Origin of the sequence: Nonomuraea sp. NPDC049714, assembly GCF_044465295.1 — a bacterium.
GTDB lineage: Bacteria > Actinomycetota > Actinomycetes > Streptosporangiales > Streptosporangiaceae > Nonomuraea.
In genome coordinates, this window is sequence record NZ_JBITLM010000007.1 from 1 (window position 1) to 225701 (window position 225701).

Below are 225701 nucleotides of genomic sequence, written 5' to 3' on the forward strand. Positions count from 1 at the left end.
TTTCAGGTAGGGCTTCGACACTTTGGCTGTCGGGGCCCTTCCTGCTTTTTGGAGGGGGTTTCACGCCTGCGGGTGCGGAACCCCCTTTTTTGCGTGTAAGTCGGCACGAGTGGGTCGTGTCTCGACGGCGGTCGGCGTCGACGGTGATGCTGGACGTACCGCGATCAGCGTGCATGGCGTTTGCCGAGGGGGTCAGCCCTCATGTCGTCGCACTTCTCCCGTAGCTCGAACGGGTTGCCGGCCAGATGGAGCTCGGCGTCATGTCGCCCCGATGGCGTTGACGCCCTTCCGTTGAAGGGCAATCTGCTCGTCTTCCACCGGCACAAGCAGATGGTGAGCAGGCGGATCGAGCCGTGCTAGCAAGAAGCCCCCCGGAGACTGCGTCTCCGGGGGGCTTCGGCTGGCGAGCCTTTGCTCTGAGGAACCTTCGCGCTCTGAGGAGCCTCGTCGGCGACGACTACTTGGGCAGGACCAGCAACGCGTCCCCCACCGCGCGTTCCCGGCCGTCGGCGGGATGGTTGATGACCTTCTTGCCGACCACCATCGCCGTGGACCCGCCGCCGTCGAGGTTGATCGCCTGAGTGGCGCCGAGCCAGCGCATGAACTGGGCCGCCTCGACGAAGTTGGCGCCCACTGTGACCCCGGGCCGGCGGCCGTCGATGGTGGCCAGAATGAGGCTGCCGTTGCGGGTGGTGCCCACCAGGGTTCGGGGGTGGCGGCGGAGGATCATGTTCATGGAGTCGTGACCGTCACGCTTCGCGGTGATCTTGACCTGTCCGTTGCGGACCAGGCCGACGCCGCCGGCGACCACGTTCAGGTCGGGGGTGAGCTTGAGGTTCCTCTTGGTGCGCAGGTCTGTCAGCTTGGTGTCGACCTTGACGGTCCAGCCCTCCCAGGCGTGCTCGTTCAGCCAGTCGGAGGCGATGCCCGCGCCGTGCAGGACCCGCATGCCCTTGGGGACCGCGGCGCCGGAGGCGCGCAGGGTCACGACCTTGCCGTTGGCGTCGATGACCACGTCGGAGCCGTCGTTCGCGGGGGTCTTGGCGCCGTACTCTTCGGTGTAGAGGACGAGTTCGTCGGTCGCCGCCATGCGGTTGACGCCGTTCACGGGGAGCCGGGCGCCGTCCTCGGAGATCGCGGTGACGGTGGACTTGAGCTCGGTGATGCGGGCCGTGCGTCCGCTCATGACCACGGCGGAGCGGCCGGGGACGGCCTCGCTGAGCAGTCTGCCGGCCACCACCGAGGCGCCGACGGGCTCGCCGCGCAGCTCCTTGGCGGTGTGGATGTTGAAGAAGCCGCCGTTGACGGCGGCGATGGCGCCGCGCGCCTTGGCCATCGAGGAGACGGTCTCGCGCTTGGCGACGCTGGTGCCGAGGGAGGCGGCATAGCTGCCGCGGAACATCCTGGAGTCGATCATGACGACCTTGACGTCCCAGGGGCCGGTGGTCTCCAGGCCGTCGTCGCCGAGGTAGTCGGTCTTCACCTTCAGGCCGGCCTTCTTGAGCTTCTTGGCCATCGTGTCGGCCTTGGCCTTGTCCTTGAGCGTCCACAGGCCGACCCGCACCATGTAGACCTCCTCGGCGGGCGCGTCGGCGACCTGGGGACGCACCACCTTCTGCAGGCTGGCGATCTCCCCGGTGGCCTCCACTTCGGCGAGCTTGGCCTGGGCGGTCTCCAACTTGCCGTAGTCACGCCCGCTCGGCATGAGCACGGTCACCGTGTAGCCGTCGGTGGAGGTGCCCGCTTTCACGTCGTACAGATCGATGCCCTTGGCCACGGCCGTCATGGTCTTGGTCGGCGCGGATCGTACGCCGAGCGGGAATTTGGTCGACGGGAACTTCACCGCCACCTGCTCCTCGGCGGCGGCGCCTGGCACGGCGGATGCCGTGAGCGTCGCGGCCATGGCCAGGCCGACGACAAGGGTGCGTCGAGACATGAAAACTCCAGAGGGCGGCAGAAAACAGACCGGCCCTATCCTGACGAGATCAAGGTCGCGAACGCAGCGAAACACGCCAATCGGTTGGAGTGGTTACGAGATCGACACCCGGTTGAGGTGATGCCTTTGACGATTCACCGACAAAGGGCGTCGTCCACCTACAATGGGATGCATGAAGCGCATGTGCATGTGGTGGTGGCCGCGAGACGGCCGCTGACTTTCACCTGCACGGGCCGTCCTCGGGACGGCCCCCGCGCGTGGGTTTCCTCAGGACGGCATGACCTGAGGAGGAGCTCGACATGGACCACATCGTTCTCACCGGAGACCGCCCGACCGGGCCGCTCCATCTCGGCCACTACTTCGGCTCGCTGGCCAACCGTGTCGCGTTGCAGGACACGTACCCGATGTATGTTCTGATCGCCGACTACCAAGTGATCACCGACAGGGATCGGCCGGGGGAGATCCAGCGGAACGTCACCGATCTGCTTCTGGACTATCTGGCTGTCGGGCTCGACCCGGCGAAGGTGGCGATCTTCCGGCACAGCGCGATCCCGGAGCTCAACCAGCTGATGCTGCCGTTCCTGAGTTTGGTGTCGGTGGCGGAGCTGAGCCGCAATCCGACCGTGAAGGACGAGATCGCGCACAGCAGTCAGCAGACGGTCAACGGGCTGATGTTCACCTATCCGGTGCACCAGGCGGCCGACATCCTGTTCTGCAAGGGCACGCTGGTGCCGGTGGGCCGGGACCAGTTGCCGCATGTGGAGATGACCCGGCTGGTGGCGCGGCGGTTCAACGAGCGCTACGCCGCGGTCTTCCCGGTGCCGGAGGCCATGATGGGTGACGGCCCGCTGGTCAAGGGGCTGGACGGCGGCAAGATGAGCAAGAGCCGGGGCAACGCGATCCCGCTGTCGGCCACCGAGGACGAGACCGCTGCTCTCATCCGCAAGGCGCGCACCGACTCCGAGCGCCTGATCACCTTCGACGAGCGGGACCGCCCGGAAGTGGCCAATCTGCTCACACTGGCGGCGCTGTGTCTCGGCCGCCCGCAGCGGGAGCTCGCCGACGAGATCGGGTACGGCGGCGCGGCGGCGCTGAAAAGGCTGGTCACGGACGCGGTCAACGACTTCCTGCGTCCGATCAGGCGGCGCCGGCGCGAGCACACGGCGGAGGAGGCGCACGTGGCGCTGGCCGAGGGGAACAGGCGGGCGCGCGAGCGGGCGATCACGACGCTCGACGAGGTCAGGGATGCGATGAAGTTCTAGCGGCTGCTGTCCCTGCGGAAGGACTCCAGGGCCAGCAGCGCCACGTGCAGCGACAGGCAGGACTCGACGTCGTCCAGGTCGGTGTCGAGGATGCGTTCGAGGCGGCGCAGGCGGTCGTAGAAGGCGGGCCTCGACAGGTGCGCCTTCTGGGCCGCCACCGCCTTGTTGCGGCCGGCGTCCAGGTAGATGCGCAGGATCCGGGTCAGGTCGCCGCCGCGCTGCGCGTCGTGCGCCAGCAGCGCGCCCAGCTCGCGTTCGGCGAACGTCTGCAGCCTGGCGTCGTCGCGCAGCAGGTGCAGCAGTCCGCGCAGGCGCAGGTCGGGCAGGCGATAGTAGGGCCTGCCGTCCGGCTGGCGGACGGCCACGTCGGCCACCTGCTCCGCCTCCAGGAAGCTGCGCCGTACGTCCCTGATGGACTCGACCATGGAGCCGGCGGCCAGCACGAAGGAGGCGCCGGGCTTCCACAGCGCGCGCAGCCGCTCGGCGAGCGCGGTCAGCGCCGGCTCTGGGCTGGTGCGGGGCGGCAGGGGCAGCAGGACGCCCACCCGGTCCTGGTCGAGCGCGCCCACCAGGGCCGGCAGCCGGGCGTCGCGGCAGGCGGCGGCGGTCGCCTCGGCCAGTTCGCCGAGCTCGGCCTGCCCGTCGAGTGCCTGGTCGAGCGCGTCGGTGGGGCGGATGACGACGCTGACCAGCTTGCGGCTGGTGAGCGGCACGCCCACCGCCCGGGCGCGCGCGGCGGCCTCGTCGGGGTCGGCGTAGGCGTGGGTGAGGATGCCGGTGATGATCGTGCCGTGCGCCTGGCGCTCCAGGGACTCCTGGTGCCGCTCCAGCAGGCGGCCGAGGGCGAGCGTGGTGGCGGCGCGTTCGGCCAGCACCAGGTCGCGGGGCGAGGGCTTGGCCTCGCACAGCAGGATCAGCCTGCCCCAGTCCTGGCCGCGGGCGCCGACGGTGGTGACCAGCCAGCCGGACGCGGCGTCGTAGGCGGTGCGCTCGGCCGGGGCCACCGCCCGCGACCTGCTCTCCCAGCCGGCCAGCAGCGTGCCGGTGTCGCGGCCGGCCGACTCGCAGGCCAGCACCTGGTGGGCGAGGTTCTCCAGCAGCACCGGGCGGCCGGACAGCCGGGAGACCTGGGCCAGCACCTCCGCCGGTGACGCGCCCTCGACCGACAGCTCGGTGAACACCTCGTGCAGCTGCTCCGAGGCGCGCAGCTCCTCAAGCTGGATGTCGATGATGCGGGCGTGCACGGCCTCGGTGATCTGCACGAACGGGGTCTCGCGGGTCAGCACGATCAGCGGCAGCCCGTGCTCCTCGGCGCATTTGACCACCTCGGCGGGCAGCTCGCCCACGAACCTGCGGCCCAGCTCGACGATCAGCCCGGAGGCGCCGACGGAGGAGAGCTCGACGATGTAGTCGGTGAGCTTGCCCGGGTCGTCGGGCAGGGCGACGCCCGTGGTGAGCACCAGCTCGCCGCCGCGCAGCAGCTGCGCGATGTCGGCGATCTCGCCGACGTGCACCCACCGCACCTTGGTGTCGAGCCGGTCCGCGCCCGCGACGACGCGCGGGTTACCCCGGCGAACGCTTTCCAGGACGAGAATGTCGGCGATGGTGGGCAGCACATGGGCGAGCCTATCCGATCATTTTGTAAGAACGGAGCGAGGCCGACTGACAGAGTGCAAGCTGATCACTTCAAGATGTCGTCCTCCCGGTATTCGCGCCCGGCCGGCTGGTCGCGGAGCTGCCCGCGCCGGATCTTGCCGGAGATCGTCTTCGGCAGCTCGCCGAACTCCAGCCTGCGCAGCCGCTTGAACGGCGCGAGCTCGCGCCGGGAGTGCTCGAAGATCGACCGCGCCGTCGCCTCGCCAGCCTCGAACCCGGGCGCGAGCGTCACATACGCCTTCGGTACGGCGAGTCGTACCGGATCAGAGGCGGGCACCACGGCCGCCTCCGCCACGGCCTCGTGCTCCAGCAGCACGCTCTCCAGCTCGAACGGTGAGATGCGATAGTCGGAGGCCTTGAAGACGTCGTCGGTCCGGCCCACGTAGGTGATGTAGCCGTCGGCGTCCCGGGTGGCGACATCACCCGTGTGATAGTGCCCGTCTCTCATCGCTTCACCCGATCCAGCGATATATCCGGACATGAGGCCTAGGGGGCGGCGGTCGAGCGGGAGGCAGATCTCGCCGTCGTCGCCGGGCTCGCCGGTCTCCACGTTCAGCAGCACCACCTCGTAGCCCGGCAGCGGCTTCCCCATCGAGCCGGGCCTGACCGGCTCGCCAGGCACGTTGCCGATCTGGGCGGTGGTCTCGGTCTGGCCGTAACCGTCCCTGATCGTGATGCCCCATGCCTTGGCCACCTGGTCGATGATCTCGGGGTTGAGCGGCTCGCCGGCGGCCACGGCGGTGCGCAGCGGCAGCTGCCATGTCGCCAGGTCCTCCTGGATGAGCATCCGCCACACGGTCGGCGGCGCGCAGAAGGTCGTCACCCGCTCGTCGCGCAGCACGCGCAGCAGCTCGGTCGCCGAGAAGCGCTGGTAGTCGTGGATGAGCACGGTGGCGCCGGCGTTCCAGGGGGCGAAGACGTTGCTCCAGGCGTGCTTGGCCCAGCCGGGGGAGGACACGTTGAGATGCACGTCGCCGGGCCGCAGGCCGATCCAGAACATGGTGGACAGGTGGCCCGCCGGATAGGAGGCGTGGGTGTGCTCCACCAGCTTGGGCTCCGAGGTCGTGCCCGAGGTGAAGTAGAGCAGCAGCGTGTCGCCCGCCCGGGTGGGGCCGTCGGGGACGAAGCGCTCGGCCGCGTGCGTGCTGTCGTGGTAGGACAGCCAGCCGTAGGCGTCGCCGATCGCGATGCGGGTGTACGGCCCGCCGCCGAACCTGCTCGCGTCCGCGGCGTTCGCGATCACGTGGGAGACGCCGCCGCGCTCGATCCGCTCGGTGATGTCCTTGGCCGTCAGCAGCGTCGTGGCCGGGATGATCACCGCGCCGAGCTTCATGGCGGCCAGCAGCGACTCCCACAGCTCGGCCTGGTTGCCCAGCATGAGCAGGACCCGGTCACCGCGCCTGACGCCCTGCTCGTGCAGCCAGTTGGCCACCCGGTTGGAGCGGACGGACAGCTCGGCGAAGGTGTAGGAGACCTTCCCGGTGATCTTGAGGGCGATCGCGTCGGGCGTCTCGGTGGCCAGCACCCCGTCGAACCAGTCGAGCGCCCAGTTGAACTCCGCCAGCTCGGGCCAGCGGAAGTCGCGGCGGGCGGTGTCGTAGTCGGCGTGGAGCAGGAAGTCACGGGCCGCGCGGAAATCGCTCATGCTCCGGATCCTGCTACGTCACCAGCCGGGCCTCAAGGCCATCAAGCACCGCGCCGAGCCCGAAACTGAAGGCCATCTCCCGCACCTGGTCCGGGTCGAGATCCCAGGAGCCCTGGACGCTCTCGGCCAGGTCGGGAATGCCGGCGGTGGCCTTGGTGACGGCCTCGCGCATGCTGTCGGGGTCGTAGCCGCCGTCGGCCTTCGACTTGTTCCAGGCGAGCTCCGGGATGGTCATGCCGAAGACGTAGGCGGTGAGTGTCGTGTTGGCGTAGTCGATCTCCAGGCCGGCGAATCCGGCGAGCTTGAAGGTCCTGCGCAGGACCGCGGCGAAGGCCAGGGCGTTGGGGCCGAGTGATGGCATGCGCCCGATGAGCTCGCCCGACCAGGGGTGGCGCAGGATCAGCCGGCGCATGCCGTGGGCGGCGGCCGCGACGGTCTGCCGCCAGGTCGTCGCGGTGGGCTCGGGCACCGTGATCTCGCTCCAGAAGTCGTCGTAGGCCAGCTCCAGCAACTCCTCCTTGTTGGCGACGTACCAGTAGAGGCTGGTGGCGCCGGTGCCGAGCCGCGCGCCGAGTTTGCGCATGCTGAGCCCTTCGAGGCCCTCGGCGTCGAGCAGCTCGATGGCCGCCCTGACGATCTCGTCGCGGGTTCGGCCGGGGCTCTTGGCAGGGCGCGGCTCGCGCGTCCAGACGGAGGTGAACTGCTTGCCGGTCACCTCCCCAGGATAAAGGCACTCGCACACCGTACGAGCTTTGTCGTACAGTGTGCGAGTGGAATCGAACACTGTACGAGATCCCCGTCGCTGGTGGATCCTCGGCGTCCTGTGCCTCGCACTGCTCGTCCTTTCCGTGGACGGCACCGTGCTCAATCTGGCGATCCCCTCGCTGATCAGCGACCTGGGGGCGTCCTTCTCCGAGATCCAGTGGATTTTGGACGCCTACGTGCTGGCCTTCGCCGGGTTGTTGCTCACCGCGGGCAGCCTGTCGGACCGCTACGGCCGCAGGCTCTTTCTCATCATCGGCCTGGTGCTGTTCGGCGGCGCGTCGGTGCTGGCCGTGTTCGTCACCGAGCCGTGGCAGCTCATCGGCGCCCGCGCGCTGATGGGCGTCGGCGGGGCGATCATGATGCCGTCGACGCTGTCCATCCTGATGACCGTCTTCGACGAGGAGGAGCGGCGCAAGGCCATGGCCGTGTGGGGAGGGGTGGCGATGATCAGCGTGATCCTCGGGCCCACGCTGGGCGGCTTCCTGTTGGAGAACTACTGGTGGGGCTCGGTCTTCCTGCTGAACATCCCCATCGTTGTGATCGCGATCGTGGCCGCCGTGGTGCTGATGCCGGAGACGCACAGCGCCGGGCGCAAGCTCGACCCGGTGGGCGTGGTGCTGTCCATCGTCGGGCTGACCGCCGCCGTCTATGTGATCATCGAGCGTGAGTTCGACCCGATGATCATCGCGGTGGCGGTGGTGACGCTCACCGCCTTCGTGATCTGGGAGCGCCGCCAGGAGCATCCGATGCTGCCGCTCCAGCTCTTCAGGAACCGTAACTTCAGCGGGGCCTCGTTCGCCATCCTGCTGATGTCGTTCGGGGCCGGGGCCGTGATGCTCATGCTGACCCAGTATCTGCAGTTCGTGCTCGGGTACGGCGAGATGCGCGCCGGGCTGGCCCTGCTGCCGTACGCGGTGGCGGCGGCCGTCTTCAACGGCGTCGGCGCCGGGCTGGGACAGAAGGTCAGCAACCGGACGCTGATCGCCGCGGGCCTGCTCGTCATGGCCGGCGGCTTCGCCGTCATGGCGACGACCACCGGCTACCTGCCGCTGCTCGTCGGCCTCGTGGTCATGGGCGTGGGCGGCGGCCTCGCCGGGCCCTCGGCCTACGCCTCGCTGATGAACGCGATCCCGCTGGAGTACGCGGGGGTCGGCTCGGCCATGAACGACACCGTGCAGCAGGTCGGGCTCGCCATGAGCATCGCCATCCTGGGCAGCGTGCTGGCCGGGGTCTTCGCCGCCTCCATGCCCGAAGGCGCCCCCGAGGCGGCCAGGGAGTCGATCGGCGTGGCGATCGAGGTGCCGGCCCTGGTGGAGCAGGCCAAGGCGGCCTTCACCGACGCGGTGCACCTCGGGTCATGGGTGGGGGCCGGATTCTGCGTGGCCGCGGCACTGCTCGCGTTCATCGTCATCCGGCCCGCCGCTCCTGCCGCCGCCCCTGAGCCCGTGAGCGTCTGACCCGGGCTAGCGAACACGGGCTAGCGAACACGGGGCTCGCGCATGCTCTCCAGGCTGTCGAGCTTGTGCGTACGCTCGTCGTGGCCGATCTGCCGGAGCAGGTCGGCCACCGAGCGGTAGCGGCCGTACTCCGCGGCGTAGGTTCCGGGGTCGGGGACGAAGTCCAGGTCCGGGTTCTCCGCCACGAAGGTCATGTACTCATGCTCGGCGTGGTCCTCGAACTCGGCGTTCAGCCGGTAGCTCCAGTCCGGCCTGACCAGGAACAGCACCCAGGACACGTGGTAGTAGAAGAACGCGATGATCCAGGGCGCCGCCTTGTGCAGGAGCCAGCCCTGCTTGTCGCCGGCGCGCTGGACCAGATCCTGCATGATCAGCAGGTGCCACTGCTCGTTGTCCTGGTCGGCGCGGGCCTCCACGATCCGCTCGAAGACCCTGCGGGCCAGCGCCGAGCGGCCGGCGTGCCGGTGCACGGCCCAGTAGCCCATCCGCTCCCACGCCTGGTAGGGCACCCGGGCGATGATCTCCAGCATGGCGAACTTGGTGTACGAGCCCTGCTTGCCGTACAGGATGTCGACGGGCTTGAACATCATCTTGGCCAGCAGGCTGTAGTCCATCCGCGGGGTGTCCATCGTGTCCTGCTGGGCGCGGCGGAGCTGCTCGCGGTCGAGCTTGGGCGGCCCGGACGGCGCCTCGGTGCGCCGGTGAGCGGTGAAGTCGGTGGTGATCGTCATGGCCGGTCTCCTCAGGTCGTTCGGTCGATGACCTGATAGTGCTCGACCGGGGCCATGCCGGTCGTCGGCCGCTGGAGGGCTTCTCGGGTGCCTCCCGCGGCGTAGGCCCGTCTGCCGGCGTACGTCCCCAGGGGGACGGGCGTTCCCCTAGGGGACGTGGCGGATCCCCGCTCGGGCTACCCGTGCGGGGACCGCGTGTTCACCGCGCCCTGCCTATGGGCGCTGCGGGCGGTTGGTCATGTGCTCGGCCGTGCCGACGTGGCTCTTCTGCTTGCGCATGCCCGCGAGGCCGAGCAGACCCAGCAGGCCGAGCAGGCCCCACAGGCCGGCGTTGCCGCCGCCTTCGTCGCGCTGCTGCGGCTGAGGTGATGGGTTGACCTGGCTCTGGGCGACCGGTGCGGTCGCCGTGTCCGCCGTGGCGGCGGCGGCCGGGGCGAGCGTCAGGAAGAAGGCCAGCCCCAGGCCCGTGAGCATCTTGCGCATTGGGTTCCCCCGATCTGGCGGCCTCACGACCGCGGAGACCGCCTGTTGCGTCTCCTGGACGGTTCCCCAGAAGGCTTCCCCTAACGGGGCGATCTCCCACATATCTCCTGCTAGACCTACCCATACCATCGCGAACTTGGCTCAAACCTCTTCCTCTGGCCCCTGGAGTCTCCTGCTTATGACAGGACATATCGTCATCAGGTGTGGTTAGTGGAAGCGTGAGCAACAGTGTGTAAGACAATTTCCGCCTGCGCCGACATCTTGAGGTTGGGGTCGTGGCCGGATAACCGGGATACTCAAGACATGTCCGAGCTTCTCGCGCGCCACAGGGCAGTGATCCCCAACTGGGTGAGCCTCAACTACAACGAGCCCATCGAGATCGTCAGCGGCAAGGGCAACCATGTCGTCGACGCCGACGGCAAGAGCTACCTCGACTTCTTCGCCGGCATCCTGACCAACATGATCGGCTACGACGTCCCCGAGGTGCGCGAGGCGGTCGAACGACAGCTCGCCACCGGCGTCGTGCACACCAGCACCGTCTATCTCCTGCGCGGGCAGGTCGAGCTCGCCGAGAAGATCGCCAGGCTCTCGGGCATCCCCGACGCCAAGGTCTTCTTCACCAACTCCGGCACCGAGGCCAACGAGACCGCGCTGCTGCTGGCCACCTACGCCCGCAAGAGCGACCAGGTGCTCGCCATGCGGCAGAGCTACCACGGGCGCAGCTTCGGCACCGTGGGCGTCACCTCCCACCGGTCCTGGAAGAACAACTCCCTCTCCCCGCTGAACGCGCACTTCCTGCACGGCACCGACCGCCACCTGACCCAGTTCAAGGGGCTGTCCGACGCCGACTACATCGCGGCCTGCGTCGACGACCTGCGCCACGTGCTCGCCACCGCCGTCGCCGCCGACGTGGCCGCGCTGATCGCCGAGCCGATCCAGGGTGTGGGCGGGTTCACGATGGCTCCCGACGGGCTGTTCGCCGCCTACAAGGAGGTGCTGGACGAGCAGGGCATCCTGTTCATCTCCGACGAGGTGCAGACCGGCTGGGGCCGCACCGGCAGCGCGTTCTTCGGCATTCAGAACCACGGCGTGACGCCCGACATGATGACCTTCGCCAAGGGGCTGGGCAACGGCTTCGCCGTCGGGGGCATCGTGGCCCGCGGTGATCTGCTGGACAGCCTGCCCGCCGTCGGCCTGTCCACCTTCGGCGGCAACCCGATCTCCATGGCCGCCGCCAACGCGACCCTCGACTACGTGCTCGACCACGACCTGCAGGCCAACGCCGCCAGGACCGGGAAGATCATCCTGGACGGCCTGCGCGAGGCCGCCACGCGGCTGCCGATCGTCCGCGACGTGCGCGGCAAGGGCCTGATGTTCGCCGTCGAGCTCGAAAGCCCCGCGCAGACCGCGCGGTTCATGGAGGAGACGAAGAAGGCGGGCCTGCTCGCGGGCAAGGGCGGCCTGTACGGCACGGCCATCCGCATGGCGCCGCCGCTCACGCTGTCGGTCGCCGAGGCCACCCAGGGCCTGGAGATCATCGTCAGCGCACTTGAGACCATCAACGCAGAGGCAGCTCAGTGAAGTCAGTCAACCACTGGATCAACGGAGCACTCGTCGACGGCGACCCCCGTACGAGCGAGCTCTTCAACCCGGCCACCGGTGAGGTCAGCGGCAGCGTCGCGATGGCGTCGGTCGCGGACGTGGACGCGGCGGTCGCCGCGGCGGCGGCGGCGTTCCCCGGTTGGCGGGCCACCTCGCTGGTCAAGCGGGCACAGGTGCTCTTCGCGTTCCGCGAGCTCATGTACGCGCACCGCGACGAGATGGCCGCGCTGATCTCCGCCGAGCACGGCAAGGTGCACTCCGACGCGCTCGGCGAGGTCAGCCGCGGCATCGAGGTCGTGGAGTTCGCGTGCGGCATCCCGCACCTGCTCAAGGGCGGCTTCTCCGAAGGCGTCTCGACCCGCGTCGACTCCTACTCGATCCGCCAGCCGCTCGGCGTCGTGGCCGGCATCACGCCGTTCAACTTCCCGGCCATGGTGCCGATGTGGATGTACCCGGTCGCGATCGCGTGCGGCAACACGTTCATCCTCAAGCCCTCGGAGAAGGATCCGTCCGCGTCGCTGCTCATGGCGCGGCTCTGGCAGGAGGCCGGGCTGCCCGACGGCGTCTTCAACGTGGTTCAGGGCGACAAGGTCGCGGTCGACCGGCTGCTGGAGCACCCCGACGTGCGCGGCGTCTCCTTCGTCGGCTCCACCCCCATCGCCCGCTATGTCTACGAGACCGGGAGCGCGCACGGCAAGCGGGTGCAGGCGCTCGGCGGCGCCAAGAACCACATGCTCGTGCTCCCCGACGCCGACCTCGACCTGGTCGCCGACTCGGCCGTGTCGGCGGGCTTCGGCTCGGCCGGCGAGCGCTGCATGGCGATCTCGGTGGTGCTGGCCGTGGAGCCGGTGGCCGACGAGCTGGTACGCAAGATCGCCGAGCGGGTCGGGCAGCTGACCATCGGCCCCGGCGACGACCCCGAGTCGCAGATGGGCCCGCTCGTCACCGAGGCGCACCGCGACAAGGTCGCCTCCTACCTCGACCTGGCCGTCGAGGAGGGCGCCAAGGTGGTGGTCGACGGCCGTGAGACGGCCGTGCGCGGCGGTGGCGCGGCGGCTCGCACGCCCGGCTTCTGGCTCGGCCCCACGCTGCTCGACCAGGTGCCCGCGGGCTCCCGGGTGCACCTGGAGGAGATCTTCGGCCCGGTCCTGTCGGTCGTGCGCGTCGAATCGTACGAAGAGGGCCTGGAGCTCATCAACGGCAGCGAGTTCGGCAACGGCACGGCGATCTTCACCAACGACGGCGGCGCCGCCCGGCGCTTCCAGAACGAGGTCGAGGTCGGCATGATCGGCATCAACGTGCCGATCCCGGTGCCGATGGCGTTCTACAGCTTCGGCGGCTGGAAGTCCTCGCTCTTCGGCGACACGCACATGCACGGCACCGAGGGCGTCCACTTCTACACCCAGGGGAAGGTCGTCACCTCCCGCTGGCTCGACCCCTCCCACGGCGGCGTGAACCTCGGGTTCCCCACCAGCAAGTGACCGGCGCGGCGCGGGGGAGGATCAATCCTCCGCGCCGTCGCCGGTAGGCTCGGGACGTGTATCGCCCTCGCATCCCCGCCGTGGCGCTCGCCGCCGCGGCCCTGATCGCCACGACGGGCGCGGCGGGGCCGTCACCCAAGCCGTCCCCCAGCGTCTCACCCAGCGCCAGCCCCACGCAGAGCGACGGCACACTGCAGATCCTCACCTACCGCGGCTACGCCGAGTACGGCGGCACCAGCCCGCAGGCCAACTGGGCGGGTCCCTTCGAGAAGGAGACCGGCTGCCGGGTCGCCCGCCTCGACACCGTGCGGACGCCCGAGGAGATGGCCGCCAGGCTTCGCGAGCGGTCCTATGACGTCATCTCGGCCGGGCCCGCGCTGGCGGCCGCCATGATCGAGGCCAAGCAGGTGCAGCCCATCGACACGGCCAAGATCGAGGACTACGACGACCTGGCCAAGCCGCTGCGCGAGCTGATGACCGACGCCAAGACCGACGCCGTGCACGGGGTGCCGTTCCTGTGGGGCTTCCACGAGTTCCTGTACGACTCCCGCAGGGTCAGGGGCGGCGACCTGGGTGAGGTGCTCCGCTCGGACCGGGTCATGCTCAAGGACAGCCCGCTGACCCTCGCCGACGCCGCGCTGGCCGACGACGCGGTGGAGCGGCCCTTCGAGCTGACCGCCTCCCAGCTCGGCGAGGCGACCGAGCGGCTGACCGGGTATGACGACCGCGCCTACTGGACCAACGACCTCGACCTGGTCAAGGGCTTCGCCACCGGATCGGTCGACTACGCCCAGGCCACCCCCTACCACCGCCTGCTGCTCCAGAAGGCGAAGATCCCGGTCAAGGCCGTCAAGGCCCGTAAGACCACCGGGTGGGTCGACTCGTGGATGCTCGCCGCGAACGTCACCGACACCGACTGCGCCTACCGCTGGCTCAACCGGATGACCGAGGCCGGCTCCCAGCGCGACGCCGCCGCCTGGCTCGGGCTGGCCCCCGCCAACGCCCAGGCGTGCAAGGGCCGGGCCAGAGACGTGTGCAAGGCGTACGGCGCGACGACCAAGTCATACCGGTTGGACCACATCGCCTTCGCCGTGCGTCCTCCTGGGGATTGCCTGCCACCAGATGGGGAATGCACTGATTACAACGCCTGGACCGAAAGGTGGCGCGAACTTATGAAATGAGTGGGGATTGGTCATCCCCACCTGAAGTGCCGCGGGCGCACCCGTCCCCCGCTGGGTGCGACCTGCTGAGACGCCTCGGGCCTTCCCCCCGCCCCGAGGCGTCTCGCTCTTGTACGACTCGTCTTCTCGCCGGCTCAGCGTGAAGGGAAGGCGACCACGGTGGCCAGCGGCTCCGGGAGCAGCGCCTCGGCGCAGTCGGCGCAGGCCAGCGCCGCCATGTCGTCGGGAAAGCGGCCCACGCGGACCCGAGGTCGTGGCCACCTCTTCTGGCAGACGACGCAGGCGTCGCCTTCGCGCTGCGCGGCGCTCATGCCCTCAGGGTCGAACGTCAACATGTCCCGTGCGGTTCTGATCGGACCCCAGTTCATCACGCTCCCCGCAGCGATCGTCCGTCCTCATACCGGATCCGTTATAACCCTGACCGCATCCGTGATCGTCCAGGTGCGCGTCAAGTCAGAGTGAATTCTCTCCACGGACAGGACGTGTTACATCAACAAATCGGGCATCCAGCCACAAGCCGGATGCCCGATTTGACAGATTTTCTACAGACTGGCGATGGCCTTCTCCAGGATGCCCAGGCCCTCCTCCAGCAGAGGCTCACCGATCACCAGTGGCGGCAGGAAGCGCAGCACGTTGCCGTACGTACCAGCCGTGAGCACCAGGAGTCCCTCCGCGTGGCAGCGCTTGACGATCTCCTGGACGGCCGCCGGGTTCGGCTCCTTCGAGCCGGGCACCACCAGCTCGATGGCGATCATCGCGCCGCGCCCCCGCACGTCGCCGATCACGTCGAAGCGCTCCCGCAGCGCGTGCAGTCTGGGCAGCATGATCTCGCCGATCCGCCGCGCCTTGGCGACCAGGTCCTGCTCGGCGAGGGTCTCCAGCACGCCCAGCGCCGCCTCGCAGGCCAGCGGATTGCCGCCGTACGTGCCGCCGAGCCCGCCCACGTGCACCCGGTCCATCAGCTCCGCGCGACCCGTCACCGCCGCCAGCGGCAGCCCGCCCGCGATGCCCTTGGCCGTGCAGATGAGGTCGGGCACCACGCCCTCGTCCTCGCACGCGAACAGGTCACCGGTGCGGGCGAAGCCCGTCTGCACCTCGTCGGCCACGAACACGATCCCGTGGGCGCGGCAGAACTCGGCGATCCTCGGCAGGAACCCCTTGGCCGGCTCGATGAAGCCGCCCTCGCCGGAGATCGGCTCGATCACCACGGCGGCGACGTTCTCCGCGCCGATCTGCTTGGTGATCATGTCGATGGCCTGGGCCGACGCCTCCTCGGCGCAGTTCTCGGGGCCGGTCGGCCAGCGGAACGGGTAGGCCAGCGGCACGCGGTAGACCTCGGGCGCGTACGGGCCGAAGCCCTGCTTGTACGGCATGTTCTTGGCCGTGAGCGTCATCGTGAGCAGGGTGCGGCCGTGGTAGCCGTGCTCGAACACGACGACCGCCTGCCGGCCGGTCGCGTGCCTGGCGATCTTGACCGCGTTCTCCACGGCCTCGGCGCCGCTGTTGAGGAGCAGCGTCCGCTTCTCGTGGTCGCCGGGGGTGAGCTCGTTGAGCTTCTCGCACACCTCGACGTACGACTCGAACGGCGTGACCATGAAACAGGTGTGGGTGAACTCGGCGACCTGCCGCTGGACCCGCTCCACCACCTTGGGCGCGGCGTTGCCCACGTTCGTCACGGCGATGCCGGAGCCGAAGTCGATCAGTGAGTTCCCGTCGACGTCCTGCACCACGCCGCCGCCGGCGCGGGTCACGAAGACGGGCAGCGTGACGCCGATGCCGGGTGGGACGGCCGCCTGCTTGCGGGCCAGCAGCTCCTGCGACTTCGGGCCGGGGATCGTGGTGACGAGGCGGCGCTCCTGAGGAATGCTCATGGGCTTGACGGTACGGTGGCCGCTTCCCAGCTCCGATATGTCGATATGTCAGACTATGAGGGGTTATCTCTGCCGGAATGGACAAAAATCGATGGCGCCTTCCTTGCGGACCGTGGTGCGGCGGATGCGGCTCGTGCCGGTCACCGGCGGGCTGGACTCGGTCGTCCGGTGGGTGGCGGTCAGCGAGCTGGAGGATCCGGCCCCCTTCCTGGAGGGGGATGAGCTGCTGCTCACCACTGGGATGCGGCTGGGGGACGATTTCCCGGGATATGTCGCCCGGCTGGTGGCTCGGGGGGTGGCCGGGCTGGGCTTCGGTGTCGGACTCTTCCACGAGGAGATCCCGGCCGGGCTCGTGACCGCCGCCGCCGAGGCGGGGCTGCCGTTGCTGGAGGTGCCGCGCGAGACGCCGTTCATCGCGATCGGCAAGCTGGTCAGCGAGCTGCTCGCCGCCGAGCAGTACGACGAGATCACCCGCGCCTTCGCCGCCCAGGGCCGGCTCACCCGCGCCGCTCTGCGCCCCGATGGCATGCACGCGGTCATCGACCGGCTGGCCAAGGAGACCGGCGGCTGGGCGATCCTGCTGGACGAGTCCGGCCAGGTACGACACGCCACCCCTGGTGCCGAGGCCGCCGTGGTCACGGCCGAGATCACCCGCTTCCTCACCGCAGGCCGAACGGCCGGCCCCCCGCCGGGGGCGGGCAGTGCGGGGACGTTCGGAGCGGCGGGTGAAGCGGGCGCAGCAGGTACGGCGGGTGCAGGGGATAAAGCGGGTGAAGCGGGTGCGACGGACTCACCAGGTATGGCGGGCTCGGCGGGTGCGGTGGGCACTGCGGGCGCTGCGGGAATGCCAGATGTGCCGGGGGCGGCGGCGGTAAGGGCGGGTGCGACCTCGGGGACAGGAGGGCCGGGGGTGGGTGTGACCTCGGTGATGGAAGGGGCGGTCGGGGCCTCAGGAGTGCGGGCGGTGGCGGGAGCGCAGGCCTCGGCGGGGGCGCGGGGGAGTGGGCGGCGGTTTCCGGCGAGCTTGGCTTTGACCGGGCCCGGTGAGCACATCGTGGTGCAGCCCCTCGGGGGTGGGGTGCGGCCGCGTGGGTTCTTCGCCGTCGGGGTGGCGCGGGCCTTCTCGCCCGTGGCGCACACGGTGGTCAACGCCGCTGGATCACTGCTCACCCTGGCCTTGGAACAGGGCGGGGCCCAGCTGGAGGCCGAACGGCGCCTTCGTGACGCCGTACTGCGTCTGCTTCTGTCCGGCGCGCCGGGTGCGGAGGAGGAGGCGCGGGCGGTGCTCGGGCCGGTCGGCGGGAGGCTGCCCGAGGAGCCGTTCGTGGTGCTGGCCGTCGGCGATGAGGCGTTGGAGCAGGTGGAGGCGGTGGCTTTCGCCGCACGCCTCGGGCCGGAGGCGGGAGCCGCCCTGCCCGGCGAAGATCGGTCAGACGAGCGGACCGGCGAAGGACCCGCCTCGGCGGGAGAGCGGCGCGCCGGAGGCGACCTCGCCACGGGAGCCGAGCGGGCCGGAGACGGCCTCGCCGACGGAGCCGAGCGGGCCGGGGATGGCCCTGTTACGGGGGCTGGGCGGCGAGCCGGGGCGGTCGTGCTGGTGGGGGAGCAGGCGGGGAGGCAGGTGGCGGGGCTGGTCGGCGGGGGCGTCGGGGTCAGTTCGCCGTGCGGGTACCGGGGTTTGCGGGCGGGGGTCGATCAGGCGTGTCAGGCGTACGGCGATGGTCGGGGTGGGGTGGTGCTGTTCGGGGAGTTGGCGGGGCAGGGGTTGATGGCGCTGCTGGAACCTGCTGCGGCGCGGGCGTTCTCGGCGGCGCGGCTGGCTCCGCTCGTGGCGTACGGGCCGCGGGCCGATCTGATCGCGTCGTTGCGGGCGTACCTGGACAGCAATGGGCACTGGGACGCCGCCGCGCAGCGGCTCGGCGTGCACCGGCACACCCTGCGGTACCGGATGAAGCGGGTGACCGAGCTGCTGGGGTGCGATCTCGACGATCCGGGCGTGCGTGCCGAGCTGTGGTTCGCGCTGGAGGCAGCGCGGCGCTGACGTACGGCGTCGGCGGGCAATACGGCGGCGTTGACGTACGGCGTCGGGGGCAGTACGGCTGCTGATGTACGGCGCTGGCGAGTGGTGCTGGAGGCAGTACGGCGCCGGCGCGTGGCGCTGAAGGCAGCGCCACGCGGGCGTCAGTTCTTCTCGACCAGGTAGCAGCAGATGGTCGCCGTCGTTACGGCCTCGTAGGTGCGGCCGTCGCGCAGGTGTCCCGCCCGCTCCAGGCTGATGGCGCCCTGGGCCGCCGCCCACAGCGCGTCCGCGATCTTGCGGGGCTGGGTGGGGATGAGGTGCCCGGCGGAGATGCAGTCGGCGATCACCCGGTCGAAGATGTTGAGTGCCGCGCGAGCGAGGGTCCTGGCCCGCTCGCTGGGTTCGAAGCCGGGGATCGCCCGCTCGAACATCAGGCTGTAGTAGCCGGGCTCCGCCAGGCAGGCCTGGCGGTAGGCGGGACAGAGCGCCCGGAGGTGTTCGAGGGAGTCCCTGCGCTGCGGAGCCGCTTCGAGAAAGCGACGAAAGCGCTCAAATCCCTCCAGATAGAGAGCCTCCGCGAGGCCCTCCCGGTTGCCGAACATCGTGTAGATGACGGTCGTGGTGCATCCGGCCTCGGTGGCGATCCGGCGCATGGTCAGACTGTCGGGACCATCGCTGATCAGCAGGTTCACGGCGACGTCCAGCAATCTGGAACGTAGCTCGTCATGGCCGGCCCGTTCGCCCAACAGGTAGGCGCCTTGAAGCCCAAGCGGCGCCGAGGAGGTCATGGGCCCACGCCTTTCTGTTCGTGGGCCCCGCCGCGCTGAGGGACCCGCATCCGTGACTTAGCCATGGCGGAGAACCTTCAAACCGCTCCGCATGGTAAACATCCCGAATTAGGCCTACTTCTGTTACATGGTGGGTATACAAACGGGCTTGTACTTAACGGAGGGGCCAGAGAGCACTCTTGTGCACCCTGGTGTAAGTCCCCCTCCTTCGGCTTGGCATAACGTCATGGGTATGGACGTGCGTACCTTCTGGCTCGCCGGGCGCCCCGCCACCGGCGACGCCGAGCTGACCGTGACCAATCCCCACGACGGTCGAGCGGTCGGCCGGCATTCCGTGCCGACCGACGCGCACGTGGAGGAGGCCGTCGCCGCTGCTCACGCGGTGAGCGCGCAGGCGGCGGCGCTTCCCGTGCACGTGCGGGCGGAGGCGCTGGCCCACGTCTCGCGCAGGCTGGCCGAGCGGGCCGACGAGATCGCCCACCTGATCACCGCCGAGAACGGCAAGCCGATCGTCTGGGCGCGCGGCGAGGTGAGCCGGGCCGTCGCCACCTTCCGCTTCGCCGCCGAGGAGACCCGCCGCTGGTCGGGTGACGTGCAGCGGCTCGACACCGAGCCCGCCGCCACCGGCCGGCTGGCCTACGTCTCCCGCGTGCCCTACGGGCCGGTGCTGGCGATCACCCCGTTCAACTTCCCGCTCAACCTGGTCGCGCACAAGGTCGCCCCGGCCATCGCGGTCGGCGCGCCCATCATCGTCAAGCCGGCCCCGGCCACTCCGCTGTCGGCGCTGGTGCTCGGTGAGATCCTGGCCGAGACCGAGCTGCCCGCCGGGATGTTCTCGGTGCTGCCGATCCCCAACGAGCGAGCCGGCGCGCTGGTGGACGACCCGCGGCTGCCCGTGGTCTCCTTCACCGGCTCCGCGCCGGTGGGCTACGCCATCGCCGACCAGGTGCCGCGCAAGCACGTGACGCTGGAGCTGGGCGGCAACGCGGCGGCCGTGGTGCTGGCCGACGCCGACCTGGACTGGGCCGCCCAGCGCATCGCGCTGTACTCCAACTACCAGGCGGGCCAGAGCTGCATCGCCGTACAGCGGGTGATCGTCGAGCGGCCGGTTCACGACGCGTTCGTGGAGCGCCTGCTGGCGGCTGTCGGCGGGCTCGTCACGGGCGACCCGGCCGACGAGAAGACGCAGGTCGGCCCGCTGGTCTCGGAGGCCGCCGCGGAGCGGGTGGAGGAGTGGGTGCGCGAGGCCGTCGACGCGGGCGCGAAGGTGCTCGCGGGCGGCACCCGGGAGGGCGCCACGTTCGCGCCCACGGTCCTCGCCGACGTCCCGGCCGACGCCAAGGTCCGTAGCGAGGAGGTCTTCGGGCCGGTCATGGTGCTGCAGAGCGCCGCCTCGATCGACGAGGCCTACGCGATGGTCAACGACTCGAGGTACGGCCTGCAGGCCGGCGTGTTCACGCGATCGCTGGACGCGGCCTTCCGGGCCAACCGGGAGTTGGAGGTCGGCGGCGTGATCATCGGTGACGTGCCCTCCTATCGAGCCGATCAGATGCCCTACGGCGGGGTCAAGGACTCCGGCATCGGGCGCGAAGGGCTGCGGTCGGCGATGGATGATCTAACTTACGAGAAGGTGATGGTTCTGACGGGAATTTCCCTCTGAGCAAAAAGGTCGCCCTGTGCGACGATGAACGTCTATGGGAGAGAAGTACCGATACGTCGATGCTGTGCGCTCCCTAGGGGGCACGGACCCGGTGCTCGACGCCCTTCAGGGCGCCGGGAGTGACTCGTTCCTGCCCGTCGGCGGAGTGCTGGAGGCCAGGAACGAGCTGGTCAAAGTGGGGATCGACCTGCTCGCCGGCTGGCGCGACTGGCGGCCGGGCAGCACCTGGCGCTCCCGTACGGACCGGATCGAGGCCGCGCACGCCGTCCTCGTCGTGACGGCCTACTTCGAGGCCCTCGGCACCCTGGACCTGCCCTTCGCACAGAGCGGGCTGGAAGTCCCTCAAGGGGGCGTCGGGCACCTCTGGGACCTGGCCGCGCCGCTCTGCCCGGCGCCGCACCGGCCGTTCGCCCAGGCCGTGGCCGCCATCCGCGGCTACTACCTCGCGCTGGGCGGGCAGCTGCTGGCCTTCGTCAAGGAGCTGGACCTCTGGGCGCGGCTGGCCGAGCACGCCCGGCAGTGGACGGCCGCCGCCTACGGCGAGGAGCTGGTCGAGCGGGCCGTGCTCCGCTACACCGACCGCTACCGCTCCCTCGCCCACGACGTGCCGGAGCTCGCCTTCTGGGCGGGGATCGCCGACCACCAACCGAGCCTGGCCGGGATGGCCGAGCTCGAACGGCTCATCTCCCTGGTGGCGTCCGGCGAGGCACTGCCCGGACGGCTGGCCACGCTCGACCGGCTGCACCAGGCGGCGCTGGTCCGGCCGATCGCCGAGACCGGCGACCTGCCGATCGGCATGCGCCTGCCGACGCTCGCCCAGGCGTACGTGACCCCGCGCTTCAGGGCGGCGGAGATCGCCCCCGGTGACGACCCGAGCGTGGAGGAGTGGTGGGAGGGGCACGAGCTCCGCTCCGACCTGCCCGTCTTCCTGTCGGGATTCCTCACGGCCTCGGCGGCCGGCGAGGTGCCGCTCATCGTGCTCGGCCAGCCGGGGTCGGGCAAGTCGGTGCTCAGCAAGGTGCTCGCCGCGCGCCTGCGCGACGCCCCCTTCCTGCCGATACGGGTCCCGCTGCGCGAGGTGTCGGCCACCGCCGGCATCCAGGAGCAGATCGAGCAGGCCGTCTACCACCTGAGCGGCGAGCGGCAGGAGTGGCCCGCCATCTCCAGGTCGGCGAACGGGGCGCTGCCGGTCGTCATCCTCGACGGGTTCGACGAGTTACTGCAGGCGACGGGGGTGCGCCAGTCGGACTATCTGATGAAGGTGGCCCGCTTCCAGCACCGCGAGGCCGACGCCGGCCGGGCGGTCGCGGTCATCGTCACCTCACGTACCGCCGTCGCCAACAGGGCGGGGCTGCCCGAGGGCACGGTGGTCGCCCGGCTGGAGCCGTTCGGCACCACCGCCATGCGGACGTGGCTGGAGGTGTGGAACGCGGTCAACGCCGACTACTTCTCGGCCACCGGGCTGGAGCCCTTCACCCTCGACGTGGCGCTGACCCAGCGGCACCTGGCCAGGCAGCCGCTGCTGCTGCTCATGCTCGCCTTCTACGACGCCGACGGCAACGCGCTGCACCGTGAGACCCGCACACTGGGACAGGCGGAACTGTACGAGCGGCTGATGACCAGGTTCGCCGAGCGCGCGCTGGAGAAGAGACACCCGCCCGACCAGGTGGGGCGGCTGGTGGAGCGCGAGCTGCTACGGCTGTCGTTCGTCGCGGCGTCGATGTTCAACCGGGGGCGGCAGTGGGCCACCACCGAGGAGGTCGACGCCGACCTGGACGTGCTGCTGCCCGAGCAGCGCCGGACACCCGGGCTCGCCACACCGCTCAGCGCCGGGCACGAGGCGCTGGCCCGGTCCTTCTTCGTGCACCGGGCCCAGGCGGTCCGCGACGACGAGGTGCTGCACACCTACGAGTTCCTGCACGCCACCTTCGGGGAGTTCCTCATCGCCCGGCTGCTCGCCTCGCTGATGGGCGAACTGGTGGCGCAGGAGTCCAGCCTGGCGCTCACCGGGGTTCACGACGGGCTGCTGCGCACGCTGCTGTCCTGGGCCACGATCTCCTCGCGGCTGCCCGTGGTGGCGTTCCTGCGGGAACTGGTGCACGACGGCGAGCGGTGGCGGGCCGTGGTGCTGCGGCTGTTCAGGGAGCTGGACGCGCGGGAGGACTCCTCGATCGCCGCCTACCGGCCGTGGATCGCCGGCCCGCACCGCAGGTACGCCTACTACTCGGCCAATCTCATGGTGCTCGCCCTGGCGTGCGCCCCCGAGCTGCGGGCCAGCGAGTTCATGCCCGGGCACGAGGACGTGGTGACCGAGTGGCGCAGCTACTCCCTGCTCTGGCGCTCGCAGTGCGCGCTGGCCGAGTGGCAGAGCCTGGTGGATCTGGTGGCGGTGCGCCCGGTGTGGTCCCAGGACGACATACGCGAGCTGCACCTGAAGCTGTCGCTGGACGAGCTGTGGGAGCCGGGGCCGTTCAGCTGGTCGTGGGCGGGCGTGGACAAGCTGCTCTCGATCGCCCAGCTCCGCCGGCAGGTCATGTTCTCCACACTGGCGGACGAGGGCGCGCTGCTGGCTCTCTACATGGACGATCTGCGCACCCACCAGCAGGCGCACCGCCGCACCTGACCGGCCGGTGCACCGCCGCACCTGACCGCTGGCCGCTCAGGCTCGTTCGGCCGTCAGGAAGAGCTTCTTGGCGGTGTCGCCGAGGAAGGGGCCGTACATCGTGCGCTGGTCGTTGCTGTACTTGAAGCTGCTCAGCGACGTGATCGTGCCCTTGCCGGTGGCGGCGTCGAAGGCCGACATCCACGGGCCGCCGCTCGATCCGGCCGTCATGACGCAGCCGAGGCCCTGGTCGCGGGTGTCGCCATAGGGGTCGTCGCGCAGCCGGCCCGCGCAGTAGACCAGGTGCTCGCCGTCGTAGGGCGGGTCGGCCGGATAGCCGAAGCCGTAGGCGTGGCCGCCGCGCGCGCTGTTGAAGGCGATCCGCTGGGTGCCCACCACGTCGGCGACGTGCCTGCCGCCGGAGGGGTTCAGCGCCACCATGCCCACGTCGTAGCTGTCGTCGGCCGAGCGTGACCAGGGCCCGGCGACGAACATCCGGCGTGCCGTCCACTGCCCGTACGGCTTGCGGCCGCTGATGCCGTAGCCGGGGACGAACGTCCAGTTCTCCGCCCATTCGCCCTTGCCGTCCTTGACGCAGTGGCCGGCGGTGACGACCAGGTCGCGGTTCGCGCTGTTCACGGTGCTGGCCGAGCAGACGAAGTCAGCCCCGGCCATGGTCAGGAAGACACGGCCGGTGGTCTTGGTCACCGCGCCGCCGATCGGCCAGCGGGAGCCCGCCGTGGTGGTCAGTGGCCTGGCCGACTGGTGACGCGGCTGCCCGGCTCGGTCAGGCTGTCCGGCCCGCCCAGGCTGTCCGACCTGTCCGGGTTGGCCGGCCTGCCCGGCCTGCTCAGGCTGTCCGGTCTGTCCCGTCTGTTCGGTGCCGTCGTCGCGGTGGTCTCCGGATCGTGAGGTGCCCGCGAGCGGGACGCTGGACAGGGTGCCGTTGGACAGGTCGGGGGCGGTGCCGAGGCCGGCCTTGCCGGTCAGGCCGCTCAGCAGGCCGTCGCCCTTGGTCACGATGTCCAGCAGACTGATCGGCAGGGCGTCGGCCATCCGCTGAGGTGTCCAGTAGTCGAGCACCCGCTGCTGGTCGGCGCTGCCACGGGCGGCCACGTGCTCGATGACGTCGCCGCCCGTCGGCCTTCTGGCCGTCGTCCCGGGAGCTGCCGCCTCGGGGGTGGCTGCCTGGGCGGCCGTCTGGGCGGTCGTCCGGCGGGCGCTCTCGTGCGCGTGGCCGAGGTGCTGCTCGGAGGTCGCACCGATGAGAGCGGGGCCCAGCAGACCCGCGACGAGCGGCACGGCCGCGATCAAGGGGGTGCTCACGGTCATGACCCCCGAGTGTGCACTACGACATGTGTCTATGTGACTACTTTCAGTAAAAAGCTCAGAGTGCGTCGGCGCTCTGCGCGGCTTGATAGACCGCTTGGGCCTCTGTCCCGAAATATGGGCCGAACATCCAATTCGGAGCAAAGTTGTATTTGAAGCTGTTAACGGAGTTCTGTGTCCCGAGTCCCGTCGACTCGTCGAAATTCAGCATCCATGGACCACCGCTCGAACCGCCGGTCATGTTACAGGTCAGCCCGAGACTCCTGGACAGCAGGAAGTCGTCGAAGGCGCGGCCGCTGCAGTAGATCAGCTTGGACCCGTCGTACGGCGCGGCCGCCGGGTAGCCGAAGCCGTACATCTGCCGGCGCCTGGCCTGGTTGAAGGCCACGCCCTGGCCGCCCACCACGTCGGTCAGCGCCTTGCCCTCCAAGGGGGCCACCACGGCGGCGGCGACGTCGAAGTTGACGTCCTCGCCGGAGTTCCACTGCGGGGTGGTCAGCAGCCGGGTGGCCACCCAAGTGCCGTGCGGACGGGCGCCCGAGTCGTAGCCGGGCACGAAGACCCAGTTGGTGTGGAAGGCGCCGCCGAGCTTCACGCAGTGGCCGGCGGTGAGCACCACACTCTTGTTCTGGCTGGTCACGGCCGAGCCCGAGCAGGAGGCGTTGCGGCCCTGGGTGGTGAAGAACACCCGTCCGGTGGTCTTGACGACCGCGCCCGCGCCGGTCCACGGGGAGCCGCCGCTGTTGGGCGCGCGCTTCAGCCGTACGCCCGCCGCGGCGGTCGGCGGCGTGCTCCACGCGGCGCCGGTGCTCGGTCGGGCGGCTCTGGACTGGGCGGTGCTCGGCTGGGCGGAGCTCGCGGTCAGCCGGACTCCCTTCTTGGCCGTGGGCACGTCGAGGGGCCGTGCCGTCGCCATCTTCCGCGGGGTCCAGAACTTCAGCACGGCGTCGCGCTCGCCGGCGGAGTCGGCGGCGGCTCGCTGGGCCGGTTCCGGAGCCTGGCGTTCGGGTGTCTGGCGTTCGGGTGTCTGGTGTTCGGGCTTCTGGTGGGCGAGGGCGGGAGAGGTCGGGAACAGGGCGCCCCCGGCGGTGAGGGTGAGGATGGAGAGCAGAGCGACTTCGCGGCGCATTACATACCTTCCCGGGACCGAATCGGAGCTTGGAAGGTAGCGGCGCCAATATCCCGATTTCTCGCAATCGATGCTTTCGGATATAGCGATATTTGGGCATTTATTAACTGGAATACCTGGGGTCCCAGACGTTGTCCAAGCGGCCACCCGGTGCCCGGCCGCCCGTGGCAGCGGCGACAATGGACGGGTGCGTCAACAGATCCCCCGCTCCGTCGTCGTGCTCGGCTCCACCGGCTCGATCGGCACGCAGGCCCTCGATGTCATCGCCGCCGAGCCCGCCAGGTTCAAGGTCGCCGGGCTCGCGGCCGGAGGCGGCAAGATCGAGCTGCTCGCCGGGCAGGCGGCGGCCACCGGCGCCGAGGTGGTCGCGGTGGCCGATCCCGCCGCCGTGCCCGCCCTGAAGGAGGCGCTCGCCGCGCACGGCGCGAACCCTGTCGTGCTCGCCGGTCCCGAAGGGGTCGCGGAGGTGGCCGCCTGGCCGTGCGACACCGTGCTCAACGGCATCACCGGCGCGCTCGGGCTGACCTCCACGCTGGTCGCGCTGGAGGAGGGCCGCACCCTCGCACTGGCCAACAAGGAGTCCTTGATCATCGGTGGCCCGCTGGTCAAGCGGCTGGCCAAGCCGGGCCAGATCCTGCCGGTCGACTCCGAGCACTCGGCGCTGCAGCAGTGCCTGTGGGCCTCCGGGCCGCAGGGCTACGACCCCGACGCCGTCAGGCGGCTGGTCGTCACCGCCAGCGGCGGGCCGTTCAGGGGCAGGACGCGCGCGGAGCTGGCCGACGTCACCCCCGAGATGGCGCTGGCCCACCCCACCTGGTCGATGGGCCCGATGATCACCATCAACTCCGCCACCCTGGTCAACAAGGGGCTGGAGGTGATCGAGGCGCACCTGCTGTTCGACCTCGGCTTCGACCGGATCGAGGTCGTGGTGCATCCGCAGTCGATCATCCACTCGATGGTGGAGTACGTCGACGGCTCGACCATCGCCCAGGCCAGTCCGCCCGACATGCGGCTGCCCATCGCGCTCGCGCTCGGCCACCCCGAGCGCGTCGCGGGGGCCGCCAGGGCGATCGACTGGACCACCGCCCACACCTGGACCTTCGAGCCGCTCGACGACACCGCCTTCCCCGCCGTCGCGCTGGCCAGGCACGTCGGCAGCGCGGGCGGCACCGCCCCCGCGGTCTACAACGCGGCCAACGAGGCGTGCCTGGAGGCGTTCATCCGGGGCGGGCTGCCGTTCCTGGCGATCGTCGACACGGTGGCCAAGGTCGTCGAGGAGCACCAGGTCACCGCCGCCGGATCGGTCGACGAGGTGCTCGCCGCGGACGCCTGGGCCCGCGCCCGTGCGTCCGAACTCACAGCGGGGCAGTCCCGCTAGCTCCATAGACTGATAGCGTCGTCGAACTCAAGGGTTGAAATGTCTTCTGTAGCACTCGGCATCCCGACGGTCCGCACCAAGCCGCTCGCCGAACGCCGCCACTCCCGCCGGATCATGGTCGGTAACGTGCCCGTGGGAGGCGACGCGCCGGTCTCCGTGCAGTCGATGACCACCACGGTCACCGCCGACATCAACGCCACCCTTCAGCAGATCGCCGAGCTGACCGCCTCCGGTTGCCAGATCGTGCGCGTCGCCGTGCCGTCCCAGGACGACGCCGAGGCGCTGCCGATCATCGCCAGGAAGTCGCAGATCCCGGTGATCGCCGACATCCACTTCCAGCCGAAGTACGTTTTCGCCGCCATCGAGGCGGGCTGCGCGGCCGTGCGCGTCAACCCCGGAAACATCAAGAAATTCGACGACAAGGTGGGCGAGATCGCCAAGGCGGCGGCCGACCACGGGGTGCCGATCAGGATCGGCGTCAACGCGGGCTCCCTCGACCCGAGGCTGCTGCAGAAGTACGGCAAGGCCACCCCTGAGGCGCTGGTGGAGTCCGCGCTGTGGGAGTGCTCGCTGTTCGAGGAGCACGGCTTCCGCGACATCAAGATCTCGGTCAAGCACAACGATCCGGTCGTCATGATCAACGCCTACCGGCTGCTGGCCGCCAGGTGCGACTACCCCCTCCACCTCGGCGTCACCGAGGCCGGTCCCACCTTCCAGGGCACGATCAAGTCCGCGGTGGCGTTCGGCGCCCTGCTGGCCGAGGGCATCGGTGACACCATCCGGGTCTCGCTGTCGGCGCCTCCCGTCGAGGAGGTCAAGGTCGGCGCGGCCATCCTGGAGTCGCTCGGCCTGCGCGAGCGCGGCCTGGAGATCGTCTCCTGCCCGTCGTGCGGCCGTGCCCAGGTGGACGTCTACACCCTGGCCGAGCAGGTGCAGGCCGGCCTCGAAGGGCTGAAGGTGCCGCTGCGGGTCGCGGTCATGGGCTGCGTCGTCAACGGCCCCGGTGAGGCCCGCGAGGCCGACCTGGGCGTGGCCTCGGGCAACGGCAAGGGGCAGATCTTCGTCAAGGGCGAGGTCATCAAGACCGTGCCGGAGTCGCAGATCGTGGAGACCCTGATCGAAGAGGCGCTGCGCCTGGCGGAGGAGATGGGCGTCGACGTCGACCTGGACGACGACGAGGCCCCGGGCGCGCAGGTCACCGTCGGCTGACCGGCGGGTCTCTCCAACGGCGGCGAGCCCGCGGACTTCCTACGGCGGCGAGCCCGGGGTGCCCCGACGGCGGCGAGCCCGCGAACTTCCAACGGTGGCGAGCCCGGGGTGCCCCGACGGCGGCGAGCCGTGGACGTCGTCGGTCGTCGTATCGGGAAGGACGACGCCTTGCTCGCCACCAGCCCCGAGGCGCCCGAGGCGCCCGAGTGCCGCTGTCCTACTCGTCCCCGACCCCCGACAGGGGGCCGGGGGCGGTCGTCCGGTGCGCGGCCCCGGCCATGGGGTGATCTCGGAACGGCAAGATTTTCTTCATACGCACCGTCATCGCGCCGCTACTTACGGCAGTATCTCCTCGCCTAAGGAATTGGGGGAGGAGCCGGGTGAAAAAGGTTGTCGGGCTGGTTGCCGGGGCCGCAGTGCTGGTCGTCGGGGTGGTGCCGATCGCGGTGGCGGAGGTGGCGCGGGGTCCCGCCGTGCAGCCGAGCCTCGCCGAGAGCGTGCGGTGGGGCCCCTGCGAGCAAGAGGGAGGCGGCGAGCCCGCGGCCGTGGCGACGGAGTGCGCCACCGTACGGGTGCCGCTCGACCATCGCGAGCCGATGGGACATTCGATCAAGATCGCGATCAACCGGATCAAGGGAACGGCGTCGCGGGACGGCAACCACCTCGGCACGCTGCTGGTCAATCCGGGAGGTCCCGGTGCGTCCGGGCGCACGCTGGCCCGCTACGTCGCCGCGATGCTGCCGGCGGAGCTGAGGAAGCGCTACGACGTGGTCGGGTTCGACCCGCGCGGCGTCGGGGCGAGCCAGCCGACGCTGCGGTGCGTGGACCCGGAGGTCTACTACCGGGCGCCGCGTCCTGACGCCGTCCCGCGCAGCCTCAGCGAGGAGAACGTCCTGCTCAGCCGGGCGGCCCACTACGCCAGCCGATGCGGGAACCTCTGGTCGTGGCTGCTGCCGCACATGACCACCGAGAACGTCGCCAGGGACCTGGACGTCATCCGCGCCGCGCTCGGCGAGGAGCAGATCAGCTACCTCGGCTACTCCTACGGCACCTACATCGGATCGGTGTACGCCACGCTCTTCCCCGACCGGGTCAAGCGCCTCGCCCTGGACAGCGCCGTGAACTCCGAGGAGGTCTGGTACGAGGCCAACCTGAAGCAGGACAGGGCGTTCGAGAACAGGCACCGCGACTTCCTCTCCTGGACGGCCGGACACCACAACGTCTACGGGCTCGGCAGCACGACCAGGCAGGCCAGGTTCGCCTACAACGCGATGCGCGCCCGGCTGCACGACCGGCCGGCGGGCGGGGTGGTGGGCGCCAGCGAGCTCGACGACGTCTTCACCGTGGGCGGCTACAGCGACCGGGTCTGGCCCGAGCTCGCCGCCGCCTGGTCCGCCTACGTCGGCAAGGGCGACCCGAAGCCGCTGATCGCCGCCTACGACAAGCACGGCAAGAATGACGCGGAGGACGAGAACGGCTACGCCGTCTACCTCGCCACCCAGTGCCGCGACGCCGCCTGGCCGCGTGACTGGGCGAAGTGGCGGGCCGACATGACCAGGATGCACCGCTGGGCGCCGTTCCTGACCTGGCCGAACGCCTGGTTCAACGCGCCGTGCGCGTTCTGGCCGGTGAAGGGCGGCACGCCGGTGGAGGTGCGGGGATCCCGGCGGCTTCCGCCGATCCTGATGCTCCAGTCGCGCGGTGACGCCGCGACTCCGTACCTGGGGGCGGTGAATCTGCGCAGGCACTTCCCGACCGCGCGCATGGTCGTGGAGTCCGGCGGCAACCACGGGGTGGCGCTCGGCGGCAACCGGTGCGTGGACCGCCACCTGTTCGCCTATCTCACCGACGGCACGGTGCCGCCGCACGGAACGCGCTGCCAGGCGGTGCCGAAGCCCCGGCCGGCGACGCACATGGTGTCAGGAAGGGCGCCAGGTCACGAAAGGCTCACCGAGGTGCTTGCGAGATGAGCTAATCGATTGCCGTTCGCGTAGTCTGACCATGTGATGCTGCGTACATCGGCGTCGCGTGTCCTCGACGACAGCGACCGGGACGAGGTGCTCGCTCTGCTCGACACCGACCCGGTCGCGAACGTCTTCGTCTCCTCCCGGGTGCAGAGCGTCGGGCTCAATCCGGCCCGGCTCGGCGGCCAGATGTGGGGTTTCGGGCCGCGCGGCGCTCTCACCGCGCTCTGCTACGCCGGAGCGAACCTCGTGCCGGTCAACGCCGGCCCCGAGGCGGTGTACGCGTTCGCCGACCGCGCTCGACGGCAGGGTCGTCGATGCTCGTCCATCGTGGGGCCCGTCGAGGCGGTCGGGCAGCTGTGGGAGCGGCTGGAGCCGCACTGGGGGCAGGCCCGCGCGATCCGCTGGGCGCAGCCGGTCATGGCCACCTCGCGTCCGGCGCCCGTGCTCGCCGACCCGCTGGTGCGGCGGGTGAAGCCGGACGAGTTCGACGTCCTGCTCCCGGCCTGTGTGGCCATGTTCACCGAGGAGGTCGGCGTCTCGCCCAACCTCGGCGACGGTGGCACCCTCTACCGCACGCGGGTGGCCGAGCTCATCCGCATCGGCAGGTCGTACGCGCGCATCGAGGACGGGCGCGTGGTGTTCAAGGCGGAGATCGGCGCGGTCACCCCGCAGGCCTGCCAGGTCCAGGGCGTGTGGGTGCACCCCGAGCTGCGCGGGCGGGGCTACGCGGTGTCGGGCATGGCGGCGGTGGTGGAGGCCGCGCTCGCCTGCTTCGCCCCCGTGGTCACCCTTTACGTCAACGACTACAACAGCTCGGCGCGGGCGGTCTACCGCAAGGTGGGCTTCACCGAGGTCGACACGTTCATGTCCGTGCTCTTCTGAGACCTCTCACAGCCGGACGAGCTTGCCGAACAGGCGGGCCAGCTCCGCCTCGGGGTCGGTGGTGAGCCCGACGTGGACCGGGCCGGCCTGGACGATCGTGCTGCGTGGCGCGGTCAGCCAGCGGAATCTGCCGCCCAGCGACTCCCCGGCCAGCGGACCGGACTCCTCGCCGCAGGCCAGCTCGTAGGCGCCGAGTGCCTGCCGTACGCACTCGACGTCGGCGGTGGGATCGAGGGCGTGCAGCCGCCGCGCGTCGAGCTCCACCTGGGCGCAGAGGTAGCCGCGCGGCTGGCAGTAGAGGAGCACGCCCGCGTTGATCAGCTCCCCGCGCTCGACCCTGGGCACCACGCGGATGGCGGCGTACTCGTAGACGTCCCTGCTCATGCGCGGCCTCCCCGCCAGAACGCGCCGACCGACCCTGGGCCGGGCCGCTGCGTTTTCGGCTCTGTGCGGGTGAGCCAGGCGCGCGGTCCGCGCGCCCGTTCCAGGAGATGCTCGACGTACGCCGTCCGTACGGCCTGCGCGGAGTCGAAGCCGGGCTCGTCGTCGAGCCATTCGTCGGGCACCAGGGCCGTCACGGTCTCCAGCAACTCGGGAGTGATCAGCGCGAGCAGCTCGTCCCCGGCGGCCTCCAGGTCGGCGGCGAACGGCGCGAGCACGTGGTCGCTCGCGTCGAACGCCCGCAGCGGGTCGGCCGTGCGCCAGTTGTGGTGGAACCAGAGCGCGGCCCCGTGGTCGATCAGCCAGATGTCGCGATGCCAGAGCAGCAGGTTGGGGTTGCGCCAGCTGCGGTCGATGTTGTGGATCAGGCCGTCGAACCAGATGAGCCGGGCGGCGAACGCCGGGTCGGGCGCCCAGGCGAGCGGCTCGAAGCCGAGCGCGCCGGGCAGGAAGTCGACGGCCAGGTTGTGGCCGGTGCTGGCCTTGAGCAGGTCCTGCACCTCTTCGTCCGGCTCGCGGATGCCGAGCTGAGGGTCGAGGTCGATGACCTTGAGCTCGGGGGTCCTGAAGTCGAGCCGCCGGGCCAGCTCGCCGCAGATGATCTCCGCGACGAGGACGCGCCGCCCCTGGCCGGCCTCGCGGAACTTCACCACGTAGGTGCCGAGATCATCGGCTTCGACCACTCCGGGCAGTGACCCGCCCTCGCGTAGCGGCGTCACGTAACGCGTGGCCGCGATCTCTTCCAGCACGCCACGAGGCTACCGCCTACATCTTGGCGATGACCTCCTCGGCGAAGCGCTCCATGGTGGCGATCTTGAGGGCGAGGGTGCCCTCGCCGTGCTCCGCCTTCTCCTCGGGGGTGGCCAGCCACCAGGGGGCCGCCAGGGTGCCGGTGACGCCCTTGGCGGCGAAGTGGCGGTAGGTGCCGGCGTCGGGCATGACCGCCAGGGCCGCGATGATCTCGAACGGGCCGGTTCTGCCGTGCTCGTCCAGGTGCCCTCTGAGCGAGGTCAGGACGGTGTCGAGCTGCTCCTCGGTGTAGACGCGGTTGCCGATCCAGCCGTCTCCGGTCCGGGCCGCCCGCCTCAGCGCGGCCTCGCTGTCCCCGCCGACCAGCACGGGAACGCGTACCCGAGGTGTGGGTGAGATGGACAGGGCGGGCAGGCCGTCGAGCGTGACGGTCTGCCCGGCCCAGAGCTCGCGCAGCACCGGGAGCATCGCGTCCAGCCTGCGCCCGCGCGTGTGGAAGTCCTGCCCGGTGGCGACGAACTCCTCCTTGCACCACCCGACCCCCACGCCGAACGACACCCGGTCGTCCGACAGCACGGCCGCCGTGGACACCTGCTTGGCCACGGTCACGAGGTCGCGGGCCGGGGCTATGTAGACGTTCGGCGCGAAACGCAGCGTGCTCGTCACCGCCGCCATCGCGCCGATCGTCACCCACACGTCCGGCCAGTGCGTCTCGGCGGTCCAGCGCGGCCTGCCGGTCTTGGAGTAGGGGTACGGCGAGTCGAAGTCGGCGTAGAACAGGTGGTCGGAGAGGGTGAGCGTGTCGAAGCCGCAGCGCTCGGCGGCGCGGGCGAGCTCGGTGAACTGGTCGGTCGGCGCGAAGGAGGCGCCCAGCCAGAATTTCACTGGAACTCCGGGATGACCTTGGTGGCGAACAGTTCGAGGTTGCGTTTGACCGTGTCGAGCGGGAGCACGCCCTGCTGGCCCTGCATGTAGAGGCCGAACCACTCCAGGTCGGGCATCCGGTCGAGCATGCGCTGGATGCCGCGTTTGACGTCGTCCGGCGTGCCGAACAGCGCCATCTCCACCTCCCGCATCCGCTTGGCGTCGCCCTTCTCCGGGGAGATGGGCCGGTGCTTCTCGTCCTCCTTCTTGCGCAGCACCTCCAGGTAGCCGAACGGGCCGAAGAAGGCGGCGAAGTCCTTGGGGATGTTGCGGCCGTAGGTGTTGATCGCCTCTTCGGTGGTCTCCGCGATGCCGACGATCTTGAGGATGCCGGTGTGCTCCCCGAGCTTGTAGTCGCGGCCCTGCTTGGCCGACTCCTCCTGGTAGAGCTTGGCCTTGGCGGCGTGGTCGTCGGGGTCGGGGGTGAACAGCCAGGGCAGGATGTTCTCCTGCGCGGCCCTGATGACCGACCGGTCGGAGATGGTGAAGGGCTGCCACAGCTCGGGATGCGGGTTCTGGTACGGCCTCGGGCAGACGGAGATCGCCTGCACCTTGCCGTCGTCGGAGATCTCGTCGGGTGCGCCGAACGTCCTGGTCCACTCGACGGCCGGCCAGCCTTCGATGCCGTCGTAGGGGTAGGGCACCTCGTAGTCCAGCACGTCGGACTTGTAGCGGAGGGTCTCCTGGGTCCACGCCATCTTCATGATCTTCAGGACTTCGCCGAACACGTCGAAGTTGCGCGTGTCGGACGCCGAGCCGTCGGACCGGGCCGCCGCGGCCTGCCAGCGCTGGCCCAGGACGTTCATCCACCGGTTCTGGTAGCCGCGGGCCACGCCGAGCCGCAACCGCCCCTTGCAGAACTGGTCCAGCAGGGCCACGTCCTCCGCCGCCCTGATGGGGTCCCAGGCGGGCAGCACCATGCCGAGCGGCGCGAGCAGGATCCGCTCGGTCCTGGCGGCCAGATCGGTGAGGAACATCAACGGGTTGACCGAGAACTCCATGCCTTCAGAATGAAAATGGTGCTCGGTCATCATGAGGGCGTCGAACCCGATCCGGTCCGCGTGCACGGCGATCTCCCGCACCTCGTGCAGCAGCTTCTGGTACGACTCCGTGTCCCGCCCGATGGGCCGCCTGGCCTTGGCGTTCTCCTCGGCCGCGTAGCCGGAGCCGGGGATCTGCGGATTCAGGAAGATGGAAAACTTCACCGGGAGACCTCTTTCCGCGGGGCATGTCTCTTCGGCAAGCTACTCTAGAAATCTTTCCCGAGCAATCGCTTGGTTGAATGGGAGGATCTCATGCGGCTGGGTCTCACGATGTTCGCCACCGATCGGTCGATGCCCGTCCACGAGCTGGCCAGGGCCGCGGAAGAGCGCGGCTTCTCCTCTCTCTTCCTGCCCGAACACACCCACATCCCCGTCTCCCGCCGCACGCCCCCGGCGAACGGTGACGCCGAGCTGGCCGAGGAGTACAAACGCACCTACGATCCGCTGGTCGCCCTGTCCTTCGCCGCGGCCGTGACCGAGAAGCTGCGGCTCGGCACCGGCATCCTGCTCGCCGCCCAGCGGGAGCCGATCGTCACCGCCAAGGCCATCGCCACCCTGGACCACCTGTCCGGCGGCCGGGTCGTGGTCGGCGTCGGCTTCGGCTGGAACGTGGAGGAGATCGCCAACCACGGCGTGCCGTACCACTCCCGCCGTGAGGTGGCGCGGCGGCACGTGCTGGCGATGCGGGCGCTGTGGCGGGACGACGTGGCCGCCTTCGACGGCTTCGAGCCGTCCTGGTCGTGGCCCAAGCCGATCTCCGGCCCGCCCGTGTACGTCGGTGGCGCGGCGGGGCCCAAGCTGTTCGCGCACGTCGCCGAGTACGCCGAGGGCTGGATGCCGATCGGCGGCAAGGGGATCAAGCTGGCGCTGCCCGCCCTGCGCGAGGCCTGCGAGAAGGCCGGGCGGCCGATGGCCCGGGTCATCCCGTTCGGCACGCTGCCGACGCCCGAGAAGCTCGGCTACCTTGCTGAGCTGGGCATCGAGGAGACCGTGCTCGCCCTGGCCAGTGCCCCGGCGGACGTGGTACTCCGGCAGCTCGATACTTACGCCCGATTCATGTGATAGCTGCATAATGTAGGTCTATGTCCGACCTCCGTGCCGCTGACCCGCGCAGCCTGGGCACGTACCGGCTTTCGGCACGACTCGGCCAGGGCGGCCAAGGCGTCGTCTACCTGGGTCACACCGGCGACGGCACCCAGGTCGCGATCAAGCTCCTGCACGCCGGTCTGTCCAGTGACCAGGCGGTCCGCCGCAGGTTCCGGGCCGAGGTCGAGGCCGTACGCAGGGTCGCGCCGTTCTGCACCGCCCAGCTCCTCGACGCCGATCTCGAAGGCGACCAGCCCTACCTGGTCAGCGAGTATGTGGACGGCATCTCGCTGACCGAGCACATCATCGCCAAGGGCCCGCGCACCGGCGGCTCCCTGCACCGCCTGGCCATCGGCACCGCCACCGCGCTCGGCGCCATCCACCGCGCCGCGGTCGTGCACCGCGATTTCAAACCCGGCAACGTGCTGCTCAGCCTGGACGGCCCGCGAGTGATCGACTTCGGCATCTCCCGGCCGATGGGCAGCACCGTCACCACCGGCCTGTTCCCCATCGGCACCCCCGCCTACGTGGCGCCCGAGCGGATCAAGGGCGAGCCCGCCGGACCACCCGCCGACCTGTACGCCTGGGCGCTGACCGTCGCCTACACCGCCAACGGCCGGCACGCCTTCACCGCCGGGACCCACCAGGAGGTCCTCGCCAGGATCCTGTACGGCAAGCCGGACCTGGGCACGCTGACCGGGCGGCTGCGTGAGCTCGTCGACGCCTGCCTGGCACCCGAGCCGGGTGACCGGCCGGACGCCGAAGAGGTGCTCCGCCGGCTGCTGAACCACGACCTGACCGGCCGCGACGTCCTCTCCACCGGCGCCATCGCCGCCATCGACACCATCGACCCTCTTGCCATCGGCACCGCCACCCCCGGACCTTCCGCCATCGGCATCACCGCCCCTGAACTCCCTGTTCCGGGCAGTGCCGGCCCCGACCCTCTCGCCACCGTCGACTGGCGGGTGCTCGACTCCGGCAGCACCCGCAGCACCGGCGCCCGGAGCGCGCTGGCGGCGCTCGTGGACACGGCCGCGTCTGCGCCGGTCCTGCCCTCGCCGCCCGTCGCTTCCGTTACGCGCCCGCAGCCCAGCGTGCGGCCCGAGTCCGGCCCGTTGCTCGAGTTCGGCCAGTTGCCCGAGTTCAGCTCCATGCCCGAGTCCGGCCCGTCGCCCGAGCGGCCTGGCGTGTGGTCGTCGGTACGAAGCAGGTACCGGCGGCTCGCCGTCACGGCCGCCGCGCTCACCCTGGGGGTCGCCGGCGTGGTGCTCTGGTCCCAGCGCGCGGACGGGCAGGGCGCCACCGACGGCCTCTGGACCGGGTCGGCCGAGCATCCGAGCGCCGAGCGCGTGTTCCCGGTCGAGATCCGGCTGGCGGACGGGCGCGAGTCCAGCATGCGCTGGGGCGCCGACCTGCACTGCTCCGGGCTGCTCAGCCCGGCCGGGGAAGCGCTGGTGTTCGAGCTCGGCGAGGTCCGGGGCGAGGAGTGCCATCCGGGAACGCTCCGCATGCTGCCGACCGCCCAGGCGAACCAGATGGCCATATCGGTCATTCGCGAAGGTGAGCAGGAAGTCACCTACTCGGGCAGGGTCTCGCGCACCTCCTGACCTGGAGTGTCACGGTCAGGCGGCGATGGCCCGGCCGCCGTTGACTCTCCGGCACCAGTTGCCTTCAGTGGAGGGGTAATGGGGTGGCGGCGAGGGGAGGCGACCCCGTGCCAGTGGCGCAGCCGCTCCGGACGGGGGACCCGCGGCGAATCGGCGGATATGAGCTGGGCGGGCGCCTGGGCGAGGGCGGACAGGGTGTGGTGTACCTCGGCACTCGGGAGGAGGACACCTATGCGGTCAAGCTGCTGCATGGGCCGGTGGGCGACGAGCAGGCCGCGTTCCTGCGCGAGGTGGAGCTGGCCAAGCACGTAGCCCGGTTCTGCACGGCCCAGGTGGTCGACGCCGGGTTCGACGAGGACCGGGCGTACATCGTGAGCGAGTACGTCGACGGGCCGTCGCTGGCCCGTGAGGTCATGCTCGCCGGTCCACGTCGTGGCGGCGCTCTCGAACGGCTCGCGGTCGGCACCGCGACCGCGATCACCGCCATCCACCGGGCGGGCATCGTGCACCGCGACTTCAAGCCGCAGAACGTGCTCCTCGGCCCCGACGGTCCCCGCGTGATCGACTTCGGGCTTGCCAAGGCGCTCGACGCGGCGGCGACGGTGAGCGGCAGGGGGGTCGGCACGCCCGCCTACATGGCGCCCGAGCAGATCACCGCGTCGGCGGTCACGGGGGCGGTGGACGTGTTCTCGTGGGGCGCCACCCTGTGCTTCGCGGCCAACGGCAGCGCGCCCTTCGGGCAGGATTCGGTGGCGCCGGTGCTGCACCGCATCCTCACGGCGCAGCCCGAGCTGGGCCGTCTGGAGGGGCAGCTCCGGGAGCTGGTCGAGGCGTGCCTGGACAAGGACGCGCGTAACCGGCCCACCAGCAGGGATCTGCTGCTCGCGCTGCTGGGGGAGTCGGGCGGGGTGCCGGCCGAGGTGCTGCGCTCCCCGCCGGCCCACATCCTCCGGGTCACACCCCCGAGCCGGGAGGCGGTTCCTGACGCCACCCCAGGCGCGGCCGAGGCCGGCCCGCACCCCCTTCCGCAGGGTGCGGGGAGGAGGGGAGGTGACGCCGGGCTTGGCCGTCCGTACTCGGACGTGGCGGGGCGTGAGGCTGGGCTTGGCCGTCCGTACTCGGGTGAGACGGGGCGTGGGGGTGCGGCCGGGGCCGTTCCGCTGGCCGAGCCCGAGGCGACGGGCGCGCATCTCGCGTACCGGTTGGCCGACGCGCCGTACTCCGGTCCTCCGAAGCGGTGGCGTACCCGGCAGGCGCTGGGCCGGGCGGGAGCGGCCGTGGCCGGCGCGCTGCTGGTGAGCGCCGCCGTGGTGGTCACCCTGCTGGCGCCGAACCTGGACCAGGTCGTTCCGCCCGCGCGAGGAGGCGCGCAGCCCTCCGCCGCCGACGACCGGCCGGTGGCGACCGTCTCCCCGGTGGACGAATCCACCCCGATGAAGAGCGGCAGACCACGCAAACCTCCGCCTGACGACCCGCCGCCCACCGTCAGGCCCGTGCAGGTCCCCGTGCAGGTCACGGTGCCCTCGCTGGCGGGCCTGAGCCGGACCGCCGCCGTCAGGGCGATCCGGCGAGCCGGTCTGGTCGCGGGTGAGGTGACCTCGGTCGACTCCGCCGAGAAGATCGGCCGCGTGCTGGGCAGTGACCCCGGGCCCGGCACCGCCGTGTCCAAGGGCGCCACGGTCGCCCTCCAGGTGTCGGCGGGCCTCAAGGTCCCCGCCCTGGCCGGGATGCGGCGTACCTCCGCCGAAGCCGCACTGACCGGCGCCGGCCTGAAGGTCGGCGCGATCACCACCACCTGCGCCGCCGACGCGGACGGCCGGGTCCTGTCCAGCACGCCCAAGGCGGGCGCGCGGGTCTCGGGCGGCGCGCCGGTGGCGCTCGAAGTCGCCCGGCACGGCGTCACCGTGCCGTCGGTGGTCGGCCAGTCCCGCGCCAACGCCCGTGCCTCTCTTCGCACGGCCGGCTTCGCCGTGACCATGCGCCGCCAGGTCGTGGAGGACCAGTCGCAGATCAACCTGGCCATCGCCCAGTCCGTGAAGCCAGGCATCTGCACCAAGCCGGGCAGAACCATCGTGGTCACCGTGGGCGCCCCCTCCGATTCGGCCGAGGACCCCACCGACCCATCCCCGACCACGACCTTCAGCCCCGAGCCGCCACCGGAAACCCCATGAGCGGAACCGGAACACGAAGTCCGGTTGGCGGTAAGGTGGGCGGCATGACCGCTCGGGCTTCTCTGATGGCAGGCGCCCCCGCCGAGCCGCAGGCGCTGCGGGCCGACGCGCTGCACAATCGCAACCGCATCCTGGAGGTCGCGCGGGAGACGTTCGCCAGGCGCGGGATCGACGTGACCATGCGGGAGATCGCCCGGCGGGCCGGGGTGGGGGTGGCGACCCTCTATCGCCGCTTCCCCACCAAGGAGTCGCTGGTCACCGCGGCCTTCGCCGATCAGATCGAGGCGTGCGCGTCGGTGGTGGACGATGCCCTGGCCGATCCCGACCCGTGGCGCGGGTTCTGCACGGTCGTCGAGAAGATCTGCGCCATGCAGGCCGTGGACAGAGGGTTCACGGCGGCGTTCGTCTCGGCGTTTCCTGACAACCTTGACTTCGAGGGCGTGCGCGCCGGCGCCGAGCAGAGATTCGCCGAGTTGACGCGGCGCGCCAAGGCCAGCGGGCAGCTGCGCGCCGACTTCGCGGACGAGGACCTGACGCTGATGATCATGGCCAACGGCGGCATCGTCGCGGACACGGCCGAGGCGGCGCTGGCCACGTCCCGCAGGCTCGCGGCCCTGCTGCTGCAGGCATTCCGCGCCCATCCGGCCGACCCGCCCGCGCCGCTGCCGCCGGCGGCTCCGATCGGGCTGCACCACCTGATGAGCGCCGCCAGGGCGAGCTCCGCCTCGTGACGTCCGGGCCGCTCAGCGGCCGCTGCCCGCGACCAGGCCGGAGTACGACCCGAGCACCTTGATCTGGGCCGGCTCGGCCCCCTTGGGCGGGATGTGGGCCACCACCTGCACCAGATCCGTGGCCTTCATGTACGTCGAGTACTTGCCCCGCAGCAGCCCGCTGTCCTTCTGGAAGACGTAGTACTTCTCCGGCCCTTGCCGTACGTCGTAGCGCCGGGTCCGCTGGAGGGTGGTGAAGGCCAGGGCGCCGCCGTCGGAGGTGCGCACGGCGTACGACGGGTAGCGGGTGGTGCGGGTGACCTCGCTGACGCGCGCGAACTTGGTCATCTCCCGGCGCTTCGCCGCCGCGTTGGTGGTGAGCCTGTCGGCGGCGAACCTGGTCTTCGCCGCCTTGGCGCCGCCCTTGCCCGCCAGATGGGCGGCGTAGTTCGCGGCGAAGTCGGCGGGTGACATCACCAGGCCGGTGTCGTCCTGACCGACCTCGGTGGCCGCGCCCGAGGCGTCCTTCGCGATGGCCGGCAGCTCCTCGGGGGAGGTGCCGTCGAAGGTGTCGGGGGAGTAGACCTGCCGCCAGGCGTCCCCTTCGCGGGTGAACAGGAGGTACGTGGCCTCCTTCGCGATGTCCTTCTTACGCTGCCAGTGCGCCAGGGTCAGGAGCCAGGGTCGCTCGCCGCCGGTCGACGGGTAGAACGTCGGCCTGGTGTAGCCGAAGGGCTGGTACTCGGTCGTCTTGTGCAGGATGCGGCTGGAGGAGTAGGCGGCCTTGTCGATGGCCAGGCTGGAGCCGCCTTCGTACTCCGCCAGCAGTTTGTCGCTTCTGGCCTTGTTGGCGACGTTGTTCCGGTCGATGTAGTCCTTGATGATCGCGGTGGCCTCCTGCTCGGAGAGGCCGGGCGCAGGGGTGGCCGTCGCGCTCGGGGCGGGCGTGCTCGGCGCCGGCTCCGCCCCGCTGCTCAGGCCCGGCAGGGCGGAGCACCCCGCGACCAGGCATCCTGCGATCACGCTGCCGACGAGCCCGCTGTATCGCCGCACCTCGGACTCCTTTCCGCATCAATAGGACTAAAGCGCCCAAACGTAGCAGTAAAGGTGTCAAGACCGTCGAGACTCGGGCGGTCGCGCTAGAGGTCCTCGATGGCCAGGGCCGTGCGCAGCAGTGACTCGCGTACCCGCTCCTCGGGCAGGTCCATGGTCTGTGCGGTGCCCCACTGCAGCGCGCCCAGCACGGACCAGCCACGCAGGCGGGTCTCGTCGTCCGGGTCGGGGCCGGTGAGCTTGGCGAGCAGCTCGTCGCGGAAGGCCCTGATCGCCTCGCCCGGCGAACCCGGCGGGGCGTCGTCGGCGCTGCCGATGTCCTCCATGAGCAGGCGGTTCACCGCGCGGTGCCGCACCATGAAGGTGACCAGGGCCTCCACCGTCGCCCGCCGGTCACCGGCGAAGTCGGTGCCGAGCAGCGTCAGCATGTCCTCGGCGGCCGGCGCGAGCAGCTCGGCGGCCAGCCGGTCCTTCGGGTGGAAGTGGTAGGCGACGGCCGTCTTGGTCAGCCCCACCTCTGCGGCGATGTCGGCCAGCGAGGTGAGGGCGTAGCCGCGCTCGGCGAACAGGGCTCGTGCGGCCGTCAGGATCCGGGTGCGGGTGTCGTCGGCTGTGGTCATCGTCTCATTTCCATGGGTGATACAGCCTCCCCGATATATCTGGCTTTATCGTAGTGCCTGAACGACCGTACAGGACGGGCGTGATAAAGGGGGCAACGGGCGATGTCGCGCTTTCTGGGACGGTTGGGCGGTTGGTGTGCCCGCCACGGCCGGCTCGTCCTGGCCTTATGGGTGATCGCCGCGGCGGCCCTGATGGGCGGCAGTATCGTACTGGGCAGCCCGGTCAGCAACGACGCCAGCATCCCCGGCACCGACGCGCAGCGCGCCCACGACCTGATGCGCGACGGCTTCGGCCCCGGATACGACCAGGGCGGCACCGTACAACTGGTGATCTACTCCCCGCACGGCCCGCTCACCGACGACGGGCCCAAGCGGGCCGTGGAGCGGACCGTCGCGGACCTGCGCGCCCTGCCGCACGTCGTGCAGGTCGACTCGCCCTACCGCAGGGGCGGAGTCGCCTCCAACCTGCGGATCGGCCTGATCGCCGTACGGATGGCAGGGCACGACGGCACCAAGCTCGCCGAGAACACCCAGGCCCTGTCGGCCGCCGCCGAGCCGGCCAGGCGGGCGGGGCTGGAAGTCGTCCCCGCGGACAGCTCCACCCCGGCCGACAAGGAGATCAAGACCGGACCGAGCGAGATCATCGGCGTGGTGTGCGCCCTGCTGGTGCTGATCTTCGCGTTCGGCACGCTCACCGCCGCGCTGGTGCCGATCTTCACCGCGCTCGTCAGCGTCGCCTCGGGGCTGGGCATGATCGGCCTGCTCGGCCACGTCGTCGACGTGCCCAAGCAGGCGGGCATCATGGCCACGATGATCGGCCTCGGCGTCGGCATCGACTACGCGCTGTTCCTGCTGTCCAGGCACCGCAGGCTGCTCGCCTCCGGGCTGCCGGTCCAGGAGGCGGTGCGCAGGGCGGTGGCGAGCTCCGGCGGGGCGGTGGTGTTCGCCGGCGGCACCGTGATCATCGCGTTGAGCGCGCTCATGCTGGGCGGCTTCCCGCTGCTGCGCACGCTCGGCTGGATCACCGGCATCTCGGTCGTCTCCGCCGTGCTCACCTCGGTCACGCTGGTGCCCGCGCTGCTCGGCCTGCTGGGGCACCGGGTCAACGCGCTCAAGGTGCCCTTCCTCGGCCGCCGGCCCGAATCGTCCGGCTGGGGCGGGCTGGGCGCCTGGGTGGCCCGGCGGCCGTGGACGGTGCTGCTGGGCAGCGTGCTCGTGCTGGCCACGCTCGCCGCACCCGCCCTCGCCCTCCAGCTCGGCTCGCTCGACGAGGGGTACGGCGCGAAGGGGGAGCCATCCCGGCGGGCGTACGAGCTGATGGCCACCGGGTTCGGCCCCGGCAGCAACGGGCCGCTGACCGTCGTGGCGAAGGTGACCGGCTCCGAGGCCGTCGCCGACCGGCTGAGCGGCGAGATCGAGGCCGTGGACGGGGTCGCCCATGTCTCGGAGCCCAAGTGGAACGAGTCCGGCGACGCCGTGCTGCTCCAGGCCGTGCCCGAGTACGCGCCCAGCGATCCCCGGGCCGCCGAGGTCGTCAGGGAGATCCGGCGGCTGGCCGTCGACGGCGCGGAGGTGCACGTCGGCGGCGAGGTGGCCGGGCTCACCGACGCGGCCGACCGGATGGCCGAGCGCACCCCGCTCGTCATCGGCGTGGTGGTGCTGCTCAGCGCGCTGCTGCTGCTGTTCGCCTTCCGGGCGCCGATCGTCGCGATCAAGGCCGCGCTGATGAACCTCGTCTCCCTCGGGGCCGCCTTCGGGGCGCTCGCGCTGGTGTTCTCCATCGGGCTGGGCAGTGGCCTGGTGGGCATGGACGCGCCGGTGGACGGGTCGTACCTGCAGACGATCTTCTTCTCGGTGCCCATCGAGAGCTATGTGCCGCTGATGCTGTTCGCGGTGCTGTTCGGGCTGTCGATGGACTACGAGGTCTTCCTGCTCACGGCGGTACGGCAGGCGTACCTCAAGCATGGGGACAACGCGCGCTCGGTCGCCGAAGGGCTGGGATCGACCGGCAGGGTGATCACCTCGGCGGCGCTCATCATGGTGGCGGTCTTCACCGCGTTCATCGCCTACCCCGATCCGATGGTGAAGACCTTCGGGGTGGGGCTGGCGGCGGCCATCGCGGTGGACGCCACCATCATCCGGGGCTTCCTGGTGCCGGCGACCATGGTGCTGCTGGGGCGGTGGAACTGGTGGTGCCCGCGCTGGCTGGACCGGCTGCTGCCGAACCTGTCGGTGGAAGGGCACGAGGACGAGGACTCCCCGGCCCCGGCCCGCCCACCGCTGATCGTCATGTCCGGGCGGAGATGACCACCCGGCGGTTCTTCGCCCGGCCCGCCGGGTCGTCGGCGCCGCCGGGCTTGGTGTTCGGCGCCACCGGCTTGGTCTCGCCGTAGCCCGTGGCCTTGAGCAGGGACCGGTCCAGGCCGCCCTCGGTGGCCAGCCAGTCGGCGACGGCCTGGGCCCGGCGTTCGGACAGGGGCTGGTTGTGGGCGTCGTCGCCCCGCGCGTCGGTATGGCCGTCCACCCGGACGGTCGCCCCGTCGGCGGCCTTCTCGGTGATCTGCGCGGCGATCCGCTTGAGCGAGGCCGCGGCGGCGGGCTTGACGGCGGCGCTGTCGAAGTCGAAGAGCACGTCCGCTTCGAGCGCGTAGGCGATCGAGCCGTCCCCCTCGAACACCTCGCTCTTGCCGACCTCGTACGACTTCAGCTCGGCCGAGGGGATCTCCACGCTGGGGACCTCGACGGCGGGCACCTCCACGGCGGGCACCTCGACGGCCGGCACGCACTCATTCTGCGCGTTGCACGCCGACGGCCGGATGATGAACGGCCGGATGATGAACGGGCGGATCACGAACGGCCGGATGATGAAGGGCCGGATCACGAACGGCACCAGCTGGCCGGCCTTCGGCTTGACCTGGCACACCTCGGGGGTCGACCGGCCCTCGACATGCTTGGCCTCGGCCTTGCGACCATCGGTGCGGACGGGCTCCAGCTTGACGCCGCCCGCGTCCACGCCGGGGATCTCGACCGGCGGGATCTCCACGGCGGGGATCATCGCCGGCGGGATGGAGGCGGCGCCCAGGCAGCCGCCGGGGGCGGGCTTGATCTCGGTGCACTGGGCGGGGACCCGCTGCGCCGGGATGTCCACCCCGGGGATGGTGACCGGCGGGATGACCTCGCCGCCGATCTTCGCCTCGGGGATCACCACGGGGTCTGAGTGCACGGCGGGGATCTCCACCGCTGGGATGAGCTCGCCGTTCGGGCAATCGGTGGGCTCGGGACCGGTGGGCGTCACGCCGGGAGACGGGCCGCCGGGCTGGGCGGGCGGGGTGGCCGCTGTCCGGCCGGTGGGCACCTGCCGTTCCTCGCCCCCGCCTCCGACCTGGGGACTCGACGTCAACCCGCACGAGGCGAGGATGAGGGTCAGCACCATTGTGCCGACGGTGACCGCGATGCGCATGTGCGAACCTCCTCAGGATCAGGGGCAGGAGGCCGATGGTAGAAGAGCGACCTTCAGGATGCGCATAGTCAGCCGCCCCGGATACATCTCACTCATTGCCGCCCCTTAAAGTGAGGAATGTAACGGTACGTGAACTGGGGGAATTCGGTGTTGCACGAAAAGCTGTCAGCGATCTATGACAACGTCCTTCGGCGCAATCCCGGGGAGATCGAGTTCCACCAGGCCGTGCGCGAGGTCCTTGAGAGCGTCGGTCCGGTCCTCGGCAAGCATCCGGAATACGCTGAATCGAAGATCATCGAGCGCATCTGTGAGCCCGAGCGGCAGATCATCTTCCGGGTGCCGTGGGAGGACGACCGCGGCGAGGTGCACATCAACCGCGGCTTCCGGGTCGAGTTCAACAGCGCGCTGGGACCGTACAAAGGCGGCCTGCGCTTCCACCCGTCGGTCTACCTGGGGATCGTCAAGTTCCTCGGGTTCGAGCAGATCTTCAAGAACAGCCTCACCGGCCTGCCCATCGGCGGCGGCAAGGGCGGCTCGGACTTCGACCCCAAGGGGCGCTCCGAGCGGGAGATCATGCGCTTCTGCCAGAGCTTCATGACCGAGCTCTACCGCCACATCGGTGAGTACACCGACGTCCCCGCCGGTGACATCGGCGTCGGCGGGCGCGAGGTCGGTTTCATGTTCGGCCAGTACAAGCGCATCACCAACCGCTTCGAGTCCGGCGTCATCACCGGCAAGGGGCTGTCCTACGGCGGCGCCCAGGTGCGCACCGAGGCCACCGGCTACGGCTGCGCCTTCTTCGTGGAGGAGATGCTCAAGGCGCGCGGCACCTCCTTCGACGGCAAGACAGTCGTGGTGTCCGGCTCCGGCAACGTCGCCGTCTACGCCATCGAGAAGGTCGAGCAGCTCGGCGGCAGGGTGGTGGCCTGCTCCGACTCCTCCGGCTACGTCGTCGACGACAAGGGCATCGACCTGGAGCTGCTCAAGCAGATCAAGCAGGTCGAGCGCGGCCGCCTGGAGACCTACGCCGCCCGCCGCGGCGAGCACGTCACGTTCGTGCCGGGACGCAGCGTGTGGGAGGTGCCCTGCGAGGTGGCGATGCCGTCCGCCACGCAGAACGAGATCACCGGCCGCGACGCCGCCAAGCTGGTCGAGGGCGGTTGCGTGGCCGTCGGTGAGGGGGCGAACATGCCCACCACCCCCGAAGGCATCAAGATCTTCCTGGAGGCGGGCGTCGCCTTCGGCCCCGGCAAGGCCGCCAACGCCGGCGGCGTGGCCACCAGCGCGCTGGAGATGCAGCAGAACGCCAGCCGCGACTCCTGGACCTTCGAGGCCACCGAGCTCCGCCTGCGGGAGATCATGCGCGACATCCACGGCCGCTGCGTGGAGACCGCCGACGAGTACGGCATGCCGGGCAACTACGTGGCGGGCTCCAACATCGACGGCTTCCGCCGGGTCGCCGACGCGATGCTGTCCCTTGGTCTGATTTAGGGGCCTGATCTAACCGGACCCCTGGACGGCACGCCCCGACCGGCGCCAGCCGGTGAGGCCGCCGTCCAGGGGCCGCGCCCGGTAGCCGTGGGCGCGCAGCATCTCCACCGCCCGGGGCGAGACCACGCAGTACGGGCCGCCGCAGTAGGCGATGATCTCCGTGTCGCCGGGCAGCTCGCCCAGCCGGTCCCGCAGCTCCTTCAACGGCACCGACACCGCGCCCGGCACGTGCCCCTCGGCGTAGGCCTCGGCCGAGCGCACGTCCACCACCACCGTGTCCGGCTCGGCGAGCCGCGCGGCCAGCTCGGCGGCCGACACCGCCTCGAACGAGCCGAGCCGCTCCTCGACGGCGTCACGCAGGTCGGCGAGCCGTTCGTGGGCAAAGCCCTGGAAGTGGCCGAGAAAGCGCGACACCCGCTCGTCGGCCAGCCGGTAGTGGACCCGGGTGCCCTCCTTGCGGCTGGTCACCAGGTGCGCGGCGCGGAGCTGCTGGAGCTGGGCCGAGGTGTTCTTCAGCGCCACGCCCGCCTCCTCCGACAGCTCCTCGACCGTACGCTCACGCTGGTCGAGCACGTCGAGCAGGCGCAGCCGGACCGGGTTGGACAGCGCCTTGCCGATGCGGGCGAGCTGCTGGTAGATCGGCTCTTCCGGGAAGTCGGGCATCAGACCATGAACTGGTCGTGGCGTCGGAACAGCTCGGTCCACTCCTCGTCGCTGAGCTGCCGGCCGGTGGTGTTGATGTCGGCGAGCTCCTCGAAATAGCCCTCGCGGGGCGCTCCCGGCGTGAACAGGATGAGCATCGTCGCCGGCTCCCCGGACTCGTTGCGGAAGGCGTGGATGCCGCCCTCGGGCACGAACAGGAAGTCACCCGGCGTTCCGTCCACCCAGGTGGCGCCGTCGTAGAGCCGGACGCTGCCGGACAGGACGTAGAAGGACTCGGTCATGCCCCGATGGAAGTGCGGGCTCGCCCCGCCGGGCTTAGGCCCCATCTCCCACCGGTAGAGCCCGAAGGCGCCGTTGGTGGAGGCTCCGGTGCTCAGGTAGTGCACCTCGGTGCCGCCGGGGCCCATCACGAGGTCCGGCGCCTGCACGGCCGGCCGGAGCACACCACTGCTCTCGCCGCTCTCACCCAGGTAACGGGCCGGGGGATAGGACATGCCGCCTCCTCTGATCTTCTAATGTTCTTTAGATTAGCGGCTTGCGGGCGACCCGTAAAGAGTGGGGAGATCCACGAGCAGGACCCCCGCGTCGGACCGGGCGGCCGCCGTCAACTCCTCGTCGAAGCCCGCGCCGCCGTAACAGGCGAGCACGGTCTCGCTCGTGTCGTAGCCCTTGACCTCCAGGAGGTCACGCGCCTGGCGGAGCCTGTCCAGGTGCCGCAGCCCCATCACCTTCCCCCACTTCGCCTCGCCCAGAGAGCGCACCTTTCTCGGCTCACCGGCGAAGGCGGGCGAGAGTACCGCGACATCCACCTGGATCTTGCGCTCCTTCTTGCCGCGGCTGCCGGGATCCGTCACGGTGCCCGCGGCGACCTCGCCGACGGGGCCGAACAGGTCGTCGCCGTAACGTGAGGCGAACTCTCGGCAGAGTGTCTCGAAGTGCGGGCCCATGATCGCGGAGGAGAAGCGACCGCGAGCCCGCTCCCAGACCTGGGAGGCGTGCCCGGTCGTGAGGGCGGCCCACTCGGGACGCATGATCGCCTGGTAGAAGGCGATGATCGGCTCCGCGATCCGGTAGCAGGTGGCGTTGGACTGGAACGCGTCCCGCTCCTTGACCACCAGCCCGCAGTCTTCCAGCACGCGTAGCGGATGAGTGATGTCAGAGGATTTATAACCGATGTGCCCCGCGATGCGCCCCCAGGTGTGGTTGCCCTCCGCGATGGCGGCAAGCACCGAGTGGTAGAGGGCCGGGTCGCGAATGTCCGCCTCCTCGGCGAGGAGATACCGGCCCTCGCGGAAGAGGGGGCGCCGCCGGTCGAGCACGGAGCGGACCACCCAGGCGTCGAAGTCCTCCACCGACCGGGGCGTGTCCGAGGCCACGAACTCATGCCGGTAGGCAGGGGTGCCGCCGACGATCGCGTGCACCATGGCCGCGAGCCTCGGATCTCCGAGCTCCCAGAACTCGGCGGCCTCGCGGAACGGCAGTGGCTGGACGACGAGCTCCAACCGTGCCCGGCCGCGCAGCGGAGCCTGGCCGGACAGCACCTTGCCCATGACGGACAGGGCCGAGCCGCAGATCAGCAGCCTGGCCTGACTCGCGCCGCGATGCGTTCGGCCGCGCAGGTCGATCTCCTGTTTGAGGATGGAGGGCAGGGCGGGATTGGCTTTCATGAGATACGGGAACTCGTCGATGATCAGCGGCATGGGCCGCTCGCCGGGCAGCGAGAACATGAAGGTCAGCGCGTCCCGCCAGTCCGCGAAGGGCAGGCCCACAGGGGAGCCGGTGCGCTGCCCCAACGTCATGCCGAAGAGCCGGAGCAGTTCGATGTCGGTGCCCTCGGTGGCCTCGAAGTAGAAGCCGCCGAGCTCCTCGGCCAGCGCGCGGAGCAGGAAGGTCTTTCCCTGCCGCCGCCGCCCGCTCACCACCCCGAAGGCCACCTCCGGCTGAGTCCCGGTGGCGAACTCCGTAAGCGCCTGCCACTCCCAGTCGCGATCGAAGATGTAGGCGGGCTTGCTGGCTACCATGAGCGACTCCGCATGCACTGAAGTACGTTTCAGTGAACTGTACTTCAGTGAATCGGGCTCAGAAGACGATGACGGTGCGGGCGACGGTGCCTTGGCGAGTGTGGGTGACCGCTTCGTTGATCTGGGTCAGCGGCAGGCGTTCGGTGATGAGGCCGTCGAGGTCGAGGCGGCCGTGTCGGTACTGCTCGGCGAGCATCGGCAGGTCCCGGTGGGGGGCCGCGTCGCCGCCCTGGGTGCCCATGAGGCGGCGGGAGGCGAACAGCAGGCCGGGGTCGAGTTCGATCGGGTGGCCGGCCGGAGGGCTGCCGACCATGACCGTGGCGCCTCCCGGCTGCGTGGCGGCGAAGGCCTGGGCGAGCACGCCGGGCACTCCGGTGGCGTCGAAGGCGTAGTCGACGCCGCCTTTGACCAGGTCGCCCACCTGGGAGGGGAGGTCGGCGGGGGTGAGGGTGTGGGTGGCGCCGAAGCGTTCGGCGAGTTTGAGCTTCGGCTCCGCCACGTCGGCGGCGATGATCGTGGTGGCGCCCGCGAGGACGGCGCCCTGGACGACGTTCAGGCCGACGCCGCCGCAGCCGACGACCAGGACGGTGGAGCCGGGGGAGACCCGGGCGACGTTGAGCACGGCCCCGACGCCGGTGACGACGCCGCACGCCAGCAGGCACATGGCGTCGAACGGGGCGTCGGGGGCGATCCGCACGCACATGGCCTCGCCGACGACGGCGTACTCGGCGAACGAGCCGATGCCGATGAAGCGGCGGGCCTGCTCGCCGTCCAGGGTGACGCGGGGCGGGCCGCCCATGACGGCGGTCATCCGGTCCCGGCCGGAGCACAGGTGGAAGCGGCCCGCGCCGCAGCTCCGGCACTTCCCGCAGGGGCCGTTCATGGCGATGATGACGTGGTCGCCGGGACTGACGGCGGTGACGCCGGGGCCGGTGCTCTCCACGACGCCGGCGCTCTCGTGGCCCAGGATGAACGGCAGGCGGGAGACGACCGGGCTCTTGCCGTCGATGGCCTTGAGGTCGGAGCCGCACACGCCGGACGCCTTGATCTGGACCCTGACCTCGCCGGGGCCCGGATCGGCGATCTCGACGTCGCGGACCTCCAGCGGAGCGTGGAAACCGGTCAGCACGGCCGCGCGCATCAGCATGCGCCCACGCTAGCCCGGCCACCGATCTCTAACAAGCGGTTGCTCGGTAGGCGAGGCGTTGACACCCCTTCCCGGCAAACTTACGCTGACGCAAAACCAAGCGAGCGCTAGGCCAAAATCTAGGAGCCCGCCCGTATGCGGGGAGGCGAAGGTGCGGCGACAGCACGCGGTACGGCGGAGCGTGGCGGCGCTGGCGGCGGCCGGGATGCTGGCCGGCTGCGCGGCCGAGCGGAGCGGCGGCGGGACCGCCAGGCCGGGCGGGGACGCGCCCGGCGTGACCGCCACCACGATCAAGATCGGCGGCGTGCTCACCAAGACCAGCGCCAGCGGCTACTCCACCAAGGACGCCGAGCTCGGCGCCAGGGCCAGGTTCGAGCGGGCCAACGCCGAAGGCGGCGTCCACGGGCGCACGATCGACTTCCTCGGCGCCGAGGACGACGGCCAGGACGCGGCCAAGGGCGACGCCGCCGCGAAGAAGCTCGTACAGAAAGACCAGGTCTTCGCCCTGGTGCCGGTGCACGCGCCGAACTTCGGCGGGGCCGCCTTCCTGGAGCGGGAGGGCGTGCCGTGGTTCGGCTGGGCGACCGGGCCGCAGTGGTGCGGCACGAAGACCGGGTTCGGCTACAACGGCTGCCTGGCCCCCAAGCCGGGCGCGGGCTCCCAGACGTGGTGGGGCAGGCAGATGGCCGACCTGCTCGGCGGCGCTGAAGGCAAGAGCGTGTACGTGCAGACCTCCGACTCCAGCGGCAGCAAGTACGGCGGCACCACGATCTCGCAGTCGTTCACCGCGGCCGGGTTCGAGCTGGCCGGGGTGAACTCCGGCCTGCCCGGCGCCGCGCCGCCGCCCGACTGGCTCCCGTACGTGAACAAGATCATGACGTCGGATGACGGCGGTCCGCCCGACGTCGTGGTGTCGGTGATCGCCGGCACCAAGTTCAACGTCGGGCTGTACTCGGCGCTGAAGCGGGCCGGCTACAAGGGCGTGCTCACCGACGCCACCAGCTACGACGCCGCCATCCTCAAGGACCCGGCGAGCGCGCAGGCGCTGGAGGGCGTGATCGCCGCGCCCATGTTCGAGCCGTTCGAGTCCGACGCCCCGGAGATCGCCCGGCTCAGGGCGGACGTCGAGAAGGTGGCGCCGGGCGCCACGCTGACCCAGCACCTGGCCATCGGCTACTGGGCCGCCGACATCTTCCTCGACCTGTTGGACAGGACCGGCAAGGACCTGACCAGGGAGAAGTTCCTGGCCACCGCGAACGGCTCCTACGCCTACGACAATCCGGGCTTCGGCCGGATCCGCTACCCGAAGGACCACACCGAGCCGAACGGCTGCGGCGCTCTGGTCAAGTTGGAGGGCGGCGCGTTCCAGGTGGCCAGAAGCATGAAGTGCTTCGACAACGTGCCGCTGAAATGATCGTCGGCTACGTCCTCAGCGGGCTCGTCACCGGCGCGATCTTCGCGATCATGGGCGCCGGCCTGACCCTGTCGTACGCGGCGACCGGGGTGTTCAACTTCGCCCACGGCGCCATCGGGTTCCTGACGGCGCTGGTGTTCTACCAGCTCAACGTGGCGCTGGGGCTGCCCGCCTGGCTGGCCGCGCTGATCGCCGTCGCGCTGTTCGCGCCCGCACTGGGTTACCTGCTGCACCGGGCCATGTTCGCCGGGCTCGCCCAGGCGGGCGAGACCGCGCAGATCGTCGGCACCATCGGGCTCACGATCGCGCTGCCCGCGCTCGGCCTGCTCGTGGTGGACCTGCTCGGGCTGCCGGCCGCGGACGCCACCGCGCTGCCGCGCGGCATCGGCCCGCACCCCGCCGTGGGCCTCGAACCGCTCGGCGTACGCCTGGACACCGACCAGCTCATCACCTTCGCCTTCTCGGTGGTCACCGCCGCCGGGCTGTGGGCGTTCATGCGGCACACGCCGTACGGCCTGCGCATGCGGGCCTCGGTCGACCGGAGGCGGCTGGCCACGCTGCGCGGCGTCGACGTGGCCGCCACCTCGGCCCTGGCCTGGACGCTCGGCTCGGGCCTGGCCGGGCTCGCCGGGGTGCTGGCCGTCTCGGTGGTCGGGCTCGACGCCACCGCGTACACGGTGCTGCTGTTCGCCTCGGCGACGGCGGCGGTGTTCGGGCGGCTGCGGTCGATCCCGTGGACGTTCGCCGCCGGGCTCGCGCTGGGCGTGGTGCAGAACCTGGTCGCCGGATACACCGACTTCCTCGAAGAGATCACCGGGTTGCGGGCGGCGGTGCCGGTCATCCTGCTGTTCGCCGGGCTGGTGCTGCTCAACAGGTCACGGGAGCGGGTCGCGGGAAGCACCGCCGAGGACGCGCCGCCGCCCGACCATCTCGCCGGGGTGCCGCTGTGGCGGCGCAGGTTGCCGTGGGTGGTGGCGCTGGTCGCTCTGCTGGGCTTCACCTTCACCGGGCCCGAGTACTACGTGGGCATCGCCGCTCAGGGGCTGGTGCTGGCGTTGATCTTCTGCTCGTTCGTGGTGGTGACCGGGATCGGCGGGATGGTGAACCTGGCGCAGGCGTCCTTCGCCGCGATGGCGGCGCTGACCTGCGGGTGGGCGTTCGCTTCCGGGCTGCCGTTCCTGGCGGCGATCCTGCTGGGGGTGCTGGCGGCCGGCGGGGTCGGGCTGCTGGTGGCCCTGCCCGCGCTCCGGCTGGGCGGGCGGGTGCTCACGCTGGCCACGCTCGCGCTGGCGCTCCTGGCCGACCAGGTGCTGTTCCAGGTGGACGCGTTCAGCAACGGCACGATCGGGTGGCCGCTGCCCGCGCTCGGCTTCGGGTTCGCCGACACGTCCGATCCGCGGGTGCGGGTGGTGGTGCTGCTCGTCCTCATCGGTGTTGTCGGGCTTCTCGTGAAAAACCTTGAAAAATCGGCGTCTGGGCGGGCGATTCTGGCGGTCCGGTCCGCGCCGGCGGCCGCCGTCACCTCGGGGCTGTCCGCCCCGCGCGCCAAGATCCTCCTCTTCGTGCTCGCCTCCGCGATCGCGGGCCTCGGCGGGGTGCTGTACGCGATCTCCAAGGGCTCGATCACGGCCACCGATCTGCCGGCCTTCTCCGGGTTCGTCTGGCTGGCCGTCGTGGTGTTGCAGGGCGTGCGGCGGATCGGCGGCGCGGTGCTCGGCGGGCTGATCGCCGTCGTCTTCCCCGAGCTGCTGGCCACCTGGGACGTGTCGGCGCACGTAGGGGCCATCCTGTTCGGGGCGGGCGGCATGATCCTCGCCAAGCACCCGGACGGCGTCCTGGCCCAGCTCGCCGAAGCCCGCCGCCGCCACCGCCGCCGCACCCGCCGCTCGGCGCCGGTGGGCCAGGTCGGGCAGGCGGGGCAGTTAGGGCAGGTGGGGCCGGAGGCTTCGACGGACCAGGAGCGGCCGGTGGGTCCGGAACATCGGGTGCCCGTGGAGCGGCTCGTCGGCCCGTCGCGGCCGGAGGTGTCCGGCGGCGTGGCTCAGGAGGTGTTCCGGCTGGAGAACGTCGTGGCCGGGTACGCCGACTGCACGGTGCTGCGCGGCGTGGATCTGGTCGTACGGCCGGGGGAGGCGGTCGCGTTGCTCGGTGCGAACGGCGCGGGGAAGTCCACCGCCTGTGCCGTCGCGGCCGGGGATCTGCCCGCCACCAGCGGGCGGGTGCTGCTCGACGGCGCCGACATCACGGACTGGCCCGCGTACCGCAGGGCACGGGCGGGCGTGCTGCTGGCCCCCGAGGGCCGGGGCGTGTTCCCCGGCCTGACCGTGGAGGAGAACCTGCGGACCTGGCTGCCCGACCCCGCCCAGGTGTACGAGCGCCTGCCACGGCTCGCCGAGCGCCGGGCCGTACCGGCGGGGGCGTTGTCCGGTGGCGAGCAGCAACTGCTCACCCTCGCCCCGGCGCTGGTCCGGCCGCCACGGGTGCTGATCGCCGACGAGCCGTCGCTCGGCCTGGCGCCGCTGGTCGTCCAGCAGATCTTCGAGCTCTTCGCCGAGCTGCGGGAGCGCGGGGTGGCGCTGCTCCTGGTGGAGGAGAAGGCCACGGAGGCGCTGCGGATCGCCGATCGGGTGGCCTTCATGCGACTCGGCCGCGTCACCTGGACGGGCCCGCGCGGCGAGGTGGACGGCGACCGCCTGACCGCCGCTTACCTGGGGGCGACGTGATGCTGGACGTACAGGGTGTCTCGGTGGCTTTCGGCGGGGTGAGCGCGCTGTCGGAGGTGTCGTTCGAGGTGCCCGAGGGGCAGGTCTGCGGGGTCATCGGGCCGAACGGGGCGGGCAAGACGACGCTGTTCGACGTGGTGACGGGATTGCGCAGGCCGGATGCGGGGCGGGTGCGGGTCGGCGGCGCGGACATGACCGGGCTCTCGGCGGTGCGGAGAGCGCGCCTGGGGGTGCGGCGGACGTTCCAGCGGCCGCAGGTGTTCGGGCGGCTGAGCGTGGCGGACAACGTGCTGGCGGCGCTCGAATGGCGCGGCGGAGGTGGCGGGCTCCTCGCCGACCTGGCCGGATGGCCCGCCAGGCGGCGACTCGAACGTGAGCGCAGGCTGCGGGTGGCGCAGGTGCTGGAGCTGTGCGGGCTGACCGAGGTGCGCGACGCCTACGCCGCCGCCTTGCCGGTGGGGCGGCGCAGGCTCGTGGAGCTCGCCCGTGCCCTGGCCGACCGGCCGCGCCTGCTGCTGCTCGACGAGCCCACCTCGGGGCTGGACGCCGACCAGACCGCCCGGCTGGCCGAGGTGGTCGCCGCCCTGGACACCACCGTGTTGCTGGTCGAGCACGACATGGGCTTCGTCATGGGCGCCTGTGACCGGCTCGTGGTCCTCGACCTGGGCAGGGTGATCGCGTCGGGCCCGCCGGACCAGGTCCGTGACGACCCTGCCGTACGGGCCGCCTACCTGGGATGAGGGTCAGCCGCGCAGGCCCTCGGACAGGTGGGCGTGGACGCGGGCCACGGTGGCGTCGGCCTGGGCGCCCGAGCGGATCGCCAGATACCCGGTGTTGATGGGCGGCACCTCCGGCTCGGCCAGCGCCACCAGGCGGCCCGCGGCGAGGTCGCGGTCGCACAGGTAGGACGGCAGCACCGAGACGCCCAGGCCGGCCAGCACCGCGTTCAGCACGCCGCGCAGATCGGGGATGACCACCTGGGCGGTGGCGGTGGGGCGTCTGCCGAACATCGTGCGCCAGTAGCGCCGGATGATCGGCAGGTCCTCGGCGTAGGCGATCAGGGGGAGGTGGGCCAGGTCGGCCCGTTCGACGTGCGGAAGGCGTACGAGCAGGTCAGGAGCGGCGACCAGGACGAACTCCTCGTCGTACAGCGGCTCGGCGCGCACGCCGCGCAGGCGCGGGCGGATGGTGGAGATGACCAGGTCGAGGCGTCCGGCGGCGAGGTCGGCGAGCAGGTCGTCGGACAGGCCGAACCTGAAGCGCAGCCGCACGCCGTCGCGGACCAGCGGCGTGAGCAGCGGCACGACCCGCTCGCAGATGTACTCGGCCGGACCGCCGAGGTGCACGGCCCGCTCGGCCGGCAGCTCTTCGCCCACCACCGCGCCGAGGGCGTCCAGCGCCGGGGCGACGCGGCGGGCCAGCTCGTCGGCGGCCGGGGTGGGGGCGACGCCGCGCGGCAGCCGGTCGAACAGCGGCCGGCCCAAGGCCGCCTCCAGCGACTTGACCTGGGCGGTCACGGCGGGCTGGGAGAGGCCCAGCGTCTGGGCGGCGGCCGTGATGGAGCCGGTCCGGTGCACCGAGAGGAACGTCCTGAGTAGATCCAGCGAGAGGGACACATCAGTATTCTGATGGCTCGGGGCGGTCGCCGCTATTGGTGGGTGATGCCTGGACGGGGGCATGCTGGGGGCATGGACAAGCGCATACTGATCGTTCTGACCAGCCACGACGACCTGGGAGGGGTGCGGAAGACCGGCTACTACGTGTCGGAGGCGGCGCATCCGTGGGAGGTGTTCCGGCGCGCGGGGTTCGAGGTGGAGGTGGCCAGTGTCCGGGGCGGGCGGGCGCCGCAGGACGGGTTCGATCCGCAGGACCCGGCGCAGGTGGACTTCCTCGCCGCCGTCGGGGAGCGGGACACGCCCCGGCTTGAGGGGCTCGACGCCTCGCGGTACGACGCCGTCTTCTACGCGGGTGGGCATGGCACGATGTGGGACTTTCCTCGCGATCCCGACGTCGCTCGGGTAGGGCGGGAGGTGTACGAACGCGGCGGTGTGGTCGCGGCCGTCTGCCACGGGCCCGCCGCGCTGGTGAACCTGACGCTCTCCGACGGTACGTACCTGGTCGCCGGCAAGCGGGTGGCCGGCTTCACCAACGACGAGGAGAAGGCCGCAGGGGTGGCGGACGTGGTCCCGTTCCTGCTGGCGGACGCCCTGGTGGGCAGGGGGGCGCGGCACGAGCCGGGGCCGGACTGGCAGGCTCAGGTGGTGGTGGACGGACGCCTGGCCACCGGCCAGAACCCGGCCAGCGCCGCTCCCCTGGCCGAGGAGGTCGTGAAGCTGATCCGCTAGCTTGTCGACCAAGCGTTTGCTAGGTTTGGCCCATGAGATTCGGGGTGCCGCTCGGGCTCATCCATCCGGCCGCGTGGAAGGACGTGGCGGTGGCCGCCGACGAGCTCGGGTACGAGTCCGTGTGGCTGCCCGAGCATCTGGTGTTCGCCGCCGACCTGTCGCTCGCCGCCTACCCCGGCTCGTCGGAACCCGCCATCAGGCCGTCCACGCCGCTGTACGACGCGCCCGCGTACCTGTGCTTCCTGGCCGGGGTCACCACCCGCGTCCGGCTGGGTACGGCGGTGCAGTTGCTGGCGTTGCGGCACCCGTTCGTGTCGGCCCGCGCCTTCGCCACCCTCGACGCGGTCTCCTCCGGGCGGGCGATCTGCGGCGTGGGAGCCGGGTGGTATCGCGGCGAATGGGACGCGGCAGGGGTGCCCTTCCACTCACGGGGGGCGCGGCTCGACGAGGCCATCGAGGTGGTCAGGCGGCTGTGGAGCGAGCCTCTGGTCGGGCATTCTGGGGCCTTCTACGCCTTTCCCGAGGTGGCGTTCGAGCCCAAGCCCGTCCAGCACCGCCTGCCCATCATGGCCGGCGGCGAGTCGGCCGCCGCGCTGCGCCGGGCGGTTCGGCTGTGCGACGGGTGGATCAGCATGCCGCACACCCTGGAGACGATCACTCCCCAGCTGCGGCGGCTGGAGACGCTCGGCGGGGCGGCGTCCGTCACGGCCCACGCCTACGAGCTGTCCTCGCCGGACGAGGTGGGGTCGTGGGCTGCCCTGGGGGTGGACCGGCTCATCGTCCGCCCCTGGACCCGCACCCGGGACGCGGTCACCGCCCTGACTGCCTTCGCCGCCGACCACGACCTCACCCCTGAACCGTGAGCATGGCCTGCGGGGGTCCGGCCCGCTGTTTCGTGCGGCCACGCCTGATCGCCGGGCTGTCAGGCGCGGTGGCGGCCTCGGCGGGAGCCTGGGCGGCGGGTGCCGTGGGTGGGGGATTGGGGGCGCGGGTGCTGGGGGGCCGCGCCGGGTGCGTCGTCGGACGGCGAGGGCCAGGTCTCCGACAGGGGCGCGCCTGCCATGGCCATGGTCGGGTCAGTGAGGTGGACGGGCCTGGAGGTGGCCGGGTCAGTGGGGTGGGTGGGTCTTGAGGGCGTGGGGGAGGTGGAGCGGTGGCGGCGGCCGCGGAGCGGGGTGTCCTGGGTGAACGGCTCGGTGAACTGACGGTCGACGGCCGACGGGCGGTGGCGGCGGCCGCGCGGGGAGGCGTCCGTGGCGAAGCCTGTCAGGTCCTCCGCCGGGTGCTCACGGCCGCGTCGTCGGCCGGAGTAGGCGCCGGAGGGGTGCTCGCGGCGGGAGGCGGATCCGGTCGCGCCGGCGCGCGAGGACGCCGCGTTGGGGGTGAAGGCGTCGAACTCGCTCGCCGCGCCCGGCGTGCGGGAGAACGCCTCGAACCCGCTCACCCGGGCGTGGGGCGACGGCTCGCCGCCGCTCGCCGCGTGCCGGGTGTGGGGCGACGGCTCGCCGCTGCTCGTCGCGTACAGGGTGCGCGGCTCGCCTCCGGTCGGTGCGGGCCTGGTGCGGGAGAAGGGCTCGAACTCGCTCGCCCCGTGGAGGGTGTGCGGGAACGGCTCGAAGCCGCTGGTGGTGTGGCCGGTGCGGGACTCGGGCCGGGCGGGTGCTCGGGGGGCGAGGGGGAAGGGCTCGAAGCGGCGGGCGGCGGTGGCGGGCTCGGCGGTGTTCGTCGTCCGCCGCACGTAGGGCCTGATGGGGCCGGTGGCATCCAGCCTGCGGGGGAAGAGTTCGAGAGGGCCGGTGGTCTCCGGCGTGAGAGGGGAGCCGCTCAGCGACCCTGAGCGGGAGAACGCGCTGAACTCGCTCGTCGCCTCGGGAATGACGATCGTCTCGAACGCGGGTACGAAGGTCTCCTGGAGCGACCTGAGCGCGCCGACCGGCTCGGCGGCGTCCGGAAGGGGCCTGTCCAGGAGGGGGCCGTCCAGGAGGGGCCGGTGCGGGCCGGTGAGCTCGACGGCGTTCCGGCGCGGCGGGCGCTCGGCGGTGGCGCGTCCGGCGGCCTTGCGGCGACGGCGGTGGGCCGGGGCCGGCGCGGGGGCCGCGGCGAGCGCCGGGCGCAGCCGCAGGCGTTTGGTCTTGGTGATCGCCAGCATCGCCAGGGTGGCCACCAGGGCGGAGGTGAGGATGGCGGGGGATCCGAGTACGGCGGCGGGCGGCGGCGAGGAGGCGGCGACGTCCGTGATCACGGGGATGGGGCCGGTGGTCACCGCGCTGGTGTCGGCGGCGGAGTGCTTGGCGTGCTTGCCGCTCTTGGGCACCGCCGGCGACGAGGCCGTGCCGGATACGGGGGCGGGGTCCGCACCCTTGGCAGCGCTCTTGGGCGAGGGCTTGGGGGCGGGCGCCTCGGCGTGCCCGGTCTTCTTCTTGGCGGTGCTCTTCGGCGCCGAAAGCGGCACCTTCGCCTGCTCGTCCGTCTCCAGGAACGGGATCTCCGAGCGGAGCTGCTCGGGCAGCTGGAGCGTGCCAGGCTTGTGACTGCCGGGGTGGTCGGCCGCGTAGTGCCCCTCGCGCATGGACTTCTTGGCGTCCAGCCGTTCCTTGATCTTCCACGGGTAGCCGTAGCCGACGACCTTGCTGGTGTCGCGCTCCTTGCGCTTGGCGACGCCCCCGTCGATGTTGCCTTCGATGGTGAAGATCCGGCCGCCTTCGACCCGGGTCACGATGCCCACGTGGTCGATCCGGCCGATGCTGTTGGAGCCGCTCCAGTCGTAGAAGACGAAGGCGCCGGGCTCGGGCTCGGTGCCCCAGGCGTCCTGCTTCTTGAACCACTTGGCGTGCGCGACGGTCCAGGCGAACTGGCCCATCCACTCCTCGTAGCCGAGCTTGTGCGCGGCCCAGGAGAGGAACATGTCACACCAGGGAGCGTGGGTGTAGTCGGCGTCGAACTCCACGTTCTTGCCGTACCAGCTGCCGAACTTGGTGTACGCGCTTGCCTTCTCCGCGTAGCCGAGCTCGTTCTCCAGCAGCTCGATGAACTTCTTCATCTCAGGGGTCATGGAAGTGTGGGGGCAACCCTTCTGAGCGAGTCCGGTTTCGTCCGCGCAGCGTGGGGTACCGGGGTGACCCGGGACGCTTGTGACAAAGCCGGAGACTTGTTGTCATCCGTGATGCGAGAGGCTACCGGCACGTAAAGGCAGGTCAAGCACGCGTCAAGGGAAGGCCATGCCCGTTCCATGCAGGAAGCCGCAGGTCAGTAGTATTACGGAAATATCACGACAAAGGTGATTCAACGCAAAAAAGATCTACCAAAACCGTTGAACTACCTCACTCCGCTGTCGTTCCGTCGCTGTACGTACCGGAAGAGGTCGCATGTAGAACCTTGTTCTAAGATGCCAGGCATGACGATCGAGGCGACCATCAGCGAATCCCGGGTCGAGGCGCTGTGCGCCCTGGCCGCGCAGACCAGGGAGCTCATGGACGCCGTGGCCATGACCGGCGTCGGAGAGCAGGAGCTGGCCGCCGTCACCGACGAGCTGCGCGCGTTGACCGAGCGGCTCGACGCGGCCGGCCGTACGTCTCCGCATCCTTTCGAGATCCGCGCCGACGGCACCGTCCGGACCCTGGGCAACGCCGTCATCGGCGCGGGCAACCCGTTCGCGTTCCCGCTCGTGGTCGAGCACGTCGCGGAGGGAAGGGTGCGGGCGGAGGTGGCGTTCCGGCCGTTGCACGAGGGTCCGCCCGGCGGGGTGCACGGGGGGATCACCGCCATGGTGCTCGACCACATGCTGGGCCAGGCCGCCGCCGTGGCCGGGTACGCGGGCGTGACGGCGACGCTGACCATGTCCTACCGCGCGCCGGTGCCCTACGGCACGCCGGTGGTGGCGACGGCCGAGCACACCCGGGCCGAGGGCCGTAAGAGCTGGTCGGACGGCCGCATCTCGCTGCCTGACGGGACCCTGCTGGTGGAGGCGACCGGCCTGTTCGTCACGCCGGCCGCCTGGCTGCGGGGCGACGGGCCGCGTGGCCTCCCGGACGGCGGCGCCCGCACAGGTCAGTAGCCCGCGCCGGTGAGCAGTCCGCCGTCCACCGTGAACTCGCTGCCCGTGCAGTAACTCGACCGGTCCGAGGCCAGGAACGCCACCACGTGCGAGACCTCGACCGGCTTGGCGAACCGTTTGATGACCATCGACTTCACGAAGGTCTCCGCGTCCACCTCGGCCGCCAGCTCAGGGTCCAGCACCATCGGGGTGTTGATCGCCCCCGGGTGCACCGAGTTGACGCGGATCCTGAACCTGGCCAGCTCCCGGGCCGCCGACTTGGTGACGCCACGGATGCCGAACTTGGAGGCCGAGTAGGCGGACAGGCCCTCGGCGCCGATGAAGCCCTCGATGGAGGAGATGTTCACGATCGAGCCCCGGCCGGCCGCCTTCATGGGCTCGATCACCGACTTGATCCCCAGCCAGGTGCCCCTGAGGTTGACACTGATGACACGGTCGAAGTCATCCAGCGACATATCGCTGATACGCCGAAATTTCAGGATCCCGGCGTTGTTGACGAGGACGTCCAGCGCGCCGTACAGACTGACGGTCGTCGCCACCACGTGCTCCCACTCCCGTGGGCTGGTGACGTCGTGGCGTACGTACGTCGCCCCGGTCTCCTCCGCCAGCGCCTTGCCCTCCTCGTCGAGCACGTCACCGAAGACCACGCGCGCCCCCTCCTGCAGGAACAGCCGCACGTGCGCCTCGCCCATGCCCCGCGCCCCGCCGGTGACCAGCGCCACCTTCCCGTCAAGCAGTCCCACAACGCCCTCCCGCCGCCACGGCGACCGCCGCCGCCTCCATCGATCGGTACACGGGGATCCCCGCGGCCGTCATGATCGCCCCGATCTCGTCCTCGACCCCGGCGGGGGCGCACTCGCCGTTCCTGGTCACCAGCGTGATCCGGGTGGTGAGCTCGCGCTGCGCCCCGGCGAGCGCCCGCGCGTACGCCAGCAGCGGCTCCGCCGCCGTCCCGTAGGTGAAGAAGCTCTGCACGTTCACGTGCGCCACCACGTCGCGGTACGGCCGGCCGCGCACGGCGACGCCGATCACCTCCCGCACCAGCTCGGCCCGCCCGCGCGGCCCCACGGGGATCTCCAGCGGATTGCCCCCGGCATGGATTCCGAGGCGCGGCAGCTCGCTCAGCAGCGCGTCCGGCAGCGGATCCAGCCGCACCCCGGCCCGCGCGAACGCGTCGGCCGCCAGCACACCCGCCCCGCCGCTCGGCCCGATCACCAGCGTCCCGTCCCCCGCCGCCGCCCGAGAGCCGTCCGCCTGGAGGTGCGCCCGCGCGCCGTCCGCTTGGACGTGCGCCCGCGAGCCGTGCGCCTGGAAGTACGCCAGCGCGCCGATCAGCTCGTCCTGGCTGTTGACCAGCGTGACCCCGGCCTGCTCGGCGACCGCCTCCCAGATCCGCGACCGGCTCACCAGCCCGCCCGTGTGCGAGGCCGCGGCCCGCTGCCCCTGCTCGGTCCGGCCGCCGACCAGCAGCGCCACCGGCATCCCCGCGCCGGCCAGCGCCTCGTACAGGGCCCGGCCGTCGCGCGGATCCTCCAGATACAGCCCCACCGCGCGCGTCTCCCGGTCCCGCGACAGCCACCGGAGCAGCTCGGCCGGGGTGACGTCGACGGCGTTCCCGACGGTCGCCACGCGGCTGAAAGCCAGCCCGCGCCGCTCCCCGACCTTGATCACCTCCCCCGCCAGGCCGCCGCTCTGCGAGATCAGCGCGACCGTCCCCGCCGCCCCCAGCCCGCCGCCGACGAACGTCTGACGGCCGCGCGGGCAGTAGACGCCCATGCAGTTCGGCCCGAGCAGCCGCGTCCCCGCCGCCCGCGCGGCGGCGAGCAGCTCCCGCTCCAGCTCCGGCCGCCCCGCCTCGCCGAACCCGCCGCTCATCACCTGCACGAACGCCACGCCGCCGGCCTGCCGCACCACCTCCGCACACTTCTCAGCCGGTACGGCCACGAGCGCGTAGTCCACGCCGGCCTCGGCCAGCGATCGCACGGCGGGCACCCCGGCGACCTCACGCGCCCGCGGATGGACGGCCACCAGGGGGACGCCGGTCGCCTTGTAGAACTCCAGGAACATGTTGCCGAAGTTCGGCCTGGTCGTGGAGGCCCCGACCACGGCCACCGCCGCCGGCTCGAAAAGCGCCCCGAACCCGCCGTCGACCGGCGCGGACTCGGAGGTCCACGGCGGGACGTGTACGGCACCCGAGCGGTGGACCGGGGGTGCGGGCGAAGCGTTGCGGGCCGGGAGATAGCGGGCGTCCACGGCTGTGACGCCGGACGGCGTGGCGATGACCGGGTTCAGCTCGAACTCGCCGAGGTCCAGGCGCTCCCACAGCCCGCCGGGCCCGCCGATCGTCATGAGGAGCGCGACCACCGCCTCCAGGTCCACCGGCCGCTCGCCCCGGTGACCGTGCAGCAGCGCGGCGCCGCGCAGGGACGCCAGCATGTGCCGCACGTCCTTCTCCGACACCGGACACAGGCGCAACGCGGTGTCCCGCAGCACCTCCGCCAGCACCCCGCCCAGCCCCACGAGCAGCACCGGCCCGAACCCGGGATCGCGCACCAGCCCCACGATCAGCTCCACGCCCGCGCCCGCCTGCTCCTCCACCAGGAACCCGTCGGCGGCGATCCCCTGCTCGTCCAGCCGCGCGGCCATCGCGGCGGCGGCCCCGGCCACCTGCCCTCTGCCGAGCCCGAGCACCACCGCGCCCGCATCCGACTTGTGCGTCAGCCCCGGCCCGAACGCCTTGAGCACCAGCGGCTCCGCCAGGTCCGTCGCATCCTGGAAAGCGAAGTCAGCACCGACCTCGGCCACCACGATCCCGCGCGGAACTCGTACCCCTGCCCCCCGGAGCAGTGCCTTGACCTCGTGCTCCCTCATGGAACCTCCTTGCCGGCCGGAAGCCGCGGGGCCGGGTCAGCCGAGCAGGTGGCCGTGCTGGTCGCGGATCTCCCGGCGGAGCAGCTTGCCGGGGCCGCCGGAGGCGTCCTCGAAGTGCGGGAGCGCGTCGGCGATCACGATGTGGTCGGGCCGCTGGTGCGCAGGGAGGGTGTCGGCCAGGGACAGGGCCAGCTTGGCGGCGTCCAGGGTGTGCCCGGTGCGCGCCACGACCGCCAGCAGGATGCGCTGCTCCGCCGCCTCCTGGCCCTCGGCGTGCGCGGGCACGCCCACCGCTCCGGCCTCGGCGACGCCGTCGAGGGCGGTGGCCGCGTCCTCGATCTCCGCCGGCTGCGTCCAGGCGCCGCCCTTGAGGATGGCGTCCTCGCGCCGTCCGAGCACCCGCAGCACCCCGTCCGGGGACAGGGTGCCGAGGTCACCGCCGACGTACCAGTCGCCGCGCAGCACCTCCGCGGTCTTGTCCGGCAGCCCGTCGTAGCCGGCCATCCGGTGCGGACCGGCGAGGTTGATCTCGCCCGCCTCGCCGATGACCCGCTCGCCCGCCGGGTCCGTCACCCGGACCGCGTTGCCGGTGCGGGCCCGGCCGGACGAGCCGAGCGGGGTGGAGCCGTCGTCCACCCGGCCCATGCAGGTGTACGGGGCCTCGGTCTGTCCGTAGTAGGCGTAGACGGCGGCCTCGGGCAGGCGGTGCTTGATCTGTCCCAGCATGGTCGGCGTGAGCGGCTCGCCGCCCAGCATGATGACCCGGAGGGACGACAGGTCCACGCCCTCGTGGCCGGGCGAGCCGAGCAGGGCCGCGTAGAACGACGGGATCTGCGAGACATGTGTGACCCGTTCCCTCGGCACCACCTTGAGGAAGTTGGCCGGACCCCAGTCCTGCTCCAGCACCAGCCGCATCCCGGCGTACAGGGCGGGCCCCACGATGGCGGGGAAGCCGATGCCCCAGATGATGGCGCCGGTGCCGAACACCGACTCGGCCGAGCGCGGCACGTCGAGCCAGATCTGGGCCGTCGCCAGGCACGAGGCGTGCGTGTGGACGACCGCCTTGGGCAGGCCGGTGGTGCCGGAGGTGTAGTACAGGGCGAGCGGGTCGTCGTGGCCGCCTCCCAGGGGCGGCGGCTCCGCCGAGGCCGTCGCCGACAGGGCGTCCAGGTCGACCGCGTCCGCGTCGGGGCCGCCCACCTTGATCCAGGTGGTCACGCCCGGCAGCGACGGCCTGATCTCGGCCACCACCCGCTCCACCGTGGAGTCGTACACGAAGGCCGTGCACCGGGAGTGCTCGACGACGGCGCGCAGCGTGTCCGCCGGCCAGTACGGGTTCAGCGCGGCGGTGATCGCGCCGATCTTGGCCTGGGCCAGGTAGACCTCGGCCACGTGCAGGGTCTCGTTCAGCAGGGCCGCGACCCGTCGGCCGGGGACGACGCCCGCGGTGAGCAGCGCGTGGGAGCGCCGGTTCACGATCCGGTCGAGCTCGCCGTAGGTGAAGCTCCGCTCGCCGCAGTAGGTGAGCGCCACCTGGCCGGGCGCGCGCATCGCGCCGGCGGTCAGGATCGCGTGCCCGTAGTTGCCGTACGGTGATCGCGCCATGGGGGGCCTCCAGGTCAGAGGGGCGAATAGAGCACGAAGACGTTTCCTGAGGGGTCACGCAGCACGGCGCGCGTCTCGTGCGGCCCGCTCTCGGGCGCGCGCACCACCTCGCCGCCACGCGCCTCCAGCTCCTGTACGGCCAGCGGCACGTCGTCCACCTTGTACGAGGGTGCGGCCGAGGCGGTGACGTGCTCGGCGGGCCCGGCCAGCGCCACCGTCACCCCGCCCGCGTCCAGCGCGGCGAACCGGTCACCGTCGCGGAACTTCACCGGCAGCCCGTAGAACGCGATGGCCTGGTCCAGGTCGGTGACGGGGATGAGCACGTTGCCGAGCCTCACAGGGGCCTCCAGTGCGGTTGGTCGTCCACGAACGTCACCCGCACCGGCATCCCGATCCGGACCTGCTGGGGCGGGCACCCTACGACGTGCCCGAACACGCGGGCCCCCTCGGGCAGGTCCACCCACGCGGGCACGTACGGCTCGCGGCCCCGGTAGGCGGGCACGAAGGAGCGGTGCACGACGGTGAACGTGTGCACCACGCCCCGGCCGGACACCGGCTCGAAGACCAGCTCGTCGCCGTCGCACCAGGGGCAGCGCGGCTCCGGCAGGTGCACCCGGCGGGCGCAGGAGGTGCAGCGCTGGACGAGCAGCTCGCCGCGCGCGCAGGCGGCCCGGTAGGCCGAGATGTCACCGCTCATCGCTTGCCAAGCTAGCGCACGCTTGGTTACCCGACAAGCTCCGGGGAAGTGACTTCCCCGGCCGGGTCCGGGGCGTCGGGAATCGGGTCCGGACAAGGGCTGCGCGGCGGGGGCGCTTCGGCGGCCGGGCGGTGGGCGGGGGCCTGGGACGCCGGTGGGGTGCCGGTGGGGCTCTGGCCGGGCGTGGGGTGGCCGGACGTGGGGTGGCCGGTGGCGCTCGGTGTGGCGCAGGCCGGGCCGGTCACGGTCACCTCGCTGATCTGCGGGCCGTTGGCCGCCGCCGGTTCGGTCATCGCCACGATGGCCAGGTGCGCCCGCTCGCCGCACGCCACCGCGCCCAGGTCGCGCCGCACCGCGCTGGTGTAGTTCGTCCGGCCGGTGAGCGTGCGTGTCTCGCTCGCCACCTCACGGGCCGGGCCGTCGCCGTCACGTCGCATGTACGAGATGCGCAGGCGTACCTGTCCTGGGCCGTCGGCGGTGACGCGCACCGAGCCCTCGGAGCCGCTCCAGGACAGGATGCCCGCCGCCTGAACGGCCGGACGCGGCGTCGCCCCGGCACTGCGCCGCCCGGTCGGCGTCGCGGAGGCGCTCGTCGCCGGGGGCGTGCTGGGGGAGTCGGGGGTGGGAGCGGCTCCCGTGGGATCGGGCGGCATGGAGGTGGTCGAGGCGTCGGCGGGGGTGCCGGGCTCGTCCTCTCCCGAGGTTCTCGCCGGGGTGTCGGGCCTGGAGTCCGCCGAGGTTTGCGCCGGGTCGTCGGGCTCGGGGTCGTCGGGCTCGGGGTCGGTGGGCTCCGTCGTGCTCTCCGGCGGCGGCAGCAGCACCGTGCCCGGACTCGGCGGCAGCCGGCCGCCCGACATCATCAGCGTGGCGGCCAGCGCGGCGACCGTGGCCCACGCCACCCACAGGTACGGCGGCCAGATGGGCACCCACCGCGGCACGCGGCGCAGGCGGGTGGCGCCGCGCGCCACCGAGCCCGCCCGGCCCGCCACCGAGCCCGCCCGGCCCGCCACCGAGCCCGCCCGGCCCGTCCGGCCCGCCACTGGCTCCGTCCGGCCCGCCGAGTCCGGCCTGGCCAGGGGGAAGTGCAGGGCGAGCAGCGTGGCCGGCTCGGCGAGGTTCCGCCGTCCCCGCTTCTCCCAGTCGGGCCCGTACCCCGCTTCGGCGTCCCGCTCCAGCTCGGCGGCGAACTGCCGGGCCGAGGCGTACCTGGCGGTCGGGTCCTTGGCCAGCCCGCGCCTGAGCAGCCCGCGCAGCGGGTCGGGGACGATCTCCACCGGCACCGGCTCCACCAGGTGCCGGTCACGCAGGCCGGGGACGTCGTCGGCCTGGTAGGGCGGCCGCCCCCGGACGGCCTCGAACAGCAGGCAGGCGGCCGCGTACAGGTCGGCGGGCGGCCCGGCGGCGCCGAGCGTCCACAGCTCGGGCGACATGTACGCCGGGCTGCCCGCGGGCACGCCCGGCTCCTCCACGTGCACCACGATCCCGAAGTCCGACAGCTTGCAGGCGCCGTCCGCCTGGACGAACACGTTCTCCGGCCGGACGTCGCGGTGCGCCACGCCCTTCTCGTGGGCGGCGGCCAGGCCGTTCAGGACTGTCTTGAGCAGCGCGAGCCCCGCCTCGGGGGTGACCGGGCCGTGCTCGGCCAGGAGCGCGCGCAGCGACACCCCGTCGACCAGCTCCATCACCACGGCCGCACGTGAGGACGTCTCGACGTACTCGTGCAGCTTGACCGCCGCCGGGTCGTCGAGCTCTACCAAGGCGGCGGCGTCCGCGCGGTAGCGGCGCATGAACTCGACGTCCCTGCGCAGGGTGGCGTTGAGGTACTTGACGGCCACGTAGGCGCCGGTCGCCTGGTAGGTGGAGAGGAACACGCGGCCGGTGCGGCCCTCCCCGAGCTGGCGTACGTCGCGGTAACCAGGGACCAATCCGAACCCCCCGTTGATGGCGCCTCTTGCGTCGACCAGGGACCAGTTGCCGGCGCCTCATGCATTCGACGGTCTCACCCGGGGTTCCGGTTGTCACGACTGCGGATATTTCGTACGAAGTAATCGGGATATAGCCGGACGGTGGTCCTCGCGCGTACGCTCATGACCAAGCAAGCGCTCGGCTAAGGGGAACCTCGGGTGGGGAAGACCGCTGTGCTGGTCATGGAGATGCAGAGGGGCGTTGTCGGCGATCTGACGAAATTTCCGGACCTGGTGGAGGCGTGCCGGCGTCACGACGTGATCGCCAACACCGCGACCCTGCTCCAGGCGGCCAGGGCGGCCGGGATGCCGGTGATCCACTGCACCGCCGCCTTCCGCCCCGACCGGGCCGGCTCCCACACGGGCAACTGCCCGTTCATCGTCGCCCTGCTCAAGGACCCCGCCCACCTGCTCGACGGCACTCCACCGGTGGCGGTGCTGCCGGAGCTGCGCGGCGAGGGTGACCTGGAGAGCAGGCGTCACCACGGGTTCTCCCCGTTCACCGGAACCGCGCTCGACACCACCCTGCGCTCCCTCGGCGTCTCGGCCGTGGTCGCGGCGGGGGTCTCGCTCAACCTCGGCATCCCCGGCCTGGCCCTGGAGGCGGTCAACCTGGGTTACCGGGTCACGGTGGTCACCGACGCGGTCGCGGGCATTCCGGAGGACTACGCGCAGGCCGTACTGAAGCACACGATCAGCCTCCTGGCCACCCGCACCACCACCGCGACCCTCGTCGAGGAGTGGAAAGCGGGAGCCACCCGATGATGGGGCCAGGTGAAATGGGGCTGGGCGGGACGGAGCCGGGTGGTACGGGGTCGGGTGGGATGAGACTGGGTGGGATGGGGCTGGGTGGGCGGGTGGCCGTGGTGACCGGGGGAGCGGGTGGTATCGGCTCGGCCATCGCCGCCGACCTGGCGTCGCTCGGCGCGCGGGTGATCGTCGCCGACGTGGACCTGCCGGGCGCGGAGAAGGTGGCGGCCGGGCTCGCGGGCGCGTCGGCGCTGGCCGTGGACCTCGTCTCGCCGCCCTCCATCGAGGGTTTCGCCGCCGCTGCCGGCCAGGTGGACATCCTCGTGCACAACGCGGGCGTCTCCATCGTGGAGCCGTTCACGACCAGCGACCCGGCCGGCTGGGACCTGATGTGGCAGGTGAACCTGCGCGGCCCGATGCTGCTCACCCAGCTCCTGCTCCCCGGCATGCTGGCGGCGGGGTGGGGGCGGCTGGTGTTCGTCTCCTCCGACGGCGCGAGGGCGGGCTCCGGTGGCGAGGCGGCCTACGCGGCGACCAAGTCGGGTCTGTTCGGCCTGGCCAAGACACTTGCCCGGGAGGTCGCGCGGGCGAACGTCACCTCCAACGTGGTCTGCCCCGGTCCCACCGACACGCCGATGCTGCGCCAGGTGAGCGCCGACCGGCCCGGCCTGGTCGAGAAGATCACCCGAGGCGTCCCGCTGCGCCGCCTCGGCACCCCCGCCGACGTGGCCGGGCTCGTCGCCTACCTGTGCACCGATCGCGCCGCCTACCTCACCGGCCAGACTCTGTCGGTGAGCGGCGGCGTGACCATGCACTGACGGCAGGCACCGACTACAGCGACTCGTACACGGCCTGGATCAGGTGGTAGGCGCGCATGCTGCCGGAGACGGCGTCGGCCATCCGGTTCATCACGTAGCCGGCCGCCAGCCCGTGCTCGACGTCGCCCAGGCCGAGGGATCCGCCCGCGCCGCTGTGGCCGAACGCGCTCGGGGACGGCGACAGGAACGTCATCGCCGGGCGCATGTAGCCCAACCCGAACGAGCTGTCCACGTACAGGACCCTGTCGGGGCCGGTCGCGCGCGGGCGGATGGCCTCGCGCAGCGTCTCGGGGCGCAGGAGCTCGCCGGCGACCAGCGCGCGGTAGAAGCCGGCGAGGCCGACGGCCGTGGTGACGACACCGGCGGCCGGCCAGCCCGCGCGCAGGATGACCGGGTTGTTGGCGCCGCCGTCGAGCAGCCGCATGCTGGGGTTGCCGAGGGCGCGGTTCATGAGGCTCTGCGGGTCGCGCCCGGCGGCGGCCATCCGGGTGAACACGTCACCGGCGGCTTCACCAGCAGCGTCACCAGCGGTGTCCCCGGTGGAGTCTCCAGCGGTGTCCCCGGTGGCGGCCTGGGCGGCTTTCTCGGCGGCCTGTTCCGGCACCGCGGTGACCGTGCCGGAGCGGCGGTCGGGGCCCTTGATCCGGGCGGCGCGTTCGATCACGTCGTCCGGCGCCCCCACCCACAGATCCAGCCCCAGCGGCCCGGCGATCTCCGCCGCCACCAGGTCGCCGACGGACTTGCCGGTCACCCGGCGCACCACCTCGCCGACGAGGAACCCGTACGTCAGCGCGTGATAGCCGTGCGCGGACCCCGGCTCCCAGATCGGAGCCTGGCCCGCGATCCTGGCCGCGACGGCCGGCTGGTCCTCGAACTCCTCCACCGGCACCGGCTCCTCGATCACCGGCAGCCCGGCCTGGTGGGTGAGCAGGTGCTCGACGGTGATCGACGCCTTGCCCTCGGCGGCGAACTCCGGCCAGACGTCCGCCACCGGCGCCGAGACGTCCACCAGTCCCCGCTCGGCGAGCTGCAGCAGGACCGTCGCGGTGATCGCCTTGGTGCAGGAGTAGGCGAACGCCGGGGTGTCGTGCTGCCAGCGGCGCTCGGTGCGCCCGTCGGCGACCCCGTCCCACAGGTCCACGACGAGCTCGCCGTTCAGGTGGACCGCGAACGCGGCGCCCAGTTCGAGCCCTTCGGCGAACTGCCGTGCGAAGACCTCGCGCACGCGGGAGAAACGGGGATCGCAGTACATGGAACCTCCGGAAACTCACTGGGCTGCCGAGCCTAACAATTCCGGCCATATGCGCACAGAAGGCCACGTCTGGTCTGTGAAGTGTGGCCCTCCAGGGCGTGATATGCGGGCTTACGCTGGGTGTGGCCTCGCTCGGGAAGCTCGCTCGGGAAGGAGGTGTGATGACTCCAGGCTGCGGCAACTGCGACTGCGATGACGTGCTGTTCACCGCCAAGCCACCACGGATCGGGACCGTACAGGTGCAGGACTAGGCGGCAACGCGCTCCTGGTCGCCGCGACAGGCGATCAGGGGCCTTTGTCGGGTTCAGGGCTGGTCGCCGGGTCCATGGGGTGCGAGAGTCGGATTGTGATCAGCGGCGAGCCGAACAACTGGGGCCGGTTCGGCCCGGAGGACCAGCGCGGGACGCTGAACCTGCTCACCCCGCCGGTGGTGCTGGCCGCGCTGGCGAGCGCGACCGAGGGACGGGTGCTCAGCCTCGCCATGCCGATCAGGGGCTCGACCTCGTCACCGGCCCCCACGACCGTGCCGCACCTGCGCGGTCGCCCGCTGCCGCAGCACTTCATGTCCGTGGACGGCGGCGACTACGCGGCCGGGACCAAGCCGGTGGGCGCCGGCCTGCGGGTGGCCGACGACGCGCTGATCGTCACCCACCACGGCACGACCACGCACATGGACGCGCTGTGCCACATGTGGTCGGGCGACGAGCTCTACAACGCCCACCCGGCCGCCCGCGTACGCTCCTACGGCGCGGGCCGGTGCGGCATCGAGCGGGTGGGCGGGGTGGTGGCCCGGGGCGTGCTCTTCGACGTTCCCCGCCACCTGGGGCTGGAGCACCTGCCCGGCGACTTCCGCATCACGGCTGAGCTCCTCCAGGAGGTGGGCCCCGAGCCGGCGCCGGGGGACGTGGCGATCGTGCGCACCGGCTGGCCGGGAGTCTGGGAGCGCTCGCCGGAGGAGTACTGGTCGGGGCAGCCGGGGCTGTCGCCGGACGCGGGCCGCTGGCTGGCCGCGCGCGACGTCGCCGTGGTGGCCTCCGACAACGCCGCGATCGGCGGCCTCGACGCCCGTCAACTCGCCACCGAGCCGCTCGCGGACGACCTGCACCTCATCCTGCTGCACCGGCACGGCATCCACCTGATCGAGATGCTCTGGCTGGACGAGCTGAGCGCCTCGGGCCGTACGGACTTCGTCTTCGTGGTGGCGCCGCTCCGGATCGAAGGCGGCACAGGCAGTCCGGTGAATCCGCTGGTCATATTGTGACCCCCCTGCCGATTGTCACATTTTGCGTTGGTAGCATCACATACTGTGACTACTTCGAGACGCGTAGAAATCGGCTGGCCCGGCCTGGGCATGGCCGTCACCGCTGAGCTGGACGAGCGCAATGCCGCTCTCGCGCAGAGCCTGTGGGACGCACTGCCGTACCGCAGCCTGCAGGGCCACGCCCTCGTGGCGGGCCACCACCTCTACCACGTCGCTCCGATCCACGACCTGCTGCACCGGCCGTCCACCTACGCGGTGGACCGCCGCACGGTGCCCGACGGCACGATCTTCGCCTCGCGCCTGCAGCACCTCGGCATCAAGTACGGCGAGCTGACCGAGCCCATGCCCGCCACCCCGATCGGCCAGATCGTCGAGGCGGACCTCGACGTGCTGGGAGAGGCCGGTCGTGCGGTCTGGGAAGCCGTCTACCGGACCAAGAAGCCCGTCATCGCCGAGGTCCGGCGCTCGGGCGAGGACAGCGGCCACCGCCTGCCCCGGCTGAGCGTGGCCGACCCGGAGGTCGACGCCCTGATCGCCGACGTGCACGCCGAGACGGAGCGGATCTGGCTCGCGCCGCCCGAGGAGCTGGTCGACCTGCACGAAGGTCGCATCCCGTCCTGCGCGGGCAGCTACGAGACCGTCCTGACGACCCTGCTGTTCGTCAACGGCGAGACCCGCCCGCTCGGCTACGCCTGCTACGGCGGCCTGGTCAGGGCGGCCTACGAGGACATGCCGATGGAGTCGCTGCGCCAGATGGCCCGCATCCTGGCCAAGACGCCCGCGGAGTTCCTCGGCTACTGCGGCCTGCAGACGCTGTGGGCCTTCACCGGCAGGCTGTTCGACTGCCTCGACCGGATCGACGACCGGGACGACTTCATCGCGGTCATGGCGCACATGGCGCTCTACCTCAACTGCCTCGGTGGCTGGAACCTGCATCTGTTCCCCTGGCAGGTGGGTGACCACCTGCGGCGCGTGCGAGCGTTCGCGTGACCGGTCAGGGCCGGGTCGTGGTCGTCGGTGGCGGGGTGATCGGCCTGTCGATCGCCTGCCACCTGGCCGAGGCCGGCGTCGACACCGTGCTGCTCGAACGCGGCACGCTCGGTTCCGGAGCGTCGCGGGCGACCGCCGACGTGGTGCGCGCCTATTTCGCGGGCAACCCGGTGAGCTCGGCCCTGGCCGTACGCAGCCTGCGGGCCTACCACGACTTCCCCGGGCTGCCGCTGCGCCAGGTCGGCTACCTCGTGCTGTTCACCGAGCAGGACCAGGTGACGGCGTTCGAGGCCGATCTGCCCGCCCAGCGCGCCGCCGGGGTGGAGGTCGAGCTCATCGACGCGGACGAGGCCAGGCGGCTCAACCCGCTCATCGGGGGCGACCTGCCACTGCTGGCCGCCGCCTGGTCGGCCCAGGCGTACATCTCCGACACCGCCGCGATCGTCAGCGGCTACGCGGAGGCGGCCAGGCGGGCGGGGGCGCGGCTGCGCACCGGCTGCCCGGTCACCGCCATCGACGCGGACAGGGGCCGGGTGGAGACCGGGTCCGGCGCGATCACGGCCGATGCCGTGGTCTGCGCCGCCGGCGCCTGGTCGGCCCCGCTGGCCCGGTCGGCGGGCGTGGACCTGCCGCTCCCCGAGCCGATCATCCAGGAACTGCTCCTCACCGACCCACTGCCACCCATGCCCGACATACCGGTCACCCTGCACGCCGCCAGCGGCCTGCTGATGCGGCTGCGCGGAGACCGGATGCTGATCGGCATGGGCTACCCGGGTCCCGACAGGGACGCCTGGCGCGCCGGTGTGGCCGCTCAGCTGGCGGCCACGTACCCGAGTCTGGCACAAGCGGGGCTGCACACGGCGTTCACCGGCGCGCGCGACGCCAGCCCCGATCGCACCGCCTTCATCGGCCACCGCCAGGGGCCGCCCGCGTTCCTGTACGCGGCCGGGTTCTCCGGGCACGGCCTGTGCAACGCGCCCGCGGCCGGTGAGCTGGTCCGCGACCTCTACCTCGGCCAGGACCCGTGGCTCGACATCGCCACACTGGCCGCGACGCCGGAAAGGGTGGGATGACCATGGACTGCCGGCACGCCGAATTCACTCTCGACCCCGCCACTCCCGACGTGCACGCCGACAACAGGCGGCTGCGCGAGCTCGGGCCACTGGTCCCGGTGGAGGTCGACGGGGTACGCGCCTGGGCGGCCACCCGCTACGCCACGCTGGCGGCCGTGCTCGCGCACCCGGACCTGTCCAGGGATGTGAGCCACTGGGACCCGGAAGGACGGGCCGCCGTCTCCATGGCCACCGCCGTCGGCAAGATCACCTCGGACACGTCCATGCTGAACTCCGAAGGCGAGGCGCACCGGCGGCTGCGCACCCCGCTGATCAGGGCGTTCACCGCCCGCCGGGTGCAGGAGCTGCGCCCGAGGGTCGTCAAGATGGCCGCGGACGTGGTCAACGCGCTCGCGGAGCTGCCGCCGGGGCCCGTCGACCTCCGGCAGCACTTCGCCTACCCGCTGCCGCGCGACGTCATCTCCGAGCTCATGGGCATCCCGGAGAGCATGCGGGAGCAGCTGCACGAGCTCACCGACGTGGCCGCCAGGGTCGGCGACGGCCCCGACGACGTCAGCGGCCACCGGGCCGCCCTGTACGAGCTGCTCGACGAGGTCATCGAGGTCCGCCGCGGCACCCCGGACGAGGACCTGATCAGCGACCTGATCGCGGTCCGCGAGCAGGACGGCGAGCGGCTCAGCAGATCCGAGCTGCTCGACACGATCGAGCTGCTGTTCATCGCCGGGCACGTGACGACCGTCAACCTGCTCACCAACGCCGCCCGCGCCATGCTGAAGCGGCCCGACCAGCTCGCCCTCGTCCTGCGCGGCGAACGGCCGTGGAGCGCGGTGGTCGAGGAGACGCTCCGCTGGGACTCGCCCGTGGCGCACTTCCCGATGCGCTACGCGGTGCGGGACCTGGAGATCGACGGGGTCCGGCTGCGCAAGGGCGAGGCGGTCGTGGCCTGCTTCGCCTCGGCCGGCCGCGACCCGGACCAGTACGGCGAACGGGCCGACCGCTTCGATGTGGCCGCCCCGCAGCCGGGACACCTGTCGTTCGGCCACGGCACCCACTTCTGCCTGGGCGCGCCACTGGCCAGGCTGGAAGGCGAGGTGGCCCTGGCCGCGCTGTTCGACGCCTATCCCGGGATGACGCTGGCCGGGCCGGACAGCGGCACCCGCCCGCTCGGCACGGTAGTGGGCAACAGCACCAGGAGCCTGCCCGTACTGCTCGGTGAGAGGTCCGGATGAGCTTCGGCCAGGCGATCATCGACGGCCTGCGCGCCGCGGGCCCGCGCGAGGTACTCGTGCGCGGCTCGCGGCGGCTGACCGGACAGGACGTGCTGGCGATGGTGTCCGGCGCCGCACGCTCGCTGGAAGCCCACGGCGTGCGGCCCGGCGACGCCATCGCCTTCCTGAACGGCAGGGGGCCCGAGTCCGTCATCGGCCGGCTCGTGGCGTTCGCGCTCGACTGCCCCGCCGTCCAGGTGCTGCCCGGACTCCCCGTGGAGGTCGCGGCCGAGACCATGCGCGCGCTCGGCGCCACGGCCCTGCTGTACGAGCCCGACCGCCAGGAGGAGGCCGAGCGGCTGCTCGCCGCCTGTCCGGTGCCCGTCCACCGCTCCTTCGACGATCTGCTCGCCGCCACGGGCGACCGGCCGGTGGCCCTGCCGGCGACCCGGCCCGAGGACCTGTCGTCGGTGACCTTCACCAACGGCACCACCGGCGACCGCAAGGCCGTCGCCTACAGTCACCGCGCCGAGGTGGCCCACCTCGACGCGGCCCGCGCCATGTTCGGCACCTGGCCGTGGCGGCTGCTGGTGTGGCCCGGCCACCACCTGCCCGGCCTGATGGCCCAGTGGACGCTCGCCGCCGCCGGCACCGCGCTGCTCGTGGACGAAGGGGAGATCGGGCGCGAGTGGGAGGTGATCGCCCGGGAGCGGGCCACGCACGTGCTCGCCGGCCCGCCGTTCCCCTTCTACACCCTCACCCGCCGCATCCCGGACGAACCGGGCAGCGTGCCTCTCATGCTGTACGGAGGCGCGGCGGCGGTCCCGGCGCGCACCTGGGAGGCGGCCCGGCGGCTCGGCCCGGCGCTCATGCAGACCTACGGGCTGACCGAGGCCGGCTTCGTCACCGCCCTCCCGCCCGCCGACCACGCCAACCCCGGCCTGCTCACCTCCGTCGGCCGCGCCGTGCCCGGCGTGGAGCTACAGGTCCGCGACGCGGCCTCGGTGCCGGTCCCGGCCGGTGAGGTCGGCGAGGTGTGGGTGCGCTCGCCGCAGGTCATGACCGGATACGTGAACGATCCCCGGCGCACCGCCGAGGCCCTGCGGGGCGGCTGGGTCCGCACCGGCGACCTGGGCCGGCTCGACGGCGGCTACCTGTTCCTCGTCGACCGGGTGGAGAGCGGGCTGCCGCCCGGCGTCCACGCCTACCCGATCGAACACGCCCTGACCGGTCACCCGTCCGTCGCCGACGCGGCCGTCATCGCCCTGCACGGCCCGGACGGCCACCCGGTGACCGGCGCGGTGGTCCAGGTGGACACCCGGCCTCCGGCGACCCCGGATGCGCAGGACCGGGACGCGTCGTCGCCCGCACAGGGGGAGGAGCCGCGATCTCCGCGCGTGGGGTCGGAGACTCCTGCCGTGGACGCGCGGGAGCTGTGCGACCTGGTCCGCCGCTCGCTCGGCCCGTCCTGCGAGCCCGGACACCTGTGGGTGGTCGAAGAGCTGCCGCGCACCTCCGCCGGCAAGCCGGACAAGGCGGCGTTGCTGGCGCACTTCCAGCCGCTCGTGGCGCAGCACGCGCCCGGCGCCTCTGCCGCCGGGCCTGCCTGACCTGCGACGGCGGTGCTCCGGGCCTGCGGCGCCGGTGCTCCCGACCTGCGGCGGCGGTGCTCCCGACCTGCGAGGCGCCGCTCCTGGCCTGCGACGGCGGTGCTCCTGGCCGGATCAGGTGCCGGGGTAGTCGCCGCCGCCGTGGGCGGCGTCCAGGGTGTCGTAGTCGGGGGTGAAGCCGTGTTTGGGGATGGAGTCCACGAAGGCGATGTGGGTGGGTTTCTTGTACGACGCGAGCTGGGACCTGACGTGGGCCACGATGTCCTCGGGGGTGGCCTCGGCGCCGGGGGCGAGGGCTATCACGGCCTTGACCGCCTGGCGCCAGGTGGGGTCGGGGACGCCGATGACGGCGGCGTCGGCGACCGCGGGGTGGGTCTTGAGCGCGCGTTCGACCTCTGCCGGGTAGATGTTCTCGGCGCCGGACTTGATCATGCGGAGGCGGGGGCCGATGAAGGTGATGGTGCCGTCGGGCTCGCGGCGGCCCAGGTCGCCGGTGTGGTGCCAGCCGTGCGCCGACTTAACGGCATTTAGCTCGGGCCGGGCGAAATATCCGGAAAAGAGGGTCTTGCCGCGGGCGCAGATCTCGCCCACCTCGCCCGGCGGCACCTCCACCCCGTCCGGCCCCAGGATGCGAACCTGGACCAGCGGCGAGGGCCGGCCCGCGAACCCCGCCGCGCCGGGAGCCAGCCCCAGGAAGGTCAGCATCCCGCCCACCTCCGTCTGGCCGTACCCGCCCATCTTGGAGCGGCACCACGGAGAGTCGTCCACGGTGATCATCTCGTCCCACTCCCTGGAATGGGAGACGAACCTCAGCGACGACAGGTCGTACTTGCCCGCCGCGTTCGCCGCCACCACCGCGTCGATCATCTGGCCGAACAGGAACGCCTGCGTCACCCGCTCGGCGTCGATCAACCGGCACACCTCCTCGGCCTCGAACGCCGGGGTGAACACATTCGTGCCGCCGATCTGGAAGGTCGCCAGGCAGAACATCATCGTGCCCACGTGGAACAGGGGCCCGTTGTTGAGGAAAGTGAAGCCGGGCTCCATCTGCCGGACGACCATCAGCGACATGCTGTGCGCCAGGAGCGCCGCGCTGCTGAGCAGGGCGGCGTTCGGCCGTCCCCCGAAGGCCGCCGTATAGAGGGCCAGCGTCGGCTCCCCGTCCTCCACCTGCGGAAAGTCCCGCAAGGTCCCACCGGCGACCAGCGCCTCATACTCCTCCCCGGCCTGGACCCAAACCGCCGCACGCGTTGTTCCGGCCTTCGCCGTGTGGAGGTTGGTGGTGGATTCGGAGGGTTGCCAGATGACGGCGGCGGGGGTGAGGTCGTCGAGGATGAAGCGGAGTTCGTCCTCGGACTGGCGCCAGTTGGCCGGGCAGAAGACGGCGCCCAGGCGGGAGCAGGCGAGGAGGAGTTCGAGGACGGCGTGGGAGTTCTGGCCGAGCCACAGGACGCGGTCGCCGGCGGCGACGCCGCGGGTGGACAGGGCGTCCGCGAGGCGGGTGACGCGGGCGTCGAGGTCGGGGTAGGTGAGCCGTACGTCGCCGTCCACGGCGGCCGTCACCTGGGGGCGGCTGCGGGCGTGCTCGGCGAGGACGTCCGAGAGGGACAGGCTGTGCGGCATCTCTCCTCCAAGGGGCTCAGGCGAACGCGGGCATGACCTCGGCGGCGAAGAACCGCATGACCTTCTTCATCTCCTCCACCGGCATCGGCCTGGTGCTGCCGAAGTCGCACAGCAGGTTGGCGAACCCGGCGTCGCGCAGCAGGGTGATCTGGTCGATGACCCGCGCCGGATCCCCGATGACCTCCAGCTGCTCCCAGCGGAAGTCCGCGGAGACGGTGCCGCCCTTGAGGTAGCGGTCCTGGTAGTACTCGAAGCCCTGCGCGGCCCGGCCGGTGGCGGGGTCGATGGGGGCGCTGCGCTCGTTGAAGATGCGCGAGCGGTCGAAGGCCGCCTCGAACCTGGCCTGGTCCCGCCGGGCCTCCTCCACGCTCGGCGCCACGTACACGCTGCGCGCGACGACGAGCTCCGCGCCCGGCGGGTGCCCGGCCCGCGCCGCCGTCTCCTGCCAGGTCCGCGCCGCCTGGACGACCTTGCGGAAGGGCGCCGCCGGGTCGGCGAGGATGGGCAGCCCGCGTTCGGCGTACAGGGTGACGGTCTCGGGGGAGACCGCCGCCACGTGGACGGGCGGGTGGGGGTCCTGCACGGGCCGGGGCGCGAGCGACACCTCCGCACCGGTCCGGTAGAACTTCCCTTCGTGCTGGTACGTCTCCCGCGTCCAGAGCCCGAGGATGACCTCCAGGGCCTCGTTGCACCGGTCCCGTGCCTCGGCCAGGTCGATCCCGAACCCCTCGAACTCGAAGCTCTGGTATCCCCGCCCGATCCCCAGGTCGAGCCGCCCGCCGGAGAGCACGTCGACCAGGGCGGCCTCCTCGGCGACGTGGATCGGGTCGTGCAGGGGGAGGACCACGATGCCGGTGCCGAGGCGCAGCCGGGAGGTGCGGGCGGCGGCGTGGGCGAGCATGGTGAACAGGTTGGGCACCACGCCGTAGTCACGGAAGTGGTGCTCGGCCAGCCGTACCCCGTCGAAGCCCAGCTCCTCCGCGAGCTCGATGAGCTCCAGGTGGTAGTCGTAGACGTCCTTGAAGCTCTGCCCGTCGAACCGGTGGAACAGGTGGAAGGTGGAGAACTTCATGCGGCGGCCTCTCAGCGGGGAACCAAGCGCTCGCTTGGGACATTACCACGCGCTTCGCGGCCTTTCCTAGGAGCGCCCGGCCGGCTGCGCGGCCGGGCACGCCCTACGCCGGGACGCCCGCCTTCTTGGCGGCCTGCTCGATGGCCACGAGCTCCTCGGCGGTGAAGTCGAGGTGGTCGACGGCGGCCACGTTGGTCTCCAACTGCTCGGGGCTGGAGGCGCCGACGAGCACCGAGGTGACGCGGGGGTCGCGCAGCGCCCAGGCCAGGGCGAGCTGGGCCACCGACTGGCCGCGCGCGGCGGCGATCCGGGAGAGCTCACCGACGAAGGCCAGCACCTCCGGCGTGACCCGGTCGGCGGTGAGGAAACGCCCTTCGGCGGCGCGCGAGTCGGCGGGGATGCCGTTCACGTAGCGGTCGGTCAGCAGGCCCTGCGCGAGCGGCGAGTAGACGACGCAGCCCATGCCCTCCTGTTCGAGCACGTCCAGCAGGGAGTCCTCGATGCGCCGGTTGAGCATCGAGTAGGGGGGCTGGTGCACGAGCAGAGGAGTGCCCAGCTCGCGCAGCAGCGAGGCGGCCTCGGCGGTGCGTTCGGGGGAGAAGTTCGACACGCCGACGTACAGGGCGCGGCCGGTGCGGACCATGTGGTCGAGCGTGGCCACCTGCTCCTGCAGCGGCGTGTCCTCGTCGTCGCGGTGCAGGTAGAAGATGTCGACGTAGTCGAGCTGAAGCCGGGCCAGCGAACGGTCGAGGGTGGCCAGCAGGTGCTTGCGGGAGTTGCCCTTGCCGTAAGGGCCGTCCCACATGGGGTTGCTGCCCTTGGTGGTGATCACCGCCTCGTCGCGCAGCGACTTGGGGAAGATCCGCCCGAACGCGGCCTCGGCCGCGCCGATCGGCGGGCCGTAGCGGTCGGCGATGTCGAAGTGCGTGATGCCCAGGTCGAGGGCCTTGTGCATGATCGCACGCTGGGTTTCGAGCGGCTTGCCCTCGCCGAAGTTGTGCCACAGACCGAGTGAGACCGCCGGGAGCAGCAGACCACTACGGCCACACCTGCGGTACGGCTGGCGTTCGTATTTCAAGAAGTGCCCCTTCAACGACGCGTTGTACTGGGTGACATACTGCCCCGTCGCCCAGGGCGGCCCGACGCCAGGGCTAGACGAGCGCCGAGATCAGCCCGATGGTCAGCGCCGTGCGGTCGGGGATGTGCTCGACCAGCACGTGCTCGTGCCGCGCGTGCGCGCCGTCGCCCACCGCGCCCATCCCGTCGAGCACCGGCCGGCCCAGCGCCGAGACGAAGTTGCCGTCGCTGGCGCCGCCCACCGCCGTCTCCTCCAGCGTCCAGCCGAGCCCGGCCGCGGTGGCCTGCGCCTCCTTGAACAGCCGCTGGGACAGCGGGTTGGGCGTCATGGGCGGCCGGTTCCAGTCGCCGTTGACGGTGACCGTCACGCGCGGGTCGGCGGCCCGCAGGCTCGCGAACATCTCGTCGATGCGGCCCATCTCGGCGAAGTCCGTGACCCGCACGTCGACGCCGCAGGTGGCGATGCCCGCCGCCACGTTACGCCCGGTGCCGCCGCTGATCAGGCCCACGTTGACGGTGGTGCCGAGCTCCGGCGCACCCGCGGCGGCGATCCGGGTGACGAGCTCGGCCAGCGCGTGGATCGCGCTGGCGCCCGCCGTCGGGTCGAGCCCGGCGTGCGCCTCGACGCCGGTGACGGTCACGTCGAAGATGCCCACGCCCTTGCGCGCGGTCTTCAACGCGCCGTGCGCCGACGCCTCGAACACCAGGCAGGCCAGGGCGTCCGCGCAGGCGGCCTCGATGTGCGGCCGGGAGACCAGGCTGCCGATCTCCTCGTCGCCGTTGAACAGGAATCGCACCCCGGGATGCGGCAGCCCGAGCTCGCGCAGCCCGCGCAGCGCCCAGACGGCCTGCACCAGACCGGACTTCATGTCGAACGCGCCGGGGCCGGACACCTTGCCGTCCGCCACCGTGAACGGCCACCCGGCGAGCGTGCCGATGGGCCAGACCGTGTCGTAGTGGCACATCATGAGCACCGTGCCGGGCGCGGTCCCGTGGTAGGTGAGCTCGAGTACGTCACCGTACTGGCCGCCGTCGTGCAGGACCTCGTCGTCCGGCGTGCCGAGCCGCTCCGCCGCCAGCGCGCGCACCCCGCGCAGTCCCTGGACGAGCGCGGCCTTGTCATAGCTGTGGGTCTCCAGCTCCACCAGGGCCTTGAGGTCGTCCAGCATGGCGGGCAGTGCCTGCCGGGTCCAGTCGGTGATTGACACGAGGATCCTTCCGGGGGGCCGAGCGATGTGCTGAACTCCCAGGATACGAACCCTCGGCGGCCCGGGCCGACCGCGTAAGGTCCTCAAGGTGAAAGTCACAGCGAAAGTCACCATGCCCGGCCTGACGGTGGCCGACCATGTGTTCACCGTGCCGCTCGACCACGCCGACCCCGGCGGCCGCACCATCGAGGTGTTCGCCCGCGAGGTGCGCGACCCCGCCGTGCGCGGGGACCTGCCGTGGGCGCTCTACCTGGAGGGCGGCCCCGGTCACCCGTCGCCCCGGCTGACCGGTCCCGGGCGCTGGCGACACCTGCTGAAGACGCACCGGGTGCTCCTGCTCGACCAGCGGGGCACCGGCCGCAGCACCCCGATCACCGCCGCCACGGCGACGGGGAGCGACGCCGAGCTGGCCGCCTACCTGCGCCACTTCCGCGCCGACGCCATCGTGGCCGACTGCGAGCTCATCAGGAAGGCGCTCGGCGTCCGGACGTGGGAGACCTGGGGTCAGAGTTACGGCGGCTTCGTCACCCTCACCTACCTCTCCCAGGCGCCGGAGGGCCTCAGGGCCTGCCACATCACCGGCGGCCTGCCCGGCCTCGACGCCACGGCCGACGACGTCTACACCCGCACCTACGACCGGGTCCGCGCCAAGGTCCGGCGCCACTACCGCCGCTATCCGGGCGACGAGGCCACGGCCACGCGGATCGCCGAGCACCTGGCGGCGGAGGAGGTGCCGCTGCCCGACGGCGACCGCCTCACCGTCGAACGGTTCCGGATGCTGGGCCAGAAGCTGGGCACCGGCGACGGATCCGAGCGCCTGCACTGGCAGCTGGAGGAGGCGTGGCACGGAGACCACCTCACCGACGCCTTCCGCTACGCGGTCATGGCCGAGACCGGCTTCGTCGACACCCCCGTCTACGCCGTCCTGCACGAGCCGACCTACGCCCAGGGCACGGCCACCCACTGGGCCGCGCAGCGGGTGCGCCCGGCCGACTTCGACACGCCAAGCATGCTCACCGGCGAGATGATCTACCCGTGGATGTTCGACGACATCCGCGCGCTGCGCCCCTTCAAGGGCGCCGCCGAGCTGCTCGCCGCCGCCGCCGACTGGCCGCCGCTCTACGACCCGGACCGGCTCGCCGCCAACGAGGTGCCGGTCGCCGCCGTCGTCTATCACGACGACATGTACGTGGACGCCGCCCTCTCGCTGGAGACCGCCGGCCGGGTGGGGAACCTGCGTGCCTGGGTGACGAACGAGTGGGAGCACGACGGCGTCAGGGTCGCCGCCGACCGGATCGTGCCCCGGCTCATGCGGATGGTGACGGACCCACCGTAGACTCACGCAGCGGAAGCCGTACCTCGAACCAGGTGTCGCCCGGCACCGAGCGGACCTTCAGCTCGCCGCCGTGCCGCCCCGCCACGATCCGGTAGGAGATGTCCAGCCCGAGCCCGGTCCCCTGGCCGACGGTCTTCGTGGTGAAGAACGGCTCGAAGATCCGGTCCCTGATCTCCTCGGGCACGCCGGGGCCGGTGTCGCCGATCTCGATGATCGCCTCGTCCTCGTCGTGCGCGGTCCGGATGGTCAGTGTGCCCTCCTCGCCCATGGCGTCGAGCGCGTTGTGCATCAGGTTGGTCCAGACCTGGTTGAGCTCGCCGCCGTAGGCGGGGATCGGCGGCAGCGTCCGGTCGTAGTCGGTCACCACGCTGATGCCCGGCGGGATCTTGCCGCGGAAGATGGCGATCGTGCTGTCGAGCAGCTCGTGTACGTCGAGCACCTGGAACGGCGCCCGGTCCATCTGGGAGTACTGCTTGGCCGAGCGGATCAGCGAGGTGATCCGCTCGGTCGCCTCGGTGACCTCGCCCAGCATCTGCGAGATCTCGACCGCCTCCGACAGCCAGCGCAGCGCGGCGGGCGCGTGCTCCTCGCCCACCTTCGTCCGCACCTTGGCCAGGTGCTCCCTGCCGAACCCGGCGTTGACCAGCGCGGGGGCGAGATCCCAGGCGTCCTGTACGCCGAGCTCGTCCAGCGCCTCACCGAGCTCGTCCTCGGCGTCGGAGATCTCCATCGGGCTGCGGGGGGCCAGGGTGCCGACCGCCTCCATGCACGCCTCCTGCATCTCCACCAGGGTGCGCAGCCGCTGCGGCGGGATGCCGTCCTCGGCGAGCTGGGCGAGCTCCACGCGCGAGGACCTGATCAGCGCCTGCAGCTCGCTCACCGCGCGCACGGCCGCCGCGGCGGGGTTGTTGAGCTCGTGGGTGAGCCCCGCGGTGATCGTGCCGAGCGCGGTCAGCCGCTGCCGCCGGTCGATGATCTCGCGCTGCATCCGCCCGCCGGACTGCAGGCCGTCGAGCAGGTGCATGGCCATCGGGAACCACTCGGTCACGATGTAGGCGAACTTCCTGGCCGGCAGGATGAACACCCGTGACGGCGCGGTCGCGCGCAGCGTGTGCTGGTAGGTCTGGGGGGCCCGGTCGCCGAGGTAGGCGGAGGTGGCGCCGCCGTACACCCCCGGCTGGGAGGCGCGCGGCATGGCGACCGTGCCGGCGGTGACGGTCTCGGAGACCATCTGCACCTCGCCCTCCACCAGCACCGCGAAGCACTCGGCCGGCTCGCCCTGGCGGACGATCTCCGCGTCCTGCTCGAAGGACTTGATCTCACCGCTGCCCGCCAGCTTGGTGAGCTGCTCGTCGGTCAGGCGCTCGAACAGGAACAGCTTGCGTAGCTCGTCGATGTCCACTTTCGTCATTGTTTCTCCAGGTAGCGGTGCACGAGCGCGACGGCCATCGCGCCCTCTCCGACGGCGGAGGCCACTCTCTTGATCGACTCTGCCCGCACGTCCCCGGCGGCCAGCACTCCCGGCACGTTGGTCTCCAGGAAGTACGGCTGGCGCCTGAGCGTCCAGTTACGCGGTCGCTGATCACCCTGGACGAGGTCCGGGCCGGTCAGCAGGAAGCCCTTGTCGTCCCGCTCGACGGTGTCGCCGAGCCAGGAGGTGTAGGGCTTGGCGCCGATGAACACGAACAGCCACTGGGCCTCGACCGTCCGCTCCTCGCCCTTGGTCGAGATCGACAACCGCTGCAGGTGCCCGTCGCCCTGCCCGCCGGTGACCTGGGATTCCAGATGCACCTCGATGTTGTCGACCGCCTGGATCTGCTCGATGAGGTAGTGAGACATGGATTTCTCCAAACCGTCACCCCTCACCAACAAGTGCACCCGGCTGGCGAATCCCGCCAGGTAGACGGCCGCCTGCCCGGCCGAGTTGGCGGCGCCCACGATGTAGACCTCGCTGTCCTTGCAGGAGGGCGCCTCGGTCAGGGCCGCGCCGTAGAACACGCCCCTGCCGACGAAGTCGTCCAAGCCGGGGGCGTCCAGGCGGCGGTAGGTCACGCCGGTGGCCAGGATGACCGCGTGGGCGGCGATCTCCCGGCCGTCCTCGAACCCGATGACCCGCGCCTGGCCGCGCGGCTCCAGGTGGGTGACGCTGCGCGCGGTCAGCAGCTCGGCGCCGAACTTCAGCGCCTGCCTGCGCGCCCGGTCGGCGAGCTGCTGGCCGGAGACGCCGTCGGGGAAGCCCAGGTAGTTCTCGATCCTGGAGCTCTGGCCCGCCTGACCGCCGGAGGCGTGCGCCTCGACCAGCACGGTGTTGAGCCCTTCGGAGGCGCCGTAGACCGCGGCGCCCAGCCCGGCGGGGCCGCCGCCGACCACGATCAGGTCGTAGAAGTCCGTGGCGGGGGTGGTCGACAGGCCCACGGTCGAGGCCAGCGTGGACTGGTCGGGAGCCTGCAGCATCTCCCCCTCGGCGGTGACCACCAGCGGCAGGCGGCAGTCCTGGCCGGCCGCCGCCACGAGCTGGGCGCCGTCCGGGTCCTCGGTCAGCATCCACTGGTAGGGGACGTGGTTGCGGGCCAGGAAGTCACGCACCTTGTAGGACGGCGCGGACCAGCGGTCGCCCACCACCCGCAGCTCCGCCACCTGCACCCGGTCGGTGCGCTGCCAGGCGTCGAGCTGGCCGTCGATCACCGGGTAGAACTTCTCCTCCGGCGGATCCCACGGCTTGAGCAGATAGTGGTCCAGGTCGACCACGTTGATGGCCTGGATCGCGGCGTCGGTGTCGGCGTAGGCCGTCAGCAGCACCCGGCGGGCGAATGGGTACATGTCCATGGCCGCCTCGAGGAACTGCACGCCGTTCATCTGCGGCATCCGGTAGTCGGCGAGGATGGCGGCCACCTCGTCACCGCGCAGCCGCATCTCCTTGACCGCCTCGATGCCCTGCGGCGCCGTCTCCGCGCGGACGATCCTGTACTGCTGGCCGTACCTGCGCCGGAGGTCGCGGGCGACCGCCCTCGACACGCCCGGATCGTCGTCGACCGTCACGATGACCGGCTTGTCCATGCCCCCGCCTTCCAATCGTTCCTTACTGCAAGGATGTCATGAGCGTCCGAATTGTAGGCATTCATTCCCACGGTCCCGGGTCACGCGATGACCCGGCTCTCACCACCGTCCACCAGCACCGAAACCCCGTTCATGTACGACGCGCGCTCGCTCGCCAGGAACGCCACCACGTCGCCCACCTCCTCGGGCCGCCCGATCCGGCCGAGCGGCACGGCGGAGGCCCGCTCGGCCATCGCCTCCTCGCCCCCCACCAGGTCACGCAGCCGCTCGGTGTCGATCGAGCCCGGCATCACGTTGTTGACCAGCACCCCGTCACCGCCGACCTCACGCGCAAGGGTACGCACCAGCCCGGCCACCGCCGAACGGGTGGAGTTGGACAGGGCCAGCCCGTCCAGCGCCTCGCGGGCGGACCGGCTGGTGATCGTGACGATGCGGCCCCACCCCCGCTCGCGCATCTCCGGCAGCACCGCCCGCGCCAGCCGCACGGTGCCGAGCAGGTTGCGCTGGATCGCCAGCTCCCAGTCGGCCATGCTCGCGTCCACGAACCGGCCGGCGGGCGGTCCACCGGCGTTGGCCACCAGGATGTCGACCGGGCCGACCACGTCGCGCGTCTCCCGTACGACCCGCTCGGCGGCCTCCGGGTCCTCCACGTCGGCGAGCACCGCGTGCACCACGCCGCCGAATTCCTGTAGCTCCACCACCGCGTCCGCGAGCCGCTCGGGGTTGCGGGCGCTCACGCAGACATGGCAGCCCTCCCGCGCGAGGCTCTTGGCGGCGGCCAGCCCGATGCCCGCGCTGCCACCCGTGACGAGTGCGACCTTGCCTTTGATGCCGAGATCCATGGGGGCGACTATAGATCCCCGCGGGCGCGTCAGGAGGAGGGGCGCACCCGCAGAAGCTTGTCCGGATTGAGCAGGGTGTAGAGCCCCCGGATACGGCCTTCGTCCACGTCGATCGCGACCAGCTGGCGGTTCTCGCCGAGGTGCGTCCAGAGCACCGGATGCCCGTTGGCCTCGCCGAGCGTGGTGCCACCGTAGGGATAGCGGGACATCAGCCCGGCCAGGAACGCCAGCACCTTGCGCCGGCCGCGGATCGGGCGCAGCGCCGCCTTGACCCGGCCGCCGCCGTCGCTCCAGGACACGACATCCTCGTGCAGGAGCTCGGTGAGCGCCTCCAGGTCGCCGCCGCCCGCCGCCTCGATGAACCTCGTCAGCAGCCGCGCGTGCTCGCCGGCCGACGGCCGGAACCTGTCGCGGCCCTCGCTCAGCCGCACCGAGGCCCGGTGGTGCAGCTGCCTCGCGTTGACCACCGTGGTGCCGACGATCTCCGCGATCTGGTCGTACGGCAGCTCGAACGCCTCCCGCAGCACGAACGCCGCCCGCTCGGGCGGCGAGAGGCGCTCCATCAGGTGCAGCGTCGCCAGCGACACCGTGTCGCGCAGCTCGGCGGTGTCCAGCGGGCCCGCCTCCGCCGTCGTCACCGGCTCGGGCAGCCAGGGACCGGTGTACGCCTCCCGCTTGACCCTGGCCGAGCGGAGCTGGTCCAACGCCAGCCGCGACACCACGGTCACCAGGAAGGCCCGGGGCTCCTCGATGTCGCTCCGGTCCGTGCCCGACCAGCGCAGCCAGGCCTCCTGCACCACGTCCTCGGCGTCCCACATGCTGCCGAGCAGCCGGTAGGCCAGTCCGGTCAGCGTCGCCCGGTGGGCCTCGAAATCCTCGACCTGACTCACTCTTGGCAGCGTAGTCATCCCGGCCGGAGCCCAGCGGGTGGGTGGAAATACGGCGGCAGGCGTGATGAGCTGGGCGGGTGGCACGCAACTTAGTCCTGTCAGGAGGCCCGTTCCACGACTTCGACGCCACGTCGGCGGCGCTCACCGAGGTGCTGGCCGAGGTGGGGGTCGAGTCCGAGATCACCGAGGACATCGCCGGCGCGCTGAGCGAGCCGTCGGAGGTCCAGCTCATCACCGTCAACGCGCTGCGCTGGCAGATGAACGCCGACCGCTTCGCCGACCTGCGCGACCGATGGAGCTTCCGGCTCCCGGCCCAGGCCCGCACGACCCTGCTGGACCACCTCGACCGTGGCGGCGGCCTGCTGTGCATGCACTCGGCGGCGATCTGCTTCGACGACTGGCAGGGCTGGTCGCGGGTGCTCGGCGGCTGCTGGGACTGGTCCACCTCGCACCACCCGCCGCTCGGCTGGACCGGCGTGCGGACGCACGGCGGCCACCCGGTGGTGGAGGGGCTGCGCGACTTCGACCTCGTGGACGAGGTCTACAGCGACCTGGACGTGCTGCCCGACGTGCGCCCGCTCGCCTCCTCGCGCGGCCAGCCGCTGATCTGGGCCCGTCCCGTACGGCGCGGCCGGGTGTTCTACGACGCGCTCGGCCACGACACCCGCTCCTACGGCAACGAGATCCACCGCACCCTGCTGCAACGGGCCGCGTTGTGGCTGCTGAAGCGCCCCGTGACGGTCACGGACTGAGAAATGTCACAGGCGCCTGAGATCCTCGGGGCGTGGAACTCGTAGAACGCGTCGACGAACAGGACGATGTGCTCGGCGTGGTCGAGCGCGCGGAGGCGACCGGCAGAGGCTGGCTGCACCGGATCGCCACCACGATCTGCCGTGACGAGCAGGGCCGGATCCTCGTGCACCGGCGCCCCGGCCACCTCGCCCGCTTCCCCGGCTACTACGACGTGACGGTGGGCGGCGCCGTCGGGGTCGGGGAGGCCTACGCGCAGGCGGCGGCCAGGGAGCTGGCCGAGGAGCTCGGCGTGCGGGTGCCGGTGCGGCCGGTGCTCAAGTTCCTCTGCCGGGGCGTGGCCGGCCCCTACTGGCTGGGGGTGCACGAGGCCGTCGTCCCGCGCGAGCCGCGCCCGGATCCGGAGGCGATGTCGTGGCACGGCTGGATGAGCGAGGACGAGCTGCGGCTGGCGGTGTGGCGCTGGCCGTTCATCCCGGACGGCCAGGACGCCTTCGGCCGCTACCTCGCCGCCTGCGCCGCGCCACGCTGAGCGGCGAACCCCGCGATGGCGGCGGCCAGCTCCTCGGGCGCGTCCTCGGCCAGGTGGTGGCCGCTGTCGACGGCCAGGCCGCGCACGTCGTCCGCCCATGACCGCCACACGGCCACGGGGTCGCCGTAGAGCTCCTCCATGTCGTCCCTCGTCGCCCAGACGACCAGCGTGGGGCAGCCGATGGTGCGTCCAGCGGCCCGGTCGGCGTCGTCGGCGGCGCGGTCCACGCCCAGGCCGGCCCGATAGTCCTCGCACATCGCGTGCACGGTCTCCGGATCGTGCACGGCCCGGTGAAAGTCCTGGTAGGCCTCCTCGCCCGTCCGCTCGGGGTCCGACCGGTACCACGCGCCGGGGTCGGCGTTGATCACCCGCTCGGCGGGCTGGGCGGTCTGCCCCAGGAAGAACCAGTGCCACCAGCGGGCCGCGAACCCCGCGTCACAGCGGCTCAGCGCCTCGCCGATGGGCACCACGTCCATCACCACCAGATGGGTGACGGCGTCGGGGTGGTCCGCGGCCAGCCGCTGGGCGACGTACCCGCCCCGATCGTGTCCGGCGACGGCGAACCGGTCGTGGCCGAGCGCGCGCATGAGGGCGAGCATGTCCCTGGCCATCGCCCGCTTGGAGTAGGGCTCGTGGTCGGGGGTCGACGGCGGCTTCGACGAACGGCCGTATCCCCTTAAGTCTGGACAGATCACCGTAAAGTCAGATGCGAGCAGCGGCGTGACCCGATGCCAGGTGGCGTGCGTCCGGGGATGGCCGTGCAGCAGCAGCACCGGCGGGCCGTCACCTCCGTGCCTGACGAACAACTCCGCCTCGCCGACGTCGACGCGGCTCTCCGTGAAAGCTTCGAACATCCGGCCGCGCTACCCCACGCAGGGCGCGACATGCGGGTCAGCGGGCGAAGCGGCGGGCCGACTCCGACTCCTGGGCCAGGCGGCGCAGCGCGTCGAAGGCCCGGCCGTACAGGACCGTGCCCAGCACCAGGGCCTCCACGGCGGCCTCGCGCGGGCCGTCGTAGGGGATCGTGTCCAGCTCGACCTCGGTGACCAGCCGATCGGCCGCCTCGGCGTACGGCGTCAGGTCGGCGGCCAGGCCGAGCTGGCGCATCCTGATCACCGTCTGCGCCAGCTCGTTCCTGGCCGGGGCCTCGGGCGTGACCTCCCAGCCCAGGCGGTCGAGCAGGGCGTCCACCTGGGCGCGGGCGGTGTCCCATTCGGGGGTCGGCTCGGGCTCGACCGTGGGGCTCAGGGCGTACTGCGCGGTGCCGAGCAGCTGGTGGACCGGCAGAGACTCGTCCTGCACCGCGTCGACCACCTTCTTGATCGCGGCGACCGGGAGCCTGCCCACCTCCAGGAGCGCCCTGATCAGGCGGAGCCTGCGCAGGTGGGACTCGTCGTAGTCGGCACGGGTGGCCGCCATCTGCTCGCCCTGGTGGAGCAGGCCCTCACGGAGGTAGTACTTGATCGTGGGGATGGCCACCCCGGACCTGGTGCTCAGCTCGGACATGCGCATCTGGTGGATATTACCGCTATCCAGATCGGGCCAGGTGCCGGGCCGCGCTGATCAGGTCGTGCACGTCCGCCTGACGGTTCCACAGCAGGACGACCTCGATCGGCGGCACCTCCTCGGCGATCGGCACGAACGTCAGCCGCTCCGGCACCGGAGTGCCGTCGCGCACGCAGAGGGCGTAGCCGGCTCCCTCGCTCACCATGGCGATGGCCAGATCGTGGGTGGCGGCGGCGGGGCCGAGCCGGGGATGCAGGCGCTGCCGTACGAACGCCTCCAGGAACCGGCGGGCGCCGGCCACCGCCTCCGACTCGGGCATGATCAGCGGTTCGCCCGCCAGCGCGGCGAGCGACAGCCGCTTCTGCGAGGCGAGCCGGTGGTCGCGCCGGAGCAGCGCGCGCACGGGGGAGCGGTGCACGAGCATCCGGGCCACGCCGCGCGGCAGGGAGCCGGGTGCGTACCCGAGCCCCGCCTGGATCGCGCCGTCCATGATGGAGATGATCTGCTCGGCCGTGCCCATCGGAGCCACCCGGGGGCCGGCGTGGTGGATCTGCGACAGCAGCCGGGCCACCACGTCGCTCAGCCCGTCGGCCACCCCGAGCCGGGTCGTCCGCTCCTCGCTGCGGGCGGCGAGCATCGCCCGCTCGAAGGCGTCCACCGCGACGGTGGCCTGCGCGAGGAACACCTCGCCCGCCTCGGTGAGCCGCACGCCACTGGAGGAACGGGTGAAGATCTCCACCCCGACCTCCTTCTCCAGCGCCTTCAGCTGCTCCGACAGGGTGGGTTGGGCGATCCGCAGGATGGTCGCGGCACGACGCAGGCTGCCCGCGCGGGCGATCGTGATCGCGTAGCGGATATGGCGTAAATCCATCGCTCACCTCGGGGTGAAGGTGATGGGCTCTTGATGATCGCACTTCATCTGACATATGTGGATAGCCGGAGTGAAGAGCGTCAGTTGACCAAGGGTGAGGATATTCACCCTTTACGAGGTTTGTCGCGGTCTGTTCCCGAGCAAGCGCTTGGCTTGATGGCCCATGCGGCGATAGCGTGTCCGGCGGGAGGTGGCCATGCAGCCCTTCGCCGGGCGGGCGGCCGTCGCCGGGATCGGCATGACGGCGCTGACCCGTGCCTCCGGCCGCACCGAGCTGGAGCTGGCCGTCGAGGCGTGCCGGGCGGCCTGCGCCGACGCCGGGATCGAGGCCCGTGAGGTGGACTCGGTGCTCAGCTATCACCTGAACGACTCCGTGCCCGTGACCCAGGTCGCCCGTGCGCTGGGCATGGAGCGGCTGGGCTGGCACAACGACGTCGCGGGCGGCGGCACCCAGGCCGCCTCGATCCTGGGGGACGCGGCCATGCTGATCCACGCCGGTCTAGCTCGAAATATCCTCATTTATCGCGCTTTGAACGGTCGTTCCGGGAAGCGGATGAATGCCGTGTCCACCGGGCCTCAGGAGCGGTTCACGTACGGGATGGCCGGCCCGATCCCGATGTTCGCCATGGCCGCGACCCGCTACCTGCACGAGACCGGGCTCGACGAGCGGCACCTGCACGCCGTCGTCGCCCAGTCCAGGGAGAACGCCGCCGCCAACCCGCGCGCCCTCAGGCGCGAGCCGCTGCCGTACGAGGACTACCTGGCCAGGCCGTACGTCTGCACGCCGCTGCGCACGGTGGACTGCTGCCAGGAGACCGACGGCGCCTGCGCGCTGCTGATCAGCGGCGTACTGGACGGGCCGCGCGTCCAGGCGGTCGTACGCGGGGGCGGGCCGGGCAGCTCCGCCATGGACCGCGCACCGGACGTCACGGCGATCTTCTCCGCGTACGTGGCCCCGGCCCTGTGGCGGGCCTCGGGGATGCGGGCGTCGGATGTGGACGTGGCGATGCTGTACGACGCGTACTCGTGGCTGGTGCCCCGGCAGCTGGAGGACTTCGGGGTCGTGGGGCGGCCCGAGCTCGGGCCGTACCTGATGGAACGGCGGCACGCCTGGGTGAACCCGCACGGGGGGCTGCTGTCGGAGGGGTACGTGCACGGCCTGAACAACGTGGCGCAGGCCGTGCGGGAGCTGAGGGGCGGGCGTGCGGTGGCGCTGGTGACGGGGTTCGGCGGGAGCTACGGGAGTGCGGCGCTGCTGGCGAGCTGACGTACGTGCTAGTCCGCCACCGACCGGCGCGGGTGGGACGGCGGAAGCGGGCGTCGGGTTCAGCTTGCGGAAGGTCAGGAACAGCGCGGCTCCGACGACGACGGAGAGCACCCCCAGCGCGCCGATGCCGACCTGCAGCGCCCGCAGCCGGCCGAGCCGGTCGACGAGCTGCCCGGCGTACGGCGCGGTCAGCCCGATGACGAGCACGGGGACTGTCAGCACGATCGGCGCCAGGACCTCGACGCCCGGCACGGATGCGAAATGCTGAGCGATGAGCGGGAGCACGGGTGCGATCAGGACCGCCCCGAGCACGGGCAGGGAACTGGCCGCCAGCAGCAGGTGGAGTTGTGGCAGCCCGGCGGTTCGGGAGGCGTCGGTGTTCATGGGACCGGACGGCGTTGGGCGTGGAGTGGGACGGATTCAGGGACGCGTGCGAGGGCGGGCCCGGGCCTTCGGGATCAGGTGCGGTTCGCGTCCGGCGACGACCGTGTTGCGGAGGGTGCCGAGCCCCTCGACCGTCATCGTGACCACGTCTCCGGGCCGCAGCGGGGGCAGGTCGGTGCGGCCCCGGCCCCACAGCTCGGCGAGGCAGCCGCCGTTGCCGCAGGTGCCGGAGCCGAGGACGTCGCCGGGACGGACCTCGGTTCCGCGGCTGGCGTAGGCGACGAGGTCCTCGAACGGCCAGCTCATGTTGGAGAGCAGGTCACGGCCGATCTCGACGCCGTTGACCGCGACCGTCATGCCGAGCGCGAGGAAGCCGTCGGTGTCGCGGTAGGGCTCGAGTTCGTCGGCCGTGACCAGAACGGGCCCGAGCGTGGTGGCGAAGTCCTTTCCCTTGCAGGGCCCGAGGCGGACGGCCATCTCGCGGAACTGGAGGTCGCGTGCCGACCAGTCGTTGAAGATCGTGTAGCCGGCGATGTGCGCGGACGCGTCGCCGGGGGCGATGTCGGCGCCACCCCGGCCGATGACGGCCGCGACCTCGCACTCGAAATCCAGCCGGGAGCAGCCGGGCGGCACCGCCACATCGTCGTGCGCGCCGACGAGCGCGTACGGGTTGGTGAAGTAGAACGTCGGTGCCGCGTACCACTCCGCTCCCACACCGGCCCCGGATGCCATCCCCTCGACGTGCTCCTCGAACGCGACGAAGTCGCGCACCGTGGGTGCCTCGACCGGTGGCAACAGCCGCAGCCCGGCCAGCGGGACGGCGTCGCCGTCGGCCACGGCGCGGGCTCCGGCGTCGCGGAGTCCATCGGTACGGAGCAGGTCGAGCACCGTGGTCCCGGCGGGGAGGCGCAGCAGCGTGTCGTCCTGCACCACTCCGCACCGCACCTGCCCTCCGGCTTCTGAGACCGTGGCGAAACGCATCGTCCGGCCCTCAGACGGGCGGGGCCATGAACAGGCCCTTGTCCGGGTCGTTGAACGACTTCCTCGCGACGAACTCGTCCATCCGGTTGGCGGTGCCCCACTGGTCGGCCACATCGGGATCGGAGAGATCGTGCAGGCCGGGGTGCCAGGCGTCCTCGTCCAGGCGCTCCAGTTCGGTCGTGTACTCGATCGTGTTGCCCTGCGGGTCGAGGAAGTACGAGAAGGTGTTGTTGCCGGCCTTGTGCCGGCCCGGCCCCCAGATCTTCTCGACGCCGGCCCGCAGGAGACGGCCGGTACCCCGCATGTACTCGTCGATCCCGCGCAGCTCGAAGCTCGCGTGGTGCAGGGACGGGTGCGGGCAGCGGGCGATCGCGAAGCTGTGGTGCCACGGGTTGCACCGCAGGAACCACATCATGTGACCATTGCGCGGGTGGGTGAGGATGTCCGAGAGCGCGAAGCTGAGGTGGCGCTCGTAGAACGCGACGGTGGCCTCGGGATCGGCGGAGTTGACCACCACGTGCGACAGGCGCACCGGGATCGACTCGCCCTCCTCGATCTTGCGGTGGGTCCGCTGGGCGACATCGGCGGAGATCTCGACGGTACGGCCCTCGTTGTCGAAGAACCGGAACCCGTAGCCGCCGCCGGGCGTCGCCAGCGCTCCCGGCTCCGACACGAGCCTCACGCCGTCCCCCGCCAGCCGGCCGGCGAGTGTGTCGACGTCGGCCGGGGTCGCGGCACCGAATGCGATGAGGTCGATGCGCTTGTCGACGGACTGACGAAGGCGCATGACGTACTGCTCGGGCGAGCCCTCGGCGGCGAGGAAGGACAGCCCGGAGTCCGTGGCGACTTCTGTGAGTCCCCACTGGCCGGTGTAGAACGCTCGCTGGGCGGCCAGGTCGGGCACGGCGAGGTCGACGTGCCGTACGTGCGTGATCAGGCGTGGAGGCGCCGTGTCGGACATCAGGATTCCTTTCCGGGGACGAGCCCCAGCTTCTGTGCGGTGCCGCCGGCGATCGCGGCCCGGTCGCGCGCGTCCAGTCCGGCGGCGTCGAGGCGGGCGAGCGGATCGGGCACGCCCATGTCGAAGGGGTGGTCGGAGCCGAGCACGACCCGGTCGGCGCCGACGGCGGCGACCAGAGCGCGCAGCGCCTGCGGGGTGTGGACGAGCGAGTCGAACCAGATCCGGCGCAGGTACGCCGAGGGTGTCTCGGCGCATTGCCGGGCCTCGCTGCGCACCTGCCAGGCGTGGTCGGAGCGGCCGAGGTAGGTGGGCAGGTAGCCGCCGCCGTGTGCCGCGACCACCCGCAGGTCCGGGTGGCGGTCCAGGACCCCCGAGAAGATCAGATGCGAGAGGGCGACGGCGTTCTCCACCGGTTGCCCGACCGTGTTGGCCAGGTAGAACCGGTCGAGCCGCTCATCGAGCGAGCACCCGAAGGGGTGCAGGAACACCACGGCGGCCGTCTCGGCGGCCCGCGCCCAGAACGGGTCGAGCCGCGCGTCCGACAACTCGACGCCGGGAGCGAAGGAGGAGATCTCGACGCCCTTGAGCCCGAGACCGAGGGCGTCGTCGAGAGCGGCGACGCACAGATCGGGATGTTGCAGGGGGACCAGTCCGAATCCCACCAGCCGGTCGGGAGCCTGGGCGACGACGGCCGCCACGCCGCGGTTCGCCGCCCGGCACACAGCGGTCGCGAGCTCGGGGCGGGCCCAGTAGTGGTAGTGCGACGGGGACGGGGAGACGACCTGCACGTCCACGCCCGCCGCGGCCATGTCGGACAGGCGCCGCGCCACGGTTGTCAGTGCGGGCAGGGCTGCCCGGACCATCCGCCCCGACACCGCCATCGACTCCGCGCCGTGGCGCCGCGCCTCCAGCGCGCGGAGCTCGGCGAGCTCCGGCTCGTCGGCGACCAGCGCCTCCACCTCGGCGACGAGGCAGTGGGCGTGCACGTCGATCACGAGGTCCCCGTCCGGCTTGGGCTCCACCGGCGTGTTCACGGCTGCTCCACGAGCAGGGAGTGGACCCGGCCCATCAGTCCTGGCAGGTCGCCCCGCTCGCCGGCCAGCAGCCATCGGCACATCTGCACCGAACCCTCGACCACCGTGCGGGCACGGTCGAGTCGGCGTGCGGTGAACGCCGACCACAGGTCCTCGTCCAGGGTGTCGCGGGTGGTGAGCAGCTCGGCCAGGACCAGCGCGTCCTCCAGCGCCTGAGCAGCACCCTGCGCCAGCGTCGGTGGGCAGCAGTGGGCGGCGTCACCGATCAACACCGTGCGGCCGCGGTGCCACGGCCCGTCCAGGAGGTGCCACTCGAACCAGGTGTAGTTCACCCGGGACGGGTCGGTCAGGTTCTCGCGGATGTCGTCCCACGCGCCGTGGTAGTGCTCGGCGAGCCCGCGCATGGTGGCCAGCCGCTCATCGGCGGAGAGCGCGCCGCGGTCCCGCGCGTCCTCGACGAGGTAGGCGTAGAGCGTGTCCTCACCGGTCGGGCAGTACCCGGCGATGTAGGCCGCGCCGCCGTAGCAGAGGTCGGTGCGGGTCACCGACGGCGGCCGCCGCGCGAAAGCGCGCCAGATCCCCATGCCCACCGGCTCGGTCCTCAACTGGACGCCGAGCGTGTCACGGGTCCACGACCGCACCCCGTCGGCACCCACGACGAGGTCGTAGCGAGCGTGCGTGCCGTCGGAGCACCCGAGGTCGACCCCGTGGTCGTCCTGCTCGAGCGAGACGGGCCGGACACCGGTCCGCACCCTCGCGCCCAGGCCGACGGCGCGCTCGACGAGCAGGCGGGCCAGGTCGGGGCGGTGGATCCCCACCGTGGCGGGAAGGTCCGGACCGCCTGTCCGGGCGTCGGGCATCTCGGCCAGCAGCGCGCCGTCCGGCGTGCGCAGGGCGGCCGAGTCGAAGGCGTACCCCGCCCGCTCGACCCCTTCCCACACCCCGAGGCGACGCAGCACGCGCAGTGCGTTGCCTTGCAGCGTGACACCCGACCCGAGGGCGCCGACCTCCGCCGTGGTCTCGATGACGTCCACCGGCACGCCGGCTTCGGCGAGGAGGATGGCGACGCCCAGACCGGCGATTCCGGCGCCGATGATCCCGACGGACTCGACCGCGGTCACGGCGCGACCACCCGCGTGCGCTGAACACCCAGCCCGGTGATCGTGCCGGTCATGACGTCGCCCGCGCGCAGCAGGCGGCCGTGGGCGATGCCGTTGCCCGCCGGGCTGCCGGTGAGCAGCAGGTCGCCGGGCCGCAGTGGGGTCGTTCGCGACGCGGCCGCGACGATCGCGGCGACGTCGCAGATCATGTCCTTGGTGGACTCGTCCTGCATCACTTCTCCGTTGAGTTCGAGCCGGATCCGCGGGTGCTCGGGTACGAACTCCGCGGGCACCAGGTAGGGGCCGAGCGGGGTGAAGCCAGGAGCGTTCTTCGCGCGGAACCAGTCGGAGCCGATCGCCGGCATGTCGCGGCGGAACACCAGGTCACGCGTGGTCAGGTCGTTGGCGATCGTGTAGCAGGCGACGTGTTCGAGGGCGCGCTCGCGATCCACGCGGAACGCCTCCCGGCCGATTACCACGGCCAGTTCGAGCTCCCAGTCGTGCTGCTGCGAGTAGGCGGGGAGCACGACGTCGTCATAGGGGCCGGTGATGGCCGAGGGCAGTCCGATGAACAGGTACGGCTCGCTGTCGGCGGTGCGGCGCTCCATCGCCGCCGTGGCCTCGGCTCGCACCTCGGACTCGGGCCGGTCGCCGGGGGCGTGCTTGACCGCGAGCTCGATGACGTGCGTGCGGTAGTTCGCACCCGCCTGAAGGACCTGACCTGGCACGAACGGACGCCGGAGGTGTTCTTGCTCCAGCGGGCGGGTGGCCTGGCCGGTCAGCGTGTGCAGCGTCCGCAGCACCGAGTTCCAGTCCTGCAGGAGCGCGTGCACGGTCGGCCCGAGGTCGGAGAGGTCCCGCCAGGTGGGATCCCCGTCAAGATCAACGACCAGCGCGGGACGCTCCGCGGTGCCGTCGGCGACCGTGGCGAGGGCGAAAGGGGCAACCACAGTGGTCCTTCCATCCATGTGCTGTGATGGCCACCACTGTCTGCCCGACCAACCGCATCGGGGAAGCTGAAATAGCTGATGCCCCACATCAGGCAGACGAATGTCGTTTCAGCAGGCGGTGCTTCCACCGCCAAACCCTCAGGTCCGCCGGTCGAGGTGCCGGGTCGTCTCGGTGAGGACCGACCGCAGCCAGGCGTGCTCCGGGCTGCGGGTGTGCAGCGGATGCCACCAGAGCGTCTCCACCACCGGCACCACGTCCCAGGGACAGGCGAGCACCCGGAGCCGGCTGCCGGAAGCCAGCGCTTCGGCCAGGTGACGCTGAACGAGCCCGAGCCGGCGGCTTCCGACGATGTAGAACGGCAGGACGAGGAAGCTCTCGACGACCACCTGGACCCTGGGCTCGATGCCCAGTTGCTCCAGCTGTCGCACGGCGGACAGGAAACGGGTCGGTCCGTGGTAGGTGAGCACCCACGGCATCTCGGCGACGTCCGCCATGGTCAGGGCATCACCGACGGCCTCGTTGTCCTGATCGGCCACGCACACCCATTCGTCGGTGAACAGGTCGATCGAGGGGAGGTTGAACACGAATCCGCGCGGCAGGATCATGCCGTCCACCCCACGGAGCCAGTCGGCCGGGTTGTCCGTCAGGGGGTTCGAATGACTCTCGAACCGCATCTTGACGCCCGGAGCCCGGTCCGCGAGCACCTGCGTGACCCGCGGGCCGATCACGGCCATGGCGTAATCCGAGGCCTGCACGGTGAAGGTGCGCCTGGAGGTCGCCGGATCGAACACGGCCTCGCTGGCGAACACGCGCTCGACCTCGTTCAGCGCGTGCGCGGTGCGCAGCCGCAGGGTCTGGGCGAGCGGGCTCAACTCTGAGGTGTTGCCCGAGCGGATGAGCAGCGGATCGTCGAAGTGCCGCCGCAACCGGGCGAGCGCGGCCGAGAGGGCGGGCTGGGACAGGCCCAGACGAGCGGCCGCACGCGTCACCGACCGCTCCTCCAGCAGGACGTCCAGCGACACCAGGAGGTTCAGGTCCAGGTTCGACAGCTTCACGGCGGCCTCCACATCGCTCTCTTTCAGCGTATTCAGCCCAACCGATGACGGAGGTGCAGGTCATCAGTCGCACTGATGGCAGGTATACGCGAAATCAGCTTCCCGAGCGGAGTACGCAGGCAGGAGGGTAGACGCATGAGTGACGATGCTGTCGGCGACCCGCGGATCGAGGACCTCGGAGGCGGCCTCTACGCCTACGTGCAGCCCGACGGCGGTTGGATGATCAACAATACCGGGATGCTCGTCGGGCGGTCAGGGACGGTCGCCGTCGACACCTGCTCCACGGAGCGGCGCACCCGCGCGTTCGACGCCGCCCTGCGTGCCGTGTCGCCGGGACCGGTGCACACCCTCATCAACACGCACAGCCATCCCGACCACACGGCCGGCAACGCCTGGCTGCCCGGGGCCACGATCGTCGCGCACGAGGACACCCGGTCGGAGATGCTGGCCATGGCCGCCGCGCCGCCGCTCACCGGCATCTTCGAGCCGATCGACGAGGGCTCGCTGCCGCCGGCGCCACCGTTCCTGACCTACCGCGAGGGCGTGACGCTCTGGGTCGACGACCTGCGCTGCGAGGTCCGCCACGTGGGCACTCCGGCGCACACCACGAACGACTCGGTCATCTGGGTGCCGGAGCGCTCCGTCCTGTTCGCGGGCGACCTGCTGTTCGCGGGCGGAACACCGTTCCTCCTCTCCGGTTCGGTCGCGGGCTCGATCGCGGTCCTCAAGGACGTGATCGCCCCGCTGGGTGCCACGACGATCGTGCCCGGCCACGGTCCGGTGTGCGGACCCGAGGCCATCGACGACGCGCTGGGATACCTGTACTTCGTCCAGGAGGTCGCGAGGCAGGGCGTCGCGGCGGGGCTCTCGCCGCTCGACGCCGCCCGTCAGTGCGACCTCGGCCAGTACGCCGGATGGCTCGACAGCGAGCGCATCGTCGGCAACCTCCACCGCGCGTACGCCGAGGAGAACGGCGCCGCGCCGGGCGCACGCATCGACATCCCGGGCGCGTTCCGCGACATGGTCACCTACAACGGCGGCCGCCCGCTGACCTGCCGGGCCTGATGAGTCGAACGTGCGAGGTGCGGCCTGTCGATCACTCCGCGGGTCGAGCCCGTCGTGGACAGGCAGTCATGTCACCACCCGGAACCGCAGGTGCGTGACCGTGTCGGAGGCGATCACCTGTGTACGCGTCAACTCGATGTGGCCAACGTCTTCCAACAGCCGGCTTCCGGCGCCCAGCACGACCGGCACCAGGTTGATCAACAACTCATCCAGCAGTCTGGCCTGGAGGAACTGCCGTCCTGTCTGGGCGCCCATTACGATCACGTTCTTGTCGCCGGCCACGTCCCGGGCGGCCTTCAGCGCGGCCTCCGGGCCGTCGGTCACGAAGGTGAACGTCGCGCTCTTCATGACGAGTTCGTCGCGAGCCTGGTGGGTGAGCACGAAGGTCGGCACCGGATAAGGAGTGTCCTGCCAGTGCGGCAGGCCGACGTCGAACGTACGCCTGCCGACCACGACCGCGCCGGCCGAGGCGGACATCGCGGCGGTGACGTCCTTGTCGCGCGGGTCGGGCTGGTCGGTGAACATCCACTCGTGCAGTCGCATGCCGCCCTTACCCATGGGATGCTCCGCACCGATGTCCGGACCGGCGACGAAACCATCCAACGACATGCTCTTGTACAGCACCACCGTGCCCATGGAGCCCTCCTGATCGCTGTCCTCAGAAGGTGGACCACCCGGCCCCCCAAAACTCATCGGCGCGGTACGGCTTCTCCGATACGTCCCCCGGCGGGTTTCGCGAACGTGCGGGCCTGGCAGGAGGACTCAGCCGTATTGATGCTGTCACCTGCCTGGAGGTTTTCCGGGCGTTGTCGTCACGGCGGGAGTAGCCTAGTTCTCGACTTAAGGCTATCCTTGAATTTGAGAGGTTCTCTTGGCTTGGACGGTGAAGGTCACGGACGAGTATGCCGCCTGGTTCGGCATCCTGATCAAGGAGGATCTTGATTCGGCGACTCAGGTCGCGCAGGCCGTCGCCGCACTCCGAGAGGAAGGACCGACGCTGGGTAGGCCAGGGAAGCTCCCTGCATCACCTGAAGGAACTGCGGCCGGGCTCGCATGGCCGGTCGGAGATCAGAATCATCTTCGCCTTCGACCCCACCCGTGCGGCGCTGTTGTTGCTGGGCGGCGACAAGGCGGGGAACTGGGAGCGGTGGTACAAGGAGAACATTCCCCTGGCCATCCGGCTCTACATCGACTACACCAGCGACGATGAGGAGTGAACATGCCGAAGCGGGCACCAAGGGACTGGGGCGATCTGGAGCGGCAGTTGCACGCGGCCGGCGTTTCTCCCTCCGTGATCGAGGCAGGCGCCAGGAAACTGCTCGCCGAGGCGAGAGGCCATCAGCTGGCTGAGGCCCGCAAGCAGCTCGGTTTCGGCCAGAAGGACGTCGCGGGGGCCATGGAGGTGAGTGTCGCCCGGGTCTCGCAGATCGAGCACGGCGAGGTCACCTCCATCGAGGTCATCGCCCGCTACGTCGAGGCGCTCGGAGCGCGTCTTGATCTGGTTGTCGATTTCGGTGACCGGACCTTGCGCCTGCCCGTGAGCGAGAAGTCTCTGGACAGCGCCGCCTGACAACACGACGATCTCATCGTTCTCTGAACCGGTCGGGTGCGACCTGGGTCGGCTCGGTGTCAGGAAGGCGCGCGTCCTTTCCGAGGCTCGCCGGTCGGCCGGCGATCGAGTATCCGCTCCGGATCCCGCAGGACTGCACCGCTGAGTGGACCATCCATCTCGGTCGCGAGGCCGGACCTGGTGAGGTCTACCACTCCCGCGGCTCGGCCACCGGGGCGGGTGAGATGCTGAGCGGCTTCCGGGTGGACGAGCAACCGGTGCCCAACAATCCGATCTACGGCTGCCCCAAGAACGGCTGACCTGAGATCAGGCGTTCACGTCGATGATGTCGCCCCGACGGCGAGCAGCCGGCTGGGTCGCAGGCCGAACATGCGGTGGAAGGCGTCGCTGAAGTGCGACGGGCTGGCGAACCCGGCCCCGGCCGCCGCGGCGGTGAGATCCTGCCGGTCGGCGATGAGCGCGGCCGCGCGGAGCATCCGGGTCCACAGCCGGTAGCGGCGCAGGCTGGTGCCGGTGTGGGCGCGGAACAGGTGCAGGAACCGGGACGTGGACAACCCCAGGTCGGCGGCCAGCCGATCCGCGGGAATCGCATCGGACCGGTCCCGGCGCAGGCGCTCGGCGGCCCGCCGAACCCGAGGGTCGACCGGCGGAGGCGGCCATGCGGCACGTCCGGCCGGTGCGGCGCGTTCGGGCCAGGACTATGCCGCGAATGGGCCTTGGCCGAGGCCGGGGGCGTCGCGGATGAGCTGCCGTTCGGCGCAGGTTCGTGGAAGCGCGGGCCCACGCACGGCGAAGCTCCCCGGCATGATGGGCCTGTTCCTGGGCGGGCCACTGTACGAGGTCGCCGTCGCCGGGCCGGACCTGGAGGTGCTGCTCCGTCACCGCGCTGTGCTGCTGACCCTGGTCGGGGCGGCGTTGATCGCCTTGGCGTTCCTGTCCAGGCTCCGCGCGGCAGCGATGAGCGTCGCGGCGGCACTGCTCGGCATGGCGTCGGGACGGCTGATCGGACGCCTCTTCGACAAGCAGTCGGGGTTCTACCCGATCTGGCTGTACTTCTGGGTCGAGCTGCTCGGCGGGGCCTCCTCCTCGCCACCCTCCGGTGGTGGTCAGGAAAGTGGCCGGCCACCGCACCGTCGATGAAGCCCGCACCCGCGCTCGGGATCATGAGATCGTCGATCTACACCGGTCAGCATGGCGGTGGGTGTAGGTCAACCGCTATCCCGATGCCTGGAAAGGCGATAGCTGAGCACTTCGAGTGCAGTGCCCGGTGTGAAGGCCATGGATCAAGAGCGCGGGCCTTCTTCGCGGAACGCCCTGATGTTGCGCCTGGCCCAATCGGTGAAATGGTGCGGGGGCCGGCCCAGGACCGTCGCCGCGTCCGGGTTGACCTGCTGTTCCTCGGGGGTCGGCGCACCGTTGAAGCCGAGCGTGCCCTCGATCAACGGCTCGGGCATGGCGGCGGCCAGCTGTTCGCGGGCCTGTTCGCGGGTCAGCTCGACGAAGGTGATCGGCTCGCCGAGCACCTCGCCGATGATGTGCGCGCGTTGCCGTGGCGAGATCGGCTCCGGGCCGGTGAGCACGTACGTCCTGCCGTCGTGTCCCGGTCGGCGGAGCGTCGTGGCCGCGACCTCGGCGATGTCCTGCGGGTCCACGACGGGAAGGGCGACGTCGGCGAAGGGCGCGGCGATCGTGTGCTCGGCCCGCGCCGAGGAGGCCCAGGCCAGGGCGTTGGAGGCGAACGCTCCCGGACGTAGGTGGGTCCATTCGAGGCCGGACCGCTCGATCACGTCCTCGATGCGGCGCAGCGGCGCGTACGACTCCGCATCCGGGCGCGTGCCCACCGCCTGCGAGGACAGCAGCACGATCCGCGATGCTCCGGCCGATACGACGACGTCGACGATGCGCTGCGGGTCGAGGCGCACATCGTTGCCCGGGAGCATGAGGAACATCGCGTCGGCGCCGGCCAGCGCGGGATGCAGCGATTCCGGGTCGGTGAGGTCGGCCGGCCGGTGCCTGACGCCGTCCGGCAAGACCGCCGCAGCGACTGCGCGTGACACCGCGGTCACCTCTTCACCGGCTTCGGTCAGCACGCGCGCCAGCGCGAGGCCGACATTGCCTGTCGCTCCAGTCACCACGATCATGATCGACTCTCGTTCGACGGGTACGCGGTGGTGCGCACCGCGGTGAGTTCGTGCTCAGCGACGGGTATGACGAGGATCTTGCAGTGCCGTTCCGGATCGCCGAGGTCGGCGAATGCCGACTCCACGTCCTCAAGGCCGACCTCGCCGGTGATCATCGGCTCGACGTCGATCTCTCCGTCCGCGATGCGGCGCAGCGATTCCGCGAACTCGTCGGGGGTGTAGGCCTGCACGAACTGGAACGAGATCTCTTTGGCGATCCCGTAGTACGGCGTGATCGCGTCCGGTTCCATGCTGGCACCGACGACGACCACGCGGGCGGCGAACGGTGCTCGCCGGAGCACGTCGTCGAGCATGCCCGGCACGCCGACCGCCTCGAACACGACCGGGGTCGGGTGAGCGCCGGTCCGTTCCCACGCGTCGAAGACGCCCTCCGTCCTGGGGTCGACGACCTCGTCGGCGCCCATCATCCGGCCCAGCCCGCGCCGCGCCGGGGAGAGGTCCGAGGCGATGATCGGGCCGGCGCCGTGCGCCTTGAGCGCCGCGATCACGGCGATGCCGGCCGGGCCGCAACCGATCACGATGGCCCCGGTTCCCGGCTCGATCGACGACATGGTGACGGCGTGCAGACCGACGGCCATCGGCTCGGCGAGCGTCGCGAGCCGCGGGTCGAGCCCGTCGGGGACCGGTAGCAGCAGTGCCGCGTCGAGAAGCATGAAGTCGGCGTATCCTCCCGGCGAGGTGTTGGAGTAGAGCCGGGGCCTCATCCCACCCGCGGTGATCATGGCCGGCATGGACGTGACGACGGTGCCGGGCTCGGGGGCCTCGGTTCCCGGTCCCGCCGCGACGACCTCGCCCACGTACTCGTGCCCCATGAACACGTCGGCGTCGAGGTCGAGGCCGTCGGTCAGCGTCGGCGCCCCCGTCATCTTCTCGGCCAGTTCGGCCAGCTGGGCGCCGTGTTCGGCGAAATGCAGGTCGCCGCCGCAGACGCCGCAGGCCAGGACGCGGATGAGTACCTGTCCCTCACCGGGGACGGGGGTGGGGACGTCGTCCCGGTAGACCATCGAACCCTTCCGGAGTACGGAAGCGCGCATCGGATCTCCTCTTTACGTGTTGGCTGGTAGTCGACGGTTTTCGTGGTGGCTAGTAGCCGACGGTGAGCCAGGAACGGTGCGCCGTAGGAGTCTCGAGCTCGTCGGCGAACGCGATGGCGTAGTCCTCGACGCCGATCGCCGAGTGGCCGTCCGAATCGGACACCAGCGCGGTACGGCTCGTCCGGTACTTCCCCCGCCGGGCTCCGGGAACGTGCGGGCCGAACTCGGCGGCGGGCACCAGCACGAACCAGTCGATCTCGCCGGGAGACGCCTCCAGCATGTCGAGCGCCCGCTGGTGGGCGGTGACACGCGGCCGCAGCGCGTCGGGGAACGCGGCGGTGTCACCGAGCCGGGGTCCTCCCTCCGTCAGCGGCAGGACGGCCGAGCCGCCCACGACGCCCAGCCGGGCGCGGCGATCGACGGCGGGAAGCAGTGCCTCGACACCGGCGGCGATCCCGCCCTCCGCGCTCAGCGCCGGCAGGGCCACGGCGACGACATCGGCGTCGGCGGTCACGTGCGCCACGAAGGCGGGATCGTACACGGTGCCCGTGACGGAGGATGCGCCCGCAGGCCATGTGCCCCCTCCGGTTCGGGAGACGGCCACGACCTCGTGGCCGCGGGTGGCGAATTCCCGGATGAGGGCTGAGCCGGCGAAACCGGTGCCCAGGACGACGATCTTCATGATGTTCCCCCTGATGGTCAGCCGGGTGGTCTCACGTCACCGCGGCGATACCCACTCTCGGCGGAGAGCCCTGAGTTGCCAAACGCGACGTTAGCCGCTTACTTTTCATTAGTGACTACACCGTGTGGCGAACAGATCAGTGATCAGGCCTGCAGGGAGTTCCGCCGCGTGACCGAGTTCGCCGGCCGCAAGTGGAACGCGGCGATCCTTATGAGCCTGCGCCTCGGCCACGGACGCTTCTCGGAGCTACGCGCGCACGTCGAGGGCATCTCCGACCGGCTCCTCTCGTCGCGACTCCAGGAGCTGACCCGCGAAGGGCTCGTGCACAAGGACGTGACCCCCACCTATCCCGTGCAGGTGCGCTACTCCCTGACCGACGCCGGCCACGAGCTCATCCAGGTCCTGCACCCCCTGGTCGGCTGGGCGCACCGCTGGCCCCGCCCCTCCGATCCGCGCCCGCCGCACGCAGATGGGCACGCGTCCTCTCCAAGCCTTGCCGGCCGACCCGGCGACTAGAGCAGCCGCTCCGGACCGTCCGCCGGCGCCGAACCGGTCGAGCCCGCCTCACCCACCGGAAGCGGGGATGTCACCGCACTGCCGCGATGGCCTGGGCCGCCACAACGTCGATCATGGCTTGGGCGGTGGCGTTAACGATCGGCTTGCCGTCGCGCACCAGACGTCCGGGCACGTTGGCACCGCTGACGTTGATCGTGATCACCACGTTGCCCTTGCGCAGGACGGCCTTGCCCTCACCACGCTTGGCCTCGCCGACTTCGTAGACGTAATACACGTAGTAGCCCTCGTCGAAGTGCTCGCCCGCCTTGGCGGAGCCCACCTGCTTGACCGTTCCCTTCACCGAGGGCGTCCCGCCGAAAATGCTGGGCTGCCGGTAGTCGCTCCTCCTCTTGGTCGCGAAGCTCCTCTTCGCGTCATCCACGGAAGTGGGGAGTTTCTCGAACCCGGCGTCATAGGTGATGCTCAGATCCCTGAACCTGAACGGCGGGGCGTTGCCGGGGTCGTTGCTCCACTTGCAGGTCGGGTCGAGCCGGTCCTTCTTCCCCTGCAGCATCCCGATTCTCGACCGGGTCGACGCGGTCAGCACACGGCAGGGGTTGGCGGGCACCGTGCGCTTGGCGCTCTCAGAGGGTGGTTCGGACGGGGGCGCGGCCTCCTGCCTCTGCTGGGAAGGACTGGCCGCAGGGCTCGCGGCGGAGGGCTGGGGCGCCGGCATGAGCCCACACGCGGTGGCTGTTCCCGCCAGGAGCGTCACACCCAGGAGGCCGCGCAACCGCTTCACTGTCCGTCCTCCACGAGAAGACCGCCTGCCGGCCGTCCCCGCGACGGCCATGACCAGTACGGCGATTCGTGAGTTTCGCACCTCCGTCGGCACCGGAGAAGACCGGTTCGCGCCAAACTCCGCCTTATTCACGCCACTCTTCGGTCCTGGGCGCTGGAGTCCCTCATCGGCGGACTGCGTGGAAGAGCGCCGTGCCGTCAGCGCGGCGGGGGTTGCGCGACCACGAACGTGCCGCGACCTCTCACGGTTCGGAGTGCGCCCTGCTCATTGAGGGTACGGATCGCCGCTCGCACAGTGTTGCGGCTGACACCGAACTCCTCGCACATCTCGGCTTCTGATGGGACGGCACGGTTTGGTTCGTAGGTGTCGTCTTTGATCCGCGGCGATGCGCAGATACAGGCGGCGGCCGCCGTCACCAGTCGGCCGGCCCGCGACGGCGAGCAGGCGGGCAGGTTGCGCAGGCCGGTTTCCTTGGTGGCGCGGATGCGGTCTTCGGCGCGGGCGTGGGCGGCGGTGGCGTAGTTCCAGGTCGGCGAGCTGGCCGCCGGGGGTGCCGGTGACGAAGCAGGCGAAGCGTGTCCGTCGAGGTCGGTGAAGCGCGAAATCGAACCTGTTAAGAATTATTTCCTAATGCCCTTGACGAGAGTGTTTAATGAGCATAATTATCACCGCATGGAGCTACTTGGCCGGATCAGGACCGAGCGGCATGAGATGCCCGATGCCCTGCGCAAGGTCGCCGACGCGATCCTCGCCAGCCCAGGCGAGGCCGCCAGGCTGACGATCGTCGATCTCGCCGAGCGGAGTCGCACCTCGACGGCCACGATCACCAGGTTCTGCCGAGCACTCGGCTTCGCGGGCTACGCCGAGCTCCGGGTAGCCGTGGCCACCGAGACCGGACGAGTGGCCCAGCAGACCTGGCAGACCGACATAGGCCAGGAGATCCTGCCTGACGACAGCCTGGAGAAGGTCCTGGGCGTGGTGTCGGGTAACGACATCCGCCTGATCCAGGAGACCGGTGACCAGCTCGACCTGGCCGTCGTGGCCAAGGTCGCGCAGGCTGTGGCGGGTGCGAGCCGGGTGTTGCTGTTCGGGGTGTCGAGCAGTGCGGCGGTGGCCAGTGAGATGGAGTACCGCCTGCAGCGGATGCGCGTCCCCACCTGGAGCAGGTCCGACGCCCACAGCGCGCTCACCGACGCGGCGCTGCTGGGTCAGGGCGATGTGGCCATCGGGATCTCGCACAGCGGCAGGACGCGGGAGGTGATCGAGGTGCTGGCCGAGGCCGGCAGCCACGGCGCGATCACGGTGGCGGTGACGTCGCATCCGCGGTCGCCGCTGGCGGAGGTGGCCGAGCTGGTGCTGACCACGTCCAGCCGGGAGACGACGTTCAGGGCCGACGGGTTCGCCGCGATCCACTCGCAGCTGCTCGTGCTGGACGTGGTGTACGTGTCGGTCGCCCAGCGTACGTACGAGCGGACCAGGCAGGCGTTCGACGTCACGGTCAGGGCCGTGGCAGGACACCGCTTGTCAGAAGGAGATATATGACGATAAATCCGGACGCATTCGCCGAGCACATCGCGCACCTCGTCCAGACGATCCCGAAAGATCCGGCCATCCTCCAGGCTGCCGACCTCTTCACCCAGGCGCTGACCAAGGGCGGCGTCATCCAGGCGTTCGGCTCCGGCCACTCCGAGGCCGTCGCCATGGAGATCGCCGGCCGCGCCGGCGGCCTCGTCCCCACGAACCGGCTCGCGCTCAGGGACATCGTCCTGTACGGCGGCGCCCCCCGAGAAGAGCTGGACCGCTACGACCTCGAACGCGACCCGGCCGTGGCCCACGCCATCCTGGCCAACGCCCCCGTCCACGATGACGACCTCTTCGTCATCATCTCCAACTCCGGCGTGAACGGCGTGGTGGTCGAGCTGGCCACGCTGGTCAAGGAACGCGGCCACGCCCTGGTCGCCATCACCTCGCACGCGCACAGCGACGCCGTCCCCTCCCGCCACCCCTCCGGCCGCAAGCTCACCGACCTGGCCGACGTCGTCCTCGACAACCGGGCCCCGTACGGCGACGCCGTGCTGCCCCTGCCCGACGGAGGCGCCACCGGAGCCGTCTCCACCATCACCTCAGCCCTGCTCGCCCAGCTGGTCGTGGCACAGACCGTGAGCAACCTCCTCCAAGCCGGACAGGTGCCCCCGGTCTACCTCTCGGCCAACGTGCCGGAGGGCGACGCGCACAACCTCAAGCTGGAAGCCCTGTACGCGGGCCGTATCCGCCGCGGGGCCTGACCCCTCGCTCCACATCAAGACAGCCGCAGCAAGGCCGCACCAAAGCCGCACGACAGCTCTGTTTGGCATGCCGGACATTCGGGGGCCACTGAAACAAGGAGAACCCCACCCATGTCGCGAAATTTCCGAAAAGTTCTGCTGTCCTTAGCCACCCCCCTGGCCCTGACCGCAGCCCTGGCCAGCGCCAACCCCGCCAACGCCAACCAAGCCAACGCCGACCAGGCAGTACGCCTCCAGTACCGAACCAGCGCCCCCGGCGCCAGCACCGCCCAAGCCGAGCCCTGGCTCCAGCTCTTCAACGACGGCACCACCACCATCCCCCTCAACCAGGTCAAGATCCGCTACTACCTGACGGGCACCGAGTCCTACCGCTTCGCCTGCTCCTGGGCAGTGATCTCCTGCTCAACGGTGACGGGCCACTTCGTTCCCCAATCAGCCGGCGCGCAATACCTGGAGATCGGCTTCACCGCAGGCCAACTGGCCCCCGGCGCCACCACCCGCGACCTGCAACTGCGCTTCTACCGAGCCGACTGGCAGAGCTTCACCCAGAGCGACGACCCTTCCTACGGCGCCCAGACCTCCTACACGGACTGGGACAAGATCGCCGTCTACGTGAACGGCGAGCTGGCCTGGGGTGACCCCTCCGGCAGTGGCCCGGACCCCGACCCCGACCCGACAGATCCGCCCGGCCCCGGCGGCGTCCTGTTCGACGATTTCACGTACACGAACTCGACAGACCCACGCCTGGCCCAGCGCGGCTGGACCGTGCGCGGCAGCTCGGGCGGCCCCGGCGTACCAGGCGCCACCTGGTCCCCGTCCGCGATCACTTTCCCCAGCGGCCTGCTCACCTTGGACTCCTCGACGAACGGCACCCCCTCGGGCACCGTCCATACCGAGCTCTCCACCGCCAACCGCAAGTTCTTCGAGGGTACGTACGGCGCCCGCGTGCGTTTCGCCGACGCCCCGACCGGCGGCCCGGACGGCGAGCACGTCGTGCAGACGTTCTTCACCATCACCCCGCTCCGCTTCAACCTGGACCCCGACTACGGCGAGCTCGACTTCGAGTACCTGCCCAACGGCGGCTGGGGCGAGCCGTCCAACATCCTCTACACCACCAGCTGGGAGACCTACCAGGGCGAGCCGTGGCAGGCGGTGAACACGCACACCGAGGAGCGCGCCAGCTTCGCCGGCTGGCACGACCTGGTCATGCAGGTCGCGAACGGCCGGATCAAGTACTACGTCGACGGCCGCCTGTTCGCCGACCACGGCGGCATCTACTACCCCGAGACGCCCCAGTGGATCATGTTCAACCAGTGGTTCATCGATCTTCAGGCCGCGACCGGCACCCGTACCTATCGCCAGCAGGTCGACTGGGTCTACCACGCCAAGAACGAGGTCGTCTCGCCCGCCGGGGTGCTGAGCCGGATCAACGACCTCCGAGCTGAGGGCACCGCCTTCCGCGACACCGTCCCCAACCCGTAGCGAGAAGGCAAGGCAACATGAAGCACCGACTCACCGCCGCGGTGGCAGCACTGGCCCTGGCCGCGGCGGCGTGCGGCTCAGGCGCGAGCACAAGCGCCCCGGCGAGCACCGGCCCGGCCAAGCTGACCGTCTGGATCATGGACGGCAGCGTCACGCAGGACCTGCTGAAGACGTTCGAGACCCGGTACGAGGCCGCCCATCCCAACGTGGACCTCGACCTCCAGATCCAGGCCTGGGACGGCATCGGCGAGCGGGTGACCGCCGCGCTGGCCAGCACCGACGCCCCCGACGTGATCGAGGTGGGCAACACGCAGGTCGCGCAGTACGCGGCCAGCGGCGGCGTCACCGACCTCACCGCCAAGATCGCCGACCTCAAGGGCGAGGACTGGCTGCCCGGCCTGGCCCAGCCGGGCAACATCGACGGCAAGCAGTACGGCATCCCCTGGTACGCCGCCAACCGGGTCGTCGTCTACAACAAGGACCTGTTCACCAAGGCCGGGATCGACGCCCCACCGAAGACAAGGGACGAATGGCTGAAGATCACGGCCAAGCTGAACAAGGGCGGTGACCAGGGCATCTATCTGCCCGGGCAGACCTGGTACGCGTTCGCCGGGTTCGTCTGGGACGAGGGCGGTGACCTCGCCGTACAAGAAGGCGGCAAGTGGCGAGGCGCTCTCGACACCCCGCAGGCGCTGGCCGGGATGGACTTCTACCAACGCCTCCAAGCCCTGGGCAAGGGCCCCAAGGAGGCGGACGAGGCCAACCCGCCCCAGCACGAGGTGTTCGCCCAGGGCAAGACGGCGCAGATCATCGCCGTGCCCGGCATCGCCGCCCGAGTCCTGGAGGTCGAGCCGAAGCTCAAGGACAAGATGGGCTTCTTCCCGATCCCCGGCAAGACCGCGGACCGGCCCGGCGCCGTCTTCACCGGCGGCTCCGACCTGATCGTCCCGGTCGCCGCCAAGCACCAGGACGAGGCGTACGAGGTGATCAAGGAGCTGGCCGGCGAGCAGTTCCAGACCGAGCTCGCGAAAACGATGAGCTTCGTGCCCAACCGCACGTCGCTGGCCTCCGTGCTGTCCGGGGACGAGGGCACCACCGCCATGGCGGTCGGCGCCGCCGTCGGCCGGGCCACTCCGAACACCCCCAACTGGGCGGCCGTCGAGGCCACCTCGGTCATCAAGCAGTACATGACCGCGGTGCTCACCGGCGCCGACCCCGCCACCGAGGCGAAGAAGGTCTCCGAGTCCATCACCACGACACTCAACAGCGGGTCCTGAGTTGCGGACCCGCTCCTTCTGGCCCTACCTGCTCATCGCCCCCACGGTGGCGGGTGGGGCCTTCCTCCTCCTTTATCCGCTGCTCAAGGCGGCCGTGATCTCGCTCCAGCACTTCCGCATGGGCGAGCTCATCAGAGGCGGCGCCGAGTTCATCGGCCTCGGCAACTACCACGAGTTGCTGTCCGGAGCCGAGTTCTGGCAGGTGCTGCTGCGCACGGTCGTCTGGACCGCGATCAACGTGGTGCTCATCGTGGTGCTGGCCACCGGCATCGCGCTGATGCTCGTTCGGCTGCGGCGCGGCATGCGGCTGGCCCTGATGAGCGCGCTCGCCCTGGCCTGGGCCACGCCGGTGATCGCGGCCACCACGATCTTCCAGTGGCTGTTCCAGTCGGAGCTGGGCGTGGTCAACTGGCTGCTGACCACGCTCGGCCTCGGCTCGTTCGACGGCTACGCCTGGTTCGCCGACGGCAACGCGACCTTCGCCGTCCTGGTCCTCCTGGTCGTCTGGCAGTCCGTGCCGTTCGCCGCCCTCACCCTCTACGCGGGCCTGACCACGATCCCGGCCGAGCTGTACGAGTCCGCCCGGATCGACGGCGGCACCGGGTGGCAGGTCTTCTGGAAGATCACCGTACCGATCCTCCGGCAGCTCTTCGCGCTGATCACCGCGCTGGAGGTGATCTGGGTGGCCAAGTGCTTCCCGCAGATCTGGGTGCTCAGCCAGGGCGGCCCCGGCGACGCCACCACCACCCTGCCGATCTACGCGTTCAAGGTCGCCCGGGTGCTGCACCGCTACGACCTGGGCTCGGCGGTCGCCCTGCTCACCGTCGGCATCCTCGCCGTGGCCCTGATCAGCAACCTGCGACGGATGGTCCGCTCATGAGAAGGCTCACGCTCAACGCCGCGGCGCTGGCCGTACTGCTGGTGACGATCTTCCCGGTCTATTGGATGTTCCTGACGGCGTTCAAGCCGACCCGGGACATCCAGTCGGAGACCCCGACGTTCTGGCCTGCCGCCCCCACGCTGGAGCATTTCGCGACCGCCGTGACCGCGCCCGGCTTCTGGACCTTCTGGCGCAACAGCCTGCTGGTGACCGTGGTCGCCGTGCTGCTCGCGCTGGTGGTGGCGCTGCTGGCGGCGTTCGCGGTGGCCCGGATGCGGTGGCGCGGGAAGGGCGCGTTCGTGGTCATGGTGTTCGCCGCGCAGATGGCGCCGTGGGAGGCGCTGCTGGTGCCGGTGTTCATCATCGCCAGGGACACCGACCTGCTCGACTCGCTGGCCATGCTGACCGGGGTCTACTTCATGATCACCCTGCCGTTCACGATCGTCGCGCTGCGCGGGTTCCTCGCCGCGATCCCGCCGGAGCTGGAGGAGGCGGCCCAGGTCGACGGGTGCAGCCGGCTGGTGGCGTTCCGCAGGGTGGTCTTCCCGCTGCTCGCGCCCGGGTTGATGGCGACCTCGCTGTTCGGGTTCATCACCGCCTGGAACGAGTTCGCCTTCGTCAACGTGCTGATCATCAAGGACCACGACAAACGGACGCTGCCCGTCTGGCTGTCGTCCTTCCGCGACGTCTTCGGCACCGACTGGGGCGCGACCATGGCCGCGGCCAGCCTGTTCGCGCTTCCGGCGCTGCTGCTCTTCCTCTTCCTGCAGCGGCGGGTGGGCGCGGGCATGACGGCGGGTGCGATCAAGGGGTGAAGCGGGTGTGCGCGGCCTCCCGGTCGCCCTCCGGCAGCAGGTCGCGGGCGGCCAGCCAGGCCGCCGCCCCCGCCGTGTCCCGCGCCGTCGCCACCTCCTGGTCGGCCAGCGACTCCTGTACGCCCTGCCGTACCGGACCGTCGTTCGTCAGCACGCTCCCCGCGAGCACCACGGGACCGGAGACATGCACCCGCCTGACCGTGGCGACCAGGTGATCGGCCGCCTCGCGGGCGATCGCGAGCGCCGTCGGGTCGCCCGCCGAGGCGGCCCGGCTCACCAGGGGCGACAGCGTGGCCAGCCGCATGTGATCCGCCTGCGCGAGCCGTACGAGACGATCGGCGGTGTCGCGCGGCGCGGAGCGGCGCTCCGCGCCGAGGAAGTGCGCCAGCACCAGCTCGGTGAGCAGGCCGGAGAAGGAGCCGCGGTCGAGGGACGCGGCGACGGCCTTGGCGGCGGCGCGGCCGATCCAGAAGCCGGAGCCCTCGTCGCCGAGCAGCCAGCCGAGGCCGTCGGCGATGGCCACCATCTCGTAGCCGGCGATCCGGGCCGCCACCGCGCCCGTGCCCGACAGCAGCAGCGAGCCGTCCGGCTCGGGCGTGCCCGCCACGTAGGCGATCGTCACGTCGCCCGTGAGCCGGGGACCGGCCGGGATGCCCAGGTCGGCCCAGACCTTGCCCAACGCGGGCGCCATCGACTGGACGTGCCCGGCGACCCCGGCCAGGGACGCCACCACGCGGGAGCCGTCCTGGCCGGTCAGCGCCTCGCGCAGGGTGTCGCCGATGGCGGCCACCGCCTTGGCCAGGCCGTGCGCGCTGGGGTTGCCGGCGTTTCCGGTCGCGTAGCCGACGCGGGTGCCGTCGAGGGTGTGCACCGCGACGCGGGTGGAGGTGGCTCCGGCGTCGACTCCGACCACGAGCGAATTCGTCACGATCAGATTGTGGGTCTTGACTTGACCGCATTGCAAGAATAATTTTCGCCAGAAGACGCGATATCCGGAAGGAATGTTCGTGACTTCAGGAGCACTTGGCCGCATCGAGACGGAGCTGTCCGGTCTGCCTGAGGCGTTGCGCCGGGTCGGCGAGGTCATCCTCGCCGATCCTGCTGATGCGGCCAGGATGACCATCATCACGCTGGCCGAGCGCGCGGGCAGCTCGCCCGCGACCGTGACCCGGTTCTGCCGCGCCTTCGGCTTCTCCGGCTACGCCGAGCTGCGGGTGGCGCTGGCCACCGAGACCGGCAGGGCGGCCCAGGCGGGCTGGGGCGCGGGGGTGGGGCACGAGATCGGCCCGGACGACCCGATCGACGCGGCCATCGAGGTGATGGCCGCCGCCGACACCCGGCTCATCCAGGACACCGCCGCCCAGCTCGATCCGGGCGTGGTGGCCAAGGTCGCCGACGACATCATCGCCGCCCGCAGGGTGCTCCTGGTCGGCGTCTCCACCAGCGGCAACGTCGCGACCATGCTGGAGGGCCGGCTGCGGCGGATCGGCATCCCGTGCTGGAGCGCGGGCGACGCGCACGTCGCCCTGTCGGAGGCGGCCCTGATGAACGCCGAGGACATCGCGATCGGCATCAGCCACCGGGGCCGCACCCGCGAGGTCATGGAGGCGCTGGCCGAGGCGGGCAGCCACGGCGCCAGGACGGTCGCCGTCACCTCCTTCGCCCGTTCGCCGCTGGCCGAGCTCGCCGACCTGGTGCTGACGACGGCCAGCAGGGAGACCACGTTCCGGCTCGGCGGGCTGGCCGCGGTCCACTCGCAGCTGTTCGTGCTCGACGCCGTCTACGTGGCGGTCGCCCAGCGCACCTACGAGCGCACCAACCAGGCGTTCGAGCTCACGATCAGCGCGGTGGAGAGCCACCGCGTGGAGAGAGGCTAGATGACGTACGCATCCATGGCCCTGGAGCTGGCCCGTCAGGTCGCCGAGACGCAGGAGGAGCCGGTGCGGCGGGCGGCCGAGGCCGTCGTGGCGTCGCTGCGGGCGGGCGGCGTGGTCAACGCGTTCGGGTCGGGACACTCCGAGGCCATCGCCATGGAGATCGCGGGCCGGGCGGGCGGGCTGGTGCCGAGCAACCGGCTCACGCCCAAAGACCTGGTCCTGTACGGCGGTGAGCCGGCCAGTGTGCTCACCCCCGAGCTGGAGCGCGATCCGGCGGTCGCGCACCGCATCTACGAGCTGGCGCCGGTCGCGCCGCAGGACGTGTTCGTGCTGGTCTCCAGCTCGGGCGTGAACGGCACGGTGGTCGAGCTGGCCGCACTGGTGAAGGAGCGCGGTCACCAGCTGATCGCGATCACCTCGGTGAAGCACAGCATCCAGATGACCTCCCGGCACCCGTCGGGCGGCAAGCTGCTCGACCTGGCCGACATCGTGCTGGACAACGGCGCGCCCTACGGCGACGCCCTCATGGAGCTGCCCGGAGGCGGCAGCTACGGCGCGGTCTCCACGATCACTTCGGCGCTGCTGGCCCAGATGGTCGTCACCGAGGCCGTGGACATGCTGGTGGAGCTGGGGGAGACACCGCCGGTCTACCTGTCGGTAAACGTTACCGGCGGCGACGAGCACAACAAGGCCTTGGAGAGCCGCTACGCAGGACGCATCAGACGTGGAGCTTGACCAGTCAGGAGTAGTTCACATGCCCAACACCCCCCACAGCATCACCCGGCGCGCACTCCTGCGCGCCGCCGCCATCGCCCCCGTGGCGGGCGCGCTCGCCGCCTGCGCCACCCCGCAGACGCAGGCCCCCGCCTCGTCGGCCGCCCCGGTCGCGACCAGCGCCGCGAACCCCTTCGGCGTGGACGCCAAGAAGCCGCTGGAGGTGTGGATCTTCGACGGCGGCTTCGGCAACGCCTACGCCACGGACATCCACCAGCCGCTGTTCAAGACCAAGTATCCCGACGTGGCGATCAAGCACAACTCCACCAAGGAGATCACCAAGGTCCTGCAGCCGAGGTTCGCCGGCGGCAACCCGCCGGACGTCATCGACAACTCCGGCGCCAACGCCATGGACATGGGCGCGCTGGCCCAGGACGGCCAGCTCCAGGACCTGACCCCGATGCTGGACGCGCCGAGCTGGGACGACCCCGCCGTCAAGGTGAAGGACATCCTCGACCCGGCGGTGATCGAGTTCGGCACCTACGACGGCAAGTTCAGCGTGCTGGGCTACGTCAACTACATCCACGGCATCTGGTACTCCCAGAAGGTCTTCCGGGACAACGGCTGGACGGCGCCGACGACCTGGGACGAGTTCCTCAAGCTGTGCGAGACGATCAAGAAGTCCGGCAAGATGGCGCCGTTCACCTACGCCGGCAAGCACCCGCAGTACCTGTACGAGCCGCTGCTGACCATGGCCGCGAAGATCGGCGGCAACGAGGTCCTGGTCAACATCGACAACCTTGAGGACGGCGCCTGGTCCAGCGAGCCGATGAAGACGGCCGCCACCGCGTGGGCCGAGGTCGGGGCCAAGTATCTGATGGAGGGCACCGCCGGCCTGGACCACGTCCAGACCCAGACGGCGCAGAACAAGTACCAGGTGGCCATGCTGCCGTCCGGGTCGTGGCTGGAGAACGAGCAGAAGACCACCACGCCCGACGACTTCGAGTACGCCATGTTCCCCATCCCCGACTTCACCGACTCCGACAAGATGCCCCACGGCACCCTGCACACCCAGCCGGGCGAGTCGTTCATCGTCCCGGCCAAGGGCGCCAACCCGCAGGGCGGCATGGAGTACCTGCGGGCCATGCTGTCGAAGAAGGCGGCCGGCGACTTCAGCGAGCTGGTGCGTACGGTGTCGGTGGTCAAGGGCGCGGGCGACGGGCGTGAGCTGTCGCCCGGCGCGAAGAGCGCCACCGCGGCGCTCGCCGCCGCCGGCGCCAACACCGTCTACTACCGCTGGCGCACCTGGTACGCCCAGCTCCACGACGAGGCGGTCGCCGCCACCGGCCAGCTGATGACCGGCGGAGTCACCCCCGAGGAGTACGTGAACCGCCTGCAGAAGAAGGCGGATGAGATCAAGAACGACTCCTCGATCAAGAAGTACAAGCGCTGATGTTCAACACCTATCGCCGGGGCCTGTTCATCACCGCGTTCCTGGCGGCCCCGGTGACGCTCTACCTGGTCTACGTCATCTCGCCGTACGCCCAGGCGTTCTACATCGCGATGACCGACTGGCGAGGCGTGACCGCCACGCCGAACTTCGTCGGGCTGGACAACTTCGTCAGGCTCTTCTCCGACGGGATCTTCTGGAAGGCGGTCACGCACAACGCGGCGCTCCTCGTGCTGTTGCCGCTGGTGACGATCGTCATCGCCCTGTTCTTCGCGTTCCTCCTCAATGTGGGGCGCGAAGGGCGGGGCGTGGGCGGGGTCGCCGGGTCGAAGTTCTACCGGGTGCTGTTCTTCTTCCCCCAGGTGCTGGCCGTCACCGTGGTCGCGGTGCTGTTCCAGCAGGTGTTCAGGCCCGACGGCAGCGGCATGCTGAACGGGCCGCTGATGGCGCTGGGGGGCGGCCCGGTCGGCTTCCTGTCCGATCCGGACCTGGCGTTCTGGTCGGTGCTCGGCGTCATGGTGTGGCAGGCGGTCGGCTTCTACGTGGTGCTGTTCTCCGCCGGGCTGGCCTCCATCCCGAGTGACATGTTCGAGGCGGCGCAGATCGACGGGGCCGGGCGGGTCAGCCTGTTCTTCCGGATCACGCTGCCGCTGCTCTGGGACACGGTGCAGGTGGCCTGGGTCTACCTCGGCATCCTGGCGCTGGACGTGTTCGCGATCGTGTGGGTGATGACCGACCAGCACGGCGGCCCGGACTTCTCCACCACGGTCATGGCCACCGAGATCTACCGCAACGCCTTCCAGTACTTCCGCTTCGGCTACGCCTCGGCGCTGGGCGTCGTGATGTTCTTCTTCACCATCGGCTTCGCCATCCTGTCGCTGCGCCTGTCGCGTCGCGAAAGAATCGAGTACTAGAGATGACCTCGTGGACGGTCGCGAACTCCCGCAAGCTGGCCCGCCAGGAGAGCAGGCGGCGGCTGGGGCCGATGGCGATGCTGTCGCACCTGGCGCTGCTGCTGTGGACCGTGCTGACGGTGGTGCCGATCCTGTGGACGTTCCTGGCCTCGGTCAAGAGCGAGGACGAGATCTTCGGCAACGCCTGGTCGATGCCCGCCACCCTGCAGTGGGACAACTTCGCGCGGGCCTGGGAGCAGGCGCACATCGGCCAGTACATGATCAACAGTGTCGTGGTGGTGACCTTCAGCACGTTCGGCACCATGCTGTGCGGCGCGATGGCCGCCTACGTGCTGGCCCGCTACGCCTTCCGCGGCAACCGGGCCGTCTACCTCCTGTTCGTCTCCGGCCTGGCCTTCCCCGTGTACCTGGCGCTGACGCCGCTGTTCTTCGTGGTGCAGAACATGGGCAACGTGCCGCTGGTCGGGCCGTTCATCGGGCTCAACACGCATGCGGGCCTGGTGCTCGTCTACATCGCCTACTCGATGCCGTTCACGGTGTTCTTCCTGGCGGCGTTCTTCCGCACGCTGCCCACGGCGGTGGGGGAGGCGGCCATGGTGGACGGCGCGTCGCACACCCGCGTCTTCTTCCAGATCATGCTGCCGATGGCCAGGCCGGGCCTGGTGAGCATCACCATCTTCAACATCCTGGGCCAGTGGAACCAGTACCAGCTTCCGCTGGTGCTGCTGCAGGAGCGGGACAAGTGGGTGCTCACCCAGGGCATCGCGGACATCTCCACGGCCGCGGGCTACGACTCCGACTGGGCCGCCCTGTTCGCGGCGCTGACGCTGGCCATCCTGCCGATGCTGGTCGTCTACACGATCTTCCAGCGGCAGATCCAGGCCGGCCTGACCATGGGGGCGCTGAAGTAGAGCGGTCTCATGACGGCCGGGTGACCAGCAGCGGGTCGTCCAGGATGGCGGACACGGCGAAGCAGGTGGCGCCGTACAGCGCGGCGTCGCGCGCATGACCGGCGGCGCGCACCTCGAACGGCGGCGAGACCCGCAGCGTGTCGTGCGCGATCACCGGCCCGAGCCACTTCACCAGCCTGCCGAAGTGGCCGCCGAGGACGACCACCTGCGGGTTCAGCAGCATCCTGGCGTTCATGACGACGGAGTGGATCCGCTCGGCGGCCTCCTGCAGCGCCCGCAGGGTGGCGGCGTCTCTCCGCTCGGCGCGGTCGGCGAGCTCCTCCACGCCCCGCTCGTGCTCGCCGATGCCAGAACGATCCAGCAGGGCCCGCAGCGACACGTACCGTTCGAGGCAGCCGCGCCGGCCGCACGGGCAGGGGAGCCCGCCGGGCTCGACCTCCAGGTGACCGAGCTCGCCCGCCGCCCCGTGAGCGCCGTAGACCAGGCGGCCGTCCACCACGACGCCGCCGCCGGCGCCGATCCCGCCCGCCAGATAGATCAGATCGCGCACCCCGGTCAGGCGCAGCAGTTGATACTCGGCCCAGGTCTCCAGGTTGCCGTCGTTGACCAGGGCGACCGGCCCGATCCCGGGGGAGAGCTGCTCGCGCAGGGCGGGAAGCAGCGGCGCGAGCCGCCACCCGAACGGCACGCTGGTCACGATGCCGCGATCCGTCCAGCCCGGCACGGCGACCACGACCGACACGGTCCGCCCGTGCCACTCGCCCACCGCCCGGATGATCCGCTCGGCCAGCGCCTTGGCCATCTCGTCCGCCGTCGGCGCCCGCAGCCCGTGGGGCGCCCGCTCGTGGTAGCGCTCGCGCTCGGCCAGATCGGTGACCCGCACGGAGATGAACGCCGGATCCAGCCGGACCCCGACGGCCGCCACCGAGGTGTGCCCGAGCGTCAGCAGCCGCCGCGGGCGCCCGGCCGAGCCGGTGCCGCGCAGCCCCACCTCCTCGGCCAGCCCGTAGCCGATCAGCTCGCCGACCAGGCTGGTGACCGCCCCTGCGCCCAGCCCGGTGTCCGCGGACACCTCGATCCTGGAGCTCTGACCGTGATCGCGCAGGTGGTGCAGGACGAGGGAGAGATTGTGGCGCCGCAGGCTGAGCACGTCCGCTGCCCCGGAGTCCTTCACAGCGGAATTGTACGTTTCCTTGACCGAGGAAAACGGTGTGGCGGCGCACCGGTGTTCTCTGGTTTCCTGCGCATCATGACGTCGATATGGGTGGGCCGGCGAGTGCGGCTGCGGGCGATCGAGCCGGAGGAGAGGGAGGCGTTCCTCGCCTTCGACGAGGACACCGACGCGGCCAGGAACGGCTGGCGGATCCACCCGCCGCGCTCGGCGGAGCGGGCCAGGCAGTGGGCCGCCGAGCTGGCCGCCAAGGAGCCGGACCCGGACGAGTTCCGGCTGGTGATCGCCGGCCGGGACGGCGACGCCCCGGTCGGCATGATCCTCACCCACACGGTCGACCGCCACAACGGCACGTTCTCGTACGGCATCTCGATCGGCACCCCGCACCACCGCAAGGGCTACGCCGGTGACGCCATCGTGCTGCTGCTGCGCTACATGTTCCACGAGCGGGCCTTCCAGAAGGCCGACGCCAAGGTGTACGCCTCCAACGAGGCGTCGCTGGCGCTGCACCGGCGGCTGGGGTTCGTGGAGGAGGGCCGCCGGCGCCGCGCCCGCTTCGCCGCCGGCCGCTACGAGGACGAGATCCTGTTCGGCATGACGACGGAGGAGTTCACCGAGCGCTACGGGCGGTGAGCTCGGCCCGCAGCCTGCCGGTCGCCGCCACCACGTTGGCCAGTGCCGCCTCCACCTGCTCGTAGGTGCGGGTCTTCAGCCCGCAGTCCGGGTTGACCCAGACCCGCTCGGCGGGCAGCGCCGCCAGCGTCCTGCGCAGCAGCTCCTCGACCTCCTCGCCGGAGGGCACCCGGGGCGAGTGGATGTCGTACACGCCCGGCCCCAGCCCGCGGCCGAAGGAGCCGACCGCCTCCAGGATCCGCGCGCCGGACCTGGCCGATTCGATCGTCGTCACGTCGGCGTCCAGCCCGTCGATGGCGGCCAGGATCTCGCCGGCGTCGGAGTAGCACAGGTGGGTGTGGATCTGCGTGCTGTCACCCGCGCCCGAGGTGGCCCGGCGGTAGGCGGCCACCGCCCAGTCCAGATAGCCGGCCTGCCCGGCGCGGCGCAGCGGCAGCAGTTCGCGCAGCGCGGGCTCGTCCACCTGGATGATCGACAGTCCGGCCGCCTCCAGGTCGCGCACCTCCTCGCGCACCGCGTCCGCGACCTGGAACGTCACCTCGCGCAGCGGCAGGTCGTCGCGGACGAACGACCAGGCCACGATCGTGACCGGCCCGGTGAGCATGCCCTTGACCGGCTTGCCGGTGAGCGAGCCGGCGTGCCGGGCCCAGCGCACGGTGATCGGCTCGGGCCTGGCCACGTCGCCGTGCAGGATGGGCGGCTTGGTGCAGCGGGAGCCATAGGACTGCACCCAGCCGTTCCTGGTGACGGCGAAGCCGTCGAGGTGCTCGGCGAAGTACTGCACCATGTCGTTGCGCTCCGGCTCCCCGTGCACGAGCACGTCGAGCCCGAGTCGCTCCTGCAGCCGCACGACCCGCTCGATCTCGGCCTCCACCAGGCGCTCGTAGTCCTCGGTGGCCAGCGTGCCCGCCGCCGTGGCCGCGCGGGCCTGGCGCAGCTCGCCGGTCTGCGGGAACGACCCGATCGTGGTGATCGGCAGCACGGGCAGCCGCAGGTGCGCGGCCTGCGCCGCCGCGCGCACCTCGTACGGGCTGCGCTGCTCGACCGTCTCCGGCCGCGACCGTGGCGCCGGGCGCGTGACCGGCTCCGGCCCGTCGAAGCCGGTGCGCGCCAGCTCGACGACCTCGGCCACCTTCTGCTCGGCGAACGCCAGCCGCGCCGTCAGCTCCGGGTCCAGGTCCGGTTCGTCGCGGACGTCGTACGGCACATGCAGCAGCGAGCACGAGGTGCTGACCACCACGTGCGCGGCATGATCACGTACGGCGCGCAGCGCGTGCGCGGCCCGCTCCGGAGCCGTCCGCCACACCTCGCGCCCCGACACCACGCCCGCCACCACCGTCTTGCCCGCCAGCGCCGCGAGCCCGTCCACCTCGCCGTTCACCAGGTCGACCCCGATCGCCTCCACGGGGGTGGCGGCCAGGACCGGCAGCGCCTCACCCAGGTGACCGAAGTAGGAGGCGACGAACAGGGCGGGCCGCGCCGCCACGCCGCCGAGCCGCTCGTAGGCGGCGCGCACGGCGGCCAGCTCGGCCGGGCTGCGGTCGGCCACCAGCGCCGGCTCGTCGAGCTGCACCCACGCCACACCCTCGGCGGCCAGCGCGCCGAGCAACTCCTCGTAGCAGGCCAGCACGTCGTCCAGCCGGTCCAGCGCCGCGGCCGGGTCCGCCGACAGCAGCAGGAACGTGACCGGCCCGATCACCACGGGCCGCGTCTCGAACCCCAGCTCGCGCGCCTGCCGCAGCTCGGCGAGCGGCTTGGCGGCGTCCAGCTTGAAGACCGTCTCCGGGCCGACCTCCGGCACGATGTAGTGGTAGTTCGTGTCGAACCACTTGGTCATCCGCAGCGGCGCGACCCCGTCGGTGCCGCGCGCCATGGCGAAGTAGGGGTCGGCGGCGTCCCGATAGCGCTCCGGCACCGCGCCCAGCAGCACGGCGGTGTCCAGCACCTGGTCATACAGCGAGAACGTGTTGGACGGCAGCGCCGCCAGCCCCAGCTCGTCCAGCCTGCGCCAGGTGTCCGCCCTGATGGCGGCGCCCACCCGGTCCAGCTCGTCACGGCCGGTGCGGCCGTCCCAGTAGGACTCCAGCGCCCGCTTCAACTCCCTTCGCGGGCCGATCCTCGGGTAACCGAGCACGGTGGACTGCGGGAAACGGGACATGAGGGCTCCATGCGAGGTTCAGCGATTGATCGAGACGGTGGCATCCTGCACAGTCCGCCTGCCGTCATGCATCATGTATTCGTGGTGCTTATGCTCAAAGAGGTTCGCTGTTTCGCCGGGGTCGCCGCCCGGCTCAGCTTCTCGGGGGCCGCCGCCGACCTGGGCCTGTCCCAGCCGGCCATCAGCCAGGCCATCACCAGGCTGGAGCGCGCGACCGGGGTCAGGCTCTTCGAGCGTTCCGCCCGCGAGGTGCGCCTGACGGCCGCGGGTCTGGCGCTGCTGCCCTACGCCGAGCAGGTGCTCGAATCCGCCTCCGCGTTCACTGCGGAGGCGGCCCGGCTGGCCCGCCCTACTATTCACCTTGCTTATCCTCCGCTGATCGGCGCGCTGGCCGCCAGGATCGTCAGGAGGATGGCGAGCCGTACCCCGGCGATCGGCGTGGAGCTGCGCATGGCGGGACGGGCGGTCGCCTCGGCGGCGCTGGAGTCCGGCGAGGTCTCGGCGGCGATCCTGGCCATCCCGGCTCCGGCTAGGTTCGTCACGGCGGCGCGCTTCCACGTCACGGTGGACCACGTGGCCGTCCCCACCGGGCACGCCCTGGCGGGCAGGGCCGCGCTCGTGCCCGCCGACCTGGCCGGGCAGGCGGTGCTCACCCCGGACGGCAGGCCCTGGACCGGGCTGCCCGGCCACCGCCGGCTGCTGCCCGGCGACGACTTCGCCGCCGCCCTCGACCTGGTGGCGGCCGGTGCCGGGCTGCTGCCGATCCCGCAGCTCCTGGTCAGGACCGTACGGCGGGACGATGTCAGGTTCGTCCCGCTGGAGGCGCCCGACCTGCGCATCACCTACGCGCTGGCCTGGTCCAAGGATCGGGTCACGGGTGAGCTGCTCGCCCTGGTGCAGGCCGTACAGGACGCGTTGTGGACCCGGTGATGCCGGGACGGACGATCAACCGCCCGCCAGGTCGAAGGCGTGGCGGAGCGCCGCGTCCACGGCCGGCTAGGTGACCGGCAGGTTCTTCAGCGCCTCGCGTCGGCTCAGCCCTGAGATGCCCTTGGCCCGCACGTAGCGGACCACCTCGCGCGGGTCGGTCTTGGCGTACTCGCGCAGGGCCCAGCCGATCGCCTTGCGGGCGAAGAAGTCGTTGTCCGACAGGCTGGGCTCGATGCAGGCGAACAGCAGCGCGGTGTCGGTGCGGGACTTGAACCGGTTCTGGCACAGGATCGCGGTGCGCCGCTTCCACAGGTCGTCGTCGTGCGCCCACTGCAGCATCAACGGCCGCATGGAGTCGGGGAACGCGGTGAGCAGGGCGCCCATCCGGTGAGTGGCCAGCTCGTCCACCAGGTCCCACCAGGCACCGCTGACGATCATCTCCTCGTACATCGGCATCGTGTAGAGGGTTTGGTAGTCGCGGTAGAGGTGGTGGCCGGTGAGCTGGATCGCCGCGTAGAGCTCCTCGCGGTATTCGGCCTCCCGCCAGAGCGCGAGCACCGCCCGGCGCCACTCGGGCGCGCTGTCGATCCGGTGGGCGGCGAAAACCTGCCTGAGCATGGCCCGCCGGGGCACCGCCTGCACGCCCAGGAAGGGCATCTTGGACTTCATGTAGGCCTGCATGGTGGCGGCCTTGTCCGGCTGCGCGGCCTCTCGCAGCGCATGCCGCACCGCCTCACCGAGACTCATGCTCGCTGGGACGTCCGCTCACCGGTGGCCAGCCCGTCGAACAGCACGGTGATGTAGTGCTCGGCCAGCCCGGTCGTGTTGAGCCTGCCGCCGGGGCGGAACCAGCGCACCGCCACCCAGATGGTGTCGCGGATCATCCGGTAGGTCAGCTTGGGATCGACGTCGGGGCGGAAGAGCCCGACGCCCTGCCCCGCCTTGATCTGCGCGACCCACATCTGCTCCACCTCCTCCTCGGCCTTCACCAGATAGTTGAACCGCTCGAACTGACGGAGATAGTTCCAGTCGTTCTGCATCACGGTGATCGCGGCGCGATGCGGCTCCAGCGTGCCGAAGCCGATGCGCACCATCTCCGACAGGACCGTGCGCGGGTCTCCGCCGGTCTCGAGGGCCGCGCGGTAGCGGGCGATGAGATCATCGAGGAAGGTGGAGAGCACCTCGTCGACGATCGTCTCCTTGGAGTCGAAGTGGTGATAGAGGCTGCCCGACAGGATGCCGGCCTCTTCGGCGATCTCGCGTACGGTCGTGGCCTGAAAGCCCTTGCGCGCGAAGAGCTCCGCCGCGAGCTTGACGAGATGGTCACGGCGCTCGGACGCGGGGCCCGAGGAGTTGGCTCGCTGGCGCTTCGCCGGAGCGGCGGTGCCCGCGGAGTTCTTTCGCGTTGTCACGTACTCATTATGGGCCCTCAGACAATCGCTTGTTCACCTAACCGGCCCAGCTCATCGCTGCGGCCAAGCGCTTGATTGGCGACGGCCTCCGGACCGGTCGGCCGGCCCGGCCGGGCGGGACGGGGCTGGGCGCGGCGGCGGAGTTCGTCAGGGGAGGAGATGGGCTGACGTTCGAAAATGCCTCTAGCAAATAAGAAACTTTCCTATTAGATTTCGAGTCATGTCCAAGAGCGGTGACCTCCTCAACATGGCCGACGCCGTGCTCCTGCCGGGTTTCGCGGGTCACACCCCGCCGGACTGGGTGCGCCGCAGACTCGCCGAGGGCCTGGCCGGCGTCGTGCTGTTCTCCCGCAACATCGCCGATCCGGCCCAGGTCGCCCGGCTGACGGCGGCGCTGCGCGCGGAGAACCCCGCCGCCCTGGTCGGCACCGACGAGGAGACCGGCGAGGTGACCAGGCTCGAAGTCCTCACCGGCAGCACCCGCCCCGGCGGCTACGCGCTCGGCGTGGTGGACGACGTGGCGCTGACCGAGGCGCTCGCCGCGGACCTGGGCCGGGACCTGGCCGCAGCCGGCATCACCATCGACTTCGCGCCCTCGGCCGACGTGAACTCCAACCCGGACAACCCCGTCATCGGCCTGCGGGCCTTCGGCGCCGACCCCGACGTGGTCTCCCGCCACACCCGGGCCTTCGTCCGTGGCATGCAGTCCGCCGGTGTGGCCGCGTGCGCCAAGCACTTCCCCGGCCACGGCGACACCTCGGTGGACTCCCACCACGGCGTGCCCATGGTGGCCTCCGGCGGGATCGAGGACGCCCTGCGGCCGTTCCGCGCGGCCATCGAGGAGGGAGTCCGGTCCATCATGACCGGCCACCTCCTGGTCCCCACCTACGACCCCGAGCTGCCCGCCACGCTCAGCCCCAAGGTGCTCACCGGGCTGCTCCGTGAGGAGCTCGGCTTCGACGGCATGATCGTCACCGACGGGATCGAGATGGCCGCCGTCTCCGGGAGGCACGGCATCGGCGGGGCCTCCGCGCGCGCCATCGCCGCCGGCGCCGACGCCATCTGCATCGGCGGTGAGCGGGCCGACGAGGCGACCGCGATCGGGGTGCGCGACGCCATCGCCGCTGCCGTGACCGAAGGACTGCTGCCCGAGGAGCGCCTGGCAGACGCCGCACGCAGGGTCCGCGAGCTGGCCGTCTGGACCACCTCCTCGGGCAGCGCCCCCAGCGCGAACGGCCACCTGGGCCTGACCGCGGCCCGCCGCGCCGTCCGCGTCACCCGCAGGTCCAGCGCCGCCGTGCTGCCGCTCACCACCGCACCGCACGTGGTGGAGCTGTCGCCGGAGATGAACCTGGCCATCGACAAGGGCACCCCCTGGGGAGTGGCGGGGCCGCTGGCCGCGCTGCTGCCCGGCACCACCGTGACCAGGTTCGCCGCCGGTCAGGCCACCGGGGCCGCGATCGAGGACCTGCTGGCCGGCGCGGTCGGACGCCCGCTCGTGCTCGTGGTCCGCGACGTGCACCGCCACCCCTGGCAGGGCGAGGCGCTGCGCCACCTGCTCAGCGCCCGGCCCGACGCCGTCGTGGTGGAGATGGGCCTGCCCGCGCGCTCCGACCTGGGCGCGGTGCACATCGCCACGTACGGCTCCGCGATGGTCTGCGGCCGCGCCGCCGCCGAGGTGATCACCGGCAGCTTGACCGCCCGCGTCTGACTGCCCGCAGTCGACCGGTAGCGTCTGAAACCGTGAACTTCGACGGCGAGGATCTGTCCCGTAAATCCCTGACGGACCGGCTCGCGCCGGACGAGACGCACTTCTTCCAGGGCTGCGACCTCACCGAGGCCGACCTGTGGGGAGCCTCCCTGGCCGGGGCGCGCTTCGAGTCGTGCGTGCTGGAGCAGACCGACTTCCGCAAGGCCGACCTTGACGGGGCCGTCTTCAGCGGCGGCGGCGGGATGGGCGTCAGGTTCAGCGACGCCGACCTCATCGACGTGACGTTCACCAACGTCGACCTGTCCTCCGCGCAGTTCGGCGGCGCGCTGCTGACCGACGCGTCCTTCACCGGCTGCCGCCTGATCGGCGCCTCGCTCACCGGCTCGCGCGGCACCGGGTTCAAGGTCACCCGCTCCAATCTCACCCTGGCCAACCTCGGCGGCTGCTCGATGCGCGGCGACCTCATCGAGGGCGTCCGCTTCGACGAGGCCGACCTGTCCGGCTGCGACTTCACCGAGGCCACCTTCAGCGACTGCAGGCTGCGCGGCGCCAAGCTGCTGAAGACCGTCTTCGCCCGGTCCGACCTGCGCGGCGCCGACCTGGGGGAGATCGACGACGCCAGGCTGTACGCTTTCGCCGGCGCGACCATCAACCGGGCCCAGGCCGACGCCATCCTCGCCGCCCGGGGCATCAACGTGATCTGACGCCCTGAGGCGCGGCGCCGCCCGAGGCTCAGCGCGGCGCGCCCAGAGCTCAGCGCAGGGCTGAACGGGCCGCGGGTGCGAGTCGGAGGCGGCGAGGCGGTGCGGTGAGGTACTTCTCCAGCGCCGGCACCTCCACCACGCGCTCGTCCCGCGCCCGCTCAAAGCGGGCGAACCACACAAAAACCTCCTCACCTGTACGTACGGGCAGCGCCGGATAGGTGTTGACCGCGTGCTCGCTCTCGAAGCAGGCGACCGGCGCCGCCCCGCCCTCGGCCAGCACCGGCTCCACCTGCCCGGCGAAGAACTCGCGGAACGACCCGACGGCGCCCGGTTCGACGTGGCAGATCGTGGCCACGTACAACGAGGAGGGCAGCGACGACGACGGCGAGGACCGCAGTGACGACGGCAGTGACGACGGTGGCGAGGCGGGCGCCGCGGGCGGGCGCGGTGATCGCTGGAAGCCGTGGCCGGCCGGGCGCAGCAGGAGGACGTCGTCGGAGTCGATCAGGGTGGCGTTGGCCGCGTCGCGGTTGGCCTTCCAGACCGGGCCGCCGTAGAAGGCGGACAGGGCCGCCCGGCGGCTGTCCATGTCCGCGAACGCCCGCAGCCAGGGGAAGGTGTCGGGCGCGTCAGGGTCGCGGAAGTGGCCCACGACGTCCATCCCGGCGCTCTCCTGCGCCTCCACGAACTCGCGCTCGAACAGCTCGATCAGCGTGTCACGCATGCCGGGGCGCAGTGTGTACTGCCGCAGCTCGTAGATCATGCGGCCGACGGTATGGCGCTGTCACTGACATCCCTTGTCAGTGACTTTGCCAGAAGAATCTTCTGATTACTTTAAGCTACCGATTAATGACCCACGGTTATATAGTCGCTGTGACCTTGATCCTCATGGGTCAAGACAGGTCAAGGGGGTTGTGGCATGCCTTCGGGCCCTGGCGTTCCACCGCCTCTCGAAGCCAACGGCGAAGGAGCTCAAGTGATCAGAAAGCTGTGCGTCACCGGTGCCGTGGTCGCGGCAGCGGCGGGCGTCACGCTGCTGGCCGTCCCCGCGCACGCGGACAGCCGCGCCGACAACCGAAGCCGCAACACCGAGGCCTGGCAGTCGGGGAACAACTTCGCGGACATCGCCATGGTCAACCGAGGCTGGGGTTGGTCCACCAACGTCAACAACCTCAACGGCATCGCCACGACCGCGACGAACGACAGCATCGCCGTGACCTACATCTTCTACTAGACCGATCACGGCTTCCTGCCCGCCGGACCCAGGGTCCCGGCGAGCGTCTGACCTCTCTCGACCTAACCTCTGTGGAAGGAAATCGACATGATCAAGAAGCTCAGCGTGACCGGGTTCGTCGTTGTCGCCGCCGCGGGTCTCACCCTCCTGTCCGCCCCGGCCTACGCCGACACTGACAACCGCAACTCCAGCCGTAACGACGAGACCTCGCAGTCGGGCAACAACTTCGCCAACATCGGCGCGGCCAACTTCGGTGGCCGTGGCTCGACCAACGTCAACAACATCAACGGCAACGCCGCTGTCGCCTCCGATGACAGCCGGGCGGGCTTCGGCGTCCGCGTCGACTAGCCCGATCCCGGCACGCGCGCCCGCGCTCGGCGCGGAGCGCGGGGGCGTGTGCCCACGCGGGCTCATCCCGGCGTCGGCATTAGCATCGCCGGATGACTACCTGCGCATATGTGACGTTCGATGATCATGACGACCATGATGACGAGCGGAAGCCGGCCCTCGACGCCTGGCATACGGCCGGCATCGAGGGCCGGACCGAACGCTGGGACGATCCTGGCGTCGACTGGGCCGCCTATGACGCCGTCGTGGTCCGTTCGGTCTGGGACTACGTCGACCGCAGGGCCGAGTTTCTCTCCTGGGCCCGCCGGGTGGAGTCCGTCACCCGCCTGCTGAACCCGGCCGCCGTCCTTGCCGCCAACACCGACAAGACCTACCTGCGCGACCTCGGGGTGCCGATCGTGCCCACGCACTGGTCGTCACAGGAGTTGCCGCATTGGGACGACTACGTCGTCAAGCCCGCGATCTCCGCCGGCGCTCGCGACACGATCCGCACCGCCGACCGCGACCGCGCTCAGGCGCACGCCGCCGCCCTGGAGAGCGCCGGGCGCACGCCCATGGTCCAGCCCTACCTCGACATGGTCGAGTCCGAGGGCGAGACCTCGCTCCTCTACTTCAACCGCCGCTTCAGCCACGCCGTCCGCCGCACGCCGATGCTCGCCCCCGGCATGACCGGCGCGGACAACGTACGGGCGCAGTCGCGCACACCGGCCCCGGACCAGGTCGAACTCGCGGAGAAGGTGCTTGCCGCCATCCCTCAGGCCCTTCTGTACGCCAGGATCGACCTGGTCCGGCTTCATGACGGCGGCCCGGCGGTCATCGAGGTCGAGCTGACGGAGCCGTACCTCTATCTGCGTCAGGAGCCCGGGGCGGCGCAGCGCCTCGCCGAGGCGCTGTGCGAGCTGCTCAGCAGGTGAGGCCGCCGTCGACCGGGATGACGGTGCCGGTCAGGTAGGCGCCGGCGCGGGAGGCCAGGAAGATGGCCGCGCCGGCCATGTCGTCCGGACGGCCGATGCGGCCCAGAGGGATGCCGGCGGCGATGGCCTCCCGGGTCGCCGGGTCGTCGAGGGCGAAGGCCATCATCTTGGACTCGAACGGCCCGGGGGCCAGCGCGTTGACCGTGATGTGCTCGGCGGCCAGCTGCTTGGCGAGGTGCCTGGTCAGCATGTGGACGCCCGACTTGGAGGCCGAGTAGGCGAAGGTCTCCATCTCCGGCACCCTGATCCCGTCGATGGATCCCACGTTGATCACCCGGGCCGGGTCCTCCGCGCCGGCCGCCTGCCGCAGCTGGGGCAGGAAGCGCTGGGTCACGTAGAAGACGCCCTTGACGTTGATGTCCCAGAGCTTGTCGAAGGCGTGCTCGGGATAGTCGGCCAGGGGTGCGCCCCAGGTGGCGCCGGCGTTGTTGACCAGCACGTGCACCGGCCCGTCGACGGCCGACACCAGCGTCTGCACCCCCTCGGGCGTGGACAGGTCCGCGACCACCGAGGAGCAGCCCAGCTCGGCGGCCGTTTTCTCCACTTCGGCGGCCTTACGCGCGGAGATGTGCACGTGTGCGCCCGCCTCGACGAAACCGGCCGCGATCATGCGTCCGATGCCCCGTGAACCGCCCGTGACGACGACGGTCTTGCCTTCCACCGAGAACAGATTCATGTCTCGGAAGCATGCCATACCGACCGGTCGGTTGCCATGGCCGGTCAGACTCCGGGCAGCCGGCCGTTGCGGAACAGGTCGACGAACCGCTGATGGTCCTCCCGGGCCCGCGCGCCGTACCGGTGGGCGAAGTCCACCAGCGCCTCGGCGAACCCGGCCCGGTCGTCGCCCACCACCGCCACGATCGCCTCCTCGGTGGAGAAGCTCACCAGGTCGTGACTGGACTCGTCGTCGGCCACCGAGTGCATGCGCGCCACCGCGCTGCCCAGGTCCCGCACGATCGCCTCCAGCTCCGCCGGCTCGTTGACGTCGTCCCAGTCGAGATCCGCGGAGTACGGCGACACCTCGGCCACGAGCTGCCCCACACCGCCCAGCGTGGTGTAGCCGAGCCAGGGATCGGCGTAGGCCTGCAGGGCCCGCTGCGACTCGGCCGTGCGGTGCCCCTGGTGGTGGAAGTAGTGGGTCACTTTCTCATCGGTGATGTGCCGTGCCACCGCGGGCACCTGCGCCTGCTTCATGTAGAGGATGACGTCGTTCTCCAGCGCCTGTGAGGTCCCCTCCAGCAGGAGGTTGTAGGAGGGCAGCCCGGCCGAGCCGATGCCCACGCCCTTGCGCAGAGCCACGTCCTTGATCAGGTGCTCCACCGGGCTCGACGGCGTCGGCAGCGTCGTCAGATAGTCCTCGAAGGCGGCCAGCACCTGCGCCCGGGTCCCCGGCTCGACGGGCTCGCGCCCCTCCATGAACGCGAAGCGCCGGTCGTACTCCTCGACCACCGTCTCCACCTCCAGCATCGCCACCCGCGTGCGCAGCCGGGCCGTCTGCAGCACCCGGTGCAGCACTCCCGAGGTGGTGTCGAGCGTGAGCGCCCCGATGGCGTCGTCGCCGCCGCGCGCGATGGCGGCCAGTTCGGTCAGGTAGGCCCCGGCGAAGCCGCCGACGAGCCCGCCGATCACCTCGTCCGACAGCGCCTTGGCGTACCCCAGCAGCGCCACGCTGGCGGCGAAGCGCTTGAGATCCCAGATGTACGGCCCGACGTAGGCCTCGTCGAAGTCGTTGACGTTGAACACGAGCACGCCCGAGGCGTTCATGTAGGTGCCGAAGTTCTCCGCGTGCAGGTCGCCGTGGATCCACACCCGGCTGGTCGCCGGGTCGAGATAGGACTCGTCGGCGTACGGCCCGGTCAGGTCCGCGTAGAACAGGGCCGCGCTGCCCCGGTAGAACGCGAAGGGGGAGGCCGCCATCTTCCGGAACTTCCTCCTGAAAGCGGGAGGATCAAGCTTGATCGATTCGCCGAACTCCGTCATGAGGACGTCGAGCAGGAAGGAGGAGCGTGTGCTCATACCCTGGACAGTAGATCCCGCCTGCCCCTTCTGACCAGCAGGGTCACTCGGCGAAGCCGCCGTAGCCGCCCCGGTAGAACACCAGCGGGCCGCCGTCGGCGTGGGTGTCGAGCTGCAGCACCCGGGCGACCACGATCACGTGATCCCCGGCCGGGTGCTCGGCCTCCACCACGCAGTCGAGCCAGGCCAGCGCGCCGTCGAGCACCGGGTTGCCGCCGGGGGAGCCGGTCCAGCGCAGCCCGGCGAACTTGTCGCCGCCCCTGGTCGCCATCTGCGCGCAGACGGCCTGCTGGTCCTCGGCCAGCACGTTCACGGTCAGCGCCTTCGCGCCGCGCACTCGGGGCCAGCTCGTGCTCGTGTGCGCCACGCAGAACGCCACGAGCGGCGGGTCGAGCGACACCGAGGTGAAGGAGTTGGCCGCCAGGCCGCAGGGCCTGCCGTCCACCGGGTCCAGGGCGGTGATCGCCACCACTCCGGTGGCGAACCGGCCCAGCACCGATCTGAACGTCCTGCTGTCGAGATGGCCGTCTTCTCGGCGACTGCCGTTGGAAGGGCCGGTCGGCATGGCGGCTCCGTCGCGAGTCCTGCGCTGGCGAGGCGGCAACGGAGCGACCCGCCGCTCCGGCGCGATCACCCCGGCCGGCGCGAGCGCGGCCGGTGGCGTGCGCGGCGCGATCGTTCCCGGCGTGATCGTGCCCGGAGCGATCGTTTCCGGTGCGATCAGACCGGTGGCGTGCGTGCCCATGGTCGCCTCCTCTTCACCTGACGCGCCTATCATACCAAGCGCTTGCTTGGACGGTAGGCGCGCGGCCGAAGGGCTGTCAAGCGGAATGGCGTACGCGTTGACATGGTCTGAATTCTCCGCCTAGCGTGACGGTGTGGCCAAGCGCTTGCTTGAATTCCGGGATCGCACGGCCGTGGCCGGAGTGGGATACACGGCCTTCACCAAGGACTCCGGCGTCAGCACGCTCACCCTGGCCTGCCGCGCGATCATGGCCGCGCTCGACGACGCCGGGCTCGGCCCCGGGGACGTGGACGGCCTGGCCACCCACCGGGTGGGGGACTCCGCCGCCCCCTCGGTGGTCGGCCCCGCACTCGGCGTGCACGATCCCGCCTGGCACCTGGACCAGTTCGGCGGCGGCAGCGTCTCGCACGCGGTGGTCGGCCAGGCGGCGCTCGCGGTGGCGGCGGGACTGGCCGAGACCGTGGTCTGCTACCGGGCCATCAACGCCCGCTCGGAGTTCCGCATGGGCGGCACCGGCCGGGGGCTGCCGGTCAGCCCGGAGGTCCAGTTCCAGGCCCCGTACGGCTACTTCGCGCCGCCGCAGCAGTACGCGATGTACGCCCGAGCCCACATGCTGAAATATGGCACTAAAGCCGAGCATTTCGGGCACATTGCCGTCACCCAGCGCGCGTCGGCCGCCAAGAACCCGCGCGCCCTCATGCGCACCCCCATCACCCTCGACGACTATCTGGCCGCCCGGTGGATCGCCGAACCGTTCAGGCTCCTTGACTGCTGCCTGGAAACCGACGGCGCCTGCGCCCTGGTCATCACCACGGCCGAGCGTGCCCGTGGACTGCGCCGCCCGCCGGTGCTCATCTCGGCCGCCGCGTGGGGCGGCGGCGCCTCCCACCTCTCGGGCGGCGCCGCCGACCCGACCACCTCCGCCGCCGCCGGCCTCGCCCCGCGCCTGTACGCCCAGGCGGGGCTGGGGCCCTCGGACATCGACGTGGCGGAGCTCTACGACTGCTTCACCTACTCCGTGCTCGTCCAGCTGGAGGACTACGGCTTCTGCGCCAAGGGCGAGGGCGGCCCGTACGCGGTCTCCGACGGCCGCCTCCCGGTCAACACCCACGGTGGCTTCCTGTCCGAGGGGTACGTCCACGGCATCAACCACATCGCCGAGGCCGTGTCCCAGCTCCGGGGCGACGCGGCCGACCGCCAGGTGCCCGGCGCCGAGGTGGCCCTGTCCACCGCCCAGCCCGGCTACATCCTGCCCGCCACCTCCGCCCTCATCCTCACCCGAGGCTGAGCGCGCCCTCCGGCAGAAAGGCCAGCCGTGCGTGAGAGACCCCCTCCGGTGCCGGACCGGGACTCGGCGGAATGGTGGGGGCGCCTGGCCCGGCGCGAGTTCGCCGTCCAGCGCTGCGACTCCTGCGACACGCCCCGCTTCCCGCCCAGGGCCTTCTGTCCCGCCTGCCACCGCGAGGGCGCGCACTGGGAGGCGATCGAGCCGGTGGGCACGGTGGAGAGCTGGATCGTCAACCATCAGGCCTTCACTCCGGGGGGCACTCCAGGGGGCGCGGAACCGTACGTCGTGGTGATGGTGCGGCTCGCGGCCGTGCCGCGCTGCTTGGTCCACGGCAACTGGCGCGGTGACCGGGAGCCCCAGGGTGGGCAGGCCGTGCGGGGGGTCTACACGCCGCTGAGCGACGGACTGGTGCTGCTGGACTGGCGGCCGGCCGCGCGGTGAGCAGGGCCGGCAGGAACGCGCGCCCTGGCGGGCGTGGGGGACCCGCCAGGACGCGCTTCCCCCGTGTGCGGCGACACCAGGACTCCGGCGAGGGATGGAGTCCTAGGTCGCGTGGTCGCACACGGAGATGGTGGGGGAGTGGGCCTCTCGTGCGGACTCCCGGGTCGGCGGGCTTGGTTGATGTGGACGAATCCCGTGCGACGCACCGCGTAACGCAGTAAACGTGTTGCTTCGCAGGGGCTGTCCCAGGGCAGGTACGGCGTACCCACGCGGTCCGGCGCCACCGGCCCTCACCCCCTCACCGGCCTTTCGATGGATTTGTACCAACGAATGGATGATGCGGCCGACTATGCCGTCCGGTCAAGGGGTGATGGCCTGCTAGAACCAGATCGTCTAAATTGTTGGAACAAAAGGGGTGAAAGTGGCAAGGTCGGTGCTGTATCAGCAGGTGGCTTCGGAGCTACGAAGGGCCATCTACTCCGGCGTACTCGGCCCCGGAGCGCAGCTGCCGACTGAGGCGCAACTCATGGAAGACCATGGGGTGAGCAGGAACACCGTCAGGTTGGCCCTCGGTGAGCTGGTGAATGAGGGGCTTGTCACACGCACTCCGCGACGCGGCACGGTGGTCAGGGACCGCCGGCCGCTGCTCATGTATCCCCAGCGGGAGCTGGAACCGCAACCCACCGGGGAGCTGCGGGAGGCCTTCGCGTTCGCCGTCACGCAGGAGGGCCGCGCCCCCAGCCAGTACATCGAGGTGCTGACCGTCTCTCCGGTCGAGGAGATCGCCAGCAGGCTGGAGCTGGCCGACGGGCAGCTCGCGGTGGTGCGGCGCCGCCTGAGGTTCGTGGACGGCCAGCCGTACAACACCAACGACTCCTATTTCCCCCGGGACCTGGTGGCCGATTCCGAGATCGCGCGTCCCGGCGACATCGAGCGCGGCGCCAACCGGGTGCTGGAGGAGCTGGGGCACGGGCAGGTCCGCGTGGTGGACGACATCTGGGCGCGGATGCCCAATCAGGAAGAGGCCGAGCGGCTCCAGTTGGAGCTTGGTACACCGGTTGTGGTTTATGTCCGAGTCGGATACGACGTGGATGACATGCCGGTGCGCGTTGCGGTGTCGGTGCTGCCTGCCGACAAACATCTGATCAGATACGAGCTCGACCGCCGCTGACCGAGCTCGGTTGGGGGTGATCCGCCCGCCGCGGCACAGCGAGCTTGCACTCTCGCTGGGCGCGGGGAGTCGTGCACGCTCCCCTAACGGCGATTTATCCGCATATATCGGACTATTTGCATTTATCGGGCTATTTGCCTTATTGGGTTCGCGTCCCATGATGCCATCACTCACCGTATCCAACTCAACGCACAGAGCGACGAAAGGTGAACCATGCACGCCAACACCCTGCTCAGACCGCTGACACTCCGAAGGGCCGAGCCCGACGACCTCGCGGGCGTCCTCACCCTCCTGTCCGACACCGCCGAGTGGCTGTATTCGCGGGGCGTCCGCCAGTGGCCCCGCGACGGCTTCGGCCCCGAGCGCATCGAGCCCCTCATCGAGGAGCGGGTGCTGTACCTCCTGGAGGACGAGCTCCGCTACTTCAGCCCCGGCGAGCCGGCCCCTCCGGTCGCCACGATCGCCCTCGACCGCCACGCGGACGCGGAGTTCTGGACCCTGGACGACGCCCCCCACGCGGCCCTGTACGTCCACAAGCTGGCCGTGGGGCGTTCCTGGTCGGGCGTCGGGCTGGGAGACGCTCTGCTGGACTGGGCGGGCCGCACCGCCTACGACGCCGGGCTGCCGTGGCTGCGGCTCGACTGCGCCAAGGGCAACCCCCGCCTGCAGGGCTACTACCGCAGCCGGGGGTTCCGCCACCTGCGGACGGTCGACCTGCCCCACCGGGCCTCCGGCGCGCTCTTCCAGCGCCCGGCGAGGGACGTGGCGATCACGGAGTTCCGTGATCTCACCTTCGCGGAGCTGATCAGTGCCTGATCCGGTCCCTGCGCCTCCGGGTTCCGGGCCCGGATCGTGGCCTGCTCGGCGGATCTTCTTCGCCGTCTCGGGCGAAAAGGTGCAGAAGGCCATATAACCTCTGCTGCATGACCGGATCCCTCCTTGAGGTGATCGCGCTGAACGTGCGCGACGCCGTCGCCGCGGAACAGGGCGGCGCCGACCGCCTGGAGGTCGTCGCCGACATGGCGGCCGACGGGCTGACCCCGGCGCCGGAGACGGTCGCGGCGATCGCCGCGGAGTGCCCGCTGCCGCAGATGGTGATGTTGCGCGGCCACGCCGGGTTCACCGCCGACGCCGACGAGCTGGACCGGCTGCGGCGAGACGCCAGGGCGCTGGCACAGGCGGGGGCGGCCGGGTTCGTGTTCGGCTTCCTCGACGAGGCCGGAGCGGTGGACCTGGCCGCCACCGAGGCGCTCATCCACGGCGTGTCGCCGCTGCCGTGGACGTTCCACCGCGCTGTCGACCACGCGGCCGACGTGCAGGCGTCCTGGCGGGCCGTGCGCCTGCTGCCCAACCTGGCGACCGTCCTCACCTCCGGCTCGCCCAAGGGCGTCGCCGACGGCCTGGCGATCCTGAAGGGCCGTACGGACGCGGGCGACGGCTCCATCATCCTGGCGGGCGGCGGCCTCAAGCCCGACCACGTGCCGGATCTGCTCGACTACGGCGTCCGCGCCTTCCACGTCGGCTCCGCCGTCCGGCCCGGCTGGTCGGAGCCGGTCGACTCCCGCCTCGTCCGCCGCTGGCGCGCCCTGATCGAACGCGACTGACCGTACGCCGGCCGTACGCGAGACGAAAGGTCAGCCGAGGGCCGAGTCCGCTCTGTGGAGGGCCGCCGCGAGGGTTCTGATCGTCGCGGGCTCGTCCAGCACGCCGCCCCCGGCCGCCCGGCGCTCCTCCCAGGCGCGCACCCGGTCCCGGTAGGAGTCGTAGCGCGCCAGATGGAAGGCGTAGACGGTGGCGAAGCGGCTCACCAGGTGCGAGGGGTGCATGTCCCAGCCCTGGTGGAAGCCGTGCGCGAGCGAGTGCCTGACCAGCTCGGCGTGCCGCCGCCACAGGGCACGTACGTCCTCGGCCGAGCCGGAGGCGGGGGAGGCGGCGAGCGAGCCGTCGGACAGCTCGACCCCGGTGCCCGCGAACGCCGTCCGCATCACGTGCCTGGCGTGGTCGCAGGCGGGATGGTCGAGCCGCTGCTCGTGCGGCGGCAGCCCGATCGCCGCGGTGTAGTCGAACACCCCGAAGTGGGCGGCGGCCAGCCGTCCGCCGAGCGTCTCGGCCAGGTCCCCGCGCAGGAACAGCACCGTCTGCGGCGCCTCCACCTGGATCTCGAACCGCAGCCTTCGCCCCAGCCCGAGCCCTTCCTCCAGTCGCTGTAGAAATGCCGCGAACTGGGTCAAATAGGACTCCATGATGACCTTGGGGAACGTGACGGTGAATCCGGCGGGCAACTCACCGGCCCGCTCCACCAGCCCGGTGACGAACCCGTCCAGGGTCCGCAGGGAGCGCGCCGGGTCGCCGTCGGCGAACGACTTCACCCGCAGCCCCCATCGGCGCGGCAGCGTCCCCGACTCGCGCATCCCGGCCAGCGCCTCGACCGCCCGCTCGACGTGGCCGTCCTCCTCGTCCGGCCGCACGCCGTACCCGTCCTCGAAGTCCACCCGCAGGTCCTCGACCGGCTCGGTGGCGAGCTTGCGCAGGACCCTGTCGTGGACGGCGGTCGCCAGGACGGCGGGCAGCCCGAAGACCTCGGCGAGCTCGCCCGGCCCGGACAGGTGGGCCTTGGCCAGGGCCAGCGCCTCGTCACCCCACGCGGCGACCGTGCCCGCGCCGAACCGGTCGGCCGGCACGTAGACGGTGTGCACCGGCTGCCAAGCGGGGCCCGTCTCGGGGTAGCGGGCCCGCTGGGTCGCGTGGACCGCCTCGAAGCCGTCGACGTGGTGACTCGTGGTGACGCGCATGGGTTCCCTTCGCGGATCAGGGGCGGCAGGCTCGCAGCATGGCCTCCAGGCCGACGAGCTTGACCCGCTCGCCGCGGCCCAGCGTCCTGGCGAGCTCGGCCTCCGCGGCCTCGATGGCCTGCCACTCCGCGTACGTCACCGGGTGCACGCCCCGCTCGGCCAGCAGCGCGTCGACGGACGCGCTCGGACGCCCCGCGCCGGAAGGGCCCGACAGGTCGGACAGGAGGGTGCGGACCGTCTCGGCGGCGTCGGACTTGTTGGTGCCGATCACGCCCGTGGGGCCACGTTTGAGCCAGCCCGCGACGTATTCGCGCTCCCGCACCCGGCCGGCCTCGTTCGGCACGGTCATCGTCTCCCGCGAGAACGGCACGCCCGGCAGCGGGACGCTCTGGTAGCCGACCGAGCGCAGCACCATGCCGACGGGCAGGGTCTCGAACTCGCCGGTGCCCACCACCCGGCCCTCCTCCGACAGCCGGGTGCGTTCGAGCTTGAGCCCCTCCACCCGTTCGGCGCCCAGGATCTCCACCGGGCGCAGCCAGAAGCGCACGTCCAGCCGGCGTGGCCGGCCGACGGGCTCGCGGTCGGACCAGGAGCGCAGCACCTCGATGTTGCCCCGGATCTGCCGGGGGAAGTCGGCGCCCAGCACCACGGCCTCCTCCGGGCGCACGCAGACGTCGGCGTTGGTCAGGTCGCCGAGCTCGCGCAGCTCCTTGAGGGTGAACTTGGCGTGCTCGGGGCCGCGCCGGCCGATCATGTGGATGGCCTTGACCTGGCTGTCCGCCAGGCGTTCGAGCACGTCGTGCGGCACGTCGGTGGAGCTCAGCTCCTCGGCGGTCTTGGCCAGCACGCGGACCACGTCGACGGCGACGTTGCCGACGCCGATCACGGCCACCTCCGGGCTGTCCAGCGTGAACCTCGACGGGTCCACGTCCGGGTGACCGCAGTACCAGTTGACGAAGTCGGTTGCGGCGACGCTGCCCGGCAGGTCCTCGCCCGGGATGCCGAGCTTCCTGTCGACCATCGCGCCGGTGGCGTAGACGACGGCGTCGTAACAGCGCAGCAGGTCCTCGACCGACAGGTGCTCGCCCAGCGTCACGCCGCCGAGGAAGCGCACCTCGGGCAGCTCCAGGACCCGGCGCAGGTAGCCGGCGATGGACTTGATCGACGTGTGGTCGGGCGCCACGCCGTATCTGACCAGCCCGTACGGGGTCGGCAGCCGTTCGAGGACGTCCACTTCGACGGGCCCGGCCGACTGTTTCACCAGGGCTTCGGCCGTGTAGATCCCAGCGGGTCCGGACCCGATGACCGCCACGCGCAACGTCACGTCGTCTCCCTATGCCGGTCGTTGTCCACTTCACCAGGTGCAACGGGTCGGCGTGATCGATCTATCCCCGAACGCCCACACGGATTTTCACCGAATGCCGCCCGATCATCCTTTTTTCTAGATTTTTCTGGTTTTTCCGACATATCCGGTTATCGTGGCCCGGCTCTGTACCGATACTCCTCCAGACCCGCCGGGCACTCAAGGACGCCTAGGTCTGCCGGGCGAGCCGTTCGCGCAGCGCGGGTTTGTCGATCTTGCCGTTGACGTTCGTCGGGAGCGCGTCCACCACGACGATCCGCTTGGGCACCTTGTAACCGGACATGTTGGCCCGTGCCCAGGCACGCAGCGCCTCCGGATCGGTGGTGATCCCCGGCCTGGTCACCACGTAGGCGACGCCCGCCTCGCCGGAGACCGGATCGGGCACGCCGACCACGGCGGCCTGGGCGAGCGAGCCTTCGAGCAACAGCAGCGACTCCACCTCAGCGGGTGAGACGTTGAACCCGTTGACGATATAGAGCTCTTTCTTCCGGTCGACAATCACCAAATTTCCGGATTTATCGAGAGTGCCGATGTCTCCGGTGTGGAGCCAGCCGTCCTTGTCCACGGCCTCGGCGGTCCGGTCCGGATCGTCCCAGTAACCGCGCATCACCCCGTACCCCCGCTGCAGGATCTCCCCACGCTCCCCGGGGGCCACCTCCAGGCCGCAGTCGTCCACGATGCGCACCTCGATGCCCGGCACCGGCCGGCCGGTGGTGGACGCGATCACCTCGACCGGGTCACCGGCCCTGGTCATGGAGACGACCGTGCCCTCCATCAGGCCGTACGCGTTGATCATGCGCGTCAGCCCGACCCGCTCCACCAGCCGGGTGATCAGCGCGGGAGGGACGGCGGCGGCGCCGCAGATGGCCACCCGCAGCGACGACACGTCCCAGTCGCCCTTGTCCAGCTCGTCCAGCAGCCGGTGGAAGAGCGTCGGCGGCCCGGCCAGGACGCTCGCCCGCCCCTCGGAGATCAGCGACATCAGCGCGCCCGGCGCGAACACCCGGATCGGCATCATCGCCGCCCGCCGCAGCACGCAGGCGACCAGCCCCGCGTTCAGCCCGAACCCGTGGCTGAACGGCGCGATCACCGGATAGCGGTCGTGCTCGTCCAGCGTGACGATCTCCGACCAGTCCCAGTAGCCGCGCAGCACCTGCGCGTGATCCAGCATCACCCCCTTGGGCGTGCCGGTGGTGCCGGAGGTGGACATGATCTCGCACAGCTCATCGGGCCGTACGGCGAGCGCCCGCTCCTCGCCGACCCGCTCCTCGACCTCCGCCCCCCGCGCCCGCAGCTCCGAGTGGCCTGTACACGGGAGGCGCGTGAGCGGCTCCGCCCGCTGCTCCCGATCGGGCACGACCAGGTGCCGCAGGCCCGGCAGCGGTGGCAGGAGGCCGGCCAGGGGCGTGCGGTCGGGGCCGTCGCCGGTGATCAGGATCCGCGCCCCGGTCTTCCGGATCAGCGCGGCGGCCTCGATCCCCTTGTACCGGGGGGAGAGCGGCACGAGCACCGCGCCCGCGTCCCAGACGGCGAAGGCGTGCACCGCCCAGGAGGGATCGTTCACCCCCCACAGAGCCACCCGGTCACCCGGCCGCACCCCGAGCGCGATCAGCCCGCGCGCGGTGACCGCCGCCGCCGCGCGCAGCTCGGCCATGGTCATCGGGGTGTCCCCGTCGACGATCACGATGCTGCGGGGATGGCGTGCGGCCTGGTCACGCAGCATGCGCGGCAGCGTCCCCCAAGCCGGCATCGTTCCCGCCGCCGTCGCCACCTCCGCCGCTTCCGGCACCGCCGATGCCTCGGATGTCACCGATCCTGTCGATCCCGTGGGTTGCACCGTCACGCCTCCGATCGGGTCACACCGGGGGGCTCAGGTGAGCAGCGCCCGGTCGCGGCCGAGGTGCTGGCCGCGTAGATCGTTCACCAGGCCGGGCCGGGCCACCTCGGCCGCCTCGGGCGCGATGTCCACGCCGATCGCGACGGGTGTCAGCGCCCGCAGCGCCTCCCGGATCCGGGACTGCCACATCGGGTTCGCGACCAGGCTCTGCCGGCCGAACGTCACCGTGAGCACCGCCGAGTCGAGCGTGCCCGCCCGGCTGATCGTCAGCTCCCACCCGGACACCCCGTCGATCTTGGACAGCGCCTTCTCCAGGCGGGGCAGCGAGACCCACACGCCTCGCACCAGCACGTGCTCACCCACGGTGTGCTCAGGGGCGGGCAGCCCGCCGGAGGCGCTCGGGTCAGCCGCCACCTGCCCGGTCCGCAGCACGGCGTCGCCCAGCGTGGAGTGCCCGGCGGCCGTGATCACCAGCTCGGCGGGGCCGGTGCCCACGTACGGCTCGTCCTTGTCCAGCGCCGCCAGCCCGAGCACGCCGTCCGCGACGGGCGTCAGCGGGTCCTCCTCCGAGGTCCGCCACGCCAGCGCGCCGCCGCTGAACGGACTGGAGTACGCCTCCGACACCGCCGCCCCGAACTCGCCGGCCAGGTGACGCATCGTCCGCTTGGAGGCGATCTCGCCGGTCAGCACGATGTGCCCCAGCCCCAGGTCGAGCGGGTCGAGGAGGAACTCCAGATGCAGCCTGGCCAGGAAGTCCATGACCCCGGTGGGCGTGGCGACGAGCGTGGTGGCCCTCAGCGTGGTCAGCGCGTGGTGCAGCCGCATCCGGCCCCGGGGCCCGACCGACGCGCCGGCCGCCGCCACGTCCGCCGCCGCCGACGCCCAGAGCGAGCCGGCCGGCTCGGCCAGCGCCACGACCACCCGATCGGCCGCGCCGACCCCCACGGCCGCCAGCGCCTCACCTGTCATCCGTACGCAGGCCGTACGGTCGGCGGGGCCGAGCGGGAAGACGCTGGACAGATCCGGTGCGACGAGCAGGAGCCCGGAGGCGGAGCCGCCGGTCGCGCCGAGATCGTGGCGGGTCAGCCAGCGGGCCGGCATCAACGCATCACCTCGTCCATGAACAGGGTCATCGACGCGCACACCTGGTCGTGCGCCAGCCCGCCCACCTGCGCCTGGAGGATCAGGTCGGTGACGCCGGCCTCTGCGACGCGGGCCAGCGCCTTGCGCGAGCCCTCCGCGTCGTCCACCACGACCATCAGGTGCTCGCGCAGCACGGCCATCGACTCCTCGGGCGGCATCCCGGCCGCGAGCTGGCCGAGGACCCGGTGGGTCGCGTGCCGGGCGTCGTAGTAGTCCGGCGGGGTGACGAGGTTGACCTGGCGGCGGATGTACCACAGGACCGCGTCGGCGGCCGTCGCGTTGGCCTGCTCGCGGGTGGGGGCGACGAACCAGGGGATCATCAGCGCCACCCGCCGGGTGCCGGGGTCGAAGCCGCTGTCGGCCAGCGCCTCCCGGTAGCGGGCGATGTCCTCGGCCACCTCGTCGATGCCCTTGAGCATCGTCATGCCGAGCAGGTTGTAGCCGTGCCTGGCGGCGGCCAGGTAGCCCTCCAGGGAGGTGGAGGCCACCCAGACAGGAGGGTGGGGCCGTTGCGCGGGACGCGGGTAGACCGCCACGTCCGGGATCTCGAAGAACTCGTTGGAGCGGCTGACCGGCTCCCCGTCGGCCCGCCAGATGGCCAGCGTCGCCTCCAGGGAGTCCTCCCAGATCTGCCGTGACTTCTCGAAGGGCCGCTGGAAGGCCTGGTACTCCAGCGGGGAGGCGCCCCGACCGGTCCCGAACTCCACTCTTCCGCCGCTGAGCACGTCCAGCGTGGCGACCCGTTCGGCGGTGCGGATGGGCGACTGGAACGGCAGCAGCACCACGCCGAGCCCCAGGTGGATGCGCTCGGTGCGCTGGGAGATGGCGGCGAGCACCAGGTCGGGCGCGGAGGAGTGGGAGAAGCCGCGGGTGAAGTGGTGCTCGACGAACCAGGCCGTGTCGTAGCCCAGCCGATCGCCCAGCACGACCTGGTCGATCACGTTCTGGAACGCCCGCTGTTCGACCTCGCGGGTGCGCCCGCGTACCTCCAGTTCGTAGCCCAGGCTGATCCGTAGGGCCGTCATCGCGCCTCCGCCGAAGTCTGTGAACCAAGCGCTCGCTTGGTTGAGCGTACCAGCAGCCACCACTTGCGGGAAGGGCGCTGTCACGATCAAAGTGGATCCTCGTGAGGCGAAAGCACGCGCTACGGCGGCCGAAGGACGGGACGAACCCGGACGATCACTCGCTCGCCAGTGCCTGCCGCTACGAGGCGTTCGGCCGGGTGATGGCGGCGCTCGCGACCAAGGCGGAGTTCATCGAGTCGTGCCGCGACCTGACCTGGTGGCCCGGGCCCGACGAGAGCTGGCACATCGAGTGGCGCGACGGCCCCTTCGCCTCCGAGGTGGCGGCGCTGCTCGCCCGGCACCCGCACGCCACCGGTCGCGTCGTGACCGCCGACGACGTCTCCGCCGTGCTGGAGGTGAGGGGCGTCCGCTTCGAGTTGCGCGCCGTCGACCCGATGGGCCGGACCGAAGTGCGGTCCCGGCCGCACTTCTGGCGCCTGGCCGAGGCGCTCGACACCACCCGCCGCACCACCGCCCGCCACCCCTGGGAAGAACTCCTCGGCGGCTGACGCCTTCCCTAAGGTTGTCCCGAAATTTGCCTTTTTTGTACGGCCACATACCCTGACAACGGTCGTCTTTAGGCACGGATGGCCTGGGGATGGACATGGGTAAGAGCACAATGGAGTACGTGGATCTCGCCGAGTTCGATCGGCGGCAACGAGGCATCGAGCGCCATGTGCTGGCCGCTTCTCTCGGCGGGCTGGCCATCGGTCTCCTCGGCGTGCTCGCCGCGGGCAAGGGCCCCGGATGGTTCGGCCACGTCTACGACCCGTACGCCTATCTGGCGCTGGCGCTGGCCGTCGGGGCCAGCGCGTCCGGCTTCGGCTGGGCGCTGCTGACCACGTTCCTGGCCGCGGTGGCCACGCTGGCCGCGGCCGTGGGCGGCGGCGTCATCGGCGGCGCCTCCCGCTTCCACCTGATCGGCGGCAGCGTCGCCGTGCTCAACTGGACGCTCGCGCTGCTGATCGGCATCGGCTTGCTGGCCTACGTCACCCGCAGGAGCGACCGGTGGGGCGACTACGCGGCCGGCGTCATCGGCGCGGCCCTGCTCGCCGACGTCGTGGACCGGGCCACTCCCGGCTTCATCGGCGGCGAGCGGTCCTTCTGGCCGCTGCCCGCCCTGCTGATCGGCGCGGTGGCCGTCGCCGTGGTGATCGCACTGCGCGGGAGCGCTGGGGCCCGGATCAGGGCGCTGGCGTGCACCGTGCTGCTGACAGGGCTGTTCGCCGCTTGGATCACCGTCGCCGGATAAGCACGCGCCGAGGGTGTCTCCGAGTCGATAGCCTGTAATCCTTCACATCAGGCCCGAGCAAGGAGTAGCCGTGTTGCTGCGCATGTCGTCGTTGTTTCTTCGCACCCTGCGGGACGACCCGGCAGACGCGGAAGTGCCGAGCCACAAGCTCCTCGTTCGCGCCGGCTACGTCCGCCGCGTCGCGCCCGGCATCTACTCGTGGCTGCCCCTCGGCAAGATGGTGCTGGAGAACGTCGCCCGCGTCGTCCGCGAGGAGATGAACCGGATGGGCGGCCAGGAAGTGCTCTTCCCCGCCCTGCTGCCCCGCGAGTACTACGAGGCCACCGGCCGCTGGACCGAGTACGGCGACACGCTGTTCCGGCTGCGTGACCGCAAGGGCGCCGACTACCTTCTCGGCCCCACCCACGAGGAGCTCTTCACCGACATGGTCAAGGGCGAATACTCCTCCTACAAGGACTATCCGGTCACGCTCTACCAGATCCAGACCAAGTACCGCGACGAGGCGAGGCCCCGGGCGGGCATCCTGCGTGGCCGCGAGTTCCTGATGAAGGACTCCTACTCCTTCGACCTCGACGACGACGGCCTCAAGCGCTCCTACGAGGCGCACCGCGAGACCTACATCAAGACGTTCGACCGGCTGGGCATCACTTACAAGATCGTGTTCGCCACGTCGGGCGCGATGGGCGGCTCGGCCTCGGAGGAGTTCCTGGCCCCCACACCCACCGGCGAGGACACGTTCGTGGCCTGCCGCTCCTGCGGCTACGCCGCCAACGCCGAGGCCGTCACCACGCCCGCCCCCGCCGCCCGCGCGCTCGACGGCCTGCCGGAGCAGCGGGTCCTCGACACCCCCGGCACCCCGACGATCGACTCGCTGGTGTCCTACGTCAACGAGCACCACGGCCTGTCCGTCACCGCCGCCGACACGCTGAAGAACGTCGTCGTCAAGGTCGCCACCCCCGGGTCCAAGAAGGTCGAGACCCTGGTCATCGGCGTTCCGGGGGACCGCGAGGTCGACTTCAAGCGCCTGGAGGCCGCGCTGGCCCCCGGCGAGCCCGCCATCTTCGAGGCCGAGGACTTCGCCAAGCATCCCGGCCTCGTGCGCGGCTACATCGGCCCGCAGGTGCTGCGAGACCTCGGCATCCGCTACCTCGTCGACCCCCGCGTGGCCACCGGCACCTCCTGGGTGACGGGCGCCAACGAGCCCGGCAAGCACGCCGCGCACGTCGTGGCCGGCCGTGACTTCGAGCCCGACGGCACCATCGAGGCCGCCGAGGTGCGCGCCGGTGACGCCTGCCCGCGCTGCGGCGCGGAGCTGTCCATCGACCGCGGCATCGAGATCGGCCACATCTTCCAGCTCGGCCGCAAGTACGCCGACGTCGCCGGCCTCGACGCGCTGGGCCCCGACGGCAAGCCGATCCGCATCACGATGGGCTCCTACGGCGTGGGCGTCTCCCGCGCCGTGGCGGTCATCGCCGAGCAGGCCCACGACGAGCTGGGCCTGGTGTGGCCGCGCGAGATCGCTCCCGCCGACGTCCACATCGTGGGCACCGGCAAGGGCCGCCAGGTGGAGGCCGCCCTGGAGCTGGCCGCCGAGCTGGAGTCCCGTGGGCTGCGCGTCCTGGTGGACGACCGGCGGCAGGTCTCGCCGGGCGTCAAGTTCAAGGACGCCGAGCTGCTCGGCCTGCCCACCATCCTGGTCGTGGGCCGCGGGCTCGACCAGGGCGTGGTGGAGCTGCGCGACCGCGTGTCCGGGGACAAGGGCGAGATTCCGCTGGCAGAGGCGGTCGACCGGGTCGTCGCCGCCTGCGCGGCCTCCTGATCCCCGCACATAGGGGCGATGCACGTACATAAAGGGCGTTAGACAGCGGCTGGTTTGACGGCGCGCTGAGGGGCTGTAAACCTCGGTGCGATGAAGCCACATGTCGAATTGAAAGACTTCTGGGAACGACGCCTGGAGTCCGACTGGACCGAGAGTGGTGTCGGATACAAGGCGCTCGGCCGGGCGTTCAATATCTGGATGTATCGGGTGCGCGCCGAGGGTTTCCGCCGGGAGGCGGCCACCCTCGGCCTGGACCTGCCGAAGGCGCGGGTGCTCGACGTCGGCTCCGGCACCGGCTTCTACGTCCGCCTGTGGCGTGAGCTCGGCGCCGGGTCCGTCACCGGTAGCGACCTCACTGAGGCGGCCGTGGAGCGGCTGCGCGCCCGCTTCCCGAAGTCCTCGTTCCTTCAGCTCGACATCGCCGAGCCCGGCGACGCGCTGGAGCCCGGCTCGTTCGACGCCGTCTCCGCGATGGACATGCTCTTCCACATCACCGACGACGACCGCTACCGCGCGGCCCTGCGCAACATCGGCGAGGCGATCAGGCCGGGCGGCGCCTTCGTGCTGTCGGAGAACTTCCTGCAGCGGCCGGAGGAGCGCTCCGACTACCAGGTCAACCGCACCCTGCCGTGGATCACCAGGGCCCTCGACGAGGCCGGGTTCGACGTGGTGCGCCGCGTCCCCATGCTGGTGCTGATGAACGCCCAGGTCGACGGCCAGCCGCTGTGGCGCAAGCTGTGGGGTGGGCTGCTGCGTGCGGTGACGCTGACCGAGGTGACCGGCTGGCTGGCCGGCGCCGCGCTCTATCCCGTGGAGCGGCGCCTGGTGCGCGTGCTGCGCGAGAGCCCCACGACGGAGTTCATGATCTGCCGCCGCCGCTGACGGCGGGGGCCGGCGTCAGCCGCCGGGGGTCGGGGTCGCCCGCTGGGGCGTGGCCTTCCCCGGCATGCCGGGGAAGGCTGTGGTGATCGCCGGCCTGAAGGAGTAGGAGCGGGTCGCGGCCTCCTGCATCACCAGTGCCGCGTACGCGCGCGTCTCGGCGCCGGCCGCGGCGACCAGCTCCAGGTAGGCGGCCACGATGCCGCTCTCCACGTGGGCCGCGAGCCCGGCGGCGGCCGAGGCGGTCGACGGCACGGACGGCAGCGCGTAGGAGGGGGCCGGCTCGGCGGGCTTGCCGCCGCGCGCGATGATCACCTTGCGCAGCTCGTCCCTGCGGTCACGGTGGGAGTCGTAGGCCCGGGTGATCCGGGCCCGCATTGAGCCGGTGGTCCGCGCGCCGAGCAAGCCGTAGGCGAAGACCGCCGCGTGCTCGGCCGCCAGGGCCTTGCGCAGCCTGTCCACGTCACCGGGCCGCGCGCCCGCCCCGGCCGGCTCGGGGGCCGTGACCGGGGCCAGCGCGTGCATGGCCTCGCAGGCGCCGATGCTGGCGACGAGCTGGGCGAGAGACGGCGAGATGCCGGAGAGCTGGCTCGGGCGCAGCGCCGCCGCCTTGCGTTCGAGGCTGCGCAGGCGAGCCACCGACACCTTGCCGCTCGTGCCGCGGCTCGCCGTGGGGCTGGTGGCGGGGCCTGCGGTGGGGCCGGCAGTGGGGCCGATGGTGGGACTTGCGGCGGCCGTGGGGGCGCCGGACGCCGCTGGACCGGCGGCCACCTTGGGAAAGCGCCTGCGCAGCTCCGCGAGGTGGGACTCGTGCCGGTCCCTGAAGGGGACCAGCCGGTCGCCACCCTTGGCGATCAGCGTGTCGTAGAGGGCGACCGTCTTCGCCTTCTCCGCGATCAGGGTGCGGGCGAGCGCCTCCTCCGGGGAATCGCGCGGCGGCGGCGCCGGGACGTCGCCGGGGGCGCTGCATCCCGCAAGCGCCACGATGACCGCTCCGCCCGCCAGCACGGCTCGCCGGGAGAGGTGTGGCTGGCGCACGAGCAGGGACCTCCAGTGTCACGGACCGCAGATAGCATCGTACGGGCTCACGCCTCCCCTCGCTGTCAGGCGTACCGCAGCACCCGGCAGTCGTTCGCCGAGGTGGCGTTCGCCGCCTCCGGAGCCGAGGCTCGCCGTCCGGGCGTGCCGAGTGTCGCTCTCTGCGTGCCTTCCTACAGATAGGGTGTCAACTGTCGCCGCTGGCTGAGCAGCCATGCGACAGAGAGCCAGAGGCGAGGTCCGCCCGGCTGAGACATGACAATAGGGGAGGTCGATATGGGCAGCGCATCATCCCGCGACCACCTGATGAAGCTCCTTGAGCCTGTGGTCAGCGCGGAGGGCCTCGATCTGGAGGACGTCACCGTCACCCAGGCCGGCAAGAGGCGGTTGCTGCGCGTGATCGTCGATCGTGACGGCGGCGTGAGTCTCGACGACGTGGCGGACGTGAGCCAGGCCGTCTCGGCGGCCCTCGACGACGACGACGCGATGGGCCAGTCGGCCTACACACTCGAGGTGTCCTCGCCGGGCATCGACCGGCCGCTGACCGAGCCCCGCCACTGGCGGCGGGCGGCCAAGCGGCTGGTGAAGGCAGAGCTGCGAGACGGCACGGTGATCGAGGGCCGGGTCCTCGCCGCCGACGACGACGGCGTCGATCTCGACGTCGAAGGAGCCGGGCGACGGCTCGACTATCAGGACCTGACCCGTGGACGGGTGCAGGTGGAGTTCCGCCGCTTCGACGACGTCGACGGCGACGAAGGCTAAGGGGAAGCCTCGTGGACATTGACATGAGCGTCCTGCGCAGCCTTGAGCGGGAGAAGGACATCTCCTTCGACCTGGTCGTCAAGGCCATCGAAGACGCGCTGCTGATCGCCTACTTCCGCACGGAAGGCGCCGCGACCAAGGCACGGGCCGAGCTCGACAAGAGCAGCGGGCACGTGACCATCTGGGCGGCCGAGCTCGACGAGGACGGCGAGATCGTCAGAGAGTACGACGACACGCCTGGAAACTTCAGCAGGATCGCCGCCACCACCGCCAAGCAGGTCATCCTGCAGCAGCTGCGTGACGCCGAGGACGAGATCAACTTCGGGGAGTTCGCCAGCCGCGAGGGCGAGCTGGTCTCCGGAGTCATCCAGCAGGGCAAGGACCCGCGGGTGGTGCTGGTCGACCTCGGCAAGATCGAGGCCGTGCTGCCGGCCCACGAGCAGGTGCCCGGCGAGGACTACGTGCACGGCGAGCGCCTGCGCGCCTATGTGGTGCAGGTGAAGAAGGGTCACAAGGGCCCCTCGGTCACGCTGTCGCGCACGCACCCCGGCCTGGTGAAGAAGCTGTTCGCGCTGGAGGTGCCCGAGATCGCCGACGGCACCGTGGAGATCGCGGCGGTGGCGCGCGAGGCGGGCCACCGCACCAAGATCGCGGTGCGGTCGCGCAGGCCGGGCGTCAACGCCAAGGGCGCCTGCATCGGCCCGATGGGCTCGCGGGTGCGCAACGTGATGACCGAGCTGCACGGCGAGAAGATCGACATCATCGACTGGTCGGAGGACCCGGGCGACTTCGTGGGGAATGCCCTGTCGCCCGCACGTGTTTCTCACGTGGAGGTCCTCGATCTCGAAGGACGGGTGGCGCGAGTGATCGTGCCCGACTACCAGCTCTCCCTGGCCATCGGCAAGGAAGGGCAGAATGCCCGGCTTGCCGCCCGGCTGACGGGCTGGCGCATCGACATCCGTCCGGATACTCAGGCCGAGGACGCCGCCGGTTCCGTAGATGCGTCGACACGGTAAGCTGGAATATGGTTGCCACGCGGCCCCACAGCGCACCTGTGTGGGCTGCAGGGTCCGCACGGCTAAGTCCGAGCTGCTCCGGTTGGTGCGGGTCGAGGACCAGGTGGTCCCTGACCTGCGAGGACGGCTTCCTGGCCGGGGTGCATCGCTGCATCCGACCGTGAGCTGTCTAGAGCTTGCCGAGCGTCGCCGAGCACTCCCGCGCGCGTTTCGCGTGCCGGGGCCGCTTGACGTATCGCGGGTGCGAGCCCACCTAGAAGGAGAACCACGAAATGTCATGTAGGACGCCGAGTTGATGGGGCGGAGTCAGATTGCTATGAGCGCCTGATGAGCACGCGGCGATGAAGACGTCAACGTAACGACGGTCCGGACGGCACAGCCAGCCTCCCGGGCCGAGTAAGGGAGTGCAGTGGCGAAGGTCCGGGTATACGAGCTCGCTAAGGAGTTCGGCGTAGAGAGCAAGGTCGTCATGGCCAAGCTCCAGGAGATGGGGGAGTTCGTCCGTTCGGCGTCCTCGACCATCGAGGCGCCGGTCGTCCGCAGGCTCACCGAAGCTCTGGGCGCATCCAAGGGTGGGCCCTCCAGAGGCGGCGGTTCGTCGTCTCACAAGCCGCAGCCGCCAAGGGCTGCTCCTCGGCCGGCGGACAGCCAGGCCGGCAACGGCGTCCACGAGGCGCCGACCTCATCCGTTCCGCGTCCGGGTCCGGGTCCCAAGCCCGGTCCGCGTCCGGGCCCCGCGCCGCGTCCGCCGGCGCCCGCGCCCCAGCCGCAACCGCAGCCGGAGCCCCAGGCCGCCGCGCCTGAGCCCAAGCCGCAGGTGCGGCCCGAGGCGGCTCGTGGCGAGACGCCCGCGGCTCCGCAGGCCCGCTTCGACAGCGGCACGCGCCCGGCGGCGTCCGGTCCGCGTCCCGGTCCGGCGGCCCGTCCCGGCCCCAAGCCGGGTCCGGCGGCGCCCCGTCAGAGTGGTGGGCCCGCCGGTGGCGGTCCCGGCCAGGCCGGTCGTCCCGGCGCTCCTGCCGGTGGTGGCGGCGGCGCTCGTCCGGGTCCCGGTCCCAAGCCGGGTCCGCGCGGCCCGCGTCCGGGCAACAACCCGTTCTCCTCCAACGCCAGTGGCATGGGCCAGTCCCGGCCGCCGCGTCCCGGAGGCAACCGTGAGGGCGGCGGCGGTCCGGCAGGTCCGCGCGAGCGTCGTGACGGCCCGCCCCGCGAGGGCGCGGGTCCGCGTCCGCCGCAGAGTCGTGCCGGTGGCGACGCGCGGCCGGGTGCGCCTGGTCCGCGTCCGGGTCCGCCCGGCGCCGCGGGTCCGCGTCCCGGTCCTGGTGCGGGTGGTCCCCGCCCGGGTGGTCCGCGTCCCAACCCGATGATGATGCCGCAGGGCCGTCCTGCCGGCCCCGGTGGCGGTGGCGGCGGCGGTCGTCCCGGTGGCGGTGGCGGCGGCGGTCGTCCCGGTGGCGGTGGCGGCGGTGGCCGTCCCGGTGGCGGTGGCGGTGGCGGTCGTCCCGGTGGCGGTGGCGGCGGTTTCGCCGGTCGCCCGGGTGGCGGCGGCACCGGCCAGCGCACGGGAGCTCCGGGCGGTTTCGCCGGTCGCCCCGGCGGCGGTGGCCGCGGTCGCGGCGGCGGTACGGCGGGTGCCTTCGGGCGTCCCGGCGGCCGTCCCACGCGTGGCCGCAAGTCCAAGCGTCAGAGGCGCCAGGAGTTCGACAACATGTCGGCGCCGGCGATCGGCGGTGTGCAGGTCTCGCGCGGTAACGGCGCGACGATCCGCCTGCCGCGCGGAGCCTCGCTGGCGGACTTCGCCGACCGGATCGGCGCCAACCCCGCCGCGCTGGTGCAGATCATGCTGCACCTCGGCGAGATGGTGACCGCCACCCAGTCGGTCAACGAGGAGACGCTGCAGCTGCTCGGCGCCGAGCTGGACTACAACATCCAGGTCGTCAGCCCGGAGGAGGAGGACCGCGAGCTTCTCGAGGCCTTCGACATCGAGTTCGGCGAGGACGAGGGCGACGAGGCCGACCTGGCCGCGCGTCCGCCGGTCGTGACCGTCATGGGTCACGTCGACCACGGTAAGACCAAGCTGCTCGACGCCATCCGCAAGACCAACGTGGCGGCGCGCGAGGCCGGTGGCATCACCCAGCACATCGGTGCTTACCAGGTCGCCGCCGAGCACGAGGGCCAGGAGCGTAAGGTCACCTTCATCGACACCCCGGGTCACGAGGCGTTCACCGCCATGCGTGCCCGTGGTGCCAAGGCGACCGACATCGCGGTGCTGGTGGTCGCGGCCGACGACGGCGTCAAGCCGCAGACGATCGAGGCGCTCAACCACGCCCAGGCGGCCGACGTGCCGATCGTGGTCGCGGTCAACAAGGTCGACAAGGAGGGCGCCGACCCCAACAAGGTCAGGGCCCAGCTCACCGAGTACGGCCTGGTGGCCGAGGAGTTCGGTGGCTCGACGATGTTCGTCGACATCTCGGCCAAGAACGGCACGGGCATCGACAGCCTCCTCGAGGCGATCATCCTGACCGCCGACGCCGAGCTCGACCTGCGGGCCAACCCGACGATGGACGCGCAGGGCCTGGCGATCGAGGCACACCTCGACAAGGGCCGCGGCCCTGTCGCCACCGTCCTGGTCCAGCGCGGCACGCTCCGCGTCGGCGACTCCATCGTCTGTGGCGAGGCCTTCGGCCGCGTCCGGGCGATGCTCGACGACAACGGCGACGCGGTCGAGGAGGCCACGCCGTCCCGTCCGGTCCTGGTGATGGGTCTGACGGCCGTGCCGGGCGCCGGCGACAACTTCATCGTTGTCACCGACGACCGGATGGCTCGCCAGATCGCCCAGCAGCGCGCGGCGCGCAAGCGCAGCGCCGACATGGCGAAGTCGAGCCGTCGTCTCACCCTCGAGGAGCTGTTCAGCAACCTCGAGAAGGGGCGCGTCGACGAGCTCAAGCTCATCATCAAGGGCGACGTCTCCGGTTCGGTGGAGGCGCTGGAAGACGCCCTGCTCAAGATCGACGTCGGCGACGAGGTCAGGCTCCGTGTCCTGCACCGCGCCGTCGGTGCGATCACCGAGTACGACGTCAACCTGGCCGTCGCCGACGACAACGCGGTCATCATCGGCTTCAACGTCCGCCCCGAGCCTCGGGCGCGCGACCTGGCCGAGCGCGAAGGCGTCGACATCCGCTACTACTCGGTCATCTACCAGGCGATCGAGGAAATCGAAGCGGCGCTCAAGGGCATGCTCAAGCCCGAGTTCGAAGAGGTCCAGATGGGCACGGCGGAGGTCCGCGAGATCTTCAAGGTGCCGAAGATCGGCAACGTCGCCGGTTCGCTGGTCCGCTCCGGCGTGATCGTCCGCAACAGCAAGGCCAGGATCATCCGCGACGGCGTCGTCGTGGCGGACAACCTGACCGTCTCGTCGCTGCGCCGGTTCAAGGAGGACGCGACCGAGGTGCGTGACGGCTTCGAGTGCGGTATCGGTGTCGGCTACAGCGACATCAGGATCGACGACGTCATCGAGACGTTCGAGATGCGGGAGAAGCCGCGGGCCTGACCCGTGGCCGGGGGGGGGGGGGGGGGGGGGGGGGGGGGGGGGGGGCGGGGGGCCGGGGGGGGGGGGGGGGCGCCCGCGGCCGCCGCCCCGCCCCCCCCCCCCCCCCCCCCCCCCCCTCCGCACGCTCTGATCTGGTCGCCACCGCACCAGGACCGGCGTGCTTCTGACTCCAAGGCAAGCGGTGGTTGCCAACCATGTATGTGGGTGCCCTTACCCTGGACATCCTGCTCGGCGATGTGCATTCGCTGAAGCAGAAGCGATCCGTCGTACGTCCGCTGGTCGCCGAGGTGCTACGGCGCTTTCCGGCCGTCGCCGTGGCCGAGACCGGCCACCTCGACCTGCACCGCAGAGCCGAGGTCGGCATCGCGGTGGTCTCCGGCTCAGCGGACAACTGCAAAGAGGTCATGGACGCCTGTGAGCGCCTGGTGGCCTTCCGCCCCGAGATCGAGCTGCTGTCGGCCAGGCATCGGATCTACAACGACGAAGAGTGAACGACCGCACGACGGCCTGTCGTGCCTGAGGGGGGAGCGAACATGGTGGATGCACCACGAGCGCGCAAGCTTGCCGATCGCATCCAGCAGATCGTCGCCGAGATGCTGGAGCGCCGGATCAAGGACCCGCGTCTGGGCTTCGTCACCGTGACCGACACGAGGATCACGCCTGATCTGCGCGAAGCCACGGTGTTCTACACGGTGTTCGGCTCCGACGCCGAGCGCGCCGACAGCGCGGCCGCGCTGGAGAGCGCCAAGGGTGTCATCCGGTCCGAGGTGGGCCGCCAGACCGGCGTGCGCTTTACCCCGACGCTGGCGTTCAAGCATGACCCGCTGCCCGACAGCGCCCGCCAGCTCGACGACCTGATCAACGCCGCCAAGGCGCGGGACGCCGAAGTGGCGCGACGGGCCGCGGGCGCCGAGTACGCCGGCGAGCCCGACCCGTACAAGAAGCCCGACGAGGAAGACGACGAGCAGGCGGGACACCCCGCGCCGTGACGCCCGACGTGCGCGACAGGCTCGACCGCCCGCCCCGCGTGACCCCGGGCACGGCGCAGCCGACAGGCTCGCCCGTGCCCGAGGCGGCGTGGAGCCGGGCGCTCCAGCTGATCTCGCAGGCCGACGAGGTGGCCCTGGCCTGTCACGTGTCGCCCGACGGCGACGCGCTCGGCTCGATGCTGGCCGTCGGCTTCCTGCTGCGGTCGATGGGCAAGCGCGTCGCGGCCTCCTTCGGCGACCGTGACTTCACCGTGCCGCGGCTGCTCGGCTTCCTGCCCGGCCAGGACATGCTGGTGCCGCCGGCCGACTATCCGGCGGCGCCCGACCTGATGATCACCTTCGACTCCCCGTCGATCGGCCGTCTGGGCGTGCTCGCCGACAGCGTCCGGAGGGCTCGTGAGGTCATCGTGGTCGACCACCACCCGTCCAACGACGGGTTCGGCACGCTCGACCTCATCGACCCGAGCTCGGCGGCCACCGCCATGCTTGCCGAACAGCTGATCTACCGGCTCGGCGGCGGGCTCGACCACGACATCGCCACCTGCCTGTACGCGGGCCTGGTGACCGACACCGGGTCGTTCAAGTACTCCTCCACCACCCCCGCCGTGCACCAGATGGCGGCCCGCCTGGTCGCCACCGGCCTGCGTACCGAGGAGATCGCCAGGGAGCTGTGGGACCGTTCCCCGTTCGGCTACCTCAAGGTGCTGGGGGCGGCGCTGGAGCGGGTGCGGCTGGACGACGGCCTGGTGTGGACCTATGTCACCCGCGTCGACAGGGCCGCTCACGGCCTGCCGTACTCCGAGCTCGAAGGCATCATCGACGTCGTGCGGCGCACCGACGAGGCCCAGGTGGCCGCCGTCCTGAAAGAGGACGACCAGGGCGCGTGGCAGGTGTCGACCAGGTCCAAGGGCCACGTCGACGTGGCGGCGATCTGCGCCGCGCTGGGCGGCGGCGGTCACCACAGCGCGGCCGGGTTCACCTCGCACGAAGGTGTCGAGGAGACCATGGCGAAGTTCCAGGAACTGCTGAGAGAGGCTTGATGGCCGAAAGCGGCTTGATCATCGTCGACAAGCCCGCCGAGTGGACGTCCCACGACGTGGTGGCCAAGCTCCGCCGCTTCGCGGGCACCCGCCGCGTCGGGCACGCCGGCACGCTCGACCCGATGGCGACGGGCGTGCTGGTGGTGGGCGTGGAGAAGGCGACCAGGCTGCTCGGGCACCTGGCGCTGACGGAGAAGGTGTACGCCGCCACCATGCGGCTGGGCGTGACCACCAACACCGACGACGCCCAGGGCCAGATCACGGCCTCGGCGTCGGCCTCGGGCGTCACCGCCGAGCGGGTGCGGGACGGCGTGGCCGCGCTCACCGGCGAGATCATGCAGATCCCGCCGCAGGTCAGCGCGATCAAGGTGGACGGTCAGCGCGCCTACAAGCTGGCCCGCGCCGGCGAGGACGTGGAGCTGGCCGCCCGTCCGGTGACGATCCACGCCTTCGAGATCACCGACATCCGGCACCAGGGCGAGGTCGTGGACGTGGACGCCACTGTCCGCTGCTCCTCCGGCACCTACATCCGGGCGCTCGCCCGCGACCTGGGCGCCGGTCTCGGCGTCGGCGGACACCTGACGGCGCTGCGCCGTACCCGCGTCGGACCGTACGACCTGACCAGAGCCAGCACCATCGAGCAGCTCGCCGAGCGGTGCACGGTGCTGCCGATCGGCGAGGCGGTCGCGGCGGCGTTCCCGCGCAGGGACGTCAGCGACGAGGAGGCCCGCGTCGTCAGGCACGGCGGCCGGCTGCCCGCGGCAGGGCTCGGCAAGGGGCCGATCGGCATGTTCGGGCCCGACGGTGAGTTGCTCGCGCTGGTGGAGGAGCAGGGCCGGCTGGCCAAGCCGCTGGCGGTCTTCGTCTCCTAGGCGGGTTTTCTGGCCACCATGAGGTCGCGGACGATCGCCTGGTCGACCCAGTGCTCGAAGTCGGGGTAGGGGACCACGTCGAGGCCGGCCGCGGTGAGGATGGCGGCCAGCTCGTCGCGGCCGCCGCCGTAGGTGTTCCAGGCGATGCCGAGCGCGCCGCCGGGCCGCAGCAGCTCGGCCCAAACCGGCGCTGCCTGCTTGATCAGCTCCAGCGGGCTGCGGGCCAGCCCGCCGCCGCCCTTGCTGCCGTGCTGCACCCCGTAGGGGGCGTCGGTGACGATCACGTCGAACGAGCGCGGCTTGAAGAAGTCGCGGCTGCGCACGGTGTCGGCGTTGACGACCGACACCTGCTGCGTCTCGCCCGCTTTGTACGCCTCCTTCGACAGCGCGAAGGTGACCGTGAGCCGCCGCCCGATCAGCGCCCGCTCGCGCCGCACCGGCACGGTCTCGGCGGTGTGCTTGAGCCGCTTGTTCTTCAGCCAGGTCTTGAGGAAGCCGGAGTAGGCGTCGAAGTCCTTGCCGTCGACGTCGAGCCCGTAGGCGTCGTAGCCGTACATCAGGGCCTGGTTGAGCGTCGTGCCGCGCCCGCACATCGGGTCGAACACCGACAGCCGGCCGTCGAGGGGGAAGTCGGAGGCCAGCGCGGTGACGTTGAGCAGCAGTTTGGTGAAGTGCTCGTTGGTCTTGCCGGCGTACTTCTGGATGGTGAGCAGGTCGCTGCTCAGCCGGTCGAGGGGGCTCATCATGAGCGGCCGCAGCAGCTCACCCTCCATCCCGAACAGGGCGTAGACCGACGAGAGGTTGGACAGCAGCGCCACATCCGCCTCGTCGAGCGGTCGCGCTGTCGCGAACGTGACGTACGGCAGGCCGCCGATCCGGCTCTCGTCGATGTCCGACACCGCGGCCGTCAGCGCTCTGTCGCTGAAGACGGCCAGCTCGGCGCGGGTGAGCCGGGCGGAGCTCTGGCCGTAGACGCGGTTGAAGGCGGGCAGGATCAAAAGAGCGTAACGAGGCATGGTGGCAACGATGGTACCGCCCTCGGTTTCTGCGAACGGGGACGAGCATGGCAGGCTGGTGGAGGGAGTGAACCGCCACAAGCGAATGGGGCCCGGCGTGCGGGATTCGGAGAGATCTGTCGTCACGATCGGCGTGTTCGACGGGGTGCACCGCGGCCACCAGCGGGTGGTCGAGCGGGCTGTCGCCGTCGCATGCGAGTCGGGGCTGCGTGCCGTGGCGCTCACGTTCGAGCCGCATCCGGACGAGCTCGTGCGGCCGGGCCACCGTCCGGCGCGCCTGACGACGCCGCGGCGCAGAGCCGATCTGCTGACGCGGCTGGGCGTGGACGAGGTCCGGGTGCTGGAGTTCACGCCGGTGATGTCGCGGCTCAGCCCGGCCGAGTTCGCCCAGCAGGTGCTCGCCGACGGGCTGCGCGCCGCCTGCGTGGTGGTGGGGGAGGACTTCACCTTCGGCCACCGCGCCGAGGGCGACACCGAGACGTTGCGGGCGCTGGGGGAGAAGTACGACTTCACGGTCGAGCCGGTCATGCTGCTCGACGCGCTCTCCTCCACCGAGATCCGTGAGCGGCTGGTGTCGGGCGACGTCCGGGGGGCCGCCGCCGACCTGGGGCGGCCGCACCGGGTGGAGGGCGTGGTGGTCCGCGGCTACCAGCGCGGGCGTCAGCTCGGCTTCCCCACGGCCAACGTGGAGACGCCGCCGCAGACGGCCATCCCGGCGGACGGCGTCTACGCGGGCTGGCTGGAGTGCGTGCCGGTGGCCAACCTGCCGGCCCTGTACGAGGGCGAGCGCTGGCCCGCCGCCATCTCGGTCGGCACCAACCCGACGTTCGAGGGGGTGCCGCGCACGGTCGAGGCGTACGCGCTCGACCGCGACGACCTGGAGCTGTACGGCGTGCACGTGGCGGTCGAGTTCGCGGCGCGGCTGCGGGGCAACACGAAGTTCGACTCGATCGAGGACCTCATCGCCCAGATCCACGCCGACGTCGCCGAGGCCCGCCGCCTCACCTCGTAAGACTCGTCACGGCCGGCGCAGCGACTCCAGCAGCCGTGACAGCGCCGCCAGGGTGTCGGCCAGGTCGTCCGGCCCCGCCGACCGGGCCAGCCACAGCACCGCCTCGTTCATCGCGCCCGACAGCAGGTGGGTGAGCGGGGCGACCGGCTGGGCGGCGATGACGCCCTCCTCGATGAGCGTGGTGAGCGCCTCGGCCAGGTGCCTGGCGGAGGTGGCCTCGTCCATCGCGCGCCACTCGTTCCAGCCCAGCACGGCCGGGCCGTCGATCAGCATGACGCGCTGCACGTCGGGGTCGCCGCCCGCGGTCACGAACGCGGCGCAGCCCGCCCGGAGCTGCGACCAGGGGTCGCTCTCGGCGTCGGCGGCGGCCGCCACCCGGGCCGCCACCTCCTGCTGCACCTCCAGCAGCACCGCGCGGAACAGCTCGGCCTTGCCGTCGAAGTGGTGGTAGAGAGCGCCCTTGGTGACGCCGGACTCGCGCACGATCTCGGCCAGGCCGACCGCGCCGTACCCCCTGCTCGCGAAGAGCCGCCGGCTGACGGCGACCAGCGTGCGCCTGGTGTGCTCCCGCTGCTCGGCTCTGGTCCTCGGCACCGCGCCCCCTTTGACATACCGATGGTACGCGAACTAGCGTACCGTCACATACCGTTGGTATGTGAAAGGGGATGACCATGGAGCTCTATCCAGTGATATGCACCGACAGGGTGGCCGAGTCCCGGGACTTCTACGTCCGGCTGTTCGGCTTCGAGGTGACGTTCGAGGCGGACTGGTACGTGAGCCTGCGCCGCGGCTCCCACGAGCTGGCGCTGCTCGACCACACCCATCCGACGCTGCCCGAGGCCTACCGCACGAAGGTCGCCGGGCTGCTGCTCAACTTCGAGGTGGCCGACGCCGACGCCGAGTGGGAGCGGCTCGTCGTGCGCGCGGGACTGACGCCCGAGCTGCCGCTGCGCAGCGAGGACTTCGGCCAGCGGCACTTCATCGTGGCCGATCCCAACGGCGTGCTCATCGACGTCATCACGCCCATCGCGCCTTCCCAGGAGTACGCGGAGCACTACGTTTGACAGCGGAGAGCCCGGGCACCCGGCCCGTGGTGGTAACCTTGCATGTCGGCTCTGTGACGGCGGCGCTGTGCGCTGCCTTGAAGGCCTTCGCCGCGGCGACTGTAGGCACGCACGGTCGTTCGCATCAGGTTTCCATTCGTGCGTGCCCGTAGATGAAGGAGAGCCGTGTCCCTCGACACCGCTGCCAAGAAGTCCATCATTGAGGAATATGCGACGGCCGACGGTGACACAGGGTCGCCCGAGGTGCAGATCGCGCTGCTCAGCAAGCGCATCAGCGAGCTCACCGAGCACCTGAAGACGCACAAGCACGACCACCACAGCCGTCGTGGCCTGCTTCTGCTCGTCGGTCGCCGGCGCCGCCTGCTGAAGTACCTTCAGAAGGTCGACATCGCGCGTTACCGTGCGCTCATCGAGCGCCTCGGCCTGCGCCGATAGCATGAAAGGGAGCGGCGTGACACGCCGCTCCCTTCTCATATGGTCCGGCGAGTCGAGCGGCTTCGCGCCGCGCGCCTGACGTACAACTGAATATCCGAGACACTTAGAGCCCCCGCGTCCGCTCAGCACCATGCGACCCGCGACGCCTGCGGGCCGGTCCTCGGTAGTGGCTTCCGGTAACCAAGACCGGGCGCTTCGATCGAAGACCGGCGCTGCACCTAACGAGGGTGCCGGTGTACAGGGCGCGGGAGACCGACTGACCAAGGAGGTCCCCCGTGGAGGGTGTCCACACAGCCGAAGCCGTCATAGACAACGGCTCTTTCGGAACGCGCACGATCCGGTTCGAGACCGGACGGCTCGCACAGCAGGCGGCAGGCAGTGCCGTCGCCTATCTCGACAGCGACACGATGGTCCTGTCCGCGACCACGGCGTCCAAGAACCCGAGGGAGAATCTCGACTTCTTCCCGCTCACGGTCGACGTCGAGGAGCGCATGTACGCCGCGGGCCGCATCCCCGGCTCGTTCTTCCGGCGTGAGGGCCGTCCTTCCGAGGACGCCATCCTCACCTGCCGGCTCATCGACCGGCCGCTGCGCCCCTCGTTCGTCAAGGGCCTGCGCAACGAGATCCAGGTCGTCGCCACCGTGATGGCGCTCAACCCGGATCACCTCTACGACGTGGTGGCCATCAACGCCGCCTCGCTGTCCACGCAGCTCGCCGGGCTGCCGTTCTCCGGCCCGATCGGCGGCGTCCGCGTCGCGCTGATCGACGGTCAGTGGGTGGCCTTCCCCACCCACCACGAGCTTGAGCGCGCCACGTTCGACATGGTCGTGGCGGGCCGGGTGCTCGCCGACGGCGACGTCGCGATCATGATGGTCGAGGCCGAGTCCACCAAGGACACGCTCAAGCTGGTCGCCGACGGCGCCGTGGCTCCCACCGAGGAGACCGTCGCCGAGGGCCTCGACGCCGCCAAGCCCTTCATCAAGGTGCTGTGCGAGGCGCAGTCGCGGATCGCCCAGGTCGCCGCCAAGGAGACCGCCGAGTACCCGATCTTCCTGGACTACCAGGAGGACGTCCTCGCCGCCGTCGAGTCCGGTGTGAAGAACGAGCTGAGCGCCGCTCTCACCATCGCCGGCAAGCAGGAGCGCGAGAACGAGCTCGACCGGGTCAAGGCGCTGGCCGCCGAGAAACTGCTGCCGGAGTTCGAGGGCCGCGAGAAGGAGATCTCCGCCGCCTTCCGCTCGGTCATGAAGAAGCTCATGCGCGAGCGGGTCGTCAAGGAGGGCCTGCGCATCGACGGCCGCGGCACCAAGGACATCCGCGCCCTGTCGGCCGAGGTCCACGTGGTGCCCCGGGTGCACGGCTCGGCCCTGTTCGAGCGTGGCGAGACGCAGATCCTCGGCATCACGACCCTCAACATGCTGCGCATGGAGCAGGTCATCGACACGCTCAACCCCGACCGCACCAAGCGCTACATGCACAACTACAACTTCCCGCCCTACTCCACCGGTGAGACCGGCCGGGTGGGCTCGCCCAAGCGCCGCGAGATCGGTCACGGCGCGCTGGCCGAGCGGGCGCTGATCCCGGTGCTGCCGGCCCGCGAGGAGTTCCCGTACGCCATCCGCCAGGTCTCCGAGGCGCTCGGCTCCAACGGCTCGACCTCGATGGGCTCGGTGTGCGCCTCCACGATGGCGCTGCTCGACGCCGGTGTGCCGCTCAAGGAGATGGTGGCCGGCATCGCGATGGGCCTCATCGGCGAGGGTGACACCTACGTCACGCTGACCGACATCCTCGGCGCCGAGGACGCCATGGGCGACATGGACTTCAAGGTCGCCGGCACCAAGGACGTCATCACCGCGCTGCAGCTCGACACCAAGCTCGACGGGATTCCCGCCTCGGTGCTGGCCGGCGCGCTCAAGCAGGCCAAGGGCGCCAGGCTGGCGATCCTCGACGTGATGCAGGAGGCCATCGACTCCCCGGCGGAGATGAACCCGACGGCGCCGCGCATCATCACCATCAAGGTCCCCGTGGACAAGATCGGCGAGGTCATCGGCCCCAAGGGCAAGATGATCAACCAGATCCAGGACGAAACGGGCGCCGAGATCACCATCGAGGACGACGGCACCATCTACATCGGTGCCACCGACGGCCCCTCCGCGGAGGCGGCCCGTACGGCGATCAACGGCATCGCCAACCCGCACATGCCGGAGGTCGGCGAGCGCTACCTGGGCACGGTCGTCAAGATCGCCGCCTTCGGCGCCTTCGTCTCCCTCATGCCGGGCAAGGACGGCCTGCTGCACGTCTCCCAGATCCGCAAGCTGCACGGCGGCAAGCGCATCGAGAACGTCGAGGACGTGATGAGCGTCGGCGAGAAGATCCAGGTGGAGATCGCCGAGATCGACCAGCGGGGCAAGCTCTCTCTCGTGCCCGTCGAGGTCATCGAGAAGGAGGCCGCCGAGAAGGAGGCCAGGGGCGACACCGACGAGGCTCAGCCTGAGGCGGCCGCTCCGGCCGGCGACGACAAGCCCCGTGACGACCGCCCGCGCCGCACCCGCACCCGGGTGCGCACCACGCGCAACGACGGGGACGGCGGCGACCGCAACTCGTGACGACCACCACGCTGCATCCCGGCCGGGACGGGGCCGGGGTAGTCAAGCGCACCGTCCTCCCCGGTGGGCTGCGCGTGGTGACCGAGACCATGCCGACCGTGCGCAGTGTCGCGGTCGGCATGTGGGTCGGCATCGGCTCGCGTGACGAGGCCCCGGAGCACACCGGGGCCACCCACTTCCTCGAACACCTGCTCTTCAAGGGCACGCCCACCCGCGACGCCATGGAGATCTCGGCGTCCATCGAGGGCATCGGCGGTGAGATCAACGCCTTCACCGCCAAGGAGTACACCTGCTACTACGCGCGGGTCCTCGACGAGGACCTGCCGGTCGCGGTGGACGTCCTCGCCGACGTGGTGACCAGCTCGCTGGTCACCGACGACGACGTCGAGTCGGAGCGTGGCGTGATCCTGGAGGAGATCGCCATGCACGACGACGACCCGTCGGACGTGGTGCACGAGCAGTTCGCGGCCGCCCTGTACGGCGACACGCCCATCGGGCGGCCCATCCTGGGCACGGTCGAGTCGATCAACATGCTCGGCCGCGACCGGATCGCCGAGTACTACCAGCGCTACTACCAGCCGCCGCGCACGGTGGTCTCGGTGGCGGGCAACATCCGCCACGAGGAGGTCGTCGAGCTGGTCGTACGGGCCTACGAGCGCGCCGGGGCGCTGACCGGCCCCGCCGTCTTCGCCCCGCCCCGCACCAGCGGGCCGGGCGCCCGGACCCGGTCGACGGCCCTGGTCGTCGACCGGCCCACCGAGCAGGCCAACCTGGTCCTCGGCACCAGCGGCATGTCCCGCACCGACGACCGCCGCTTCGCGCTCGGCGTGCTCAACGCCGCGCTCGGCGGCGGCATGTCGTCGCGGCTCTTCCAGGAGATCAGGGAGAAGCGCGGGCTCGCCTACTCCGCCTACAGCTACACCTCCGCCTACGCCGACACGGGCCAGTTCGGCATCTACGTCGGCTGTCTGCCCTCGAAGATCGACGACGTGCTCAAGATCTGCCGCGACGAGGTGGCCCGCGTGGTCTCCGACGGCCTGGCCGACGACGAGATCGTCCGCGGCAAGGGCCAGATGCGCGGCGGGCTCGTCCTCGGCCTGGAGGACACCGGCTCACGCATGTCCCGCATCGGCAAGAACGAGCTCGTCTACGACGAACTGCTCTCGGTGGACCAGGTCCTGTCCAGGATCGAGTCGGTCACCCGCGACGAGATCGCCGAGGTGGCCAGGGACGTCCTCAACAGGCCGCTCACGCTCGCCGTGATCGGTCCGTACGGCGACAAGGACTTCTCCGACGCCATCTCCTGACCTTGGGATATGGTTGACGGTGTGATCAAGGTAGGTGTGCTCGGCGCTCGCGGCCGGGTGGGCGTAGAAGTGTGCAAGGCGGTCGAGGCGGCCACCGACATGGAGTTGGTGGCCGCACTCGACAAGGACGACCCCATCGAGGGGCTCGACGGCGCCGAGGCGGTGGTCGACTTCACCCATCCCGACGTGGTCATGGGCAACCTGGAGTGGGCCATCGCGCACGGCATCCACCCAGTGGTCGGCACCACCGGCTTCGACGCGGAGCGGCTCGACACCGTGCGCGGCTGGCTGGAGCGCTCGCCGGGCACCAACTGCCTCATCGCCCCCAACTTCGGCATCGCCGCCGTGCTCATGATGCACTTCGCGCAGCAGGCCGCCCGCCACTTCGAGTCCGTCGAGATCATCGAGCTGCACCACCCGAACAAGGCCGACGCCCCGTCCGGCACCGCCAGGCGCACCGCCGAGCTGGTGTCCGAGGCGCGCGTCAAGGCCGGTCTCGGGGCGATGCCCGACGCGACCAGCGCCGAGCTCGACGGCGCCCGCGGCGCCGACGTCGGCGGCGTGCACGTCCACGCCGTACGGCTCGCCGGCCTCATCGCGCACCAGGAGGTGCTGATGGGCGGCGACGGCGAGATCCTCACGATCCGGCACGACACCATGAACCGCGCCGCCTTCACCCCCGGGGTCCTGCTCGGCGTCCGCCGGGTGGGTGAGCTCCCCGGCCTCACCATCGGGCTGGAGCCACTGCTCGACCTCTAGACAGACGCCGTGCCCACCACCTGGTCAGGTCGCGGGCACGGTGTGAGGAGAGGGTCCCGGCTCCGCACAGCCGAGCCTACGATCATCACACTAATATCCAGAAGCGGCCGTCACGCCGAACATGAGACCGTGTCGGCATGGTGCGATGGGCAGTAGCCGGTGACCTTGCCGGCCTGGTGGCGGTCGAAGTGGCGGCCGACGGGCTGTTCGAGCAGGTGGGGATCACTTTCCCGGCTGGGACGACCATGGTCGAGGAGGTCGACGATCCTGGCACGGTGCTGGTGGACGGCTTCCCGCCCGACGGGTTCGCGATGATCGGCTGGGTCGACGGGAACGTTCATCTGGAACAGCTCGCCGTCCACCCTGACCGGATGCGACGGGGGATCGGCGGGCGGCTGGTGCGGGCGGTGCTGGATCACGCCTTGGCCGTGGGTGCCCCCGCTGTCACGTTGACCACTTTCCGGGACGTGCCCTGGAACGCGCCCTGGTACGAGCGGCACGGCTTCGAGGTGCTGGGGGAGCGGGAGTGGGGGCCGGAGCTGAGGGCGCTGGTCGAGCATGAGCGGGAGCTGGGGATCGAGGTGGCGCCACGGGTGGTGATGCGCCGGTAGGAGGCGTCCAGGAGGGGGCGTCCAGGAGGGGCTGAGAGGGCCGCCACGTCGCTCGCCGAGCAGGCGGCCACCGTCGCTCGCCGAGCAGGCGGGCACCGTCGCTCGCTGAGCAGGCGGGCACGTCAGAGGGTGACGGCCAGGCCGATCGCGAGGAGCAGGCCGTACGCCATCTGGAGTTTGCCCGTCTGCTGCAGTACGGCGATCAGCGCCGGCCCCACCGCGCCGCCCAGCACGGTGCGCACCGGGGAGATCGCCAGCGGTGCCGCGAGCACGGCGAGCGCCGCCGCGGGCGCGACCACGATCATCGCGAGCGCCACCGCGAACGGTACGATCAGGCAGGTGGCGTAGAGGGTGCGGGTGCGCGGCGCGCCGAGCACGACCGCCAGGGTGCGCTTGCCCACCTCGCCGTCGGAGCCGACGTCACGCAGGTTGTTGACCACCAGCATCGAGCATGACAGCAGCCCGACCGGCACGGACGCCACCAGCGCCGGCCACGAGAGCGCCTCGGTCTGCACGAACGCGGTGCCGGTCACGGGCACCACGCCGAAGAACACGAAGACGGCCACCTCGCCCAGCGCGCGGTAACCGTACGGGCTCTTGCCGCCGGTGTAGAACCAGGCGGCGGCGATGGCCGCCGTGCCCACCAGCAGCACCCACCACGCGCGGGTGGCGATCACGAGGATCAGCCCGAGCACCGCCGCGGCGGCGAAGCTGCCCAGCGCCGCGCCGAGCACCTGCCGAGGTGTGGCCACCCGTGAGCCCACCAGGCGCATCGGGCCGACCCGCTCGTCGTCGGTGCCGCGGATGCCGTCGCTGTAGTCGTTGGCGTAGTTGACGCCGATCTGCAGCAGCAGTGCCACGAGCAGCGCGAGAACCGCGCGCCACCAGTTGAAGCCGCCCTCGCCGATCGCCACCCCGGTGCCGACCATGACGGGGACGACCGCGTTCGGCAGCGTGCGCGGGCGCGCGCCGGCGAGCCACTGACCAGGGGTTGCCATGCGGGAGATCCTCTAGCTGATGTCGGTGGTGAGCCTGACCATGCGGATCGGCCGGCCCATGTCGAGCACGCGCTCGGCCATGTCCTCGCCCCACCCCGCCGACTCCAGGAAACCGAGAACCGCGTAGTTGTCGGCGAACACCCAGGTGACGATCTGGCGGTAGCCGTCCTCGCGCAGGTGGTCGACCGTGGCGTTCAGCAGGCGGCTGCCATGGCCGCGCCGGACGAAGTCGGGGTCCACGAGCAGCGTCAGCATCTCCGCCACGACGGTCGGGTCGAGGTCGGGGTCCTCGGCGGGAGCGTGTGAGGCGAGCCCGACCACCCGTTCGCCGCCCCGCGGGGTCATGGGCGCGGCATTGCCGCCGACGCCCAGCGCGGGAAAGCCCTCGGTGTCGAGGATCGTCTCCACCGCGACCAGCACCCGGTGCCGGGAGGTGGGCGGGGCGACGATCGCCTCATCCCACTGCCGTAGCCACATCTTTTCCGCTGCGGGGCCTGTCATCTGTTCGAGAGGACCCTCGGGCAGAAAATCCCGGTAGCCGAGGCGCCAGGCACGGACCTGGACATTCGCCACCTGAAGCACATCCTCGCGCCGGGCCGCCCGGACGCCTACGTCTGCCATCTCGGCCCGCTCCTTCGCCTGCTCTTCGTGCCACAAGGCACGAGTTACACCGTATCGGTGTTTGCACCTTGGGGATGACGCGAACCCTGCTTCCTCGCCCGGTAAGCGCGTGTTTTGGTGCGGTTACCGCAGACCCTCATGGAACACCATGATCGTGATCGATTCTTCGACCCGTCGATGAACGCCCACTGACAGGTCTCCTCCGCGCACACCTTCAGCCGATCCCACGAACCGCCAGTCACCGCCGCCGCGATGCCGGCCAGGGCACCCGCCACCCCGTCCGCCACCGGCGCCAGGCCAGGACGCACGCCGCTCGTCACGCCGCTTGCCATGTCGTTCGTCACGTTGATCGTCACTGTGAGCGGCAGCACCGGCAGCGCCGGCAGGTCGGGCGGCTTCGCACCGGCCTCGCGCCGCAACGCGGCGCGCAGTCCCTCGCGCAGGGCGATCGCGGTCGTCAGATCGTCGTCCGTCGCCCGGTCGGCAGGGCCGATGAGCGCGCGTTCGCGAAGCCAGACGGCCAGCTCGGATGAGGTGCCGAGCTCGTCGTTGTCGGCTTCGACGTCGTAGGTGTTCACGAAGTCGCGTACCAACTCCGTGAGCGCCGACATGTGACCACTGTACTGGCTTGTGATCATCCGCACGCGTCGAGGGCCTGGGCCAGCCTGCGTACTCCCTCGGCCAGCTCCGCGAGGTTCGCGGCCGCGATGTGGGTGACCCGGATGCGCGGCCCCGGCGGCTCCGACGGGTAGTAGATCCGGCCTGGGCTCACCAGGACGCCGTTGCGCTTGGCCGCCTCCACCAGGGCCCGCTCGTCGGTCTCCGGGGGCAGCCGCAGCCACAGGTGCATGCCGCCGTTCGGCAGCAGGTACGGCTCCGCCTGCGGCATTCGCGCGGCCAGCGCCGCCGCGAGCGCGTCGCGCCTGGTGACGATCTCGGTGTGCACGGCCACCAGGTGCCGTTGCCAGGCCGGTGAGCCGACGAACTCCAACGCCGTCTCCTGCAGCGGCCGGGCCACGAAGAACGACTCCACGAGCTGGGCGGCTCGCAACCGGTGCGCCGCGGGCCCCCGGGCGATGACGGCCGCCAGCCGCATGCTCGGCGACAGGATCTTGGTGAGCGAGTGGATGTGGACCACGATGCCGTGCGCGTCCATGGACATCAGTGACGGCGGCGCCTGCTCGGTCAGGTGATGGGCGTAGTCGTCCTCGATCACGAACGCCCCCGCCGCCCTGGCCACCTCCAGCACCTGCCGCCGGCGTTCGAGGCCGAGCGTCACCCCGGTGGGGTTCTGCAGCGTCGGCTGACAGCAGAACACCCGTGCCCCCGAGACCGCGAACGCCTCCGCCAGCAGGTCGGGCCGTACCCCGTCCCGGTCGATGGGCACCGCCGTCGCGCGCAGCCCCGCCGCCTTGGCCGCCGCCAGCGCCCCCGGGTACGTCGGCGTCTCCACCAGCACCGGCGTGCCGGGAGCGGCCAGCGCCCTGAAGGCGTGGGACAGCGCGGCCTGCCCGCCGCTCACGACGAGGGCGTCGTTGCCCGTCACATCGCCGCCGGCCTGGGCGGCGAACCAGCCGCGCAGCTCGCCCAGCCCGTTCAGCGGCGGCATCGCCCACGCGTCCGGCCTGCGCACCGCACGGGTGGCGGCGGCCGCGAGCTGCCGGTCGGGCCGGAGCCCCGCGGGCAGGTAGCCGCCGGTCAGCGGCACCGCGCCCTCGGGTGCCACGCGCAGCAACGCCGCCACCGGCTCCTCGTCGATCACCCGGTCGCCGAGCGCGACCGTCTGCCAGGAGAAGTCCGCGGCGTCGGGGGCCCACTCCCGGCGAGCCGCCACGAAGGCGCCGCTGCCCGGCCTGGTGATCACCCGGCCCTCGGCGGTGAGCTGCCCGAGAGCCCGCGAGACGGTCACCGGGCTCACGCCGTGGCGGCGCATGATCTCCCTGCTGGACGGCAGCCGGTCACCCGGCCGGAGGCGGCCGGCCTCTTCGCGCAGAATCGCGGCGATCTGAGCGATACTGCTATCGTTGTCCATGAAGGATAACGATAGCGCTACTGTCACTTTGGGAGTAGCGGTCCCCCTCCCCGAGGCGCGGCGGACCGGCACGGCCCTCGCCTTCCTGGGGGTGCTGGCCTTCTCCGGCTCCTTTCCCGCCACCGTCTACGCGATGCAGGGCTTCGATCCGTGGCTGGTCGCGATCGGCCGCGCCCTGCTCGCCGGGATCGTGGCCCTGGTGTGTCTCAAAGCGCTCCGCCTTCCCCTCATCCCGCCGAGGCGGCACTGGCGCGTGTACGCCGTGATGTCCCTGGGCGTCGTCTTCGGGTTCCCCGTCTTCAGCGGCCTGGCCCTGCACCTGGGCGCCGACACCTCCCACGCCGCCGTGGTCATCGGCCTCCTGCCGGCCGCCACCGCCGCTTGCGCCGTCATGCGCGCGGGCGAGCGCCCGCGTCCCCTGTTCTGGGTGGCCTGTACGGCAGGCGCCGCCGCCATCACGGCGTTCACCCTCACCAGCGGCGAGACGAGCGCCACCTGGTCCGACCTGCTCCTGGCGGGCGCCCTCCTCTCGGCCGCCGTCGCGTACACCGAGGGCGGCACACTGTCCAGGACCACGCCGGGCTGGCAGGTCATCTCCTACACCGTCGTGCTGTCCCTCCCTCTCACCGCGCCGATCACCGTGGCCCTGGCTCTCACCACCCCCATGACCCCCACCCCGGTCGCCCTGGCCGGCTTCGCGTACACGGGGCTGATCTCGATGTTCCTCGGCTTCTTTCCCTGGTACGCGGGCCTCGCCAGGGGCGGCATCGCCAGAGCGGGGCAGACTCAGCTCGTTCAGCCGCTGCTCACCCTGGTGTGGGCCTGGTTCCTGATGGGGGAGAGGTTCGGCGCGGCCACGGTGGTCGCTGCTCTGGCCGTACTCGCCTGCGTCGCCATCACGCAGCGGGCTCGTACCTGAATGGTGTGACGCTTGTCGCCATCACTTTGCGGTGCGTGTGCATGTGCGGCGAGTCGCCTGCGTCGCCATCGCCCGCGCGCTCCTACTTGAAAGGCGTGACGGCTGGACGCAGGATAGGGATTGGAGGTGTCACATGGCGGACCTCACGATCCCTGAAGGCGGCTTCTGGCCTGCTCCGGAGATCCCGCAGCCCAACATCTACCCGATGGAGTGGCGGGTCGAGACCCAGAAACTCGCGGCCATTTACGAGAAGTCCAAGCGCACCCTGTGGAACCCGGCCGACCTCCCCTGGGACGAGCTGGACCCCGAGGACTTCACCCGCGAGCAACGGCTGGGAATCATGTACTGGTTCGCCGTGCTGGCCAATTTCGACGCCTCCGGTCCGGCCGTGTTCGCCCGCGCCACCATCCAGGCATTCGAGAAACACGAAGAGGACCCGGTGAGGAAGTGCTTCTTCTCGATCACCCGTGACGAGATGAACCACGAAGAATGCTGCCAGCGCAGCATCGCCAAACTCTGGCCCGGCGGCCCCCTCGACTGGACCCCCACCGACAATCTGGAAAAGGCCGCACACAACAACATCGGCTGGCTCTACCACAACGGCGGCCGCTACTGGACCGGCTACAACACCGCCGTGGGCAAATACTCGCTGCCGATCCTGTTCACCAGCTTCATGATGGGAGAAATGGCGGCCTCCACCCTTTTCAGGGGGATGGCCTCAGGCGCACGGCACCCCGTCTTCGAGGAGATGTTCCAGCGCATCGGCCGCGACGAATCCCGCCACCTCCAGATCTGCATGACGATCCTGGAGAACGAGTGGCCCGGCCTCACGGACGAGACCCGTGTCCTGATCACCCGCCAGCTCCGGGCCGGCTTCGTCTTCCTGTCCATGATCCTCTGGGAGCCGCCCCAAGGCTTCTGGGAGCTGCCGCCCTACTTCCTGCACAACCACCGCGTCCTGATGGACCACGCCCGGGACGCCGGCCTGGGCGTGCTCTCCTACGACGAACAGGCCGAGAACTGGCGGGTCGCCATGGCCCGCGTCCGCGCCATCGTCGAACGCTGGGGCATCGCCTTCCCCGCGATCCCCGAGCTCGACCTCGACGGAGTGCCGGTCGACTTCATCGATCCCGAGGACATCATCCCGGTATTCTGACCGTCCATGTGGGGACGGACGAACGGCCTGCGCGTTCTCGAACTGGGCACTCCGGGCGCCATGCGCGGCTGGCTGACGGACTTGGTGCTGGCCGGCCGGAAGCAGGGCACGGCCGGTCTCCTGGAGCTCGACTACCACGCCGAGAACGAGGAGCTCGAGCACGTGGGGGAGCACCTGGCCCTCATCGACGACTCCGGCGCCCACGCGGCCACGGTCGAGGTGGTGGGCGTCACGCAGGTGCCCTTCGCGGAGGTGAGCTGGGAGTTCGCCGAGTCCGAGGGCGAGGGCTACGGCTCGATCGACGACTGGCGCGAGGCGCACAGGCGGTACTGGAGGGACGAGGGGGTCGTCGTGGACGACACCACGACGGTGGTGTGCCTGTCGTTCCGCCTGCTCGGCCGGTGAGGAGGGGCGGCCATCGCGCCCCTCGATGATCGGCGCAGTGCGAGGGAACAAGCGATGGCCGCTCACCACAATGGTGAGGCCTCAGCCGACGGTTACGCAGGCATTCGGCGACATTATTGGGTGTCGAATCTTCAGTCGGAGGGCCAGCGTTCCTCAGGACAGACGTAACTGCCGCGTTGCGGCACCGTATAAATCCATCCTTGGTCTCGCAGAAGTGCTATGGCTCGTCGAACGGTCTCGCGGGCTACGTCATACTGCTGGATAAGTGTTTTTTCACCAGGGATCGGGCGCCTTGGCTGGAATTCCCCGGCGCTGATCTGCTTCGCGATCTCTGCGGTGATGTGCTGATATAGCGGCGTTTTTCGGGGAAGGCGCGGAGCCTCGGCGTGGACGCCGACAAAGGTTCCCTCGCCATGCACGGTATGGACGAGTCCTTCGTCGCGAAGAACTCGGATCGCTCTGCGTGCCGTGGTGCGCGCCACGCCGAACTCTCGCTGGATGTCCGCCTCGCTGGCCACGGGATCGCCGGGGGAGCCGGTCTGAACGATGCGTGACCGGATGACCTCGCTGATCTGCACATAAAGGTGAGTGTCACCGTCAGGGTCGAGCATTGCTCAAGGGTATAGCGGGTAGACGGAGGGCGATGATTACCGGCTCTTGGCCTTTGGCCACTTATCCTTACTTGTCACGTACGTTCCCCGATAGGGGACTGTGAATACCCAGCCTTGCTCTCTGAGATGTGCCACAGCCTGGCGTGCGGTCACCTTGGCGACGCCGTACTGCTGCATCATTGCTTTTTCGCCAGGAATGGCCCTGTTCGGCGGAATGTCACCTCGGCGTATCCGCTCGGCGATCTCTTCGGCGATTTGCTGATAGCGGGGCAACCTGCTGGGTGTGTGCGGTGCGCCCGGCTGTCCGACAAAGGTTCCTTCGCCCTGGATCGTGTACGCCATGCCTTGCTCTCGCAGCTCCCGTGCCACCCGGCGAGCGGTCGTTCGGGCGATTTCGTAATCCTTTTCCAGCTTGGCCTCACTGGGCACAGGATCACCCGCCTTGAGCTCGCCGCGTTCGATCTGCTCGCGGATCAGGTCGGCGACCTGCTTGTAGATGGGCACTGGCCCCTCGCGGTCAAGCACGCTCGGATTATAGACGAAAGCAGACATGGGTGCACAAAGCAGACGCTCAATAGTTCTATGGATACGTGCATAGACCTATGAGTACGGTCTATAGTGATTACATGCTCTGGGAACCGGGTGACTATCACGGCCGCCATGTGAGGGCGCCGGCCAGTGTGCCGATGCTGATCGATTGGCTGCCGGAGCTGCCCCGGATGGTACGGGTACGGGTGCGCGACTACACCTGCGACTGCCAGCCGACGTTCTATGAATTGTGTCAGGCGGGCGGTGTGCGCTTCATCCGCCGGACCAGCGAGGGCGGTGGTGGATTGCTCGTTGTGGAAAGCCCGGACGCGATCGCTCCGACGGTCAACGAACTGTGGGCCATGCTCCTGAAAGGAGCGGCACGATGATCGCGCGACGCCGGCCGTCCACTCTGGCGCGAATCCTCCTCTTTGTGAGGAGGCGTCACTACTCAGCCCGCCGGAAACGATCCGAGAGCTCCTCAGGCTGCCAGGAACGATCCGAGAGCCGCTCGGCAGGCCAGGAACAAGCCGAGAGCCGCTCGGTCGGCCGGGGGCGATCCGAGAGGTGCTCATGCCCGCCGTGAGCTGCTGAAGACTCCCGGCCTGCTTCCCTGACGCCGCAGCGAAGCAGGCCGGGGCCCATGGCTCCGCGCCGGAGGGATGAAAGGTGCGGCTGCGTAGCCATGATCTACGGTTCGTGCGCCACAGCTCGCGAGCCGTTCAGCCGAACAGGCCCTGGTCCAGCCTGTCCGATCCCCGGCAGGCGTCATCCCACGCTCCACGCCTGCCGGGTCGACTCCCCCCGCGAGCCCCTGCCGCCGGCTCGCGGGGGGTTACTTGGGCACTCCGGCGGATTTCCTGGTCGTCCAGGCCCGCCGGAGTCCGCCCGTTCGGACCGCCGTTCAGTCGTGTCGGTTGACCTCAGGCGCGGTTGAGGTTTTAACGTCGGGTTTCTCTGAAGGGAGGACCTGACATGACGTATCTCGTGACCGGAGCGACCGGGAAGGCCGGGCGCCACGTCGTCGACCACCTGCTCCAGGCCGGACAGCAGGTCCGCGCACTGACCCGCGACCCGGCGAAGGCCAACCTGCCGCCGCAGGTGGAGGTGGTGGCCGGAGACCTCACGGTCCCGGAGACCCTCGCGCCCGCCTTCGACGGCGTGACCGGCGTTCACCTGCTGACGGTGGGCGGAGACGACTACGCCACGCTGCGGACCGCCCCCGACATCGTCGCCCTGGCCCTGAAAGCCGGCGTCCGCCGGGCCACCGTCCTGTGGAACGGGCAGCTGGGCCCGGTGGAGGAGGCCGTCGAGGCCAGCGAACTCGAATGGACCCGGCTCCAGCCCGTCGACTTCATGGGCAACACGCTCGGCTGGGCCGAGTCCATACGCACCGAAGATTCGGTACGTGAACCGTTCGGTGATGTTCCGGCTGCGATGGTGCACGAGGCCGATGTCGGAGCCGCAGCGGCAGCCGCACTCGTCGAGCCGGGGCACGCGGGCAAGATCTACACGCTGACCGGGCCCGAGGCGCTGACCCCACGGCGACGGCTCGACATCATCGCCGCTGTCATCGGTCGTGAGCTGCGCTTCGACGAGCTCACCGAGGAGCAGGCACGGGAGCGATGGAGGCAGGCCGGCCACGGAGAAGAGCTGATCGACCTGCTCGCCGCGTGGCAGGGCAACCCGCCTCCGGCGGCGTACACCGTGGTCTCCACCGTCGAGGACCTCACCGGCCGTCCAGCTCGTAGCTTCACCGAGTGGGTCCACGGCCACACCGCGCACTTCGGGTGAGTCGCTTCGCTGCTCGATGCCCGCCGGAGGCCGGTCACGTCCGTGGACGTGACCGGCTCCCGTGGACGCGAACCCGAGAAGCCTGGCGGGAGGCATCCTCGGTGGTCGACTTGCCTGGATCACTGACGGTGTCGCTGTCCACGATCTCCGGTGAACCTGCTGTCGGGCTGACTGGCCCGTCTTCCTCGTCATGATAGAAACCCGAGGATCGCCCGGCAGCAGGTCGCGTGGTCCCGTTCCTTCCGGGAGGCGCGAGACCACGCACTACGAGCAACCGGCCAATCCAAAGATGGCCTGCCCGTAGAAATGAGGATGCCATGGCTTTCCACGGCGCGACTGCCCTTCTGCGCTTTCATAGAGATCGCGCGTTTTCGGTGGTGAAGAGTGAAAGGCCCTTCAGTTATGTGTGAAATGCCGACTTCATCTGGCCGGACACGTTCTTCGTGATTTGTTGGATACGAGCTCTCTGGGGATGTCGGTTTCTGCTCGGCTGGTCTCCCGCTCGGGACGTTGTTCGGGTCAGCTTTCGATCCGCCGCCACAGCGAATCGGTGACGATGAGGTGGTCGAGGAAGCGCAGACCGACCGTCTCGGCGGCTTCCATGAGGCGGCTGGTGGCCTGGAGGTCGGCGTCACTCGGATGCAGCGAGCCGCTCGGATGGTTGTGCGCGATGCCGAATGCGGCGCCTCCCGCGGTCAGCACCGTGGTGATGATCTCCCTTACCGGGACCGTCGTGTGATCCGCTCCGCCTTCCGTGAGGACCGTACGCCGCAGCACCGCACCGCGAACGTCACAAACGACCACGACCAGCCGTTCGTGTGAGTGGCCGCGCAACAGTGGCGCGGTGACCAAGGCCAGGTCCGCCGTGCTGGTGACCCGCGCCGGCTCGGGCTCCGCCTCCGCGCGCCGTACAAGATGGAAGGCCGCCGCCACCCGCGCCGCCTTGGCGGGCCCCACTCCTGGCACGGCGAGCAACCGGTGCGGCTCCGACCGGGCCAGCCCGTCGAGGTCGCCGCAGTGCGCGATGACCTGGGCCGCCAGATCCATCGCGCTGGTCCCGCGAAACCCTGAGCCGAGCAGCACAGCCAGCAGCTCGCGATCGGCCAGTGCCGCGGCCCCACTCTCCATCAACCGCTCTCGCGGCCGCTCCCGCCTCGGCAGGTCTTTGACTAGCATCCCCGCACCTCCAAAACGGTTCTATCAACGACCACCGACAACCTCTGGCCTACGCGTTGAAGCGATTCCGCAATGACCGATCTATGCTGGAATTCGGCTCGTATTTCGTTTGTCGGTGTCTATGTCGTATGGCCGTTGGCGGGGTCTATCCCTGGAATGCCGCGATATTTCGGCTCGCTGAGGTGCCCACGCTGTGGGGTGGGTGCGTTGCGGCGGTGTTAGCTGTTGCGCCCTGTGTGGGGGTGAGTGCTTTTGCATCGTGTGAGGCGATGACGTGGATCTGGTACGCCATTGTGCGGTACGCGACTGCCGGATACGGGAGTTTTTTCTCGGCCCGGGTTGCTGGTGGGCTTCACCCTGCCAGTCCGCGCGTTGCGACCATGCCGGCTCGTGGGTGCTCACACGGTGTGAAGATCACTCTGGTGCGGTCCGAGTTCAACGATGGTGAAGTTCGACCGTGGAGGTGATCTGTGTCTCAAGGACGTATTCCAGGGCCCGTGATCCGGCCCCGGCGTCTGACGTGAGACCTCGGCCGCAACGTCGTATTCCAGGGCCCGTGATCCGGCCCCGGCGTCTGACGTGAGACCTCGGCCGCAACGTCGTATTCCGCCACACCGTGATCCGCTTTGGTGTGCTCCGTGAGCCGGCTCAGGCCTCGACATGGTTTCCGTGGCGCCGTGGTCTGGGCCTCAGCGTGTCCCGTGAACGCGACCTCAACGTCGTGTTCCGCCGCGTGTGTTCCGGCTTCGGTGTGCTCGGCCATGGGTCACGGCTCTGATGGCGTTTCCATGGCAGCGGCTGGGTCTTGATGACGTGAGCTCCGGCGGACGAAGTGGTCGCGGCGCGGAGCTCACGGTGGAGGGGGGTCAGACCGGCATGCTGTAGACCATACGGAATCGGTCGCCCGGAATGATGATGTCACTGGTCTCCACGGGTCGGTCGCCGGCCCAGTGGGTGCGCTCGACATGCAGGACGTGTACGCCTACCGGAAGGTCGAGGACGTCGCTCTCGCTCGGGTCGGGGACGCGGCTCTGGACGCTCTCGACGACCTCGGTGATCTTTACGCCATGCGCGTACATCCTGGTGACCAGGCTGCGCCGCTCCTCCACATGGTGGGCGGCGAACTCCAGAGGCTCATAGGCGGTAGCCAGCTGTAGCGGACGCCCGTCGCCACGGAAGACGTAGTGGGTCTTGGTCAGGGTCGCCGACTGATCGACTCGAAGCCGCCTTGCGAGGTCGGGCCCAGCCTCGGTGGGCTCGCTGTGCCAATCCCAGGTCACGCGTCGGCCCTGCGATTGGAGATCGGCGGCGAACGGAGTGGAGTGATCAAGAAAACGCCATCGGTGCAAAGGTGCGAGATCAGGACGTTCTCTCACGTAATGGCCCGAGCCCACCCGGCCGATGATGAGCCCTTCGCCCGCCAGAACGCGCAGAGCGTGGCGGGCGGCGGTCTCGCCGACTTGGTACTTGCGGGTCAGCTGCGCCCGCGACGGAATGGGCGAGCCAGGAGGAAGGGTGCCGTCGTTGATCTGTCGCCGAATGTCTTCGACGACACGCAGGTAGACCGGATCTGAGGTGGCCACTAATCCATCCCTGGGGGTTCGTGTGAGGCGTTGCCCCATGTTGCCGTATTCGGCAGGTAACCGACCGTCATCGAGGACTGCTGGAGCCCCAACTTTGCAGTAGCGGAAAATTATCGGAGAAACTCTGTAACGCCGGTGTAAGGGGTGGCGATTCTCCGGTAGAGGTCGTCGATGTGTGTACCCCCGAGCACATATCGGCGGCCTCTTCCCATATCCCCTCCCAGCCCCGCCGCGAGCCGCCCTCGAGCTCCGCCGCCCCCCGGCTGACCTGCGAACCAGCCTCCCGCACCACCCGCTGACCCTCTGCCGATCTGGCGCGCATCAGATCCGCGCACCACAGGCCGGCCCTGTGATCGCAGCCCGGCGCGTGACCCGCTGATCGACGACCCATCCCTGTGCGAGGCCGTAGCAGCTCTACCCGGTTGGCCCGCAAATGCCCCGCGCCACCGCAGACCTGTGGCCCCTCCGCTTGCAATCGCGGCGGCGGGATCTGGACGGCGGCAGCAATGGGATCTGGACAGCGGCGGGATCTGGACGGCGGCAGCAATGGGATCTGGACGGTCAGGCGCATCTTCGCAGCGAGCTGCGGCTGGTCCTCGCACACCTGCTGGTACGGGGTTGCGGACGGGTCTAGAGGTTGCTCGCTTGGCAGTGAGGTGATGGCTCGGCCGTGAAGGCCATTCCCGACAGTTGCTTGCTGGATGCTCCCGCGTCCCCACAGTCGTTTACGCGCGTTCAGGCGCGGGTCGTTTGCGGGAGTTCACGGGGGCGTTCGCGGACGTGACCGTGGACGGCGGTGCCCGGGTGGGAAATCAGGCCACTGCTGCAGCGACCGCCGCTGGTCCGCATCGAGCTACAGGTGATCTTCGCCCAGTTCGCCACCCGCTTCCTGGCTTCAGGCCGACATGCGAGGTGGAGGTGTTCGCAACTTTGAGATGGCCGTCGGCGGGCGATGGCCCGCCAGTCAATGGAGGTGGAGATGGCGCGGCGTGAGGGGCGGGCCATTAGAGGTATCGATCGGAGGCAGCCGGTGCTGTGGCGGCCTACTGAGGCGCCTGTACTGAGGCGGCCACTCGAGCGAGGGGCTGACGGCTATGGCCGGTGCCGGTGCCGGTGCCGGTGCCAGTGCCCGTGCCGGTGCCGCTGGCGCTGAGCGCCATTGCGCTCATCGGACAGCTCAATGCTGGTGCCGTGTTTCTTCCATGCACCCGATCTCATGCACCCGACCCAGCGTGAGGATACGGATGCGTGGGCGCTCTTCGAGCGAATCTGTGGCACACCCTCACGGCGCGTCGCTTGCTTCGACCCAGGGGACTGCCGTGCCCGGCTGGGACGTTCGCCGGCTGAGGATGGGTATAGGACAGTCGGGTCGGGAAGCTCCGGGAAGCCTCGCGCGAAAGCGGAGTGCGATCGACTGGATGCGGACTGTAGTAGAATGTAGTAAGAGATGCCGGAGGACGGTGTGATAAAAAGCGGCTCCTGGCTGGCAAAGCGGGGTGGCGGCGTCCAACGGATTTGGGAATCCAGGTAGCGTTCGCACTATGGCATCGCCAACTGGAACCATCGATGCGCCTTTCGGCCGCATGTTGACCGCCATGGTCACGCCGTTCACCGATGACGGCGCGGTCGACTACAAGGCTGTGCGACGGCTCGCTACCTATCTGGTGGACGAGCAGCGTAACGACGGATTGATCGTCAGCGGTACGACCGGCGAATCCCCAACTACCTCCGACGACGAGAAAGCACGTATTCTCGGTGCTGTCCTGGAGGCGGTCGGCGATCGGGCGACCGTGGTGGCAGGCGCAGGCACCAATGACACCCGTCACAGTGTCGAGCTGGCCAAGCGGGCGGCACTTGAGGGAGCTCATGGGCTCCTCGTGGTGACCCCTTACTACAGCAAGCCCCCGCAGGAAGGGCTTTATCGACATTTCATGGCTGTCGCCGATGCGACGGACCTGCCTGTCATGCTGTATGACATTCCTGGGCGTAGCGGCGTGCCGATCAAGACTGAGACCTTGCTCCGGCTGGCCCAGCACGATCGCATCGTGGCCGTGAAGGATGCAAAGGGAGACTTGTTCGCCGGTAGTCAGATGATGTCGATGACCGACCTTGTCTACTACTCCGGCGATGATCTGCTCAACCTGGCCTGGCTCTCGCTGGGCGCGGTTGGGTTCGTAAGCGTAGTAGGCCATGTGGTGGGCGCCGATCTCGCCCGCATGATCCAACTGCACCGCGGTGGTGATGTCGACCAGGCCCTGGCCATTCACCGCCAGATGGCGCCTGTGGTCGACGGGATCATGCTGAGCGCGGGGGGCGCGATCATGGCGAAGGCGGCGCTGAGCATGGTGGGGGTGCCGGTCGGACCGGTGCGACTGCCGCTGGTGTCCGCGACGGAGAAGCAAATCGCCGAGCTGCGTGCTTGCCTGGTAGCCGGCGGGGTGAAGTTGATAGACGCATAGAAACGGGGAGGAAACGGAAGTTTTGAGAACACGATTTGACATTGGGGGCCGGCCATGAGCCATCCACATCCTGATCTTGGCCCCCCACCGCCGCTGCCCGACGGAGGGCTGCGCATCGTCGCACTGGGCGGGCTGGGTGAGATCGGCCGGAACATGGCCGTTTTCGAGTACGACGGCCGTCTGCTGATCGTTGACTGCGGGGTGCTGTTCCCCGAGCCCGATCAGCCGGGTGTCGACCTGATCCTGCCCGACTTCGAATACATCAGAGACCGTCTCGACCAGGTCGAGGCCGTGGTTCTGACGCACGCCCACGAGGACCACATCGGGGCTGTGCCGTATCTCCTGCGAGAGCGGCGTGACATCCCGCTCATCGGATCCCGGCTGACGCTTGCCTTGATAGAGGCCAAGCTCACCGAGCACAGGATCCAACCGAAGAAGCTCCAGGTGGTCGAGGGCGAGCGTCACACCTTCGGGCCGTTCGACTGCGAGTTTCTGGCGGTCAACCACTCGATTCCAGACGCCTTGGCTGTGGCCATCAGGACGCCCGCCGGCATTGTGCTGCACACCGGTGACTTCCGGATGGACCAGTTGCCGAGTGATGGTCGGCTTACTGACCTGGGCGGCTTCGCCCGGCTCGGCACCGAAGGCGTCGACCTGCTCATGTCCGACTCGACCAACGCCGAGGTGCCGGGCTTCGTCACCAGCGAGCGCGAGATCGGCCCGGTCATCGACGAGGTCATCCGTACCTCTGAGCAGCGTGTCATCGTCGCGAGCTTCGCTTCGCACGTACACCGTATTCAGCAGGTCATCGACGCAGCCGCCAAGCATGGCCGCAAGGTCGCGCTCGTCGGCAGGTCGATGGTGCGGAACATGGGCGTCGCTCGCGACCTCGGATACCTCAAGGTGCCGCCGGACATCATCGTCGACTCCCGCGACATCGAGGAGTGGCCGCCAGAGGACGTGATGCTGGTCTGCACCGGCTCGCAAGGTGAGCCGATGGCGGCACTGTCGAGGATGGCCAATCGCGACCATCCCATCCGTATCGCCGCGGGGGACACGGTCCTGCTCGCCTCGTCCCTGGTGCCGGGGAACGAGACCGCGGTCAACAGGGTGATCAACGGGCTCACCCGCTGGGGCGCCCGTGTCGTGCACAAGGGCAACGCCAAGGTGCACGTCTCTGGGCACGCGGCCGCAGGCGAGCTGCTGTACGTGCTGAACCTCACCCGGCCGTCCAACTTCATGCCGGTGCACGGTGAATGGCGTCACCTGCGGGCGCACGCCAAGCTGGCCGCGCTCACCGGCGTTCCGGACGATCACATCGTGATCGCGGAGGACGGTGTCGTAGTCGACCTCGTCGACGGCCGAGCGAAGGTCGTCGGTGCGGTTCACGCCGGGTACGTGTACGTGGACGGCTCGTCGGTCGGTGAGATCACCGATGTGTCGCTGAAGGACCGCAGGATCCTCGGTGATGAGGGGTTCATCTCCGTGGTCATCGCCGTGGACTCCACCACGGGCAAGATCACCGCGGGGCCGGAGATCCATGCGCGTGGCTCCGGTATCGATCCGGCGCAGTTCGAGCAGTTCATCCCGCAGATCGAGAAGGCTCTGCAGGACAAGGCGGCTGACGGGGTGGTGGATATGCAAGAGATCCGTCGCGTGGTCCGTCGCACCGTCGGACGTTGGGTGAGTGACACTTATCGCCGCCGTCCGATGATCATCCCTGTGGTGGTCGAGGTCTGAGTTCGTCGTGGGTACGGCATGCATATGCGCCTGCCGTACCCGTGAACGATCTCTTGCTCGTGCGAGGGACGAACAGCCTTCCCACAAGGTCTCGGCGCAGGTGACGACATGTCGTGACGCCCGCGCGAGTGCAACCAAGGGCGTCATTTCAGGCGTCCCTTCGGCGTAGCAGCCAGGTGCCTACGAGCAGCGGTAGGAGGGCGTAGGCCACTAGGACTGCGCCCGCCGCCGCAGGTGGCAGGAGCGAGCCGTACACCGTGTTCGTATCGCCGACGAGCTCATGGGGCAGAGCGCCGATCATTACTGATCCCAGCAGGTCGCTCCAGGGCTCGGGCAGGTTTCCCACGATGATCGGGATGACATGGATGGCGCCCACCAGCACGACGATCGCGCCCGAAATGGAGCGCAGGATCGCTCCCAACCCCACGCCGAGCAGGGCGAACACCGGCACTGTAAGGATCAGGGAGATCAGGAGCGGCAGCTTGTCCGTGAGCGGCACCTGGTAGATGCCGCCGAAGCGGTCATCGATCAGGGACCGGCAGACGAGGTAGGTGCCGAAGACCACCGCTGAGCCCGTGAACAGGGCGATGACACTGACCACAACGGACTTTCCAGCCATCACCGGCCAGCGTTTCGGCACGGCGGTCAGAGTCGTCCTCATAGAGCCGGTTGCGTATTCGGATGTCATGGTCAGCACACCCATGATGCCCATGCAGAGCTGCGGCACCATGAGCACGACTTCTTCGAGCTCGGCGAGTCGGGCGCCAGGCTTATGTGCTGGGGCGGCGTTGTCGTACATGTCGGCCGTCACCCATGCGAGCCCAAGGCCGAGCAGAATGCCGGCGAGGCTGATGCCTACGGTGAGGTGACTTGATCGTACCGAACGGATCTTGAGCCATTCGGAGGCGAGAACACTCATACGTCTCGTCTCTTCAGGAAGTAGAGGCCGACGGTGAGAGCCACCAGCGCGTACGAGATGAGTGCTGTGAATGCCATCGCCGGAGACAGAAGCCCATCGCCGAGGCGGGAGGAGAGCCGATCGCCGGCGATTTGGGGGACGAGATTCGGCAGCATGAGGGACGCCACCCTGCTGTTCCACGGCTCGGGTAGGTAGGTCGCGATGCCGGGCAGGACGAACAGCATCACCACCACCGACACGATCGCGGCCGCCGTCGAACGGGTGGCGGCCCCCAGGCCGAGCCCTACGAGGGCCAGCACGGTAACCGAGACACCTGAGGCGAACAGCATGGGCAGATCATCGAAGAAGCCGGTGTCGTTGAATCCCAGCGGACGATCCCCCGCGATCAACCGGGCGGACACGTAGGTGACGAGAAGGATCGCATGGGCGGCGGCGAACGTCACCACACCGACGACGACGGCCTTGCCCACCAGAAAAGTGCCTCGCCCGGGCACGGCGGTGAGGCTGGCACGGATCATTCCCGTGGCGTGCTCGGAAGTGATGGCAAGCACGCCGATTATGGCGAGACTGATCTGTACGAGAGGAAGGAATCCTTCCTCGGGCGCGGCGGCCCGCAGAGATCCGCGCTCCTCCGCCAGGCTGCTCACGTAGATCGTCCACACCATTCCGAGAACCACCATGAGGGCGGCAGATCCCAGCGCGTGGTAGGTCGAGGCGATCGAGCGCAGCTTGAGCCACTCGGAAGAGAAGACCATTCTCATGACCTTGATGCTCCGTACTCCAGGTGGCCGGCCGTGAGTGCCAGATAGGCGTCTTCCAGGGAGGGATAGCGCGCGGTGAGCTCCTGGACGGTCGCTTCCGCGATTAACTTCCCTCTGCCGACGATGACGATGTTTTCGGCGGTGAGCGCCATCTCGCTCATCAGGTGGCTGGACAGCAGGATCGTCCTGCCCTCCGCGGCCAAGGAGCGCATGAGATCCCGGATCCAGCGCACTCCATCGGGGTCGAGCCCGTTGACCGGCTCGTCGAACATGAGCACACCGGGATCGCCGAGAAGCGCGGCCGCGATGCCGAGCCGCTGTTTCATGCCGAGGGAGAACCCGCCGACATGCTTACGTGCCACGCCGGCAAGACCTACCAGCTCCAGCATCTCCGACACTCGTCCAGGGCCGATGCCGTTGGTGAGGGCCAGACACAGCAGATGGTTGTAGGCGCTGCGGCCGCCATGCGTCGCGCCCGCGTCGAGCAGGGCCCCCACCTCGTGCATGGGCTTGCTGAAGGAGGTGTAGCGCTTACCGTCGATCAGCGCGGCGCCGGACGATGGGGCGTCGAGGCCAAGGACCAGTCGCATGGTGGTGGACTTGCCTGCGCCGTTGGGGCCGAGGAAGCCGGTCACGTGTCCCGGCTGCACAGTGAAGGAGAGGTCGTCGACCGCGAGCGTGCGGCCGTAGCGTTTCGTCAGGCGTTGGAGTTCGATCACGCCGTTAGGTTGCGGCATGGTCGGTCTTCGCCACATCGGACCACGGTCCGAACCTCAATCTCAGACTCCGGGTTGACGTGCGAACCTCGAATGACCAGCTACCTTCGTCGCGTGAACGACTCGCACCCCCTCTTCGCCAGGCGGCTCCCACGTGCCCAGCTGATCATGCTGGACATGGCGGCTGGGTTGGGCTTCTCGCTCGTGTTCCTGACGGCGGCTGTCAGCGTGGAGGAGCTGCCACCGTGGGTTCGGATCGCCGTGCCCCTGGCCTTGGGATTGCCGCTGGCCATACGGAGGGTGCTTCCTCTGTCGGTTTTCCTGTTCACGTTGGTGGTCGCCGTCGTGGCCGCATGGGTCGGCGTGGTGAGTTTCGCCTACGTATCGCCTGCGTACGCCCTCTACCTGGTGGCGGTGGCCCAGAGCCGCGGCACCTGGTTGCCCAGTTCTGCCATTGGAGTGGTCGCGGCGATCACAGGGGTGGGGCTGGTGGTGGCGGGAGGCGCGCCCAAGGCGGCCGCCCCTGAGTGGTTGTTGGGGGTCGACAAGATGCTCATCGGTGTCGCGGCGCTGGGCGGCGCCTGGACGGTCGGTCGGGCAGTGCGTGAAAGGAGGATCTACGCGGCCCACGACGCCGAGCGCATGGCGGCGCAAGCCGTGAGCGAGGAGCGGTTGCGCATCGCGCGCGAGCTCCACGATGTAGTGACCCACAATGTGGGTCTGATCGCGGTGAAGGCCGGCGTGGCCAACCATGTCCTGCCCACCAGACCAGAGGAGGCACATGACGCGTTGCGCGTGATCGAGACGGCCAGCCGGAGTGCACTGGTCGAAATGCGTCACCTGCTGGGGGTTCTCCGGTCTGCTGACACACCAGCACTCGATCCGGCGCCGGGTATCAACGGCCTAGGTGCTCTGGCCGAACAGGCCAGGTTGGCCGGGGTGGGGGTGGATCTCGATGTTCGTGTCAGTAGCGGCCACGAGGATCGTCAGGACCGTAGCGGTGAGACGAGTGGCTCAGGCCGCCGCGACCCGCGCAGGTCAGAGCAGGGGATGGCTGCCTCGGCATTGAGCTCGGCTGATGACGAAGAGGTGAGCCTGAAGGCTGGAGGCAGCGCCGGCCGTGTCCGGCCCTGGACGGGACCTGGGGAGGCAGGCAGGGTGAAAAGGCTGCCAGAAGGTGTGGAGCTGTCCGTCTACCGCATCGTGCAGGAGGCGTTGACGAACGTCGTGAAGCATGCGGCACCCGCTCATTGCTGGGTCTCGGTGATCGACGATGGGCGGTCTGTCCGGATCGAGGTCAGAGACGACGGGCCTGGGCACCGAACCTTGCCGGGCGGAGGGCTGGGGCATGGGCTGATCGGGATGCGAGAGCGCGTGATGATGTACGGCGGGATCTTCGAAGCGGGAGGACTTCCTCAGCGCGGGTTTAGGGTATCGGCCGACCTGCCCTATGGGAGGGCCTCGTGATCCGGGTGCTTGTCGCCGACGACCAGGCCTTGCTCAGGGGCAGTTTCAAGGTGTTGGTGGACTCGGAGCCCGACCTGGAGGTCGTAGGCGAGGCCGCGACGGGGACGGAGGCCGTGGCGGTCACGCTGGAAACCTGTCCCGATGTCGTGCTGATGGACGTGCGCATGCCGGAGATGGACGGCATTGAGGCAACGAGGCGCATCGGGAGCATCGCGCGGGTGCTGATCGTGACGATGTTCGATCTCGATGCGTACGTCTATGACGCGTTGCGTGCGGGGGCCAGTGGATTTCTGCTCAAGGACACTCCGCCCGCCGATCTGATCACCGCCATCCGGGTGGTGGCGGCTGGGGATGCGTTGCTGGCTCCGGCGGTGACGCGCCGGTTGATCGAGGAGTTCGCGCGGACGCCGGCCGCGCCTCGTGTCCGGGGGTTGGACGGTGTGACGGAGCGGGAGCGGGAGGTTCTCACGCTGATAGCGCGAGGGCTGGCGAACGCCGAGATCGCCCAGCACCTGCAGGTGACTCTGGCCACGGTCAAGACGCACATCGGTCATCTGCTCCACAAGCTCGACGCTCGCGATCGAGCGCAGCTTGTCATCGCGGCATACGAGAGCGGATTGGTCTCCGCAGCATGTTGACGACAGCGACGATACGGGCGTTGTGGCGTTGTGACGGTGCGGGCGGCGTGGTGGTGGTGTGGGTGAGGTGACCGACGAGGGGTGGATCGGCGTGACGGTACGCGGTGTGTGGTGGTGTGACGCTATGGGGCATGTGATGGTGCGGTGGGCTGCCAGTACCTGGGGGGCTGGTGCACATGGGGTGAGGGTAGGCGGTGTGGTGACGCGAGTGGGGTGACGCGGTGGGGCGTGTGGTGATGAGGGATTGGGGGTGGCTTGGTGCTTGTGGAGTGTTCGCCAGTGGTTTGTGCTCGGGCAACGGTGACGGGTGCGTTGCGCGCAGGTAGGTTCCGTTCGTGAGCGATGTGAGGATTGTTTATCGCAAATACGGCGGAGCGCTGCACTGGAACCATCAAGGAAAGCTTCTGGGGGAGGACGGGTACGGCGTGTGGGTGGCGGTGCCGAGTGGGACCGTCGCGCGAAAGGGGGAGGGGCCGCCGGTCACCTGGCATACCGACTGCCTGATGCTGTTCCCGCGTGACGCCTGGTGGACGGCGACCTTTCACATGCCGCCACACCATTGTGAGATCTACGTCGACGTCACGACCGTGCCCGAGTGGCGCGACGGCGAGATGACCATGCTTGACCTGGATCTTGACGTGCTCAGGATGCGGGATGGGCGGCTGCTTCTGGACGACGAAGACGAGTTCGCCGAGCATCAGGTGCTGCTCGGCTATCCCCGGGACATGATCGACCGGGCTGAGGAGACCGCGCGGTGGTTGCTCGCGGCGGTTGAGCGGCGGGAAGGGCCGTTCGGTGGGGCGCACCTGCGCTGGATGGGTGAGGGGTCGATGGGTGACGGTTTAGAGGATGGGTGAGGGGTTGATGGCCGACGGGTTAGAGGTTGGCGAGTCGTAGTGCGTCCGCCATGGCCGTCAGTCGCTGTGGGCTGGCGAGGCCTGCGTGGTAGAGGTGGATCTCCGACGCGCCTGCCTTGACGTACGTTCTGAGGAGTTCGGCGAGGGCTTGGGCGTCGGCGGGGCGTGGGGGCAGTGCCAGGACGTACGCGCCGACACGCTGGCCTGGAGCGCATAGTTCGCCGAGGCGGGAGAGGCGGGCGGCGTCCTTGGCCGGGTCGCCCCAGCAGTTGCCCACCAGCACGTCGGCCGCCTGCTCGCCCTCGGGCAGAGCGGCGAACGGGCCGGTGGCCCAGGGGTTGGGGTCCGCATGCAGGGTGATGGGCACGTCGGGTGCGACCTGCCGGGCGGTGGCCGTCAGACGGCGGCGTAGGGACGCCGACAGTTCGACGCGTACGGCACGTACCTCATCGGCGAGCGGCCCGAGGGCGGCTTCCAAGGCACCGGAGCCAGTGTCAACGGTGAGGGGCCGATGGGGTTCCTGAAGGCGGGCCGGCGTGCGGGCTGCTGGGGCGGACTGGGCGGACTGAGGGGCCGAATCAGTGTCGACGGCCGCTCGTACCCGCTCTCTCGTCCCCGCCGGATAACGGTCCGCGCAGCGTGCGCAGAAGCACAGCGACATCAGGTCGGCGTCGAAGTCCGCGCCCGCGGTCTTCTCATGCACGCTCTGATGCCCGAACCCCATGGCCCCGCACCCTTCGAGGATCAGCCCGTCCGGCTCCCCGACCGTCAGCACCTCGCGCACCAGTCGCTCGCAGTAGTCCGCCACGTCCTCCCACGAGGGGCACAGCGCGTACGGGTACCGATCCCCGAAGGCGTTGCGCACCACGAGATCCGGATACGCCTGGCCGAGGCGGGCGTTGTGGGTCAGCACCGTCCACGCGTACACCTTCAGCCCGGCCGCGCGCAGCGCCTCGCTCGCGAGCAGGTAGGCGTCCGGCGTGGTCCAGGTGGGGGCGGCGGGCACCAGGCGGCCCCAGGCCTCGGGCCGCACCGGCAGGTAGAACGCCGAGTGCGGCACGTCGAGGACGCGGTGCCCGGGGTGCCGCGGGGTGGCAGCGCGGGTGGAGTGGTAGCTGGCGGCCAGGGCGACGGTGTCCACCCCGAGCGCGGCGAGGCGCTCGGGGGCGGCGGGGTCGCCGACGATGTCCCAGGGGTAGGCGTAGGCGATGTTCACCAGCGGGGTCGCTTCGCGGTGTAGGTCGGGTCGAAACGGCGCATGTACGTCGTGTCGTCGCGGGCGGTGAGGCCGCACTTGAGGTACTGCTCGTGCATGACGGCGAGGGCGTCGCGGTCGAGTTCGACGCCGAGGCCGGGTCCGGACGGCACGGGGACGGCGCCGTCGACGAAGCTGAGGGCGCCGGGCGCGACCACGTCCTGGCCGTTCTGCCAGGGGGTGTGGGTGTCGCAGGCGCTGGTGAGGTTGGGGGTGGCGGCGGCCAGATGGGTCATGGCGGCGAGGCTGATGCCGAGGTGGGAGTTGGAGTGCATGGACAGGTCCAGGCCGAAGGTCGCGCACAGGGAGGCGATGTGCGAGGTGCGCACCAGGCCGCCCCAGTAGTGGTGGTCGAGCAGCAGCACGCCGATGGCTCCGGCGGCGATGGCGGGGGGCAGGTGCTCGGGGGTGACGACGCACATGTTGGTCGCCAGCGGCATGGAGACCTGGGCGGCGACGCTGGCCATGCCGGAGATGTCGGGTGTGGGGTCTTCGAGGTACTCCAGCACGCCGTCGAGTTCGCGGCCGACCCAGACGGAGGTGTCCACGGTCCAGGCGGCGTTCGGGTCCAGGCGGAGCGGCACGCCGGGGAACGCCTCGTGCAGCGCCTTGGTGGCGGCGACCTCCTCGGCGGGCTCGAAGACGCCGCCCTTGAGCTTGATCGAGGCGAAGCCGTACTCCTTGATGAACAGCGACGCCTGCTCGACGACTCCCTCGGGGTCGAGTGCGGCGCCGAACCTGTCGGGCTCGGCGTCGGGGTGGCCCGCCCACTTGTAGAACAGGTAGGCGCTGTACGGCACGGCGTCGCGGACACGGCCGCCCAGCAGGTCGACGACGGGCACGCCGGCCGCCTTGCCGCGGATGTCCAGGGTGGCCACCTCGAACGGGGAGAACACCCGGTCGACGCTCTTCTCCTTGGTGGCGGCGCCGGTCAGGCCGTGCATGTCGCTCACGGCGTCGCCGACGGTCGCGGCGATCCTGGCGTACATCTCGTTCGTGTGGTGCACGTCGAGGCCGATGAGGACTTCGGCGCACTCACGTACCTTGGTCAGGTGGCCCAGGTCGCCGTAGGTCTCGCCGAGCCCGGTCAGGCCCTCGTCGGTGATCACCTCGACGATCGTGCGCAGGGCCCATGGCTCGTGAACCCCGGCGGCGTTCAGCAAAGGGGGGTCCTTGAATGCGACAGGGGTGACGTGGATCTGCGTGATGATCATGTGATCGCCGTTCATATATGTGAACAAGGGTCAGGTTTGTGGACAGAATGCGGCAACTGTAAGAATCGAGCTGAGAAAGTGTCAAGACTCCGAAGGGCCATGCGATGATCTACGGATACGACCCCAGGACCGGCGAGACCGTGGGCGACGCCCTCCCCGAGACGGATCGTGACGGGGTCGACATGATCGTCTCCGCCGCGGCGGCCGCGGGAGAGGCGTGGCGTGCGACCCCCGCGGCCGAGCGGGCGCAGGCGCTCGAAGCCGTCGCCGACGCGCTGGCCGCGCACACCGACGAGCTGTGGCAGCTCGCCGACCGCGAGACCGCGCTCGGCGAGGTACGGCTGCGCGGCGAGGTTGCCCGTACGGCCGGGCAGTTCCGGCTTTTCGCCCGGGTGATCAGGGACGGCGGCTACCTGGAGGCGATCGTCGACCACGCCGATCCCGCGGCCACGCCGCCCAGGCCCGACGTGCGCCGGATGAAGCAGCCGCTGGCCGGGGTGGTGGCGGTCTTCGCGGCGAGCAACTTCCCGTTCGCCTTCTCGGTGGCCGGCGGCGACACCGCCTCCGCGCTGGCCGCGGGTTGCCCGGTGGTGGTCAAGGCGCACCCCGGCCATCCGCACACCTCCGAGCGGGTGGCCCAGATCGTCCGGCTCGCGCTGCCGTACCCCGACCTGCTCGGGCTGGTGCAGGGCATGCGGGCGGGAGCCGACCTGGTCCAGCATCCGCGGGTGGTGGCGGCCGGGTTCACCGGGTCCGTCGCGGGCGGCAAGGCGATCCAGGGCCTCATCGACGAGCGGGAGGTGCCGATCCCGTTCTTCGGTGAGCTGGGCAGCGTCAACCCGGTCGTGGTGCTGCCGTCGGCGCCGAAGGCAGCGGTGGCGAGCGGGTTCGCCACCTCGCTCACGATGGGAGTGGGGCAGTTCTGCACCAATCCCGGGCTGATGTTCGTGCCCGAGGACGACGAGCTCCGCACGGCGCTGGTGGAGGCCGTCGAGGGGACGACGGGCGGGCCGATGCTGGCCGAGCGGATCAGGGACGGCTACCTGGGCGCCGTGGAACGGCTCGGTGAGCTGCGGCTGCTGGCCGAGGGCAAGCCGGGGGAGGGCGACTGGGCGGTCACGCCCAAGGTGTTCACCACGGATGTGAAGACGTTCGCCGACAAGCTGCCGGGCATCGGCGAGGAGTGCTTCGGCCCCGCGTCGATCGTGGTGACCTACCGCGAGATCGCCGAGTTGCGGCCCGTGCTGGAGCGGCTCGACGGATCGCTGACCGCCACCGTGCACGGCACCGACCCCGGCGAGGCCGCCCAGATCACCGAGGCGCTCGGCGCCAAGGCCGGGCGGCTCATCTGGAACGGCTGGCCCACCGGCGTGGCCGTCACCTGGGCCATGCACCACGGCGGACCCTGGCCGGCCGCCACCTCGACGACCACCTCGGTCGGCGCCACGGCCATCGACCGCTGGCTCGCGCCCAGGGCCTATCAGGACTGGCCGGAGGAGCTGCTGCCGGACGAGCTCAAGGACGGCAACCCGCTGAACGTCCCGCGCCGCGTGGACGGCACCCTGACCCGCTGACGGCTCCGCAGACGGCATGGGGCCGTGCGGACGCGTTCCGCACGGCCCCATGCGGTCAGGCCCCCACGATCTCGAGCCCGGCAGCGATGATCTTCTCCAGCTCCGCCACGTGCTCGGCCGACGGGTCGACCAGCGGCGGACGTACCCCTCCGACGTCCTGGCCGCGCAGCCTCAGCCCCGCCTTGACCAGTGAGACGGCGTAGCCGGGCACCTGGTCGCGGAGCTGGACCAGCGGCAGGTAGAAGCTGGTCAGCAGGCGCTGGGCCAGCGCGTCGTCGCCGCTCGTCACCGCCTGGTGGAAGGCCAGCGCGACCTCCGGCGCGAACGCGAACGCGGCGCTGGAGTAGAGGTTCACGCCCATCCCCCGGAACGCCGGCACGGTCAGCTCCGCGGTCGGCAGCCCGTTGAAGAAGGTGAACTCGCTACCGGGCGCCTGCTGCCGCACGGTCAGGATGATGCGCTGCAGCAGGTCGAAGTCCCCCAGCCCGTCCTTCAGCCCGATCACGTCCGGCATCCGCGCGAGCGCGGCCGTCGAGTCGGGGGTGAAGCGCGCGTTGCCCCGGTGGTAGACGATGACCGGCAGGCCGGCGGCGTCCGCGACCTCGCGCACGTACTGGATCAGGCCCTCGGCCGGCGCGGTGACCAAGTAGGGAGGCATCAGGAGCAGACCGTCCGCCCCACTGGAGGCGGCGGCGCGCGCGACCGCCTTGGCGAAGGGCAGTGAGCCCCCCGCACCGGCGAAGACCGGCACCCGCCCCGCGGTCGCGGTGACCGAAGCCGCTACGACCTTGGTGTAGTCGTCGAGGTCGAGGGCGTTGAACTCACCCGTGCCGCACGCGGCGAACACTCCTCCCGCCCCGGCTGACACTCCCTGGTCGACATGCTGGATCAGTGGCTCCTCGGCCACCTCACCATCAGGTCCGAACGGAGTAACAGGAAAGAAGAGAACACCATCTAGCCGCATCAACGCCTCCTTCTAGCGGATGCCCTCCCGGCGGAGAGTGGCACCCAGCTTGTGGGTATGTTTGAGCACCGCATCGGTCACCTGCTCCACTTCGGCGGGCTCCAGGCCCACCGGCATGGAGCAGCTGATCGCGTCGGTGGCCGGGATCCGGTAATCGACCGCGACCGCCACGCAGACCACGCCCGGCGTGCCCTGCTCGCGCTCGTAGGCCCATCCTCTGGCCCTGATCTGGTCGAGCTCGCCGGTCAGTTTGGCGAGGTCGGTGATCGTGTGATCGGTGATCGGTGCCAGAGGCTTCGGGATCAGGGCCGCGACCTCGTCGTCCGTGAGCTGCGCCAGCAGCACCTGGCCGAGGGCGGTGACGTGGGCGGGCAGACGCCTGCCCACGCGGGGGATGATGTGGTGCGCTTCGCGCGAGTCCCTCGTGGCCAGATACAGCACGTGGCCCTCGTCCCGGCGGGCGAAGTGGACGGTGTGTCCCGTCTCCGCCCGCAGGTCCTCCAGCGTCTCCTGAGCGAACGGCAGCGCCGGATCCTTGTCCAGGTAGGCGGTGCCGGTCAGCAGGGCGTGCGGGCCGATGCCGAACGTGGACCTCGTGCCGTCCGTCTCGACCCAGTTGAGCTCCACGAGAGTGCGCATCAGCGCGTGCAGGCTGCTTCGCGGGAACCCGGTGCGCTGTTGCAGCTCCGAGAGTGTCAAAGTGTCGCGGGAGGCGGCCAGTGTCTCCAAGATGCGTACCGTCCGCTCGGCGGACTTGACCAGCTGCGGCTCCATGCTCATCCCATCTCGACTGCGGCTTCGATGTGTCAGCATATGGGATGCCGTTCAGATACATGGACAATCAACCCTTGACCGCACCGCTGGTGAGGCCGCGCATGAACTGCTTCTGGAAGGCGAGGAAGGCGAGGATCGACGGCAGCAACGCCAGCAGCGTGGCCGCGAGCAGCACGCCGAGCCCGACCTCCTCGTCCCCGCGCAGCGAGCGCAGCGCGATGGGCAGCGTCCACATGTCCGACTCGGGGGCCACGATCAGGGGCAGCAGATACTGGTCCCAGATCATGGTGAACCCGAAGACGCCGATCACGCCGAGGGCGGGACGGCAGAGCGGCAGGATGATCGTGAAGAAGGTCCGGAGCTCGCCCGCGCCGTCGATGCGCGCGGCCTCCTCCAGCTCGACCGGCACCTCCTTCATGAACTCCGTCATGACCAGGATGGAGAAGCCCCAGGCGCCCACCGGCAGGATCATGCCCGCGTAGGTGCCGATGAGGTTCACGTTCAGCAGCGGCATGTCGGCGAGGACCAGGGACAAGGGGATCGCGATGATCTCCTCGGGCAGCATCATGGTGGCGAGCATGATCAGCATCACGACCGACATGCCCTTGAACTTCTTGCGCGCCAGCGAATAGGCCGCGAACACGCTCACCAGCACCTGCAGGAGCAGCCCGAACCCGACCACCACGAACGAGTTGAACAGGTAGAGGTAGACGTTCCTGTTGCCCGCCTGGACGAAGTTGTCCAGGGTGAAGCTGTCCGGCCAGAAGGAGAAGGAGGTCGGGTCGAGCGTCTCGTTGAAGGCGCTGACCAGCAGCCCGAAGAGCGGGCCGGTGAAGATCAGCACCATGCTCGTGTAGGCCAGGATCTTGAACAGGGTGGCCAGCGGCCCACGCCGTGCCTCAAGTCCCAGGGCGCTGTCGAATTTCACGCCGCCTGCCTCCTGCGCATCAGCTGGACTCCCACGGTGAGCACCAGGGTGGCCACGAACAGCACGATGCCGCCCGCCGAGGCGATCCCCAGCTCGCCTGACTGGAACCCGAGCTTGTAGATCAAGGTCATCAACACTTCGGAGGACCCGTTCGGCCCGCCGTTGGTGAGCACGTACACCTCGACGAAGACCCGCAGGCCGCGGATGGCGGCGAGGGTGAACAGGATCCAGAACACCGGGCGCAGCGCGGGCAGCGTGATGTGCCTCAGGCGGTGCCAGATGGAGGCGCCGTCGACGGCGGAGGCCTCGTAGAGGGTGCGGTCGATGCCGACCAGCCCGGCGAGGAACACCATCATGTCGTACGGGGTGCCGCGCCAGATGCTCATCCCCATGATCGACAGCAGCGAGGTGTCCTCGCTGGCCAGGAAGGGCTGCGGGCCCAGGGCCACCCAGCCGAGGATGGTGTTGAGCAGGCCGGTGTCGCCGGGGTGGTACATGATCCGCCACACCTCGGCCACGGCCGCCATCGTGGTCACGACAGGCAGGAACGCCGCGGTCCTGACGAACCAGAGGTATTTCGCCGGCCCCTCGATGAGCAGCGCGAAACCGAAGCCGAGCAGCAGCGACCCCGCGGTCGTGCCGATCGCCAGGACCGCGCTGTGCCAGATGGCCGACATGAAGGCGTCGTCGGAGAGGATCGTGGCGTAGTTGTCGAAGCCTACCCACGTGGTGTCGATGTACCGGATCTCTTGGAAGCTCATCACCAGACCGGTGATCATGGGGATGAACTTGAAGTAGAGGAACAGCACCAGAGCGGGGGCCAGGAACGCCCAGGCCATGAGCGGCCCCCGCCAGCGCGCCATCATGGGGCGCTGGTAGGGGGCCGCGGGCCGGGACTTCGCCCGTGTGAGCGTCGAGGTCATGATGCCTTTTGGTTCTGCAGTTCCTGGGTCAACTTGGCGTTGGCGGCTTCCATCTCCGTCTTGACGTCCTTGGCGCAGTCGGCCCAGACGGTGTTGATCGAGTCGGCCGAGCTCTGGCGGATCGGCGCCCAGTTCGGCACGGGAGGCGCGTAGACCGCGTTCGGGTAGGCGTCCTGGAACACCTTCCAGCGGGGGTCCTGCCGCTCGGCGGCCAGGTCGACCTCGGTGTTGACCGGCAGGCGGACAATGGCGCCGTTGGCGTCCTTGTTCATGCCGATCCGCTGGCCCTCGGCGGAGATGGCGAACTCGGCGAACTTCTTCTGGCCGGCCTCATTCTTGGAGCCGGCCATCAGGTAGACGTTCTCCCCTTCACCGAGGGTGCCGGGGCCGCCCGACGGGCCCTTGGGCACCGGGAAGACCTCGATCTTGTCGGTGCCGATGCTGCCGACGAACCGGGCGAGCACGTACGGGCCGGTCAGGTAGAGACCGCCCTGGTTGTTCTCGAACACCTCGTGGGTGACCGACGTGTCGTTGCTGACCGCGCCCGGGTTGACGGTCTTGGCGTCGCAGAACTGGTCCTGGAGCCACTGGACGGCCTCGACCGTCTTGGGGTCGTTCATGGTGGCGGAGAAGGTGCCGCTGCCGCTGGCCTTGAGGAAGTCCCCGCCGTTGGCGTAGATGAAGGAGGAGGCGTACCAGGAGGCGTAGCCACGCTTGGTGCCGGCCGGGGCGAGGAAGCCGGCCGTGTCGTTCTCGCCGTTGCCGTCGGGGTCCTTCTCGGTGAAGGCCTTGGCCAGTGCGGCGAGGTCGTCCCAGGTCTTCGGCACTTCCAGGCCGACCTTCTCGCGCCAGTCCTTGCGCGCGATGATCGCGAAGGCCTGGGAGGAGAACGGGGCGCCCCAGATCTTGCCGTCGCTGGCGGTGGCCGCCTTCCAGGCGCCCTCGGACACCTTGTCGCTGCCGGCGAGCGAGGCCTTGTCCACCTCGCGCAGCCAGCCCTGCGTCTGCATGTTGCCGATCTGCGCGGTGTCGTTGATGACGATGTCCGGCAGGTCCTTCTGGGCGGCCTGCTGCTGCAGCTTCGTCTCGAAATCGTCGAAGAGGGCGACTACCTTGGTCTTGACACCGCTGGCCTTGGTGAAGGCGTCGGCTAGCTTCTGTGCTGTCTTGTGGGAGTCCGAATCAGGCGCCTGCCTGATCCAGATCTCCAGTGCTTCGTCGGTAGCAGACTCTGAGCCCCCGGAGCCGCAGCCTGTCAGCGTTACGGTCAGGGCCGTCGCAATAGCGACCCCGAGCAAATGACGTGACATCAGACCGCCTCCTGTTCACATATGTGGACATCTGTCGCGGACGTGGAAGTTGTTCCTGTGAACGTAACGAGTGGCACACATCACGGTCAATATTCAAGGATGTGAATCTCATACAGATTTGTGTACAACTGATCCATGCGCATACTCATGACCGGCGCCGCCGGGAAGGTCGGCACGCTGCTCCGTCCCCGTCTCGCCCGTGAAGGCAGGACCCTGCGCCTGTCCGACCTTCAGCGGGTGGAGCTCGGGGCAGGCGAGGAGCAGGTGATCGCGGACCTCGCCGACGAGGCCGCCATGGCGACGGCGATGAAGGACGTCGACGCCGTGATCCACCTGGGCGGGCAGAGCCGCGAGCATCCGTGGGCCGACATCGTCAGGTCCAACATCGACGGCATGTACGTGCTGATGGAGGCCGCCAGGAAGGCAGGCGTGGCGCATCTGGTGCTGATGGGCAGCCATCACGCGGCCGGCTTCCACACCCGGCCGCCGTCCGGCGAGGAGCTGCCGGACTACGCCTTCCCCCGGCCCGACACCTTCTACGGGGTGAGCAAGGTCGTCATGGAGGGGATGGCCAGCCTCTACCACGACAGGTTCGGCATGAACGTGACCGTGATCAGGCTCGGCACCTGCAACGACGGCCCGTCCGACACGCGCGGCCTGGCCACCTGGATCTCCCCGGACGACCTCACCCGACTGGTGGAGGCCGCGCTGACCGCGCCCGGCTTCCACGTCGTCTGGGGGGTCTCCGACAACGCGCGCCGCTGGTGGTCGCTGCGGGAGGCCGAGGCCATCGGGTACGTCTCCCAGGACGACTCCGAGTCCAGGGCCGCGGCGCTCATCGCCGAGCACGGCGAGCCGGATCTCAGCGACCCGCTGCACGACCGGGCCGGCGGCGTCTTCACGCTGAAGGAGCTCGGCGGCTCCTGGTGAGCGTTTCTGTTTGACAGCCGCCTCGATCGCGCAGATCGGGGCGGCTTTTTGGTTGCCCTGATCGCTTGCTTGAAGGTGCAACCGGTTGTAGAGGTTCATGAGGTGACTCAAAATGTTAAGAACATGTGACAACCTATAAATAGGCACTGACCTGCGAGGACAAAGATAACGATATATCGGTAACGGGTTTGTAACGCCTGCAAAGGGTTGACGAATCTTTTACATCCCCTATAGGAATGCGCTATCCGATCCCGCCGTGCCCGGGCTGGACCTGGAAGAGGGATGTATGTCCGAAACGATCTCGCCCCCAGGAAGCCTTCCCCGACCCCCCCATGTGAACGTTCACAAACGGCGGGAGGCCCGTGCGGCCTACGTGTTCCTCGCGCCGTGGTTCCTCGGCCTCTTCGTGGTCACCGTGGGGCCGATCCTGGCCTCGTTCTACCTGTCGTTCACCGACTACAGCCTGCTGGAAGAGGCTCAGTGGGTCGGGCTCGGCAACTACCGGGAGATGTTCTTCGAGGACTCCCGGTTCATCGCCTCGCTCCAAGTGACGACGATCTACGTGGTCGTGTCCGTCCCGCTGCAGCTGATCTTCGCCCTGGCCCTGGCCCTCGCGCTCGACCGGGGACTGCGCGGCCTGTCGTTCTACAGGTCCATCTACTACCTGCCGTCGCTGCTCGGCGGCAGCGTCGCCATCGCCATCCTGTGGCGCAAGATCTTCGGCTCCGACGGCCTCGTCAACGGGGTGCTGGCCCTGTTCGGCATCCAGGGGCCGGGCTGGGTGTCCGACCCCGACACCGCGCTCGGCACGCTGATCCTCCTGCACGTGTGGACGTTCGGCGCGCCCATGGTGATCTTCCTGGCCGGGTTGCGGCAGATCCCGCAGAGCTACTACGAGGCGGCGTCGGTCGACGGGGCCGGCAGGCTCCGCCAGTTCCGCTCGATCACGTTGCCGCTGCTGACACCGATCATCTTCTTCAACCTGGTCCTCGAAGTGATCAAGTCGTTCCAGTCCTTCACCCAGTCGTTCATCGTCAGCGGCGGCGACGGGGGACCTGCCGACTCCACCCTCTTCTACACGCTCTACCTCTACCTGAAGGGCTTCAAGAGTTACGAGATGGGCTACGCGGCCGCCATGGCGTGGGTCCTTCTGCTCCTCATCGCCGGACTGACCGGCGTGAACTTCCTCGCGTCGAAGTATTGGGTCTTCTATGGCGACACGAAGTAAGCCGATCCCGCTCCTGTTCCGGCCACTGCCGCGCCGGAACCACCTGCTGAAGCACCTGCTCCTGATCGGCTTCGGCCTGATCATGCTCTATCCGCTGCTGTGGATGATCTCCAGCTCGCTCAAGCCGGAGGAGCTCATCTTCCGCGAGCCGGGGCTGTGGCCGAGCACCGTGACGCTGGACAACTACAGCGACGGCTGGACGGCGCTCAAGCACTCCTTCGGCTACTACTTGTGGAACTCCGCCGTCATCACCGGTCTGTCGGTCCTGGCGAACCTGGTCGCCTGCTCGCTGGCGGCCTACGCCTTCGCCCGGCTGGACTTCCCCCTGAAGAAGATCTGGTTCGCCATCATGCTGGGCTCGATCATGCTGCCGCACCACGTGACGGTCGTGCCGCAGTACATCGTGTTCGCCGAACTCGACTGGATCAACACGATCTGGCCGCTGATCGTGCCCAAGTTCCTGGCCACGGACGCGTTCTTCATCTTCCTGATGGTGCAGTTCATCCGCACCCTGCCCAGGGAGCTGGACGAGGCGGCCGCCATCGACGGCGCGGGCTACTGGCGGGTGTTCCTGCAGGTCATCCTGCCGCTCTGCATGCCGGCGCTGGCCACCACCGGCATCTTCACCTTCATCTGGACCTGGAACGACTTCTTCAGCCAGAACCTGTACCTCACCAACTCCGACAACCTCACGGTGGCCGTCGCGCTGCGTCAGTTCCTCGACTCCAGCGGCGAGTCCTCCTGGGGCCCGATGTTCGCGATGTCGATCGTCTCACTGGGCCCGATCTTCGGGTTCTTCCTGGCGGGACAGAAGTACCTGATCAGAGGCCTGGCGACCACGGGTTTGAAGTAGTTCCTCTGCACCCCCCTGCAAACTCTTCAAGAGGAGGTAGAGCTGTGAACTTCAGCTCTCGCACGACCAAGTGGACGGTCGCCCTGCTGTCGGCCGCCGTGATGACGACGGCAAGCGCCTGCGGCGGCGGCAGCGGCGGCGATGCGGCCGAGGACGGCAAGGTGTCGATCGTCTTCGCCTACTGGGGCAGCGACGCCCGGCAGAAGCTGACGGAGGAGGTCATCAAGAAGTTCGAGGCGAAGAACCCGGCCATCGACGTCGAGGGCGAGTTCTCCAGCTGGGACAACTACTACGAGAAGATCGCCACCAAGGTCGCCGCCGGGGACGCCCCCGACGTGATGAGCATCGAGATCCGCGGCCTCAGCGAGTACGCCGGCCGGGGCGCGCTCGCCGACCTCTCCGGCAAGGTCCCCTCCGCCGACCTCGACCAGCAGGTGCTCGCCAGCGGCCAGATCGAGGGCAAGCAGTACGCCATCCCGACCGGTGTCAACGCCTTCTCCATGATCGCGAACCCGGCGGCCCTGGAGAAGGCCGAGAAGGAGCTGCCCGACGACACCTCCTGGACCTGGGACCAGTGGGTCGACCTGGCCAAGGAGATCTCGGCCACCGGCGGCGTCACCGGTGCCGAGTACAACTTCAACCCCGCCTTCCTGCAGATCTACGCCGCCCAGCGCGGCGAGAAGTTCTACGACGGCAACAAGATCGGCATGTCGGTGGACACCATCAAGTCCTGGTGGGCCATCCATCAGGAGCTGATCGAGACCAAGGGCTCGCCCGACGCCGCCAAGAGCGCGGAGATCGGCGCGACCGGCCCCGAGCAGTCACTCCTCGGCACCAGCACCGGCGCCATGGGCATGTGGTGGAGCAACCAGCTCAACGCCCTGGCCAAGTCGGCCGGGCAGGAGATGACCCTGTTGCGGATGCCCAAGACGGAAGGGGCCACCACCGGCGGGATGTTCCTGCAGCCTGCCATGTTCTACACCGCCTCGGCCAAGTCCGAGCACCCCGCCGAAGCGGCCAAGCTGATCGACTTCCTGGTGAACGACCCGGACGCCGCCGCCACTCTGCTGAGCGACCGTGGCCTGCCCACCAACGCCAAGGTGCTCGCCGCCGTCAAGAACAAGCTGCCGGCGGTCGACCAGAAGACACTGACCTTCATCGACGAGGTCAAGGGCGAGCTGAGCCCGATCCAGGCGCCGCCGAAGGGCGCGCTGGAGATGGAGGACATCCTCAAGCGCAACTCCGAGGAGGTCATGTTCGGCAAGGCGACACCGGACGCCGCCGCCCAGAAGTTCCTGTCGGAGGCGAACGCCGCCATCGCAGGCTGACCCACAAGAGTTGACCCACCATGGCCGGGGGCCTGCTGAGGCCCCCGGCCGCCACCACGATCGGGGAGAGACAGTTGAGCAAGAAATATGCCCTTGTCGGCCTTGGCCACCGCGCGCAGATGTACGTTGACGCCCTGCTGGGGGACTGGCAGGACGCCGGCACGATCGTCGCGTTGTGCGACACCAACCAGACCCGGATGAGCTACTACGCCGAGCAGATCGGCGGCCAGGTGCCGTGTTTCGACCCTCAGGAGTACGGCAAGGTGCTGGAGTTGGCCGACGCCGTCGTGGTCTGCACGGTGGACGCCACCCACGCCCGGTACGTGGTCGCCGCCCTGGACGCCGGGCTGGACGTTGTCGTGGAGAAGCCGCTCACCGTCGACGCCGAGAGCTGCCAGGCCATCGCCGAGGCCGCCGAGCGCGGCACGGGCGAGCTGGTGGTGACTTTCAACTACCGCTACTCACCGCGTAACTCGGCCGTCAAGCGGCTGATCAGCGAGGGGGCGATCGGCGACATCACCTCCGTGCACTTCGAGTGGACCCTCGACACCATCCACGGCGCCGACTACTTCCGCCGCTGGCACCGCGACCGCGCCAACTCCGGCGGGCTGCTGGTGCACAAGTCCACCCACCACTTCGACCTGGTCAACTGGTGGCTGGGCGCGGCCCCCGAGCTCGTCTTCGCCCAGACCGACCTGCGCTTCTACGGCGACGCCCTGCCCCGGGGCGAGCGCCCGGCACGCGGCCAGGGCGCCCCGGAGCTGGGCAGCGACCCGTTCATCCTGGACATCTCCACCGACGAACGGCTCAAGCGCCTCTACCTGGACGCCGAGCACGAGGACGGCTACATCCGCGACCAGGACGTCTTCGCCCCCGGCGTGAACATCGACGACAACATGTCGGTCCTGGTCCGCTACGCCAACCGGGCCACCCTCACCTACTCGCTCACCGCGCACGCCCCGTCCGAGGGCTACCGGGTGGCCTTCAACGGCACCCAGGGCCGGATCGAGCTGGAGGTCTGCGAGCGGTCCTGGACCCCGCCGCACGCGGCCATCGACCCGAGCGCCGCGAGCAAGGAGCACGCGGCCGAGTCCTGGGAGCGGCTCACCCTGCACCGGCACTGGCAGGAGCGCGAGGAGGTGCCGATCGAGCAGGGCGCCGGCGGCCACGGCGGGGGTGACCGGCTGCTGCTGAACGACGTCTTCCGCGGCCCCGGCGACGACCCGCTCGGCCGCCCCGCCGGCTACCGCGACGGCATCCGCAGCGTGCTCGTCGGCGTCGCCGCCAACCGCTCCGCCGCCACCGGGCAGCCCGTCCACCTCACCGCCGACGGCACCCGCCTGGCCGATGGGTGAGCCGTACCGACCACTGAAACGTGGCGTGGCCGAGCTGCGTCACCTCGGCGAGTTCTCCGGGCTCGCCGAGGTGGCGGTGCGGCAGCGCGGCGTCTTTCCCGACGCCGCCCCCGGGCCGGTGCTCAGCGGGCGGGCCCGGGACGTGATCGGCGTGCTCGACCTGACCGCCGAGGACGTCAGGGTCGAACGTACGTGGACCGCGGGCGACCTGGCCGGCGAGGAGCTCTCCTGGTCGGTCGGGTACGGCCCGCGCACGCACGCGTACCTGCTGAGGCCGCGCGAGGCCACCGGTCCGCTGCCCGGCGTGCTGGCGCTGCACTGTCACGCGGGCATGAAGTGGGCGGGCAAGGAGAAGATCGCCGACGGCCCCGAGCCGCCCACGCCCGAGGTCCTGCGGCTGCGCGAGCAGATCTACGGCGGCCGCGCCTATGCCTGTGAGCTGGCCGGACGCGGCTTCACCGTGCTGGCGCACGACGTCGTCGGCTGGGGCAGCCGCAGGTTTTCCCTGGCGGACATGCCCCGGTCGATCACCGCGCAGACCGACGGCCCCTCGCCGTCACCCGTCGGTCGCGACGACGTGCCGGTCGGGCTCCCGCTGTCACCCGCCGATCGGTACGACGCGGCGGCCGGGCTGCACGAGCACGTCCTGGAGAAGTACTGCACGTTGCTCGGCACGTCGCTGGCCGGTGTCGTGGCGGGTGAGGACCTGGCCGCGGCGGCCTACCTGCGGTCCAGGGGCGACGTGCGCTCGGTGGGCTGTGTGGGTCTGTCAGGGGGCGGGCTGCGGGCCGGTCTGCTCGGCGCGTTCGATCCGGACGTCAGCGCGGTGGTGATCGCCGCGATGGTGTCCTCCTACCGCGACCTGCTCGACGGCTACGTCGCCTCGCACACCTGGATGTTCTACCCGCCGGGCCTGTCCCGGCTGTGCGACTGGCCCGCCCTGGTGGCCGCCCGCGCGCCGCGACCGCTGCTCGTGCAGTACGCCGGACGGGACGAGCTGTTCCCGCCCGAGGGGATGCGCCGGGCGCACGAAACCCTCTCCCGCCGCTACCCGGACGGCGGCTACGAGGGCGTCTTCCACGACGCCCCGCACGCCTTCACCGCCGCCATGCAAGAGCAGGCCTTCACCTGGCTCACCGCCCGGCTCAGCTGAACCGGCTCGGCTGAACCGGCTCGGCTGAACCGGCTCGGCTGGACCGGCTCGGCTGGACCGGCTCAGAGGCCGGTGGCCAGGGCGGCGGCCTCCTGACGGGACAGCCGGCCGTCGGTCACCACGACGGTGACGCGGCGGGCCAGCTCCTCGGCGAACTCCAGCGGCGTGTCCCAGGCCGGCGCCGTCCCCACCCCCGGATACTCGGCGACCCTGACGAACCACGGATCGTCGTCCTGCGCGAACAGCAACGTCCAGTCGTCGGCCGCGAGCGCCAGCCACGGCGCCCGCGAGCCGCGCACCCGCTCCTCGCCCTCGGCGTCGGCGGTGAACACCCGCAGCCCCGCCGAGCCCGCCGGCGCCCGCCAGAAGAAGCCGCCGTACCCCGCCCCCACCCGCCCCTTGGTGGCCGAGCTGCGCACGCTCAGCGGGCCGCCGGTGAGGTTGCGCAGGGTGAACGCGAAGTCCAGCGCCCACCCCCGCGCCGCGGGCGCCGCTCGCACGGTCCGCTCCTCACGCACCAGCGGCTCCTCGCCGGGCCGCTCCCACAGCAACGTCTCGGTGAACCCCGAGGCGTCGCGGGCGGTGAACGACACATGCCGTTGGACGCCGTGGTCGTCGAGCCAGGCCGGCCCCTGGTCGCGGACGTAGGTGCGTCCGCCCCAGAAGTTGCGCCCGCCCAAATCGGTCACGGCCACGCCGGCGCCCAGATGGTGCGGGTGGTCGTCCGGCCGCGACTCGGTGACGATGACGCCGCCGAGTGTCCGTACAGGGTGGAGGAAGGGCCTCGGCGCGGCGGTCAGGGGCAGGTCGGGGGCGGTGGTGTAGTCCGCCACCACCGTGCCCGCCACCGTGAGGGGCACGGCCCAGCTCAGCCCCAGCTCGGAGAAGAGCGTCAGCCGGTCCGCGCAGGTGTCCACCACCCGCGCGATGCCCGGCAGCACCCGCCCCTCGCCGGAGCGGTCCTGGTGGTCGGCGGCGATCGGCAGCGGGTCGGGCGCGACCCTGATGGCCTCCATGACCTCCATGAACGCGCCCGTCCGGTGGATCGGGACGAGCAGCCCGCCGTCGGAGCGCAGGTGCTCGACGAGGTTCTCCAGCAGGTCGGTACGGCCGTAGCGGCGCACCGGCCCGTCGTTCACCTGGACCTCGTCCAGGGTGTAGGTGAGCCGGATGCGTCCGCGGTCTCCGTGTACGACCACGTAGGGCTCGTCCCGCGCGGCCGCGCACAGGGTCACGGCCGCCACGATCGGCGGGCCGTCGGCCAGGTGCACGCGGATGGCGGAGGTGTCGTCGGACTCGATGTCGTTGGCGTGGAAGAGCTCGGTCTCCACCGAGGCGACGGCGCCGCGTTCCTCGGCACCGGCGACGGCCAGCGCGGTGGCCAGGGCGTGCGCGAACGGGTTGGTGAGCGCCCCGTCGACCACGTCCACGCCGTCGAGCACTCTCCTGCCTGCCCACGGGCTGCGGGTGAAGTAGGTGGCGGGCCGCGGCCACGCCCCCGCGACGCCGATGCCGGTGACGCGGCCGATCGCGCCGCTCGCGATCAGCTCGCGCACGGCGGGCACCGCGGCCGAGCCCAGGCTCTGGAAACCCACCTGACAGGCCAGCCCCGCCTCGGCGGCGGCCCGCTCCATCCGGTCGAAGTCGGCCAGCGTGGCCGCCGTCGGCTTCTCGACCAGGACGTGCGCGCCCGCCTTCAGCGCGGCGACGGCCAGGTCGGCGTGCGTGGGGATGGGCGTGGCCAGGATCGCGATCCGCGCCCCGGTGCGCTCGATCAGCGCGGGCAGGTCGGCGGAGATCTCAGGGGAGCCGAGCCCGGCCAGGCTCTCCTCCTCGACGGGCCGCACGTCGCAGACGCCCACCAGCCGCACCAGATGGGTCAGGCGCCGCAGCCGGTCCAGGTGATGGGAGCCGAAGCCGTGCGCTCCGGCCAGCACGACGCGCATGTCACCTCCAGCGGAGGCCGAGCCCCCGGTGCTCGCCGACGCGCAGCGTCGCGCCGTCCACGTCGACAGGGTACGGCTCGGCGAGCAGCCCGAGCGCGGCGAACGAGGCGTCCTCCACGTCCTCGGCCAGGCACGGCAGCGGCAGCGTGAGCGCGAGCTGCCCCGACAGGTCGGGCAGCAGATGCGGGTAGACCGGCAGGTCGTAGGTCCGGGCCAGCTCCACGATGCGCAGGAACGGGGTGATGCCCCCCACCCTGACCACGTTGGGCTGCACGACGTCGCAGGCGCCCGCCGCCAGCAGATCCCGGAAGCCGTAGACGGTGTAGACGTTCTCGCCGACCGCGATCGGCACGTCCACGGACCGGCGCAGCTCCACGTGGGCCGGCACGTCGTCGGCGGGCAGCGGCTCCTCCAGCCAGTGCAGGTCGTACGGGGCCAGCGCGGCCACGGCGCGGCGGGCCCGGTGCAGGTCCCACCGCTGGTTCGCGTCGATCATGAGCAGCGTGTCCGGGCCGATCACCTCGCGGACCGCGGCGACCCGCTCGACGTCCTCGCGCAGATCCGGCCGGCCCACCTTGATCTTCACGCCCGGGTAGCCCGCCGACTTCCACCGGCCGGCCTGGGCGACGAGCTCGTCCAGGGAGTAGTGCAGGTTCACGCCGCTGCCGTACACCGGGACTTCGTCCCTGCGCCGGCCCAGCACGTCGACCAGGCCGCGCTCGCCGCAGCGCAGGTCCCACAGCGCCAGATCCACCCCGGCCAGCGCCACCGTGGTGATCCCGCCGGGCCCCGCCTCGCGCAGGTGCCGCCAGAGCCGGTCCCACACCACCTCCGGGTGCGGGTCCAGACCGATCAGCGCGTCGCGGATGTCGTGCTCCAGCAGCGCCCGCACCGCCCGCGCGCCGATCTGCGGCGTCCAGGAGAACCCGGTGCCGGTACGGCCGTCGTCCAGGGTGATCTCCACTACCAGCACGTGGTTGACCGGCACGTCCGGCCCCCACGGCCGGCTCAGCCGGGCCGTGTGGGGGGTGACCTTGAGGTCGCGGATCACGGCTTGCCGACCAGCGAACGTCCGTGCTTGATCAGCGCCTCCAGCTCGGCCACGTCCTCGGGTGAGGCGTCGACCAGCGGAGCCCGCACCGGTCCTGCCGCCACGCCGCCGAGCCGTACTCCCGCCTTGACCAGGGCGACGGCATAGCCGGGCACCTTGGCGCGCAGCTGGACGAGCGGCTCGTAGAACTCGGTGAGCAGCTGATGGGCGCCGTTCAGGTAGGCGGTGGCGATGTCCGGCGCGAAGGCGAAGGCGGCGGAGGAGTAGAGCTCGACGCCGAGCCCGCGGTAGGCGGCCATGGTGAGCTCGGCCGTCGGCAGTCCGTTGAAGAAGGTGAAGTCGTCGCCGATCTCCCTGCGCACCGCGAGCACGATGCGCTGCATGAGATCGATGTCGCCCAGGCCGTCCTTCAGCCCGACCACGCCGGGCACCCTGGCCAGCTCCACCACCTGGGCCGGGGTGAGCACCACGGAGCCGCGCTGGTAGACGATGACCGGCAGGATCGCGGCCACCGCGCGCACATAGGCCACGAAGCCCTCGTGGGTGCCCATGGACAGGTAGGGAGGCATGAGCAGCAGGCCGTCGGCGCCCGCGTTACGAGCCGCCGCCGCCTGGTTGAGCGCGGCGCCGAGCGGTCCGCCGGCCCCCGCGAAGACGGGCGCCCTGCCACGCGTGGTCTCGGTGGCGACCCGGACGACGGTCGCGTGCTCGGCCTCCGACAGGGCGGCGAACTCACCCGTGCCGCACGCCGCGAACACCGCGCCGGGGCCGTGCTCCAGGCCCCGGCCGATGTGCTCGGCCAGCGCGTCCACGGCCGGTTCCCCGGACGGCGCGAACGGGGTGACGGGGAAGAAGAGGACTCCGCTGAGGTTCATCCGATCTCCAGTTCGGTACGCCAGCTGCGCTTGGCGATCCAGCCGAGCATGCGCTCGGCCTTGGCCGAGGTGAAGGCGGGGGCGGTGCCGGTCAGGGGGGAGGCGATGGACTCGGTTGTCCGGGCGGTCTCGGTGGTGGGCATGACCTCGGGCAGGAGCTCGGCGAGAGGCCGCCTGGCCAGCGCGTCGGCGGCGCCCGCGAAGAAGACCTCGCCGTTGGGCAGGCCGGGGAGCCGCTCGATGAGCACCGAGATCATGTCCGAGGCGTCCCTGGCGTCGATGTAGTTGAACAGCGAGACGCCGGCCAGCTCCGGCCGGTCCAGGCGGTCGGCGATCGTGTGGCCCGACTGCGTGGGCGCACCCGCCCACTCCTCGGGCGCCACCACGAAACACGGGCGCACGGCCGCGAACTTCGTCTCCGAGGTGCGCGCGAAGGACACCATGGTCTGCTCCGCCACGAGCTTGGACAGGCTGTAGGAGTTCCACGGCTTGGTGGGGTGCTCCTCGTCGATCGGCAGGTAGCTCGGCGTCCAGCCGGAGGGCGCGCCGTAGCCGATGACGGTGGGGCTGCTGGCCACGACGACGCGGCCGACGCCGAGGCTGCTCGCCGCCTGGCACACGTTGAAGGCCAGCTGGGTGTTGGTGCGGAAGGTCAGCCCGTCGGTCCGGCTGAACGGCGTCGCGATCGCGGCCAGGTGCACGACGACGTCGGGCCGGAAGCGCGCCATCACGTCGTAGGCCTCGCCCAGATCCGTCAGGTCGGCAGGCAGCGTGGCCGCGGCCTCGTCCGGGGTGCCGGCGGAGACGTCGACGCCGATCACCTCGTGACCCGCTTGCGCCAGCGTGGTGACCAGGCTGCGCCCGAGCCTTCCGGCGCTGCCCGTCACCAGTGTTCGTGTCATCCTTGGCTCACCCTCCTGTAAGGGTTCGTGTTACCGCAACCGGTTGCAAAAGTATCGAGGCGGTGTTGGGAGAACGTCAAGCCGCGCTGCTCTCGCCTGCGGGGTGACCCAGGCAGGTGCGAATCGATAAGGTGGGCTTAGGCGGCAGGCAAGGCGTTATCACGGTCCATTGACAGTGATACAAGCGCTTGCATTAATGTACAGGGCATGGTCGGAGGCCAAGCGTGGCGGTGACGATTCGTGACGTGGCGGAGGCGTCAGGAGTGCATGTCTCCACGGTGTCACGCGCTTTCTCCGCGCCCCACCTGGTCAACCCGGTCACGCGCACCAGGGTGCTCGCCATCGCCGAGGACCTGGGCTACAGGCCCAACCGGGCCGCGCGGGCGCTGACGACCGGGCGCACCCACAATATCGGCCTCATCGTGGCCGACATCGCCAACCCCTTCTTCCCGCCCCTCATCAAGGCCGCCCAGGCGCAGGCCAGGATGCGCGACTACCACGTGTTCGTGGCCGACACCGACGAGGACCCGCAGGTCGAGGAGGAGCTGATCCAGACCCTCACCAAGCAGGTCGACGGCGTGCTCCTGTGCAGTCCCCGGCTGACCAACAGGACCATCGAGCGCCTGCGCGAGGAGATCCCGTTCGTCGTGGTCAACCGCAGGGTCAAGGGCATGCCCACGGTCCTGATGGACGTGGGGCGCGGGGTCAGGCTCGCCGTCGAGCACCTCAGCCGCCTCGGCCACCGCAGGCTCGCGCTCGTCACCGGCCCCAGCGGGTCGTGGACCAGCAAGGAGATGCAGGCCGCCGCCGCCGCGATGAGCGAGGCCGACGTCACCTTCCTCGGCCCCAATCCGCCGACCGAGCTCGGCGGCCTGGCCGCCGTCACCGACGTGATCGCCTCCGGCGCGACCGCGGTGCTTGCCTACAACGACCTGGTCGCCATCGGGCTCATCGAAGGCCTGGCCGCCCGCGGCGTGGACGTGCCCGGCGAGATCAGCGTGATCGGCGTCGACGACATCGTCCCCGGCCGGCTGAGCCGTCCCAAACTGACCACCATCGCCATGCCCACGGCGGCGGCCGGCCGCATCGCCGTGGACCTGCTGCTCCAGTCGGTCGACTCCGAGTCGGCCGGCGGCGTCACGGTGCTGGAGACGAGTTTGATCGTCCGCGATTCAACGGGGGAAAACCGCAAATGATCTTCGGAACGCTGCCGTCGGGGGAGACCGTCGAGCGTCATGTCCTGTCGTCCGGCCGGCTGCGCGCCTCGGTCCTCAACTACGGCGCCATCCTGCAGACGCTCGAGGTGTCAGGCGTCAACGTGGTGCTCGGCCTGCCGACGCTGGAGGACTACCTCACCCGCAGCCGCTACTTCGGCGCGGTGGTCGGCCGCTACGGCAACCGCATCGCGGGCGGCCGCTTCACCCTCGACGGCGTCGAGCACCGGCTGCCCGTCAACAACGGCCCGAACAGCCTCCACGGCGGCGTCGACGGCTTCGACCGCCGGGTCTGGGCGGTCTCCGGCCTGACCGACTCCTCGGTGACGCTCACGCTGACCAGCCCCGACGGCGACCAGGGCTACCCCGGCACGCTGACCGCCTCGGTCACCTACACGCTGACCGGCGACGCCATCCGGCTGGACTACACCGCCGAGACCGACGCGCCGACCGTGCTCAACCTCACCAACCACTCCTACTTCAACCTGGCGGGCAGCGGCGACGTCCTCGGCCACCTGGTGCGGATCGGCGCCGAGCACTATCTGCCGGTCGACGACGACAAGATCCCCACCGGCGAGCTCGCCCCGGTCAAGGGCACCCCGTTCGACTTCACCGTCCCGCACGCCGTGGGGGCCAGGTTCGACGGCGCCTACGACCACTGCTTCGTGCTGGACGGCGACATCACCGTGGTGGAGCCGGTCAGCGGCCGCACCATGGAGGTGACCACCACCGAGCCGGGCGTGCAGTTCTACGCCGGCGGCATGCTCGACGGCGACGCCACCCCGTTCGGTCCGCACGCCGCGCTCTGCCTGGAGACCCAGCACTTCCCCGACTCGCCCAACCAGCCGGGCTTCCCCTCCACCGTGCTCAGGCCGGGGGAGCGCTACACCTCCACCACCACCTACTCCTTCACGGGCTGATCAGCCGGGCCGGCATGGCCCTGAGCACCAGCAGCGCCACGTCGTCCGTGCACGGCTGGGCGGCGAAGGAGTCGACCGCCCGCCGTACCCTCTCGGCGACGGCGTCGGCGCTCAGTCCCTCACAGCCGGACAGCAGGTGCGCCAGGCCGTCGTCGTCATCGAGAAACCGTTTGCCGTCGCGGCGCTCGGTGACGCCGTCGGTGACGCAGAGCAGCACCTCCTCGGGCGCCAGCTCGAACGTCTCGACGAAGAAGCGGGCGTCCGCCTCGACGCCCAGCAGCAGCTGAGGCGTCGCCATCACCTCCACCTTGCCGCCCGCGCGCAGCAGCAGCGGCGGCACGTGGCCGGCGGAGGCGATCGTGCACAGCGCGCCGCCCTGCGGCAGCGGGGTCAGCTCGCCGCAGAGCAGGCTGAGGAAGCGTCCCTCGTCGCCCTCCTCCAGCAGCCGCTGGTTGAGCCGGTCCAGGATGTCGGCCACGGTGTAGTTCTCCTTGGCGAGCAGCCGGACGGCGTGCCTGGCCAGCCCGGTGACCGCGGCCGCCTCCGGGCCGCTGCCGCACACGTCGCCCAGTGCGAAGCACCAGTGGTCGGCCACCGTGAACAGGTCGTAGAAGTCGCCGCCGACGTCCGCGCCCTCCTCGGCGGGCCGGTAGATGACCGCGGACTCCAGGCCCGGCATCGGCGCCACCCGCATCGGCAGCAGGCTGCGCTGCAGCACCCGCGAGGTGGTCGCCTGGCGGGTGTAGAGCATGGCGGTGTGCACGTTGAGCGCGACCAGCCGGCACAGGTCGGCCAGCAGGTCCGCCAGCTCCAGGGGGAGCGTGGGCTCGCCGCGCCCGATCACCAGCGCGCCGTGGGACCTGCCCTGCGTCCGCAGCGGGAACGACAGGACCGTCTCCTCGCCGACCGGCCAGGTCACCTCGCTCAGCGGCGAGCGCGGGATGGCGGGCAGCGACTTGCGCAACTCGGCGTTGTGCCGTTCCTCGCTGTGCCACACGTGGGCGAGCCTGGTCATGCCCGTCAGGTCGGTCAGGTAGACGGCGGCCCAGGTGGCGATCTTCGGCACCACGAGCTGCGCGGCCAGGGCGGCGAGCAACTCCTCGTCGTGCACGCCCGCGAGCAGTTCGCCCGCCTCGGCGAGGAAGGAGAGCCTGCCCCGATGCGCGCGCTCCTGCTCGGCCAGCCGCTCGCGCTGCACGGTGGCCGCCACCTGTTCGGCGATGTGCAGCAGGCTGACCGTGAGGTCCCGCTCGAACCGGCCGGGCCGGGCGGCGGTCACCGCGAGGTGGCCCACGACCTCGCCCGCCACCATGAGCGGCGCGGACGCCAGCGACCTGGCCTCCAGCCGCTGGGCCAGCTCGACGTCCACGGCGAGCAGGTCGTCGATCAGCGCCGGGGTCTCGCACTTGAGGTCCAACCCGCCCGGGGTCAGCACGCCCACCAGCCCGGCCGTGGCGCCCGCGCCCGCCGCCACGCCGAACCGGTCGCAGCCGTCGGCCCGCAGCAGCACGTAGGCGGCGTCGGCGCCGCTGGACAGCTGGACGATCCGGGCGATGGTGTCGAGGAGCTCGGTCAGCGGCCTGTCCTGGTCGAGCAGGTCCTTGATCCGCCTGCCCGCCTCCCGCCTGAGCGGCGCGGGCGGCGAGGCGAGGACGAAGCCGTGCTCGCTGTCGGCCACCATCCAGATCGACCGCCGGTTCTCGGCCGGCCCTTCGGTGCGCAGGTGGGAGACGTAGACGGGGATCGACCGGCCGTCCCGGTGGCGCATCCGGGCCTCGCCGCGCCAGCGTCCCAGGGCGAGCGTCTCGGCCAGCGACAGCGCGTACGGCCCGTGCCCGCGCCAGACGACCAGCTCCTCCAGCGGACTGCCGGCGACCTGCTCCGCCGTCCAGCCGAGCAGCGACTCGGCGTCGGAGTTCCACGAGACGACGCGCCGCTCGGCGTCGGCGACCACCACCGCGACATGCAGCCGGTCGATGGGCCGGCGGGGCGCGGGCAGGCACGCGGGCGACGACTCCGGCACGTCGGCGAACTCCATCCGCACCCAGACGCGCTTGGCGGTCCTGGTGTAGGTGACACCCCAGGCGTCGGCCAGCATGCCGGCCAGCGCCAGCCCGCGCCCGGAGGTGGGCAGGGGCTCGGCGGGCGGCGGCTCGGCGCCGAGCACCTGCCGCTCCGGGTGGTGGTCGTCGACCTCGATCTCGAGTTTGGGCGGGGTGGCGTCCGCGTCCAGGCGGCAGGTCAGCTCGATGTCGGTGCCCGCGTGCACGACCGCGTTGGTGACGAGCTCGCTGGTCAGCAGCACGGCGTCCTCGGCCAGGTGGCTCAGGCGCCACTCACCGAGCACCTGGCGGACGAATCGGCGCGCTGCCGCTGGGGCATGGGGAGTGCCGTCGAAAGCGGTGCTCGACTCCCGGGTCGTATCCACTGTGCGTCCTAGAACATCACTCGATGTGGCAGTTCGGTCACTCTCAGAGTGGCAGACCGAGAGCCTCTCATACCTGCGGTTGCGAAGAAGGCCGCTCTTCGACGAATGCCCGGCGCGCCCCTGTGCTTTCCCCGGGGTCTCCGACGTACCTTTGGCATCATGGCCACCCGTACGCCGAAAAGCGCATCGAAGGGGCCGGCGAAGCGGTCGCCCTCGTCCCGCTCGACCCCCGCCAAGCGGGGAGCCACGTCGGCGGGGCGGCCCAGGGCGAAGGGCGCCTCGTCGGCACGCAAGCCGTCGATGACCCACCAGGACCCGATCAGCTGGGTCTTCACCATGGTCGGCAAGCTGATCGTCGGGCTGTGGATGCTGCTCGCCAACGGCATCGGCGGCGCCGCGCGGGCCCTCGGCGCCAACGCCCGCGAGCTAGACCCGGCGCACCGGCGCGACGGAGTGGGCCTGGCCGTGCTCGCCGGCGCGATCGTGCTGGCCGCGATGACCTGGCGCGACACCGGGAGCGGGGTCTCCGCCGCCGTCAACACCGTCGTGCACGCCGTGTTCGGCTCGCTGGCCTGGGCGCTGCCGCTGCTGTTCGGCCTGCTGGCCTGGCGCTACCTGCGCCACCCCGACCAGAACGCCGACACCGGCCGGATGGGGATCGGGTGGAGCGCGCTGCTCATCGGCGTCCTCGGCGTCATCCACGTCGCCAACGGCACCCCCTATCCGGCCGGCGACGCCGGCAACACGATGGAGCGGGTGTCGCAGGCGGGCGGGCTCGTCGGGTTCATCGTGTCGGCGCCGCCGATGAGCATCCTGCCGTCGTGGATCACGATCCCGCTGCTGCTGATCCTGTCGGGGTTCGGCGTGCTGGTGATCACCGCCACGCCCGTGCACCGCATCCCCGAGCGGCTGAGCGAGCTGCGGCACATGCTGTTCGAGCGGCACTCCCCCGACGCGGCCCCCCAGCAGCCCAGGAAGCGCCCCAGGCCCAAGAAGCCCACACCGGAGCCGGGCGAGCTGGTCAAGCCGTACGACACCCCGGTGCTGGCCGAGGATGACCCCAAGAACGGCAAGCGGGAGGGCCACTCGCCGGAGATCGTGCCGGGGCTGACGGACGAGGAGCCCGCGGCTCCGGTCAAGAAGGACCCGCCGCACCCCACGCCCGCGCCCCGCAAGGTCGAGCAGCTGGTGCTCTCTCCGCAGACGGGCCCGTACCTGCTGCCGGACCTGCAGTTCCTCAAGCCGGGCAGTCTGCCGAAGCCGCAGACCAAGGCCAACACGACCGTGGTCAACGCGCTGACCAGCGTGCTGGAGCAGTTCACCATCGACGCCCAGGTGATCGGCTTCACCCGGGGGCCGACGGTGACGCGCTACGAGATCGAGCTGGGCCCGGCGGTGAAGGTGGAGAAGGTCACCGCTCTCACCAAGAACATCGCCTACGCCGTCAAATCCGCAGATGTACGGATTTTGTCTCCGATTCCCGGTAAGTCGGCGATCGGGGTGGAGATCCCGAACGCGGACAAGGATCTGGTGTCGCTCGGCGACGTGCTGCGCGCCCAGGTGGCGCAGGCCGACCACCACCCGATGATCGTCGGACTGGGCAAGGACGTCGAGGGCCGCACCATCGTCGCCAACCTCGCCAAGATGCCCCACCTGCTGATCGCGGGAGCCACCGGCGCGGGCAAGTCCGTCTGCGTCAACGGGCTCATCACCTCGATCCTCATGCGCGCCACGCCCGACGAGGTGCGCATGGTCCTGGTCGACCCCAAGCGCGTCGAGCTGTCGGTCTACGAGGGCATCCCCCACCTGATCACCCCCATCATCACCAACCCGAAGAAGGCCGCCGAGGCCCTCGAATGGGTGGTGGGGGAGATGGACCGGCGCTACGACGACCTGGCCGCCAGCGGGTTCAGGCACGTCGACGAGTTCAACGCGGCCGTCAAGGCGGGCAAGCTGGTGCCGCCGCCCGGCAGCGAGCGCGTCTACCAGCCCTACCCCTACCTTCTGGTGATCGTCGACGAGCTGGCCGACCTCATGATGGTCGCCCCGCGCGACGTCGAGGACTCCATCGTCCGCATCACCCAGCTCGCCCGCGCCGCCGGCATCCACCTCGTCATCGCCACCCAGCGGCCCTCCGTGGACGTGGTCACCGGCCTGATCAAGGCCAACGTGCCGTCCCGGCTGGCGTTCGCGGTCTCCTCGCTCACCGACTCGCGGGTCATCCTCGACCAGCCGGGCGCCGACAAGCTGGTCGGCCAGGGTGACGCGCTGTTCCTGCCGATGGGGGCCAGCAAGCCGATCCGCATCCAGAACGCGTTCGTCTCGGAGAAGGAGACCGCCGAGATCGTCGCGCACTGCAAGACGCAGATGCAGGCCGAATACCGCGACGACGTGGCCGCCGCGCCGGTCAAGCGGGAGATCGACGAGGACATCGGCGACGACCTCGACCTGGTGATCCAGGCGGCGGAGCTGATCGTGAGCACCCAGTTCGGCTCCACCTCGATGCTGCAGCGCAAGCTGCGCGTCGGCTTCGCCAAGGCGGGGCGGCTGATGGACCTGCTCGAAAGCCGCAACGTGGTCGGTCCCAGCGAGGGTTCGAAGGCGCGCGAGGTGCTGGTGAAGCCGGATGATCTACCAGGTTTGCTGGCCGACCTGCGTGGCGAATGACCCCAATGCCGACTTCCCCGAAGGTAACTGGTTGAATGTAAGCCACTACGCTACGTCGTGGTGGGGGAGGCGTTTGCTGTGCAGGAGCAGAGCACAGGGGCAATGCTGGCGGCCGCCAGGCAGTCGGCGGGGCTGACGGTCGAGCAGCTCAGCGCGAACACGCGCATCCGGGAGGCGATCATCCTCGCGATCGAGCGTGACGACCTCTCGAAGTTCGAGGGCGATTTCTACATCAGGGGGCACGTCAGAGCGCTGGCCAAGGCGGTAGGGCTCGATCCGGACGAAGTGGTCCATCTCTACGACCAGCAGCACGGCGGCGCTCCGGCGCCGGTCCGCGCCGCCGCGGTGTTCCAGGCCGACCGTACGGCCAGCCTCGGCGAGCGGCGTGGCCCGAGCTGGACGATGGCGCTGGGCGTGGCGGTGGCCGTGGTCGTGGTGTTCGGTGTGGTGCGGGTCATGGGCGGCGAGTCCGACCAGGTGCGCACCGCCGGCGGGCACGGCACGGCGGCGCCCAGCGTGCCGCCCAACTCGCCGTTCACCGAGGAGCCGCGCCGCTCACGGCCCAAGGCCATCGCCAAGGAGGACCTGGTCGTGGTCAAGGTCAAGGCCAAGCGCGCCTCCTACCTGAACGTCCTCGACGCCAAGGGCAAGAAGATGTTCGCCGGCACGCTGCAGGCGGGGCGGTCTTCGACCTGGCGCACGGCATCACGGATGAATCTCGTCATATCCGATGGGGGCGCGGTGTCGCTGCAGGTCAACGGCAAGAATCTGGGTCCGGCGGGCCGCAGCGGGGAGATGGTGAAGCGCTCGTTCGGCCCCGCCAAACCACGAGCCAGGTAGCCCGTGCATCGGGTGGTGGCCAACTCCCGATACCGTAGTGTTCACCATGTCATCCCGCCGAACCGCATCGCTGATCACCCTGGGCTGCGCGCGCAACGAGGTCGACTCCGAGGAGCTGGCCGCGCGACTTGAGGCTGCCGGTTGGCAGCTGGGCGACGACGACCCAGACGTCGTCGTCGTCAACACGTGTGGCTTCATCGACTCGGCGAAGAAGGATTCCATCGACACGCTGCTGGCCGCCGCCGACTCCGGGGCCAAAGTGGTCGCCGCGGGTTGCATGGCCGAGCGCTACGGCAACGAGCTCGCCGACGCGCTGCCAGAGGCCAGTGCGGTCATCTCCTTCGACGACTACGCCGACATCGGCGGCCGGCTCGACGACGTCGTCGCCGGCCGCTCGCTCAAGCCGCACACCCCGCGTGATCGCCGCACCCTGCTGCCCATCTCGCCTGTGGAGCGCGCCGCCGCGCCCAGGTCCCACATCCCCGGCCACGGGGACCTCCCCGACGGGGTCGCCCCCGCCAGCGGCCCTCGCGTGCTGCGCAAGCGGCTCGACGAGAGCCCGGTGGCCTCACTCAAGCTGGCCTCCGGCTGCGACCGGCGCTGCACCTTCTGCGCCATCCCGGCCTTCCGTGGGGCCTACGTCTCCCGAGACCCCGACGACCTGGTGGCCGAGGCCGACTGGCTGGCCCACCGCGGCGTCCGAGAGCTCGTCCTGGTCAGCGAGAACTCCACCTCCTACGGCAAGGACCTGGGCGATCTGAGGGCCCTGGAGAAGCTCCTGCCGAGGCTGGTGGCCGTCGAGGGCATCGACCGGGTGCGGGCCAGCTACCTTCAGCCCGCCGAGCTGCGGCCCGGCCTCATCGACGTGCTGAGCTCCACCGAGGGCATCGCCCCCTACTTCGACCTGTCCTTCCAGCACGCCAGCGGCACCGTGCTGCGCCGGATGCGGCGCTTCGGCGACCCCGAGCGCTTCCTGTCCCTGCTGGACACGGTCCGCGAGCGCGCCCCTGAGGCGGGCGTGCGCTCCAACTTCATCGTGGGCTTCCCCGGCGAGACCGAGGAGGAGTTCGGCGAGCTGGTCGCGTTCCTGGAGCGCGCCAGGCTGGACGTGATCGGTGTGTTCGGCTACTCCGACGAGGACGGCACCGAGGCGGCCGGCTTCGACGGCAAGCTCGACCAGGAGATCGTCGACGAGCGCGTGCGCGTGCTCACCGAGCTCGCCGAGGAGCTCACCGCGCAGCGCGCGGAGGAGCGGATCGGCACCGAGGTCGACGTGCTCATCGACGACGACCTCGGCGACGGCGGCTACGAAGGCCGGGCCGCCCACCAGGGACCGGAGGTCGACGGATCCGTCACGGTGCAGGGCATCGGGCTGGTCCGGGGCCAGATCGTGCGGGCGGTCGTGGTCGACGCCGAGGGGGTTGACCTGATCGCACGAATCAAGGCCGGTCCATGACCAGGGACGAGCGCCGCGTGGTGAGCCCGTGGAACATCGCCAACGTCCTCACGGTCCTCAGGTTGGCGCTCGTCCCCTTTTTCGTCTTCTGTCTCCTCGTGCCGGGCACAGGATGGCGGCTGGCCGCGCTGGCGGTGTTCGCGGTGGCGTCGTTCACCGACCACCTCGACGGTGAGCTGGCCCGGCGCTACGGCCTCATCACCGACTTCGGCAAGATCGCCGACCCGATCGCCGACAAGGCGCTCACGGGCGCGGCGCTGGTGTGCCTGTCGGTGCTGGACGAGCTGCCGTGGTGGGTCACCATCGTGATCCTCGGCCGTGAGATCGGCATCACGCTGCTCAGGCTGGTGCTCATCCGGCGCGCGGTCATCCCGGCCAGCTACGGCGGCAAGGTCAAGACGGTCCTGCAGATCGCCGCGATCGTGCTCTACATCCTGCCGGGCGTGCCCGATCCGCTGCGCTGGGTGACGATGGGCGCGGCCGTGATCGTGACCGTGGTGACGGGGGGCGACTATGTCGTACGCGCGTTCAAACTGCGCAAGGTGGCCAGGCGGGCCCGCGGGGAGTGAGCATGACTCAGGTCGCTGAGGTTCTGACGGCGCTGGTGCGGCAGCGGTCCACGCTGGCCGTGGCGGAGTCGCTGACCGGCGGGCTCATCGGTGCCACGATCACCACGGTCTCGGGGGCGTCCAAGGCGTTCCGGGGCGGGGTCATCTCCTATGCCACCGATCTGAAGCAGGCCCTGCTGGGCGTGCCCGAGGACCTGCTCCTGCGGGAGGGGGCGGTGCACCCCGAGGTGGCCGCGGCCATGGCGGCCGGTGTCGCGCGGCTGTGCGAGGCGACGTACGGCCTCGCCGTGACGGGGGTCGCGGGGCCGGAGCCACAGGACGGCCGGCCGGTCGGGACGGTGTACGTCGCGGTGAGCGGTCCGCATCGTGAGATACATCAGCGACAGCTGAGCCTGAAGGGGTCTCGCGAACGTATCAGGATAGAGACGATGGACCAGGCGATTGATCTCCTAGCAAGTGTGGTGAAGGCTAACGAAGGGGAACATTCCGGATGATTACCGTGTTACGTCCCGAGCGAACATGCGAAGCACGGTCTGACGCGGTGTCGGTGGATACGGGTACGGTGGATGTGTGAGTGAGGTCCGTGAGCCAACTGCAAGCAGCAAGCGCCCGGCAGGCGGGCCTGATGAGTCACGCGATGAGCCACGTGCGACGGGCCAGGGGCGGAGACGTCCGATGATGACGGCGAGGAGCATGTACGAAGCGAAGAAGAACAATGGGCGGCACGATCCGATCGCGCGGGGCGTGGTGAAGACATCCACGCCGGGGAGGGAGCGACAGATGATTCTGCTGCGTCAGCTGCTCGGCGATGTGCTGAGACGGCTGCGGGTGCGGCAGGGACGTACACTTCGCGAGGTGTCCACGCTGGCGCGTGTCTCGCTTGGCTACCTGTCCGAAGTCGAACGCGGCCAGAAGGAAGCGTCTTCCGAGCTGCTCGCATCGATCTGTGGCGCACTGGGAGTGCCGCTGTCGCAGGTGTTGCGTGAGGTGTCCGACCAGTTCGCACTGGCAGAGCTCCAAGCTGCCCCGGTGCTGGCCGACGCGCCGGAGCACGAGCGTCTTCCCCTTGCCGAGTCGGTGCCCGGAGCCATTTCCGACACTGTGTTCCCCGAAGTCAAGGACATGGTGGCTGCCTAGCGAGGCTGGCAGCCGCCGCACCACAGGACCAGCCGCTCCTGTGCGTGTGCTCCCATCTCCCCGCGGCTGATGCGGGTGCCGCATCGGCGACAGGGCCTGCCCGCCCTGCCGTAGACCCAGGTCTGGTTCGCCGGACGGCGGTCGCCCGTGGTGACCGTGCCCGCATGGTGCTTGTTGGCGTCCAGCAACCGCTGGGCGAGTGTGACCACCCCGTCCAGATCCTCGATGTCCCCGACCCTCCGCCACGGCCAGATCCCGCGTAGGAACAGCGTCTCAGCGCGGTAGATGGTGCCGATACCGGCCAGGTTGCGCTGGTCGAGCAGCGCCTCCCCGATCGTCGTGTCCGGATCCCGGCGCAGCCGCCGCACGGCTTCGACCGGGTCCCAGTCGAGCCCCAGCAGGTCCGGCCCGAGATGGCCGATGACCCGGCCCTCGTCGGCCGTCCTCAGCAGGTCCACCATCCCCAGTCGTACGCCCACGGCCTGGCACCGGGCGTTGGCCAGGATGAGCCGCACCTGATCGCCCCCCACGACACGTCGCCCGGGGGCCGTCACCTGCCAGCTTCCGTCCATGCGCAGATGCGTGTGCACGGTCAGGCCGCCCTCGACGCGGGTCAGCAGATGCTTGCCACGGGAGATCGTCTCCAGCACCGAGCGGCCGGTGAGATCGGCGGTGGCGTGCCGCGGCACCCGGAACTCCGACCGGGTCAGCACCTGCCCGTCCAGCGCCCCGCGCAGGCGCGCGGCCGTGCGGTAGACGGCATCTCCTTCGGGCATGCCTCCAGTCTAGAAATCAGCCGGCCCCGACCGCGTACCGACGCCTGCGCCGGCAGCCCGCCCAGCGCGGACGGACGGCGTCAGCCTCCTCGCACCCCGCGACCACGGCGACGATGGCGAGGCTCGGACACCGGGCTCGCCCGCCGGGCCGCCAGGCCGATCTCGGGCGTGAGGCCCGCAGGGCCGGCAGGCTGGTGTGGGGCGGGAGGCCCGCTGGGCCGGCTGATCGGTGTCGGGCGTGAGGCCCGCTGGCCGGTGTCGGGCGTAAGGCTGTTGGGCCGCCAGGCTGGTGTGGGGGGCGAGGTCCGCTGGGTCGGCTGGGCGGTGCCGGTAGGCCGGTGTTGGGCGCATGGGCGGTGCTGGGGGAGGCCGGTCGGTGTGCGGGGGCGGCCCGGTCTGGTGGGTGGCCCTTCGTTGTGGCGGTGGTCAGGGTGGGGTGGTTGCGGGGGTCAGTCCCAGGCGGCGGGGTCGGCGGCCAGTTGGCGGACGCGGTCGGGGAGGGCGCCGCTGGCGACCTGCTCCAGGGTGACCTCCTCCAGGATGGCCCGCTCGGTGGCCCGCAAAGCGATCCAGACCTGCTGCAGGGACTGCGCGGGGCCGCGGTAGCCGACGTGTTCGGGGCGCTCGCCCCGGACGTTCGCCAGAGGGCCGTCGACGGCTCTGATGACGTCGGCGAGCGAGATCTCCGCAGCGGGCCTGGCCAGGACGTAGCCGCCCTCGGGGCCGCGCTGGCCACGGACGAGCCCGGCCCGCCGCATCTGCAAAAGGATGTTTTCCAGGTATTTAGGGGGCATGTCCTGCTCTTTGGCGAGCTCGCCCACGGTGGTCGGACCGGCACCGGCCGCGGCGAGTTCGGCGGCGGCGCGGAGGGCGTAGTCGACACGAGCGGAAAGGCGCATGTTCTCGATTATCCCTCCTGGTCAACACTGGTTAGCCGCAAGGCCGTCAGATCGGGCGGAAGATCGGAGAAAGCGAACGCGAGGGCCTGGGCGGATAGCGCCGTGACACCCTTGCTGATCGGCGCGGCATGACGGCTCGGTCGCGGAGGTGGTCATGAGTTGTCCTCGCCTTCCCTGCGCTGGTCAGCAAGGCAGAGAGCGCTAAACTTCCAGCAAGCCTTTTCGATAAGACGGTGGGATTCAGCGTGGAGCGACGCCCTGGTGTGCCCAGACTGCTAAGGGAGATCAATGACCGGGCCGCGCTGGATCTGTTGCTGGCCACCGGGCCGATGACGCGCGGCCAGATCGGCGAGCTGACCGGGCTGTCCAAGGTGACCGCGTCGCAGACGCTGGCCAGGCTGGAGGAGCGCGGGCTGGTCGAGGTCGTCGGCGCGCAGGCGGGCGGGCGCGGCCCCAATGCGGCCCTCTACTCCGTCATCGCCTCCAGCGCGTACGTGGCCGGGCTGGAGGTCGGGCCGGACCTGATCTCCACCGCGATCGCCGACATCCACGGCCGCACGGTGGCCGAGATCGCCGTCGATCCCACCGGGCACGACGACCCGGTGCCGGTCGTGCACGACGCCATCATGAAGGCCTGCCGCACCGCCAAGGTGAGCGCGGCCAAGCTGCGCGGCGTGGTCATCGGCACCCCTGGCGTGGTCGATCCGCGCAGCGGCGACGTGCGCTTCTCCTTCGACCTGCCGGGCTGGCACGAGGGCATCCACGAGGCGCTGGCAGGTGATCTCAAGCGGGAGGTGACGATCGAGAACGACGTCAACCTCGCCGCCATCGCCGAGCAGGCCGACGGGGCCGCCCAGGGCCGCGGCGACTTCGTGCTGCTGTGGTCGGACCGCGGCCTGGGCATGGCGGTCATGCTGGGGGGCAAGCTGCACCGCGGCCGTTCGGGCAGCGCGGGCGAGATCGGTTACCTGCCCGTGCCCGGCGTGCCGCTGCCGGAGGACATCCGGACCTCGCCCGGCCGGCTGCCGTCGCTGGCGGGCGGCCTGCAGTCGCTGGTGAGCGCCGAGGCGGTGGCCGAGCTCGCGCAGAGCCACGGGTTCGAGGTGGACAACGCCGGTCAGGGCGTCCGGGTCGCGGTGGCGGCCGGCGCCGAGGGCGAGCCGCTGCTCGACGAGATCGCCCACCGGCTGGCCCTGGGCGTGGCCGCCGTCTGCGTGATCCTCGATCCGGGCCTGGTGGTGCTCGCCGGTGAGGTGGGGCACGCCGGGGGCGAGGCGCTCACCTCCCGCGTCGAGGAGGCCGTGGCCAGGATCTGCCCGGTGCGCCCCCAGGTGGTCACCACGGCCGTGACCGACCCCCACCCGGTGCTGCGCGGCGCCGTGCTGGCCGCGCTCGACCGGGCGCGGGGCGAACTGCTCACCTCCTGATCAGCTCGGCCGCCGCCTGCGCGTTCGGCCTGGCGGCGCCGTACGTCGCGATGTGAGTGACGCCGGCCGGCCGCCAGATCGGCAGCCCCATCTCGATCACCGTCAGGTCCGGGCGGGCCGCGACCAGGGCCGAGACCAGCTCGCGGCTGCCGGCGTTGCGGTGCGCGTCCTTGACGACCACCACCAGCGACCGGCCCGCGGCCTTGGCCAGCAGACCGGGCACGTCGCCGGCGGCCGGTTCGACGCGCAGGATCTCGGCCTCGGGCAGCCACGGCCCCACGCCCCACGGCACGTCGCCCACGGCGATCGTCGGCGGCGTGTCCACCTCGATCACCAGCGGCTCGACCAGAGGCGTGGGCGCGCCGGTGAGCCGTACCGCGCGGCGGGCGGCGTGCAGGCCGATCCCGTTCTGCCCGGCGAGCGAGCCGACCTGTGAGCCGGCCTGTGAGTCGAACCCTGAGCCGAACCACGCGCGCAGTGCGTCCACCCGGTCGGCGGCCTGCTCCAGCCGGGACAGCGGCAGCCGCCCGTCGCCCACGGCGGCCACGATGCCGTCGATGACCTCCCGCACGTCGTCGTAGGTGGGCAGGGGGCCCAGGCAGAGCAGGTCGGTCCCGGCGGCCAGCGACAGGGCGGAGCCGCCGGCCAGGCCGACGCTGTCCACGATCGCCTGCATGTCCAGCGCGTCGGACACCACCACGCCGTCGTAGCCGAGCTCGCCCCTGAGCAGCTCGGTGAGCGCGGCCGGAGACAGCGTCGCGGGCGCGTCACCGGTCAGGAAGGGCACCGCCACGTGCGCGGTCATGATCGACTTGGTGCCGGCCTCGATCGCGGCCCTGAACGGCGCCAGCTCCCGCGTGCGCAGCAGCTCCGGTGTGACGTCCACCACCGGTACGGACAGGTGCGAGTCGACGCGGGTGGCGCCGTGGCCGGGGAAGTGCTTGACGCAGGCGGCCACCCGTACCGACTGCAGGCCCTGTACGGCCGCCACGGTGTGCCGCGAGACCAGCGCGGCCTCGTTGCCGAAGGCCCTGGTGCCGATCACCGGGTTGTCGGCCTCGGAGTTGACGTCGGCGTCCGGCGCCATGTCCAGGTTGATGCCGCAGGCGGCCAGCTCCGAGCCGATCGCCCGGTAGACCTGGCGGGTGAGCTCCACGTCGTCCACGGCGCCGAGCGCCGCGTTGCCCGGGTACGGGCTGCCGACGTGGTAGGCCAGGCGGGTGACGTCGCCGCCCTCCTCGTCCAGCGAGATGACGGGCTCCCCGGCCGCCCCTCGCAGTTCGGCGGTGAGCGACGTGAGCTGCTCGGCGTCGGAGACGTTGAAGCCGAACAGCGTCACGCCGCCCAGGCCGAGTTCGAGCTCTCGCAGCACCCATGCGGGCGCGGTGGTTCCCGGGAAGGCGACGAGCAACGTGCCGGCCGCGAGACGGCGCAGCCCCCGATCACTTCGACTCATGGCTCCTCATCGGAAAAGGGAGGGCTGGGTAGGGCCCTCGTCGGTAAAAAGGCAGGGTCGGGTACGGCACGCCGGTGGCGGGCCGTACGAGGACCGTGGTCGTCAGCCCTTCACAGCGCCGGCCATCAGGCCGGTCACCATGCGGCGCTGGACTATCAGGAAGAAGATGACGACCGGGATGGTCATCATCGTGGAGCTGGCCATGATGGCCCCCCAGTCGGTGCCCTTCTGGCCGAAGAAGTACTGCAGGGCCACCGGCATCGTGTAGCCGGACGACTCGCTCATCAGCACCAGCGCGAAGATCAGCTCGTTCCAGGCGGTGATGAAGGAGAAGATGCTGGTCGCCACCAGGCCGGGGGCGACCAGCGGGAAGAGCACCCGCCAGAACGTGGTGAACCGTGAGGCGCCGTCGATCCAGGCCGCCTCCTCCAGCGACTTGGGCACTGCGGCGACGAACGTGCGCAGCATCCAGATGCCGAACGGCAGCGTCAGGCCGACGTTGACCAGGATCAGCCCGGCGAGGTGGTCGTACAGGCCGAGATCTCTGACCCGCAGGAACAGCGGGATGAGCAGCGCCTCGGCCGGGATCATCTGGGCGATCAGCAGCACGATCAGGAACGTGCTGCGCCCCTTGAAGTTGAACCGGGACACCGCCGTCGCCGCCAGCAGCGAGAACACCGCCCCGATGAGGACCGTGCCCAGCGCCACGACCGCGCTGTTGCCCATGTAGACCCAGATGGAGTTGCCGGCCACCCCCTCGGTCAGCACCCGCTGCACGTGCTCGAAGGTGAAGGAGGTGGGGAACGGGATGAACTCGGTGGTGAAGATCTGATCGTTGGTCTTGAACGCGGTCGACACCATCCAGTAGACGGGGAAGATCGCGAACACGAACACCAGCAGACCGGTCACGTTGAGCGCGGCCTTGCCCAAGCGCTTGCGGGCGAGCGGGCTCATGTCATGTCCTCCTGCTTGACCAGCTGCCTGACGTACACGGCCGTGACGA

General features: G+C 70.5%; 209 protein-coding genes and 1 pseudogene (1 of these 210 running past the window's edge). 110 read left to right on the forward strand and 100 right to left on the reverse strand.

Annotation, left to right across the window (positions count from 1 at the left end):
• Nucleotides 1-457 precede the first annotated feature (457 nt).
• The gene (locus ACIBQX_RS26185; RefSeq protein WP_397008853.1) at nt 458-1936 is read right to left on the reverse strand and encodes a phosphodiester glycosidase family protein; all 1479 of its coding nucleotides are present in this window, start codon (nt 1934-1936) and stop codon (nt 458-460) included.
• Between the two features lie 299 nt (nt 1937-2235).
• Here ACIBQX_RS26185 and trpS point away from each other — a divergent pair, with 299 nt between their 5' ends.
• Complete coding sequence (trpS, locus tag ACIBQX_RS26190; RefSeq protein ID WP_397008855.1) at nt 2236-3198, forward strand: tryptophan--tRNA ligase; 963 nt, start codon at nt 2236-2238, stop codon at nt 3196-3198.
• On the opposite strand, the gene ACIBQX_RS26195 is transcribed toward trpS, so the two are convergent.
• The 3 genes from ACIBQX_RS26195 to ACIBQX_RS26205 form a co-directional block, all read right to left on the reverse strand.
• Nucleotides 3195-4814: a PucR family transcriptional regulator gene (locus ACIBQX_RS26195; RefSeq protein ID WP_397008857.1), complete on the reverse strand. Its 1620-nt coding sequence runs from the start codon at nt 4812-4814 to the stop codon at nt 3195-3197. The genes trpS and ACIBQX_RS26195 overlap by 4 nt on opposite strands.
• Before the next feature lie 65 nt (nt 4815-4879).
• Nucleotides 4880-6499: an AMP-binding protein gene (locus ACIBQX_RS26200; protein WP_397008859.1), complete on the reverse strand. Its 1620-nt coding sequence runs from the start codon at nt 6497-6499 to the stop codon at nt 4880-4882.
• A 13-nt stretch (nt 6500-6512) separates the two neighbouring features.
• Nucleotides 6513-7214 (reverse strand): TetR/AcrR family transcriptional regulator, encoded by a 702-nt coding sequence (locus tag ACIBQX_RS26205; RefSeq protein WP_397008861.1) that lies wholly within the window; start codon nt 7212-7214, stop codon nt 6513-6515.
• 55 nt (nt 7215-7269) lie between these two features.
• On the opposite strand from ACIBQX_RS26205, the gene ACIBQX_RS26210 reads away from it, so the two are divergent.
• The gene (locus ACIBQX_RS26210) at nt 7270-8721 is read left to right on the forward strand and encodes an MFS transporter (protein WP_397008863.1); all 1452 of its coding nucleotides are present in this window, start codon (nt 7270-7272) and stop codon (nt 8719-8721) included.
• 20 nt (nt 8722-8741) lie between these two features.
• Here the strand turns inward: ACIBQX_RS26210 and ACIBQX_RS26215 are convergent, their stop codons facing one another.
• Together ACIBQX_RS26215 and ACIBQX_RS26220 are read right to left on the reverse strand one after the other, a co-directional pair.
• Entirely contained in the window at nt 8742-9452 is a 711-nt protein-coding gene (locus ACIBQX_RS26215; protein WP_397008865.1) for an alternative oxidase, read from the reverse strand.
• 213 nt (nt 9453-9665) lie between these two features.
• Nucleotides 9666-9935, reverse strand: coding sequence for a WGxxGxxG family protein (locus tag ACIBQX_RS26220; protein ID WP_397008867.1), 270 nt, complete (start codon nt 9933-9935; stop codon nt 9666-9668).
• A 303-nt stretch (nt 9936-10238) separates the two neighbouring features.
• Here ACIBQX_RS26220 and ACIBQX_RS26225 point away from each other — a divergent pair, with 303 nt between their 5' ends.
• From ACIBQX_RS26225 to ACIBQX_RS26235, 3 genes are read left to right on the forward strand one after another with little or no spacing between them, the layout of a single operon-like run.
• Nucleotides 10239-11516: an aspartate aminotransferase family protein gene (locus ACIBQX_RS26225; protein ID WP_397008869.1), complete on the forward strand. Its 1278-nt coding sequence runs from the start codon at nt 10239-10241 to the stop codon at nt 11514-11516.
• Nucleotides 11513-13018: a CoA-acylating methylmalonate-semialdehyde dehydrogenase gene (locus ACIBQX_RS26230; RefSeq protein WP_397008871.1), complete on the forward strand. Its 1506-nt coding sequence runs from the start codon at nt 11513-11515 to the stop codon at nt 13016-13018. Before ACIBQX_RS26225 ends, ACIBQX_RS26230 begins: the two co-directional genes overlap by 4 nt.
• Nucleotides 13019-13074: 56 nt before the next feature.
• Entirely contained in the window at nt 13075-14199 is a 1125-nt protein-coding gene (locus ACIBQX_RS26235; RefSeq protein WP_397008873.1) for a hypothetical protein, read from the forward strand.
• A gap of 134 nt (nt 14200-14333) precedes the next feature.
• Here ACIBQX_RS26235 and ACIBQX_RS26240 read toward each other — a convergent pair whose 3' ends face one another.
• Nucleotides 14334-14510: a hypothetical protein gene (locus ACIBQX_RS26240; protein ID WP_397008875.1), complete on the reverse strand. Its 177-nt coding sequence runs from the start codon at nt 14508-14510 to the stop codon at nt 14334-14336.
• Between the two features lie 231 nt (nt 14511-14741).
• A complete protein-coding gene (gene gabT / locus ACIBQX_RS26245) occupies nt 14742-16070 on the reverse strand; it encodes a 4-aminobutyrate--2-oxoglutarate transaminase (protein WP_397008877.1) in 1329 nt (442 codons plus the stop codon).
• Between the two features lie 91 nt (nt 16071-16161).
• On the opposite strand from gabT, the gene ACIBQX_RS26250 reads away from it, so the two are divergent.
• Complete coding sequence (locus ACIBQX_RS26250) at nt 16162-18111, forward strand: PucR family transcriptional regulator (protein ID WP_397008879.1); 1950 nt, start codon at nt 16162-16164, stop codon at nt 18109-18111.
• A gap of 140 nt (nt 18112-18251) precedes the next feature.
• Here ACIBQX_RS26250 and ACIBQX_RS26255 read toward each other — a convergent pair whose 3' ends face one another.
• Nucleotides 18252-18878: a TetR/AcrR family transcriptional regulator gene (locus tag ACIBQX_RS26255; protein ID WP_397008881.1), complete on the reverse strand. Its 627-nt coding sequence runs from the start codon at nt 18876-18878 to the stop codon at nt 18252-18254.
• A 232-nt stretch (nt 18879-19110) separates the two neighbouring features.
• On the opposite strand from ACIBQX_RS26255, the gene ACIBQX_RS26260 reads away from it, so the two are divergent.
• Together ACIBQX_RS26260 and ACIBQX_RS26265 are read left to right on the forward strand one after the other, a co-directional pair.
• A complete protein-coding gene (locus ACIBQX_RS26260) occupies nt 19111-20538 on the forward strand; it encodes an aldehyde dehydrogenase family protein (RefSeq protein ID WP_397008883.1) in 1428 nt (475 codons plus the stop codon).
• Between the two features lie 34 nt (nt 20539-20572).
• Nucleotides 20573-23161: an NACHT domain-containing protein gene (locus ACIBQX_RS26265; protein ID WP_397008885.1), complete on the forward strand. Its 2589-nt coding sequence runs from the start codon at nt 20573-20575 to the stop codon at nt 23159-23161.
• Nucleotides 23162-23197: 36 nt separating this feature from the next.
• On the opposite strand, the gene ACIBQX_RS26270 is transcribed toward ACIBQX_RS26265, so the two are convergent.
• Both ACIBQX_RS26270 and ACIBQX_RS26275 read right to left on the reverse strand, forming a co-directional pair.
• Nucleotides 23198-24472, reverse strand: coding sequence for a trypsin-like serine peptidase (locus ACIBQX_RS26270; RefSeq protein ID WP_397008887.1), 1275 nt, complete (start codon nt 24470-24472; stop codon nt 23198-23200).
• 55 nt (nt 24473-24527) lie between these two features.
• The gene (locus tag ACIBQX_RS26275; protein WP_397008889.1) at nt 24528-25598 is read right to left on the reverse strand and encodes a peptidase; all 1071 of its coding nucleotides are present in this window, start codon (nt 25596-25598) and stop codon (nt 24528-24530) included.
• Between the two features lie 187 nt (nt 25599-25785).
• Here ACIBQX_RS26275 and dxr point away from each other — a divergent pair, with 187 nt between their 5' ends.
• The 4 genes from dxr (at nt 25786) to ACIBQX_RS26295 (ending at nt 31034) form a co-directional block, all read left to right on the forward strand.
• Nucleotides 25786-26976, forward strand: a complete 1191-nt coding sequence (dxr, locus tag ACIBQX_RS26280) for a 1-deoxy-D-xylulose-5-phosphate reductoisomerase (protein WP_397008891.1) — start codon at nt 25786-25788, stop codon at nt 26974-26976.
• Between the two features lie 39 nt (nt 26977-27015).
• A complete protein-coding gene (gene ispG, locus ACIBQX_RS26285; RefSeq protein ID WP_397008893.1) occupies nt 27016-28185 on the forward strand; it encodes a flavodoxin-dependent (E)-4-hydroxy-3-methylbut-2-enyl-diphosphate synthase in 1170 nt (389 codons plus the stop codon).
• Nucleotides 28186-28565: 380 nt separating this feature from the next.
• Nucleotides 28566-30155 carry an alpha/beta hydrolase gene (locus ACIBQX_RS26290; RefSeq protein WP_397008895.1) on the forward strand — a complete coding sequence of 530 codons (1590 nt, stop codon included), beginning with the start codon at nt 28566-28568 and terminating at the stop codon, nt 30153-30155.
• A gap of 36 nt (nt 30156-30191) precedes the next feature.
• Nucleotides 30192-31034, forward strand: coding sequence for a GNAT family N-acetyltransferase (locus tag ACIBQX_RS26295; protein ID WP_397009786.1), 843 nt, complete (start codon nt 30192-30194; stop codon nt 31032-31034).
• Nucleotides 31035-31040: 6 nt separating this feature from the next.
• Here the strand turns inward: ACIBQX_RS26295 and ACIBQX_RS26300 are convergent, their stop codons facing one another.
• The 4 genes from ACIBQX_RS26300 to ACIBQX_RS26315 are packed head-to-tail and all read right to left on the reverse strand — an operon-like array spanning nt 31041 to nt 34354.
• A complete protein-coding gene (locus tag ACIBQX_RS26300) occupies nt 31041-31418 on the reverse strand; it encodes a DUF3037 domain-containing protein (protein WP_397008897.1) in 378 nt (125 codons plus the stop codon).
• A complete protein-coding gene (locus ACIBQX_RS26305; protein WP_397008899.1) occupies nt 31415-32224 on the reverse strand; it encodes a HipA family kinase in 810 nt (269 codons plus the stop codon). Before ACIBQX_RS26305 ends, ACIBQX_RS26300 begins: the two co-directional genes overlap by 4 nt.
• A 16-nt stretch (nt 32225-32240) precedes the next feature.
• Nucleotides 32241-33110 (reverse strand): TIGR03619 family F420-dependent LLM class oxidoreductase, encoded by an 870-nt coding sequence (locus tag ACIBQX_RS26310; protein ID WP_397008901.1) that lies wholly within the window; start codon nt 33108-33110, stop codon nt 32241-32243.
• Nucleotides 33107-34354, reverse strand: coding sequence for an LLM class flavin-dependent oxidoreductase (locus ACIBQX_RS26315; RefSeq protein ID WP_397008903.1), 1248 nt, complete (start codon nt 34352-34354; stop codon nt 33107-33109). Before ACIBQX_RS26315 ends, ACIBQX_RS26310 begins: the two co-directional genes overlap by 4 nt.
• Before the next feature lie 90 nt (nt 34355-34444).
• Here ACIBQX_RS26315 and ACIBQX_RS26320 point away from each other — a divergent pair, with 90 nt between their 5' ends.
• The 4 genes from ACIBQX_RS26320 (at nt 34445) to ACIBQX_RS26335 (ending at nt 39787) form a co-directional block, all read left to right on the forward strand.
• Nucleotides 34445-35254, forward strand: coding sequence for a TIGR03619 family F420-dependent LLM class oxidoreductase (locus ACIBQX_RS26320; RefSeq protein WP_397008905.1), 810 nt, complete (start codon nt 34445-34447; stop codon nt 35252-35254).
• A 20-nt stretch (nt 35255-35274) separates the two neighbouring features.
• Nucleotides 35275-36885 (forward strand): serine/threonine-protein kinase, encoded by a 1611-nt coding sequence (locus ACIBQX_RS26325; RefSeq protein ID WP_397008907.1) that lies wholly within the window; start codon nt 35275-35277, stop codon nt 36883-36885.
• A gap of 107 nt (nt 36886-36992) precedes the next feature.
• The gene (locus ACIBQX_RS26330; protein WP_397008909.1) at nt 36993-39056 is read left to right on the forward strand and encodes a PASTA domain-containing protein; all 2064 of its coding nucleotides are present in this window, start codon (nt 36993-36995) and stop codon (nt 39054-39056) included.
• 44 nt (nt 39057-39100) lie between these two features.
• Nucleotides 39101-39787, forward strand: coding sequence for a TetR/AcrR family transcriptional regulator (locus ACIBQX_RS26335; protein ID WP_397008911.1), 687 nt, complete (start codon nt 39101-39103; stop codon nt 39785-39787).
• Between the two features lie 12 nt (nt 39788-39799).
• Here the strand turns inward: ACIBQX_RS26335 and ACIBQX_RS26340 are convergent, their stop codons facing one another.
• Both ACIBQX_RS26340 and ACIBQX_RS26345 read right to left on the reverse strand, forming a co-directional pair.
• Entirely contained in the window at nt 39800-40819 is a 1020-nt protein-coding gene (locus ACIBQX_RS26340) for a hypothetical protein (RefSeq protein ID WP_397008913.1), read from the reverse strand.
• Between the two features lie 86 nt (nt 40820-40905).
• Nucleotides 40906-41439 (reverse strand): TetR/AcrR family transcriptional regulator, encoded by a 534-nt coding sequence (locus tag ACIBQX_RS26345; RefSeq protein WP_397008915.1) that lies wholly within the window; start codon nt 41437-41439, stop codon nt 40906-40908.
• A gap of 102 nt (nt 41440-41541) precedes the next feature.
• Between ACIBQX_RS26345 and ACIBQX_RS26350 the strand changes: the two genes are divergently transcribed.
• Nucleotides 41542-43746, forward strand: coding sequence for an MMPL family transporter (locus tag ACIBQX_RS26350; protein WP_397008917.1), 2205 nt, complete (start codon nt 41542-41544; stop codon nt 43744-43746).
• Here ACIBQX_RS26350 and ACIBQX_RS26355 read toward each other — a convergent pair.
• Complete coding sequence (locus ACIBQX_RS26355; protein WP_397008919.1) at nt 43727-44899, reverse strand: OmpA family protein; 1173 nt, start codon at nt 44897-44899, stop codon at nt 43727-43729. The two genes, ACIBQX_RS26350 and ACIBQX_RS26355, sit on opposite strands and share 20 nt — an antisense overlap.
• 147 nt (nt 44900-45046) lie before the next feature.
• Between ACIBQX_RS26355 and gdhA the strand changes: the two genes are divergently transcribed.
• The gene (gene gdhA / locus ACIBQX_RS26360) at nt 45047-46390 is read left to right on the forward strand and encodes an NADP-specific glutamate dehydrogenase (protein ID WP_397008921.1); all 1344 of its coding nucleotides are present in this window, start codon (nt 45047-45049) and stop codon (nt 46388-46390) included.
• 9 nt (nt 46391-46399) lie between these two features.
• Here the strand turns inward: gdhA and ACIBQX_RS26365 are convergent, their stop codons facing one another.
• Genes ACIBQX_RS26365 through ACIBQX_RS26380 form a run of 4 tightly spaced genes read right to left on the reverse strand, consistent with a single transcriptional unit; the run spans nt 46400 to nt 50221 of the window.
• The gene (locus tag ACIBQX_RS26365; RefSeq protein ID WP_397008923.1) at nt 46400-47053 is read right to left on the reverse strand and encodes an ArsR/SmtB family transcription factor; all 654 of its coding nucleotides are present in this window, start codon (nt 47051-47053) and stop codon (nt 46400-46402) included.
• Nucleotides 47053-47547 carry a cupin domain-containing protein gene (locus ACIBQX_RS26370; RefSeq protein WP_397008924.1) on the reverse strand — a complete coding sequence of 165 codons (495 nt, stop codon included), beginning with the start codon at nt 47545-47547 and terminating at the stop codon, nt 47053-47055. Before ACIBQX_RS26370 ends, ACIBQX_RS26365 begins: the two co-directional genes overlap by 1 nt.
• A gap of 33 nt (nt 47548-47580) precedes the next feature.
• Nucleotides 47581-49074 carry an ATP-binding protein gene (locus ACIBQX_RS26375; protein WP_397008926.1) on the reverse strand — a complete coding sequence of 498 codons (1494 nt, stop codon included), beginning with the start codon at nt 49072-49074 and terminating at the stop codon, nt 47581-47583.
• Between the two features lie 58 nt (nt 49075-49132).
• Nucleotides 49133-50221: an alcohol dehydrogenase catalytic domain-containing protein gene (locus tag ACIBQX_RS26380; protein ID WP_397008928.1), complete on the reverse strand. Its 1089-nt coding sequence runs from the start codon at nt 50219-50221 to the stop codon at nt 49133-49135.
• Between the two features lie 151 nt (nt 50222-50372).
• On the opposite strand from ACIBQX_RS26380, the gene ACIBQX_RS26385 reads away from it, so the two are divergent.
• From ACIBQX_RS26385 to ACIBQX_RS26395, 3 genes are read left to right on the forward strand one after another with little or no spacing between them, the layout of a single operon-like run.
• Nucleotides 50373-51635, forward strand: coding sequence for an ABC transporter substrate-binding protein (locus tag ACIBQX_RS26385; RefSeq protein ID WP_397008930.1), 1263 nt, complete (start codon nt 50373-50375; stop codon nt 51633-51635).
• The gene (locus tag ACIBQX_RS26390; protein ID WP_397008932.1) at nt 51608-54358 is read left to right on the forward strand and encodes an ATP-binding cassette domain-containing protein; all 2751 of its coding nucleotides are present in this window, start codon (nt 51608-51610) and stop codon (nt 54356-54358) included. Before ACIBQX_RS26385 ends, ACIBQX_RS26390 begins: the two co-directional genes overlap by 28 nt.
• Nucleotides 54358-55098, forward strand: coding sequence for an ABC transporter ATP-binding protein (locus ACIBQX_RS26395; protein WP_397008934.1), 741 nt, complete (start codon nt 54358-54360; stop codon nt 55096-55098). The genes ACIBQX_RS26390 and ACIBQX_RS26395 overlap by 1 nt, the downstream gene beginning before the upstream one ends.
• Before the next feature lie 3 nt (nt 55099-55101).
• Here ACIBQX_RS26395 and ACIBQX_RS26400 read toward each other — a convergent pair whose 3' ends face one another.
• Complete coding sequence (locus ACIBQX_RS26400; protein ID WP_397008936.1) at nt 55102-55974, reverse strand: LysR family transcriptional regulator; 873 nt, start codon at nt 55972-55974, stop codon at nt 55102-55104.
• 72 nt (nt 55975-56046) lie between these two features.
• On the opposite strand from ACIBQX_RS26400, the gene ACIBQX_RS26405 reads away from it, so the two are divergent.
• Both ACIBQX_RS26405 and ACIBQX_RS26410 read left to right on the forward strand, forming a co-directional pair.
• Nucleotides 56047-56703, forward strand: coding sequence for a type 1 glutamine amidotransferase domain-containing protein (locus ACIBQX_RS26405; RefSeq protein WP_397008938.1), 657 nt, complete (start codon nt 56047-56049; stop codon nt 56701-56703).
• 32 nt (nt 56704-56735) lie between these two features.
• The gene (locus ACIBQX_RS26410) at nt 56736-57566 is read left to right on the forward strand and encodes a TIGR03619 family F420-dependent LLM class oxidoreductase (RefSeq protein WP_397008940.1); all 831 of its coding nucleotides are present in this window, start codon (nt 56736-56738) and stop codon (nt 57564-57566) included.
• A 59-nt stretch (nt 57567-57625) separates the two neighbouring features.
• On the opposite strand, the gene ACIBQX_RS26415 is transcribed toward ACIBQX_RS26410, so the two are convergent.
• The gene (locus ACIBQX_RS26415) at nt 57626-59743 is read right to left on the reverse strand and encodes a CHAP domain-containing protein (RefSeq protein WP_397008942.1); all 2118 of its coding nucleotides are present in this window, start codon (nt 59741-59743) and stop codon (nt 57626-57628) included.
• 354 nt (nt 59744-60097) lie between these two features.
• On the opposite strand from ACIBQX_RS26415, the gene ACIBQX_RS26420 reads away from it, so the two are divergent.
• Entirely contained in the window at nt 60098-60757 is a 660-nt protein-coding gene (locus tag ACIBQX_RS26420; RefSeq protein ID WP_397008944.1) for a PaaI family thioesterase, read from the forward strand.
• Here ACIBQX_RS26420 and ACIBQX_RS26425 read toward each other — a convergent pair.
• From ACIBQX_RS26425 to ACIBQX_RS26450, 6 genes are read right to left on the reverse strand one after another with little or no spacing between them, the layout of a single operon-like run.
• The gene (locus ACIBQX_RS26425) at nt 60751-61500 is read right to left on the reverse strand and encodes a glucose 1-dehydrogenase (protein ID WP_397008946.1); all 750 of its coding nucleotides are present in this window, start codon (nt 61498-61500) and stop codon (nt 60751-60753) included. The genes ACIBQX_RS26420 and ACIBQX_RS26425 overlap by 7 nt on opposite strands.
• On the reverse strand, nt 61487-63628 hold the full coding sequence (locus ACIBQX_RS26430; protein WP_397008948.1) for an acetate--CoA ligase family protein: 2142 nt from the start codon (nt 63626-63628) through the stop codon (nt 61487-61489). Before ACIBQX_RS26430 ends, ACIBQX_RS26425 begins: the two co-directional genes overlap by 14 nt.
• A gap of 36 nt (nt 63629-63664) precedes the next feature.
• Nucleotides 63665-65233 carry an AMP-binding protein gene (locus ACIBQX_RS26435; RefSeq protein WP_397008950.1) on the reverse strand — a complete coding sequence of 523 codons (1569 nt, stop codon included), beginning with the start codon at nt 65231-65233 and terminating at the stop codon, nt 63665-63667.
• Between the two features lie 14 nt (nt 65234-65247).
• Nucleotides 65248-65571 carry a VOC family protein gene (locus tag ACIBQX_RS26440; protein ID WP_397008952.1) on the reverse strand — a complete coding sequence of 108 codons (324 nt, stop codon included), beginning with the start codon at nt 65569-65571 and terminating at the stop codon, nt 65248-65250.
• Nucleotides 65568-65930, reverse strand: a complete 363-nt coding sequence (locus ACIBQX_RS26445) for a Zn-ribbon domain-containing OB-fold protein (protein WP_397008954.1) — start codon at nt 65928-65930, stop codon at nt 65568-65570. The genes ACIBQX_RS26440 and ACIBQX_RS26445 overlap by 4 nt, the downstream gene beginning before the upstream one ends.
• 26 nt (nt 65931-65956) lie before the next feature.
• Nucleotides 65957-67855, reverse strand: a complete 1899-nt coding sequence (locus tag ACIBQX_RS26450; RefSeq protein ID WP_397008956.1) for a protein kinase — start codon at nt 67853-67855, stop codon at nt 65957-65959.
• 198 nt (nt 67856-68053) lie between these two features.
• Between ACIBQX_RS26450 and ACIBQX_RS26455 the strand changes: the two genes are divergently transcribed.
• Complete coding sequence (locus ACIBQX_RS26455) at nt 68054-68659, forward strand: isochorismatase family cysteine hydrolase (protein ID WP_397008958.1); 606 nt, start codon at nt 68054-68056, stop codon at nt 68657-68659.
• Between the two features lie 74 nt (nt 68660-68733).
• A complete protein-coding gene (locus ACIBQX_RS26460) occupies nt 68734-69462 on the forward strand; it encodes an SDR family NAD(P)-dependent oxidoreductase (RefSeq protein ID WP_397008960.1) in 729 nt (242 codons plus the stop codon).
• A gap of 13 nt (nt 69463-69475) precedes the next feature.
• Here ACIBQX_RS26460 and ACIBQX_RS26465 read toward each other — a convergent pair whose 3' ends face one another.
• A complete protein-coding gene (locus ACIBQX_RS26465; protein WP_397008962.1) occupies nt 69476-70714 on the reverse strand; it encodes a serine hydrolase domain-containing protein in 1239 nt (412 codons plus the stop codon).
• Nucleotides 70715-71063: 349 nt separating this feature from the next.
• On the opposite strand from ACIBQX_RS26465, the gene ACIBQX_RS26470 reads away from it, so the two are divergent.
• Genes ACIBQX_RS26470 through ACIBQX_RS26490 form a run of 5 tightly spaced genes read left to right on the forward strand, consistent with a single transcriptional unit; the run spans nt 71064 to nt 76856 of the window.
• Nucleotides 71064-71975: a cyclase family protein gene (locus tag ACIBQX_RS26470; protein WP_397009788.1), complete on the forward strand. Its 912-nt coding sequence runs from the start codon at nt 71064-71066 to the stop codon at nt 71973-71975.
• Between the two features lie 45 nt (nt 71976-72020).
• Nucleotides 72021-72965 carry a hypothetical protein gene (locus ACIBQX_RS26475; protein WP_397008964.1) on the forward strand — a complete coding sequence of 315 codons (945 nt, stop codon included), beginning with the start codon at nt 72021-72023 and terminating at the stop codon, nt 72963-72965.
• Nucleotides 72962-74038, forward strand: a complete 1077-nt coding sequence (locus ACIBQX_RS26480; RefSeq protein ID WP_397008966.1) for an NAD(P)/FAD-dependent oxidoreductase — start codon at nt 72962-72964, stop codon at nt 74036-74038. Before ACIBQX_RS26475 ends, ACIBQX_RS26480 begins: the two co-directional genes overlap by 4 nt.
• Nucleotides 74035-75267: a cytochrome P450 gene (locus tag ACIBQX_RS26485; RefSeq protein WP_397008968.1), complete on the forward strand. Its 1233-nt coding sequence runs from the start codon at nt 74035-74037 to the stop codon at nt 75265-75267. Before ACIBQX_RS26480 ends, ACIBQX_RS26485 begins: the two co-directional genes overlap by 4 nt.
• Nucleotides 75264-76856, forward strand: coding sequence for a class I adenylate-forming enzyme family protein (locus tag ACIBQX_RS26490; RefSeq protein ID WP_397008970.1), 1593 nt, complete (start codon nt 75264-75266; stop codon nt 76854-76856). Before ACIBQX_RS26485 ends, ACIBQX_RS26490 begins: the two co-directional genes overlap by 4 nt.
• 114 nt (nt 76857-76970) lie before the next feature.
• Here the strand turns inward: ACIBQX_RS26490 and ACIBQX_RS26495 are convergent, their stop codons facing one another.
• The 4 genes from ACIBQX_RS26495 to ACIBQX_RS26510 all read right to left on the reverse strand — a co-directional run bounded on the left by ACIBQX_RS26495 (nt 76971) and on the right by ACIBQX_RS26510 (nt 81797).
• Nucleotides 76971-78479 (reverse strand): AMP-binding protein, encoded by a 1509-nt coding sequence (locus ACIBQX_RS26495; RefSeq protein WP_397008972.1) that lies wholly within the window; start codon nt 78477-78479, stop codon nt 76971-76973.
• Between the two features lie 16 nt (nt 78480-78495).
• Nucleotides 78496-79551 carry an LLM class flavin-dependent oxidoreductase gene (locus ACIBQX_RS26500; protein WP_397008974.1) on the reverse strand — a complete coding sequence of 352 codons (1056 nt, stop codon included), beginning with the start codon at nt 79549-79551 and terminating at the stop codon, nt 78496-78498.
• Between the two features lie 103 nt (nt 79552-79654).
• A complete protein-coding gene (locus ACIBQX_RS26505; RefSeq protein WP_397008976.1) occupies nt 79655-80629 on the reverse strand; it encodes an aldo/keto reductase in 975 nt (324 codons plus the stop codon).
• 73 nt (nt 80630-80702) lie between these two features.
• The gene (locus tag ACIBQX_RS26510) at nt 80703-81797 is read right to left on the reverse strand and encodes a M20 family metallopeptidase (RefSeq protein ID WP_397009790.1); all 1095 of its coding nucleotides are present in this window, start codon (nt 81795-81797) and stop codon (nt 80703-80705) included.
• A gap of 127 nt (nt 81798-81924) precedes the next feature.
• On the opposite strand from ACIBQX_RS26510, the gene ACIBQX_RS26515 reads away from it, so the two are divergent.
• Complete coding sequence (locus ACIBQX_RS26515; protein ID WP_397008978.1) at nt 81925-83172, forward strand: alpha/beta fold hydrolase; 1248 nt, start codon at nt 81925-81927, stop codon at nt 83170-83172.
• Here ACIBQX_RS26515 and ACIBQX_RS26520 read toward each other — a convergent pair.
• The 4 genes from ACIBQX_RS26520 to ACIBQX_RS26535 form a co-directional block, all read right to left on the reverse strand.
• On the reverse strand, nt 83144-84583 hold the full coding sequence (locus tag ACIBQX_RS26520; RefSeq protein ID WP_397008980.1) for an ATP-binding protein: 1440 nt from the start codon (nt 84581-84583) through the stop codon (nt 83144-83146). The genes ACIBQX_RS26515 and ACIBQX_RS26520 overlap by 29 nt on opposite strands.
• Nucleotides 84580-86229: an FAD-dependent oxidoreductase gene (locus tag ACIBQX_RS26525; RefSeq protein WP_397008982.1), complete on the reverse strand. Its 1650-nt coding sequence runs from the start codon at nt 86227-86229 to the stop codon at nt 84580-84582. Before ACIBQX_RS26525 ends, ACIBQX_RS26520 begins: the two co-directional genes overlap by 4 nt.
• A gap of 80 nt (nt 86230-86309) precedes the next feature.
• Nucleotides 86310-87071 carry an SDR family oxidoreductase gene (locus ACIBQX_RS26530; RefSeq protein WP_397008984.1) on the reverse strand — a complete coding sequence of 254 codons (762 nt, stop codon included), beginning with the start codon at nt 87069-87071 and terminating at the stop codon, nt 86310-86312.
• Between the two features lie 29 nt (nt 87072-87100).
• On the reverse strand, nt 87101-87961 hold the full coding sequence (locus tag ACIBQX_RS26535) for an RNA polymerase sigma-70 factor (protein ID WP_397008986.1): 861 nt from the start codon (nt 87959-87961) through the stop codon (nt 87101-87103).
• 77 nt (nt 87962-88038) lie between these two features.
• Here ACIBQX_RS26535 and ACIBQX_RS26540 point away from each other — a divergent pair, with 77 nt between their 5' ends.
• Nucleotides 88039-88713, forward strand: coding sequence for a ThuA domain-containing protein (locus tag ACIBQX_RS26540; RefSeq protein ID WP_397008988.1), 675 nt, complete (start codon nt 88039-88041; stop codon nt 88711-88713).
• A gap of 32 nt (nt 88714-88745) precedes the next feature.
• On the forward strand, nt 88746-89243 hold the full coding sequence (locus tag ACIBQX_RS26545; protein ID WP_397008990.1) for an NUDIX hydrolase: 498 nt from the start codon (nt 88746-88748) through the stop codon (nt 89241-89243).
• Here the strand turns inward: ACIBQX_RS26545 and ACIBQX_RS26550 are convergent.
• The 3 genes from ACIBQX_RS26550 to ACIBQX_RS26560 are packed head-to-tail and all read right to left on the reverse strand — an operon-like array spanning nt 89213 to nt 91620.
• A complete protein-coding gene (locus ACIBQX_RS26550) occupies nt 89213-90097 on the reverse strand; it encodes an alpha/beta fold hydrolase (protein WP_397008992.1) in 885 nt (294 codons plus the stop codon). The two genes, ACIBQX_RS26545 and ACIBQX_RS26550, sit on opposite strands and share 31 nt — an antisense overlap.
• A 37-nt stretch (nt 90098-90134) precedes the next feature.
• Nucleotides 90135-90755, reverse strand: coding sequence for a MerR family transcriptional regulator (locus ACIBQX_RS26555; protein ID WP_397008994.1), 621 nt, complete (start codon nt 90753-90755; stop codon nt 90135-90137).
• A 16-nt stretch (nt 90756-90771) separates the two neighbouring features.
• Nucleotides 90772-91620 carry a LysR family transcriptional regulator gene (locus ACIBQX_RS26560; RefSeq protein WP_397008996.1) on the reverse strand — a complete coding sequence of 283 codons (849 nt, stop codon included), beginning with the start codon at nt 91618-91620 and terminating at the stop codon, nt 90772-90774.
• Between the two features lie 190 nt (nt 91621-91810).
• On the opposite strand from ACIBQX_RS26560, the gene ACIBQX_RS26565 reads away from it, so the two are divergent.
• Nucleotides 91811-92887: a thiolase C-terminal domain-containing protein gene (locus ACIBQX_RS26565; protein WP_397008998.1), complete on the forward strand. Its 1077-nt coding sequence runs from the start codon at nt 91811-91813 to the stop codon at nt 92885-92887.
• Nucleotides 92888-93307: 420 nt separating this feature from the next.
• Here ACIBQX_RS26565 and ACIBQX_RS26570 read toward each other — a convergent pair whose 3' ends face one another.
• The 6 genes from ACIBQX_RS26570 to ACIBQX_RS26595 all read right to left on the reverse strand — a co-directional run bounded on the left by ACIBQX_RS26570 (nt 93308) and on the right by ACIBQX_RS26595 (nt 99353).
• Nucleotides 93308-94252 carry a fumarylacetoacetate hydrolase family protein gene (locus tag ACIBQX_RS26570; protein WP_397009000.1) on the reverse strand — a complete coding sequence of 315 codons (945 nt, stop codon included), beginning with the start codon at nt 94250-94252 and terminating at the stop codon, nt 93308-93310.
• Nucleotides 94253-94262: 10 nt separating this feature from the next.
• Complete coding sequence (locus tag ACIBQX_RS26575) at nt 94263-95213, reverse strand: VOC family protein (RefSeq protein WP_397009002.1); 951 nt, start codon at nt 95211-95213, stop codon at nt 94263-94265.
• Entirely contained in the window at nt 95213-96247 is a 1035-nt protein-coding gene (locus tag ACIBQX_RS26580) for an amidohydrolase family protein (protein WP_397009004.1), read from the reverse strand. Before ACIBQX_RS26580 ends, ACIBQX_RS26575 begins: the two co-directional genes overlap by 1 nt.
• Nucleotides 96244-97368 carry an FAD-dependent monooxygenase gene (locus ACIBQX_RS26585; RefSeq protein WP_397009006.1) on the reverse strand — a complete coding sequence of 375 codons (1125 nt, stop codon included), beginning with the start codon at nt 97366-97368 and terminating at the stop codon, nt 96244-96246. The genes ACIBQX_RS26580 and ACIBQX_RS26585 overlap by 4 nt, the downstream gene beginning before the upstream one ends.
• Nucleotides 97365-98297 carry a fumarylacetoacetate hydrolase family protein gene (locus tag ACIBQX_RS26590; protein WP_397009008.1) on the reverse strand — a complete coding sequence of 311 codons (933 nt, stop codon included), beginning with the start codon at nt 98295-98297 and terminating at the stop codon, nt 97365-97367. Before ACIBQX_RS26590 ends, ACIBQX_RS26585 begins: the two co-directional genes overlap by 4 nt.
• Before the next feature lie 138 nt (nt 98298-98435).
• Nucleotides 98436-99353: a LysR family transcriptional regulator gene (locus tag ACIBQX_RS26595; protein WP_397009010.1), complete on the reverse strand. Its 918-nt coding sequence runs from the start codon at nt 99351-99353 to the stop codon at nt 98436-98438.
• Between the two features lie 135 nt (nt 99354-99488).
• Between ACIBQX_RS26595 and ACIBQX_RS26600 the strand changes: the two genes are divergently transcribed.
• Complete coding sequence (locus tag ACIBQX_RS26600; RefSeq protein WP_397009012.1) at nt 99489-100418, forward strand: MBL fold metallo-hydrolase; 930 nt, start codon at nt 99489-99491, stop codon at nt 100416-100418.
• 66 nt (nt 100419-100484) lie between these two features.
• Here the strand turns inward: ACIBQX_RS26600 and ACIBQX_RS26605 are convergent, their stop codons facing one another.
• Nucleotides 100485-101054 carry a dihydrofolate reductase family protein gene (locus ACIBQX_RS26605; protein WP_397009014.1) on the reverse strand — a complete coding sequence of 190 codons (570 nt, stop codon included), beginning with the start codon at nt 101052-101054 and terminating at the stop codon, nt 100485-100487.
• A gap of 302 nt (nt 101055-101356) precedes the next feature.
• Here ACIBQX_RS26605 and ACIBQX_RS26610 point away from each other — a divergent pair, with 302 nt between their 5' ends.
• The 3 genes from ACIBQX_RS26610 to ACIBQX_RS26620 are packed head-to-tail and all read left to right on the forward strand — an operon-like array spanning nt 101357 to nt 102287.
• A complete protein-coding gene (locus ACIBQX_RS26610; protein WP_397009016.1) occupies nt 101357-101635 on the forward strand; it encodes a type II toxin-antitoxin system RelE/ParE family toxin in 279 nt (92 codons plus the stop codon).
• A gap of 2 nt (nt 101636-101637) precedes the next feature.
• Nucleotides 101638-101988 carry a helix-turn-helix domain-containing protein gene (locus tag ACIBQX_RS26615; protein WP_397009018.1) on the forward strand — a complete coding sequence of 117 codons (351 nt, stop codon included), beginning with the start codon at nt 101638-101640 and terminating at the stop codon, nt 101986-101988.
• Nucleotides 101989-102044: 56 nt separating this feature from the next.
• On the forward strand, nt 102045-102287 hold the full coding sequence (locus tag ACIBQX_RS26620; protein WP_397009020.1) for a hypothetical protein: 243 nt from the start codon (nt 102045-102047) through the stop codon (nt 102285-102287).
• 15 nt (nt 102288-102302) lie between these two features.
• Here the strand turns inward: ACIBQX_RS26620 and ACIBQX_RS26625 are convergent, their stop codons facing one another.
• Complete coding sequence (locus ACIBQX_RS26625; protein ID WP_397009792.1) at nt 102303-102599, reverse strand: helix-turn-helix domain-containing protein; 297 nt, start codon at nt 102597-102599, stop codon at nt 102303-102305.
• Nucleotides 102600-102792: 193 nt separating this feature from the next.
• Here ACIBQX_RS26625 and ACIBQX_RS26630 point away from each other — a divergent pair, with 193 nt between their 5' ends.
• Nucleotides 102793-103128: a hypothetical protein gene (locus ACIBQX_RS26630; protein ID WP_397009022.1), complete on the forward strand. Its 336-nt coding sequence runs from the start codon at nt 102793-102795 to the stop codon at nt 103126-103128.
• 143 nt (nt 103129-103271) lie between these two features.
• Here the strand turns inward: ACIBQX_RS26630 and ACIBQX_RS26635 are convergent, their stop codons facing one another.
• The 3 genes from ACIBQX_RS26635 to ACIBQX_RS26645 are packed head-to-tail and all read right to left on the reverse strand — an operon-like array spanning nt 103272 to nt 105905.
• Nucleotides 103272-104129: an NAD(P)H-binding protein gene (locus ACIBQX_RS26635; RefSeq protein WP_397009024.1), complete on the reverse strand. Its 858-nt coding sequence runs from the start codon at nt 104127-104129 to the stop codon at nt 103272-103274.
• Nucleotides 104126-105223 (reverse strand): zinc-binding dehydrogenase, encoded by a 1098-nt coding sequence (locus ACIBQX_RS26640; protein ID WP_397009026.1) that lies wholly within the window; start codon nt 105221-105223, stop codon nt 104126-104128. The genes ACIBQX_RS26635 and ACIBQX_RS26640 overlap by 4 nt, the downstream gene beginning before the upstream one ends.
• Before the next feature lie 49 nt (nt 105224-105272).
• Nucleotides 105273-105905: an NAD(P)-dependent oxidoreductase gene (locus tag ACIBQX_RS26645; RefSeq protein WP_397009028.1), complete on the reverse strand. Its 633-nt coding sequence runs from the start codon at nt 105903-105905 to the stop codon at nt 105273-105275.
• Nucleotides 105906-106073: 168 nt separating this feature from the next.
• Between ACIBQX_RS26645 and ACIBQX_RS26650 the strand changes: the two genes are divergently transcribed.
• A complete protein-coding gene (locus ACIBQX_RS26650; protein WP_397009029.1) occupies nt 106074-106421 on the forward strand; it encodes a winged helix-turn-helix transcriptional regulator in 348 nt (115 codons plus the stop codon).
• A 70-nt stretch (nt 106422-106491) separates the two neighbouring features.
• Here the strand turns inward: ACIBQX_RS26650 and ACIBQX_RS26655 are convergent, their stop codons facing one another.
• Together ACIBQX_RS26655 and ACIBQX_RS26660 are read right to left on the reverse strand one after the other, a co-directional pair.
• The gene (locus ACIBQX_RS26655) at nt 106492-106974 is read right to left on the reverse strand and encodes a hypothetical protein (RefSeq protein WP_397009031.1); all 483 of its coding nucleotides are present in this window, start codon (nt 106972-106974) and stop codon (nt 106492-106494) included.
• A gap of 425 nt (nt 106975-107399) precedes the next feature.
• Nucleotides 107400-107528 carry a GntR family transcriptional regulator gene (locus ACIBQX_RS26660; RefSeq protein ID WP_397009033.1) on the reverse strand — a complete coding sequence of 43 codons (129 nt, stop codon included), beginning with the start codon at nt 107526-107528 and terminating at the stop codon, nt 107400-107402.
• A gap of 37 nt (nt 107529-107565) precedes the next feature.
• Here ACIBQX_RS26660 and ACIBQX_RS26665 point away from each other — a divergent pair, with 37 nt between their 5' ends.
• From ACIBQX_RS26665 to ACIBQX_RS26695, 7 genes are all read left to right on the forward strand, one after another.
• Nucleotides 107566-107724, forward strand: a complete 159-nt coding sequence (locus ACIBQX_RS26665) for a hypothetical protein (RefSeq protein ID WP_397009035.1) — start codon at nt 107566-107568, stop codon at nt 107722-107724.
• A gap of 150 nt (nt 107725-107874) precedes the next feature.
• On the forward strand, nt 107875-108744 hold the full coding sequence (locus ACIBQX_RS26670; protein ID WP_397009037.1) for a MurR/RpiR family transcriptional regulator: 870 nt from the start codon (nt 107875-107877) through the stop codon (nt 108742-108744).
• Nucleotides 108741-109487 carry a sugar isomerase domain-containing protein gene (locus ACIBQX_RS26675; RefSeq protein WP_397009039.1) on the forward strand — a complete coding sequence of 249 codons (747 nt, stop codon included), beginning with the start codon at nt 108741-108743 and terminating at the stop codon, nt 109485-109487. Before ACIBQX_RS26670 ends, ACIBQX_RS26675 begins: the two co-directional genes overlap by 4 nt.
• 111 nt (nt 109488-109598) lie before the next feature.
• Nucleotides 109599-110969 (forward strand): cellulose binding domain-containing protein, encoded by a 1371-nt coding sequence (locus tag ACIBQX_RS26680; protein ID WP_397009041.1) that lies wholly within the window; start codon nt 109599-109601, stop codon nt 110967-110969.
• A 17-nt stretch (nt 110970-110986) separates the two neighbouring features.
• Entirely contained in the window at nt 110987-112246 is a 1260-nt protein-coding gene (locus ACIBQX_RS26685) for an extracellular solute-binding protein (RefSeq protein WP_397009043.1), read from the forward strand.
• A gap of 1 nt (nt 112247) precedes the next feature.
• Nucleotides 112248-113126, forward strand: coding sequence for a carbohydrate ABC transporter permease (locus ACIBQX_RS26690; protein WP_397009045.1), 879 nt, complete (start codon nt 112248-112250; stop codon nt 113124-113126).
• Nucleotides 113123-113941 carry a carbohydrate ABC transporter permease gene (locus ACIBQX_RS26695; protein ID WP_397009047.1) on the forward strand — a complete coding sequence of 273 codons (819 nt, stop codon included), beginning with the start codon at nt 113123-113125 and terminating at the stop codon, nt 113939-113941. Before ACIBQX_RS26690 ends, ACIBQX_RS26695 begins: the two co-directional genes overlap by 4 nt.
• On the opposite strand, the gene ACIBQX_RS26700 is transcribed toward ACIBQX_RS26695, so the two are convergent.
• Nucleotides 113931-114869 carry an N-acetylglucosamine kinase gene (locus tag ACIBQX_RS26700; RefSeq protein WP_397009049.1) on the reverse strand — a complete coding sequence of 313 codons (939 nt, stop codon included), beginning with the start codon at nt 114867-114869 and terminating at the stop codon, nt 113931-113933. The genes ACIBQX_RS26695 and ACIBQX_RS26700 overlap by 11 nt on opposite strands.
• Before the next feature lie 73 nt (nt 114870-114942).
• On the opposite strand from ACIBQX_RS26700, the gene ACIBQX_RS26705 reads away from it, so the two are divergent.
• From ACIBQX_RS26705 to ACIBQX_RS26725, 5 genes are read left to right on the forward strand one after another with little or no spacing between them, the layout of a single operon-like run.
• Nucleotides 114943-115818 (forward strand): MurR/RpiR family transcriptional regulator, encoded by an 876-nt coding sequence (locus ACIBQX_RS26705; protein ID WP_397009051.1) that lies wholly within the window; start codon nt 114943-114945, stop codon nt 115816-115818.
• Nucleotides 115819-116553 (forward strand): sugar isomerase domain-containing protein, encoded by a 735-nt coding sequence (locus ACIBQX_RS26710; protein ID WP_397009053.1) that lies wholly within the window; start codon nt 115819-115821, stop codon nt 116551-116553.
• Nucleotides 116554-116572: 19 nt separating this feature from the next.
• On the forward strand, nt 116573-117985 hold the full coding sequence (ngcE, locus tag ACIBQX_RS26715) for an N-acetylglucosamine/diacetylchitobiose ABC transporter substrate-binding protein (RefSeq protein WP_397009055.1): 1413 nt from the start codon (nt 116573-116575) through the stop codon (nt 117983-117985).
• A complete protein-coding gene (locus tag ACIBQX_RS26720; protein ID WP_397009057.1) occupies nt 117985-118896 on the forward strand; it encodes a carbohydrate ABC transporter permease in 912 nt (303 codons plus the stop codon). Before ngcE ends, ACIBQX_RS26720 begins: the two co-directional genes overlap by 1 nt.
• Nucleotides 118897-118898: 2 nt before the next feature.
• The gene (locus tag ACIBQX_RS26725; RefSeq protein WP_397009059.1) at nt 118899-119807 is read left to right on the forward strand and encodes a carbohydrate ABC transporter permease; all 909 of its coding nucleotides are present in this window, start codon (nt 118899-118901) and stop codon (nt 119805-119807) included.
• A 7-nt stretch (nt 119808-119814) separates the two neighbouring features.
• On the opposite strand, the gene ACIBQX_RS26730 is transcribed toward ACIBQX_RS26725, so the two are convergent.
• Nucleotides 119815-120981, reverse strand: coding sequence for an ROK family protein (locus ACIBQX_RS26730; protein WP_397009061.1), 1167 nt, complete (start codon nt 120979-120981; stop codon nt 119815-119817).
• A 75-nt stretch (nt 120982-121056) separates the two neighbouring features.
• On the opposite strand from ACIBQX_RS26730, the gene ACIBQX_RS26735 reads away from it, so the two are divergent.
• Nucleotides 121057-121611, forward strand: coding sequence for a GNAT family N-acetyltransferase (locus ACIBQX_RS26735; protein WP_397009063.1), 555 nt, complete (start codon nt 121057-121059; stop codon nt 121609-121611).
• Here the strand turns inward: ACIBQX_RS26735 and metE are convergent.
• On the reverse strand, nt 121589-123769 hold the full coding sequence (gene metE / locus ACIBQX_RS26740) for a 5-methyltetrahydropteroyltriglutamate--homocysteine S-methyltransferase (RefSeq protein ID WP_397009065.1): 2181 nt from the start codon (nt 123767-123769) through the stop codon (nt 121589-121591). The two genes, ACIBQX_RS26735 and metE, sit on opposite strands and share 23 nt — an antisense overlap.
• Nucleotides 123770-123859: 90 nt before the next feature.
• Between metE and ACIBQX_RS26745 the strand changes: the two genes are divergently transcribed.
• Nucleotides 123860-124699 (forward strand): LysR family transcriptional regulator, encoded by an 840-nt coding sequence (locus ACIBQX_RS26745; protein ID WP_397009794.1) that lies wholly within the window; start codon nt 123860-123862, stop codon nt 124697-124699.
• A 66-nt stretch (nt 124700-124765) separates the two neighbouring features.
• On the opposite strand, the gene ACIBQX_RS26750 is transcribed toward ACIBQX_RS26745, so the two are convergent.
• Together ACIBQX_RS26750 and ACIBQX_RS26755 are read right to left on the reverse strand one after the other, a co-directional pair.
• Entirely contained in the window at nt 124766-125446 is a 681-nt protein-coding gene (locus ACIBQX_RS26750) for a DNA alkylation repair protein (protein WP_397009067.1), read from the reverse strand.
• Nucleotides 125443-126111: a TetR/AcrR family transcriptional regulator gene (locus ACIBQX_RS26755; RefSeq protein WP_397009069.1), complete on the reverse strand. Its 669-nt coding sequence runs from the start codon at nt 126109-126111 to the stop codon at nt 125443-125445. Before ACIBQX_RS26755 ends, ACIBQX_RS26750 begins: the two co-directional genes overlap by 4 nt.
• A 220-nt stretch (nt 126112-126331) precedes the next feature.
• Between ACIBQX_RS26755 and ACIBQX_RS26760 the strand changes: the two genes are divergently transcribed.
• Together ACIBQX_RS26760 and ACIBQX_RS26765 are read left to right on the forward strand one after the other, a co-directional pair.
• Complete coding sequence (locus ACIBQX_RS26760) at nt 126332-127822, forward strand: glycoside hydrolase family 3 protein (RefSeq protein WP_397009071.1); 1491 nt, start codon at nt 126332-126334, stop codon at nt 127820-127822.
• A gap of 32 nt (nt 127823-127854) precedes the next feature.
• Nucleotides 127855-128526 (forward strand): pentapeptide repeat-containing protein, encoded by a 672-nt coding sequence (locus ACIBQX_RS26765; protein WP_397009073.1) that lies wholly within the window; start codon nt 127855-127857, stop codon nt 128524-128526.
• Between the two features lie 49 nt (nt 128527-128575).
• On the opposite strand, the gene ACIBQX_RS26770 is transcribed toward ACIBQX_RS26765, so the two are convergent.
• Complete coding sequence (locus tag ACIBQX_RS26770) at nt 128576-129289, reverse strand: NIPSNAP family protein (protein ID WP_397009075.1); 714 nt, start codon at nt 129287-129289, stop codon at nt 128576-128578.
• A gap of 213 nt (nt 129290-129502) precedes the next feature.
• Here ACIBQX_RS26770 and ACIBQX_RS26775 point away from each other — a divergent pair, with 213 nt between their 5' ends.
• From ACIBQX_RS26775 to ACIBQX_RS26785, 3 genes are all read left to right on the forward strand, one after another.
• Entirely contained in the window at nt 129503-129760 is a 258-nt protein-coding gene (locus ACIBQX_RS26775) for a hypothetical protein (RefSeq protein WP_397009077.1), read from the forward strand.
• Nucleotides 129761-129847: 87 nt separating this feature from the next.
• Entirely contained in the window at nt 129848-130108 is a 261-nt protein-coding gene (locus ACIBQX_RS26780) for a hypothetical protein (RefSeq protein ID WP_397009079.1), read from the forward strand.
• A gap of 92 nt (nt 130109-130200) precedes the next feature.
• Nucleotides 130201-131022 (forward strand): RimK family alpha-L-glutamate ligase, encoded by an 822-nt coding sequence (locus ACIBQX_RS26785; protein WP_397009080.1) that lies wholly within the window; start codon nt 130201-130203, stop codon nt 131020-131022.
• Here ACIBQX_RS26785 and ACIBQX_RS26790 read toward each other — a convergent pair.
• From ACIBQX_RS26790 to ACIBQX_RS26800, 3 genes are read right to left on the reverse strand one after another with little or no spacing between them, the layout of a single operon-like run.
• Nucleotides 131012-131758, reverse strand: coding sequence for an SDR family oxidoreductase (locus tag ACIBQX_RS26790; protein ID WP_397009082.1), 747 nt, complete (start codon nt 131756-131758; stop codon nt 131012-131014). The genes ACIBQX_RS26785 and ACIBQX_RS26790 overlap by 11 nt on opposite strands.
• 44 nt (nt 131759-131802) lie before the next feature.
• On the reverse strand, nt 131803-133098 hold the full coding sequence (locus ACIBQX_RS26795) for a DUF2252 domain-containing protein (protein ID WP_397009084.1): 1296 nt from the start codon (nt 133096-133098) through the stop codon (nt 131803-131805).
• A 43-nt stretch (nt 133099-133141) separates the two neighbouring features.
• On the reverse strand, nt 133142-133843 hold the full coding sequence (locus ACIBQX_RS26800; protein ID WP_397009086.1) for a flavin reductase family protein: 702 nt from the start codon (nt 133841-133843) through the stop codon (nt 133142-133144).
• Between the two features lie 133 nt (nt 133844-133976).
• Between ACIBQX_RS26800 and ACIBQX_RS26805 the strand changes: the two genes are divergently transcribed.
• The 5 genes from ACIBQX_RS26805 to ACIBQX_RS26825 all read left to right on the forward strand — a co-directional run bounded on the left by ACIBQX_RS26805 (nt 133977) and on the right by ACIBQX_RS26825 (nt 138347).
• The gene (locus ACIBQX_RS26805) at nt 133977-135131 is read left to right on the forward strand and encodes a thiolase C-terminal domain-containing protein (protein WP_397009088.1); all 1155 of its coding nucleotides are present in this window, start codon (nt 133977-133979) and stop codon (nt 135129-135131) included.
• 27 nt (nt 135132-135158) lie between these two features.
• Nucleotides 135159-135572 (forward strand): Zn-ribbon domain-containing OB-fold protein, encoded by a 414-nt coding sequence (locus tag ACIBQX_RS26810; protein ID WP_397009090.1) that lies wholly within the window; start codon nt 135159-135161, stop codon nt 135570-135572.
• A 448-nt stretch (nt 135573-136020) separates the two neighbouring features.
• On the forward strand, nt 136021-136743 hold the full coding sequence (locus ACIBQX_RS26815) for a GntR family transcriptional regulator (protein ID WP_397009796.1): 723 nt from the start codon (nt 136021-136023) through the stop codon (nt 136741-136743).
• 213 nt (nt 136744-136956) lie between these two features.
• The gene (locus ACIBQX_RS26820; RefSeq protein ID WP_397009092.1) at nt 136957-137559 is read left to right on the forward strand and encodes a GNAT family N-acetyltransferase; all 603 of its coding nucleotides are present in this window, start codon (nt 136957-136959) and stop codon (nt 137557-137559) included.
• Nucleotides 137560-137666: 107 nt separating this feature from the next.
• Nucleotides 137667-138347 (forward strand): copper homeostasis protein CutC, encoded by a 681-nt coding sequence (locus ACIBQX_RS26825; protein ID WP_397009094.1) that lies wholly within the window; start codon nt 137667-137669, stop codon nt 138345-138347.
• Between the two features lie 30 nt (nt 138348-138377).
• Here the strand turns inward: ACIBQX_RS26825 and ACIBQX_RS26830 are convergent, their stop codons facing one another.
• From ACIBQX_RS26830 to ACIBQX_RS26850, 5 genes are all read right to left on the reverse strand, one after another.
• A complete protein-coding gene (locus ACIBQX_RS26830) occupies nt 138378-139535 on the reverse strand; it encodes a DUF6986 family protein (RefSeq protein WP_397009096.1) in 1158 nt (385 codons plus the stop codon).
• A gap of 16 nt (nt 139536-139551) precedes the next feature.
• Nucleotides 139552-140859, reverse strand: a complete 1308-nt coding sequence (locus ACIBQX_RS26835; RefSeq protein ID WP_397009098.1) for an FAD-dependent oxidoreductase — start codon at nt 140857-140859, stop codon at nt 139552-139554.
• A gap of 208 nt (nt 140860-141067) precedes the next feature.
• Entirely contained in the window at nt 141068-142708 is a 1641-nt protein-coding gene (locus ACIBQX_RS26840; protein ID WP_397009100.1) for an AMP-binding protein, read from the reverse strand.
• A gap of 60 nt (nt 142709-142768) precedes the next feature.
• Nucleotides 142769-143836 carry a hypothetical protein gene (locus ACIBQX_RS26845; protein WP_397009102.1) on the reverse strand — a complete coding sequence of 356 codons (1068 nt, stop codon included), beginning with the start codon at nt 143834-143836 and terminating at the stop codon, nt 142769-142771.
• On the reverse strand, nt 143836-144903 hold the full coding sequence (locus ACIBQX_RS26850; RefSeq protein ID WP_397009104.1) for an LLM class flavin-dependent oxidoreductase: 1068 nt from the start codon (nt 144901-144903) through the stop codon (nt 143836-143838). Before ACIBQX_RS26850 ends, ACIBQX_RS26845 begins: the two co-directional genes overlap by 1 nt.
• Before the next feature lie 101 nt (nt 144904-145004).
• Here ACIBQX_RS26850 and ACIBQX_RS26855 point away from each other — a divergent pair, with 101 nt between their 5' ends.
• The 4 genes from ACIBQX_RS26855 to ACIBQX_RS26870 all read left to right on the forward strand — a co-directional run bounded on the left by ACIBQX_RS26855 (nt 145005) and on the right by ACIBQX_RS26870 (nt 148895).
• Nucleotides 145005-145451 carry a hypothetical protein gene (locus ACIBQX_RS26855; protein WP_397009106.1) on the forward strand — a complete coding sequence of 149 codons (447 nt, stop codon included), beginning with the start codon at nt 145005-145007 and terminating at the stop codon, nt 145449-145451.
• A gap of 95 nt (nt 145452-145546) precedes the next feature.
• On the forward strand, nt 145547-146194 hold the full coding sequence (locus ACIBQX_RS26860; RefSeq protein WP_397009108.1) for a hypothetical protein: 648 nt from the start codon (nt 145547-145549) through the stop codon (nt 146192-146194).
• Nucleotides 146195-146264: 70 nt separating this feature from the next.
• Nucleotides 146265-148013 carry a proline--tRNA ligase gene (locus ACIBQX_RS26865; RefSeq protein ID WP_397009110.1) on the forward strand — a complete coding sequence of 583 codons (1749 nt, stop codon included), beginning with the start codon at nt 146265-146267 and terminating at the stop codon, nt 148011-148013.
• Nucleotides 148014-148103: 90 nt separating this feature from the next.
• Complete coding sequence (locus tag ACIBQX_RS26870) at nt 148104-148895, forward strand: class I SAM-dependent methyltransferase (RefSeq protein ID WP_397009112.1); 792 nt, start codon at nt 148104-148106, stop codon at nt 148893-148895.
• 15 nt (nt 148896-148910) lie between these two features.
• Here ACIBQX_RS26870 and ACIBQX_RS26875 read toward each other — a convergent pair whose 3' ends face one another.
• A complete protein-coding gene (locus tag ACIBQX_RS26875) occupies nt 148911-149930 on the reverse strand; it encodes a ferritin-like domain-containing protein (RefSeq protein WP_397009114.1) in 1020 nt (339 codons plus the stop codon).
• Between the two features lie 276 nt (nt 149931-150206).
• On the opposite strand from ACIBQX_RS26875, the gene rimP reads away from it, so the two are divergent.
• The 8 genes from rimP (at nt 150207) to truB (ending at nt 158156) form a co-directional block, all read left to right on the forward strand.
• Nucleotides 150207-150692, forward strand: coding sequence for a ribosome maturation factor RimP (gene rimP / locus ACIBQX_RS26880; protein ID WP_397009116.1), 486 nt, complete (start codon nt 150207-150209; stop codon nt 150690-150692).
• Between the two features lie 11 nt (nt 150693-150703).
• Complete coding sequence (gene nusA, locus ACIBQX_RS26885) at nt 150704-151708, forward strand: transcription termination factor NusA (protein ID WP_397009118.1); 1005 nt, start codon at nt 150704-150706, stop codon at nt 151706-151708.
• Nucleotides 151692-151991, forward strand: a complete 300-nt coding sequence (locus ACIBQX_RS26890; protein WP_397009120.1) for a YlxR family protein — start codon at nt 151692-151694, stop codon at nt 151989-151991. Before nusA ends, ACIBQX_RS26890 begins: the two co-directional genes overlap by 17 nt.
• A gap of 126 nt (nt 151992-152117) precedes the next feature.
• Complete coding sequence (gene infB / locus ACIBQX_RS26895; RefSeq protein WP_397009122.1) at nt 152118-155255, forward strand: translation initiation factor IF-2; 3138 nt, start codon at nt 152118-152120, stop codon at nt 155253-155255.
• A gap of 194 nt (nt 155256-155449) precedes the next feature.
• Nucleotides 155450-155746 carry a DUF503 domain-containing protein gene (locus ACIBQX_RS26900; protein WP_397009124.1) on the forward strand — a complete coding sequence of 99 codons (297 nt, stop codon included), beginning with the start codon at nt 155450-155452 and terminating at the stop codon, nt 155744-155746.
• A gap of 42 nt (nt 155747-155788) precedes the next feature.
• Complete coding sequence (gene rbfA, locus ACIBQX_RS26905; RefSeq protein ID WP_327102359.1) at nt 155789-156244, forward strand: 30S ribosome-binding factor RbfA; 456 nt, start codon at nt 155789-155791, stop codon at nt 156242-156244.
• Nucleotides 156241-157284: a bifunctional oligoribonuclease/PAP phosphatase NrnA gene (locus ACIBQX_RS26910; RefSeq protein ID WP_397009127.1), complete on the forward strand. Its 1044-nt coding sequence runs from the start codon at nt 156241-156243 to the stop codon at nt 157282-157284. The genes rbfA and ACIBQX_RS26910 overlap by 4 nt, the downstream gene beginning before the upstream one ends.
• Nucleotides 157284-158156: a tRNA pseudouridine(55) synthase TruB gene (gene truB, locus ACIBQX_RS26915; RefSeq protein ID WP_397009129.1), complete on the forward strand. Its 873-nt coding sequence runs from the start codon at nt 157284-157286 to the stop codon at nt 158154-158156. Before ACIBQX_RS26910 ends, truB begins: the two co-directional genes overlap by 1 nt.
• Here truB and ACIBQX_RS26920 read toward each other — a convergent pair.
• Nucleotides 158153-159172, reverse strand: a complete 1020-nt coding sequence (locus ACIBQX_RS26920) for a TRM11 family SAM-dependent methyltransferase (RefSeq protein WP_397009131.1) — start codon at nt 159170-159172, stop codon at nt 158153-158155. The two genes, truB and ACIBQX_RS26920, sit on opposite strands and share 4 nt — an antisense overlap.
• A gap of 85 nt (nt 159173-159257) precedes the next feature.
• Here ACIBQX_RS26920 and ACIBQX_RS26925 point away from each other — a divergent pair, with 85 nt between their 5' ends.
• The gene (locus ACIBQX_RS26925) at nt 159258-160184 is read left to right on the forward strand and encodes a bifunctional riboflavin kinase/FAD synthetase (RefSeq protein WP_397009798.1); all 927 of its coding nucleotides are present in this window, start codon (nt 159258-159260) and stop codon (nt 160182-160184) included.
• Nucleotides 160185-160190: 6 nt separating this feature from the next.
• Here ACIBQX_RS26925 and ACIBQX_RS26930 read toward each other — a convergent pair whose 3' ends face one another.
• Nucleotides 160191-160778, reverse strand: coding sequence for a TetR/AcrR family transcriptional regulator (locus ACIBQX_RS26930; RefSeq protein ID WP_397009133.1), 588 nt, complete (start codon nt 160776-160778; stop codon nt 160191-160193).
• Between the two features lie 71 nt (nt 160779-160849).
• Here ACIBQX_RS26930 and ACIBQX_RS26935 point away from each other — a divergent pair, with 71 nt between their 5' ends.
• The 6 genes from ACIBQX_RS26935 to ACIBQX_RS26960 all read left to right on the forward strand — a co-directional run bounded on the left by ACIBQX_RS26935 (nt 160850) and on the right by ACIBQX_RS26960 (nt 166966).
• A complete protein-coding gene (locus ACIBQX_RS26935; RefSeq protein WP_397009135.1) occupies nt 160850-161248 on the forward strand; it encodes a VOC family protein in 399 nt (132 codons plus the stop codon).
• Nucleotides 161249-161413: 165 nt separating this feature from the next.
• On the forward strand, nt 161414-161683 hold the full coding sequence (gene rpsO / locus ACIBQX_RS26940) for a 30S ribosomal protein S15 (RefSeq protein ID WP_189141590.1): 270 nt from the start codon (nt 161414-161416) through the stop codon (nt 161681-161683).
• Between the two features lie 275 nt (nt 161684-161958).
• Entirely contained in the window at nt 161959-164289 is a 2331-nt protein-coding gene (locus ACIBQX_RS26945) for a polyribonucleotide nucleotidyltransferase (protein ID WP_397009137.1), read from the forward strand.
• Nucleotides 164286-165596, forward strand: a complete 1311-nt coding sequence (locus ACIBQX_RS26950) for a M16 family metallopeptidase (protein ID WP_397009139.1) — start codon at nt 164286-164288, stop codon at nt 165594-165596. The genes ACIBQX_RS26945 and ACIBQX_RS26950 overlap by 4 nt, the downstream gene beginning before the upstream one ends.
• Nucleotides 165597-165617: 21 nt before the next feature.
• Complete coding sequence (gene dapB, locus ACIBQX_RS26955) at nt 165618-166355, forward strand: 4-hydroxy-tetrahydrodipicolinate reductase (protein WP_397009141.1); 738 nt, start codon at nt 165618-165620, stop codon at nt 166353-166355.
• 137 nt (nt 166356-166492) lie between these two features.
• On the forward strand, nt 166493-166966 hold the full coding sequence (locus tag ACIBQX_RS26960) for a GNAT family N-acetyltransferase (protein WP_397009143.1): 474 nt from the start codon (nt 166493-166495) through the stop codon (nt 166964-166966).
• 122 nt (nt 166967-167088) lie between these two features.
• Here the strand turns inward: ACIBQX_RS26960 and ACIBQX_RS26965 are convergent, their stop codons facing one another.
• Genes ACIBQX_RS26965 through ACIBQX_RS26980 form a run of 4 tightly spaced genes read right to left on the reverse strand, consistent with a single transcriptional unit; the run spans nt 167089 to nt 170617 of the window.
• Nucleotides 167089-167964: a 1,4-dihydroxy-2-naphthoate polyprenyltransferase gene (locus tag ACIBQX_RS26965; RefSeq protein WP_397009145.1), complete on the reverse strand. Its 876-nt coding sequence runs from the start codon at nt 167962-167964 to the stop codon at nt 167089-167091.
• 12 nt (nt 167965-167976) lie between these two features.
• Nucleotides 167977-168585 carry a GNAT family N-acetyltransferase gene (locus ACIBQX_RS26970; RefSeq protein WP_397009147.1) on the reverse strand — a complete coding sequence of 203 codons (609 nt, stop codon included), beginning with the start codon at nt 168583-168585 and terminating at the stop codon, nt 167977-167979.
• A 44-nt stretch (nt 168586-168629) separates the two neighbouring features.
• A complete protein-coding gene (locus ACIBQX_RS26975; protein WP_397009149.1) occupies nt 168630-169196 on the reverse strand; it encodes a CGNR zinc finger domain-containing protein in 567 nt (188 codons plus the stop codon).
• A 23-nt stretch (nt 169197-169219) separates the two neighbouring features.
• Nucleotides 169220-170617 (reverse strand): PLP-dependent aminotransferase family protein, encoded by a 1398-nt coding sequence (locus ACIBQX_RS26980; protein WP_397009151.1) that lies wholly within the window; start codon nt 170615-170617, stop codon nt 169220-169222.
• A gap of 28 nt (nt 170618-170645) precedes the next feature.
• Between ACIBQX_RS26980 and ACIBQX_RS26985 the strand changes: the two genes are divergently transcribed.
• From ACIBQX_RS26985 to ACIBQX_RS26995, 3 genes are all read left to right on the forward strand, one after another.
• On the forward strand, nt 170646-171536 hold the full coding sequence (locus ACIBQX_RS26985; protein ID WP_397009153.1) for a DMT family transporter: 891 nt from the start codon (nt 170646-170648) through the stop codon (nt 171534-171536).
• A 133-nt stretch (nt 171537-171669) separates the two neighbouring features.
• Nucleotides 171670-172692 (forward strand): hypothetical protein, encoded by a 1023-nt coding sequence (locus tag ACIBQX_RS26990; RefSeq protein ID WP_397009155.1) that lies wholly within the window; start codon nt 171670-171672, stop codon nt 172690-172692.
• A 6-nt stretch (nt 172693-172698) separates the two neighbouring features.
• A complete protein-coding gene (locus tag ACIBQX_RS26995) occupies nt 172699-173097 on the forward strand; it encodes an ASCH domain-containing protein (RefSeq protein WP_397009157.1) in 399 nt (132 codons plus the stop codon).
• Between the two features lie 131 nt (nt 173098-173228).
• On the opposite strand, the gene ACIBQX_RS27000 is transcribed toward ACIBQX_RS26995, so the two are convergent.
• Together ACIBQX_RS27000 and ACIBQX_RS27005 are read right to left on the reverse strand one after the other, a co-directional pair.
• Nucleotides 173229-173708: a GntR family transcriptional regulator gene (locus tag ACIBQX_RS27000; protein WP_397009159.1), complete on the reverse strand. Its 480-nt coding sequence runs from the start codon at nt 173706-173708 to the stop codon at nt 173229-173231.
• Nucleotides 173709-173744: 36 nt separating this feature from the next.
• Nucleotides 173745-174233, reverse strand: a complete 489-nt coding sequence (locus ACIBQX_RS27005; RefSeq protein ID WP_397009161.1) for a GntR family transcriptional regulator — start codon at nt 174231-174233, stop codon at nt 173745-173747.
• Nucleotides 174234-174334: 101 nt separating this feature from the next.
• On the opposite strand from ACIBQX_RS27005, the gene ACIBQX_RS27010 reads away from it, so the two are divergent.
• Both ACIBQX_RS27010 and ACIBQX_RS27015 read left to right on the forward strand, forming a co-directional pair.
• On the forward strand, nt 174335-174625 hold the full coding sequence (locus tag ACIBQX_RS27010; RefSeq protein ID WP_397009163.1) for a hypothetical protein: 291 nt from the start codon (nt 174335-174337) through the stop codon (nt 174623-174625).
• Nucleotides 174626-175211: 586 nt separating this feature from the next.
• Nucleotides 175212-176030 carry an NAD(P)H-binding protein gene (locus ACIBQX_RS27015; protein WP_397009165.1) on the forward strand — a complete coding sequence of 273 codons (819 nt, stop codon included), beginning with the start codon at nt 175212-175214 and terminating at the stop codon, nt 176028-176030.
• Between the two features lie 519 nt (nt 176031-176549).
• Here ACIBQX_RS27015 and ACIBQX_RS27020 read toward each other — a convergent pair.
• Nucleotides 176550-177206: a RadC family protein gene (locus ACIBQX_RS27020; RefSeq protein WP_397009167.1), complete on the reverse strand. Its 657-nt coding sequence runs from the start codon at nt 177204-177206 to the stop codon at nt 176550-176552.
• An 866-nt stretch (nt 177207-178072) separates the two neighbouring features.
• Nucleotides 178073-178789 (reverse strand): GntR family transcriptional regulator, encoded by a 717-nt coding sequence (locus ACIBQX_RS27025; RefSeq protein ID WP_397009169.1) that lies wholly within the window; start codon nt 178787-178789, stop codon nt 178073-178075.
• Between the two features lie 1541 nt (nt 178790-180330).
• Here ACIBQX_RS27025 and dapA point away from each other — a divergent pair.
• Together dapA and ACIBQX_RS27035 are read left to right on the forward strand one after the other, a co-directional pair.
• A complete protein-coding gene (dapA, locus tag ACIBQX_RS27030) occupies nt 180331-181248 on the forward strand; it encodes a 4-hydroxy-tetrahydrodipicolinate synthase (protein WP_397009171.1) in 918 nt (305 codons plus the stop codon).
• 54 nt (nt 181249-181302) lie between these two features.
• The gene (locus ACIBQX_RS27035; RefSeq protein ID WP_397009173.1) at nt 181303-182988 is read left to right on the forward strand and encodes a ribonuclease J; all 1686 of its coding nucleotides are present in this window, start codon (nt 181303-181305) and stop codon (nt 182986-182988) included.
• A 148-nt stretch (nt 182989-183136) separates the two neighbouring features.
• Here the strand turns inward: ACIBQX_RS27035 and ACIBQX_RS27040 are convergent, their stop codons facing one another.
• The 3 genes and pseudogenes from ACIBQX_RS27040 to ACIBQX_RS27050 all read right to left on the reverse strand — a co-directional run.
• Nucleotides 183137-183907, reverse strand: coding sequence for an ABC transporter permease subunit (locus ACIBQX_RS27040; protein WP_397009175.1), 771 nt, complete (start codon nt 183905-183907; stop codon nt 183137-183139).
• Nucleotides 183904-184668 carry an ABC transporter permease gene (locus ACIBQX_RS27045; RefSeq protein ID WP_397009177.1) on the reverse strand — a complete coding sequence of 255 codons (765 nt, stop codon included), beginning with the start codon at nt 184666-184668 and terminating at the stop codon, nt 183904-183906. The genes ACIBQX_RS27040 and ACIBQX_RS27045 overlap by 4 nt, the downstream gene beginning before the upstream one ends.
• A 65-nt stretch (nt 184669-184733) precedes the next feature.
• Nucleotides 184734-185387, reverse strand: a pseudogene (locus ACIBQX_RS27050) (ABC transporter ATP-binding protein); the annotation flags it as partial.
• 111 nt (nt 185388-185498) lie between these two features.
• Here ACIBQX_RS27050 and ACIBQX_RS27055 point away from each other — a divergent pair.
• The 3 genes from ACIBQX_RS27055 (at nt 185499) to ACIBQX_RS27065 (ending at nt 188346) form a co-directional block, all read left to right on the forward strand.
• Complete coding sequence (locus tag ACIBQX_RS27055) at nt 185499-186851, forward strand: sensor histidine kinase (RefSeq protein ID WP_397009179.1); 1353 nt, start codon at nt 185499-185501, stop codon at nt 186849-186851.
• Complete coding sequence (locus ACIBQX_RS27060) at nt 186848-187489, forward strand: response regulator (protein WP_397009181.1); 642 nt, start codon at nt 186848-186850, stop codon at nt 187487-187489. Before ACIBQX_RS27055 ends, ACIBQX_RS27060 begins: the two co-directional genes overlap by 4 nt.
• Before the next feature lie 335 nt (nt 187490-187824).
• Entirely contained in the window at nt 187825-188346 is a 522-nt protein-coding gene (locus ACIBQX_RS27065) for a DUF402 domain-containing protein (RefSeq protein ID WP_397009183.1), read from the forward strand.
• Nucleotides 188347-188365: 19 nt separating this feature from the next.
• On the opposite strand, the gene ACIBQX_RS27070 is transcribed toward ACIBQX_RS27065, so the two are convergent.
• On the reverse strand, nt 188366-189562 hold the full coding sequence (locus ACIBQX_RS27070; RefSeq protein WP_397009184.1) for a hypothetical protein: 1197 nt from the start codon (nt 189560-189562) through the stop codon (nt 188366-188368).
• Nucleotides 189559-190815, reverse strand: a complete 1257-nt coding sequence (locus ACIBQX_RS27075) for a glucarate dehydratase family protein (RefSeq protein WP_397009185.1) — start codon at nt 190813-190815, stop codon at nt 189559-189561. Before ACIBQX_RS27075 ends, ACIBQX_RS27070 begins: the two co-directional genes overlap by 4 nt.
• A 104-nt stretch (nt 190816-190919) precedes the next feature.
• Here ACIBQX_RS27075 and ACIBQX_RS27080 point away from each other — a divergent pair, with 104 nt between their 5' ends.
• Nucleotides 190920-192389: an aldehyde dehydrogenase (NADP(+)) gene (locus tag ACIBQX_RS27080; RefSeq protein WP_397009186.1), complete on the forward strand. Its 1470-nt coding sequence runs from the start codon at nt 190920-190922 to the stop codon at nt 192387-192389.
• A gap of 55 nt (nt 192390-192444) precedes the next feature.
• On the opposite strand, the gene ACIBQX_RS27085 is transcribed toward ACIBQX_RS27080, so the two are convergent.
• The 5 genes from ACIBQX_RS27085 to ACIBQX_RS27105 all read right to left on the reverse strand — a co-directional run bounded on the left by ACIBQX_RS27085 (nt 192445) and on the right by ACIBQX_RS27105 (nt 197288).
• Nucleotides 192445-193353 (reverse strand): 5-dehydro-4-deoxyglucarate dehydratase, encoded by a 909-nt coding sequence (locus tag ACIBQX_RS27085; protein WP_397009187.1) that lies wholly within the window; start codon nt 193351-193353, stop codon nt 192445-192447.
• A gap of 12 nt (nt 193354-193365) precedes the next feature.
• Complete coding sequence (locus tag ACIBQX_RS27090) at nt 193366-194127, reverse strand: IclR family transcriptional regulator (RefSeq protein WP_397009188.1); 762 nt, start codon at nt 194125-194127, stop codon at nt 193366-193368.
• Nucleotides 194128-194194: 67 nt separating this feature from the next.
• Nucleotides 194195-195055, reverse strand: coding sequence for a carbohydrate ABC transporter permease (locus ACIBQX_RS27095; protein ID WP_397009189.1), 861 nt, complete (start codon nt 195053-195055; stop codon nt 194195-194197).
• Nucleotides 195052-195978: a carbohydrate ABC transporter permease gene (locus ACIBQX_RS27100; protein ID WP_397009191.1), complete on the reverse strand. Its 927-nt coding sequence runs from the start codon at nt 195976-195978 to the stop codon at nt 195052-195054. Before ACIBQX_RS27100 ends, ACIBQX_RS27095 begins: the two co-directional genes overlap by 4 nt.
• Nucleotides 195975-197288, reverse strand: a complete 1314-nt coding sequence (locus ACIBQX_RS27105) for an extracellular solute-binding protein (protein WP_397009193.1) — start codon at nt 197286-197288, stop codon at nt 195975-195977. The genes ACIBQX_RS27100 and ACIBQX_RS27105 overlap by 4 nt, the downstream gene beginning before the upstream one ends.
• Nucleotides 197289-197423: 135 nt before the next feature.
• Here ACIBQX_RS27105 and ACIBQX_RS27110 point away from each other — a divergent pair, with 135 nt between their 5' ends.
• From ACIBQX_RS27110 to ACIBQX_RS27135, 6 genes are all read left to right on the forward strand, one after another.
• Nucleotides 197424-198218 carry an NAD-dependent epimerase/dehydratase family protein gene (locus ACIBQX_RS27110; RefSeq protein ID WP_397009195.1) on the forward strand — a complete coding sequence of 265 codons (795 nt, stop codon included), beginning with the start codon at nt 197424-197426 and terminating at the stop codon, nt 198216-198218.
• A 286-nt stretch (nt 198219-198504) separates the two neighbouring features.
• On the forward strand, nt 198505-199446 hold the full coding sequence (locus ACIBQX_RS27115; RefSeq protein ID WP_397009197.1) for a carbohydrate ABC transporter permease: 942 nt from the start codon (nt 198505-198507) through the stop codon (nt 199444-199446).
• Nucleotides 199430-200299 (forward strand): carbohydrate ABC transporter permease, encoded by an 870-nt coding sequence (locus ACIBQX_RS27120; protein ID WP_397009199.1) that lies wholly within the window; start codon nt 199430-199432, stop codon nt 200297-200299. The genes ACIBQX_RS27115 and ACIBQX_RS27120 overlap by 17 nt, the downstream gene beginning before the upstream one ends.
• A 44-nt stretch (nt 200300-200343) precedes the next feature.
• The gene (locus ACIBQX_RS27125) at nt 200344-201627 is read left to right on the forward strand and encodes an ABC transporter substrate-binding protein (protein WP_397009201.1); all 1284 of its coding nucleotides are present in this window, start codon (nt 200344-200346) and stop codon (nt 201625-201627) included.
• Between the two features lie 74 nt (nt 201628-201701).
• Nucleotides 201702-202982, forward strand: coding sequence for a Gfo/Idh/MocA family protein (locus tag ACIBQX_RS27130; protein ID WP_397009203.1), 1281 nt, complete (start codon nt 201702-201704; stop codon nt 202980-202982).
• Nucleotides 202983-203007: 25 nt separating this feature from the next.
• The gene (locus tag ACIBQX_RS27135; protein ID WP_397009205.1) at nt 203008-204135 is read left to right on the forward strand and encodes a hypothetical protein; all 1128 of its coding nucleotides are present in this window, start codon (nt 203008-203010) and stop codon (nt 204133-204135) included.
• Between the two features lie 62 nt (nt 204136-204197).
• On the opposite strand, the gene ACIBQX_RS27140 is transcribed toward ACIBQX_RS27135, so the two are convergent.
• From ACIBQX_RS27140 to ACIBQX_RS27155, 4 genes are read right to left on the reverse strand one after another with little or no spacing between them, the layout of a single operon-like run.
• Nucleotides 204198-206081 carry a DUF6807 family protein gene (locus ACIBQX_RS27140; RefSeq protein WP_397009207.1) on the reverse strand — a complete coding sequence of 628 codons (1884 nt, stop codon included), beginning with the start codon at nt 206079-206081 and terminating at the stop codon, nt 204198-204200.
• A 1-nt stretch (nt 206082) separates the two neighbouring features.
• Nucleotides 206083-207129 carry a mandelate racemase/muconate lactonizing enzyme family protein gene (locus ACIBQX_RS27145; protein WP_397009800.1) on the reverse strand — a complete coding sequence of 349 codons (1047 nt, stop codon included), beginning with the start codon at nt 207127-207129 and terminating at the stop codon, nt 206083-206085.
• Nucleotides 207129-208007, reverse strand: coding sequence for a 5-dehydro-4-deoxyglucarate dehydratase (locus ACIBQX_RS27150; protein WP_397009209.1), 879 nt, complete (start codon nt 208005-208007; stop codon nt 207129-207131). The genes ACIBQX_RS27145 and ACIBQX_RS27150 overlap by 1 nt, the downstream gene beginning before the upstream one ends.
• The gene (locus tag ACIBQX_RS27155) at nt 208004-208909 is read right to left on the reverse strand and encodes an NAD-dependent epimerase/dehydratase family protein (protein ID WP_397009211.1); all 906 of its coding nucleotides are present in this window, start codon (nt 208907-208909) and stop codon (nt 208004-208006) included. Before ACIBQX_RS27155 ends, ACIBQX_RS27150 begins: the two co-directional genes overlap by 4 nt.
• 224 nt (nt 208910-209133) lie before the next feature.
• On the opposite strand from ACIBQX_RS27155, the gene ACIBQX_RS27160 reads away from it, so the two are divergent.
• Nucleotides 209134-210105, forward strand: coding sequence for a LacI family DNA-binding transcriptional regulator (locus ACIBQX_RS27160; protein WP_397009213.1), 972 nt, complete (start codon nt 209134-209136; stop codon nt 210103-210105).
• A complete protein-coding gene (locus ACIBQX_RS27165; protein ID WP_397009215.1) occupies nt 210102-211043 on the forward strand; it encodes an aldose epimerase family protein in 942 nt (313 codons plus the stop codon). Before ACIBQX_RS27160 ends, ACIBQX_RS27165 begins: the two co-directional genes overlap by 4 nt.
• Here ACIBQX_RS27165 and ACIBQX_RS27170 read toward each other — a convergent pair.
• Nucleotides 211033-213471, reverse strand: coding sequence for a SpoIIE family protein phosphatase (locus ACIBQX_RS27170; RefSeq protein WP_397009217.1), 2439 nt, complete (start codon nt 213469-213471; stop codon nt 211033-211035). The genes ACIBQX_RS27165 and ACIBQX_RS27170 overlap by 11 nt on opposite strands.
• Nucleotides 213472-213630: 159 nt before the next feature.
• Here ACIBQX_RS27170 and ACIBQX_RS27175 point away from each other — a divergent pair, with 159 nt between their 5' ends.
• From ACIBQX_RS27175 to ACIBQX_RS27200, 6 genes are all read left to right on the forward strand, one after another.
• Complete coding sequence (locus ACIBQX_RS27175) at nt 213631-216138, forward strand: DNA translocase FtsK 4TM domain-containing protein (RefSeq protein WP_397009219.1); 2508 nt, start codon at nt 213631-213633, stop codon at nt 216136-216138.
• A gap of 78 nt (nt 216139-216216) precedes the next feature.
• Complete coding sequence (locus tag ACIBQX_RS27180) at nt 216217-216978, forward strand: helix-turn-helix domain-containing protein (protein ID WP_397009221.1); 762 nt, start codon at nt 216217-216219, stop codon at nt 216976-216978.
• A 46-nt stretch (nt 216979-217024) separates the two neighbouring features.
• Nucleotides 217025-218434: a 30S ribosomal protein S12 methylthiotransferase RimO gene (rimO, locus tag ACIBQX_RS27185; RefSeq protein WP_397009223.1), complete on the forward strand. Its 1410-nt coding sequence runs from the start codon at nt 217025-217027 to the stop codon at nt 218432-218434.
• On the forward strand, nt 218431-219003 hold the full coding sequence (gene pgsA / locus ACIBQX_RS27190; protein ID WP_397009225.1) for a CDP-diacylglycerol--glycerol-3-phosphate 3-phosphatidyltransferase: 573 nt from the start codon (nt 218431-218433) through the stop codon (nt 219001-219003). The genes rimO and pgsA overlap by 4 nt, the downstream gene beginning before the upstream one ends.
• Nucleotides 219004-219005: 2 nt before the next feature.
• Nucleotides 219006-219497, forward strand: coding sequence for a CinA family protein (locus ACIBQX_RS27195; RefSeq protein WP_397009227.1), 492 nt, complete (start codon nt 219006-219008; stop codon nt 219495-219497).
• A 286-nt stretch (nt 219498-219783) separates the two neighbouring features.
• Nucleotides 219784-220140 carry a helix-turn-helix domain-containing protein gene (locus ACIBQX_RS27200; protein ID WP_189141740.1) on the forward strand — a complete coding sequence of 119 codons (357 nt, stop codon included), beginning with the start codon at nt 219784-219786 and terminating at the stop codon, nt 220138-220140.
• Here ACIBQX_RS27200 and ACIBQX_RS27205 read toward each other — a convergent pair.
• Both ACIBQX_RS27205 and ACIBQX_RS27210 read right to left on the reverse strand, forming a co-directional pair.
• The gene (locus ACIBQX_RS27205; RefSeq protein WP_397009229.1) at nt 220137-220916 is read right to left on the reverse strand and encodes a DNA-formamidopyrimidine glycosylase family protein; all 780 of its coding nucleotides are present in this window, start codon (nt 220914-220916) and stop codon (nt 220137-220139) included. The genes ACIBQX_RS27200 and ACIBQX_RS27205 overlap by 4 nt on opposite strands.
• A gap of 449 nt (nt 220917-221365) precedes the next feature.
• Nucleotides 221366-221815 (reverse strand): RrF2 family transcriptional regulator, encoded by a 450-nt coding sequence (locus ACIBQX_RS27210; RefSeq protein WP_397009232.1) that lies wholly within the window; start codon nt 221813-221815, stop codon nt 221366-221368.
• A gap of 245 nt (nt 221816-222060) precedes the next feature.
• Here ACIBQX_RS27210 and ACIBQX_RS27215 point away from each other — a divergent pair, with 245 nt between their 5' ends.
• Nucleotides 222061-223242: an ROK family protein gene (locus ACIBQX_RS27215; RefSeq protein WP_397009234.1), complete on the forward strand. Its 1182-nt coding sequence runs from the start codon at nt 222061-222063 to the stop codon at nt 223240-223242.
• Here ACIBQX_RS27215 and ACIBQX_RS27220 read toward each other — a convergent pair.
• The 3 genes from ACIBQX_RS27220 to ACIBQX_RS27230 form a co-directional block, all read right to left on the reverse strand.
• Nucleotides 223232-224698, reverse strand: coding sequence for a glycoside hydrolase family 3 protein (locus ACIBQX_RS27220; protein WP_397009236.1), 1467 nt, complete (start codon nt 224696-224698; stop codon nt 223232-223234). The two genes, ACIBQX_RS27215 and ACIBQX_RS27220, sit on opposite strands and share 11 nt — an antisense overlap.
• A gap of 102 nt (nt 224699-224800) precedes the next feature.
• A complete protein-coding gene (locus tag ACIBQX_RS27225; protein WP_397009238.1) occupies nt 224801-225652 on the reverse strand; it encodes a carbohydrate ABC transporter permease in 852 nt (283 codons plus the stop codon).
• A protein-coding gene (locus ACIBQX_RS27230) for a carbohydrate ABC transporter permease (protein ID WP_397009240.1) crosses the window boundary here: on the reverse strand, nt 225649-225701 show its end. The gene runs 964 nt beyond the window's last position; 53 of the gene's 1017 nt are visible here — the last part of the coding sequence; the start codon falls outside the window, past its right edge; it ends in the stop codon at nt 225649-225651. Before ACIBQX_RS27230 ends, ACIBQX_RS27225 begins: the two co-directional genes overlap by 4 nt.

Coding starts and splice junctions, on each gene's coding strand:
- ACIBQX_RS26850 (WP_397009104.1), bottom strand. CDS start 144,903: ATGACGGCCCTACGGATCAGCCTGGGCTACGAACTGGAGGTACGCGGG.
- ACIBQX_RS26705 (WP_397009051.1), top strand. CDS start 114,943: ATGTTCGTGACTTCAGGAGCACTTGGCCGCATCGAGACGGAGCTGTCC.
- ACIBQX_RS26600 (WP_397009012.1), top strand. CDS start 99,489: ATGAGTGACGATGCTGTCGGCGACCCGCGGATCGAGGACCTCGGAGGC.
- ispG (WP_397008893.1), top strand. CDS start 27,016: ATGTCTTCTGTAGCACTCGGCATCCCGACGGTCCGCACCAAGCCGCTC.
- rimO (WP_397009223.1), top strand. CDS start 217,025: ATGTCATCCCGCCGAACCGCATCGCTGATCACCCTGGGCTGCGCGCGC.
- ACIBQX_RS26900 (WP_397009124.1), top strand. CDS start 155,450: ATGTATGTGGGTGCCCTTACCCTGGACATCCTGCTCGGCGATGTGCAT.
- ACIBQX_RS26675 (WP_397009039.1), top strand. CDS start 108,741: ATGACGATAAATCCGGACGCATTCGCCGAGCACATCGCGCACCTCGTC.
- dapA (WP_397009171.1), top strand. CDS start 180,331: ATGGCATCGCCAACTGGAACCATCGATGCGCCTTTCGGCCGCATGTTG.
- ACIBQX_RS27010 (WP_397009163.1), top strand. CDS start 174,335: ATGCTCTGGGAACCGGGTGACTATCACGGCCGCCATGTGAGGGCGCCG.
- ACIBQX_RS27085 (WP_397009187.1), bottom strand. CDS start 193,353: ATGCGGCTAGATGGTGTTCTCTTCTTTCCTGTTACTCCGTTCGGACCT.
- ACIBQX_RS27175 (WP_397009219.1), top strand. CDS start 213,631: ATGGCCACCCGTACGCCGAAAAGCGCATCGAAGGGGCCGGCGAAGCGG.
- truB (WP_397009129.1), top strand. CDS start 157,284: ATGGCCGAAAGCGGCTTGATCATCGTCGACAAGCCCGCCGAGTGGACG.
- ACIBQX_RS26975 (WP_397009149.1), bottom strand. CDS start 169,196: ATGTCGGCGCTCACGGAGTTGGTACGCGACTTCGTGAACACCTACGAC.
- ACIBQX_RS26300 (WP_397008897.1), bottom strand. CDS start 31,418: ATGAGCAGGGACGTCTACGAGTACGCCGCCATCCGCGTGGTGCCCAGG.
- ACIBQX_RS26980 (WP_397009151.1), bottom strand. CDS start 170,617: ATGGACAACGATAGCAGTATCGCTCAGATCGCCGCGATTCTGCGCGAA.
- ACIBQX_RS26260 (WP_397008883.1), top strand. CDS start 19,111: ATGGACGTGCGTACCTTCTGGCTCGCCGGGCGCCCCGCCACCGGCGAC.
- ACIBQX_RS27225 (WP_397009238.1), bottom strand. CDS start 225,652: ATGAGCCCGCTCGCCCGCAAGCGCTTGGGCAAGGCCGCGCTCAACGTG.
- ACIBQX_RS27045 (WP_397009177.1), bottom strand. CDS start 184,668: ATGAGAATGGTCTTCTCTTCCGAGTGGCTCAAGCTGCGCTCGATCGCC.
- ACIBQX_RS26335 (WP_397008911.1), top strand. CDS start 39,101: ATGACCGCTCGGGCTTCTCTGATGGCAGGCGCCCCCGCCGAGCCGCAG.
- ACIBQX_RS26860 (WP_397009108.1), top strand. CDS start 145,547: ATGGGTAAGAGCACAATGGAGTACGTGGATCTCGCCGAGTTCGATCGG.
- ACIBQX_RS26995 (WP_397009157.1), top strand. CDS start 172,699: ATGTGGGGACGGACGAACGGCCTGCGCGTTCTCGAACTGGGCACTCCG.
- ACIBQX_RS26495 (WP_397008972.1), bottom strand. CDS start 78,479: ATGCCGCACAGCCTGTCCCTCTCGGACGTCCTCGCCGAGCACGCCCGC.
- metE (WP_397009065.1), bottom strand. CDS start 123,769: ATGTCCCGTTTCCCGCAGTCCACCGTGCTCGGTTACCCGAGGATCGGC.
- ACIBQX_RS26925 (WP_397009798.1), top strand. CDS start 159,258: ATGGGGCCCGGCGTGCGGGATTCGGAGAGATCTGTCGTCACGATCGGC.
- ACIBQX_RS26380 (WP_397008928.1), bottom strand. CDS start 50,221: ATGCTGATGCGCGCGGCCGTGCTGACCGGTTTCCACGCTCCGCTGGAG.
- ACIBQX_RS26720 (WP_397009057.1), top strand. CDS start 117,985: ATGTTCAACACCTATCGCCGGGGCCTGTTCATCACCGCGTTCCTGGCG.
- ACIBQX_RS26485 (WP_397008968.1), top strand. CDS start 74,035: ATGACCATGGACTGCCGGCACGCCGAATTCACTCTCGACCCCGCCACT.
- ACIBQX_RS27210 (WP_397009232.1), bottom strand. CDS start 221,815: ATGCGCCTTTCCGCTCGTGTCGACTACGCCCTCCGCGCCGCCGCCGAA.
- trpS (WP_397008855.1), top strand. CDS start 2,236: ATGGACCACATCGTTCTCACCGGAGACCGCCCGACCGGGCCGCTCCAT.
- ACIBQX_RS26990 (WP_397009155.1), top strand. CDS start 171,670: ATGGCGGACCTCACGATCCCTGAAGGCGGCTTCTGGCCTGCTCCGGAG.
- ACIBQX_RS26680 (WP_397009041.1), top strand. CDS start 109,599: ATGTCGCGAAATTTCCGAAAAGTTCTGCTGTCCTTAGCCACCCCCCTG.
- ACIBQX_RS26960 (WP_397009143.1), top strand. CDS start 166,493: ATGGTGCGATGGGCAGTAGCCGGTGACCTTGCCGGCCTGGTGGCGGTC.
- ACIBQX_RS26345 (WP_397008915.1), bottom strand. CDS start 41,439: ATGACCACAGCCGACGACACCCGCACCCGGATCCTGACGGCCGCACGA.
- ACIBQX_RS26660 (WP_397009033.1), bottom strand. CDS start 107,528: ATGTGCGAGGAGTTCGGTGTCAGCCGCAACACTGTGCGAGCGGCGATC.
- ACIBQX_RS26435 (WP_397008950.1), bottom strand. CDS start 65,233: ATGGCGCGATCACCGTACGGCAACTACGGGCACGCGATCCTGACCGCC.
- ACIBQX_RS26685 (WP_397009043.1), top strand. CDS start 110,987: ATGAAGCACCGACTCACCGCCGCGGTGGCAGCACTGGCCCTGGCCGCG.
- ACIBQX_RS26935 (WP_397009135.1), top strand. CDS start 160,850: ATGACCATGGAGCTCTATCCAGTGATATGCACCGACAGGGTGGCCGAG.
- ACIBQX_RS26445 (WP_397008954.1), bottom strand. CDS start 65,930: ATGAGCGGTGACATCTCGGCCTACCGGGCCGCCTGCGCGCGCGGCGAG.
- ACIBQX_RS27200 (WP_189141740.1), top strand. CDS start 219,784: ATGATTCTGCTGCGTCAGCTGCTCGGCGATGTGCTGAGACGGCTGCGG.
- ACIBQX_RS26630 (WP_397009022.1), top strand. CDS start 102,793: ATGATGGGCCTGTTCCTGGGCGGGCCACTGTACGAGGTCGCCGTCGCC.
- ACIBQX_RS27040 (WP_397009175.1), bottom strand. CDS start 183,907: ATGAGTGTTCTCGCCTCCGAATGGCTCAAGATCCGTTCGGTACGATCA.
- ACIBQX_RS26790 (WP_397009082.1), bottom strand. CDS start 131,758: ATGAATCTGTTCTCGGTGGAAGGCAAGACCGTCGTCGTCACGGGCGGT.
- ACIBQX_RS26870 (WP_397009112.1), top strand. CDS start 148,104: ATGAAGCCACATGTCGAATTGAAAGACTTCTGGGAACGACGCCTGGAG.
- ACIBQX_RS27020 (WP_397009167.1), bottom strand. CDS start 177,206: ATGCTAGTCAAAGACCTGCCGAGGCGGGAGCGGCCGCGAGAGCGGTTG.
- ACIBQX_RS26795 (WP_397009084.1), bottom strand. CDS start 133,098: ATGAGCACACGCTCCTCCTTCCTGCTCGACGTCCTCATGACGGAGTTC.
- ACIBQX_RS26185 (WP_397008853.1), bottom strand. CDS start 1,936: ATGTCTCGACGCACCCTTGTCGTCGGCCTGGCCATGGCCGCGACGCTC.
- ACIBQX_RS26725 (WP_397009059.1), top strand. CDS start 118,899: ATGACCTCGTGGACGGTCGCGAACTCCCGCAAGCTGGCCCGCCAGGAG.
- ACIBQX_RS26920 (WP_397009131.1), bottom strand. CDS start 159,172: ATGCCTCGTTACGCTCTTTTGATCCTGCCCGCCTTCAACCGCGTCTAC.
- ACIBQX_RS26605 (WP_397009014.1), bottom strand. CDS start 101,054: ATGGGCACGGTGGTGCTGTACAAGAGCATGTCGTTGGATGGTTTCGTC.
- ACIBQX_RS26770 (WP_397009075.1), bottom strand. CDS start 129,289: ATGATCTACGAGCTGCGGCAGTACACACTGCGCCCCGGCATGCGTGAC.
- ACIBQX_RS26215 (WP_397008865.1), bottom strand. CDS start 9,452: ATGACGATCACCACCGACTTCACCGCTCACCGGCGCACCGAGGCGCCG.
- ACIBQX_RS26635 (WP_397009024.1), bottom strand. CDS start 104,129: ATGATCGTGGTGACTGGAGCGACAGGCAATGTCGGCCTCGCGCTGGCG.
- ACIBQX_RS26255 (WP_397008881.1), bottom strand. CDS start 18,878: ATGACCTCCTCGGCGCCGCTTGGGCTTCAAGGCGCCTACCTGTTGGGC.
- ACIBQX_RS27150 (WP_397009209.1), bottom strand. CDS start 208,007: ATGAACCTCAGCGGAGTCCTCTTCTTCCCCGTCACCCCGTTCGCGCCG.
- ACIBQX_RS27015 (WP_397009165.1), top strand. CDS start 175,212: ATGACGTATCTCGTGACCGGAGCGACCGGGAAGGCCGGGCGCCACGTC.
- ACIBQX_RS26530 (WP_397008984.1), bottom strand. CDS start 87,071: ATGGATCTCGGCATCAAAGGCAAGGTCGCACTCGTCACGGGTGGCAGC.
- ACIBQX_RS26760 (WP_397009071.1), top strand. CDS start 126,332: ATGTCCAAGAGCGGTGACCTCCTCAACATGGCCGACGCCGTGCTCCTG.
- ACIBQX_RS27205 (WP_397009229.1), bottom strand. CDS start 220,916: ATGCCCGAAGGAGATGCCGTCTACCGCACGGCCGCGCGCCTGCGCGGG.
- ACIBQX_RS26320 (WP_397008905.1), top strand. CDS start 34,445: ATGCGGCTGGGTCTCACGATGTTCGCCACCGATCGGTCGATGCCCGTC.
- ACIBQX_RS26295 (WP_397009786.1), top strand. CDS start 30,192: ATGCTGCGTACATCGGCGTCGCGTGTCCTCGACGACAGCGACCGGGAC.
- ACIBQX_RS26570 (WP_397009000.1), bottom strand. CDS start 94,252: ATGCGTTTCGCCACGGTCTCAGAAGCCGGAGGGCAGGTGCGGTGCGGA.
- ACIBQX_RS26575 (WP_397009002.1), bottom strand. CDS start 95,213: ATGTCCGACACGGCGCCTCCACGCCTGATCACGCACGTACGGCACGTC.
- ACIBQX_RS26800 (WP_397009086.1), bottom strand. CDS start 133,843: ATGGGCACGCACGCCACCGGTCTGATCGCACCGGAAACGATCGCTCCG.
- ACIBQX_RS27140 (WP_397009207.1), bottom strand. CDS start 206,081: ATGCGCGTCGTGCTGGCCGGAGCGCACGGCTTCGGCTCCCATCACCTG.
- ACIBQX_RS27155 (WP_397009211.1), bottom strand. CDS start 208,909: ATGACACGAACACTGGTGACGGGCAGCGCCGGAAGGCTCGGGCGCAGC.
- ACIBQX_RS26355 (WP_397008919.1), bottom strand. CDS start 44,899: ATGCGCATCGCGGTCACCGTCGGCACAATGGTGCTGACCCTCATCCTC.
- ACIBQX_RS26465 (WP_397008962.1), bottom strand. CDS start 70,714: ATGTACTGCGATCCCCGTTTCTCCCGCGTGCGCGAGGTCTTCGCACGG.
- ACIBQX_RS26270 (WP_397008887.1), bottom strand. CDS start 24,472: ATGACCGTGAGCACCCCCTTGATCGCGGCCGTGCCGCTCGTCGCGGGT.
- ACIBQX_RS26845 (WP_397009102.1), bottom strand. CDS start 143,836: ATGCCGGCCCGCTGGCTGACCCGCCACGATCTCGGCGCGACCGGCGGC.
- ACIBQX_RS26750 (WP_397009067.1), bottom strand. CDS start 125,446: ATGAGTCTCGGTGAGGCGGTGCGGCATGCGCTGCGAGAGGCCGCGCAG.
- ACIBQX_RS26410 (WP_397008940.1), top strand. CDS start 56,736: ATGAGATTCGGGGTGCCGCTCGGGCTCATCCATCCGGCCGCGTGGAAG.
- rimP (WP_397009116.1), top strand. CDS start 150,207: ATGGGCAGCGCATCATCCCGCGACCACCTGATGAAGCTCCTTGAGCCT.
- ACIBQX_RS26645 (WP_397009028.1), bottom strand. CDS start 105,905: ATGAAGATCGTCGTCCTGGGCACCGGTTTCGCCGGCTCAGCCCTCATC.
- ACIBQX_RS26275 (WP_397008889.1), bottom strand. CDS start 25,598: ATGCGCCGCGAAGTCGCTCTGCTCTCCATCCTCACCCTCACCGCCGGG.
- ACIBQX_RS27120 (WP_397009199.1), top strand. CDS start 199,430: ATGGCGACACGAAGTAAGCCGATCCCGCTCCTGTTCCGGCCACTGCCG.
- ACIBQX_RS26420 (WP_397008944.1), top strand. CDS start 60,098: ATGACGATCGAGGCGACCATCAGCGAATCCCGGGTCGAGGCGCTGTGC.
- ACIBQX_RS26265 (WP_397008885.1), top strand. CDS start 20,573: ATGGGAGAGAAGTACCGATACGTCGATGCTGTGCGCTCCCTAGGGGGC.
- ACIBQX_RS26200 (WP_397008859.1), bottom strand. CDS start 6,499: ATGAGCGATTTCCGCGCGGCCCGTGACTTCCTGCTCCACGCCGACTAC.
- ACIBQX_RS26655 (WP_397009031.1), bottom strand. CDS start 106,974: ATGCTGCAGGGGAAGAAGGACCGGCTCGACCCGACCTGCAAGTGGAGC.
- ACIBQX_RS26890 (WP_397009120.1), top strand. CDS start 151,692: ATGCGTCGACACGGTAAGCTGGAATATGGTTGCCACGCGGCCCCACAG.
- ACIBQX_RS26785 (WP_397009080.1), top strand. CDS start 130,201: ATGACTACCTGCGCATATGTGACGTTCGATGATCATGACGACCATGAT.
- ACIBQX_RS26735 (WP_397009063.1), top strand. CDS start 121,057: ATGACGTCGATATGGGTGGGCCGGCGAGTGCGGCTGCGGGCGATCGAG.
- ACIBQX_RS26550 (WP_397008992.1), bottom strand. CDS start 90,097: ATGTTCGAAGCTTTCACGGAGAGCCGCGTCGACGTCGGCGAGGCGGAG.
- ACIBQX_RS26220 (WP_397008867.1), bottom strand. CDS start 9,935: ATGCGCAAGATGCTCACGGGCCTGGGGCTGGCCTTCTTCCTGACGCTC.
- ACIBQX_RS26350 (WP_397008917.1), top strand. CDS start 41,542: ATGTCGCGCTTTCTGGGACGGTTGGGCGGTTGGTGTGCCCGCCACGGC.
- ACIBQX_RS26820 (WP_397009092.1), top strand. CDS start 136,957: ATGCACGCCAACACCCTGCTCAGACCGCTGACACTCCGAAGGGCCGAG.
- ACIBQX_RS27100 (WP_397009191.1), bottom strand. CDS start 195,978: ATGACCTCGACGCTCACACGGGCGAAGTCCCGGCCCGCGGCCCCCTAC.
- rbfA (WP_327102359.1), top strand. CDS start 155,789: ATGGTGGATGCACCACGAGCGCGCAAGCTTGCCGATCGCATCCAGCAG.
- ACIBQX_RS27090 (WP_397009188.1), bottom strand. CDS start 194,127: ATGGAGCCGCAGCTGGTCAAGTCCGCCGAGCGGACGGTACGCATCTTG.
- ACIBQX_RS26780 (WP_397009079.1), top strand. CDS start 129,848: ATGATCAAGAAGCTCAGCGTGACCGGGTTCGTCGTTGTCGCCGCCGCG.
- ACIBQX_RS27105 (WP_397009193.1), bottom strand. CDS start 197,288: ATGTCACGTCATTTGCTCGGGGTCGCTATTGCGACGGCCCTGACCGTA.
- ACIBQX_RS26510 (WP_397009790.1), bottom strand. CDS start 81,797: ATGCTGGACGACCTCAAGGCCCTGGTGGAGCTGGAGACCCACAGCTAT.
- ACIBQX_RS26830 (WP_397009096.1), bottom strand. CDS start 139,535: ATGCGCGTCACCACGAGTCACCACGTCGACGGCTTCGAGGCGGTCCAC.
- ACIBQX_RS26250 (WP_397008879.1), top strand. CDS start 16,162: ATGGCGCCTTCCTTGCGGACCGTGGTGCGGCGGATGCGGCTCGTGCCG.
- ACIBQX_RS26365 (WP_397008923.1), bottom strand. CDS start 47,053: ATGCCCGACTTCCCGGAAGAGCCGATCTACCAGCAGCTCGCCCGCATC.
- ACIBQX_RS26825 (WP_397009094.1), top strand. CDS start 137,667: ATGACCGGATCCCTCCTTGAGGTGATCGCGCTGAACGTGCGCGACGCC.
- ACIBQX_RS26640 (WP_397009026.1), bottom strand. CDS start 105,223: ATGCGCGCTTCCGTACTCCGGAAGGGTTCGATGGTCTACCGGGACGAC.
- ACIBQX_RS26710 (WP_397009053.1), top strand. CDS start 115,819: ATGACGTACGCATCCATGGCCCTGGAGCTGGCCCGTCAGGTCGCCGAG.
- ACIBQX_RS26460 (WP_397008960.1), top strand. CDS start 68,734: ATGGGGCTGGGTGGGCGGGTGGCCGTGGTGACCGGGGGAGCGGGTGGT.
- ACIBQX_RS26225 (WP_397008869.1), top strand. CDS start 10,239: ATGTCCGAGCTTCTCGCGCGCCACAGGGCAGTGATCCCCAACTGGGTG.
- ACIBQX_RS26375 (WP_397008926.1), bottom strand. CDS start 49,074: ATGGTAGCCAGCAAGCCCGCCTACATCTTCGATCGCGACTGGGAGTGG.
- ACIBQX_RS26745 (WP_397009794.1), top strand. CDS start 123,860: ATGCTCAAAGAGGTTCGCTGTTTCGCCGGGGTCGCCGCCCGGCTCAGC.
- ACIBQX_RS26615 (WP_397009018.1), top strand. CDS start 101,638: ATGCCGAAGCGGGCACCAAGGGACTGGGGCGATCTGGAGCGGCAGTTG.
- ACIBQX_RS27115 (WP_397009197.1), top strand. CDS start 198,505: ATGTCCGAAACGATCTCGCCCCCAGGAAGCCTTCCCCGACCCCCCCAT.
- ACIBQX_RS26415 (WP_397008942.1), bottom strand. CDS start 59,743: ATGAAGAAGTTCATCGAGCTGCTGGAGAACGAGCTCGGCTACGCGGAG.
- ACIBQX_RS26695 (WP_397009047.1), top strand. CDS start 113,123: ATGAGAAGGCTCACGCTCAACGCCGCGGCGCTGGCCGTACTGCTGGTG.
- ACIBQX_RS26405 (WP_397008938.1), top strand. CDS start 56,047: ATGGACAAGCGCATACTGATCGTTCTGACCAGCCACGACGACCTGGGA.
- ACIBQX_RS27075 (WP_397009185.1), bottom strand. CDS start 190,815: ATGATCATCACGCAGATCCACGTCACCCCTGTCGCATTCAAGGACCCC.
- ACIBQX_RS26240 (WP_397008875.1), bottom strand. CDS start 14,510: ATGAGCGCCGCGCAGCGCGAAGGCGACGCCTGCGTCGTCTGCCAGAAG.
- ACIBQX_RS27220 (WP_397009236.1), bottom strand. CDS start 224,698: ATGAGTCGAAGTGATCGGGGGCTGCGCCGTCTCGCGGCCGGCACGTTG.
- ACIBQX_RS27195 (WP_397009227.1), top strand. CDS start 219,006: ATGACTCAGGTCGCTGAGGTTCTGACGGCGCTGGTGCGGCAGCGGTCC.
- pgsA (WP_397009225.1), top strand. CDS start 218,431: ATGACCAGGGACGAGCGCCGCGTGGTGAGCCCGTGGAACATCGCCAAC.
- ACIBQX_RS27165 (WP_397009215.1), top strand. CDS start 210,102: ATGATCTTCGGAACGCTGCCGTCGGGGGAGACCGTCGAGCGTCATGTC.
- ACIBQX_RS26490 (WP_397008970.1), top strand. CDS start 75,264: ATGAGCTTCGGCCAGGCGATCATCGACGGCCTGCGCGCCGCGGGCCCG.
- ACIBQX_RS26560 (WP_397008996.1), bottom strand. CDS start 91,620: ATGGATTTACGCCATATCCGCTACGCGATCACGATCGCCCGCGCGGGC.
- gabT (WP_397008877.1), bottom strand. CDS start 16,070: ATGAGCATTCCTCAGGAGCGCCGCCTCGTCACCACGATCCCCGGCCCG.
- ACIBQX_RS26370 (WP_397008924.1), bottom strand. CDS start 47,547: ATGTCCTATCCCCCGGCCCGTTACCTGGGTGAGAGCGGCGAGAGCAGT.
- ACIBQX_RS26525 (WP_397008982.1), bottom strand. CDS start 86,229: ATGGACAAGCCGGTCATCGTGACGGTCGACGACGATCCGGGCGTGTCG.
- ACIBQX_RS27080 (WP_397009186.1), top strand. CDS start 190,920: ATGATCTACGGATACGACCCCAGGACCGGCGAGACCGTGGGCGACGCC.
- ACIBQX_RS27110 (WP_397009195.1), top strand. CDS start 197,424: ATGCGCATACTCATGACCGGCGCCGCCGGGAAGGTCGGCACGCTGCTC.
- ACIBQX_RS26520 (WP_397008980.1), bottom strand. CDS start 84,583: ATGACGAAAGTGGACATCGACGAGCTACGCAAGCTGTTCCTGTTCGAG.
- ngcE (WP_397009055.1), top strand. CDS start 116,573: ATGCCCAACACCCCCCACAGCATCACCCGGCGCGCACTCCTGCGCGCC.
- ACIBQX_RS26500 (WP_397008974.1), bottom strand. CDS start 79,551: ATGAAGTTCTCCACCTTCCACCTGTTCCACCGGTTCGACGGGCAGAGC.
- ACIBQX_RS26325 (WP_397008907.1), top strand. CDS start 35,275: ATGTCCGACCTCCGTGCCGCTGACCCGCGCAGCCTGGGCACGTACCGG.
- ACIBQX_RS26970 (WP_397009147.1), bottom strand. CDS start 168,585: ATGGCAGACGTAGGCGTCCGGGCGGCCCGGCGCGAGGATGTGCTTCAG.
- ACIBQX_RS27000 (WP_397009159.1), bottom strand. CDS start 173,708: ATGCTCGACCCTGACGGTGACACTCACCTTTATGTGCAGATCAGCGAG.
- ACIBQX_RS26670 (WP_397009037.1), top strand. CDS start 107,875: ATGGAGCTACTTGGCCGGATCAGGACCGAGCGGCATGAGATGCCCGAT.
- ACIBQX_RS26965 (WP_397009145.1), bottom strand. CDS start 167,964: ATGGCAACCCCTGGTCAGTGGCTCGCCGGCGCGCGCCCGCGCACGCTG.
- ACIBQX_RS27035 (WP_397009173.1), top strand. CDS start 181,303: ATGAGCCATCCACATCCTGATCTTGGCCCCCCACCGCCGCTGCCCGAC.
- ACIBQX_RS26555 (WP_397008994.1), bottom strand. CDS start 90,755: ATGCGCATGTCCGAGCTGAGCACCAGGTCCGGGGTGGCCATCCCCACG.
- ACIBQX_RS26395 (WP_397008934.1), top strand. CDS start 54,358: ATGCTGGACGTACAGGGTGTCTCGGTGGCTTTCGGCGGGGTGAGCGCG.
- ACIBQX_RS26430 (WP_397008948.1), bottom strand. CDS start 63,628: ATGAGGGAGCACGAGGTCAAGGCACTGCTCCGGGGGGCAGGGGTACGA.